Annotated in this window: 204 protein-coding genes, 4 tRNA genes and 1 pseudogene (2 of these 209 only partly in view); 109 read left to right on the top strand and 100 right to left on the bottom strand. The window is 42.1% G+C overall.

Going from position 1 to position 230686, the window contains the following annotated elements:
* From cysD to LEP1GSC050_RS12850, 3 genes are all read right to left on the bottom strand, one after another.
* On the bottom strand, positions 1-82 hold the beginning of the coding sequence (gene cysD, locus LEP1GSC050_RS12860; protein ID WP_010571615.1) for a sulfate adenylyltransferase subunit CysD. Its footprint begins 827 nt before the window's first position; only the first 82 of its 909 coding nucleotides appear in the window; it begins with the start codon at positions 80-82; its stop codon lies beyond the left edge, outside the window.
* Positions 79-810, bottom strand: coding sequence for a phosphoadenylyl-sulfate reductase (locus LEP1GSC050_RS12855; protein ID WP_010571614.1), 732 nt, complete (start codon positions 808-810; stop codon positions 79-81). The genes cysD and LEP1GSC050_RS12855 overlap by 4 nt, the downstream gene beginning before the upstream one ends.
* A gap of 334 nt (positions 811-1144) precedes the next feature.
* Positions 1145-2062 carry a hypothetical protein gene (locus LEP1GSC050_RS12850; protein WP_010571613.1) on the bottom strand — a complete coding sequence of 306 codons (918 nt, stop codon included), beginning with the start codon at positions 2060-2062 and terminating at the stop codon, positions 1145-1147.
* Between the two features lie 109 nt (positions 2063-2171).
* Between LEP1GSC050_RS12850 and LEP1GSC050_RS12845 the strand changes: the two genes are divergently transcribed.
* Positions 2172-4133: a phosphoethanolamine transferase gene (locus LEP1GSC050_RS12845; RefSeq protein ID WP_010571612.1), complete on the top strand. Its 1962-nt coding sequence runs from the start codon at positions 2172-2174 to the stop codon at positions 4131-4133.
* 20 nt (positions 4134-4153) lie between these two features.
* Here LEP1GSC050_RS12845 and LEP1GSC050_RS12840 read toward each other — a convergent pair whose 3' ends face one another.
* Positions 4154-5128: a lysophospholipid acyltransferase family protein gene (locus tag LEP1GSC050_RS12840; RefSeq protein WP_010571611.1), complete on the bottom strand. Its 975-nt coding sequence runs from the start codon at positions 5126-5128 to the stop codon at positions 4154-4156.
* 212 nt (positions 5129-5340) lie between these two features.
* Between LEP1GSC050_RS12840 and LEP1GSC050_RS12835 the strand changes: the two genes are divergently transcribed.
* The 6 genes from LEP1GSC050_RS12835 to LEP1GSC050_RS12810 all read left to right on the top strand — a co-directional run bounded on the left by LEP1GSC050_RS12835 (position 5341) and on the right by LEP1GSC050_RS12810 (position 12680).
* Positions 5341-6516, top strand: coding sequence for a lipocalin-like domain-containing protein (locus tag LEP1GSC050_RS12835; RefSeq protein ID WP_010571610.1), 1176 nt, complete (start codon positions 5341-5343; stop codon positions 6514-6516).
* A 106-nt stretch (positions 6517-6622) separates the two neighbouring features.
* Positions 6623-7636, top strand: a complete 1014-nt coding sequence (locus tag LEP1GSC050_RS12830; RefSeq protein WP_010571609.1) for an ABC transporter permease subunit — start codon at positions 6623-6625, stop codon at positions 7634-7636.
* Positions 7633-8670, top strand: coding sequence for an ABC transporter permease subunit (locus tag LEP1GSC050_RS12825; protein WP_010571608.1), 1038 nt, complete (start codon positions 7633-7635; stop codon positions 8668-8670). The genes LEP1GSC050_RS12830 and LEP1GSC050_RS12825 overlap by 4 nt, the downstream gene beginning before the upstream one ends.
* A complete protein-coding gene (locus tag LEP1GSC050_RS12820; protein ID WP_010571607.1) occupies positions 8667-9662 on the top strand; it encodes an ABC transporter ATP-binding protein in 996 nt (331 codons plus the stop codon). Before LEP1GSC050_RS12825 ends, LEP1GSC050_RS12820 begins: the two co-directional genes overlap by 4 nt.
* Positions 9659-10624, top strand: a complete 966-nt coding sequence (locus tag LEP1GSC050_RS12815; protein WP_010571606.1) for an ABC transporter ATP-binding protein — start codon at positions 9659-9661, stop codon at positions 10622-10624. The genes LEP1GSC050_RS12820 and LEP1GSC050_RS12815 overlap by 4 nt, the downstream gene beginning before the upstream one ends.
* Before the next feature lies 1 nt (position 10625).
* Complete coding sequence (locus tag LEP1GSC050_RS12810) at positions 10626-12680, top strand: AsmA family protein (RefSeq protein ID WP_020987721.1); 2055 nt, start codon at positions 10626-10628, stop codon at positions 12678-12680.
* Positions 12681-12690: 10 nt separating this feature from the next.
* Here LEP1GSC050_RS12810 and LEP1GSC050_RS12805 read toward each other — a convergent pair whose 3' ends face one another.
* The 3 genes from LEP1GSC050_RS12805 to LEP1GSC050_RS12795 all read right to left on the bottom strand — a co-directional run bounded on the left by LEP1GSC050_RS12805 (position 12691) and on the right by LEP1GSC050_RS12795 (position 16951).
* Complete coding sequence (locus LEP1GSC050_RS12805; protein ID WP_010571604.1) at positions 12691-14661, bottom strand: LTA synthase family protein; 1971 nt, start codon at positions 14659-14661, stop codon at positions 12691-12693.
* A 137-nt stretch (positions 14662-14798) separates the two neighbouring features.
* Positions 14799-16721 carry a MutS-related protein gene (locus tag LEP1GSC050_RS12800; RefSeq protein WP_040911338.1) on the bottom strand — a complete coding sequence of 641 codons (1923 nt, stop codon included), beginning with the start codon at positions 16719-16721 and terminating at the stop codon, positions 14799-14801.
* Positions 16718-16951, bottom strand: coding sequence for a hypothetical protein (locus LEP1GSC050_RS12795; protein ID WP_010571603.1), 234 nt, complete (start codon positions 16949-16951; stop codon positions 16718-16720). The genes LEP1GSC050_RS12800 and LEP1GSC050_RS12795 overlap by 4 nt, the downstream gene beginning before the upstream one ends.
* A 163-nt stretch (positions 16952-17114) precedes the next feature.
* Between LEP1GSC050_RS12795 and LEP1GSC050_RS20670 the strand changes: the two genes are divergently transcribed.
* Positions 17115-17321 carry a hypothetical protein gene (locus tag LEP1GSC050_RS20670; protein WP_084695337.1) on the top strand — a complete coding sequence of 69 codons (207 nt, stop codon included), beginning with the start codon at positions 17115-17117 and terminating at the stop codon, positions 17319-17321.
* 72 nt (positions 17322-17393) lie between these two features.
* Here the strand turns inward: LEP1GSC050_RS20670 and LEP1GSC050_RS12785 are convergent, their stop codons facing one another.
* Positions 17394-19016, bottom strand: coding sequence for a caspase family protein (locus LEP1GSC050_RS12785; RefSeq protein WP_010571601.1), 1623 nt, complete (start codon positions 19014-19016; stop codon positions 17394-17396).
* Between the two features lie 215 nt (positions 19017-19231).
* Between LEP1GSC050_RS12785 and LEP1GSC050_RS12780 the strand changes: the two genes are divergently transcribed.
* Positions 19232-19603, top strand: coding sequence for a DoxX family protein (locus tag LEP1GSC050_RS12780; RefSeq protein ID WP_010571600.1), 372 nt, complete (start codon positions 19232-19234; stop codon positions 19601-19603).
* A 52-nt stretch (positions 19604-19655) separates the two neighbouring features.
* Here LEP1GSC050_RS12780 and ilvC read toward each other — a convergent pair whose 3' ends face one another.
* The 3 genes from ilvC to LEP1GSC050_RS12765 form a co-directional block, all read right to left on the bottom strand.
* Complete coding sequence (gene ilvC, locus LEP1GSC050_RS12775; RefSeq protein ID WP_010571599.1) at positions 19656-20657, bottom strand: ketol-acid reductoisomerase; 1002 nt, start codon at positions 20655-20657, stop codon at positions 19656-19658.
* Between the two features lie 209 nt (positions 20658-20866).
* Complete coding sequence (locus LEP1GSC050_RS12770) at positions 20867-23644, bottom strand: SpoIIE family protein phosphatase (protein WP_010571598.1); 2778 nt, start codon at positions 23642-23644, stop codon at positions 20867-20869.
* Between the two features lie 170 nt (positions 23645-23814).
* Positions 23815-25383, bottom strand: coding sequence for a methyl-accepting chemotaxis protein (locus tag LEP1GSC050_RS12765; RefSeq protein ID WP_010571597.1), 1569 nt, complete (start codon positions 25381-25383; stop codon positions 23815-23817).
* Between the two features lie 175 nt (positions 25384-25558).
* On the opposite strand from LEP1GSC050_RS12765, the gene LEP1GSC050_RS12760 reads away from it, so the two are divergent.
* The gene (locus tag LEP1GSC050_RS12760) at positions 25559-26020 is read left to right on the top strand and encodes an OsmC family protein (RefSeq protein ID WP_020987442.1); all 462 of its coding nucleotides are present in this window, start codon (positions 25559-25561) and stop codon (positions 26018-26020) included.
* On the opposite strand, the gene LEP1GSC050_RS12755 is transcribed toward LEP1GSC050_RS12760, so the two are convergent.
* Positions 26017-29205, bottom strand: a complete 3189-nt coding sequence (locus tag LEP1GSC050_RS12755) for a PP2C family protein-serine/threonine phosphatase (protein WP_010571595.1) — start codon at positions 29203-29205, stop codon at positions 26017-26019. The two genes, LEP1GSC050_RS12760 and LEP1GSC050_RS12755, sit on opposite strands and share 4 nt — an antisense overlap.
* 221 nt (positions 29206-29426) lie before the next feature.
* Positions 29427-30884 carry an NAD-dependent succinate-semialdehyde dehydrogenase gene (locus tag LEP1GSC050_RS12750; RefSeq protein WP_010571594.1) on the bottom strand — a complete coding sequence of 486 codons (1458 nt, stop codon included), beginning with the start codon at positions 30882-30884 and terminating at the stop codon, positions 29427-29429.
* A gap of 169 nt (positions 30885-31053) precedes the next feature.
* Here LEP1GSC050_RS12750 and LEP1GSC050_RS12745 point away from each other — a divergent pair, with 169 nt between their 5' ends.
* The 3 genes from LEP1GSC050_RS12745 (at position 31054) to LEP1GSC050_RS12735 (ending at position 35476) form a co-directional block, all read left to right on the top strand.
* Complete coding sequence (locus tag LEP1GSC050_RS12745) at positions 31054-32358, top strand: hypothetical protein (RefSeq protein ID WP_010571593.1); 1305 nt, start codon at positions 31054-31056, stop codon at positions 32356-32358.
* Between the two features lie 657 nt (positions 32359-33015).
* The gene (locus LEP1GSC050_RS12740) at positions 33016-34464 is read left to right on the top strand and encodes a flavin-containing monooxygenase (protein ID WP_010571592.1); all 1449 of its coding nucleotides are present in this window, start codon (positions 33016-33018) and stop codon (positions 34462-34464) included.
* Positions 34445-35476 carry an alpha/beta hydrolase gene (locus tag LEP1GSC050_RS12735; RefSeq protein ID WP_040911336.1) on the top strand — a complete coding sequence of 344 codons (1032 nt, stop codon included), beginning with the start codon at positions 34445-34447 and terminating at the stop codon, positions 35474-35476. The genes LEP1GSC050_RS12740 and LEP1GSC050_RS12735 overlap by 20 nt, the downstream gene beginning before the upstream one ends.
* Before the next feature lie 86 nt (positions 35477-35562).
* Here LEP1GSC050_RS12735 and LEP1GSC050_RS12730 read toward each other — a convergent pair whose 3' ends face one another.
* The gene (locus tag LEP1GSC050_RS12730) at positions 35563-35940 is read right to left on the bottom strand and encodes a hypothetical protein (RefSeq protein WP_010571590.1); all 378 of its coding nucleotides are present in this window, start codon (positions 35938-35940) and stop codon (positions 35563-35565) included.
* Positions 35941-36104: 164 nt separating this feature from the next.
* Here LEP1GSC050_RS12730 and LEP1GSC050_RS12725 point away from each other — a divergent pair, with 164 nt between their 5' ends.
* From LEP1GSC050_RS12725 to LEP1GSC050_RS12710, 4 genes are all read left to right on the top strand, one after another.
* Positions 36105-36602, top strand: coding sequence for a hypothetical protein (locus LEP1GSC050_RS12725; protein WP_010571589.1), 498 nt, complete (start codon positions 36105-36107; stop codon positions 36600-36602).
* 109 nt (positions 36603-36711) lie between these two features.
* A complete protein-coding gene (locus tag LEP1GSC050_RS12720; RefSeq protein WP_010571588.1) occupies positions 36712-37275 on the top strand; it encodes a DNA-3-methyladenine glycosylase I in 564 nt (187 codons plus the stop codon).
* 17 nt (positions 37276-37292) lie between these two features.
* On the top strand, positions 37293-37943 hold the full coding sequence (locus tag LEP1GSC050_RS12715) for an SAP domain-containing protein (RefSeq protein WP_010571587.1): 651 nt from the start codon (positions 37293-37295) through the stop codon (positions 37941-37943).
* A 79-nt stretch (positions 37944-38022) separates the two neighbouring features.
* A complete protein-coding gene (locus tag LEP1GSC050_RS12710) occupies positions 38023-38616 on the top strand; it encodes a hypothetical protein (protein ID WP_020987415.1) in 594 nt (197 codons plus the stop codon).
* A 33-nt stretch (positions 38617-38649) separates the two neighbouring features.
* Here LEP1GSC050_RS12710 and LEP1GSC050_RS12705 read toward each other — a convergent pair whose 3' ends face one another.
* Together LEP1GSC050_RS12705 and LEP1GSC050_RS12700 are read right to left on the bottom strand one after the other, a co-directional pair.
* Complete coding sequence (locus LEP1GSC050_RS12705; RefSeq protein WP_010571585.1) at positions 38650-38871, bottom strand: hypothetical protein; 222 nt, start codon at positions 38869-38871, stop codon at positions 38650-38652.
* On the bottom strand, positions 38868-39401 hold the full coding sequence (locus LEP1GSC050_RS12700; RefSeq protein WP_020987681.1) for an RNA polymerase sigma factor: 534 nt from the start codon (positions 39399-39401) through the stop codon (positions 38868-38870). Before LEP1GSC050_RS12700 ends, LEP1GSC050_RS12705 begins: the two co-directional genes overlap by 4 nt.
* Before the next feature lie 274 nt (positions 39402-39675).
* On the opposite strand from LEP1GSC050_RS12700, the gene LEP1GSC050_RS12695 reads away from it, so the two are divergent.
* Positions 39676-39966, top strand: coding sequence for a DUF433 domain-containing protein (locus LEP1GSC050_RS12695; protein WP_010571584.1), 291 nt, complete (start codon positions 39676-39678; stop codon positions 39964-39966).
* Positions 39967-39970: 4 nt separating this feature from the next.
* On the opposite strand, the gene LEP1GSC050_RS12690 is transcribed toward LEP1GSC050_RS12695, so the two are convergent.
* From LEP1GSC050_RS12690 to LEP1GSC050_RS12665, 6 genes are all read right to left on the bottom strand, one after another.
* Positions 39971-40498 carry a NuoI/complex I 23 kDa subunit family protein gene (locus tag LEP1GSC050_RS12690; protein ID WP_010571583.1) on the bottom strand — a complete coding sequence of 176 codons (528 nt, stop codon included), beginning with the start codon at positions 40496-40498 and terminating at the stop codon, positions 39971-39973.
* On the bottom strand, positions 40485-41939 hold the full coding sequence (locus tag LEP1GSC050_RS12685; protein ID WP_010571582.1) for a 2Fe-2S iron-sulfur cluster-binding protein: 1455 nt from the start codon (positions 41937-41939) through the stop codon (positions 40485-40487). The genes LEP1GSC050_RS12690 and LEP1GSC050_RS12685 overlap by 14 nt, the downstream gene beginning before the upstream one ends.
* Positions 41940-42042: 103 nt before the next feature.
* Positions 42043-43188: a chorismate synthase gene (gene aroC, locus LEP1GSC050_RS12680; RefSeq protein WP_010571581.1), complete on the bottom strand. Its 1146-nt coding sequence runs from the start codon at positions 43186-43188 to the stop codon at positions 42043-42045.
* Between the two features lie 76 nt (positions 43189-43264).
* Positions 43265-44758, bottom strand: coding sequence for an HD-GYP domain-containing protein (locus LEP1GSC050_RS12675; RefSeq protein ID WP_010571580.1), 1494 nt, complete (start codon positions 44756-44758; stop codon positions 43265-43267).
* Between the two features lie 143 nt (positions 44759-44901).
* Positions 44902-46401, bottom strand: coding sequence for an HD domain-containing phosphohydrolase (locus LEP1GSC050_RS12670; RefSeq protein WP_010571579.1), 1500 nt, complete (start codon positions 46399-46401; stop codon positions 44902-44904).
* A gap of 195 nt (positions 46402-46596) precedes the next feature.
* Positions 46597-47208 carry an ACT domain-containing protein gene (locus LEP1GSC050_RS12665; protein WP_010571578.1) on the bottom strand — a complete coding sequence of 204 codons (612 nt, stop codon included), beginning with the start codon at positions 47206-47208 and terminating at the stop codon, positions 46597-46599.
* A 437-nt stretch (positions 47209-47645) separates the two neighbouring features.
* Between LEP1GSC050_RS12665 and LEP1GSC050_RS12660 the strand changes: the two genes are divergently transcribed.
* Together LEP1GSC050_RS12660 and LEP1GSC050_RS12655 are read left to right on the top strand one after the other, a co-directional pair.
* Complete coding sequence (locus LEP1GSC050_RS12660; protein WP_232225788.1) at positions 47646-49361, top strand: ABC transporter ATP-binding protein; 1716 nt, start codon at positions 47646-47648, stop codon at positions 49359-49361.
* A gap of 67 nt (positions 49362-49428) precedes the next feature.
* Entirely contained in the window at positions 49429-49827 is a 399-nt protein-coding gene (locus LEP1GSC050_RS12655; RefSeq protein WP_010571576.1) for an SET domain-containing protein, read from the top strand.
* Here the strand turns inward: LEP1GSC050_RS12655 and LEP1GSC050_RS12650 are convergent.
* Positions 49824-51866, bottom strand: a complete 2043-nt coding sequence (locus tag LEP1GSC050_RS12650; RefSeq protein ID WP_010571575.1) for a sigma-54-dependent Fis family transcriptional regulator — start codon at positions 51864-51866, stop codon at positions 49824-49826. The genes LEP1GSC050_RS12655 and LEP1GSC050_RS12650 overlap by 4 nt on opposite strands.
* 256 nt (positions 51867-52122) lie before the next feature.
* Here LEP1GSC050_RS12650 and LEP1GSC050_RS12645 point away from each other — a divergent pair, with 256 nt between their 5' ends.
* Genes LEP1GSC050_RS12645 through yihA form a run of 3 tightly spaced genes read left to right on the top strand, consistent with a single transcriptional unit; the run spans position 52123 to position 56021 of the window.
* Positions 52123-54048, top strand: coding sequence for a SpoIIE family protein phosphatase (locus tag LEP1GSC050_RS12645; protein ID WP_040911335.1), 1926 nt, complete (start codon positions 52123-52125; stop codon positions 54046-54048).
* Between the two features lie 5 nt (positions 54049-54053).
* Positions 54054-55337, top strand: coding sequence for a tRNA lysidine(34) synthetase TilS (gene tilS / locus LEP1GSC050_RS20665; protein WP_020987437.1), 1284 nt, complete (start codon positions 54054-54056; stop codon positions 55335-55337).
* A 9-nt stretch (positions 55338-55346) separates the two neighbouring features.
* Positions 55347-56021: a ribosome biogenesis GTP-binding protein YihA/YsxC gene (gene yihA, locus LEP1GSC050_RS12635; RefSeq protein WP_010571574.1), complete on the top strand. Its 675-nt coding sequence runs from the start codon at positions 55347-55349 to the stop codon at positions 56019-56021.
* Between the two features lie 12 nt (positions 56022-56033).
* Here yihA and LEP1GSC050_RS12630 read toward each other — a convergent pair whose 3' ends face one another.
* The 3 genes from LEP1GSC050_RS12630 to LEP1GSC050_RS12620 all read right to left on the bottom strand — a co-directional run bounded on the left by LEP1GSC050_RS12630 (position 56034) and on the right by LEP1GSC050_RS12620 (position 58235).
* On the bottom strand, positions 56034-56735 hold the full coding sequence (locus LEP1GSC050_RS12630; RefSeq protein ID WP_040911334.1) for a hypothetical protein: 702 nt from the start codon (positions 56733-56735) through the stop codon (positions 56034-56036).
* A gap of 73 nt (positions 56736-56808) precedes the next feature.
* Positions 56809-57171: a PilZ domain-containing protein gene (locus LEP1GSC050_RS12625; RefSeq protein WP_010571572.1), complete on the bottom strand. Its 363-nt coding sequence runs from the start codon at positions 57169-57171 to the stop codon at positions 56809-56811.
* 125 nt (positions 57172-57296) lie between these two features.
* Complete coding sequence (locus LEP1GSC050_RS12620) at positions 57297-58235, bottom strand: MBL fold metallo-hydrolase (protein ID WP_010571571.1); 939 nt, start codon at positions 58233-58235, stop codon at positions 57297-57299.
* A 49-nt stretch (positions 58236-58284) separates the two neighbouring features.
* On the opposite strand from LEP1GSC050_RS12620, the gene trmB reads away from it, so the two are divergent.
* Positions 58285-58932, top strand: coding sequence for a tRNA (guanosine(46)-N7)-methyltransferase TrmB (gene trmB, locus LEP1GSC050_RS12615; RefSeq protein ID WP_010571570.1), 648 nt, complete (start codon positions 58285-58287; stop codon positions 58930-58932).
* Between the two features lie 2 nt (positions 58933-58934).
* On the opposite strand, the gene LEP1GSC050_RS12610 is transcribed toward trmB, so the two are convergent.
* From LEP1GSC050_RS12610 to rsgA, 5 genes are all read right to left on the bottom strand, one after another.
* A complete protein-coding gene (locus tag LEP1GSC050_RS12610; protein ID WP_010571569.1) occupies positions 58935-62522 on the bottom strand; it encodes a tetratricopeptide repeat protein in 3588 nt (1195 codons plus the stop codon).
* A complete protein-coding gene (locus LEP1GSC050_RS12605; protein WP_010571568.1) occupies positions 62519-64144 on the bottom strand; it encodes an LIC10124 family lipoprotein in 1626 nt (541 codons plus the stop codon). The genes LEP1GSC050_RS12610 and LEP1GSC050_RS12605 overlap by 4 nt, the downstream gene beginning before the upstream one ends.
* A 225-nt stretch (positions 64145-64369) precedes the next feature.
* On the bottom strand, positions 64370-65299 hold the full coding sequence (locus LEP1GSC050_RS12600; protein ID WP_010571567.1) for a FecR family protein: 930 nt from the start codon (positions 65297-65299) through the stop codon (positions 64370-64372).
* Positions 65300-65504: 205 nt separating this feature from the next.
* Entirely contained in the window at positions 65505-66815 is a 1311-nt protein-coding gene (locus LEP1GSC050_RS12595; protein ID WP_010571566.1) for a hypothetical protein, read from the bottom strand.
* On the bottom strand, positions 66799-67767 hold the full coding sequence (rsgA, locus tag LEP1GSC050_RS12590) for a ribosome small subunit-dependent GTPase A (RefSeq protein WP_010571565.1): 969 nt from the start codon (positions 67765-67767) through the stop codon (positions 66799-66801). The genes LEP1GSC050_RS12595 and rsgA overlap by 17 nt, the downstream gene beginning before the upstream one ends.
* A gap of 27 nt (positions 67768-67794) precedes the next feature.
* Between rsgA and LEP1GSC050_RS12585 the strand changes: the two genes are divergently transcribed.
* The 3 genes from LEP1GSC050_RS12585 to thiD are packed head-to-tail and all read left to right on the top strand — an operon-like array spanning position 67795 to position 70800.
* Positions 67795-69615, top strand: a complete 1821-nt coding sequence (locus LEP1GSC050_RS12585; RefSeq protein ID WP_010571564.1) for a GAF domain-containing sensor histidine kinase — start codon at positions 67795-67797, stop codon at positions 69613-69615.
* A 2-nt stretch (positions 69616-69617) separates the two neighbouring features.
* A complete protein-coding gene (locus LEP1GSC050_RS12580) occupies positions 69618-69971 on the top strand; it encodes an MGMT family protein (protein ID WP_010571563.1) in 354 nt (117 codons plus the stop codon).
* Positions 69972-69987: 16 nt separating this feature from the next.
* Positions 69988-70800 carry a bifunctional hydroxymethylpyrimidine kinase/phosphomethylpyrimidine kinase gene (gene thiD / locus LEP1GSC050_RS12575; RefSeq protein WP_010571562.1) on the top strand — a complete coding sequence of 271 codons (813 nt, stop codon included), beginning with the start codon at positions 69988-69990 and terminating at the stop codon, positions 70798-70800.
* A gap of 6 nt (positions 70801-70806) precedes the next feature.
* On the opposite strand, the gene LEP1GSC050_RS12570 is transcribed toward thiD, so the two are convergent.
* The 6 genes from LEP1GSC050_RS12570 to hisB form a co-directional block, all read right to left on the bottom strand.
* Positions 70807-72618, bottom strand: a complete 1812-nt coding sequence (locus LEP1GSC050_RS12570; protein ID WP_010571561.1) for a DUF885 domain-containing protein — start codon at positions 72616-72618, stop codon at positions 70807-70809.
* A gap of 36 nt (positions 72619-72654) precedes the next feature.
* Entirely contained in the window at positions 72655-73197 is a 543-nt protein-coding gene (locus tag LEP1GSC050_RS12565) for a hypothetical protein (RefSeq protein WP_010571560.1), read from the bottom strand.
* A 9-nt stretch (positions 73198-73206) separates the two neighbouring features.
* Positions 73207-74418, bottom strand: coding sequence for a vitamin K epoxide reductase/DsbA family protein (locus tag LEP1GSC050_RS12560; protein ID WP_010571559.1), 1212 nt, complete (start codon positions 74416-74418; stop codon positions 73207-73209).
* A 103-nt stretch (positions 74419-74521) separates the two neighbouring features.
* Positions 74522-75253: a 1-(5-phosphoribosyl)-5-[(5-phosphoribosylamino)methylideneamino]imidazole-4-carboxamide isomerase gene (gene hisA / locus LEP1GSC050_RS12555; RefSeq protein WP_010571558.1), complete on the bottom strand. Its 732-nt coding sequence runs from the start codon at positions 75251-75253 to the stop codon at positions 74522-74524.
* Positions 75250-75882, bottom strand: a complete 633-nt coding sequence (hisH, locus tag LEP1GSC050_RS12550) for an imidazole glycerol phosphate synthase subunit HisH (protein WP_010571557.1) — start codon at positions 75880-75882, stop codon at positions 75250-75252. Before hisH ends, hisA begins: the two co-directional genes overlap by 4 nt.
* Positions 75879-76460, bottom strand: a complete 582-nt coding sequence (gene hisB / locus LEP1GSC050_RS12545) for an imidazoleglycerol-phosphate dehydratase HisB (protein ID WP_010571556.1) — start codon at positions 76458-76460, stop codon at positions 75879-75881. Before hisB ends, hisH begins: the two co-directional genes overlap by 4 nt.
* A 119-nt stretch (positions 76461-76579) precedes the next feature.
* On the opposite strand from hisB, the gene LEP1GSC050_RS12540 reads away from it, so the two are divergent.
* The 4 genes from LEP1GSC050_RS12540 to LEP1GSC050_RS12525 all read left to right on the top strand — a co-directional run bounded on the left by LEP1GSC050_RS12540 (position 76580) and on the right by LEP1GSC050_RS12525 (position 80551).
* Positions 76580-76661: transfer RNA gene (locus LEP1GSC050_RS12540), tRNA-Leu, on the top strand.
* Positions 76662-77246: 585 nt separating this feature from the next.
* Complete coding sequence (locus LEP1GSC050_RS12535) at positions 77247-77621, top strand: cupin domain-containing protein (protein ID WP_010571555.1); 375 nt, start codon at positions 77247-77249, stop codon at positions 77619-77621.
* Positions 77622-77711: 90 nt separating this feature from the next.
* On the top strand, positions 77712-79325 hold the full coding sequence (locus tag LEP1GSC050_RS12530) for a long-chain fatty acid--CoA ligase (protein WP_020987346.1): 1614 nt from the start codon (positions 77712-77714) through the stop codon (positions 79323-79325).
* An 8-nt stretch (positions 79326-79333) separates the two neighbouring features.
* Complete coding sequence (locus LEP1GSC050_RS12525) at positions 79334-80551, top strand: multidrug effflux MFS transporter (RefSeq protein WP_084695322.1); 1218 nt, start codon at positions 79334-79336, stop codon at positions 80549-80551.
* 339 nt (positions 80552-80890) lie between these two features.
* Here LEP1GSC050_RS12525 and lpxD read toward each other — a convergent pair whose 3' ends face one another.
* The gene (lpxD, locus tag LEP1GSC050_RS12520) at positions 80891-81943 is read right to left on the bottom strand and encodes a UDP-3-O-(3-hydroxymyristoyl)glucosamine N-acyltransferase (protein WP_010571552.1); all 1053 of its coding nucleotides are present in this window, start codon (positions 81941-81943) and stop codon (positions 80891-80893) included.
* 262 nt (positions 81944-82205) lie between these two features.
* Here lpxD and LEP1GSC050_RS12515 point away from each other — a divergent pair, with 262 nt between their 5' ends.
* Both LEP1GSC050_RS12515 and LEP1GSC050_RS12510 read left to right on the top strand, forming a co-directional pair.
* Positions 82206-83138 (top strand): ferredoxin reductase domain-containing protein, encoded by a 933-nt coding sequence (locus tag LEP1GSC050_RS12515; RefSeq protein WP_010571551.1) that lies wholly within the window; start codon positions 82206-82208, stop codon positions 83136-83138.
* A 119-nt stretch (positions 83139-83257) separates the two neighbouring features.
* The gene (locus LEP1GSC050_RS12510; RefSeq protein WP_010571550.1) at positions 83258-83470 is read left to right on the top strand and encodes a transcriptional coactivator p15/PC4 family protein; all 213 of its coding nucleotides are present in this window, start codon (positions 83258-83260) and stop codon (positions 83468-83470) included.
* Here the strand turns inward: LEP1GSC050_RS12510 and LEP1GSC050_RS12505 are convergent.
* A complete protein-coding gene (locus LEP1GSC050_RS12505; RefSeq protein ID WP_010571549.1) occupies positions 83467-85074 on the bottom strand; it encodes an anti-sigma factor antagonist in 1608 nt (535 codons plus the stop codon). The genes LEP1GSC050_RS12510 and LEP1GSC050_RS12505 overlap by 4 nt on opposite strands.
* A gap of 72 nt (positions 85075-85146) precedes the next feature.
* On the opposite strand from LEP1GSC050_RS12505, the gene LEP1GSC050_RS12500 reads away from it, so the two are divergent.
* The 4 genes from LEP1GSC050_RS12500 (at position 85147) to recR (ending at position 88084) form a co-directional block, all read left to right on the top strand.
* The gene (locus LEP1GSC050_RS12500; protein WP_010571548.1) at positions 85147-85605 is read left to right on the top strand and encodes a nucleoside deaminase; all 459 of its coding nucleotides are present in this window, start codon (positions 85147-85149) and stop codon (positions 85603-85605) included.
* Between the two features lie 61 nt (positions 85606-85666).
* Positions 85667-87139: a DNA polymerase III subunit gamma/tau gene (gene dnaX / locus LEP1GSC050_RS12495; protein ID WP_010571547.1), complete on the top strand. Its 1473-nt coding sequence runs from the start codon at positions 85667-85669 to the stop codon at positions 87137-87139.
* Between the two features lie 11 nt (positions 87140-87150).
* Positions 87151-87498, top strand: a complete 348-nt coding sequence (locus LEP1GSC050_RS12490) for a YbaB/EbfC family nucleoid-associated protein (protein WP_010416597.1) — start codon at positions 87151-87153, stop codon at positions 87496-87498.
* Positions 87479-88084 (top strand): recombination mediator RecR, encoded by a 606-nt coding sequence (gene recR / locus LEP1GSC050_RS12485; RefSeq protein ID WP_198012836.1) that lies wholly within the window; start codon positions 87479-87481, stop codon positions 88082-88084. Before LEP1GSC050_RS12490 ends, recR begins: the two co-directional genes overlap by 20 nt.
* 8 nt (positions 88085-88092) lie before the next feature.
* On the opposite strand, the gene LEP1GSC050_RS12480 is transcribed toward recR, so the two are convergent.
* The 5 genes from LEP1GSC050_RS12480 to LEP1GSC050_RS12460 all read right to left on the bottom strand — a co-directional run bounded on the left by LEP1GSC050_RS12480 (position 88093) and on the right by LEP1GSC050_RS12460 (position 94076).
* Positions 88093-89664 (bottom strand): hypothetical protein, encoded by a 1572-nt coding sequence (locus LEP1GSC050_RS12480; RefSeq protein ID WP_010571545.1) that lies wholly within the window; start codon positions 89662-89664, stop codon positions 88093-88095.
* Positions 89665-89667: 3 nt separating this feature from the next.
* Positions 89668-90522 carry a substrate-binding periplasmic protein gene (locus LEP1GSC050_RS12475; protein ID WP_051184873.1) on the bottom strand — a complete coding sequence of 285 codons (855 nt, stop codon included), beginning with the start codon at positions 90520-90522 and terminating at the stop codon, positions 89668-89670.
* Positions 90523-90596: 74 nt separating this feature from the next.
* A complete protein-coding gene (locus tag LEP1GSC050_RS12470; RefSeq protein WP_010571543.1) occupies positions 90597-91967 on the bottom strand; it encodes an OmpA family protein in 1371 nt (456 codons plus the stop codon).
* 56 nt (positions 91968-92023) lie between these two features.
* Positions 92024-93277: a serine--tRNA ligase gene (serS, locus tag LEP1GSC050_RS12465; RefSeq protein WP_010571542.1), complete on the bottom strand. Its 1254-nt coding sequence runs from the start codon at positions 93275-93277 to the stop codon at positions 92024-92026.
* Positions 93270-94076 carry a TatD family hydrolase gene (locus LEP1GSC050_RS12460; protein WP_010571541.1) on the bottom strand — a complete coding sequence of 269 codons (807 nt, stop codon included), beginning with the start codon at positions 94074-94076 and terminating at the stop codon, positions 93270-93272. The genes serS and LEP1GSC050_RS12460 overlap by 8 nt, the downstream gene beginning before the upstream one ends.
* 119 nt (positions 94077-94195) lie before the next feature.
* On the opposite strand from LEP1GSC050_RS12460, the gene LEP1GSC050_RS12455 reads away from it, so the two are divergent.
* Genes LEP1GSC050_RS12455 through LEP1GSC050_RS12445 form a run of 3 tightly spaced genes read left to right on the top strand, consistent with a single transcriptional unit; the run spans position 94196 to position 96038 of the window.
* A complete protein-coding gene (locus LEP1GSC050_RS12455) occupies positions 94196-95191 on the top strand; it encodes a M23 family metallopeptidase (protein ID WP_010571540.1) in 996 nt (331 codons plus the stop codon).
* Positions 95191-95538, top strand: coding sequence for a bactofilin family protein (locus LEP1GSC050_RS12450; protein WP_010571539.1), 348 nt, complete (start codon positions 95191-95193; stop codon positions 95536-95538). The genes LEP1GSC050_RS12455 and LEP1GSC050_RS12450 overlap by 1 nt, the downstream gene beginning before the upstream one ends.
* Positions 95535-96038: a YaaR family protein gene (locus LEP1GSC050_RS12445; RefSeq protein WP_010571538.1), complete on the top strand. Its 504-nt coding sequence runs from the start codon at positions 95535-95537 to the stop codon at positions 96036-96038. Before LEP1GSC050_RS12450 ends, LEP1GSC050_RS12445 begins: the two co-directional genes overlap by 4 nt.
* A 7-nt stretch (positions 96039-96045) precedes the next feature.
* Here the strand turns inward: LEP1GSC050_RS12445 and LEP1GSC050_RS12440 are convergent, their stop codons facing one another.
* From LEP1GSC050_RS12440 to LEP1GSC050_RS12420, 5 genes are read right to left on the bottom strand one after another with little or no spacing between them, the layout of a single operon-like run.
* Positions 96046-96459 (bottom strand): acyl-CoA thioesterase, encoded by a 414-nt coding sequence (locus LEP1GSC050_RS12440; RefSeq protein ID WP_010571537.1) that lies wholly within the window; start codon positions 96457-96459, stop codon positions 96046-96048.
* 2 nt (positions 96460-96461) lie between these two features.
* A complete protein-coding gene (locus LEP1GSC050_RS12435; protein ID WP_010571536.1) occupies positions 96462-97337 on the bottom strand; it encodes a ParB/RepB/Spo0J family partition protein in 876 nt (291 codons plus the stop codon).
* 3 nt (positions 97338-97340) lie between these two features.
* Positions 97341-98102 carry a ParA family protein gene (locus LEP1GSC050_RS12430; RefSeq protein WP_010571535.1) on the bottom strand — a complete coding sequence of 254 codons (762 nt, stop codon included), beginning with the start codon at positions 98100-98102 and terminating at the stop codon, positions 97341-97343.
* A complete protein-coding gene (locus tag LEP1GSC050_RS12425) occupies positions 98077-98868 on the bottom strand; it encodes an RsmG family class I SAM-dependent methyltransferase (RefSeq protein ID WP_020987621.1) in 792 nt (263 codons plus the stop codon). Before LEP1GSC050_RS12425 ends, LEP1GSC050_RS12430 begins: the two co-directional genes overlap by 26 nt.
* Positions 98865-100331, bottom strand: a complete 1467-nt coding sequence (locus tag LEP1GSC050_RS12420) for a M20/M25/M40 family metallo-hydrolase (RefSeq protein ID WP_010571534.1) — start codon at positions 100329-100331, stop codon at positions 98865-98867. Before LEP1GSC050_RS12420 ends, LEP1GSC050_RS12425 begins: the two co-directional genes overlap by 4 nt.
* 227 nt (positions 100332-100558) lie before the next feature.
* Between LEP1GSC050_RS12420 and LEP1GSC050_RS12415 the strand changes: the two genes are divergently transcribed.
* Positions 100559-101299 (top strand): hypothetical protein, encoded by a 741-nt coding sequence (locus tag LEP1GSC050_RS12415; RefSeq protein WP_010571533.1) that lies wholly within the window; start codon positions 100559-100561, stop codon positions 101297-101299.
* Between the two features lie 1210 nt (positions 101300-102509).
* Here LEP1GSC050_RS12415 and mnmG read toward each other — a convergent pair.
* Positions 102510-104420, bottom strand: a complete 1911-nt coding sequence (gene mnmG, locus LEP1GSC050_RS12405) for a tRNA uridine-5-carboxymethylaminomethyl(34) synthesis enzyme MnmG (protein WP_010571531.1) — start codon at positions 104418-104420, stop codon at positions 102510-102512.
* Between the two features lie 90 nt (positions 104421-104510).
* Between mnmG and LEP1GSC050_RS12400 the strand changes: the two genes are divergently transcribed.
* From LEP1GSC050_RS12400 to lenA, 10 genes are all read left to right on the top strand, one after another.
* Complete coding sequence (locus LEP1GSC050_RS12400; protein ID WP_010571530.1) at positions 104511-105434, top strand: branched-chain amino acid transaminase; 924 nt, start codon at positions 104511-104513, stop codon at positions 105432-105434.
* An 18-nt stretch (positions 105435-105452) separates the two neighbouring features.
* The gene (locus LEP1GSC050_RS12395) at positions 105453-106400 is read left to right on the top strand and encodes a hypothetical protein (RefSeq protein WP_010571529.1); all 948 of its coding nucleotides are present in this window, start codon (positions 105453-105455) and stop codon (positions 106398-106400) included.
* Positions 106401-106727: 327 nt separating this feature from the next.
* Positions 106728-108035, top strand: coding sequence for a chromosomal replication initiator protein DnaA (dnaA, locus tag LEP1GSC050_RS12390; RefSeq protein WP_010571528.1), 1308 nt, complete (start codon positions 106728-106730; stop codon positions 108033-108035).
* A gap of 326 nt (positions 108036-108361) precedes the next feature.
* Positions 108362-109483 (top strand): DNA polymerase III subunit beta, encoded by a 1122-nt coding sequence (gene dnaN, locus LEP1GSC050_RS12385; RefSeq protein ID WP_010571527.1) that lies wholly within the window; start codon positions 108362-108364, stop codon positions 109481-109483.
* A gap of 12 nt (positions 109484-109495) precedes the next feature.
* Complete coding sequence (gene recF / locus LEP1GSC050_RS12380; RefSeq protein ID WP_010571526.1) at positions 109496-110596, top strand: DNA replication/repair protein RecF; 1101 nt, start codon at positions 109496-109498, stop codon at positions 110594-110596.
* Positions 110589-111050: a DUF721 domain-containing protein gene (locus LEP1GSC050_RS12375; RefSeq protein WP_010571525.1), complete on the top strand. Its 462-nt coding sequence runs from the start codon at positions 110589-110591 to the stop codon at positions 111048-111050. Before recF ends, LEP1GSC050_RS12375 begins: the two co-directional genes overlap by 8 nt.
* A gap of 89 nt (positions 111051-111139) precedes the next feature.
* A complete protein-coding gene (gene gyrB, locus LEP1GSC050_RS12370; RefSeq protein ID WP_010571524.1) occupies positions 111140-113053 on the top strand; it encodes a DNA topoisomerase (ATP-hydrolyzing) subunit B in 1914 nt (637 codons plus the stop codon).
* Positions 113054-113083: 30 nt separating this feature from the next.
* Positions 113084-115597 (top strand): DNA gyrase subunit A, encoded by a 2514-nt coding sequence (gene gyrA, locus LEP1GSC050_RS12365; protein ID WP_010571523.1) that lies wholly within the window; start codon positions 113084-113086, stop codon positions 115595-115597.
* Positions 115594-116553 carry a tRNA dihydrouridine synthase gene (locus tag LEP1GSC050_RS12360; protein WP_010571522.1) on the top strand — a complete coding sequence of 320 codons (960 nt, stop codon included), beginning with the start codon at positions 115594-115596 and terminating at the stop codon, positions 116551-116553. Before gyrA ends, LEP1GSC050_RS12360 begins: the two co-directional genes overlap by 4 nt.
* 214 nt (positions 116554-116767) lie before the next feature.
* Positions 116768-117523 carry a lipoprotein LenA gene (gene lenA / locus LEP1GSC050_RS12355; protein WP_010571521.1) on the top strand — a complete coding sequence of 252 codons (756 nt, stop codon included), beginning with the start codon at positions 116768-116770 and terminating at the stop codon, positions 117521-117523.
* Positions 117524-117622: 99 nt separating this feature from the next.
* Here the strand turns inward: lenA and LEP1GSC050_RS12350 are convergent, their stop codons facing one another.
* Positions 117623-118177 (bottom strand): lipoprotein LipL21, encoded by a 555-nt coding sequence (locus tag LEP1GSC050_RS12350; RefSeq protein WP_010571520.1) that lies wholly within the window; start codon positions 118175-118177, stop codon positions 117623-117625.
* Positions 118178-118309: 132 nt separating this feature from the next.
* Here LEP1GSC050_RS12350 and LEP1GSC050_RS12345 point away from each other — a divergent pair, with 132 nt between their 5' ends.
* Both LEP1GSC050_RS12345 and LEP1GSC050_RS12340 read left to right on the top strand, forming a co-directional pair.
* Positions 118310-119884 (top strand): LIC10012 family protein, encoded by a 1575-nt coding sequence (locus LEP1GSC050_RS12345; RefSeq protein ID WP_040911667.1) that lies wholly within the window; start codon positions 118310-118312, stop codon positions 119882-119884.
* A gap of 8 nt (positions 119885-119892) precedes the next feature.
* Positions 119893-120789, top strand: coding sequence for an AAA-type ATPase lid domain-containing protein (locus LEP1GSC050_RS12340; protein WP_010571518.1), 897 nt, complete (start codon positions 119893-119895; stop codon positions 120787-120789).
* Here LEP1GSC050_RS12340 and holA read toward each other — a convergent pair.
* The gene (gene holA / locus LEP1GSC050_RS12335) at positions 120734-121843 is read right to left on the bottom strand and encodes a DNA polymerase III subunit delta (RefSeq protein ID WP_010571517.1); all 1110 of its coding nucleotides are present in this window, start codon (positions 121841-121843) and stop codon (positions 120734-120736) included. The genes LEP1GSC050_RS12340 and holA overlap by 56 nt on opposite strands.
* Positions 121844-121966: 123 nt before the next feature.
* Between holA and LEP1GSC050_RS12330 the strand changes: the two genes are divergently transcribed.
* Complete coding sequence (locus LEP1GSC050_RS12330) at positions 121967-122188, top strand: hypothetical protein (protein WP_010571516.1); 222 nt, start codon at positions 121967-121969, stop codon at positions 122186-122188.
* A 25-nt stretch (positions 122189-122213) separates the two neighbouring features.
* Here LEP1GSC050_RS12330 and LEP1GSC050_RS12325 read toward each other — a convergent pair whose 3' ends face one another.
* Positions 122214-122780, bottom strand: coding sequence for a Maf family protein (locus LEP1GSC050_RS12325; protein ID WP_010571515.1), 567 nt, complete (start codon positions 122778-122780; stop codon positions 122214-122216).
* A 321-nt stretch (positions 122781-123101) separates the two neighbouring features.
* Here LEP1GSC050_RS12325 and LEP1GSC050_RS12320 point away from each other — a divergent pair, with 321 nt between their 5' ends.
* The 5 genes from LEP1GSC050_RS12320 to LEP1GSC050_RS12300 are packed head-to-tail and all read left to right on the top strand — an operon-like array spanning position 123102 to position 126709.
* Positions 123102-123761 carry a hypothetical protein gene (locus LEP1GSC050_RS12320; protein ID WP_232225710.1) on the top strand — a complete coding sequence of 220 codons (660 nt, stop codon included), beginning with the start codon at positions 123102-123104 and terminating at the stop codon, positions 123759-123761.
* Positions 123762-123801: 40 nt separating this feature from the next.
* Entirely contained in the window at positions 123802-124320 is a 519-nt protein-coding gene (locus tag LEP1GSC050_RS12315) for a hypothetical protein (RefSeq protein ID WP_010571513.1), read from the top strand.
* Positions 124317-125060 carry an SDR family NAD(P)-dependent oxidoreductase gene (locus LEP1GSC050_RS12310; RefSeq protein WP_010571512.1) on the top strand — a complete coding sequence of 248 codons (744 nt, stop codon included), beginning with the start codon at positions 124317-124319 and terminating at the stop codon, positions 125058-125060. The genes LEP1GSC050_RS12315 and LEP1GSC050_RS12310 overlap by 4 nt, the downstream gene beginning before the upstream one ends.
* Positions 125057-125674 carry an L-threonylcarbamoyladenylate synthase gene (locus tag LEP1GSC050_RS12305; protein WP_010571511.1) on the top strand — a complete coding sequence of 206 codons (618 nt, stop codon included), beginning with the start codon at positions 125057-125059 and terminating at the stop codon, positions 125672-125674. The genes LEP1GSC050_RS12310 and LEP1GSC050_RS12305 overlap by 4 nt, the downstream gene beginning before the upstream one ends.
* A 45-nt stretch (positions 125675-125719) precedes the next feature.
* Positions 125720-126709: an aldo/keto reductase gene (locus LEP1GSC050_RS12300; protein WP_010571510.1), complete on the top strand. Its 990-nt coding sequence runs from the start codon at positions 125720-125722 to the stop codon at positions 126707-126709.
* Between the two features lie 109 nt (positions 126710-126818).
* On the opposite strand, the gene LEP1GSC050_RS12295 is transcribed toward LEP1GSC050_RS12300, so the two are convergent.
* A complete protein-coding gene (locus LEP1GSC050_RS12295) occupies positions 126819-127175 on the bottom strand; it encodes an arsenate reductase family protein (protein ID WP_010571509.1) in 357 nt (118 codons plus the stop codon).
* A 133-nt stretch (positions 127176-127308) separates the two neighbouring features.
* On the opposite strand from LEP1GSC050_RS12295, the gene fliG reads away from it, so the two are divergent.
* The 6 genes from fliG to LEP1GSC050_RS12265 all read left to right on the top strand — a co-directional run bounded on the left by fliG (position 127309) and on the right by LEP1GSC050_RS12265 (position 133626).
* A complete protein-coding gene (gene fliG, locus LEP1GSC050_RS12290) occupies positions 127309-128322 on the top strand; it encodes a flagellar motor switch protein FliG (protein ID WP_010416486.1) in 1014 nt (337 codons plus the stop codon).
* Between the two features lie 10 nt (positions 128323-128332).
* Positions 128333-130534 carry an adenylate/guanylate cyclase domain-containing protein gene (locus tag LEP1GSC050_RS12285; protein ID WP_010571508.1) on the top strand — a complete coding sequence of 734 codons (2202 nt, stop codon included), beginning with the start codon at positions 128333-128335 and terminating at the stop codon, positions 130532-130534.
* A 312-nt stretch (positions 130535-130846) separates the two neighbouring features.
* Positions 130847-131146 carry a hypothetical protein gene (locus LEP1GSC050_RS21125; RefSeq protein WP_232225706.1) on the top strand — a complete coding sequence of 100 codons (300 nt, stop codon included), beginning with the start codon at positions 130847-130849 and terminating at the stop codon, positions 131144-131146.
* Positions 131143-132333: an LIC10025 family lipoprotein gene (locus LEP1GSC050_RS12275; protein WP_010571506.1), complete on the top strand. Its 1191-nt coding sequence runs from the start codon at positions 131143-131145 to the stop codon at positions 132331-132333. Before LEP1GSC050_RS21125 ends, LEP1GSC050_RS12275 begins: the two co-directional genes overlap by 4 nt.
* A gap of 196 nt (positions 132334-132529) precedes the next feature.
* Positions 132530-133228 carry a urate hydroxylase PuuD gene (locus LEP1GSC050_RS12270; RefSeq protein ID WP_010571505.1) on the top strand — a complete coding sequence of 233 codons (699 nt, stop codon included), beginning with the start codon at positions 132530-132532 and terminating at the stop codon, positions 133226-133228.
* Positions 133229-133239: 11 nt separating this feature from the next.
* The gene (locus LEP1GSC050_RS12265; RefSeq protein ID WP_010571504.1) at positions 133240-133626 is read left to right on the top strand and encodes a c-type cytochrome; all 387 of its coding nucleotides are present in this window, start codon (positions 133240-133242) and stop codon (positions 133624-133626) included.
* 81 nt (positions 133627-133707) lie between these two features.
* Here LEP1GSC050_RS12265 and LEP1GSC050_RS12260 read toward each other — a convergent pair whose 3' ends face one another.
* The 3 genes from LEP1GSC050_RS12260 to LEP1GSC050_RS12250 are packed head-to-tail and all read right to left on the bottom strand — an operon-like array spanning position 133708 to position 137501.
* Complete coding sequence (locus tag LEP1GSC050_RS12260; RefSeq protein ID WP_010571503.1) at positions 133708-134553, bottom strand: inositol monophosphatase family protein; 846 nt, start codon at positions 134551-134553, stop codon at positions 133708-133710.
* Between the two features lie 21 nt (positions 134554-134574).
* Positions 134575-135525 (bottom strand): LIC_10030 family protein, encoded by a 951-nt coding sequence (locus LEP1GSC050_RS12255; protein ID WP_010571502.1) that lies wholly within the window; start codon positions 135523-135525, stop codon positions 134575-134577.
* Positions 135522-137501 (bottom strand): beta-galactosidase, encoded by a 1980-nt coding sequence (locus LEP1GSC050_RS12250; RefSeq protein WP_010571501.1) that lies wholly within the window; start codon positions 137499-137501, stop codon positions 135522-135524. Before LEP1GSC050_RS12250 ends, LEP1GSC050_RS12255 begins: the two co-directional genes overlap by 4 nt.
* Positions 137502-137669: 168 nt before the next feature.
* Here LEP1GSC050_RS12250 and LEP1GSC050_RS12245 point away from each other — a divergent pair, with 168 nt between their 5' ends.
* The 7 genes from LEP1GSC050_RS12245 (at position 137670) to LEP1GSC050_RS12215 (ending at position 146495) form a co-directional block, all read left to right on the top strand.
* Positions 137670-138527: an Hsp33 family molecular chaperone HslO gene (locus LEP1GSC050_RS12245; RefSeq protein ID WP_010571500.1), complete on the top strand. Its 858-nt coding sequence runs from the start codon at positions 137670-137672 to the stop codon at positions 138525-138527.
* Positions 138528-138535: 8 nt separating this feature from the next.
* Positions 138536-139102: a tRNA (adenosine(37)-N6)-threonylcarbamoyltransferase complex ATPase subunit type 1 TsaE gene (gene tsaE / locus LEP1GSC050_RS12240; RefSeq protein ID WP_010571499.1), complete on the top strand. Its 567-nt coding sequence runs from the start codon at positions 138536-138538 to the stop codon at positions 139100-139102.
* Entirely contained in the window at positions 139099-139788 is a 690-nt protein-coding gene (tsaB, locus tag LEP1GSC050_RS12235; RefSeq protein ID WP_010571498.1) for a tRNA (adenosine(37)-N6)-threonylcarbamoyltransferase complex dimerization subunit type 1 TsaB, read from the top strand. The genes tsaE and tsaB overlap by 4 nt, the downstream gene beginning before the upstream one ends.
* Positions 139785-142649 (top strand): ribonuclease R family protein, encoded by a 2865-nt coding sequence (locus LEP1GSC050_RS12230; protein WP_010571497.1) that lies wholly within the window; start codon positions 139785-139787, stop codon positions 142647-142649. The genes tsaB and LEP1GSC050_RS12230 overlap by 4 nt, the downstream gene beginning before the upstream one ends.
* Before the next feature lie 80 nt (positions 142650-142729).
* Complete coding sequence (locus LEP1GSC050_RS12225; protein WP_010571496.1) at positions 142730-143233, top strand: hypothetical protein; 504 nt, start codon at positions 142730-142732, stop codon at positions 143231-143233.
* 4 nt (positions 143234-143237) lie between these two features.
* Positions 143238-144851 (top strand): GMC family oxidoreductase N-terminal domain-containing protein, encoded by a 1614-nt coding sequence (locus tag LEP1GSC050_RS12220; RefSeq protein WP_010571495.1) that lies wholly within the window; start codon positions 143238-143240, stop codon positions 144849-144851.
* A gap of 60 nt (positions 144852-144911) precedes the next feature.
* On the top strand, positions 144912-146495 hold the full coding sequence (locus LEP1GSC050_RS12215) for a tetratricopeptide repeat protein (protein WP_010571494.1): 1584 nt from the start codon (positions 144912-144914) through the stop codon (positions 146493-146495).
* A 10-nt stretch (positions 146496-146505) separates the two neighbouring features.
* On the opposite strand, the gene LEP1GSC050_RS12210 is transcribed toward LEP1GSC050_RS12215, so the two are convergent.
* Genes LEP1GSC050_RS12210 through LEP1GSC050_RS12195 form a run of 4 tightly spaced genes read right to left on the bottom strand, consistent with a single transcriptional unit; the run spans position 146506 to position 149342 of the window.
* Entirely contained in the window at positions 146506-147234 is a 729-nt protein-coding gene (locus LEP1GSC050_RS12210) for a type I 3-dehydroquinate dehydratase (protein ID WP_010571493.1), read from the bottom strand.
* Between the two features lie 12 nt (positions 147235-147246).
* Entirely contained in the window at positions 147247-148215 is a 969-nt protein-coding gene (locus tag LEP1GSC050_RS12205; RefSeq protein ID WP_010571492.1) for a KpsF/GutQ family sugar-phosphate isomerase, read from the bottom strand.
* Positions 148190-148738 (bottom strand): UpxY family transcription antiterminator, encoded by a 549-nt coding sequence (locus LEP1GSC050_RS12200; protein WP_010571491.1) that lies wholly within the window; start codon positions 148736-148738, stop codon positions 148190-148192. The genes LEP1GSC050_RS12205 and LEP1GSC050_RS12200 overlap by 26 nt, the downstream gene beginning before the upstream one ends.
* Complete coding sequence (locus tag LEP1GSC050_RS12195; RefSeq protein ID WP_010571490.1) at positions 148731-149342, bottom strand: LIC_10042 family TonB-like protein; 612 nt, start codon at positions 149340-149342, stop codon at positions 148731-148733. Before LEP1GSC050_RS12195 ends, LEP1GSC050_RS12200 begins: the two co-directional genes overlap by 8 nt.
* Here LEP1GSC050_RS12195 and LEP1GSC050_RS12190 point away from each other — a divergent pair.
* The 5 genes from LEP1GSC050_RS12190 (at position 149341) to LEP1GSC050_RS12170 (ending at position 155553) form a co-directional block, all read left to right on the top strand.
* Positions 149341-150567 carry a DUF445 domain-containing protein gene (locus tag LEP1GSC050_RS12190; protein ID WP_010571489.1) on the top strand — a complete coding sequence of 409 codons (1227 nt, stop codon included), beginning with the start codon at positions 149341-149343 and terminating at the stop codon, positions 150565-150567. The two genes, LEP1GSC050_RS12195 and LEP1GSC050_RS12190, sit on opposite strands and share 2 nt — an antisense overlap.
* A gap of 107 nt (positions 150568-150674) precedes the next feature.
* Positions 150675-152381: a methyl-accepting chemotaxis protein gene (locus LEP1GSC050_RS12185; protein ID WP_010571488.1), complete on the top strand. Its 1707-nt coding sequence runs from the start codon at positions 150675-150677 to the stop codon at positions 152379-152381.
* A 90-nt stretch (positions 152382-152471) separates the two neighbouring features.
* Positions 152472-153353, top strand: coding sequence for a M50 family metallopeptidase (locus tag LEP1GSC050_RS12180; protein ID WP_010571487.1), 882 nt, complete (start codon positions 152472-152474; stop codon positions 153351-153353).
* The gene (locus tag LEP1GSC050_RS12175) at positions 153346-154281 is read left to right on the top strand and encodes a UDP-glucuronic acid decarboxylase family protein (RefSeq protein WP_010571486.1); all 936 of its coding nucleotides are present in this window, start codon (positions 153346-153348) and stop codon (positions 154279-154281) included. The genes LEP1GSC050_RS12180 and LEP1GSC050_RS12175 overlap by 8 nt, the downstream gene beginning before the upstream one ends.
* A gap of 81 nt (positions 154282-154362) precedes the next feature.
* Entirely contained in the window at positions 154363-155553 is a 1191-nt protein-coding gene (locus LEP1GSC050_RS12170) for a Re/Si-specific NAD(P)(+) transhydrogenase subunit alpha (RefSeq protein ID WP_010571485.1), read from the top strand.
* On the opposite strand, the gene LEP1GSC050_RS12165 is transcribed toward LEP1GSC050_RS12170, so the two are convergent.
* The 4 genes from LEP1GSC050_RS12165 to LEP1GSC050_RS12150 are packed head-to-tail and all read right to left on the bottom strand — an operon-like array spanning position 155479 to position 160605.
* Positions 155479-156027, bottom strand: a complete 549-nt coding sequence (locus tag LEP1GSC050_RS12165; RefSeq protein WP_084695334.1) for a phosphatase PAP2 family protein — start codon at positions 156025-156027, stop codon at positions 155479-155481. The two genes, LEP1GSC050_RS12170 and LEP1GSC050_RS12165, sit on opposite strands and share 75 nt — an antisense overlap.
* 13 nt (positions 156028-156040) lie before the next feature.
* On the bottom strand, positions 156041-157360 hold the full coding sequence (gene hisS / locus LEP1GSC050_RS12160) for a histidine--tRNA ligase (RefSeq protein WP_040911327.1): 1320 nt from the start codon (positions 157358-157360) through the stop codon (positions 156041-156043).
* 5 nt (positions 157361-157365) lie between these two features.
* Positions 157366-158520, bottom strand: a complete 1155-nt coding sequence (locus tag LEP1GSC050_RS12155) for a DUF1577 domain-containing protein (RefSeq protein ID WP_010571482.1) — start codon at positions 158518-158520, stop codon at positions 157366-157368.
* 9 nt (positions 158521-158529) lie between these two features.
* Entirely contained in the window at positions 158530-160605 is a 2076-nt protein-coding gene (locus LEP1GSC050_RS12150; protein WP_010571481.1) for an OmpA family protein, read from the bottom strand.
* A gap of 82 nt (positions 160606-160687) precedes the next feature.
* On the opposite strand from LEP1GSC050_RS12150, the gene folP reads away from it, so the two are divergent.
* The gene (folP, locus tag LEP1GSC050_RS12145; RefSeq protein ID WP_010571480.1) at positions 160688-161560 is read left to right on the top strand and encodes a dihydropteroate synthase; all 873 of its coding nucleotides are present in this window, start codon (positions 160688-160690) and stop codon (positions 161558-161560) included.
* On the opposite strand, the gene LEP1GSC050_RS12140 is transcribed toward folP, so the two are convergent.
* Both LEP1GSC050_RS12140 and LEP1GSC050_RS12135 read right to left on the bottom strand, forming a co-directional pair.
* Positions 161557-162582: a tetratricopeptide repeat protein gene (locus LEP1GSC050_RS12140; protein WP_010571479.1), complete on the bottom strand. Its 1026-nt coding sequence runs from the start codon at positions 162580-162582 to the stop codon at positions 161557-161559. The two genes, folP and LEP1GSC050_RS12140, sit on opposite strands and share 4 nt — an antisense overlap.
* Positions 162536-163444: a tetratricopeptide repeat protein gene (locus tag LEP1GSC050_RS12135; protein ID WP_010571478.1), complete on the bottom strand. Its 909-nt coding sequence runs from the start codon at positions 163442-163444 to the stop codon at positions 162536-162538. Before LEP1GSC050_RS12135 ends, LEP1GSC050_RS12140 begins: the two co-directional genes overlap by 47 nt.
* Positions 163445-163554: 110 nt before the next feature.
* On the opposite strand from LEP1GSC050_RS12135, the gene mpl36 reads away from it, so the two are divergent.
* Positions 163555-164460, top strand: a complete 906-nt coding sequence (gene mpl36, locus LEP1GSC050_RS12130; protein WP_010571477.1) for an RlpA family plasminogen-binding lipoprotein MPL36 — start codon at positions 163555-163557, stop codon at positions 164458-164460.
* Between the two features lie 69 nt (positions 164461-164529).
* Here the strand turns inward: mpl36 and LEP1GSC050_RS12125 are convergent, their stop codons facing one another.
* Both LEP1GSC050_RS12125 and cysE read right to left on the bottom strand, forming a co-directional pair.
* Positions 164530-164796, bottom strand: a complete 267-nt coding sequence (locus tag LEP1GSC050_RS12125) for a hypothetical protein (RefSeq protein WP_010571476.1) — start codon at positions 164794-164796, stop codon at positions 164530-164532.
* 113 nt (positions 164797-164909) lie between these two features.
* Positions 164910-165623 (bottom strand): serine O-acetyltransferase, encoded by a 714-nt coding sequence (gene cysE, locus LEP1GSC050_RS12120; RefSeq protein ID WP_010571475.1) that lies wholly within the window; start codon positions 165621-165623, stop codon positions 164910-164912.
* Positions 165624-165761: 138 nt separating this feature from the next.
* On the opposite strand from cysE, the gene LEP1GSC050_RS12115 reads away from it, so the two are divergent.
* Together LEP1GSC050_RS12115 and LEP1GSC050_RS12110 are read left to right on the top strand one after the other, a co-directional pair.
* The gene (locus LEP1GSC050_RS12115) at positions 165762-166706 is read left to right on the top strand and encodes a site-2 protease family protein (protein WP_010571474.1); all 945 of its coding nucleotides are present in this window, start codon (positions 165762-165764) and stop codon (positions 166704-166706) included.
* On the top strand, positions 166673-168145 hold the full coding sequence (locus tag LEP1GSC050_RS12110; RefSeq protein ID WP_010571473.1) for an NHL repeat-containing protein: 1473 nt from the start codon (positions 166673-166675) through the stop codon (positions 168143-168145). Before LEP1GSC050_RS12115 ends, LEP1GSC050_RS12110 begins: the two co-directional genes overlap by 34 nt.
* Here LEP1GSC050_RS12110 and LEP1GSC050_RS12105 read toward each other — a convergent pair.
* Positions 168117-169439 (bottom strand): MATE family efflux transporter, encoded by a 1323-nt coding sequence (locus LEP1GSC050_RS12105; protein WP_010571472.1) that lies wholly within the window; start codon positions 169437-169439, stop codon positions 168117-168119. The two genes, LEP1GSC050_RS12110 and LEP1GSC050_RS12105, sit on opposite strands and share 29 nt — an antisense overlap.
* A gap of 6 nt (positions 169440-169445) precedes the next feature.
* A complete protein-coding gene (locus tag LEP1GSC050_RS12100; RefSeq protein ID WP_010571471.1) occupies positions 169446-170753 on the bottom strand; it encodes a dicarboxylate/amino acid:cation symporter in 1308 nt (435 codons plus the stop codon).
* Positions 170754-170941: 188 nt separating this feature from the next.
* Here LEP1GSC050_RS12100 and LEP1GSC050_RS12095 point away from each other — a divergent pair, with 188 nt between their 5' ends.
* The 3 genes from LEP1GSC050_RS12095 to LEP1GSC050_RS12085 all read left to right on the top strand — a co-directional run bounded on the left by LEP1GSC050_RS12095 (position 170942) and on the right by LEP1GSC050_RS12085 (position 178386).
* Complete coding sequence (locus LEP1GSC050_RS12095) at positions 170942-174121, top strand: SpoIIE family protein phosphatase (RefSeq protein WP_010571470.1); 3180 nt, start codon at positions 170942-170944, stop codon at positions 174119-174121.
* The gene (locus LEP1GSC050_RS12090) at positions 174122-175060 is read left to right on the top strand and encodes a hypothetical protein (protein ID WP_010571469.1); all 939 of its coding nucleotides are present in this window, start codon (positions 174122-174124) and stop codon (positions 175058-175060) included.
* A 146-nt stretch (positions 175061-175206) separates the two neighbouring features.
* Entirely contained in the window at positions 175207-178386 is a 3180-nt protein-coding gene (locus tag LEP1GSC050_RS12085; RefSeq protein WP_010571468.1) for a SpoIIE family protein phosphatase, read from the top strand.
* Here LEP1GSC050_RS12085 and dcd read toward each other — a convergent pair.
* Positions 178383-178913, bottom strand: coding sequence for a dCTP deaminase (gene dcd / locus LEP1GSC050_RS12080; protein ID WP_010571467.1), 531 nt, complete (start codon positions 178911-178913; stop codon positions 178383-178385). The two genes, LEP1GSC050_RS12085 and dcd, sit on opposite strands and share 4 nt — an antisense overlap.
* A gap of 74 nt (positions 178914-178987) precedes the next feature.
* Positions 178988-179761: an enoyl-CoA hydratase-related protein gene (locus tag LEP1GSC050_RS12075; RefSeq protein ID WP_010571466.1), complete on the bottom strand. Its 774-nt coding sequence runs from the start codon at positions 179759-179761 to the stop codon at positions 178988-178990.
* Positions 179762-179887: 126 nt separating this feature from the next.
* Here LEP1GSC050_RS12075 and LEP1GSC050_RS12070 point away from each other — a divergent pair, with 126 nt between their 5' ends.
* Positions 179888-180619 (top strand): LIC10067 family putative lipoprotein, encoded by a 732-nt coding sequence (locus LEP1GSC050_RS12070; RefSeq protein WP_020987405.1) that lies wholly within the window; start codon positions 179888-179890, stop codon positions 180617-180619.
* Between the two features lie 71 nt (positions 180620-180690).
* Entirely contained in the window at positions 180691-180894 is a 204-nt protein-coding gene (locus LEP1GSC050_RS12065; protein WP_010571464.1) for a hypothetical protein, read from the top strand.
* 86 nt (positions 180895-180980) lie between these two features.
* Here the strand turns inward: LEP1GSC050_RS12065 and LEP1GSC050_RS12060 are convergent, their stop codons facing one another.
* The 3 genes from LEP1GSC050_RS12060 to LEP1GSC050_RS12050 form a co-directional block, all read right to left on the bottom strand.
* Entirely contained in the window at positions 180981-181352 is a 372-nt protein-coding gene (locus LEP1GSC050_RS12060) for a VOC family protein (RefSeq protein ID WP_010416348.1), read from the bottom strand.
* Between the two features lie 383 nt (positions 181353-181735).
* Positions 181736-182881 carry a hypothetical protein gene (locus LEP1GSC050_RS12055; protein WP_010571463.1) on the bottom strand — a complete coding sequence of 382 codons (1146 nt, stop codon included), beginning with the start codon at positions 182879-182881 and terminating at the stop codon, positions 181736-181738.
* Complete coding sequence (locus LEP1GSC050_RS12050) at positions 182878-184488, bottom strand: NAD(P)-binding protein (protein WP_010571462.1); 1611 nt, start codon at positions 184486-184488, stop codon at positions 182878-182880. Before LEP1GSC050_RS12050 ends, LEP1GSC050_RS12055 begins: the two co-directional genes overlap by 4 nt.
* A 104-nt stretch (positions 184489-184592) precedes the next feature.
* Between LEP1GSC050_RS12050 and LEP1GSC050_RS12045 the strand changes: the two genes are divergently transcribed.
* Complete coding sequence (locus tag LEP1GSC050_RS12045; RefSeq protein WP_040911657.1) at positions 184593-185360, top strand: HAD family hydrolase; 768 nt, start codon at positions 184593-184595, stop codon at positions 185358-185360.
* Between the two features lie 5 nt (positions 185361-185365).
* On the opposite strand, the gene LEP1GSC050_RS12040 is transcribed toward LEP1GSC050_RS12045, so the two are convergent.
* On the bottom strand, positions 185366-186217 hold the full coding sequence (locus tag LEP1GSC050_RS12040; RefSeq protein ID WP_040911655.1) for a class I SAM-dependent methyltransferase: 852 nt from the start codon (positions 186215-186217) through the stop codon (positions 185366-185368).
* Between the two features lie 152 nt (positions 186218-186369).
* Between LEP1GSC050_RS12040 and dapF the strand changes: the two genes are divergently transcribed.
* Positions 186370-187218, top strand: a complete 849-nt coding sequence (gene dapF / locus LEP1GSC050_RS12035) for a diaminopimelate epimerase (protein ID WP_010571459.1) — start codon at positions 186370-186372, stop codon at positions 187216-187218.
* Here the strand turns inward: dapF and LEP1GSC050_RS12030 are convergent.
* The 10 genes from LEP1GSC050_RS12030 to LEP1GSC050_RS11985 form a co-directional block, all read right to left on the bottom strand.
* Complete coding sequence (locus LEP1GSC050_RS12030) at positions 187215-187925, bottom strand: lysophospholipid acyltransferase family protein (protein ID WP_010571458.1); 711 nt, start codon at positions 187923-187925, stop codon at positions 187215-187217. The two genes, dapF and LEP1GSC050_RS12030, sit on opposite strands and share 4 nt — an antisense overlap.
* A gap of 26 nt (positions 187926-187951) precedes the next feature.
* Positions 187952-188233, bottom strand: a complete 282-nt coding sequence (locus LEP1GSC050_RS12025) for a hypothetical protein (RefSeq protein ID WP_010571457.1) — start codon at positions 188231-188233, stop codon at positions 187952-187954.
* The gene (locus tag LEP1GSC050_RS21220; RefSeq protein WP_020987666.1) at positions 188226-188351 is read right to left on the bottom strand and encodes a hypothetical protein; all 126 of its coding nucleotides are present in this window, start codon (positions 188349-188351) and stop codon (positions 188226-188228) included. Before LEP1GSC050_RS21220 ends, LEP1GSC050_RS12025 begins: the two co-directional genes overlap by 8 nt.
* A 411-nt stretch (positions 188352-188762) precedes the next feature.
* Positions 188763-189239 carry a WbuC family cupin fold metalloprotein gene (locus LEP1GSC050_RS12015; protein ID WP_010571455.1) on the bottom strand — a complete coding sequence of 159 codons (477 nt, stop codon included), beginning with the start codon at positions 189237-189239 and terminating at the stop codon, positions 188763-188765.
* On the bottom strand, positions 189223-189402 hold the full coding sequence (locus tag LEP1GSC050_RS12010; RefSeq protein ID WP_010416321.1) for a hypothetical protein: 180 nt from the start codon (positions 189400-189402) through the stop codon (positions 189223-189225). Before LEP1GSC050_RS12010 ends, LEP1GSC050_RS12015 begins: the two co-directional genes overlap by 17 nt.
* A 233-nt stretch (positions 189403-189635) precedes the next feature.
* Positions 189636-189712: transfer RNA gene (locus LEP1GSC050_RS12005), tRNA-Arg, on the bottom strand.
* 8 nt (positions 189713-189720) lie between these two features.
* Positions 189721-190152 carry a hypothetical protein gene (locus LEP1GSC050_RS12000; RefSeq protein ID WP_010571454.1) on the bottom strand — a complete coding sequence of 144 codons (432 nt, stop codon included), beginning with the start codon at positions 190150-190152 and terminating at the stop codon, positions 189721-189723.
* Complete coding sequence (locus LEP1GSC050_RS11995; RefSeq protein WP_010571453.1) at positions 190106-190552, bottom strand: DUF4870 domain-containing protein; 447 nt, start codon at positions 190550-190552, stop codon at positions 190106-190108. Before LEP1GSC050_RS11995 ends, LEP1GSC050_RS12000 begins: the two co-directional genes overlap by 47 nt.
* 43 nt (positions 190553-190595) lie before the next feature.
* A tRNA-Ser gene (locus tag LEP1GSC050_RS11990) sits at positions 190596-190684 on the bottom strand.
* A gap of 13 nt (positions 190685-190697) precedes the next feature.
* Positions 190698-190782 (bottom strand) — tRNA-Ser (locus LEP1GSC050_RS11985).
* A gap of 54 nt (positions 190783-190836) precedes the next feature.
* Here LEP1GSC050_RS11985 and LEP1GSC050_RS11980 point away from each other — a divergent pair.
* From LEP1GSC050_RS11980 to LEP1GSC050_RS11945, 7 genes are all read left to right on the top strand, one after another.
* A complete protein-coding gene (locus LEP1GSC050_RS11980; RefSeq protein ID WP_010571452.1) occupies positions 190837-192087 on the top strand; it encodes a class I SAM-dependent RNA methyltransferase in 1251 nt (416 codons plus the stop codon).
* Between the two features lie 590 nt (positions 192088-192677).
* Positions 192678-193685: a patatin-like phospholipase family protein gene (locus tag LEP1GSC050_RS11970; RefSeq protein ID WP_010571451.1), complete on the top strand. Its 1008-nt coding sequence runs from the start codon at positions 192678-192680 to the stop codon at positions 193683-193685.
* 213 nt (positions 193686-193898) lie between these two features.
* Positions 193899-194834, top strand: a complete 936-nt coding sequence (locus LEP1GSC050_RS11965) for an ABC transporter ATP-binding protein (protein ID WP_010571450.1) — start codon at positions 193899-193901, stop codon at positions 194832-194834.
* Positions 194831-195898 carry an ABC transporter permease gene (locus LEP1GSC050_RS11960; RefSeq protein WP_010571449.1) on the top strand — a complete coding sequence of 356 codons (1068 nt, stop codon included), beginning with the start codon at positions 194831-194833 and terminating at the stop codon, positions 195896-195898. The genes LEP1GSC050_RS11965 and LEP1GSC050_RS11960 overlap by 4 nt, the downstream gene beginning before the upstream one ends.
* Before the next feature lies 1 nt (position 195899).
* On the top strand, positions 195900-197006 hold the full coding sequence (locus LEP1GSC050_RS11955; RefSeq protein WP_010571448.1) for a quinone-dependent dihydroorotate dehydrogenase: 1107 nt from the start codon (positions 195900-195902) through the stop codon (positions 197004-197006).
* Between the two features lie 110 nt (positions 197007-197116).
* Positions 197117-198604: a hypothetical protein gene (locus LEP1GSC050_RS11950; protein WP_020987394.1), complete on the top strand. Its 1488-nt coding sequence runs from the start codon at positions 197117-197119 to the stop codon at positions 198602-198604.
* A 10-nt stretch (positions 198605-198614) separates the two neighbouring features.
* On the top strand, positions 198615-199181 hold the full coding sequence (locus LEP1GSC050_RS11945) for a hypothetical protein (protein WP_010571447.1): 567 nt from the start codon (positions 198615-198617) through the stop codon (positions 199179-199181).
* A 2-nt stretch (positions 199182-199183) separates the two neighbouring features.
* On the opposite strand, the gene LEP1GSC050_RS11940 is transcribed toward LEP1GSC050_RS11945, so the two are convergent.
* Entirely contained in the window at positions 199184-199864 is a 681-nt protein-coding gene (locus LEP1GSC050_RS11940) for a hypothetical protein (protein WP_040911651.1), read from the bottom strand.
* 81 nt (positions 199865-199945) lie between these two features.
* Here LEP1GSC050_RS11940 and LEP1GSC050_RS11935 point away from each other — a divergent pair, with 81 nt between their 5' ends.
* The 4 genes from LEP1GSC050_RS11935 to LEP1GSC050_RS11920 all read left to right on the top strand — a co-directional run bounded on the left by LEP1GSC050_RS11935 (position 199946) and on the right by LEP1GSC050_RS11920 (position 203118).
* The gene (locus LEP1GSC050_RS11935; protein ID WP_040911320.1) at positions 199946-200446 is read left to right on the top strand and encodes a SixA phosphatase family protein; all 501 of its coding nucleotides are present in this window, start codon (positions 199946-199948) and stop codon (positions 200444-200446) included.
* Positions 200443-200985, top strand: coding sequence for a hypoxanthine phosphoribosyltransferase (hpt, locus tag LEP1GSC050_RS11930; RefSeq protein ID WP_010571444.1), 543 nt, complete (start codon positions 200443-200445; stop codon positions 200983-200985). Before LEP1GSC050_RS11935 ends, hpt begins: the two co-directional genes overlap by 4 nt.
* Positions 200986-201152: 167 nt before the next feature.
* Positions 201153-202925 (top strand): cation:proton antiporter, encoded by a 1773-nt coding sequence (locus tag LEP1GSC050_RS11925; protein WP_010571443.1) that lies wholly within the window; start codon positions 201153-201155, stop codon positions 202923-202925.
* Between the two features lie 10 nt (positions 202926-202935).
* Complete coding sequence (locus LEP1GSC050_RS11920; protein WP_051184957.1) at positions 202936-203118, top strand: DUF1289 domain-containing protein; 183 nt, start codon at positions 202936-202938, stop codon at positions 203116-203118.
* Here the strand turns inward: LEP1GSC050_RS11920 and LEP1GSC050_RS11915 are convergent.
* Complete coding sequence (locus LEP1GSC050_RS11915) at positions 203104-204270, bottom strand: glycosyltransferase family 4 protein (RefSeq protein WP_010571441.1); 1167 nt, start codon at positions 204268-204270, stop codon at positions 203104-203106. The two genes, LEP1GSC050_RS11920 and LEP1GSC050_RS11915, sit on opposite strands and share 15 nt — an antisense overlap.
* Positions 204271-204402: 132 nt before the next feature.
* Here LEP1GSC050_RS11915 and folE point away from each other — a divergent pair.
* Positions 204403-204969: pseudogene (gene folE, locus LEP1GSC050_RS11910) on the top strand (GTP cyclohydrolase I FolE); the annotation flags it as partial.
* On the opposite strand, the gene LEP1GSC050_RS11905 reads toward folE, so the two are convergent.
* A complete protein-coding gene (locus tag LEP1GSC050_RS11905; RefSeq protein ID WP_010571439.1) occupies positions 204923-205669 on the bottom strand; it encodes a lysophospholipid acyltransferase family protein in 747 nt (248 codons plus the stop codon). The pseudogene folE and the gene LEP1GSC050_RS11905 overlap by 47 nt on opposite strands.
* A 189-nt stretch (positions 205670-205858) precedes the next feature.
* Between LEP1GSC050_RS11905 and acs the strand changes: the two genes are divergently transcribed.
* The 3 genes from acs to mtnP all read left to right on the top strand — a co-directional run bounded on the left by acs (position 205859) and on the right by mtnP (position 209703).
* Positions 205859-207826, top strand: coding sequence for an acetate--CoA ligase (acs, locus tag LEP1GSC050_RS11900; RefSeq protein WP_010571438.1), 1968 nt, complete (start codon positions 205859-205861; stop codon positions 207824-207826).
* Between the two features lie 5 nt (positions 207827-207831).
* On the top strand, positions 207832-208623 hold the full coding sequence (locus LEP1GSC050_RS11895; protein WP_010571437.1) for a cobalamin-binding protein: 792 nt from the start codon (positions 207832-207834) through the stop codon (positions 208621-208623).
* Positions 208624-208839: 216 nt separating this feature from the next.
* Entirely contained in the window at positions 208840-209703 is an 864-nt protein-coding gene (gene mtnP, locus LEP1GSC050_RS11890; protein ID WP_010571436.1) for an S-methyl-5'-thioadenosine phosphorylase, read from the top strand.
* On the opposite strand, the gene LEP1GSC050_RS11885 is transcribed toward mtnP, so the two are convergent.
* Genes LEP1GSC050_RS11885 through LEP1GSC050_RS11875 form a run of 3 tightly spaced genes read right to left on the bottom strand, consistent with a single transcriptional unit; the run spans position 209704 to position 215878 of the window.
* A complete protein-coding gene (locus LEP1GSC050_RS11885) occupies positions 209704-210525 on the bottom strand; it encodes an alpha/beta hydrolase (RefSeq protein ID WP_010571435.1) in 822 nt (273 codons plus the stop codon).
* The gene (locus LEP1GSC050_RS11880; protein WP_010571434.1) at positions 210522-211874 is read right to left on the bottom strand and encodes an alkaline phosphatase D family protein; all 1353 of its coding nucleotides are present in this window, start codon (positions 211872-211874) and stop codon (positions 210522-210524) included. The genes LEP1GSC050_RS11885 and LEP1GSC050_RS11880 overlap by 4 nt, the downstream gene beginning before the upstream one ends.
* A 50-nt stretch (positions 211875-211924) precedes the next feature.
* Positions 211925-215878, bottom strand: coding sequence for a PAS domain-containing sensor histidine kinase (locus LEP1GSC050_RS11875; RefSeq protein WP_020987400.1), 3954 nt, complete (start codon positions 215876-215878; stop codon positions 211925-211927).
* Between the two features lie 285 nt (positions 215879-216163).
* On the opposite strand from LEP1GSC050_RS11875, the gene LEP1GSC050_RS11870 reads away from it, so the two are divergent.
* The 3 genes from LEP1GSC050_RS11870 (at position 216164) to LEP1GSC050_RS11860 (ending at position 220835) form a co-directional block, all read left to right on the top strand.
* On the top strand, positions 216164-219148 hold the full coding sequence (locus tag LEP1GSC050_RS11870) for a DUF2339 domain-containing protein (RefSeq protein WP_010571431.1): 2985 nt from the start codon (positions 216164-216166) through the stop codon (positions 219146-219148).
* Positions 219138-220028: a M48 family metallopeptidase gene (locus LEP1GSC050_RS11865; RefSeq protein ID WP_010571430.1), complete on the top strand. Its 891-nt coding sequence runs from the start codon at positions 219138-219140 to the stop codon at positions 220026-220028. The genes LEP1GSC050_RS11870 and LEP1GSC050_RS11865 overlap by 11 nt, the downstream gene beginning before the upstream one ends.
* 123 nt (positions 220029-220151) lie before the next feature.
* Positions 220152-220835, top strand: coding sequence for an SIMPL domain-containing protein (locus LEP1GSC050_RS11860; protein ID WP_040911649.1), 684 nt, complete (start codon positions 220152-220154; stop codon positions 220833-220835).
* 255 nt (positions 220836-221090) lie between these two features.
* Here LEP1GSC050_RS11860 and LEP1GSC050_RS11855 read toward each other — a convergent pair whose 3' ends face one another.
* The 6 genes from LEP1GSC050_RS11855 to LEP1GSC050_RS11830 all read right to left on the bottom strand — a co-directional run bounded on the left by LEP1GSC050_RS11855 (position 221091) and on the right by LEP1GSC050_RS11830 (position 226521).
* Positions 221091-221975, bottom strand: coding sequence for an SHOCT domain-containing protein (locus LEP1GSC050_RS11855; RefSeq protein ID WP_010571428.1), 885 nt, complete (start codon positions 221973-221975; stop codon positions 221091-221093).
* Positions 221926-222186 carry a carbon storage regulator CsrA gene (gene csrA / locus LEP1GSC050_RS11850; protein WP_010571427.1) on the bottom strand — a complete coding sequence of 87 codons (261 nt, stop codon included), beginning with the start codon at positions 222184-222186 and terminating at the stop codon, positions 221926-221928. The genes LEP1GSC050_RS11855 and csrA overlap by 50 nt, the downstream gene beginning before the upstream one ends.
* Positions 222187-222636 carry a flagellar assembly protein FliW gene (gene fliW / locus LEP1GSC050_RS11845; protein ID WP_010571426.1) on the bottom strand — a complete coding sequence of 150 codons (450 nt, stop codon included), beginning with the start codon at positions 222634-222636 and terminating at the stop codon, positions 222187-222189.
* A gap of 103 nt (positions 222637-222739) precedes the next feature.
* Positions 222740-224005 (bottom strand): flagellar hook-associated protein 3, encoded by a 1266-nt coding sequence (locus LEP1GSC050_RS11840; RefSeq protein WP_010571425.1) that lies wholly within the window; start codon positions 224003-224005, stop codon positions 222740-222742.
* A 35-nt stretch (positions 224006-224040) separates the two neighbouring features.
* A complete protein-coding gene (flgK, locus tag LEP1GSC050_RS11835) occupies positions 224041-225951 on the bottom strand; it encodes a flagellar hook-associated protein FlgK (protein ID WP_010571424.1) in 1911 nt (636 codons plus the stop codon).
* A gap of 30 nt (positions 225952-225981) precedes the next feature.
* Entirely contained in the window at positions 225982-226521 is a 540-nt protein-coding gene (locus LEP1GSC050_RS11830; RefSeq protein WP_010571423.1) for a flagellar protein FlgN, read from the bottom strand.
* Between the two features lie 1078 nt (positions 226522-227599).
* On the opposite strand from LEP1GSC050_RS11830, the gene LEP1GSC050_RS11820 reads away from it, so the two are divergent.
* Both LEP1GSC050_RS11820 and LEP1GSC050_RS11815 read left to right on the top strand, forming a co-directional pair.
* Positions 227600-228706 (top strand): M23 family metallopeptidase, encoded by a 1107-nt coding sequence (locus LEP1GSC050_RS11820; RefSeq protein ID WP_020987168.1) that lies wholly within the window; start codon positions 227600-227602, stop codon positions 228704-228706.
* A gap of 85 nt (positions 228707-228791) precedes the next feature.
* The gene (locus LEP1GSC050_RS11815; protein WP_010571419.1) at positions 228792-229364 is read left to right on the top strand and encodes a DUF1569 domain-containing protein; all 573 of its coding nucleotides are present in this window, start codon (positions 228792-228794) and stop codon (positions 229362-229364) included.
* An 8-nt stretch (positions 229365-229372) separates the two neighbouring features.
* On the opposite strand, the gene LEP1GSC050_RS11810 is transcribed toward LEP1GSC050_RS11815, so the two are convergent.
* Positions 229373-230458 (bottom strand): hypothetical protein, encoded by a 1086-nt coding sequence (locus LEP1GSC050_RS11810; protein ID WP_010571418.1) that lies wholly within the window; start codon positions 230456-230458, stop codon positions 229373-229375.
* Here LEP1GSC050_RS11810 and LEP1GSC050_RS11805 point away from each other — a divergent pair.
* A protein-coding gene (locus LEP1GSC050_RS11805) for a hypothetical protein (protein ID WP_010571417.1) crosses the window boundary here: on the top strand, positions 230457-230686 show its start. Its footprint extends 406 nt past the window's final position; only the first 230 of its 636 coding nucleotides appear in the window; its start codon is at positions 230457-230459; its stop codon lies off the right edge, out of view. The genes LEP1GSC050_RS11810 and LEP1GSC050_RS11805 overlap by 2 nt on opposite strands.

Below are 230686 nucleotides of genomic sequence, written 5' to 3'. Positions count from 1 at the left end.
ATTGGGCGGCAACTTCCCTAAGTATATAAATCGATTCCGCTTCTAACTGTTGTAGATGCGTTAAGCGAGTCCGCGTTGTCATACTTGCGATCCTTTTTTACGTACGAGTTTTCCGTCGACCCAATGTAATCCGCATTCTTTGGTTGATTCATTTTCCCACCACCAGCGACCGGCTCGAAGATCCTCTCCGGGAAGTATCGCTCTAGTGCAAGGTGCGCAACCGATGCTTGGAAAACCTTTATCATGAAGCGGGTTATACGGAATTCGGTGAGTATCTACGTATGATTTAGTCTCTTCCCAGCTCCAATCCAAGATGGGATGGAATTTGAGGATATCACGCGAGGAATCCAATTCGACTTTCGGCAAATCTCCGCGAGATCCGGATTGTTCGCTTCGAATTCCCGTAATCCATAATTTAGCGCCTTCTAAAGCTCGATTCAAAGGAACCACTTTACGGATATGACAGCATTCCTTACGATTTTCTATGGAATCATAGAATGAGTCGGGTCCTTTCTCGTTCACGAGTTTTTCTACAATCTCCGTATCCGGAAAGAAGGTCAGGATTTTTTTCCCGTACATTCCATTCGTTCGTTTGTGTAGTTCGTAAGTTTCGCTAAAAAGTCTGCCGGTATCTAATGTGAAAATGCGAATCCCGAGATTTTGGGAAAATATAGCGTGAGTAATGGCTTGGTCTTCTAGCCCGAAGCTCGTTGAAAAAACGGCAGTGCCGGGAAATTCTTTGTCGATCAGAACCAAGGATTCTTCCAATCCGAGGCCTTTTAACTTGCTCTCCAGCTCTAAAGGGTTCATGTTACTGGCACCTTCATTTTCGAGTGATTTTAGCACCTTTTTGCTAATATACTGTACCAAAGTTTTATATATTGGATTTTTTGTAAAGTATAGTCGAAACTCTCAGTCCAACTTCCTCAGTTTGATCGATACGAACAGAGAATTTTTAAGAGATTATACAAAAAGGATAAAGACCAAAACTGAGCAACATAATTCTCCCGACAGTTTCAGGTTATACTGCGAGAATCGAAATGATTCGCGTATTTTTTAACAATCTGTATATTATTATGTCCCTAAGAATCGTCTTCAGCAGAGTAACAAATTCCGGATTCGAGATCAGAATACTAAGATTCTTTTAGTTTATAGGAAGCCCCAAGTCATTTCGCAAGATTCGGTCGGCGGGAAAATGCCTTTCCCAGTAGGCAATCCTGGATGAGCGCCGAAACTTTGCAGTAGTTGTCAGCATCCTAGGTTCCGACCGAAAATCTCCATCGGGGTATGTTTCTTCCCAGCCTCCAATTCTATAGGGAAAGGCAGATTCAAAATCGATTTTCAAAGTTCGCTTCAACTCGGGATATTCGAGCTCGTAGCGAGAAATTTTTTCGGATATTTTTTTGATCTGCGCGTTCGCAACGGCCGGGATTGGATCCCGATGTACAAACCGAATATAGAATAAACCCGGTAAAATTCTAATCTTACCGGTCGGAAGTTTTTCCGGAGCCAATCGAATCCGATTCCAAATTTCATCCTCTAAAATCGATTCTACGATTTTGCTTTTTCGATCACCTTCCGTTTCAAAGTAAGAAAACGAGATTAAATTATAATCTTTATCGTCCAAATTCAATTGAAGATAAGTCGTTCCGCACCATTCTTGAACGCTTACAACTTCTTTAAGACTGCGAGGCAGCTCGGTTCGCGGAGTAAATATGGACAACATCAGTTTGTACGGATAAACCCCGGTCAAAAAATCCTTCGTTAAATTTAGTTTTAAAACCGGAACTATGTCATCGGGAGAATTCTCCGGAAAATCGAGTTTTACTTGTTTGGAATCGGAAAAACCCTCATGGACGTAAATCATCGTGGCAATTCCATGATTTAGATTTCCGTAACGAGCTTGGACTAGATCAAATGTCGTAATCTCCGCCAAGCCCGAATCCCAATACTTGGAAAATTCTTGAGCATTACTTAACGGAGTATAACCCGATTTTGACGGATGACAGCAATGTAACGTTAAGGGAAACAGAAGCAAAGTGAGAAAAGGGATTCTGAACATAAAATCAAGTTCTCCTTTTTTTAGACATACCATCACGGTTTCAAGTGACCATTAATTCCAATCTATGTAATTGACGAGGTACATTCACCGGAAAAACTTTGGTCCTACGATGGGATTCAAAATAAATAAAACACTGTCGATCATGGGAAAGAAAGCGGTTTTAATCGCAATTCCAGTAATCCTACTATTATCGGATTTAATTATCCGAGACGAAGTTTTTCCGGGCTTTAAAACTCTGCAATGGTCGTTTTACCTATTATCATTTATCTACACGATCCTACTCTATTCCGCTCTAATAATCGGGCTTCGTTTTCTTTATTTTTACGGAAACAAAGGTCTTTATTGGACTTCACTTTTGCTAGCGGCATTTTTCTACACCGCATGTATGGCCGGTTCTTATGGATATTACGCTTATACCGGAATCATGCCTAATTTTTTCGTCTTTTCGTTCCTGTTCCAAGAGCCGTTGAATAGTTGGACGATTTTTTGGGGAGGCTTAACCGGACGATTAATCGTTCTCGCGTGCCTATTATATCTTTTAATCGCATCGCTTCTTTATCTTTCGACGAAAGTCCTATCGCAAAAATTTAGATTCAGAAAGATTCTACGTTTGGCGTCGATTTTTTGTTTTTTACTCCTTACTGCATTTCTTCATAACAATACCCGCTTCAACGATCAAGTTTACGTGTCCGATACGAACACGATCGCATTCGTATGGAGAAACGTTTATAACAAACTTACAGGCGACAGTTTAGGTTCGGCCGGGCTCCAGTCTAGAAATAAACCTAAACTATCAAACGTAAGCCCTACGCCTACGTTCAATATCCTACTGATCGTCGCCGAAAGTTTACGTAAAAATAATATGAGTCTTTACGGTTATAAAAAAGACACTACACCTTTTCTGGTTCAGAACGTAAAAAATGCGAATCAATATTCGACGTTCGTTTTCAAAAAAGCTTTCTCAAATTCGAGCTCGACCTTACTTTCCTTTCCTAGCATACTTTCGGGAGTATCTCCGGCTCAACCTGTGCCCATGACTCACAGTTTTCCCCTTTTTTGGGAATATGCAAAGATTGCAAATTACTCGACCTTCTACATTACCAGCCATGATCTGCAATGGAATAATTTCAAAGGTTTTTTCCGAAACTCGAGTATCGATAAAATTTGGGATAAGGAAGCAAGCGGATCGGGAGTTTTTAACGATATTGGAATCGACGATCGCAAAACCGTTCAAGAATTTAAACAATACGTTAAATTCTTAAAGAATAAAAACGAGAAATTCGCGGGAGTACTTCATTTCAATACGAATCATTTTCCCTATCTAATCCCAGAGGAAGAAAAAGTATTCCCTGTCAATACGGTCCCTGATCAATACGATAACTCCGTCCGTCACATGGATAGCTTATTGAAAGAAGTTTACGAATTTATGAAATCGGAGGGCTTAACGGAAAACACTATAGTTATTTTTACTTCAGACCATGGAGAATCGTTATTCGAACACGATTATCTAGGCCATATCGATAGTAACCATATCGAAACGATTGCAATTCCTATGATAATTTCACTCCCTCCTGCCCTTAGTAAAAATGGGATCCGAACGGAGGCATTAAAAAGAAACACGACCCGCACCGTCGCAAATACCGATGTCATTCCGACAATATTGGATATTCTGAACTTAGAGAATAAACCGGACGTAAAAAATTATATCTCGAAATTGGAAGGAAAATCCCTTTTGAGAGATCTGGATGCCGAAAGAAAAATTATCGTAACCAATAATAACGAGATATCGCTTTATAAAGTAGGGATCAGTTATTTAAAAGGCAATCTTCATTACCTAATGAACTTAAATACGATACCGCCGAAAGAGAAATTATACGACTTATCAAACGACCCGAATGAATTGCGGGACCTTTGGCCCGAGCTTTCCGAAACGGAAAAAGAGGAATGCAGAAAGGAATTGCAAGAATGCGGGCTCTGTCGCGACCTCTATGAGTCGATCGGTATTCGCCCTATGAATTCCAGCTCAGAGGATTCAAGGAAGTCCGGCAATAAAGACGTTTCGGTCAAATAACACGAAGTAGACGATCCGATTCAGTTTTGGAACGGAAGTTGGAAAGCATCCCAAAAAATTTGTAATTCTTTTTCGTTCTCCGGTTTCGTATGCCAACGCCTATGCAGCCAAAAATAGTCGGCAGGATGTTCGTTAACTTCCGCTTCGAGGCGCTTGACCCATTTATAAGTAAACTCCCTTTCCCATTTTTCAGGATCCTTTCTAGGATCGGAAAGCGGTCGTTGAAATTCTTCAACGTAAAAGTATAACTTACCCGCATCGTCGTACCAACTACTACAAAATAGAATCGGCACATCGGTCATTCTAGCGAATGTCGCGGGTCCGAGGAAGGTAGAAGCAAATCTTCCTAAAAATGGAAAGAAGGTTCCGTTCTTTCCCGCATCTTGATCGGAAATAAACGCGACTAATTTTCCTTGTTTAAGAAGGCTTAATGCTTTTCGCGGACTTTCATCCGTGTACACGAGTTTGATTCCTTGAGTAGCTCGATTCCGCTCGATCCAGGCATTTGACCAAGGATTACTTTGTCGTTTAGCAAAAACGTAAAGGTTGTTTTTAGGAGCCGAATAGCAGACGGAGACCCCCATCGTCTCCCAATTCCCAAGGTGTCCTAAAACCAGGATACCGCCTTTCCCGAAGAGACGTGCATGAGTTTCCGGGTTAGGTAAAAGGGTTACCCAATCATTTAGAAACTTACTATTCATACGCGGTTCTTCGCAAAACTCGTTGGCCATATTTGCCAGATTTCGCAGATTATGGGTGATTAACGTCTGCACTTCCGAGTCGGTCTTTGTAGGAAAGGCCAGCCGAATATGTCGCTCGATTCGATTTTTCGCAGAACCCGTCGCTTTTCCGAGTAATGAAACTACCGAGAATAAAAGCTTACCGCGAAGTTTATACGGAAAGAAAGAAAGGAATCCAACGAGCAATCTCGCGAAAGCGTATTGAAGGAATTTTCTAACCTTTTTTCGCTCGCTTCTCGGTACGATCTTAGACATAGACCAATTGAGAAGGTCGGAACAGCCCGAACAAGTAGAATTTGAACGCTTAATCCGTCGAAATATACACTTGAATTCGAGCGAAAATTTTATTACTTTTTGATTAAAAGACGTGAAGCGAGCCGTTAAAAGTATTTTTACGATAGCGGTGATTTACCAGTATTGCAAGTTTCCATTAATTCCGAAATTAAAGATGCAAGTGGACAATAGAGATGTTTTACGGAAATAAAAAGCGGGATACTCAGGCGCATATTCGGAAAAGACGTAATAGAGTTATTCCTCGGATACGATTCGCATTACTAATAACGATCTTATTATTCGCCCTTTCTTCGAATGCAGAGCATGCAGTCGCGTTCGGCCCGAATAAGACGCCACAAGGACGAACTGAAAGCGGAAAGCAGTTCAGATTTCCCCAAGATCATTTTTTTCATAACGGCTTTCGCGTTGAATGGTGCTATTTCGTCGGTATTCTAAATACGGAAACCGGTAAAGAATTGGGGTACGAGCTTAGCTTCTTTCGCGCATTTTTCGGATCCAAGGTTTCCGTTTACCCGGTCCATTTTGCAATTTCCGATATAAACGAAAAAATTCACAAAACCGCACAAGGTTTAGAACGAGAGTTGGGGAGTTTAGCCGGACAGGATAAGCGTTCCATTTGGAGCAGCGATTATCGAATGGAAGTGCTGGGGCCGGCCGAATTTCGAATCACTGCCTTCCCTCGTCAAGAATCGGGATTCGGAATCGAATTGGAATTGAAAGGCAAGCCTGAAGAAATTCTACTCCATGGAAATAAGGGAAAATCGATTAAGAGCCGGGTTCACCCGGAATTTTATTCGTACTATTATAGTATTCCTCGCTTGGAAACCAAAGGAACTCTTTATTTGGACGGCAAAGAGTATGTCGTAACATCCGGAAACAGCTGGATGGATCACGAATGGAGTAGTCCTGAAGGAACTGTTAATGCGAGCAATCTTACTTCCAAGGAAAATGCTTGGGATTGGATCTGCATACAACTCGACGACGGATCGGATATCATGGCCTTTAATTTTCGCCGTAAATCCGGAGAAGCTTCCGAAACCTTCGGAACGGTCAGAAATCGCGACGGGAAAGTAAGATCGTTCGAAAAGGAAGGCGATCTTCGCTTTCAGCCCAAAAACAAAATCTGGAAAAGTTCCAAAACCGGAATTCCATACTCTTTAGAATGGACCCTCGAATCCGATCAGCTTGCGCTGGAAATAAACCCCAAATTTGAAGATCAAGAATTCGACGCGAGAGAAACCTCCGGCTTGATCTATTGGGAAGGTGGAATCAGCGTGAAAGGTTTTAAAGATGGAAAGCCGGTATCAGGCAAGGGCTACCTCGAATTGAAAGGAGGACAGCGGAGGTAACGAAAGTAACCAAAACCGGTCGAAAAAATCTTTATTCCATGCGACTATTTTTGAAAAATAGTTCGATGCTTGAAGATAAGATTGTTAACTCATCTAGATGACCGGTATGGGAAATTATTTTCTAAAAAGATTGTTTTTGATTCTTCCGACTTTGTTAGGGATTACCTTTCTCGTCTTTATTCTTTCTCATCTCGCGCCCGGCGGGCCTCTTGAAACGGAAATCGCTAAAATTAGAGGCTACGCTAGCTTGCAAGGCGCACAAGCGAACCAGATTAGTCAGGAAGAAATCGAGATTCTAAGAAAGCGTCTTCACCTAGATAAACCGATTCCTATCGCATATCTTTTCTGGTTAAAAGATATTATCAGCCTCGACCTAGGAGATTCGCGTCTACACTCAAGGCCCGTTTCAGAACTTATTTCCGAAAAAATTCCGGTGTCTTTAACGTTCGGACTTTCAGGTTTTTTTCTATCCTACCTGATTTGCATTCCGTTAGGAATCGCAAAAGCACTTCGTAGCGGAGAGGCATTCGATGCAGCGACAAGCATCTTGATTTTATTGGCATATTCGATTCCGGTTTTTGCGCTAGCCATGCTTTTACTTTATGTGTTTGCTTCGGGCGAAGTTTTTTCCTGGTTTCCATTAGGTCACGAAGTTTCGGACGAATACGAATCTCTAGGATTTTTTGATCGAATTCAAGATCGATTGGAACACATGTTTCTTCCCGTTCTTTGTTATGTTTCCGGCTCATTCGCAGTTCTAACTTTATTAATGAAAAATTCTCTACTGGATCAAATATCGAAAGAGTACGTACGGACCGCGATCGCTAAAGGCATGTCCTTTAAGGACGCGGTCTTTAGACATGCCTTTCGAAATAGTTTGATTCCGATCGCTACCGGTTTCGGCTCGAATATCAGTTTAGTCTTGGCCGGATCTTTAATTATAGAGTTAGTATTTAATATAGACGGGATGGGACTTTTGAGTTTTCAGGCCGTCACCGAAAGAGACACCGACTTAATGATGGGGTTGTTATTAATCCAAAGTTTACTCGCCTTATTCGGTAATATTCTTTCCGACATTTGTTATATTTGGATCGATCCAAGGATCAATTTCGAAGCATGAGTCCCCTTTTACAAAGACGATTTAAGAAATTCAAATCCAATCCAAGGGCTTGGATTTCTCTGTGGATTCTTTTACTCTCCTATGGGCTTTCTTTATTCGCTCCCTTATTAGCGAATAATCAACCTTGGATCGTATCATATTCGGGAAAAATTTATTTTCCGATTTTCGAATTTTATACCGACCAGACATTCGGGGGAAGTAATTTAACCGCCCCTAATTATAAGAAGCTGGCGAAAAGCGAAGCTTTCGAACATAACAATAACTGGGTTTTGTTTCCGCCTGTTCCGTACGGCTATAACGAAGATAATCTCGAAAATTTGGAAGTTGACGACGCGCCCCCTTCCTCGCCGGGAAAAAAACATTGGTTAGGAACCGACGATCGAGGCCGAGACGTCTTTACAAGAATTTTCTATGCCTATAGAAACTCGATGAGCTTCGGGTTAGTGCTCGTAGTAATGGAACTACTTTTAGGGACAGTAATCGGCGGGATCCAAGGATATTTCGGAAAGAGAACCGATATCATTCTTCAAAGAATCATAGAAATCTTATCCGCAATTCCATTCCTTTATTTAATCTTAATCATGGGATCCTTTTTTGGACGAGGGTTTTTAGTATTATTGATTACCTACGCCGCATTGAGTTGGATCGGAATCAGCGCTTATATGCGAGGTGAATTTTACAAACTCAAAACGCAGACGTACGTCGACGCTGCGCGTGCCTTAGGAGCAAGTCCTTGGAAAATTATGAAAAACCATATTCTTCCGAACGCAATTACCCCTCTTGTCACCTTTTTACCTTTTACACTGATAGGAGCGGTCGGCATCTTAAGCGCCTTAGACTTCCTTGGATACGGAATTCCCGCGCCGAATCCTTCCTGGGGAGAAATGATCGGACAAGGTAGGGAGAACCTACGCGCCTGGTGGCTAATTACGTTTCCGTCACTTGCACTGGCTTTAACGATTTTACTCACATCGTTCGTCGGTGAAGGTCTTAGAGACTCCTTCGATGCCAAGGAAAGGACGTCATACGAATGAACTTGAACAATATCATTCTATCCGTTTCTAATCTAAGTTTGGATCTTAGAACCGAAATCGGCTACGTTCCTCTATTGCAAAATCTTTCCTTCCAATTGGAAAAGGGAAAAGTTCTAGCGCTTGTCGGAGAATCCGGCTGCGGAAAATCGATTTGCTCTCTGGCGCTGACGAAACTTCTTCCCTTAGATCTATTTCGAGTCGCCGGAGGAGAGATATTGTTTGAAAGCCAAAATTTATTAACTCTTCCTTCTAAGAAGCTCGAAAAAATCCGAGGTAAGGACATCGCGTATGTGTTCCAAGAACCCTTCTCTTCTTTGGATCCGTTGCAGAAGATAAAAGACCAAATGACCGAGGGTTATATAATTCACTCCGTCGGCTCCAGAAAGGAGGCGGAGCAAAAAGCCGAGTATTTACTTTCTTCTGTCGGAATCACGGATATTAAGATGAGAATGGAATCTTATCCCCATCAGCTTAGCGGCGGAATTTTACAAAGGGTAAGTATTGCGATGGCATTGATGTGCGATCCTAAGCTGCTCATCGCGGACGAGCCTACGTCCGCACTCGACGTCACTGTGCAGGCGCAGCTTGTGGAATTATTACTAAAATTAAAGGGAGAGTTCGGCCTTTCAGTCCTATTCATATCTCACGATTTTGGATTGGTAAGTCATATCGCGGACAAGATTTGCGTATTATATGCGGGTAACGTCTCCGAAATCGGCGAAACCGATTCGATTATTGAATTTCCCTCTCATCCTTATACTCAGGATTTATTAAACTCCCTCCCGTCTCGATTTATTACGACAGGCGCTTTTAAAACGATCGAAGGTAGAGTTCCTTCGCCCGGTTCCTATCCTCCAGGGTGTCATTATCAAAACCGCTGCCGCTCGGCCTTTCAGCGGTGCCGTGAATCAAAGCCCGAGCTTTATCCGACAAATCATCCCGAGCATCTATCTTCCTGTTTTCTCGTTTCCGATAGAGGGGGAACGATATGAATTCTTTATTAGAAATAAGCGATTTAACGGTAGGTTTCGGAAAGGAGACCTTTTTTGGAAGAAAGAAGGCCAAATTACTTGCGGTCGAGAACGTCAGTCTCTCTCTCCTGGACGGAGAAACTCTAGGATTAGTGGGAGAGTCCGGTTGCGGAAAATCTACTCTCGGTCGAGCGATACTTAAATTATTAAAACCTGACGGAGGGGGAATTTCCTATAAGGGCAAAGACATTCTTACCCTGTCTGACAAGGAATTCCTGCCCTTTCGAAAAAAGATTCAGATCGTATTTCAAGACCCTTATTCCTCCCTCAATCCAAGAATGAACATTAAGGAAATATTAACCGAAGGATTGCTTCTTCATGAAAAAAGAAGCGATGAATCGATCGAAGAGTCGGCTCGGACAATTTTGGAGAATGTTGGTCTCCCTACTGATATTTTATATCGATATCCGCACGAATTTTCCGGCGGGCAAAGACAGAGAATTGCCATCGCGCGGGCACTCGTTTTAAAACCGGAGTTCATTGTTTTAGATGAAGCAGTTTCTGCGCTGGATGTTTCCACCCAGGCCCAAGTCTTGCTGCTTCTCCAAGAGCTAAAAAAGGATTTTGGATTATCCTACCTATTTATCTCACACGATCTCGGAATCGTTCGGGCAATATCGGATCGAATTGCAGTCATGTATTTGGGCCGAATTGTAGAAACAGGGCCGACAAATAAGGTTTTCGATATCCCATCGCACCCTTATACAAAGGCGCTGTTCGGATCAATCTTCGACATCGAAAATAGGAAGACAAAGAAAATCCCTCTCAAAGGCGAAGTCCCGAGCATTTTGAATAAACCGAAAGGTTGTCATTTTCATACTAGGTGCCCTATTGCCCAGCCGGTTTGCGGCGAACAAACTCCCGAGTGGAAAACGCTTACGCAGGATCATAAAACTCTATGTCATTTTCCGTTGGAGAAATGAGATGCGCTCCTGGGATGTCGTTTCCGATTATCTTGAAAAGAAAAAAATAAGGATTCTTTTCTGTATCTCGCTTATAGTAATTTTATTTTTAGTTCTAGTTTACTTTCCTTTTTTGCAGAGAAAAGAGTTTTATAAGGAATTTTTATTAAATCAAATCAGCCAAGCCACAGGATTGAATATCGAAGTCGCGGATTCTGATTTAATAATTTTACCCTTTCCTGGTATAGAACTAAATCATGTTTCCATAAAAAAGAATAATGTTCTTTTAGCCGTAAGTAATCGAATCGATTTGGATATTTCCTGGTTCGGCTTACTTCGCGGGGTGATAGAATTAAGAGACATTTCTGTAGAAGGCGGTTCCCTTTTTTTAGAAAGGCGAAAAGATGGTTCTTTCGACTTACTAGAGTATCTGAAAGAGGGCGATCGAAATCTGGATCAACGATCCAGCGTAAAACTTATTCCCGAAAATTTGACGACAAACTTAGGCCTATCTGCGAAAAATTTCGTCGGGATCGGATTAAAGAACATTGAAATAAATAATTTTACGTTAGAATACAAAGAAGATTCTCATAATCGCGAATACAGAGTATATTTTTATAGATCGAGAAGTTCCGTTTCCTTTTATGGAACCGAGTTGCAGTTTTTATTTAAAGGAAAGATAGATGAACAACCGATCGATTTACAAATAACCGCCGCACTCGAGAAATCGACGACTGACTGGGACAAACTTCAATTCAAAGTAGTTTTAAATCTAGAAGAACTTTCCCTTTCCTTACTCAGAGATTTATTCTTCATTTTTCCTTCGGCGGATTTGTCAAAAACTACGATCACGGGAAGAATCGAAGCTTCTAAAGACGAAAATTCCTCGATCCGTTTTAAGGTTCGATCCTTGGTTAAGGATCTTGCTTACAAAGGCGGCGCCCCTTTCGGAAAAATCAAAGCGGACGTAGATTTCGATCTAGATCCTTTTGGACGCAAAATTTCCTTATCTTTCGTGGATGCATTATGGGAAGGGGTGGCAAAAGTCACCGGAACAGGTAGCGTAAATTGGAAAAATCGAACGGTCGGTCAATTCGATATTCATAGCGATTATGCAGACTATCATAATCTTATAAAGCTTTGTAAATTATTTCAAGTTCGAGACGATCTATTCGATCCTAAATCCCCTCCCGGAATTTTTTATTTCAACGCCGAATTGAACAATCTCTTCGCGTTCAAGCATAGATTTTTATCCGTAAAAGGGGAAGCTAAATACGTTTACCCCATGATTGCCGTCCCAAGCTTTCACGCATTTATATACAATGGTGAAATTGTAGGGAAGGCAAAGATCTTTCCATTTGTGCCTAAGATTGAAGTAGAAGGCGAAGCGTTTCGACTCCAATCGGATAGGATCTTATTACCTTACCTTTCCGAGAGAATTATTAGCGGTGAACTTTACAGCAGATTTTTTCTCGAAACATCGATCCGCGATCGATCTAGAGACACTGTAACCGAACTTTTTGCTAATATGGTCGGGTCCGGGAATTTAGAAATCAGAAACGGCGAATTGATAGGATACGCAAATTTCATGATCCCCGTACTTAATACTCTTGGAAAAATCATCAGCTTTAAGGGCGTCGACGGAAGAAAATTCCAGTTTTCCGATTTGAAGTCCGATTTAAGAGTCAGAAATAATCGACTTTTCTTCCCCAACTTGTCTATCGAAGGAAGCGGAATGGAAGTTGATGGAAACGGAAATTTGGGTTTTGATAAACGAATCGATATGATCCTTTATCTTCGCTTAGGCGGTAAGCTAGTGGGTCAGGCGGCGAAAATACCGATTCTCTACAAAGGAATTTTCGGAAAAGGGATTCCTTATATAGACCCTATTTGGCTGGGTTCAGTCTATGCAGGTTCTATCTTACTTGGTCCCTATCTTCTACCTTTGGGCGGTCCATATGGCGGAGGCGTTGCGGGCTCCGTAATCGGAGAATACGTTCGCGATTTGTGGGACGGAGTTAACGGTTTATTTGGCGGTTCCGACGACGATACTTCGAAAAAGCCGAAAGGCAAATAGTCCCTTTCCTTTAAAAGGCTCGTTGCTTGAGCTGTTCTTCGGACGGAAATATTAAATTTTGATTTAGTAGTTCGTGTCCCAAATTCAAGAAAGCTCTTCCCTTTAAAAAGTGAGAATCGCAGATTTCAGGTTTGGAATCGCAAATAGATGAAAAAACACGAGGCGAATTCACGGTATATTTTAGATTTCTATTTCCATCGACAAAATGTGTATAGAAAAGATCGCTTTCTATCCAACCGAACAAATTACCGTAAGCGAAGTACGCCGAAGTAGAATGCTTAGGAGAAAGCAAATCTCTTCCCATGGCGGAGAAGTATACTTCCTTTCCCACTAAGCCTAAAATAGTCGGTATAACATCCAATTGAGAAGCATATCGCTCATCGATGCCAGGTTGAATCCTACCCGGAGCATAGATCAAAAAAGGAATATTACGATCTTCGTAATAATCCAAATATCTATGATGCGTATGGTCCGCCACGAAAATGAAAATCGTATTCTTAAAGTACCCGGATTTTTTCGCCCGAGAAATAAAGTCCTGAATTGCCCAATCGGCATAGTGATAAACGTTTAGATATTCGAAATCTTGGACGGAAGAGTCGAAAATTCGAAATCTTCCTTCAGGAGCTCGATACGGATAATGCGTTGAAAGAGTGAGAGAAACCCCTAAGAAGGGTTTTTTAGACGCGGAAATTTTTTCATGCAGTATTTGCAATACGTCCGCATCGTCGTATCCCCATGCTCCCAATTGAAAACGATTCATTCGGGCTATTTCTTTTTCACCGATGACTGTATCGAACCCCCAATGAGGTATTAATGTCGCTTTATTATCAAAACTTAAATCGCCGCCGGTAACAAAGAACGTTTCGTAACCGAGTTTTTTAAAGATATTTCCGATTCCCGAAAAATTACCCAATACTTGGTGAGTTCGTACGACTGTGAGCCCCGGCCTGTCGGATATACCGGTCAGTACGGATAGCATTCCGTTCGTGGTTCTACCGCCCGAGGCAAAGAAACGAGTGTAGAATCTACCTTCCCTTAAAAGTCGATTAAAATGAGGGGTGAGCTCCCTTCCTGCGATTTTACCGTCGGAGATCGGGTTGATGAATTTTCCCGTCCAATTCTCTAAGAGTATCAATACTATATTGGGCGGCGTCCCGAAATTCGTTTGGTTTTGCTTTCTCAAAAGCGGGAATTTTTTACTGACGAATTGTGCTCCAGGATAGCTGATTTCGGTCTGAACGACGGTCACCGCCTGTTCCATTTCTAAAGCCAGATAATTCGGAATGGATTGGCTTTTTAAATCCATTATGGAAGTAAAAATACCGTTCAACGCAATATTATTAACAAAAGCATGGCTGGAAACAATCGCGTTGCTAGCTCTCAGAGGAGTTTCTTGAATTCCGCCTCGAATGGCTACAATCGAAATGATTAATAGAATACCGAACTGGATCGATTCCTTCTTCCAATTTCCCGGTTCATATCGGTAGGGATTATATTTCAAAAAGTAATAAGTCGATAACGGCAGAAAAATTGAAAATAAAACCAAGGCGGAGGCGATGAATATCGGGCTTTCTTCGAAAGCCGATTTAAGAATGACTCCGAGGTCTTTTCCGATAAATACAAACCCTTCGTAGCCGATATGTTTGTTGGCATTCTCGAAATAAATGATATCGGCTATTAAATGCGAAATCATCCAAACGCTCATTAGAATCGGAGTGTATCCCCAAAAAAAGACATAGTATTTGTAACGATTAAAATAAGGAATTGCGGATAACACCGCAAAGGCTCCTAAGAGAATTCCGATTACCGAAAAATCAAATCGCAAACCGACAAATAAAGCAAAGAGAATCTCCTTGAATGCTACGCCCTGCAGTCGATAAGAATAAATCCATAAAAATGCAGCTTTGTAAATGATCAGAATTATGCCAAAAAAAAGAGCGTAACCACCTATTAATTTAAGATTCGAAGGTAAACGTTTCATCGACTATTTAATATGAGATCGGGCCTAATTGACTGGAGCAACCCAAAAACAGTTTTATAGAAATTCGACGTTCAATCTCGACTATCGTGACACTAGTATTTTTAGTCCACAGTCGGTAGACTTAATTCCAAAACGGATTAGTTGAAATCTAAATCCAGCCCTTCTAATTTTAAAACTTCCAAGGCATTACTAGATTGAACGATGCCGGGGCGAATTCGATAATCGAAACTCATCTTGCCGTCTTTAATTTCCTCTCGGAAATGGCGTAGCACAAGTCCGTCTAAGCTAGCTAGCTCGAGGTCATGCGTCGTTACGATACCGAATACTCGGGAGCTTTTTAGACTTTTAAGAATCCCTTTGCAGGCTAGAGTTCTTTCTCGAGAATTGGTTCCCTTTAGGATTTCATCCAAAAGAACCAAATGCTCCGATTTTGAATCCGAAACTTCGGTTAGAATTTTTGCCAATCTTCTCACTTCGGCGTAAAAGAAAGAAATGCCTTCATCTACCGAATCCTCATTTCGAATACTCGAGTGAACTTTTAAAAGAGGGGTAGAAAAGTAGGAAGCCGGAACCGGCCCGCCGGCCATAGATAAAATTCCGCAAATGCCAACCGAACGTAAGTAGGTCGTTTTTCCGGACATATTAGAGCCCGTTAAAAGGAGCAAATCTCCCGGTGCGACAGGTTCTAAATTATTTGGAATTCTCTTTTCTGCGTGAATCAGCGGATGTACCAAATCCTTTGCCTCTATTTTTTTCCCATCTGATTCTTTTAATATAGTCGGAAAGGTAAAAGTAGGTTCGATCCATCGCAAGTTAGCGAGCGGCAGTAAAGAATCTAGTTCGCAAAGTTCTTCGAAAGCGGGGATAATTTTTTTCCCCCACTCTTCCCACCATTTGTCATATCGTTTCCAAAACCATAAATCGAATAGAAAAAGGAAATTTAAGACACTATGCGGTAATGGCGCTTGCGAGTATGAAGCTCTATCCGCGATTTTCCGAAGTTCTTTCCAGCATCGAATAAATTCTGCATCTGTCCAATTCTTCAGTAATTCCTTACCGGAAGTTCCGACTACTTTCGATCTTAAAACGTATCTTAATAATTTCCCTAGTTCGGGTAACGTTTCCGCCTGCTGAGCCAAAGGTGAGATCAACTCTAAGGATATATTTCTATAAATTCCAAAAAGCCCCAAGTTTAATAAGAAAAAACCGAAGCCCCAGGTTTTCCCTAAAAAAAGACCTACAAGAACGGCAACCCATACGAACGCGATCCAAAAAGGAAAAATGAAACGAATCCATCTTCCTTGATATGCTAGGGCTCGTTTCCAAAATTCCTTCGGTTCTTCCTTGAATAATCCGGCGGGAGGGGAAACCTCTTCCGGAACTTGTCTATTTTTATCGTAACGTAAAATCGAAGGAATATAGGACGGAAGAGCTTCTTCTTTAATTTCCTTTTCGGTCGGGATAGATGCTTCGTACAATCCGAAGTGACGCAAAATCTTCTGCAATACTGCAGATCGTCCCGAGAGAGCGGAAACGCTGCCTTGCCTTTCGCGAACAGCTGACGTTAGATCGGGATCTAAAAAGTATCCGAGAAATTTGGAGTACCCGGCAAGGGTGGAGGTCGTATCAATCCTGGCAAAAATACCTTTCTCACCAAGAAAGTCCAAATCTTTGGTCCAAGAAGGTAGATCCCGTTCCATCGAAATTTCCCGGTAGATCTCCCGTTTCAATTTCGGATAACCGTCTGCGTTCAAAGACAATCTTGCTTTTTGACGTTCGACAAGCCCGCGCCAAACCTCCAGACGCTTCGATTTATCCCTTCGCGCTTGATAAACTGCAAGAAGGCGATAAAAAGCCCAAAGAAAAAACAGGGATGGCAGATAGTAAATTTCGGAAGAAACCCGAATTATGTAAGCGGCGAAAATCCAGATAAGAAAGGCACCGAACGCGAGAAGCCTTAATGAAGATAGCAGACGTAATTTTTTTTCCTCGCGTAGGAGAAGGAGAGATATACGGGAAATTCTCCGTTCGACGGAAAACATCCGAGTTGAAATACTCATACTGCTGCTGAAACGTTTTCGTAGTTTTCCGACTCTCGACGATATAGTTCGTGATCCAGTAGGCGAACCAATGAGCCGAGATCGTTCATGACCCATCTGGAGACCATTCGACCCCTGTCTTTACCGCGGAATTTATCCACATAGACGTAGCCAAATAGATCCGTACCGTACTCGTAAACGACGTACCTACCCGATCTCCGGCCTGTTCGATTTTCCAGACGAATCAGCATTTTAACCGTTTTTACCTAGTACTTTCTTATCGTACAAGAAAAAAAAACCTCAAGTATTTTGCGAATGCCCCGAAGTATAGTTTGGGAGAAGGCTTCCTTTCCAAGGACGGAAAAACGGACCTTCTTTCTTTATCCCCCGAAAAGGGTCGCACGGAGGCGATTTATGATATATTCGGAAATGGATCCGGATCTCCGGAGTTCCTTTGCCAAAATAGGCAAAACCTTCGCCAATCTAACCAACGATACAGCCTTACCCGCTTACGGCTTAAAGGCTGGTAGCTTACTGGACACTAAGCAGCTAAAAAAGCTAGTTGAAATTCGAAAACGAAGAATAAATTCCAAGCAGTGGCAGAGATTCCAGAAAGATTGAAACCCGTCCAATAATTGAAAAGCCTTCCTTGGAGAAGGCTTTTCAACATTTATAGAGTAAAAATCTCCGAAATCAATATTTGGTCTTAGTCGAAGGAAGCTTGACGTTCAAAATAACGTCTACTGCAGTTACTTCGCCTTCTTTAACCACTAAATTCGAATTGTTCAAATTCAGATCCTCCGCAAAGGAAGCCTTAATTTCGTACTCGCCAGGCTTGAGATTCGTGAACCAAAAATTTCCATTTTGGTCGGTATTGAGTTTCTGAATTCCGGAAACGCTCGAAATTGTAGGCATATAAATCGGCTGGTTCAACACCGGATTATCCAGGGTTTGGTAGAATACCTTACCGCGAATAGCTCCGAAGCCCGTCATCGAAGCGATGACCTCTAGTTCGTTCTTCTTGTTCGGAATCACCGCCTGAGTCTTTTGCACTTCAGGATAATCATCTGCCTGAATTGTCACTTTATGAACCCCCGCAGGAAGGTCCTTCAAAGTCAGGGTATAAATCGCTCCAGGAACTAATTTGCCCATCTTCTTAACGGCACCCCAGTAAACGGACGACTCTGCACTGATTTTGGTTTCATATTCCTTATCATCGATCAAAACTTTCACCGCACGGCTACCTTGTCTTTTTTTACCCGTTGATAAGCGAATATCCGGTGGAAGATCAGAAAGTCCATAGGCTCTGTCTTGAATGATCGTCGTTTTAATTACGAGGTCGCCTTTCAGGTTCGTGGGAACGACCGGAGGTTCTTGCGGAGTAACGACCGGCACTACCGGATCAACTTTCGGAGGATCAACATCCGGAGTAGGAGTCGGCGTTACGGGTGGCTTTGTAGGCTCGACTGTAGGAGGCGGTTCCGGTTTCTTTTCTCCTGCAAGCAAAATACCCGAAGCATTTCCTGAGACTTGAGGAACTTGGTCGTGATCGAATTTTTTAGCCATCGCGACGGTGTCGTCTCTCGAAACGAAAAAGGCCTCCAATGCAGTAACTACATGGTCCTGATTTAAATCTGCAGTCGAAAGGGCCTTTCCGAAAGTATAAGTGAAGATCCCGTGATTGATGTTGCCGCCAACTTCGATGGCAGTTTGATTGTCATCAGCCGACGAGATGATCGCCTTGTCCTGAAAATAAAAGTCCTGAGGATCCTGGCGAACGGTTCCATCACTTCCTTGCGGAATCGGAACAGGCGCTGCACCTCGAGTCGCTCTTCCTTTTTTAGCGATTCCACCTGAGAAACAGCAGTCAAATACGAAAACGGTTTTCGGCGATTTAACGTCGCTGAGGTAATCATTTAGTTCGTCGTCGCTGAGATGAGGACGGTCGTAACATATGATGTAGTTTCGCATCCCGTTCTTCGCGTTTGCGTCCCTCTGAAATGCTCCGTGGCCTGAAAAATACAGAAACACAGTATCGCTAGACTTTGCTCGCGAAGCAAGGGCTTTGATTTCTTTTTGAATATTATCCTTAGTTACGTCTTTTCCTAGGATAATTCTAATATCATCGAATTTTCCTACGCGCTTGATTTCGTCATGTAGGTACGTTGCATCGGCTTCACAAAGGTTTAACTCGGGGATACCCGCCTTATTCCCTTTATAATTAGAGCCGAAAATGAGACCGAACCTTCTCTGTGCAAATACATCCGTAGAAAACAGAAAAAGAGAGATTCCGATTACTGAAATTAAGGATTTCAATCCGAGCCTCCTGGCTTGAGTGGGTCTCAAAGTAGCAAAAACTAATGGTTTGTCATTATTTTTTTGCCTTAGGTAGGGCGCTTTATACGATCAAAATTACGGATAAAAGGGATTATTTGGGGAATTTTTTCCAATTCCTTAGGTCAAATTCAATCCGTTCCTTGAAATAGATTAATCTCTAAATAATAAGGTCATCTAAATCCGAGAATTAAAATATGAAAACAACTCTCCTTTATATCATGGCATTCTTTTACATTGTAGCGGGTTCTCTCCATTTTTTAAATCCGGCCTTTTATCTAAAAATGATGCCTCCTTATATTCCGTTTCATTCGGAAGTAATCATTATAAGCGGCATCGTCGAAATTTTATTGGGAATATTCTTAATCCCTAAATTCACTCGCAAGCCTGCTGCATGGGGTATCATTCTTTTGCTGATTGCCGTATATCCCGCAAATATTCAGATGTTTTTGGATGCTTGGAAGTCGGATAATCCGAAATTATGGGTCACAATCGTTCGCCTGCCGTTTCAATTTTTATTTATTTGGTGGGCTTGGACTTTTACGAGAACGGAAAAAGATCACCGCTAAATAAAAAGGCCGGAGTAAATCCGGCCTTTCATCTAAGTTCAGTAGGAAAAAATTATTTTCCAAGCCACTTCATCATGCTACGAAGTTTCTTTCCGACAGTTTCAATAGGGTGACCGGCGTTCTTTTCTCGCATTTTATTGAATTCAGGATATCCGGCTTTAGTTTCGGCAATCCACGCTTTTGCGAATTTAGCGCCTTTATCTTTTTGAATATCGTTCAATACGTCTTTCATACGAGCTTTGACGCTCGCATCGATAATTCTCGGTCCGGAAACGTAATCTCCGTATTCCGCAGTTCCTGAAATGGAATAGCGCATACGAGCTAAACCGCCTTCATAAATCAAGTCGGTTATCAACTTCACTTCATGTAAGCATTCAAAGTATGCGATTTCGGGATCGTATCCGGCTTCGGTCAGAGTTTCAAAACCGGCCATGATCAAATTAGACAGACCGCCGCAAAGAACAACTTGTTCCCCGAACAAATCGGTTTCCGTTTCTTCTCTGAAAGAAGTTTCCAAAATTCCGGCCCGTCCGCCGCCTACACCTGCCGCATGTGCTAATGCGCGCTTCTTCGCATCTCCAGTCGCGTCATGATTGACTGCTATTAAGCAAGGAACTCCACCGCCTTCGACATACACTCTACGTACCAAATGTCCGGGACCTTTAGGAGCGACCATGTAAACGTCCACATCCTTGGGCGGCTGTATAAATTCGTAATGTATGTTAAATCCATGAGAGAAAACGAGAGCGTCTCCTTTCTTTAGGTTAGGTTCGATGTCGGCTTTATAGATATCGGCTTGAATTTCGTCTGGAGCCAGGATTTGAATGATGTCCGCTTTTTTTGCGGCTTCCGCAACTGAATAAACTTCAAAACCCGCTTCCTGAGCGTCTTTTTTAGACTTGGACCCTTCTTTTAGTCCGATGATCACTTTCAGGCCCGAATCTTTCATGTTCTGGGCTTGAGCGTGCCCTTGACTACCGTAACCGATTACGGCGATTGTCTTTCCTTTAAGAACGGAAATGTCAGTGTCCTGATCGTAGTATAAATTGGCCATTCTATGGTACCTCGAATCTACCTTAAGATCCTCTAGAAAAAGCCCGTTTTGTATCGAATGAGACGAAATTCTCCGAACTTCTTCGCGCGATCGCGCTATGCCGGAGTCATATGGGCTTCCATCCTGAGGACAGCGAGTCGAACCTGCGTCCCTAGAGGGTCCTTTTGACAGCACATTGCAAAAAGGCCCATTCCACAACCTAAAATTCCTCAGTAGCCTCTGGATTTGAGCAGCTCATTCAATTTCTGCACACCTGGGCCTTCCTTATCTATAGCAAGGGCAGTTTCCAATGTGGTCCGTGCCTCTTCCCACCTTCCGAGCAGACGATAATTATCGCTCAGGTTAACCAAATTGGCCAACCTATGTGGTTGGGATAAGCGAACTTTTTCGGCAGCACCGGTTGCGAGCGAATATTCCTTGAGATGCTTGTAGCAGATGGAAAGCAAAAACCAAATGTTCGGAGAATCCGACTCGACATCGAGATAAATTTCCAGCCACTTAGCGGCAACTTCATATTCCTTTTTATCATAATAAATTTGACCGAGTAATCGAATCGCCTCCTTGAAAGACGGCGCTAACTTAATCGCTTCCTCTAATAGAATTATTGCGGTCGAAATTTCATGTTGCAGGACCAAAGCTTTTGCTTCCGAAAATTTTCTGACTGCCAAATCAGGATACGATTGTTTCGATTCCGATACGACCGAAACAGTAGACTCCCGATAACCGATTCTAATCAAAGATAAATCGTCGGATAAGGCTCCTAATTTATGAATCTGATTTACTACCGAGTCAAGATCTCCCTTTGCAGTCTCGACCACCCGTAAAAATACGGTTTCATCCTCGTTCATCGTCCACGAGTTGCCTTCATTCGGGAGATTAATGTCGTCTCGCCCGTCCGACCCGACATATATTACGTCCCCAGGGGAGAGATTACATTCTAAAATCTTAAAGCTCATTTCGGAAGGAGAACCTAATTTTCGCAAAGTGAGCTCCTTTTCTAAGAAAGAAGCTACGCCATCCCGATATAAAACGGTCCAAGGATGTTCAGCATTAAAATATAACATTTTACCCGTGCTTTCATTGATTAAACCTAGAATCACCGACGCCATCATCACGCCGTCGAAGGTTCTAAATATGTCATCAAGTTCGCGATACGTATCGGTAATCCAATCCTCAGGACTGGTATCCAAAATTCTTCCTTTGCTTGCGGATCGAGCCATTATATTATTCATCGCGGTACCGAGAACAATGGCTCCCCCCGCGCCTTGCATGGATTTTCCCATGGCATCACCGTTAATGAAGACGATCCAGCGATCCTTATCGTCTCCGAATAGCAGATTACCGGTGATACAAATATCTCCACCTAATTCGGATTCCTTGTTTTTAAAGGTGAATTTCTTTTTTTGTTCAATATAAAAATTCGTACTAATAATCTGCGACTTATTCCAATTCGTCATTAAAGGCCGACTCAACAGGGAAGTCAGATAATAGTCCCCGTCCTGCTGTACCTTTAACGATTGAATCTCTTCCATCTTTTCGGTGACTTCTTTCGTTCTTGATTCTACTTTTTCCTCCAGCGTATCGGCATATTCTTCCAGCTTTGTTCTTCCCTCTAGAATGTTTTGAACCATATTATTAAAAGCATCGCTTAAATAACCGATTTCGTCCTGGACAAGGACGGGGATTTTAACGTAAAGATTGCCTAAATTGACTTCGCCCACTCCTTTTATGAGAGTGTTCAAGGGCCTTACCAAACTTCGATTGAAGAAGATCGGAAAAAGGGTAAGAATAACGATCACCAAAAATAAGGTTAGAATTGCGATCCATCGATTCGTCTCGTCTAGAAAGCTTCTATAATGCATATAGGGAAACGCGACTTGTAAAATTCTTCCCTGTTGCGTATCTTCAATATAATAGGAATAGAATAGATCGGACGGTTTAGGTACATATCTTTCTTTTCCTTGCGGTGTTTTAGGTATATTGATGGTCGGAATTCTTTTTAGAAAAGTTTCCGTAGTTTTGATTTTAGCTATCTCCGTCGCCGCTATATTAGGGTTCGGTTCATAACCGTCTCTCGCTAATAGAATCTTCGGTTTCTTAGATTCTTCGGAAATTGAAATCACGTACGCGATCGCCGTTCCGTCGGCTCTTCCTGTAGAAACGAAAGACAGCGCCTCTTTTAAGCTGATTTGATCGAATAATGATTCATTCCGTAAATTCAGAACCGTCGAGAACCCTTGAGCGAATACCAGGCTTGTTACCACAGTAATCCCCACGATTTTAGTCATAAAAGATGTTTTATCTACGGTATTGTTTATAAAGACGATCGTCAGCGAAAAATAACCGAGTATCATGAATCCGACATACAATTGCTGGAATATGTGAAACTTAATATAACCTTCTCTTAATAGAAAGTTCGAGATGATCGGAACTAAATACGTTAAAACCATCGCCACGGACATTTGAGTTAATGCTTTCTTTTCCTCCGCTTTGCTGGCCTTGATCTTTCGAACTTGAATAACGATCATTATCAGCAAAAAGGCTATCATAACGAGTGCGAGCAAGCCGCCTACGCCTGCCGGGTATGTATAAATCTGTCCTTGAAAATCGAAGATCGGTCTGCTCGTCAAAATTTGATAATACGAGTAAGAGACAACCGACAACGCAAGAACAACCATTATGCTCAAAACAATTTTAGCCTCCTTGGGTTTATCGTTTCGAGGGTAAAGATATGAAAAGACGCACAAGAATAGCGTTCCGAATGCTGCGCCAGGACCGGTTAAGAGCCGATGATAGGCCGCTTCAGGATAAGGAAAAAGAGCGGAAATCAAAAATCCAAAATTGATCAAAAAAACCCATAGAAATAAAACCGAAAATGCGGCCGTGTATTTGGCCTTATTCTTGAGAGTAGCAAGAAATGCAAAGATAGTGAAGGTGAATATGCAGCAAATGAGAGTGGAAATCGCCCAGGAATCAAAGTATAACATGGAGCAACGTTTCTAACTTTTTAAATATAAAAATCAAGAGTTTTCCTGTTAAACACCGAAGCTCATCTTCGATTAAAATCAAGATAAGACCCGTTCGGTTTTGCTGAATTGTTTCAGAATAAAAATATTCATTTGGAAGTAAGAGAGAAAAAAACTTCGCTAAACGTGGTTTAATCTTGAGAGGTTAACGTTTCTGCTTCTTTTTCCAAAATCCGTATCGTTTCCACAAGAAGTTCGCTTTTATTCAATAGTGAATCCATCGAAGATTGAAGTGTTGAAACGGCCTTCATAATCGAGCCCGAACCGGAGGCTTGTTCCTTCGATGCGGTTTCGATTTCCGACGAAAGGTTTCGAAGCGCGCTTAAACTTTCGAGGAAGCGGCTATTCACGGTTTTTTGTTCGCTCAGTAGATCGTTCAATTGTGCAAATCGTTCCAAAAAATTTCGGAATAGAGACTCTTGCTCTTCCACTTTGCTTGTTGCAGTTATAACCGATCTTTGCCCCTCCTGCACATGGCTCGTGCTTTCACCGATAATTTTCGAAATTCTATCGGCATTTTCTGAACTACTTTCGGCAAGCTTGGAAACTTCTGTTGCCACTACTGCAAATCCTCTGCCCGCGACACCGGCCCTTGCGGCCTCAATGGAAGCGTTCAAGGAAAGAAGATTTGTTCTATCGGCTACGTCGGACATGATTTGATTCACCTCACCTACCGATCGGAACGAGCTCCCCAAAGAATCCAACGAAAGACGCAGGGCTTCAACGAACTTACTTACTGTCTTTCCGGCCTCTAACACGATTTCCATATTCTTATTTAAATCTATGGAGTGGCCCGAAATCCTATCGATTAAAGTGTGAAGATTTCTACTTTCACCCAATAGCCCCTCGATCCTATAAAATTGGTCTTTAACGGTTCCTGCAGAATGCTCCGTCTGAGCCAGGAACTCCTCCATTGTAGAGCTAATTTCTTCAAACGAAGCCGCATGATTGGAGACAACTTCGGAAAGTTCCTCCGAGAAATCCCTAAGCTTCTTCGAATTCTCCCTTAAAGAAAGGGCAGACTGGGTCATTTTAAGTTTTCCTTCTTCCAAATCGGCCCTGGATTTTTCGATCGCCGCTGCCTTTTCCTCTTCTGCACTCTTCAATTTGGTAAAGATTGAAATCAAAGTTCTAACAATGAAGACGACCACTAATAAGAAGGCGATTTTTGTGAATTGCTCTGAAACCGGAGCATAGCCTGGTAAATTTACGATTTTTGGATCTTCGGTAAAAATCACGCCTGTAAGTTTTGCGTTAAAAATAACTATTATTTGGGAAATCGCCGCCAGGATGCCCGTCCAGATAACGAAAGAAGGGGAAAGTAGCAGTCCGGAATATATAATGTAAATCACATATATCGTAAAGAGAACGATTTGTCTGATGACGACCGAGGCTTTTAACGGATCCTCCCAGGTTGCACCTATCATGACTAATGTCAGCACGATTACGTCGAATAGGATGAATAGTCGCCCGAGAAAAGGAGAAACTCCTCCTCCAAATCGGTTTTTATAAAAAGAGTAAATAGTATACAATACCATGACGGAGGTTCCGCCAATATACATCGAATTCTGAAAAACCGTACTCAGTTTATATCCGATTGCGATCGATGCAAAATAAAGAAAAATTAATCCAAAGCGGATCCGGTTAATTGTGATCGGGCCGGTCGCAGCGATCCTATCCGCACCCATTTGAGTCGACATAACATTATTTTCGTTTCTCTTCATAAAGCTTTTACGATCTGATAATATGAATTTAGAATTGTATTTTTGGAAGAAATCGACACTTTTTATTCATCGATTAATGGAAAATCTGCCGCAATTTAAAGAAAGACAGTACTATTTAGGCGTATTTTAGAAAAAACATATGGAGCTAAGAATGTCAGAGCATCGCATCCACCTAATCTGGAAAAAGGGGCAAGAGGAATTTAAATATGAAGTCTATGATCGTACTCATTCCATTCTCTTTGACGGAGGTCAAGAAATTCAAGGCTCTTCGACCCCCTCTACTTATGGAAAAGCCGAGTTCGCAAATCCTGAAGAAATGATAGCTGCAGCCCTCTCTAGCTGTCATATGCTTACGTTTCTTGCCGTGGCAGCAAAGCGTAAATACGTAGTTCTCGAATACGAGGACCTGGCGGTTTCCACGTTAGATAAAAATCCAGAAGGAAAGCAATCCGTCATAAAAATCGATATTCATCCGAAAACCAAATTTTCAAAAGAAAACGTTCCGACCGAAGAGGAATTAAAACTACTGCACGAGCTATCGCATAAAAGCTGCTTTATCGGAAATTCGATCAAATCCGAGGTTTTAATTCATCCTATTCTTTTGGAGAATTAAGATTCTCTATTATCGAGATTCTCGCCCGATTTCGGTTTACGATCTATGTATTTTCGAAGTACGTCTCTAGTTTTCAAAATCGCTTCGTTATCTGGATCCAATCGCAACGCTGAATGAGTCATTACCATCGCACGGTCATAATTTTTCAAAGCGATGTAGACTTGAGCCAGATTCATTAGGTTTTTAAGATGATCCGGCTCTCGCAAAAGTAGTCGCTCTCCGAAATCTAGCGCTTTTCTGAGTTGTCCCGCTTTTCTCGCCGCAAAGGATGCTACGTATAGGATTTCCTTATCAACAGGTTTTATATTCAGATAATCTTCAGCATAACGAGCCGCTTTAGAGTAATTTTTCATTTTTAGAAACAAACGAATAAAATTCTTTTTTACTTCCGGAATCCTACTGTTTAAGGATTCAGCCTGCTCTAAAAATGATATAGCCTCGTCGATTTCCTTATTTTGAGAAGTGTCCTTAGCCTTCTTGAGAAGTTCTCTAACTTTCTCCTTCTGCTCCTCTTCCATACGGCGCTGTTCCGGGTCGGCTTCCTTAAACGACAATCTAATCAAAGATAAATCGTCCGTGAGATGACCTTTGCGAAGGATTCCATTATAAATTTCTTTTAAATCGCCCTTGGCTTCTTCGACTAGCCTTAGAAACAGGCGTTCATCATCATTGATGATTCTTCCACCCTCGGCGTCGGTCCCGATCAAAATATCATCCCGTCCGTCCGAACCGGCGATTATCACATCTCCCGGTTCCAATTGGAAGGTTTTAATGAAGATTCGCCCTTCCATTCCAGTCGTACCTAATTTACGAAACATTAATTCGTCTTCGATAAAACTAGCGATGCCGTCACGATAAAGTACGGTCCACGGATGTTCGGCATTAATAAAATAGAGGACACCGATTTCGTCGTCGATTAAACCGATGACGGATGAGACCAACATCGATCCGTCAAAACTTTCAAAGACTTTATGTAATTCTGTGAAGGCGTTTTTTAGCCACCTCTCCGGAGACTGCGCACGCATAGACTCCACAATTCTAGTTCTCTCGATGATCGACTCAAAGACGGCGCCTAAAACCAAGGCACCACCTGCTCCTTGCATGGACTTACCCATCGCGTCGGCGTTTAGAAAAACCGTATATGACCGTTCTTGCAGTTCGATATGGTTGGAGATATTTAGATCTCCTCCAATTTCATCTTTATAGCGACGGAACGTAAACTTTTTCTTTTGCTCCATCAAAAAGTCCACTTTCACGTTTTCTTGAATGGCTTTATTTGAACCTAACGGCTTGATCAAAAGAGAGGTTAAGAAATAGTCTCCGTCCTGCTGCTGCTTTAATTCTCGCACTTCACCTAAAGTCTGTTCGAGCTCTTTCGTTCTTTCTTTTACTTTTTCCTCTAGTTCGTTCGCATACTGCTCGAGTCGCTTTCTCGCGGCCTGAATGGATCTTGCCATTCTGTTAAATGAACGGGCGATAAAGCCTATCTCATCCTCGACCCTCGGTGTAAGACGATAATCGAGATTTCCGGAATTCACCTCCGTTAATCCGACTACAACCTCGTCCATCGGAACGATTAGAGCGTATTGAAAAAAGAATCTAAACCCGATCGATACGATCAGGATTACGGCGATCAAAGAGGCGACAAGAACCAGAGACGGCTCATGCAAGAATGCTCTAAGCGTCTTATATTGGAATCCTACCTCGTAAATTTTCCCGTTTTTTGGGTGAACGAAATAATAAGCGACGTAGAAAACGGGTTTTTGATCGCCTACATTATAAAATTTTGTTCCACGATAAATCCGTTCTCCCGCGTCGCGAATCACCGCTAAAGAAGATAGAGTCAGAGTGGAAATTTCGGCTTCGGATTTTCCTCTTTCAATCTCGTCGCTTATCCTTGATTTTACTTTTCCAAGCATTTCCGAAAGTCCGATCTCTTCCGATTGAAAGAGTTTGCTAATTGCAGCCTGGTCATTTTTCTTCGGAAGATGGGAGAATTTACTTCGTATTATGGAAAGTTTCTTTCGTAATGTATGAAAGAAGGAAATCATCTCGGCGTCCGAAACTTCTTCTTCTTTTTTACTTGAGAGAAATTGTCGAATAGCTTCCTGATATCCGTAAAATTCCTTCGGCGCGTCCTTCAAAATTGATTTCGATTTCTCCCAACGTTGCCCGGCAGGAAGAGTTCCTAAATTCGTCAGAAGGTTACTAAAATGAAAGAATCGGATTTCGAGTTTATCTTCGGCCACGAACCGGGAATCTTTCGCTCCTTGTTCGATTTCAAATTTGTCGTCACCAGGGTCGTACGAAATTTCGTATGCGAAACCTTCCGGCTTCTCCTTATCCATTACGACAAGTTTGGTCTCTCTTATTTTTATTTGATCGAAAGAAGATTCATAGCCGTTTAATACCGCGTATCCCACTAACTGAAAGACGAGCAGGAAAGTCGCCATCGTTATTCCTACGATACGACTCAAGATCGTTGTTCTTTCCTTAGTCGTATTTACATAAACGACCAGTATCAAAAATAGTCCTGTAACCAATCCTAAATCGGCGACTTGTTGATAGACTGCTCTGGAAATCGAACCGTCTCGACTAAGCGCGTTCGCAATACCCGGGAGTATAGTAATTACGCAGTAAGAAAGCATAATATAGATGACCGAGCGGCGTTCTTTCCCCTTTTCGCTGATAGCCCTCCAAATTCCGGCGACTAAGAATGATACGTTATAAATTAGAACTAGAAGCGAAAAGAGTTTATAGAAAAGATGGGTTTCGAAGTCCCAGTAATGACTTCCCATTACGAAAGTTCGAACCGACTGAAGGGAAGCGATTATATAGAATCCCGTCGTTAGGATTACTCCCAGGTAGAGCACGGCATATACTGACAGTCCGAGTTTCAATCTCTTTGGTTGCGGAAAGTAAAAGAAGAAAATTAACAGCTGCGTATAGCCTATCATCGGAGTAGGAATGACGATCCATCGATGAAAGATAGACCATTCTTCATAGGATACGAAGCCTATAACATATCCAAGATGAAAGACAAACGTGGCTAGGGAAGAAATCCCCAAGTGAAACGCAGCTTTACTTCGATCTTTAATGGTGAGAAAAAAGAGAGAGACATATAACGCAAAGAGGGAAGCAAGCAGGGAACCGAAAAAATAAAAATTAAGATAAATTTGGTCCATAAAGAAGGGTAGCCTAAAAAGAATTAGATTAAAACAACGATCGTCAAGGAAAATAGTTTTTTATTCGATGCCTTTGTCGGATGTCCTACAGTAAGATACCGTTAATCTTCGCAGCGAATGCTGCAAAATAGAAACTGTGGCCAAAGAGTATCGAATGATAGACGGATATTTAAGGAAAAAAATAACAAAATCGATCCGATTCAAAAATGGGCTCGTCAGATTTAGCCCTGTCCACCCCAGCAGATATATTTTAGCTCTTGGTATTCTTCTATTCCGTATTTAGAACCTTCTCTTCCAAGACCGGATTCTTTTATACCTCCGAACGGGACTTGCTCGGTTGAAAGCAAACCTTCGTTTACCGAAACCATTCCTGCCTCGATCGATTCGCTGACGCGCCAAATTCTAGCCGGATCCGTCGTATACAAATAGGATGCCAAGCCCACTTTACTCGAATTAACGATTCTTAACGCCTCTTCTTCAGTTTTAAAATGCAATATGGGAGCAAGAGGTCCGAAAGTCTCCTCCTGGAAACAAAGAGATGATTCGGAAACGTTTGAAATCACCGTAGGTTCATGGAAATTGCCGCCTAATTTATGAGGGTTTCCGCCTGATAGCAATTTGCCTCCGCGTGCCAAAGCATCCTCGACATGCTTACGCATTTTCATCAATGCTGCGGAGTTAATGAGAGGGCCTTGTTTTACATCTTCGTCAAAGCCGTTCCCAACCTTTAGTTTACTCGCTTCTTCCGCGAGAAGTTTAGAAAATTCCGCTGCAACGGGAGCTTCCACTAGAATTCGATTTGTGCAAACGCAGGTCTGTCCTGTGTTTCTGAATTTAGAGAGAATAGCCCCTTTAACGGCTTCCTTTAAATTGGCATCGGCAAAAACGATGAAAGGGGCATTTCCTCCGAGCTCTAACGAAACTCTCTTAACACTTCGCGCTGCCTTTTCTAAAAGAATTTTTCCCACTCTCGTAGAGCCTGTAAAACTGATCTTACGCACGATCGGATTTTCCAAGAATTCGTCGGCGATATGTTCCGGCTGACCTGTTACGACTTGAATGGCGCCAGGCGGAAAACCGGCCTCCTGTGCAAGAGCTACCAATGCTAGTGTGGAAAACGGAGTAAGTTCGGACGGCTTCGCGATGACGACGCATCCGGCGGCAAGCGCAGGTCCGGCCTTCCTTGTAATCATTGCGCTCGGAAAATTCCAAGGAGTCAAAATCCCCGAGACACCGACAGGCTCTTTCCAGGCGAGAAGACGAAGCTCCTTACGATGTGTAGGGATTATATCGCCGTAGGTTCTCTTTGCTTCTTCGCCAAACCATTCCAAGAACGAAGCTGCATAGTCAATTTCTCCTCTCGATTCCGATAGAGGCTTCCCTTGTTCCCATGTCATAATTTTGGCAAGATCTTCCTTATGAAGGATCATTAGATCTGCCCAGGTGCGGAGGAGCTTAGCCCGTTCTTTGCCGGTAGTCTTGGACCATCTTTTTTGTTCTATTTCAGCAAATTCGATAGCCCTTTTTACTTCCTCTCGCGGAAGGTCCGGAACGGTCCCTATCTCGGTTTCTGTAGCCGGATCGAATACCGAAATCGTATTTGGCCAAGAGTTCCAATGACCCGCATAAAAACAGGAAGTTCTAAATAACGAAGAAGAGGCGAGGTTTGGATGATTCATAATAATGCGGAATAATTTTCTCAGTAACGGGCTTTGACTACAGTTTTAGTAAAAAGTTATTTTTTTTTATTAAATTATAAACAAAAAAAGGGATACATTTTAATCATTGATAGTTAACTAACTTAATTATCTGAATTGAATTTAAAAACGTTTCTCAAAGCCTTGTCATATGAGCATAAAACATCGGTACTTAACAACGGCTCTATTCTTATTTGTTCCGTTTTTAATCGACTTGGAAGCCGTAACGGTTCTAACCACCAGCGGTCGTACTTTCGAAAGGGTGACGATCGAAAAAGAAACTGATACGGAAATCGAGATCATCGATAAAGACGGTGTAATTTATCGAATTCGAAAAAATAAAATCAAACAGATTTCTCCTGATTCAAAGGAAGGCCCGGCCGAGTTCACGACCGATGAAAGTGTTCCGACGGGAGCAGTAAAAAAGCCCTCGCCTGCCGAAGCTTTACCTGAACATTCCTTACTTTTTTCACAATCCGTCTCTAACGACGGTGCGTTTCAGGGGGTGGATTTATTCGGTGAAAGACAAGCAAGAAGAAACGGAACTAAATATAAGGATTTTTATCAAGCTTACTTTCTAACAACTAGCATCGATTTATTAGGCCTACCGAAGCAGTTCAAACTAGGTATGACCATGATGAATCCGTTAGTGGATCGATCCAACACGGACGCCGATAACTTTGTTCAATCGACGCCGGGAGGACCGGATCAAAGTTATTTGATCAACCAATCTCTCGCGACCGGAACTTTGCAATATGATCCAAACCAGGTAAAAACTCGAAAAGAAAAGAACGGCTTATTCGATTATCTTTTTACCAGAGCTATGTACGAACATGAAACGAAATTGGGCGCTTTTTCGGCGGGATTTTTGTTCATAAACGCCAATGACCCCGTCTATGTGATGAGAGGATATTGGGTCATAGGATGGCGTCCTCCGTTTCTTGAGTGGCTCAATCCTCAGCTTTCCGCTAATAATAAAATGTTAAACGATTATGGTGGAATCTTTCAAGGAACTCATAACTATCGACTCTCGCTTAGCCATGAATTTTTTAAAGGAGAAACATTTCGAATAACTCCTAGTCTAGTCGTCGGATACGCCGATGTGAACGATAATATCGATCGGAAAAAGGGAATTAGCGATATAAGCCCTAGATTGCAATTCGATTATGGAAAGTTTTTTTTCGCGGCAAACGCAATGTTTAGAGCGACACCTGCGTTAGTAGACAACTCCACGTATACTCCTAGCAGCGGGGTTTATCCCGATACAAACCCGAACGACGGTAAGACGACGGATCCTTCCAAAGTCTACGGGTATAAGAATGAATATATCGTTGATTATCTCTCTGCCATCGCGCCGAACGAATTCGTACGGAGGGGTTTAATCGAGCATTATCAACAACAGCATATAGCTCATTTTATATTCTTTTATAATATCGGTTACACGATTAGGATCTAAAATTACTAGGACCGAAACCTGAAGATCGGTCCTTGCCACAAGAGTAGGTCGAAGGGCTTCTCCTCGACCTATCTCCTCCGCGATACCTTTCAGAATATAATCCGATTCGTCCAATTTAGAGTTTTTGAGTCATTCCCAACATTTTGGAAGCGACTCCATAGAAAGGAATCATTCCCTGCTTCCCACCGATATTTTATGCGTTTGATTACTTAACTCTTTATCATGAGGAATGTAAAGAGCATTAGTATGAACGAAAGAACCCCTCCGACACCTGCACAGTTAACTAAATGATATCATTCTAAAGATTTAATCTTTGAATTCCGCAGCAACCTGATCGATATATACATAAATATTTTATAATATATTGGTCTATTCCCGACGCGTCCTCACTTGTTCACCGTTTTCCGGATTCCATTACTAATACCGTTCGTCTTTTTGACTTAATGCAACGTCTATACGCTTCTGCCAAAATCTGAATCGATTATAATACAATTAACGTTAAAATGAACATTTGTTTTCTTTTCGTCTTTCATACGATTCGGACTAAGCGATTTGAATTATTAACTCAATTCATTTTCCTACTTGACTGATAGTGAAATGAGATCTTTACTTAAATCTCATTTTTTAACAATCATTCTATGGAAAGGGAGAACGGTCATGGTGGATTTACCTAAAGTTTGTGTGATTGGTGCCGGCTCTAGCGGAATTACGGTATGTAAATCTTTACAAGATAAAGGAATTCCCTACCACTGCTATGAAAAAGGAAGCGATATAGGCGGGAATTGGCGTTTCAATAATGACAATGGAATTAGCAATATTTACAAATCTTTACATATCAATACTCATCGCGATCGCATGGAATATCGCGACTATCCGATGCCACCCTGGTATCCGGAATATCCAAACCATGAGCCGATACAAAAATATTTCTTAGACTATGTGAGTCATTTCGGTCTCCGGAAAAACATCTCGTTCAAAAACGGTGTTAAGAAGGTCGAACCGCAAGAGGACGGAACATACTTAGTCACCACCGAGAAAGAGCAGAAAAAATATTACGATGCAATAATAGTCGCCAATGGACACCACTGGTCGCCGCGCTGGCCGGAGCCGAACTTTCCTGGAAAGTTTAACGGTAAGATTATACATTCCCATGATTACGTTGACCCCGAACATCCGATTCAACTCGTCGGTAAGAGAGTAGTCATTCTCGGAATGGGAAATAGCGCGATGGATATTTCCGTCGAATTGAGTCGCCCCGGAGTATGTAAGAAAGTTTTTCTATGCTCTAGAAGAGGCGCGTGGGTAATTCCTAATTATCTATTTGGAAAGCCTCTAGATAAATCCACTCAACTAATTCCTCCCGGAACACCCTTCTGGCTAAAAAGGATGGTACTAGGATTTATCTTAAAATTGGGAGTCGGTAAAATGGAAGATTTTGGACTGCCAAAGCCCGATCATAATCCGGGAGAAGCGCATCCTACTATCTCTCAAGATATTCTAGTCAGACTAGGCAGAGGAGATATCATATATAAGCCCATAATCCAGGAGTTTAAAGGAAGTAAGATCAGATTCGCAGATAATTCGGAAGAGGAAATAGATGCGGTGATTTATTGCACCGGTTATAATGTAAAATTTCCGTTCTTTGACCCTAATTTTATCGATGTTCAAGACAATCATTTACCTCTCTTTCATAGAACATTCAAGCCCGGATTAAATAATTTATTCTTTATCGGACTTTATCAACCTCTGGGCGCAATTATGCCGTTAGCCGAATTCCAGGGAAAATGGATCGCCGAATACCTTGCGGGAAATTATCGGCTTCCTAGCGTTCCGGAAATGCAAAAGCAAATTGCTAAGTACGAAGACGCAATGAGAAAACGATACGTTGCATCGGCAAGGCATACGATGCAGGTTGATTTTGAAGATTTTCTCTACTATATGCAAAAAGAATTGAAATCTGGTAAAGTCCGTGCATCAAAAGCTGGAAATCGACTTCCAATTGAAGCGAAAGCCCAACATAAGACTTCGTCGAAATTGGGTAGTTTAAACGGAAACGATCACAAGGTTTTAGGAAGAAATAAAAAAGGTGCTTTGGCAAAAGTTTGAGACTATAGCGGCAAGGTCATTGATGGCATTGCCAAATGAAGTACTTCGAGCCTTCGGAGAAGATGTTAAGAGAGAGCGGGTCCTAGATCCTAAAGTCAAAGCGGCTTTATTACTAGCCAAAATCAAACCAAGGCTAGAAAATCTCCCGCCCGTTCAGGCAAGAACCCTATTTGAATTTATCGTATCCCTCTTCGACCTGCCCAAGGCAGAGATCGCCCGTGTCGAGGATTTTACGATTGCAGGCGTTTCGGGGAGGGTCCCGGTACGTTTGTATTCTTCTAGTGATCGTTCCGAACTTCTGCCCTGCCTTATCTACTATCACGGCGGGGGTTTCGTTATCGGAAGTTTAGAAACCCATGACCATGCATTGCGATATCTCAGTCGTTTAACGGGTTGTGCTATTCTCGCCGTCGATTATAGACTCGCTCCGGAGCATGCATTTCCGGCTTCTTGGGAAGACGCATATTCGGCTTATAAATGGGTACGAAGTAGCGGGAAAGCTGTAGGATTGGATCCTAAGAAAGTTGCAGTCGGTGGAGATTCTGCAGGCGGGAATTTAGCGATCTCGATCTCGACGAGGGCAAAGAAAGACAAGATAACTGCTCCTATTTTTCAGATTTTATTCTATCCATGGATAGATCTGTCGCAAGAAAGAAAGAGCATCGAAGAATTCGAAAAAGGTTATGGTTTAACCAGGGATCTCCTCAGATATTTTAAAAAGCATAGCTTCGCAAATGCAAACGATTGTTTAAATTCGCTTGCAACTCCGCTCAGACTATCCTCATTCTCCGGAACTCCTCTTACTTACATTCAAATTGCCGGGTTTGATCCGCTCCAAGACGAGAATTTTGCCTATGTCGACTTATTAAGAAAGGCCAATGTCGGAGTCGAAGCAAAAGTTTATGGCGCACTTATTCACGGCTTCGTTAATTTGGCCGGAAAAATTCCCGCTGCAAGAGAACCTTTAATGGATGCCGCGGTTTGGATTCGAAAAGGTTTTAAATTAAAGTGAGAATGAAATGATTCGGCAAAACAAACCGTTTCTTTACAATATAATCTCTTTCTAATTCTACGAAGATTTTCGCTTATTACTTTGGTTTAAAATGCTTTATAAATTTGATTTTGCTCGACTGATTCGACGAACCCCTTTTTTTTCCCCGCAGTTTTTAATAACTCGATTCCGGGATCTGATTCGAATACGATATGGAACGTATTCTCGCCGATTTTTTCAATTCTTATGATTTTAAAATCCGGTAAAAGTTCTTTTAGCCTTTCCGAACCAGTTCCTTTCCTCAATGTTAAAATGTATTCGTTGCGAATTGAACTTTGAGATTTTTTCGATACGATTTTGTCTTTATCTCCAGCTCCTTTCGTATTCGTGCCCGATTCATTCGCGTTCGGGTTTCCGTCTAAACCTATCAACAGGGAAAAGAACAGAATAGCTTGCCAGCCCAAATAACTGAAAATTCTCATCATGCGATTATATAATTCAAAATAACCTCGTTCGTCTATTCCAAATCAAAGTTTAAAATCTGGTGTCATACATTACTTCGTTTCTATTAAAATTTTTCGAATTCGACAGCTTATTTCTCATGGAAAATTGATTTGAAATTTTGAAGGTTCATCTAAGAAATTTCAACATGCGTTCTCGATTCATCGTCTATTTTTTACTTCTATCGTTTCTTCCTGTGCGATTCGCAACGGCATTAATTCCGACAAAACCTCAAAAGCAGGATAAAGAAAAAACGGAAAGAAATCGGACGACAAAATCTCCGGATAAGGCTTCCTGTTGCGAATTGGATGATACGTCCCAAGAAGATCTCCGATTAGTCAGAATCTGCCTAACCAAAAACCAAACACGTTTTATCTTTAAGTATGCTGCCCCTTCCCCCTTCGCTTGTACGATCCTGAGTAACATAACTTTTCGGGATGCTTCAGGTAGGATTTACGAACCTATTTCTTCCGAAGGAATTCCGGATTGCAATTCGCAAAAACGATGGAACGTTGAGGAATTTATTTGGAATTTCGAAAGAATAAATCCAAAGTCTAAATCGTTCGATTTATTTGAAAAAGAAGTCGCAGGCCTTTCCGCTTGGAGCTGGAGAGAAATTAATCTTGAGAAATGCAATCTCGAATAGAAATTAATTCTTCTTAACCCTTGTGATTAAAAGAATATAATGTGAATATCGAAAGCATTCTCTCTAGTACCGAACGTAACGTAATCAATCTACGGAGTTAAATTTTAAAATGGATAAACCCAGAAGCTACTGTTCTTATATCCGTTCTTTAGGCCCGAATGAGGCAAATGAACACAAAGCGTATCATAACACTGAATACGGGTTTCCATTGGAAACCGACGACGAACTTTTCGGTCGCCTAATCCTCGAAATAAATCAAGCTGGATTATCATGGACTACGATTTTGAAAAAGAAGGAAAATTTCTACGAGGCATATCATAGATTTTCCGTCGAAAAAGTATCCAAATACAAACAAAAAGACGTCGATCGACTGCTTTCGAATGCGGGAATCATTCGCAACAAACTTAAAATTGAAGCGACAATACATAATGCAAATGTAATTCGATCCATTCAAAAACAATCCGGCAGTTTTTCCTCCTGGTTGGATTCCCATCATCCGAAGTCGCGAGATGAATGGACTAAACTATTTAAGAAAACTTTCAAATTCACTGGAGGAGAAATCGTAAATGAATTTCTTTTGAGTACCGGTTATCTTCCTGGAGCCCATGATTCGGATTGCCCGACTGCAAAAAAAATTTCCAGACTTAAACCGGCGTGGTCAAGAGTTAAATAATCGAACGTAAAATCGTAATGAATCGACCGCCGTTCATAAAGATCAAGTCAGTAAGGGAATTCGAAGAGCATTATTGGTATCGGGAAGAACTCCGTCGAATATGCGCCGATTTAGGTATTCCACTCTTTGGAACTAAAGTCGAGCTGGAAGAAAGACTTAAAGCTTATATTAAATCGGGCGATATCGAACAAATTCGATCGCAAGGAAGACCGAAGATTCCAGCTTCGAAGCGTAGGCAGAAAAATCCGCTTAAAAAAATCACCCTTAATTCTAAGATACTTTCGGATGGGGTAAGGTTCGATTCCGTATTTCGAGAGTTCTGCCGAGCCTACTATGGTAGCAAAAAATTCTCTTTCACGAAAGCCATGGCCGAAGCCGTGCGCGATGCGGAAAAAAGTGGCAATGTAAATTTGACCGTTGCAGACTTACTAAGAATTTATGAAAACCCTCCTACAACCCCTCGTCCGGAAGATACGGTCCTGCGATGGAATCGGTTTGTGAAAGACTTTCATGCAGATGAGAAAACACATGCATTTAAGAACAAACTGAACATTGCCGCTTTCATTTGGGGAAAAGTAAGAGACCGCTCGGGAAGCAAACGATACAATTCCGATCTTTTATCGGAATTTTTCACAGAAATTTCCAAAATAGAGAGATCTAAAAAGTAATCGATCTCATGCTCCTTTTTCGCTCGCCGAAACGAGCGATTCACTATATAATTAAGAAATAGAACCGAATTATCGATTTATGCGCACTACAATTGGTATTATAGTATTACTTTTTTTTCTTTCCGGACTTCCCTTATATGTCAAAGGCAATGATGAGAAGGAAGCATGTTTAAACTGGGAAAAAACGTTTCCGAATGTGGACTCGAAACTTTCGCTGGAGGTGAGTAGTTTTCATCTCCTCCTTTCGCCTCCCTCAGTCGCTATTATGCAGAGTCGTAGACTGGGAGAAGTCGTCGCAAAAACTTTAGGTTCGTATAAGATCGCGAATCGGGAAATCTTAATCGAATTTGATTTTCAAGCCGATGATCCGGATGAGTGTAGCACTAATTGTAAAGACCAGAGCTACCGAGCAAACTTCGACTCAAGCGACGAAGACCCATATAAATCCTGTATCCTGTCCTGTCGAAAGAACTCCGAGTTTCGTTACGGAAAAGATAAGTTCAGAGTACCGCTTGTATTTAGAATTTTTAAGGATGAATCTTCTACGATTCGAATTGACGCCTTAAGTTATCGCGACCCTCATCCGATTGCGGGAAAGATGGCGTATATATTTCCGCATTATTTTGCCGGAGATCCTATAGGATGCGCTCCTGCAGGAATTACTTGGGACTAAATCCCAATATATTTAAAAGAGGATGAGAATTTTTTAGGTTGGGGTACTTTTCGGGAATTCCGGACTTAACTCAATATCATGCAAATCTAATTGTGATTTTAATTGTGCGATTTTTCTATACTCCTCTCCTTTTTCCGGGTCGGTCAGGATTATTTGCAATAGCTCCTTCTTACCTTCTATATCTAAATTACCGGAAAGATAAGATGCGAGTAAATCCTCGAAGCTTTCTTTCTTTCCAGTAATTTTTCGCGTCATATCGATTCGATCCCATTTTCCTCGAGAAAGGTCCTTAAAATTCTGAATGCACTTAACAATCTGCGACTGACGGTTCTTTCAGAAATTTTTAATGCTTCTGCTGTTTCTCTAAGAGTCTTTTTTTCTAATTCTTTTAATAATATTATACTCTTTTCTGGTTCGGGAAGACGGGAAATTCCTTCTTTCAAAAAGGAATTTAAATTTTTTTTCTCTATTCCCGATGGATCTTTATCATTTCCGGCGGAAAGCTCCGGGAAATTATCAATATTGATAGAGATGTTGTTCGATTCTTTTTTCGAGCGATTGAAAAGTTTAAAGTAGAGATTTTTGCCGATGGTGCATGACCAAGAGGAAAAGCTACCTCTTGAAGGATCGAACCTGTGCATGACCTCGTAAGCCTTGAGGAAGGTTTCTTGAGTTAGATCTTCTGCAATTTCGGGACTACCTGAAAGCTTCAGAAGGAAATGATAAACCGTATTCCGAGAAGATTCATAATATTTCGAAAATTCCTGTTGAGAAAGGCCTTCCATTTTTCTCTAAATACGGCAAAATCCAAGATTCTGGCTAACTTTTACAAGAATCATAGTGGACGGAAGCATAAATTGACTCGATCTTTCTCGACTCTCAAATGAGTAGAAAGAAAATTTGGACTCGGTGAAACTTCCCCTTGTACATCTTTCTTTTTATATCCCTTTTGGGCTAAGTCAAATAACTTTGATTGGAGGAAACTCCCTTTTAGTTAATAAAGAGAAGAATTTGAAATGTTAAGCAAATTGCAGAAAGGAAATTTGTTATTAACTCATAATGGATAAAATTCTTTTTCACCAGGACAGAATCGTCTCGCATCCTTCCGTTTGTGGCGGAAAGCCGGTAATAAAAGGAACTTCGATACGCGTTTTAGAGGTATTGGATATGATCTTTCTCGGATTCGGTTTAGAAGAAATCTTGGGTGAATATCCGCAACTTCTCGAAGAGGATGTTAGAGCCTGTTTACAGTATGCTTCGAGAAGGTTACATTCTCCTCTTTTAGAGAAAGCTCTTAGCCAGGGCTGGGTCGACAATCGTGACCAACCATATCAAATATGTAATAAATGATTTTTTATTTTCTCTCACCAAGAATCGGACCGCCGATCTTTTGCATCATTCTTTCCTTTGTAAGGATTAAATCTTCACGATTGTCCGCTGCCATTTCCGCCGGACCGTCTAAGTAAATTGCACCTTTAGGACAGGCCTCTTCGCATAAGCCGCAAAAAATACAGCGAAGAAGATCGATTTCGAATTTCTTTGCAAATTTATCTTCCGGATGAAGGTGTTGAATCTCCGGAGTCACAAGTCCCGCTTCGATATGAATCGCGTCGGCAGGGCAAATCCACATACAGCAAAAACAGCTAGTGCATCTTTCTCTTCCCTGCTCGTCACGTTTCATGGTATGCATACCACGAAAGCGAGTGGAATATTTTCTCCTTTTTTCCGGAAACTCGAGGGTCACCGCCCCTTTAAGAAAAGCGGCTTTTATAAAGTGTTTTAAAGTGATCCACAATCCTTTTCCGATGGAATATGAATAAAGTTTTTGGTACCAAGCCAATTTATGTTTGGCCGCTACATTTACGACATTAATGGTTCCCAATTGCAGCCTCCTTTTGCCCTGAACACAATTCGATAACGCGATCGACTAGCTCGGAAAAGAATTCTCCGGAAGAAAGTAATCCTTTAGGAGGTTCCATCGACTTATTAAAGGTTTGATTCCAGCCTTTCTTATTCGTAAAACTGCCGTTCTGCTCCGCAAATGTCTTGATCGGAATTCCAAAATTCGCGGAGGAAATTCCATCCGTTAGATTCGTTTCTAAAACTATCAACGTTTTCGGTTTTACCCGACCCAATACGTCCGAAACATTTTCCTTGATCACAAAAACGAGATCGTATTCTTCCTTTGAGATCGAAGAAAGCAACGATTCAAGGTTGGATCCCGAAATAAAATTCGCATCGACGGCTCCCTTTGTATTAGGATGAGCGTCGGTCGTGTATTGAAAGTCGATTTGCTCCGGATCCTTATATTGTGCGGCGGAGACACGAGCTTCTGCCGTAAACGGTATGCCGGCTTTTTCCAATGATTTTTTGATCGATAGAAGGTTTTGATCGGATTCGTGAGCGCCACCAAGGATTGCAACTTTACTTGCTTGAGAAACTTTCAGCGCGATCGCATCCAGGATTTCGGCACTAGTACTCGGATTTCCATTCTTATAATACGCGAATAGGCGGTTATTATTCAGCCAATCGACGTCAAAGCGTCCTTTATCGCAAAGGAAATATTGATCCTTTTCCTCGTCGATTCGAGGCATATAGCGATACATTTTATTATCGCGCACGTTCGTATATGTCTTGCAACCGGTGCTGCATCCGGGGCAGATCGACTCCTCTGATTTATACCACCACACTCTAGATTTAAAAAGCGTTTTATTGTTTAATAAAGCTCCAACAGGGCAGATATCCGCGAGAGCTCCTTGGTAATTATGGGAAATCGGCTCTTCCTTAGCTAAACCGATAATCGAATGATAACCTCTTTCGAATAACCCGAGATTCGATTCACCCACCAATTCTTCTTCAAATCGAACGCATCGATAACATACAATGCAACGATTATGATTAATGATTAGGTTCGTGCCTATTTCTTCTTGGGGAATATTACGTTTTTCAAGAGTGAATCTTGAATTTCCTTTTCCTTCGTTGAAAGAGTTATCCTGCAGTTGACACTCGCCCGCTTTATCGCAAACGGGGCAATCAAGAGGGTGGTTTGCGAGCAAGAATTCCATCGTCCCTTCTCTCGCTTCCTTCACTCGAGGACTGTTGGTGACGATAGAAAGGCCTTCCGTGACTTTAGTATTGCAAGCTACTTGAAGTCGAGGAATACCCTCGATCTCGATGAGACACATCCTGCACATACCGACTACGGATAGTTTCGGATGAAAGCAGAAAAAAGGAATATCAACACCGACATCTTTTGCTGCCGAGATCAAATTCTTCTTTTCGTCGACCTCGTATTCGATCCCGTCTATCTTTATCTTGACCACTCGGACCTCCGTTTCTCCGGCCCTGTCAGGCACAATGTCTCAATGGAATCGTACTATTCTCGATTGGCAACCCGTTTCTTTCCGGGTAAGTATTTCACTTTAGCTAGAATTTCAACTCGTTATAATAGGAGGGAATTTTTGCCCACTTTTTGAACCATTGCGGATTCATTGCCCTTTGGTACAGATAGGCGTCCACGAGAACCAAATTTACGGCCGCTTCGACTATGGGAACCGCCCTTGGTAGGACGCAAGGGTCATGCCGTCCTTTTGCCTCTAAGACCGTCTCCTGTCCGGCAAGGTTCACGGTATTTTGTTTTTTAAATATCGTAGAGGTCGGCTTAAACGCGGCGCGAATTACCAATGTTTCCCCGTTGGAGATACCACCTTGCAACCCACCCGAGTTATTTGTACGAGTGCGAACTCTTCCGGTGGCTTCCTCGACGTAAAATTCGTCGTTATGCTGGCTTCCCGTTAATTGAGTTCCGGAAAAACCGGATCCGACTTCAAAGCCTTTACAAGCCGGAATGGACAAAATCGCCTTAGCTATGTCCCCGTCCAATTTGTCGTAAACGGGATCACCCAACCCTGGTGGTAAATTATAGGACGCGCAGCGGATAACTCCACCCACGCTATCTCCTTCCTCTTTCATTTTCAGAATCAGAGATCTCATTTTTTCCGCTGCCGAAATATCGGGGCATCGAACCTCGTTACCGTCGACGATATCTCTCGTTTTCGGATATTGGCTTTCGGTAAGTCGAGACTCTATGGACCCGATTGTGTCCACCCATGCGACGGTTCTTATTCCGAGATCATCCTCTAGTATCAGTCTAGCTATGGCTCCTGCAGCGACTCTAGCGATAGTTTCACGAACGGAAGAGCGGCCTCCGCCTACGTGTGCACGAAAACCGTATTTTGCTTGATATGTATAATCGGCATGAGAGGGCCGAAAGGTATCGCGTAGGTTTTCATAATCCTTGGAAATCGTATTTTGGTTATTAACGATTAATGCAATCGGACTTCCGATCGTCTTTCCTTCGAAAACACCCGATACGACGCGAACGGTATCCGATTCATCCCTAGGTGTCGTTAGATTACTTTGACCCGGTCGACGACGATTCAGGTCTTTTTGGATCTCTTCCAATCGAATAGGAATCCCAGCGGGAACTCCCTCGACGACGACTCCGACAGATTCACCGTGTGATTCCCCGAAAGTGCTAATGCGAAATACTTTACCCCAGCTTGAAGGCATACAAGTACCAGAAAACAAGAACCCCGCGGCGGAAGAAAGTCCGTTTCCTTGATTATGGGGATAAAAGAGTTTTGTCTTACGCGACAGATTTCGGAGCGGTTTGCCGGTAATTTCTATCAATAAGATCAAATAAAGGAGGATCCAATTCCGGAGCTATCATATAGACGACTCGTCTCGGATCCACTGCGTTTCCTAAATTAAAAATAGCTTTGCGCCGATCAGGACTAAACGATTTCCGATCATACCCCGCTATGCGAATTTTACCCTTGTTTGTTAGGATCGGTCGAATCGATCCGATTCGTTCCAATAGAGGACGTGTTTGATTCCGATTAATTTCCTTAATAACGCAGGTCTCGAAATGGATTTTGCGCTGGGAATCTGAAGAAACTACGATAACGTAATCGCCGGGATTTAAAACGCTTCGATTTTCGCATAAACTCAATGCCATAAAATCGAAAAAATCTTTTACCACTTTTTCGTTATAAGAAAAAAAGCTGTTATTCAGAATGATCTTCATCGACGTGATCGAATCGTACGCTTCTCGCCAATCCTGTTTCGAACTTAAAGAGGCGAATTCTCCTGAGATTGATATTATTGACGGATCATCTTCGCTATACGTATTCGATTGCAAATACTGAATTTGTTTTTGTAGGTCTTCCACCAATATCGCACGAGTCGGGTCATCCTTATATTTTTCATAATACCCGAGAAGCTTCTGAAGTAATATGGCTGTCTGAGGATAATTATTATTCAAACCCTCGCCTTTATACGGTCTATGGCTATTTAATACGGCCGATTTAACCTGTGGCTGAATCGTGCTTAAATTAGCGATCATCAAATAGCTAATGATCGGATGATTTTTCACATACTCGAATTCTTCCTGGCTTAGATCTTTATGGACAGGTAATTTCATCCTAGATTTGCCGATATCAACCATGTAGGATGCCATCATCAGATTGATTTGTTGATTCTTTGAAATTTCCGAATCTTTGCTTGAAAGAGCCTTTAGTCCTCGAAGTTTCATCGCCATGGAAATGATGGTGCGCTTTGTAAGAATTTCCGAGTCCGTTTCAACTCCCGCGCCTTTCATGACTTCGATAACGTTTAATAAACCCATTTCCATATCGGAACTAGATGCAAAGTCTTCCAGAATTTCGTTGATCGCTTTTGAAACCTTTCGGACGTGATTACCGTTCAACGGATAATCGCGAAGCTCCTTCAATAAAGAAGACGCGTCGGTCGCCAATTGAACCGCAAGGTCAGGATTAACTAATTTTATGAACGATACTTTTCGGCCATGAACAGAATCTGGAAGATCGAATTTTATAGTTACTTTATCCCTCTCCGATATTAGAAAATAAATCCCTTGGGCCTCGAATTTTTGAAGACGATTGATATCTGCTTCAGAAGCGTTGTTCTTTCGATGAATAAGAATTTGCCCGTTCTTATTGTAAAAATCGACCGGGATCGCTTCTTCCTGTTTAAAGCGACGAATAACGTCATCATTAAATTCGAAACGCTCTAATCGCGTTAGATCGCCTGTGTTTGAAAAATTCGTGGGTTGATTCATTCTTCTCCCGCTTATCACCTTAGGACTATACTGACGGCAACCGGAAAAGCGACCTGAGTATATCAAGACTCGCTAATATCACTAGGAAATAAGAATGCTAACGCTTAGAGCAAGAATAAATTTCCGGCTAAGCGAAATGGGTTTTAAGAAATCGGAGCTTTAGCGGTTTCGTCGGTATCGGTCGTTGCCGACTTAGGATATAAAAAGTCGCGGGCTTTTTTATCCAAGAAATCGAAGAACTCTTCGTCGATTTCCGGATCTACTAGATAAATGATCCGTCTCGGATCCGCGTTTCGTTCTAGATTGAAGATTGCCTTACGTCTGTCTAAATTCAAACTTGTTTTCTCGAAGCCTGAAATCCTGATCTTTCCGTTATTTGCAAAAGTCGGTTTAATTGTACCAATTCGCTCCAACATAGGACGGATAGAATTTTTAAAAGACTCTCTAATTACGCAAATTTCAAAGAAAACTTTTCGATTCGAATCTTGGGATGCAACTATGACATAATCGCCGGTTTTCAGGAACGGTTGGTTTTCACTGAGTGAAAGCCCGACATGATCGTAGAAGTCCTTTAGAGTTTTTTCATTGTACGCAAAGAAACTATTATTTAAGATCAATTTCAAAGCTTTAACCGCATCCATCGGATTTCTCCAAGGCTGGGCGGTCGTTAACGAGGCAAATTCCCCGGCGATCGAAAGCGTACCGATATCATCGTAGTTAAGCGCATTCGTCAAAATTGTCTTAACTTGCTTTTGAATATCGCTAACTAAAAGACTCTTTCTATAGTCATCCTTATATTTTTCCCGATAACCTTGGAGTTTTTGTACGAGTAGTTTCGTTTGCGGATAATTATTATTTAACCCCTCGCCCTTGTGAGGACGGTGATGATTCAAAACGATCGTTTTCACCGAATCCTCCAATTCGGGGATATTCGCTATCATCAAGTAACTAATAATAGGATGGTTCTTAATATATTCCAGTTCCTCCGCTTTTAAGTTTGCGTGAGTGGGAATTTTCATCTGAGTGTAACCGATATCCGCCAAATACGACGCCATCATTAAATTCATTTGCTCGGCTTTCTTGATGTCCATATCGGTTTTTGTGAAAGCTTTCGCGGTTCTAACTTTCATCGCCATCGCAATCACGGTTCTTTTAGTAAGAACCTCCGAATCGACCGATGCTCCTACGTTGGACATAACCTCAAGAATGTTCACAAGACCGGTTTCCATATTTGGAGAAGATTTAAAATCTTCTAATATAGAATCGATGGACTTTCCGACGTCTTTAACGTGTGCACCGGATAACGGATACTTTTTAATCTCTTGTAGGAGATCGGAAGCGCCCTTTGTCAAATTGATAGTGAGTTCCGGATCTATTAACTTTTCGAAAGAAGGGTCTAAAGACGAATTTCTTCTTCCGGAGCCGGGGCGTATCTTACCGATTTCCGCAGCTAAAAAATAGATACCTTGTTTTTCGAATTTTTGAAGACGATTGATATCGTCTGCCGAAGCCATATCTTTTCTATGGATTAGGATTTGTCCGTTCTTGTTATAGAAGTCTACCGGGATAATCCTATTTTCGCGGAAATGCTGGATTACCTCCTCAGTAAAATCGAATTTCTGTAAATCCTTGGATGAGTCCATCTTCCGGGCGGAAAACTCCTATTTAAATAGTATCGGTTCTTAGTTCGTCAAAATACGCTTTAAGACTCTTCCAAAAGGCGCATATCGGTCAGAAATTAAAAAAAACGAAATTCCGCAGAATGGAGAAATGATTACAAATTCCGACTCGAAAATACCGCTTAATTATACTATCTGAGACGAGCTATCTTTCGTCTATCAAACTTGGTTTAAGCTACTTTGAAGAATATATCTTCGAACGCGCTCTTCGACGGATGACCCCGCAAAACCTGTCTCTGTACGCGAGTCGGTTAATAGGAAGGTATCCAGAGCTTTATTGGTCGTCCCATCGGTACGAACCTCGCCGGATAAAATATTGATTCCGAGATCCTTTAAAACGCCGGTCACAAAATACAGAAGACCTTTTCTATCCGGTGCTTCCAAATAAAATTTCGTAGCGGAACCGTCAGGTAAATCTTCGAATTCAAGTTGAGAGTCTTTACTTAGATAGAATGTGTTCCGAATATCGATTTCGCTCGAAGTTTGGATCATTTCTTCCAAAACTTTCTCGTCGGAGAAAACCGAAGACATAAGAATACCTAGCTTTGAGGCCTTAATTCGCGAATCCGTCTCATCGGAACGCAAGAGAAATTCATCGTAGCTGATGAGGGATTCGCCTTCCTTTACGGTCCTAATATCCCCGGAAAGGATCTCAAATCCCATAAAAAACATGGCTTTAACCATTTTATGAAGAGTACCTGGGGCGGTTTCCGAGGTCTTTAAGGTGACCCGATAAACCCCGTATTCTTCTTTATAATTGAATTCGATCATAATTCCGCGTTCAGCACAAAATACTATTTCGGGAACAAAAAGACACCCAAAAACTAATGTACTATTCTAGACTTCAATCAAGTCTAAAATATATACGACCTTTTTTCCGGATTCTGTCTCCTAAATTTTTTTCCATAATGAGACAGAAGAGTGGGGAAAATCTTTCACCTTCCGCTTTCCGTCCCGGCCACTATCAGAATAATAGGAAATTCCAGGACTACGTTAGGCAATCAAGTTCCTGCACCCTTAATCCGAACAGGGCAATAGGGGACAAATTTATGACAAATAAACAGAAATTCAAAGACGGCTTCCGTTTGGGAAAAAATCCCGCTACGTTCCCGAACAACCCAACCAATGCACCGAAAGCTCCGCCTGGAAGTCAGGCGGCCAGAGGATCGTATTCCTCATCTCTCGGACCCAATTTAGTCTCGGGAGATATGTCGCAGGATTCCCCTTTGCTGGTTTTACGAGGATTGGCTCGTTTCTTCAGAAAATACAAACTCAGATTGGGTGTAGTACTCGGACTTTTATTAGTGGAAATTTTGGTTTATTCCACGATTCCTTTTTCCTTCAAGTTTCTAATCGACGAAGCTATCATTGGAAAGAACCAAACAGTACTTTATATTACCGGAATTTTATTAGTCGGCGGAACAATTTTAATCACCGCCGTCGGAACAGTTCGAGATTATTTATACAACTGGGTTTCTGCGAGAACGATTCGCGATATGCGCGAAGAATTATTTCTGCATTTGCAAAGAGTCAGTTTGGATTTCTACGGGAATGCAAGAATGGGAGACATCCTCTCTAGATTCTCTTCGGATCTATCTGCGCTTGAGAACGCGGTTTTAGCCGCTATTCCATGGGGAATTTCTCCGATCCTTGAGGCAATTTTCGGGACAGCTTTATTATTTGCTCTAGATTGGAGACTCGGCGCGATAGCGACGCTAACGTGGCCAGTAACGTTTCTTGGGCCGATCTTTTTCTCGAAGCGGTCCACTCAAGCAAGCTATGATCGCAAGGGAGAAGAAGCTAAAGTTTTAAATGCGGTAGAAGAATCGGTGTCTGCCCAAAACTTGATTCGAGTTTATGATTTGGATAAGCTTTTCTGGGAGCGATTCCGTGGAAATTGCGATCGGCTATTTAACGTTTCTTTAAGATTAGGACTTACCAATTCTTACTTAGAACGTTCCGCTTCCGGCGGGATTTTATTGCTGCAAGCAGTTCTACTGATTTCAGGCGCTTGGTTTGCATTTCACGGATTAGTCAGCGTCGGATCGTTGGCTGCCTTCCTACCTCCTTTTTTAAATTTGAGCTATTCCCTTCTATATGTCTCGCAATATTTCCCGACATTAAATCAAGCGAGCGGGTCGGCCAAGCGAATACTGGAAATTCTGCGGACTCCCGTCTTTGAACAAGACGTTAATCGTTCCGTTTCTCCATCCGAATTTAGAAACATGATTCGCTTGGAAGATGTTCACTTTCGATATAAGGGTAGAAATAAGAATTTAAACGGGGTCGATCTCGAGATACCGAAAGGAAGCTATACTATCATTCTAGGGCCGAGCGGTTCAGGAAAAAGTACCATCTTTAAAATGCTTTTAGGAATTATCGAGCCAAACCAAGGTAATATCACATTGGACGGCTTGGATTTGGATAAAATCCATAGACCTGCCTTACATTCGTTGATAGGAATCGTATTCCAAGATACGTTCTTGTTTCACACTAGCATTTTAGAGAATATCCGGATGGGTTGTCCGAACGCTAGCACGGAAGAAGCGATAGAGGCGGCTAAGCTTGCGGAAATCCATGAATTTATTTCCTTATTACCGGATGGGTACGAGACTGTCGTAGGCGATAAAGGAACTAGACTTTCCGGCGGTGAAAAACAGCGGATCGCTTTAGCTCGCGCCATGGTTCGAAATCCGCAGATCCTATTACTGGACGAAGCTACGTCGGCATTAGATCCCGTTACGGAAGCTAGGATTCTTAAAACCCTGCAAAAATTGCGGGAAGGAAGGACTATCGTTTCAGTGACCCACAGATTGACCGGCTTACACGCCGCAGATCAAGTGCTTGTCATGAAAAACGGAATCCTAGAACCCTATCATTCGTCCGAAACGGAGATAGCTCCTATTCCGGCTATCGGACTTTAATAGATTTTATTCCGATAAACAACAACGAGATTGATTTTAAAGGAACCGAATTTTTCTTATTCTTACTATGCTAAAAGTACCTACCTATGTAGCCGACTCCCCTATCGGTGGGCTGGGCCTCTTTGCAGGCCGGGAAATCGAACCGGGAGAATTAATTTGGGAATACCATCCTAAGACCGTTTGGATATTAACTCGGGAAGAAGTAGAGTCCCTTCCCGAGCGCTTACGTGAGTTAATTTATACTTATTCATATCTTTACGAAGGAAAATGGTTTTTCTGCGTTGATAACTCCCGTTTTATGAATCATAGTGATGATTCCAATACCCTGGAGGACAAAACCGGAGTGGAAGGAACTAGTAATCCGATGGGAAAAGACAGGGCCGTTCGTAAAATAAAAGCGGGCGAAGAGCTAACTTGTAATTACAAACAGTTCGATCAGAATTGGAACGAAAAACTTCCGTCTTAATAGTCGATTTTTAAATCTTTAATTTTCTTATCTAGAGTATTTCGGTTAATACCGAGAAATTTTGCTACTCTAGTCTTGGTATATTTGAATTTTTTCATTGCGTATTTGATCAACCGCGCTTCGACTTCACCCACGACCACTTCCATTGCCCGTCCGTCCAAGGCATCTAAATGCGCCGGAGAAAACCGGGAACTTGCGACTTCCATAGAAGTATCCGGATCTCCCACGTCGATGGACTCGCCTTCATCTCCATATAGAATTCTCCCGTTGATTTCCGAGAAATCCTGAATATCCAGCATTTCGGACTGAGAAAGAACGACGGCCCTTTCGATAACATTTTCCAATTCTCTAACGTTACCCGGCCAGCTATAGCTCATTAATAGTTTATGAGCCTCTCTCGTGATACCTTTTATTTTCTTAGTATTCTCGATGGTGTATTTCGAAATGAAGTGATTGATTAATAACGGGATATCTTCAGGACGATCGCGTAACGGAGGCGTCACCATGTTCACAACGTTCAAACGATAAAATAAATCCGCTCGGAATAATTTTTGACTGATTAACTCCTCTAAATTCGCGTTTGTTGCGGCGATTATTCGAACGTCGATCTTTTTGGGTTTAACGGAACCGACAGCTTCGATTTCCTTTTCCTGTAAAACACGAAGTAGTTTGGATTGCAGATTCAAATCCATTTCTCCGATTTCGTCCAAGAAAATCGTACCGGTATCCGCCATTTCAAATTTTCCCTTCTTGTCGGCTACTGCACCGGTAAAGGATCCCTTCTTATGACCGAAAAGTTCCGATTCCAATAGATTTTCAGGAATTGCCGCACAATTTATTTTAATGAACGGCTTATCTGCGCGAGAGGAATTATAATGAATCGCGGAAGCTATCATCTCTTTTCCGGTACCGGATTCTCCGGTGATTAAAACGGAGGCGCGAGAATCCGAAACCAACTGAATCATCTCGAATAATTTTTCCATCGGTTTGGATTTCCCGATAAGCGAACCGAATTTATACTTATTCTTCAGCTCTCGTTTGAGTAAAACGTTCTCTCTGGAAATCTCTCTCTTTTCTTCGTCGATCAGTTTTTGAATCCTAATCGCCTGATATATTATCGAAGCGACGACTTGAAGAAAATCTAAGTAGGTCTTTAAATCCACATATTTCTTATGAACAAAGAAAACGCTGACCACTCCGAGTACATCGGTATCTGATTTTATCGGAGCCGCCAAAAAACTGACGTTTTCCGGGTTGTTTTTGAAATGAGTCACATTCCCCATTCGGTTTAAAAAATTATCATCATTAACGATCGATTCGATGATAAGCGCTTCGCCCGATTCGTAAACTTTTCCGGTAACTCCTTCACCGGGGAGATAGACCCCTTTTTCCATTTCATCGGCATTAAGCCCGTAAGCACCGGTGAGTTTTAAAATATTCTTCTCGGGGTCGAATAGAACGATTGAACCTCTCTCCAAATTTAGAGATTTATCCAAGCGTTCCATAATATCGTCGAATATTTCCTGCAAAATAAGCGTCGACGTTACCGTTCTAGAAATATCGATCAGAACCTGTTGAATTTTATTTTTCTGTTCAAGCTGCCTAAACGTTTGTAAGTTTTTGAATATCTGAGCGGCCATGTTGGCCAAAGTAGATACGAGTTCTAGATGCTCTTCCGAGAAGGCTTGCTTACGACTTGAATCCAAAGAGATAACACCGATGACCTCGTCTTCGACGATCATTGGTACTGCCAACTCCGAAAGAATATCGTCCTTAATAGAAATATAATGCGGGTTTTGCGTGACGTCATTGACGATCATTCCTTCCCCGGAAGCTGCAACAATACCGGTTATCCCTTCTCCGACTCTAAGCTTTACCTTTGTTCGAACGGAGGGATTCATTCCGCGAAACGTAACGATATCTAGAACTTCATCCTGACGATTGATAAGCATTAAGGAGCCGGAACCGACTTCGCAAATCTGGATGCATCGTTCCAAGATTAGATCCAGAAGACGATCGGGGTCCAAAGTGGAATTCATGGCTGTCGCCACTTCTTGAATATGGCGGAGTGGACTTGGTTTTATGTAGCCTGACATCTGCTTAAAAAAGGTGCGAATTGATGATTTTCACGTCAAGGAAAAAATCTTAAAAATCAAGCAAGCGGCTTCAAAATAGTTCAACTCGTCGTTCTTTTTCCGTTTTCTACCTCAGTTACCTGAAGTTTAAGCGCTTATTTTTTGAGATTCGTTTGCGAAAACGATTTCCTTATGAAAGAAATTTCGTATCGTACCGCAAATGTCCTGCGTGTTTTGCGGCGAAGAACGGATTCCCGATGGGATTTTCCAAACCGGTAAGTTCTTTTGCAGATCCTGCACTCGAGAATGGATCCTCGAAAAAAGAAAGAACACACGCGCTCGCCCTCCCGACGGACCTAGTCTTACCAACGAGGTCCTTTTAGAATTTCTATCCTTATTCAATACAAGTCCCAGCCTCGACGACCTTCTTCAGAACTTTACAAACCTCGCTTTTAGAAAACTTGGTTTACCCGGAATTTCAGTGATGGTCTACGAGCCGCGACTAGATAGGATTCTTGTGAAGTCCTGCAAAAATAGACAAGGGCCCTCTTTGGAACGCTTGGCCTTTCGAATGGAAATTAGAAAAGGCGAGGATAGCGGACCCTTAAGTCAGTGCGTGGAAACATGCCAATCGGTATATTATAAATTCATAGAACAAAAGCATAAACAGATCAAGCAGTACGGTCGCTTAAATCAGGTAGTGTCCGCTCTATGCGTACCGATTCATCTAAAAAAAGAAGTTTTAGGTCTTATTAACGTCGATTATGAGAAAGATGATCCTTACCAAGTAGAGAAGGATAAATATTTTTTAGAACTGATCGCAAGCCAATTCGCTACTACTTTAAAGAATAGAATTCTTTTCGAAGTTTCTCAGACGCAATCTCGAAACTTCCGTAATTTACATTCCGCCGCGCTAAAATTAAGCAGCTTAGGATTTAAGTACAGGACCGAAATTTTTAGGGTCATACTTTTATCTTTAACCGAGTTTTCCGAAAACGAGATATACGGAATTCTTGAAAAACATTCCTCCGATGAAAATAAGAATTCAATCAAAGGCCATTTTTTAACGGGAAGTCCGACAGCTCCCGAGTTAAAATTAAATAGAGAGCTAAAAGGGGACTGGGAAATTCTTTCCAAAATTAGGGACGAAGACGGAGTTTTACTTTTAGATACATCGGAATTACCAGATTGGAAACGGCTCGGTTTCGGAAAAAAAAATTTGGCGCTCTTACCCGTTTTGAATGCGGAGAATTCAAACATATGGATTCTATTAGCGAAAGATCCGACTCTCCATTGGAGCCCTGAAGAAGTTGAAGTACTAAATGCATTTGCTATTCAATCGGGAATTTCGATCCAAAATTTCAATTTGTTCCACCAGCGAGCCGAGAAAGAGAGGATGGATCGAGAAATCGAGATAGCAAGAGAATTGCAAAGATCCCTTCTTCCGAGAAAAATTCCGGACCAAAAGGGTTATGAATTCGGAGGCTTGATGATTCCCGCAGTTGGTGTTGGTGGAGATTATTATGATTTTATAACGGACCCCGCCGATAACGAAACTTACATTTGCATCGGAGATGTAAGCGGAAAAGGAGTTCCAGCAGGAATAGTGATGGCGACGGTGCGAACGGTCATCCATTCGTTAGTTCGGAGAAACCCGAGTACATGGGAAATTATCGGAACCGTAAATACTTACTTATATCAAAATTACTTTAAAGATTCGCTATTTCCTAGGTTCATGTCCCTGACGATGATCCATTGGAATCGTAACGAAAATCGATTCCTATATAGTGGCGGCGGTCAAGGAAGTATTTTTGTTTACAGAGCTTTATCGGGCTTGTTGGAAGAAATCGCGACCGGTGGTATCGTTCTCGGAATAGATCCAAACGTAACGGAGTTTGAAAATCAGGGCGAATTCTCACTTGGTAAAGGAGATTTTTTCCTAATGGGGACAGACGGAATTTGGGAAGCCTTGAATCCGCACGGCGAAAGATACGAAATGGAACGACTGAAAGATTGCATACTGAGAAACCGCAACGAGTCGTTACCGCTTCTATTGGATAAGATTCTAGTAGATATAAAACACTTTACCGGAGAGCGGGAGCAAGCGGACGATATCACCTTAGTCGGCCTCAGGCGGTTAAAGTAAAGAAGATGCTTGAGGAAAACACAGTACTCGAAAATTCATTTTCCATTTTATGGGAAAATTTGAACGAATATCAGGATTTACTTCGATCCAAAACTGCAATCATCGCATATTCGGGTGGAAAAGATTCCTCCTTATTGCTGCAATTTTACATTTGGCTGAAAAAGAAAAATAGATTATCGAAGGATCCGGTTCTTTTTCATCTAGACCACTCTATCCGAGATAATTCGACGCAAGAAGCATCGATTGTGAATTACTTCGAGAAACTCGGATTTCAATTCGTCGTCAAAAAAAAAAATATTCCTAAGTTCTCTCTCAAAACCGGTTTCAGTCTTGAAGAATCCGGGAGAACTATCCGATACAAAAACCTACATCGCATAGCGGACGATTTGCAAGGTTATATCGCCACTGGTCATCATTCCGAGGACTATCTGGAAACTGTGTTCATCCAACTGATTCGAGGAGGGGGATGGAATTCTCTAAGAACTTTAAATGTTTTTGAGAATAACCGGTTCCGGCCTCTTATGCTTCTTCCCGAAAAGGACAGAAAATACTTTATCGAGAATCCGAACTGGCCTGTCTTTGAGGATGAATCCAATGGTTCACGCTTGTTCCTTAGAAATAGAATTAGATTGGATATGATTCCTCTCTTATTAAAAGAAGGCGCAAATTCGGAAAAAATATATCGGAATTTCCACGATTTGGAAACACCTCGACCCAAATTAAAAGGAAATGGCGCTGAGTTTTCCTCGGGTGAGGAAATGGTCCGGAAGATTTCCAGGCAAATTTTAGAATCGGAGCCTCCTTCGATTTGTAAATATGTTATAGATTTACATCTTAGAAGCTTACATTTACATCCGGTTTCGAGTAATTTTCTGAAAGACCTATTATCCAAAATAGATTCCCGGTCTTCCTTTTCTCTGGAAAATAAAGATGCTTGGTTTTGGAAAAGCGTTTCGTCTGATCTTTATATTCTGTCAAAAAATGCGCTTTTTTTTCGGGAATTTTCATTCGACCCCAAAATTGGATTTTTGCGATGGAACGGTAAAACGAAGAGAGTCCCGGGAGATTGTTCTCCTATGAATAACCTAGAAGGCGATAAAATTCGGCTGGGGGGAATCCACAGGGACCTATCGGAGTTACTACGCGAAAGAGAGATTCCGGTTCCGGTCAGAAAAATGCTACCCATTCTGAAACGGGACGGGAAAACTGTAATGGTCTGTCTCCGTATGTGGGATGCTAGGATCGAGGATATCGTATCCGATGATTTCCGGGGAGCGTTTTTAAGTTAAGGGGAGAGTATGTCGGAAGAGGTTCAAGAAACGAAACCCGATCCATTCTTCCGGGAGGTAAGATTTTATTCCTCCTATGCCGATGCATCCAAAGTTCCGTCTCGGGGTATTCCTCACATTGCGTTTGCAGGTCGGTCAAACTCCGGGAAATCGAGACTGTTAAACGCCATTGTTGAACGAAAATCCTTAGCCAAAGTTTCCGCCTCGCCGGGTAAAACCAAACTTCTTAATTTCTTTCTCGTATCAAAATCTTTGTATTTAGTCGATACGCCCGGATTCGGTTATTCTGCCAATTCGCATAAAGATCATGAACAAATGATGAATTTGCTGATGAACTACTTAAATACTGCGAGAGATCTAAAATGTCTTTTTTTACTTTCGGACGCCCAAAGAGAACTACCAGAGGAAGAGTTAGAGCTGATTGGAACCTGTTTTGAGCGGGGAATGAAACCCGTCTTAATTCGAACGAAAGTGGATAAACTGAACCAATCCGATCTTTCCAAACTGAGAAAGAAAATGAAGGCGATCCAAGGGCTTTACCCGATGCTTGAGGTCGTACTCGTATCTCCAAAGTTCGGAAAGGGACTCCCTGAACTTAGGAAGATTATAGAGACTATGATGAAGACGATAATTTTACCGACTGAGGAAGAGCCTATTCCCGACGAAGCTCAAGGGCAAGGATAGAGGAATTTCGCGCTAAGCGTGACCTTCAATAAAGTTTCCGGAAAACTCGAGCCCGCCAGCGCCGTAAACTTTCCCAGCAAACTGAATCTGTTTTTCGTTCAATTCCTGAATCGTATCTAATGTTTCCTTTAAAAGAGCCTTCAGTTTTTCTTGACTCAAGGCCATTTCCAACTTACGTTTCTTTTCCACCAATTCCATATGACGACGCGCTTCATCTTCTTTGCTATTTTGCGCATCGTCGGCGACAGTAACGTTCTTATCGATACCATCTAGTTCTAATTCTATTTCGTGCAATTGGGATAGTATTTCCCATTCTTTGTCGGAAATCAGGCTGGATCTTTCGTTTCCCGTTTTTGAAGCGCGATTTTTTTCATTGTTTCCAATCTGACCGTTATCGGTTTTCTCTAAACTTTCCGGGAAAGCATGCTTTTGATCGTCCGTTTTTTTTACGGTCGTAGCACGAGTTTCACCGGCAACGGCGACTAGCTTGCCATCTCTCATTTCATATTCGATCGAGACATCTAAGGAACGGATCTCGGCACTATCACGAATCGCCTCGTTTCGAAATTCCGCTACATGCCCCAATTCATGGGAGATAACATGAAGGATAGAACTAGCCTGGGGCGCACTTTCTAGCTGCCCATGCCCGATATACTTGACCGACATATCTCTAGGTCGTTCCGGGATAGCCGAATGTATAACACCAAGGTTCATTCTATATTAAATGTCGGCGATAAACCTTACCAGTTTAGAGCTTTGTAAAAATTTTACTTATAATCGAAAAAAATCATTCTCGGAACTTTGCTATTTTATTTAAAATTTCAATGATCGCCGAATCGGTTAAATCGTGAAAAACCAAAGCATAACGATTTCCTGTCCGCAACTCATCCTTTCGAATAATTTCTGCGTCGAGTTGGCAGGAGAATAATTGGGACATAATTTTTAATCTCGAGCCGATCGGCCAATCTCTCCCTGAAAACAAAGAAACTCCCATCATTGAAATATCGATGAGAACTCCATCCAACCACTCTTCCCCATGCGAAATTCGAACTTTGTTCTCCTTACGGAATCTTATATAAAATCTTTTATCCGCTAAGGCATCAGCTTCGCCGTAGGAAGACGTTTTTTCCCCGATCTCTAGTCTTTCCATAGCCGGCAAAGTCTACACCCGATCAATAAAATAAGGAAGGAGATTTCGAAATTTTGGATAAAAACGAGAATCTTAGTTCGAGTAAAAACAAAACACCTTAACAAACATGGTTATCTATTTAGTTTTTATAGAACGAACGTGTCAAATTCATAAGCGAGAATAATGTTTGGTAGAACACTACCTTCTTTTTCGGACGTAAATATTCTGAGAATATCCTCGTCGCTATGATCCGGTTCATGGTGAGTCAAAACTAAACGATCCACTTCTAATATTTCACCGCATTTTACTGCGATTCTTCCGGAAGTATGACCCCAACCAATTTTGCTAATCGCTTCCTCGCTGCTATATTGGGCATCTATCACAAGTAAGTTGATTTTACCGAAAGTTCTTCTAAGTTCTTGAATTTCATCCAGATCTTCTTCTCTGACTTCGAGATCGGTACAAAAAAGGAAGCTTTTGCCGTTTTCTTCGATATGGTAACCGGTGCAATTGCCCGGATGTCGAAGTAAAAAAGGAGTAATTGTGAAGCTGCCAATCTTGGCGGATTTGTTTTTTTCGAGAAGAGTAAACTTCTTTCGGGAAGGCATGGAATCCAAGGTCACCGGAAAATTCTCCGGGTGTTGCTGGCGCTCAAGCCGTTCCTTTAAATTCGGTATCGTCGAAAGAAACTCGATATTTACGGACGGGATGTAGGCCGGCTTAAAGAACGGCCAACCCTGAATATGATCCCAATGCGTATGCGTAAGGCAAATGGTAATATTGCCCCCTTTTGCAATTCCTTCTTTTAGGAGATCGTTTCCCAATTGTCTCATCCCCGAACCACAATCGACGATAAGCCGTTCTCCGGTCGAAGATTCGACGTAAATGCATGTAGTATTTCCGCCGATCGGACGCGCCAAGAGGTGATCGAGTCGGCCAATAAATTCCGAAACCGAAAAGTTCCGGTCTTTTTTAGAAAATTCCTGGTATGCTTTTTCGAGAATTTTCTCTAGCTTATTTGTATAGTCGGAAGCGGAAAGAGGAGTGGGAAGAGAACCCCGGACACCGTAAAGTTTTATTTTCACTGTATTATTTTAGACAATCGAAAGATTTGGTATTCTCGGGATGAATGCAATGAAGATGGATTTTCGCAAAAAACTTTGGAGCATTGCAGGAGGAATCCCGTTCGAATCCGATTATTTCCTACGAATTCATCCCGAAAGTAAATTAAAAAAATCCGAACTGTTTCCGAATACCTTCGGGACATATTACCTAGAGTTGGGCTCCGGTTGGGGAGAAGTCGCAATAGAATTAGCGAAGGCCAATCCGAATACGGGATTTGTTTTAATGGAAAAAAAATTAGATCGCATCCGTAAAACGATTCGGAATGCCTCGAAACTTAAACTCAATAACATTCGGATACTATCGGTAAATTTTAATTGGTTTCTGGAAGACATCTTTGAAGAAGGCTGCTTCGATGAAATCTTGCTGAATTTTCCGGATCCGTGGCCTAAAAAACGACACCATAAACATCGAACTTTAAATCCTCGATTTCTTGATTCGCTATATAAACTACTTCCTTCACACGGAAAATTTCATTTTGCAACGGACTATGGTCCTTACGCCAGAAAGTCTATCGCCTTTTTTCGGAATGATTCAAGATTTAGAGCAATCGGATCTGAATATTCCTTATCCCGATCCGAGTTTCCTATTTCATACTTTGAAAAGACAAAAAGAGATGAAGGATCGCGCATCTATTATCTAGATCGCGAACGTATCTAGTCTTATCTATATAAAAGGGAATAAACGCTATCCTTATTTTGAGTAATCGAATACGTCCAAATACTTTCCCCTTTATTGCTATACCGGACCGCCGTATTGTCCGCATACAATAGAATGCAATCGCCCGCTTTTCCCGGTAGTAAACCTTCCACAGGCTTTGCTTGGATTTTAATATTCTGGGGGGAAGAAGAACCGGCTTCCAGTCGAAATAAGCTTTCTTTTCCGGCGTACCAAAGTGCGTTACCTCGGACGCTAAAAAGGGAAAGTGACGGATCTTTTGCATCGGATTTTGATACTTTCCCATTCCCTGAAATATAAAGGATTTGATCACCTGTCCGATAGAAAGCGCCATCATCAGAAGAACCGAGTAATTTAGGTTCAACCGAAGTTTTTCCTGTCCAGACTACTTGAGGCGAATCTGAAAGGTTAACATCTAAAAGAGATATTCTATTTTCCTTACCGGATATGGTTTGTACTAGTATCTTGCCGTTTCGTGAGACAGTCCAAACCTTGGCATCGAAAGACAAAACTCGACGATCTTCAAAGGTATCGTTATAGCTCGTCAGCGTTTTTTTGCCCGATGATTCGGTTTCTATAATAATTCGATCACCCGAAATCTGCGCCTTCCGAAAATTTCCCGCCAAAGGAAGAGAATTAAAAAGTGATCCGGAATTTTGATCTCGAATCTCCAAAGTTTTGTCGGTAAACGCATAAACCCTTTTGTCGGCAATAACGGATTTATAGGGTTTTGCCGTGGCAATTCTCCAAATTCGAATCGCTCTATTTTTATCCAGAGCTTCCAGAGATGTCCCGTAATTCATGATCAGAACATCGTTTATCACTACGGGAACTCCAACTAAAGCTCCACGATTCGGAAAAGGTTGAATGATGACCGGGGTATCGTCGTCGGATAAGACGAGGCGCTCCGCGTGCGATGAATATGGCGAATTCGGATATTTTTCGGCTAGTTCGCGCCCTAATTCCAATGCGATTTTCTTATATTCCGACTTTCCCGGATTCTTTTGCTTTAGTTCGGATAATATTCGGATTCTTGCATGGATGAATTTTTCATCCCTCTCTAGATCCAATGCCTTTACTATTTCCGCATCGGCGCTTTCCAAATCACCGCGTTTGAAATAGATATAAGAAAGTTGATAATATGCGTCGGGGAAATCGGGATTCTTCTTAATAATATCTTTAAAAATATTCGTGGCTTGATCCAGAAGATTATCGTTAAAAAGCACTATTCCGATATTATAGGGAGCAAGCTCGTTATCGGAATCCGATTTCATTGCGCTTTCGAATTCTTCCCTGGCTTCCTTGGTTTTTCCCCCATTGTAGTATGCGATCCCCTTTCCGATCTTGGCGGCGGAAAATTCAGGATTAAGTAACCAAGCCCTATTAAACGATTCGATGGCGGAATCGTACTTTTGCCGCTGAAGGTACACGATTCCTAACTGATATTGGCTATAGTAAGAATCCGGTTTTTTTTCTAAAATTTTTCTGAAGCCTTTCTCAGCCTTATCTACTTCTCCTTTTCTTAGAAGAAACGCGTTGATTGCCTCTTGTGATGCCAGGTTTTTCGAGCCTTCGGGAGAATTTTCTAGGAGGTAAATTCCTTTTTCCTCGTTACCCATAGCCAGATGACATTCGGCAATTTTTATATAAAGAGTAAGTTTCTTGGTCTTATCGTAAGCCGTTTGATAGAGGGGCAAGGCCTTATCGTACGATTTTAGATCGAAAAAGCGATTTGCTTTTCTGATGCTCGGTATGACTTCCGCAAATCTTCTGTTTTGTTCTATCGTTTGCTTTGCCTCGGCAAGCTCCGGTAGATCCTTAACAAGTTTCTCCGCTTTGGTTAACCAAGCGGATGCCGAATCGTAGTTTGCTTTTTCATTTTCCTCGAGGGAGATCTTATAATAAAGGTGGGCGAGTCTAAATTGAACCGCATCGTTAGACGGGAATTTTTTCAGAAGGTTTTTATACACACCTTCAGCTTTTTCATATTCCTTCTTATCCTCGTATGTGCGCGCTAGAACGATTCCGGACGTGGGGTCGTTTCCGGTAAGAGCCTCTAATTCTTTCGTATACTGCGTAACTTTAGACTGGTTTTTTTGAGAGGAATAAAGACGAATCAATCCTTGTAGGGCAGGTAGATTTCCTTTCTGTAAGGTTAAGGCTTTTTGGAAATTCTGCTCTGAAAGTTTTTGGTCGCCTGAAATTTGGTACGATCGACCGAAAGCCGTATAGACGTTCGGATCGTTAGGGTCTTTTACTTTGGCTTGATCATAATAGCTTCTAGCAGATTTTGTATCACCCTTTCTCAGACGTTGATCGCCTTCATAAATAAGTTCTGCTACGTCCAAGAACGATCTTACTTTTTTGACCTCGTCGTCCTGTTTCAGAGTATCTAGTTCGTTTCTCGCCGTCTTAAATCGGTTTTCGGAAGTTAGTAAATAGACTAAATTTAGAACCGGCTCCTTATAGGAAGGATCCAATTCTCTTGCCCTGGTGAATGAGACCATAGCACGCGCTTTTTCACCCAGAGCCTTTTGGTTTAATCCTATTTGGTTATAAACCGCCGGGTTCTTCGAAAAAAATGGGATCGCCTTTTCGAGTGTGGAAATTGCCTTCGGATAGTTTCCCGATTTATTATAGGATGCGGCGAGACCGGAATAAGCCTCCCAATAATCCGCCTTAAGTCTCAATGAGGATTCGAAGGCCTTTACTGCACCATCTAAATCGCCGGCAAGTATCTTCGCATTGCCCAGGAAAACTAAAGGAGACGCGTTTTTCGGATCCGTTTGAGTTGCGGCAGTGAACTGAACAATTGCCTCCCTATAATTCTTACTCTTCAATGCCGAATTACCTTTTTCAAGCATCGAAGCGACACGAGTAGCGGAAGCCGATTGTTTAGCTGACGCGAGTTCGGGATCGGTGGCTCGCGCTTTTTCAAAGTATCTTTCAGCTTCGTCATATTCCTTTAGCTGAACGGCAGTATCACCTAGTTGCATATAAAGCTGAGCTTTAAATTTAAACTTGTCTTCCGGTATCGTTTTTAAGGCTGCAAAAGCATCTTCATACCGGCCGATCGTCTTTAGTAAAACGGCTTTTTTAAAAGTGTAAGATGCCGCGTCTATTTTCGGAAGTTTTTCGAGCCTTGAGTAAACGTCCACCGCTTCATTATTGGAGCCTTGAGCTGTATAAAGAATTCCTAAAGTTAAGAGTATCTGCTCATTCTCAGGATCTAGTTCAGTTCCTTTTTTTAAAGACTTTAAAGCATCTTCGGATTTTCCCAATTTGTACTCGGAAGATCCTACGAGATAATACCCTTCTGCCATAGGATAAATCGCGATCGATTGATTTCCTTTTTCTAATGAGACGTCAAATTTTGCTTTTTGAAAGGCGGAGTTCCCCTCGTTGATAAGTTTAGACGCGCGCTTTATATTTTGGCGAGTGAATAGATCTTTTTCAAGGACCGCATCTTGGGACGTCGATTTTCTGAAATCGCGGGAGGAGCAGGCAGCAATAAAAAAAAGAGCTAAAAAAATAAATAGAAGGTTTTTGTTAAGAACCGGAGAGAGTTTCATTTGTAGCCCCTATATTGAATTTTCAAATCTTTTAACGGCGCTCTTTCGCGGAAATCTTCGCCTCTTGTCAAAACGGAAATTGTCCAAAATCCTTGGAAAGAGACTTGGCCTTCCCAAACGAGATCGTTTCCAAGATAAAGGAAAATCTTTTTTTCCTTAGCGTTAGTACGAAAGGAGAACTTTCTGCCGATGTCATTCTCCAGTTTCAAGTACTTGTACGTAGCGATCGTCTTTCCGTCGGAAGGAAAATTGAATATAGAGACTTTATCCGGTCCTGCATTTAATCCGAGATTTAACCCTGGCGTGTGAATCGTGACGGCAACCGAACCCACTTTATGATCAACCGGCAATAAGAAGTAGCCCGTTATTTCCAATTCGTCGGATGGAATCGGTAAAGAATAGACCCCGTTCCAGCCCGGAGAAAGATCCTTGCTTTTATGAAACTCTATGCCGAGAGCTCCAAAAGGGTTGAACCCGGTCTCTCCCGACGGTTTCCAAAATTCCGTTTCGCTTAACAAACCGCTTGCAGAATAAGGGAAAGCGAGTTCCGAAACTTTATCGGACTTTACCTCTAGCGTTCCTTCGTAATATACTAACGATCCTTCCGGATTTTCTTTGATAAGTTCGATTTGATATCCACCTGGATTCATACCGCTGTGGAAGAACGGGGTTTCACCTTGCTTGAACCCGTCTACTGAAACCGAAAGGCCGGCAGGAACACTGACGATTTTTGCAGAACCAAGAGTCTTGTCTTCTTCCCATTCCTGAAATAAAAACGATTTCTTTCCGGCTCTAACGACGATAGTCTTAGAGATCGGTTTTTTGCCTTTGAGACTAAGCTGGATTTCTTGAACTCCCTCGGGTAAGGAGATATCGAGCAATGGTGTTTTTCCGAGCAAAATTCCCTTACTGTGAACTTCCGTGTCTCCTGAGGAAGCTTGAATGCTGATCTTCCCTTTCACTGAAGAATATGCTAAGTCTCTTACGATGGAAGAATCAGGTTTTTTATCCCAAACAGGAACAGTTGCTTTACGCGGGTCCAGCGATATAATCCTGTCTCCCGTCTTCCAAAAAAAGACTTGGCTCCAAGTTCCGACTTCATCGCTAGTACTTCCTGGTCGTTTAAAGGACGCTTCAAACTCGCCGAATTTATAATCATTAACCGGATCAACAATCGTAAACTTAAACAACCAGCCGAACTCGGTTTCGGAAACACTCCCCCGCACCAATGCGTCCACTTCGGACTTCTTTGCTGCGACAAGCAAGGTTTGAGAATTTTCCCAAGCCCCGGACGGAATTTTAGCGTTTGTAAATTCGGTATTCTTCCAAACAAGTCCGAGCTCCTGTTCGAAATAAGAGGCCAGTTTTTTATCTATGGAATTTGGATAGGCAATAGGTGAAAATGCGAGAATCGGTTTTTCATGTCCGATTTTCCTAATTTTATAATCGGTATCGGAATCTCTAAATTGAAAGCCAAGTTGAGCTTCTCCGACGGTTTTGTAATACGGTTCTTGGATTACGCGCGGTGCTTCGTCCAATTTCTGGACGGTCGAACAGGCTCCAATCAGTAGGATTTGCAGCAGGGATATAAGCGAATATTTGCGAGAATAAAAGGTTCCCATGCAGTAAAAAAATTTCCTTCGCTCTGTTTTAGCAAACCTTTTCTAATATTAAACCGATTAAGAAATAATACTAGTTTGAAACCAAAGACTGTGGTCGGGATTCGATCCGGGAGATAACACAGGTTATCTATAGATAAAGGGACCCCCGCCTCAAAAAGAAAGGCGGGGGCGGGGGGAATGAGCCTAAGATCGGCTCCTTAAATTCAATCTCCTCTACCGATTCCTTTAGAAAGTCTCTTTAGGGTTTAATTTAAGTCTTTCTTTTTGCATATCCTGCTGAATATATTTATTTTCGTTAACCGCTCTAGCAGTTTGAGTCACCTCATCTGCGTTATTTCTAGTAACTTCACGTTTCTGCAGTTGAACTTTTGCATCTTCCACAGTAGAAGCTTGGCTCAAAATTCTCAACTCTTCGCTCGATGCTTTTAGTTCTTCGGCAAGGCGATTATATTCTAGCACGTCGTTTTTCTTCAGAACGATCAGACCTTTCATCTCTTTGAGAGATTCAGAACGAAGCGACAGAATTAATTTGTCGGTCAACTTTTGGTTCTTTTTCAAAGTAAGCTCGCGATTACGATCAAGAATCACTTCAGACTCTTCACCGACTTTCGTAACAGCAACAGAACCTTCCAGCACCGCGAATCTGACGTCGCAACCTGACTGAGCACAGTTCGCTTTATTTCCGGATGGATTCTCGACAGAAGTTAAGAAGGTCGTTCCGCGAACACCTGCCAAAGCAGTCGGCGTAACGACTTTGAAATCCGAATTTTTGTGTTCTTTACGAACCATTGTTACGATTTTGCCGTAGTTTACGTTTACTTTAACTTCTGATCCACTGTCGGAGACGATTGTCGCTACGGAAAGTTCGCTATTTTTGGAAACCTTAATGATTCCGCTATCAGCGACTATGATTTCCACGCTACCGTTGGCGCCAGTGAAAATAGTATCGGCACCGGAAACAGTCTGACCGAGTTCCGCTTTCTTTTCCCCGGCGGCCGATTGAATCTTCACGTCACCTACTATCCAAACGATTTTTGCAGGTGCGATCGGCGCTTCAGACTTTACTTGGTCTAGTCCTGTTTTAGGACCGCAGGCGATTAGGAATGAAATCGCTAGGATCGAAACGGTAATGAATTTAATTTTGGTTTGAAACATATAATGTCCCCCGCCTTTGCATAAAGAATGCTCTATAGAAAACAATCCAACAAGGATTTTTTTTCCAAATTCGAAAGAATATATAGTTTCCTCAAGGGTTTACGTATATTTTTGGCAAAAAATTTCCAAAAAAAGGAAAACAAGTTCTAACAACAAACAATTTACGTTATGAAACGCTATTTACTATGACAAAACGTCCCAGAAGTTAAGATTTAGGAGGTTTCTTCGGTTCGATTTCCGGAATTTCCTCTAACTCCTCTTCCAAGCGGCATTTTGGATAGTGGTCGGCAGGCAAACTAGAACCTACCCATCCAAATGCGTCTTGAGAAGAAATTACGTGTATATCCCAACCTCGCACGATATTAGGACAATCCCAGACTTTATTTTTGCAGAGAATTTGACTTGCTGTCGGTTTCGGATAAGCCCAAGCCGCCGGTGGGTGAAGACATTGCATTTCGATTTCCGCAAGTTTACGCATTCTTTTAACATTATCTTCGAATTGTTTAAATAAGTTAACTAGCGGATTGGCTAGGATTTCGTTAAAATAACCTCTAGTGGTATTGTAAGCTAGATAATATACCAACTCTTCCATTACATAATCCTTATCTAGCGTAAATGAACTAACAGTATGAATATACCTTGCAATCTTTAACGAGTCCGTTAGAAGCTCCCTCATAAAATCTTCCGACTTGTCCGGAAGACCTCCATCTTCTTCTTCGTGAATCGAGTCACTTTCGCCGTCGTCCAGTAACAGATCTGCAAAGAAAGTCTCGTCAGGTTGTTCCTTGTCCATTTTTTTTCCGGAATACGTAGTCGGATCGCTATTATCCTGTAAGCCCATCGGAACATGATTAGAAGCTGCAGAACAAACAAATTCAGGTAAGTCAAGCTTTTGCATAAAGTTTGCGCAAAGTTTAGCAATTCTCGTTTTTTCAGAATCGTCGGGGAAGGGGCGATTCCAATGCTCGCTGGTTACCCTTGCGATATCCATAAAGATCCCACCGAGAAAAGAATATCGCCTAAGCATTTTATATTTTAAGGCATCCGGAATTAGTACGATACCAAGGGAAAGCAAACCTAATTCACAAATATGCTTAAAGAAGGTGGGACTTTCTTCATAAACTTTAACCAGCGAAAGTAAATGTTTTTTATTGCTAAGTGAATTACGGATAATTCCTTTATAATTAAAGGTATTTTCCTCATACATAAACTTAAGAAATTTCTTATCCGTTTGTTTGAGTTGAAATACGATCTTCTCGCTGATCTTATCCTGAATCTGACCGGTAAGCTCTTTTGTTAGCTTCACTTTAAATTCCGGCGTATACTGTCCTTTGATTTCCTTTAATCGAATTAAGGCGGATTCCTTTACTTGAACTTCTTCTTTTACCAAAACGTTTCCGCTATTATCCGAAATCGGGTTTAGGAACCGCAGCATATTTCCGGCATTATAATCTCGTACGAATGCTAGCAAGTCTTCAACCGAGGTAAATTCTATCAATTTAGGAGAGACTTTCATTTTTTAGGTGATCCCTTCGTGTGATTCTAAATGGGTTTTCGAGGCTGGCAAGCATAGATTCGAGACTCTTCTTCCTCTCTTCCCTGATCTCCAAACCTAACTCTAAAATTTCCAGCAATTTACAACCTGGAGCTGCCTGGCAACAATTTGAAACTAGACAGTCGTCCTTAAACTTTGCAATTTCGGGAAAACTTTCTAAAATCTCGCCCTTTGTCAGGTGGAGTATTCCCCATTCCTTAATTCCAGGAGAGTCTATCAAGATAATATCATCGCCCAAAATTAGAAAATTGGAATTCGTAGTCGTATGTTTTCCCTTATGGGTGGAAATACTTACCGCCGAGGTTTTTTGAAGTTCCTTTTCGGATAAGACATTTACTAAGCTTGATTTTCCAACTCCTGAATTCCCTGCTAAAAAGGTAGTTTTGCGAGAAAACTTGGAAATTAATTCGGGAATTCCTTCCCCGGTTTTACAAGATACCGCCAAAACTTCATAACCTAAATTTGTATACGATGTCAATCGATCGGTTAACACCTTTTGGTCTACGAGGTCTTTTTTTGTGAAGAGTATGATCGGATGAATTCCTGCAGAAGTAACCGCGGCTAGACACCGGTCCAAAAACCCGTCCTTTGTTTCGGGATCTCGTAAAGATGCTAGGATTGCAACTTGGTCCACATTCGCACAAAGTACTTGCGCATCGCCTTCCTTACTTTTCCGTAAAAGTTCATTTCTACGAGGTCGTTTTTCGAAAATTGCCCACTCGCCTCCCGACTTCTCCGCTAAAACAAGATCGCCGACTACAAACGGATGGCGCTCTTTAGAAATAATTGTTCGCAGTTTTCCGCGAAGAACGGCGCGAAGACGTCCTCTCTTAGGAGAATATAGATCATAGAAGGCCCCGAAGACCGTTGCAATAGTAAAAAACTCCTTTACTCGTTCGGTGGGCGTAGTCATTGTAAAGCCAAGTTTTTCAGGTCACTGATGAAAATCATACGTAAATTCGGACCTATCCTTGGCCTGGTCTTGGCCATTACTTTATTACAGACTGCAGTAATCTTAGCCTTCAATTTTACTTTCCTAGATCCGAAGCAGGCAGAGATTCTTTTAATAAGTCTTCCAGCCTCTACAATTATCGCAATACTTGCATATATGGGTCTATCTCGTTTAACGGGAGATCGTAACTTTTCGCGCGCCATCGATCGATTTACCATAAGAGACCGGCAATATCTTAAATATCTATCGTTACTAGATAAATTTAAGAGTGACTTGATCGCTACTAACATCACCGACTCTGTCTGTGAAAAGATACTAAAATTCATCCAAAATATCGTGCCTCCGACGACGGCGAAAATCTATCTTTGGCGGGAGGATTTGGGAACGTTTTCACCTTTCCCTCAAGAAGGAACATCCGAACATTTTTATATCTTTGATCCATTTTTACTCTGGGTAACCGAGCACGATCGTATCTTCCATGTTTCGGAATTTCAAACAAACCCGCTATACGCCCAAATTAAAGAGCACGCCTTATCATTTGCAGAAAGAACAAAATCGGAACTTTTAATCCCGCTTATTTTAAACAGAAGTTTATTAGGTATGCTAGTCTTGGGTGCACACAAAGAAGGCGGGGAATATGCCGATGAAGAACTGGAAAAACTTAACGAGGTACGATCGGTTTCCGTCATGTCCTTATCCAATTCCATTTTTTACGAACGACTCATCGAATTAACCGAAACTCTTGAAGAGAAAGTCCGCAATCGAACCAGGGAACTTGAGAACGCACAATCGCAACTAGTCATGTCCGAAAAAATGGCTTCATTGGGAACAATGGTCGCCGGAATCGCGCATGAAATAAACACACCGGCCGGTGTGATCAACGGTTCTGCCGATAATTTGGAATCGAATATGAACTACATCGTAAAAAACGTGTTCGACGTGGTTCGATTCGCTCGTAATAGAAAACTTCGAAAGTCATTTGAAATTGCGTTACTCTATATTTTACGCGATCGGAAAAAATCCCAACCAATGGAGTCAAAAGATAAATTCCGAATCAAGAAGGAAGTTCGTGACGAGCTGATCGAACTCGGAGTAGATTCCGGACTAGCCAGCGACGTTTCTTCCTTCATTATCGAAAACGATGCTTTGGAAATTCGTAAGTATATATTCGAGGTCATCGTCCATGGCGAAAACAAAGGTTATTATATGCTTAAGAACGCTTCGAATACGAATAAAAATATTAAGAATATTCGATATTCCATACGAAATATCGTTCGAATCGTAAAAGCTTTAAAATACTACTCTCACTTAGACCAAAGTAAATCGTTTACCAACGCCGATATCATTGAAGGTATTGAAAATACCTTAGTCATCATGCACAATCAATTGAAGTACGGAGTCGAAGTTCGAAAGAATTTTTCTCCCATCCCTAAGGTGGTATGCAATCCGGACGAGCTTAATCAGGTTTGGACGAATTTGATTCAGAATGCTAATCAAGCCATCAGAGGACAAGGAATCATAGAGGTATCCGTCTATTCCGGAGAAGAGAAAGTCATTGTAGAGATTCAAGACGACGGCCCCGGAATTTTACCGTCCATTAAAGATAGAATTTGGGATCCGTTTTTTACTACCAAAGACCAAGGCGAAGGGTCGGGCTTAGGACTCGGCATCGTGAAAGGAATTATCGAAAAGCACAAAGGAAATATAAGTTTCGAATCAAAACCGGGAAAGACGGTTTTTAAAGTGGAACTTCCTTTACGTCCTCCTGAACCGTCGGCAATTGAGTCTGTTTCGTTCGATAAATTGTAGTTATGAAAAAACTCCCACAATCTAAGAATAAAATTATAGTTAAGAAACCTAGTTTTTACGAGGAAGTTTATAAAATTACAAAGAAGGTTCCTCGAGGAAGAATCACCAGCTACGGCAGGATCGCAGTCTTATTAGGAAAGCCGAGAGCAGCTAGGGCAGTAGGCTACGCGTTAAATGCCATCCCTAAAGATCGAGAGCAAAAAATTCCTTGGCAAAGAGTAATTAACAGCCAAGGAAAAATCTCATTCCGAGGGGACTCCCATCGAGCCATTTTACAAAGGAAGATTTTACAGTCGGAGGGAATAGAGTTCGATCAGAATGATACCGCTGATTTCAGGAAATTCGGATGGCCTTAATGGATAAGAAGAATCGATGACATCGGTTAGACCTGTTATACTCACCATTGCCGGCTCCGATTCTGGAGGTGGCGCCGGAATCCAAGCCGACTTGAAAACTATAAACGCTATCGGAAATTTCGGAACTTCCGCATTGACATGCCTAACTGCACAAAATCCTGATGGCGTCTCGGGGATACTTGAGGTTGATCCTGATTTTCTAGAGAAGCAAATTCGTGCCGTATTTTCTTATTTCCCGGTTGCAGCGATAAAAACGGGAATGCTCTTCTCTCAGCCGCTAATTTCAAGACTTTCCGCGTTGATTCGAGAATTTAAAGCCGCTGGTAGTACGTTTCGGTTGGTTGTCGATCCTGTAATGGTGGCAACTAGCGGGGCCAAATTGCTTCAAGACAATGCAATCGAATCGTTAATTCAAGAATTAATTCCATTGGCTGATTTAATCACTCCGAATCTAGACGAAGCAAATTTGCTTGGAATCGGGATAGTCTCTTCAATATCCGATATGCGTCCGGCTGCCGAATTTCTTTCTCGGAAGTACGGAACAAACGTACTTCTTAAAGGAGGGCATCTGAGAAATGTAAATGAGGCGACGGACGTTTTATCCCTCCCGAACGGAGATACTACCGTCTATTCAAAACCGTTTGTTCCTAATTTTTACCCTCATGGAACCGGTTGCACGTATTCATCTGCAATCGCTTCCTACTGGGGAAAAAATCACTCTCTATCCGAAGCAATCTCCTTAGCCAAAGAATTTCTTCACGCTGCAATTGAGCAGGCTTACTCGATCGGAAAATCTAAAACCTTAAATCATAACCCCAAGATATATTAAATAATTTTAATTCTTAGGGTATAGTAACGTTTCCTTTGATCGCTCTTCCAAAATTTCCATCGGCAATGAACCTGCACCTAATGCAAATCCGTGAAACTTCTTTATGTCAAAGTCGGCCCCTTTTGTAATTTTCCAATCCTCTCGTAGACGCAAGAAGGATAACATTCCGATTTTATACGCACAGGCTTGACCGGGATATACGATATATCGCTCTATTTCGGCGGTAACATCTTTTGGCGGCATCCCGGTATTTTTACTCATATATTCGATCGCCTGCTCCCGGGACCATCGCTTTCGATGAATTCCGGTATCAACGACAAGTCTGACCGCCCTAAAGAGCTCCGCTTGTAAACGTCCCAGATCCGAATGAGGATCCGAAAAGAATGCGTAGTCTTTTGCTAATCGTTCCGCATATAGAGCCCATCCTTCCACAAACGCCGTATAATGAGTCATTCGCAAAATTCTCGGAGCATTCGTCAATTCTTGAGCCCAAGCAATCTGTAAATGATGACCGGGAATTGCTTCGTGATAGGTAAGCGTACGCATTCCGAATTTAGGAACTTCCTTTAAATCCCGGAGGTTTGCATAAAAAACTCCCGGTCTTTTTCCGTCCCAGCTCGGTTCTTCGTAATATGCACCTGGCGCCCCGGCTTCCTTAAATGCAGGTATTCTTTGCACTTCTATATTCGCCTTAGGCCAGATCGGAAAGAGAGGTTTAGATTTTAGGATAGAATCCTCCAGGATCTCTCGATAGGCGGACAAAGCTTCTTCCCGTCCTTGATCGGAAGAAGGAAATAAAAACTCGGAACGCGATCGCAATTCTTTTAGGGCGACCGGAATTTCACGGTTATTAAGGCCGAGTGATTTTAAAATATCCTTCATTTCAGTCTGGATTCTCTTTACTTCCGAAGTTCCAATCGAATGTATCTCTTCCGGAGTCAGCGAGGTGGTGGTATGGAACTTTAAAACTTGAGCATAATAGTCGTCGCCGTCGGGTAATTTCCAAACCCCTGCTTTACTATCCGCGACTTTTTTTTGCCGATAAAGAAATTCTTCCAGCCTCTCGTATGACGGATACACCGATTGCCGAATTTCTTTTTCAACCTTCTCTAAATATTCCTTTTTTCTACTTTTGAGTTTTTCTACTTTTGCTAATTTCTTTTCAAGGCTCACGTAAAGAATATTTGTCTGAGGCGTCGATCTTCGAAATCCCTTGATTTCATCCAATACCTTATCCAATATAAAAATTGGAGGTATAATCCCTTTCGATTGCCGTAATTTTAACCCTCGTAGGCTCTGATCGATTTTATTGGGTATTTTTCGTAGCCTGGCGAGATATGCGTCGACATCGTTTTCATCTTCAATGTCGTGGACCGTCGCTAGAAATGTAGGGATTTGATTTTGTAGCCCGAAGAGTTGGTTTACAGGGTAATCATAATAAACGAATGCCTCTCCCTTTGCCGCCAACTCCAAACCCCATTCCAAAGCGCGATAATACGCCTTATCTTCGCCCTTTAGTTCGGCAGAATCATAGCTTCTTAAAATTTCAAGTTGCCTCTTCTTTCGATCAGCAATTTCAAGTTCTCGTTCCGGAGAGGAGTCGGTCCATTCGGAATTATGGCCACGAATACCCCACCGGTCGAGTATTCTAATCGAAGAAAGTGTTTCGGGATCGTCCAAAACGTTCTCCCAGAAAATTTTTTCATAAAACAAATATAAAGTCAACGGTCGGTAATTAGCAGTATGCCAGACCAAACCGCCGAATAAAAAAGCAATTGCCGCAACCGACAAAAGGATAATGCTTAAAATCTTTTTCATTGAAAAATCTCCGGATGAAAAATAGATCGAGATATATTAAAATAAAGGAAAGAGAATCTTTATTAGGAAAATTAAAAGTATTGTCCATATTGCGGAGGATGTCAGAGAAAAAGGAATCGGATTTACCCAATCGATAAGCGGCACGCAAACGAATAAAAACATTCCGGCATACGATAAGGATGGGGAACGATCGAAAAGTTTTTTCTGCCATTCGAAAAATCCCTGTCTAAAATCCTTAGCTTCGCCCCGAGCTTTATGCATAAATATCCATTCCGAAATATATCCGAAAAGACAGAATAGAAACCCGAAGAAAGAAAACACAAAGACCCAAGTCTTATCCGGAAAAATCATACTCGTAGAAAAATAAAATATCGGAATTCCGATCGCGGATAGAAGAGAAACTGGATATAAAATGACTCTCCGAAAAAAACGACTCTCGGAGAAGAACTTTATTACAGGAACTCTTCCTGCTACCTGATACGACCCGCAAAATACGCATTTGTCCGAATCGGCGGGAATTAATGAGCCGCAGTTTCGACAGGAAACCTGCTTTTTAACTTCTTCGGTCTCCTGAGACATTAAGATGCCTTAAACCTTTTTGATCAGGCTATTGATAAGTTCTCTTAAAAACTTCTCATCAGGCGTCCCGCTTCGGATCGCCTTATTATTGATAAAGAGACTTGGAGTACTGCGAATATCCATTTTCTCGGCATCATCAACTTCTTTTGCGATTTGCTGTCTTACTGCGGGAGACGCAAGGCAAGATCGAAACGAATTCATATCAAGCCCGTTTGATTCCGCTAACTTTAAAACAGTGGCCGGAGTATGCATTACACCGAGCTCGTTATCAGCGTACAAACCGTCGTAAATTACCGGAAATTTATGCTGTTTATCTGCGCAAATCGCCGCAGAAGCTGCAACGCAGGAACTCGCTTGAGGCGACGACCTCTGTACAAGACGATTACAATTTCCATCCAAAGGAAAATTCTTATAAACTACCTTTACAATACCTTCATAATCCCTCAAAATTCCTTTAAGAATATGAGATGTGTGCATGCAGTGGCCGCAATTAAAATCCGCGAACTTAACGATCGTGATCGGAGCATTTGCGTCGCCTTGGAACGAAGAGCCAGTAATATCAATCGGAATAACCGGAGCCGCCTCATACTCGGCCAACGAGCGCGCAATCTGAGATGCTCCGGAATGTTCCCCCGCAGTTAGAGAAGGTCCGGAAATTTTTCCGAATACTTGTCCGATTAGTAAGAATATCAAAAGAGCGATAGCAAAGTTCAATATATCCTTCGTTATTACCGGAAATACTTTCGTTATCGTCTTCTCTTGGATTGCCTTAAATTTAATGTATGTGATACCTAAAAGAGCAAGAGTCACAAGATACGTTGCTACGCAGAGTCCGCAAATCGCTTCGATAACCAGAGAAGAAACAAGAAATAAACTTATATCGACGATCAGGCCCAAGATTAAAAGATAAAACGCTAATCGAGTATAATCAGCTTCCTTTTCTTTATATCGTTCCGCCCAAACAAAAAGGAATCCTATAAACCCGTAAAAAGCAAAACCGAACAATGCAATCGGAACATCCCCAAAAAAAGGAATATTACGAATTGCTGAAAAACTACTTTCGGAAACCTTATCACAAGAACCGCTTTCGCTTAATGCGTCGCATAAAGCTTTTGCTGCCCCGTCGCCTCCCCCGAAGTATTTTTGAATTAAGAGGAAAGAAATAATAAGTCCGATTGCTGCGATCCCAGTTAGAACGTAATTCAACTGAATTTTTTTCATCCGGTGTCTCCCGTTTAGAATTTACCTTTGTACCGAGGATAAATGAGGAAGGAAAGAAAAATATCGACAAGTCGAGGAGCGTAGAAAAAGTTCCGACAATTTTTTATTCTTCTAGGCTGGAGATAGCCTCTGCAAGGTCGATACGTCCTTCGTAGAGAGCTTTGCCAGTTATTACGCCGAATACCGGGACCGGTGTTCCCAATGCGGATAAGGCCATAATATCTTTTAAGGATGAAATACCGCCGGAAGCGATTACTTGAAAAGGATATTGACTTAGAATCTCCTTATAAGCATTCAAGTTCGGTCCAGCTAACGTTCCGTCTTGCGCGATATCAGTGAAAATAATGAATTCGACGCCGACCTTGTGAATTCTAGCCAGAAGATCCATATATTTTAGACCTGAGTCTTCTTCCCATCCTGCGATTTTTACGATCCCATCTCTAGCGTCGACTGCTACGACAACCCGGTCTTTTCCGTACTTTTGTAAGGCGAAATCCAGTAATGCCGGATCTTTTACCGCTGCGGTTCCAAGAATAAAACGATCGATTCCGATAGAATCATAATAGGCCAATTTTTCCTTATCACGGATTCCGCCGCCGAGTTGAATTTTCAATTTCGTAGAATTTCTGATCTTCGAAATGGATTCCCCATTAACTCCGATTTGATTTCTGGCCCCGTTTAAATCGACTAAATGGAGTAGACCTGCTCCATTTTTTTCGAATCCCTCGGCAAGCTTCCAAGGCTCGGTAGAATAAACCGTTTTGTCTTCGTACTTGCCTTTAAAAAGTCGAACCGCACAATTATCCAGAAGGTCTATAGCAGGAATTAAGATCATAACGATTTTATAAAATTCTCCAGAATTTTTAGTCCGATAGAATGGGATTTCTCCGGATGAAATTGAGTTCCAAAAATATTTCCCTTTTCGATAACTGCCGGAAATTTCTCTCCGTAATATTGACAAAGTCCAGTAATCGCTTTGCCTTCCACATCGGTAGGTCGATAAGAGTGAATAAAATAAACGAACGATTCGTCCGGAATTTCCTTTAAAAGAAGCGTTTCCTTAGGTCTTCGTTTAATAAGCCGATTCCAGCCTATATGCGGAACCTTAAAATTTTTCCCCCGAAACTTACGTACTTTGCCCTTGATATAACCCAATCCTTCGACCGTTCCCTTGGAGTTGGTGGAAGCGGTCTCATCTGAATCTTCGAAAAGAATCTGAAATCCTATACAAATTCCTAATAAAGGTTTTCCTGATTGAACATGCTTGTCTACCACTTCTTTTAACCCGGATTCCCTTAGATTCGTCATCGCCTTATCAAAATGTCCGTCACCTGGAAGTATCAGGGCCGAAGACGAGAGAATGATTTCAGGATCTTTAGTATAACAAAATTCATTCGTGTACAGGGAGATCGCTTTAAGGCAGGAATGGATATTACCCATCCCATAATCTAAAACTGCGATCACTCCAAGACTCCCTTTGTTGACGGAATGGTTCCTTCAGCCTTTGGATCTATTTCAATTGCCATTCTTAAGGCCTTACCTAGGCCTTTGAATATCGATTCGTGCAAATGATGTCTATTTTCACCGTAATGGACGACAACATGTAAATTCATCTTAGCGTTCAATGCGAACTTTTGCAGGAACTCCAGAGTAAGTTCCGCATCGTAGATACCGAATTTTCCGACTAGCGGTGGCCCGGAGTATTTAAAGAAAAATCGTCCACCTAGATCGACAGCGACCGTCGTAAGAACCTCGTCCATCGGTAAGGTAAAATGCCCGTATCTACGAATTCCAGCCTTGTCACCGAGTTGCTTGTGAATCGTAGAACCTAACAGAATCGCAGTGTCCTCCACGCTATGGTGGCAATCAATTTCTATGTCTCCTCGTAACCAAAGATCAAGATCTATCAGACTATGCTTTGATACGTGGGAAAGCATGTGATCGAAAAATGGAATCTCAGTATCAAAATTATATTTTCCGGTCCCTCTTACGTTTAGGGCTAGTTTTATATCCGTCTCGGAGGTCTTCCTCTCTTCTTTCATCTTATCCTAACCCTACTTTCCTCTCAATTATCGTGTCAATGAATTCCAAAAATAAGCTGACGGAAAGCCAGTATCACTAAAATTATCCCCATCAGGGAATTCCATCCCTGTTCTCAAAAGCCGAAGTGGCGGAATTGGTAGACGCACTGGTTTCAGGTACCAGCGGGTAACACCGTGGGGGTTCGAGTCCCTTCTTCGGCATATTCAAGAAGTAAAATCAAATTATAGGACTCGAAGCGAGAACTTGGGAGCAACACAGCGACCATAAGGAGCGTAGTGGCTGCGACCGAGCCACACGACGTGGCGAGGCAAGTTCGAGACGCCGTGGAGCCCAGTCGACCAGGATGGGAGACTGCGAAACGGCGAGTCCCTTCTTCGGCATATTCAAGAAGTAAAATCAAATTATAGGACTCGAAGCGAGAACTTGGGAGCAACACAGCGACCATAAGGAGCGTAGTGGCTGCGACCGAGCCACACGACGTGGCGAGGCAAGTTCGAGACGCCGTGGAGCCCAGTCGACCAGGATGGGAGACTGCGAAACGGCGAGTCCCTTCTTCGGTATTTTAAGCATAATAAACGAATTAATTCACACCTTTGGAACACTCGACTCGAAGAGGACCATTCCGCAAAATTAAAATCACGTCTTTTCAGCTGCAAAAATTTTATAAGTCGAAACATAAAATAATAGACCAACTAGTCTATATCTAAATTACTGGTGATAGACCATATGGTCTACATTTTAAATTTCATGAGAATCCCGTAGCAAAACATGTAGGAGTAAAAGCGATGGAAAACCAAGTTTATTCTGGCAGCTCAATCGTATTTATGGAAGCGATGGATTTATCGGATGTAATCTCGTATCCGATCGTAGATGTGATCGAAGGAAATCCCGATGCAAAGATTAAAGTCTTACGCACAAAGGGTGCGCGTACAGGTCTCATGCACGTTTCGGTAATTTCGGCGCAACCGTCTAAGTTTCATTATAAATTTAAGTATGACGAGGCCTTTCAGTTAATTTACGGGCATTTAGCTATATTGCTGGATAGCGGCGAACAAATAGAAATGAAACCCGGGGACATCTTGACTGTTCCTGCGGGTCACGACTCTATTTTTGAAATTTATGAACCTAGTTTAAAATTCGTCGTGGTTACCTGCAGCTAAGAGATTTTTAGAATTCTCCTTGACTCGATCCTTTTTCGAGGGGAAAAATACCTCCGCTTTTCCATAACCAAAGCTAAAGCGGAGTTTTTTATGCGATCTACCATGATGGACTATCCTTTAGTCCTACCTTCGATTCTACGTCGTGCCAAAGATGTTCATCCATATAAGGAAATCGTTACAAAATGGCACGATAATTCCGTTCAACGTTATACTTACGGGGAATTTTATAAGCGAACCATTCGGTTAATGAACGCTCTACGAAATGCCGGAGTAAAACCGGGCGAAGCGATCGCTACATTTTGTCTGAATCACTCCTCTCACTTGGAATTATATTTCGCCATTCCATGTACTCGCGCAATTCTTCACACTATCAACGTTCGATTGTTTCCGGAGCAGTTGGTTTATATCATTAATGAGGCGAAAGATAAATTTATTTTTGTAGATAAATCTTTGACTCCTATTCTGGAAAGACGTCTAGGAGAAATCGAAAAGGTGGAAAAGTTCATTATTATCGACGACAAAGAAAATGTTGAATCGGCAAAACTACCGAACGCTATTTCTTATGATGAGTTTTTAGCCGGCGGCGATGAAATAGAACGATTCGAGCCGATCGACGAATTAGAAGCCGCGGGAATTTGCTATACTTCCGGCACGACCGGAAATCCAAAGGGTGTAGTCTATTCGCATCGATCCACTTATCTTCATTCAATGGCGGTTTGCATGGGGGATGGACTCGGTCTTAAAGAAAGCGAGGCCGTTCTTCCCGTCGTTCCTATGTTTCACGTAAATTCGTGGGGAATACCGTTCGCTTCGGTGATGACTGGATGCAAGCTGGTTTTCCCCGGCAAACATCTGCTTGGAGCGGCCTTAGCAGAATTGCTCGAATCCGAGGAAATAACAATCACTGCTGGAGTTCCTACGGTTTGGAATGTTTTATACCAACACTTAAAGAAAACAAAATATAATTTGAAAATCCACACTATGGTAGTCGGAGGCTCCGCGGCCCCACGCGGCTTGATCGAAGGATTTGAAAAAGATTTCGGAATAGCAATCCTACACGCATGGGGAATGACCGAAACTTCTCCGATCGGAACCGTATCCCACCTTCGCAGCTTTATGAAAGATTGGGACGATGAGAAACGTTATGCGTACCGTGCAAAACAAGGAGTACCCGTCACCGGTGTCGAGATACGAGCAGTCGACGATGATGGAAACGAAGTTCCAAAAGACGGAAAGACTCCGGGTGAACTGCTCGTACGCGGTCCCTGGATTACCGGCTCTTATCGGGAAGGTGTTTCGAAAGAATCTTTTACTCCTGACGGATGGTTTCGAACCGGTGACGTAGTGGTCCTCGATCAACTAGGATACATGCAAATTACGGATCGTAAGAAAGATTTAATTAAAACGCGAGGAGAATGGATTTCTAGTGTTGATATGGAAAATCTTGTTATGGCCGATCCGGACGTTTTGGAAGCGGCAGTCATCGGAAGAAAAGATCCAGTCCGAGAAGAAGCCCCGGTTATTTTCGTCGTTGCCTTAGAAGGAAAACAAGTCGATGCTAAGCGAATACATGATCGCTTAAAAGAAAGTTTCGCACACTGGCAACTTCCGAAGTTGGAAGATATTCGAACAGTCTCAACTATTCCAAAAACAAGTGTCGGAAAGTTCGACAAGAAAAACCTGAGAAAGTTGATAGAAGAATAGACTGAAAAATGCACGTATCACATCATAGATACGTGCCAAAATCCGACCGCGTTCTCATACTTTTACTTGGTGCCTTGACTGCAATAGGTCCATTCTCAATTGATATGTACTTACCTGGACTCCAGTCAATTTCCAGGGATTTCGATACCCCAATTTCGAATGTTCAACTTACCTTAACTAGTTTCTTTTTTGGAATTTCATTCGGACAATTAGTTTACGGCCCACTCATCGATAAATTCGGAAGACGAACTCCTATGATGGCTGGTTTAATTATTTACACAGTGAGTTCAATTGGATGTTCTCTTTCTGTTTCCGTCTGGAGCTTGGTTTTCTTCCGATTTCTTCAATCTTTAGGCGCATGTGCAGGTATGGTAGTACCTAGGGCAGTTGTTCGAGATGTATTTTCTCCTCATGAAGGTGCAAAGGTATTCTCTCAAATCATCTTAGTCATGGGTATTGCTCCGATTGTCGCTCCAACTGTAGGAGGACTTCTCTTAACCTACACTAACTGGCGGGCCATTTTCGTCGTCCTAACACTCATCAGCATAATCGTTTCGATCGGAGCCTGGCTATATTTACCTGAAACCGGTAAAAAGGATTCGTCCGTCTCTTTAAAGCCCGGCGGAGTATTAAAAGAATATTATGAAGTTCTATGTGTCCCCCGCTTCAACGCTTACGTGATCGCATCCGGCTTGTCGGCGGCGGTGATGTTTGCTTACATTGCAGGGTCTCCGTTCGTATTCATGGGAATATTCGGATTAAGTGAATCCGAATACGGATGGTTTTTCGGTTCGAACGCGGCAGGATTGATTCTCGCAAGTCAACTTAATCGTTTGCTCTTACGGAAATTCGAAGCAGAATCGATCGTAAACGCAATTTCTATCTTCTATGTTCCTATTGGAATTCTGCTAGTTCTTAGTGCAACCTACCATTGGGGAATGATCTCTATGATCGGCCTTATCTTCCTATTAGTAAGCGGATTCGGATTTATCGTACCAAATGCCTCCGCTTTAGCTATGGCTCCATTTACCAGAAATGCAGGTTCAGCCTCGGCGTTGATGGGAGCTATGCAAATGGTTTCTGCCGTTGTCGCAACGGCTAGTGTGAGTCTACTTCACGACGGAACCGCATTACCCATGACTTTGGTAATGTCAGGTGCTGGAATTCTATCCTTACTATCTCTTGTTATTCTCCGACCAAAATCACGACTTAGCATCGAAGAATGAGAGGATTAAAATTCGAACTTAATTTCTGTAATTACGTCTTTCAGCCAGAGATACGACTTTTTCCAATTTTTGCTCTAGAAGTCGACTAGCATATCTATCCAACAACTTCCCTATTTTTTTGTTATCGGGAAGGTCCGGCCTTGACGGTGTAGATTCCGGCATTGGAGCCTGGATCTCGTCGATTGGGCGGATGTTCACGGTGGCCTCCGTGTGGAAATAGGATAAAGGGAAGAGTCGTTCTTCTATAATGAATTGTCAAGCACTCGAAAAGATTTAGGCGGAACGGCGCATAGCTAACTTATAACGAATCTATGGCCGTTTTTACGAAATAATGTTCGATTATTCGGTAATCTCTATACCTAGTTTTTGTTCGATTGCTTTGATTCTGCGAGCCCATTTTTGGAAATTTACGACATTCCGAATATTGACGCGTAGTTTTTGGAATTCAGGAAAAGTTAGACCGTAATCCCAACCAACATAAATATCCGGCTTGGGTGGTGTATTTCGTACCGAAGTACCGCCGCCGATTATCGTTCCGCTCGGAATGCGAATATGATCGGCTAATCCACACCCACCTCCGATGGTAACATTATCTTCGACAATAGTAGAACCTGCAACGCCCGTCCAGCCTGCAATCACTACGTTCTTACCGAAGACGCAATTATGACCGATGTGAACTAAATTATCAAACTTGCATCCGTCTCCGATAATCGTATCTTCCAACCCGCCTCTGTCAATTGCGGAGTTGGATCCGAGTTCCACGTCGTCTCCAATGCGAACGGTCCCGACCTGCGGAATCTTATTATGTTTGCCGTCGGCAAACACGAATCTAAAGCCGTCTCCGCCTATCGTACTATTTCCGTGTGAACGAAATCTTTTTCCGATGATTACACCATGGTAAATAACGCTATTCGGTCCGACGTGCGAACCTTCTCCGATTCTGACATTTCGCCCGATTCTTGCACCGTCTTCAAGAATCGTATTATCACCGATTTCAGTCTGTTCGCCAACGGAAACTTGGTGACCGATATAGCAGTTCTTCCCGATCTTTGCAGACGGATGAACAAATGCAGTCGATTCGATTTTAGATCCGTATGAGTGGGGGGGATAAACCAGATCTAAAACTTGTGCTAAAACTAGATCCGGCTTAGAAACGACTAAACAAGGAACTTCTAACTCTCTGGAAAATTCTTCGGTAGTGAGTACGGCGCTGGATAAAGTTTTTTTGGCATCCGAAAGTATTTTCTTATTTGCTAAAAAACTAATGCTTGAAGGAGATCCTGGGGAAATCGGAGAAACCGAATCCACTACGATTTTGGTTGGTTCTTTACAATTCGCAATTTTTGATCCGGATATCTTTACGGAAAGTTCTTCCAAAGTATATCGAGCCATGAAATTCCTCTTTTACCTATATAATCTGAAACACCAACGTATATTACTTGGGAATTGCTTACTATCCGAAAATTAGGCGTAAAAAGGCGCAAGCGATAGCGATTGCGTTCAAATATCTTACAGATTTGTTCAACCTAAATCGGACATAATTTGACGAATTGCTTTGGAGTAAGGCAGGAAGTTAAATATCCCGTTTGACGAATTGACGTTCGAAAAAAATCTGTATTCAGTCTTAAATTGAAATCAGGAACCTGCGCCGCGTATGAAGCCCGTTAGAGAACCGCAAATCAACATTTTCAAAAAATCCAATCCCTATAAAGCCCGAGTTATAAGCAACATTCGTCTGACACCGGAACCTGGAAAGGGAAAACGTCCGAAAAAAGAAGGTGAATCGCAGATTCATCGTATCATCATTGCGGTCGATCATAACCAGTATCCCTATGTAATCGGACAATCTGCGGGAATTATTCCACCCGGAGAAGATCCGGAAAAGAAGGCGAAAGGACTTGCTGACGCAGCTTATACTGTACGTTTATATTCGATCGCTTCGCCTAGTTATTCCTTCGGGTTAAAAGAAGATAACATAGAATTTATCATTAAGCGAGATAATGTCTATGATGCTGAAGGTAATTTACAATTCTCGGGTGTCTGTTCGAACTACGTCTGTGATTTGAAAGAAGGTGATGAAGTCATCATGACCGGCCCTTCCGGCAAGAAATTTCTACTTCCGACTTCCGATTTTTCGGGTGATATCATGTTCCTTGCAACAGGCACCGGCCTAGCGCCTTTCATCGGAATGTCAGAAGAATTACTAGAACATAAATTGATTCAGTTCTCGGGAAACATTACTCTTGTTTATGGAGCTCCTTACTCCGACGAATTAGTCATGCTGGATTACCTTAAAAACCTCGAAGCAAAATACAAACACTTCAAGCTAGTAACTGCGATTTCCAGGGAAGAGAATAATCCGTTTGATGGTGGAAGGATGTATATAACTCACAGAGTTCGTCAGCTTGAGACGGAAGTGAAGAAGATATTGTCCGGTGGTGGTCGGTTTTATATTTGCGGTGGCCCGAAAGGAATGGAAAAGGGTGTAATCGAAGAAATTCAAAAAATCGCCGGTGACGGATCCACCTACGAAGATTATAAACATCATTTAGAGCATTCGCACCAACTCTTTGTGGAAACTTACTGATTCAAACTCTTAAGTTAACGGTATTCAAAAGGGCTCGGTAAAGAGCCCTTTTTTATGGAAAACTACTGGAAATCCAAAACAGGATCCTGTACTTTCGGAGCGATCTGGGAGATTTTAAAATGAGTGTAATTAGGGATATAGATAAAGGCAAAGGAGAAATCATACGCGTGGAAATCTCCGAGTTCAAAGGTAATAAGTACTTAAATCTTCGCGTTTGGTACACCGATAGCGAAGGGGAATACAAACCGACTCAGAAAGGGATAGCAATTCCGGTAGGTTTGTACGGAGAGGTGAAGGATGCAATTCTTGCCGCCGAATCTCTTTTAAATTAGACCCTTTTTTCTTGAATCCAAGTTTGGAGTAAATTAAACGCATCCTCCTCTGTTTCCACGGATCGGATATGAGATTCTAATCTCGTAATAGAAAAGACTTTTTTAACCGAGTCCCTCAAATTACAGACGATAAGTTCACCCCCACGCTTACGAAGCCAACCGGCTATTTGAATCAACATACCGATAGCGGAAGAATCGATGTACGAAGACCTAGCTAAATTGAAGACGACGTAACGGAAGCCGTCTTTCATTTTTTCCTGAATGGCGCTCTTAATATCCGGGCATTTGTAAAGATCTATGTCCTCGGTAGTTCTGTAAGAGAAAATTTCATCATGATATTCCACGCCATCATCTATCGGAAAATCGAGAGCGCCTCCTGATTTTAATTCGGAGGCGGAAGCCACTAAATGCTTAGAGGCAGTCGGAGAGTTTTCCAAAATTCTCACTTTCAATGCGGTAATTCTAAATCCTAGACTCTGTAAAACATCAGGCGCTAACTCCTCTTTTTCATTAATATCTTTTAGTAAATCATTTAACAGAGTCACTGCTTCTTCTGAATAGCCTTCCTTAAGTAAAACCCCGGCTTTCTTAAGACCTTTTCCAGAGCGCGCTATCAAGGTCTCTACGATTACGTCGGCGTCTTCCTTAACTTGGTCCGGTTGCCAATTTAATTCTAGCTCTTTCTGCTTTTGCTCCAATTTCATCCCGTCCGATAAGTCGTAGTAACTTGCATCGATACTTATCGACTCCGGTTGGCCTTTACCGCTCGGTCTAAAATGGACTACGATGCTCTTCACATCATCGGCTCGCATATCGCCAACTTCTAAAACAAGAGTTTTGGACCTACCGGATTCCTCCGGATCCGGTTCCGTATAATAAGCGACCTCGGATACTACATCAAGAAAATCTAATCCTTTGGGAAAATGAACTTTTGCTTCGATCGATTGCGCATATAAGGAACCGATATCTCCGAACTCGCGGAAGAAAATATCTCCGGTTTCTTCCGGAGTTTCGATGAAATAAAAATTTCCACCACCGGCTTCCGCGATTTCCTTTAGCAGGATTTCATTGAAATCGTTACCGAAACCGATTACCGTCGTCGTGATTCCTTTTTTATACGCGTTAGCGGCGATATCGATGAGCTGGAGCGGGTCCTTTATGCCAAGCGTTGGATTCCCGTCCGTCAAAAGGATGGCTCTTTTATACACCTCAGTTTCGGGAAATAATTCGAGGGACCGCAAAACATGAAGCCATCCACCGCTTAAATTCGTCGATGTGCCAACTTGAATCGTACCGAGTCGATGAATTACCGAATTTTTTTCCGCAAGAGGGACGATCGGTTGAATGACTTGAATATCTTCCGCATAGGCGACTGCCGTTAAATAGTCACGTCGCGTAAGCCAATTTACTAGGGAGGAAGAGGCCTGGATTACGGCTTCTAATTTTTCCCCTTTCATGGACCAACTCCTGTCCAGTGCTAAACCTAAAACTAAAGGGCGTCTCTGTAGGTTCGTTCCTCCGGGAGGCGAATTTAATCTTATAAGTAAGGAATTCGGCTTAGAAGAAGAACCGGCCGGTCGAAGAAGCTTGGCCGAAAGAATCATGCGCTAAAAAAAACCATTTACCTCTGAGCTTAGCAAGTAGAATTTCATTGGTACGGGAAACAAAGATAGTAAATGGATCTGAACGAAATTTTGCCATATCTACCGGAATTTCTGGAACGTTTTCACGATTTACGTCCTGAAAATAGAGACGAAATTCCTAGTTTCACAAGAATCTATAAAAACAGTGTATTTCTTTGCGAAGCGTCGAATTTGGTGGAAGTCTCTCAAGATTCTTCCCGACATAGCGAAATTATCGCCATCGCTAAAGCGAAAGAATTATTAAGAGACCGATATTTAACCGATTGTTTACTGATTACCACTCTCGAACCCTGTTTAATGTGTGCCGGTACGATCCTATTATCTCGGATACCGAAGGTCGCCTATCTCTTGCCGGCAAAGCAAGGAGAAGGTATTTCCTCTTTGAGTTTCGAAACGATTTACAGCAGAAATTTTTTTCCTGATCTTTTACTGATTCGAACGGAGGAAACTAGAATTTCCTTTCAAGAATTCTTCCACGACAAACGAAATTAGTTCCGTCTTTTCCGCTTTTCCTCCTTTATCTGTCCAAAGTATTTGGTAAAATGGTCCACCTATGGCCGGAAATCACGAAGTCCTTTCAAGAAAGTATCGCCCCCAACGATTTCAGGATGTAATTCATCAGAATCTAGCGATCGGGGCCTTACAAAATGCGGTAAAATCAGGCAAGATAGGGCACGCTTATATATTTTTCGGGCCGCGCGGCGTAGGAAAGACGACCATTGCGAGAATCTTCGCAAAGAGGCTTAATTGCAAAAACCCGGTCGATAACGAACCTTGTAACGAGTGCAGTTCCTGCATCGAGATCACTAAGGGAATTTCCGGCGACGTTTTAGAAATAGATGCAGCTAGTAATCGAGGAATAGAAAATATCCGGGAGTTACGGGACAACGTAAAATTTACCCCGATGGGTGGTAAATACAAAGTCTATATCATCGATGAGGTCCATATGCTCACGGACCAGTCCTTCAATGCTCTTCTCAAAACCTTAGAAGAACCTCCGCCACATGTCGTTTTCGTTTTAGCAACTACGGAATATCAAAAAATTCCTGAGACGATATTATCAAGATGCCAAGATTTCGTTTTTAAAAAAGTTCCTCTTTCGGTTCTACAGGATTATGCCGAGAATCTTTGCCGAGAGGAAAAAACGCAGTATGATACTGAAGGTCTGTTCTGGGTCGCAAAGAAAGGGGATGGATCCGTAAGGGATATGCTTTCCTTTATGGAGCAAGCCCTAGTATTTACCGATAACAAGATTATCGGCACCGAAATTCGGAAGATGATCGGCTATCATGGAATCGACTTTCTATCCAATTTCGTAAAAAGTTTAGTGGCGCCGGAAAGTCATTCAAAAGCATTAGAAATTATTGAAACTCTTTACCAAGAAGGACAGGATATCTACAAATTCCTATGGGATACCATAGAATTCAGTCATACTCTTTGTCTTTTAAAGGAATCGGTGGCAGATTCCGAATCCGTAAATTACCCTCGTGAGGACCTCATCGCGATGCGCAAGGAATTCGAAACGACCGACCCCATAGTTTTAAATCATCTATCTTTCCGTCTTTTCGATCTATTTGAAAGAATCAAAACTATCAAACTTAGAAATTCGTTTGAAATAAAAATCTTCACAGAAATTCAAATAAAGAAACTCGTCGAAGACTTAAATAGACCTTCGCTGTCCGGCCTAGTAGATAGGATTAACCATTTGATCCTAATGATCCAAGAGCAGGACGAAGCGAAATCCTCCTTTGCAGGATTTTCTAAAACGAACGCAAAAGATGATCTCCCTCGGGATTCTCAAACTGTAATCGCTAAATCTGTGGAGAAAACCGCAGAGTCAATCCAGTCTAAGAAGAAAGAAGATACTGCACCGGCAAAATCCGGAACCCCAAACTCTGCGCTTTCTTCCTTAGAAGAAATGGCAAAAGACGTCGTTTCGGAAGATGCGGAGTGGGAGACGTCGTTTAAGAACGAGTTCCTAGGAACTGATGTCGATCCCGCAAAAGTTCCAAAGCTGGACGGATAAGGAGAAGCCGGATGTTTGATAATATTAAGAATGCCTCCGAGATGTTTTCCCGCATGGGGGAAATGAAAGAGCGGGTCGAAGAAATTAAGAAAAGAATTTCTAATATTCGTGTGATCGGGGACGCCGGGGCGGGAATGGTGCAGGTTACAAGCACTGGAGAGGGAATAATCACGGACGTTAAAATTAATAAGACTTTATTCGATTCGGATGATAATAAGATGCTAGAAGATCTAATTTTGTCCGCAACAAACGAGGCTCTTAAAAAAGCGAAGGAAGCTACCGAATACGAATTCAAGTCAGTTACCGGGGGATTCGATTTTTCCCAAATTTCAAAGCTATTTGGCGGCAACATTGGCTGAACATTTGATCGAAGGTATGGTAAGCGCACTTTCCTCTCTCCCAGGGATCGGAAAAAAGAGCGCATATCGAATCAGTTTTCATCTACTCCGACAAGATCCGGCGGCATTTCATGGATTTATTCAAAGTCTTGTAGATACTAAAGATCGAATTCGTTTTTGTTCACGATGCGGCGCCTACTCCGAAGCTGAAACCTGTGAACTTTGTGCATCGCCTAAGAGGGACGGACATACTATTTGCGTAGTTGAGCAACCTGAAGATGTTTTCTTTATCGAGAATACCGGTGAATTTAAGGGAAGATACCATGTATTAAATGGCGTAATTTCTCCCTTGGAAGGAATCGGTCCTCAGGATCTAAGAATTAAAGAATTAGTGATTAGGATCGAACCCGAAGAAATTAAGGAAGTTCTAGTCGCCACTAATCCTACATTAGAAGGGGATGCGACGGCGGACTATTTACATCGACAATTACATAATTTGAATGTACTAGTGACTCGAATCGCATACGGTATAACGGTAGGTGGTTCGATCGAATTAGCCGACCAATACACGCTAGGACGCGCAATCCGTTCAAGATTAAAATTATGATCGTTTTCTTAAAATCGATGTTCTGCCGTCACAAAAAGTTCCCGCAAGAATGTCCCACCCGTCGTATCCATATACGCTTTAAAGCCGTTTCCTGAAATAAAATAGCCCGAACGTAAGAGGATCTGCATATCTCTAAACGCATTCCACCTCAGATTGAGATTGTACTCCTGCCCGAAATAAGCCGACGTCTGATAAAAATTATCGGAATTATAAAATCTATTATTATCCATTAGCGGAGACTTAGTTCCATACAATCTATAATATCCCAAAGTAAGGACTATCGGACCCGCAACAACTATATCGGAAAATAATCCATATTCGTATAAACCGCTAACGTTTCCTCCGGGGAATAGCGCATACCCTCCGGTAAAGTCGATTGCGATATTCGAAACCGAATATCCGGGAAAGAGGGTTTGATAACCGGAACCGTGTAAATTGGATCGAGTTCCATCTTTCTCGTAACCTGGCCGTCCCGTAGATCCTAATGCTATAAAATTAAGCGTAAGCGATTCATTATATCGATAGGAGACTTGCGTATCGAAGAAAGCGCCCTTTATCGCATAACGATCATATTTTCTATACACTTCGTTTCCGCTAGGATCTCGATATGGATTTAAAGAATGAAGTGTTCCGTGATTGTAAATTCCATGAACGACAAGGGTAAAGTCGGAAAAATTAAACTCATTAAACAGGCCGTGCCAAAATAATTGCCCGGATTGACTTTGGCGGGAAACAAGTCCATAGACTCCGGTTGTGTCTTGAATATCCCGCAACGTATCGTCCATATAATAACTATATAATTCATGTCTAGCGTTATTAAAAAAACTGGTTTTGACTTTATAAAAATAAATATTATTTCCCTGATAGTTTTTATCCGCAAAACTATTCTTATCCAAATCCGTAAGATTATTCTGCTTTGCGATTAACCATCCTCCTTCCAATGTCATATTCCAATTGCGAATATCCTTCGTCATTGTAACTCCAGTTCCGGGGATATAAATAACTCGGCCCTGTGCGGACGTAAAAAGTTGTAAACCGACTCTCGTCGTAAAACTTTTTTCCGGTAGTTTGAAATTCAAATAAAGAAAGTTGGTTTGAATGTTTACGGCAGTACTATATGTTGCTTCTCCACCTTGTCCTGGGCCAATATTCGAACTCTGTCCAACTCCTTTTCCTCCGAAAATCATATCACCAATTTGAACACCTGCCAATGCTTCGAAATACTTCGAAGTCGCAAAATTCATATTCAAAGTCATACGTGTATCATAATATGTTATATCTTCTTTCGAAGGAGAGAGAGTAGTCGGTAAGCCGTGTGTCCGCGCATAAATCTCATTTTGAATTTGACTATTCGCATTCTGCTGATATTGATTTTGAAAGGATTGTTTATCAAATGGAGTCACCGGCGTTTGACGGGAAGAATATATGTCTCTCCCTAAATTAAATCCACGAACCCTATAGTTACCTTGCAGATCGATTTTGGTCTTTTCTTCAATTTCTTGTGCAGAAAGTGAATTTATAAAAAGCAAGACTCCAAAAGATAAAAGCCCGATTCTTAGTAACTGACTGACATCTTTCACCGATTATTTTACCCAATCTTTGGAGAGAAAATATTTCGATCGGATTCCTTCCATTACACCCGTTCTCTTTAACTCTTTAATGAAGAAATTAAAGTTATCTACGAAAACAAGATCGTTTAACGGCATAGCCGCACTTATATAGTCATCCATCACAGGATTAATTAAAGGCAAATAACTTGCGCGTAAACTAGGTTGCTTTTGAAGTAAAGCGAGGATATATAAACTGTCAGCAACGTAACAAGTAACGTCGTTCTTAATAAGTGCGTCGATAGCTATCGAGTCGGAAAGATAACTGTAAATTTTATTTTTTCCGAATTTTCTCAAAAGGAAGTTATGATTTGTAGTATTTGAACGAACTGAAAAAGAGACCCCGTTCAAAACGGATAGATCATCTAGTGACTTGAACGACCTAGTCGTTACGATACTTCCTTCAGGTTCCGGAGGAAGTGATTTCTTAAAAATAAGACCGGCAGGAGTTGCTAACAAATAAGGATCCGAAAAACTGACAGTCTTCCCGCGGCTTAAGTCCGTGGACATCCCCGCTAATGCGATATCAATCGAGCCCGCGGCTATCTCGTCTGAAAATTGTCTAAAAGTTTTAAGCGGCTTTAATTTAAGTGCCACTCCTAAATACTCTGCGTAAAGTTTCGCTAATTCAACATCGAAGCCTGGAAACCCTTCAAGCGGATCTTGAATGTAAAACGGTTCATAAACTCGATTCACACCCACGACAATTTCCTTTTTTGCCAAGATTTGATCCAATCTGCTAACAGGTATTTTTTGGGCAAAAATACCGTCGGAAATAAATAAAATGAGAGCTGGGAGGAGAGCTCGCAAGGTACTGCTCGGTCTCGTCATGATACCTAGGTTATCGGCAACTCCAGGACTTGAAAGAAATTTTTGCTTAGCTGTTTCATAAGATATAATTCGATTTATTCAAGAAGTTGAAATTCAGTGCGACGGTTTTTCCGATCCGTTTCGGGATTTTTGTCCTGAAAAATAGGTTCGGTACTTCCTTTACCCTCCGTCTCGATCCTGTCGGGTGATATCCCCTTATGAATTAAATAACTTCTAACTGACTCCGCTCTCCGGCGACTTAATACCATATTATCTTGGGTTTCTCCGTGGAGATCGGTATGACCGGTAATCTTTAATTTTGATTTGCCGTTCGTAGAAAGAAATTCAACCAAATGATCTAACGAGGGTTTAGAATCGTTTTCCAATTCAAAAGATCCGCTTTGAAAATGAATGGCTTCTATCGAAATTTTTTTGCCGGTTTTCAAATCATCCCAGCTTGGAGTGGCTTCGATTTCGTAAATATCATAATTGGATGACTCTTCCCTTCTGCAAAAGTAGGCGTTCTTACCGTCAGGAGCCTCGACGTAAAACGCCTCGTCACCTTTCGAATTTATCATCGGCCCTAAATTAATCGGTTCGGTATAACTCCCATCGGGATTTCGAGTCGATTTATATATGTCCATACCTCCAAAGCCGCCCGGTCTATTCGAAGAAAAGTAAAGTGTGTTTCCGTCTCTTCCTATAGTGGTCGCTATCTCCGCATAATCCGTATTGATAGGAGAGGGCAATCGATAGGCTTTATTCCAAGTTTTATCGCTATATTCAGAAACGAAAATATCCGATTCACCGACGACCCCGAATGGATAACGAGTAAAATATAAACGGTTCTCATACAGATAGGGATTCTCTTCGATCGCGGAGGTATTGACCGTTGTTGGAAGAGAAGTAGGACGTAACCACTTACCTTCACCTTTCTTGGAAAAATATATGTCTCTCGATACTCCGATCTTCCCGTTCGGCAAGATGAATTCGATACTACCGTCACGATTAGAAGAAAATAAAATCCCTTCCTCTTTATTCAAAACAAAAGGGCTTTGATCGTCGAACTGCGAATTCAATTCAGATAACTCTAATCCGGCCGACCAGAGATTCCCGTTTCGAACGGACTTATATATGTCGGTATAATTTGAATTGTTGCGCTTAGAATAATAGTACAACGTATTACCGTCATCCGAAAGGCTTATTCCGAATTCGTTTAATGAAGTGTTAATTCCTCCTTTCAATTTTTCGGGTTTCCGTTCCTTATTCTCTTGCGAATTCAAATTGCTGAGAGCGGAAACAATGATGCATATCAAAAGTACGCGAGATAACTTGCCTAACCGGGCCGAGAGTCTTGACAAGACTAATTTAGATAGAGAGGCGAATGAACCAAAATCCTTATGGATCAATGAATTCGAAACAAAAAGGATGCTAGCAGAATAAACCGTCCGAATACGGGAGTACATACCCATATTCGTACTATCTGACTTTTTTTAAAAAACCTAAGTGCTTTTCTTAAAAATTAGAAATATTGCTTCAAGGATTCGGGAAATTCTATCGTTCCGTCTTCTTTTTGGTACGTTTCCAAAATTGCCGCCATCGTTCGTCCGATTGCAAGTCCGGAACCGTTTAGCGTATGGACCAGTTGGTTCTTCCCGTCTTTGGCTTTATAACGAATTTTACCGCGACGAGCTTGAAAATCCTTAAAATTCGAAACCGAGGAAATCTCCATCCATCGGTTTAATCCAGGCATCCAAACTTCCAGATCGTAGGTTTTCGATGAAGCGGCAGAAATATCACCGCTACAGAGCAACATTACCCGGTAGCGCAGACCTAGCTTTTTAAGTATATTTTCCGCGTGAGAAAGCATCGATTTATGTTCCTTCTCGGAATCTTCGGGTCTTGAGAATTTCACCAATTCGACCTTCTGAAATTGATGAACGCGTACTAGACCCCTCGTATCTTTACCATAGGATCCTGCTTCCCGCCTAAAGCAAGAAGTATGGGCCGTTACGGAGATAGGTAATTGATCTTCAGTTAAGATTTCATCTCTATAAAGATTCGTTAATGGAACTTCGGCAGTGGGAATTAAATTCAATTCGTCCCGTTCCATTCTATAATATTCATCTTTAAATTTGGGATACTGCCCGGTTGTTACCATACATTCATCAGTTACCATCACTGGAACCCAAACTTCGGTGTATCCGTGTTCTTTAGTATGGGTTTCCAGCATAAAATTGGCCAAAGCTCTTTCTAACTTGGCCCCGAAACCGAAATAAGTGTAAGCCCTTCCGCCGCCTAGTTTGACTCCTTTCTCAAAATCAATCCATTTAAGATTTTCTCCGAGTTCATAGTGCGGCTTCGGAAGAAATGAAAAATTCCGCACTTCTCCGACTTCATATAAAACCTTATTATCTTGCTCGTTTTTGCCGGCGGGAACTTGCGAATCTAATATATTAGGAAGACCTAAATTAATTTCGCTCAAGAGATTCTCTTGGATTTCGAGGTCAGTCTCGATCTCCTTAATTTTATCTCCTATTTCCTTTACGGCGGCAGAAGCGGCAGCAATATCCCCTCCAGATTGTTTAATCTTTCCGATCTCTTTGCTGGCCTTATTCCTCTCCTCACGAAGAGATTCCGTTTCCTTTTGAAGCTCTTTTTTTTTATGAATGATTCTAGCTAATTCATCTAGTATTCCGATATCTTTAAACCCGCGTAGTTCCAGATTAGCTTTTAAAGCTTCGGTATTTTCGGTAATAAATTTAAGATCAAGCATGATAGAAGGGTTTCCTTTCGATAAATTTTTCGGAATTGGAGTACAGCATCTTTTCTACTTCTATATTCGATTCCTTTCTCAATGAAAACATTTTCTCCAGAACAAATTTCGTAAACGCAGGTTCGTTTCGTTTTCCGCGAAATGGAGGCGGAGCTAAAAAAGGTGCATCGGTTTCTATAAGTAAAGCTTCCAAGGGAAGTTTTTCCGCCGCTTCCTGAATATCCTTTGCGTTCTTAAAAGCTAGGATTCCGGAAAATGAGATGTAATATCCCAAATCAACCAATCGCTTGGCAATGGAATAATCGTAAGTAAAACAGTGAATAACACCAAAAGCCTTATCTCTATGCTCTTTTAAAATAGCTATCGTATCCTCTCCCGCGTCTCTAGAATGAATAACGACAGGGAGTCGATATCTATGAGAAGCGTCTAAGAAAGAATGAAGCACTTCGATTTGTTCATTTTTAGAAGATGCATCATGATAATAATCCAGACCTATCTCGCCTATCGCGGAAAGGCGAGAGTCGTCCACATTCTCGTTAATATAGGAGAGAATTTCCTCTTTCTTCGAAAATTCATGGGTCTCAGTCGGATGGCATCCGATTGAATAGAAAATATCAATATCCGAATCCGAATATTCTTCAGATAGACCTTTCGCTCTAATAGAGCTCTCAAGGTCGATTCCGATTTGGACGATTTTCTTAATGCCGGATTCTTTTGCATTACGAAGGCTTTGGTCGATTGTCTGGCCTTGTTCTAGAACAATATCCAGATGACAGTGGGTATCTATGATGGAATACATGCTTTGGACGGCTTTTAAGGAACAGTTTTCGCGATTTGGATTGACTGAAAAGAGAATTTTTAAGATTCCTTACTGCATACGCCAATCGGTGCAAAACCGTTAGATTTGGGACATAAATAGTGAATCTGAAATCATACTTCGCTCTCATATACTATCGGCTACGCTACAAATACCAGGACCTAAAACTTAAGTTAGATCTAAAAGTAGCGAACTGGAACAAGAAGGGTAGAGAGCGTTTGACCGTGATGGTCATTCCGCATTCGGAACAAAAAACGATTAATTTCCATATCTCGTATCGTGCGATCACTATCTTCGTAGGAACGATTCTTGTCCTTTTATTGATCAGTTCGGTTAACGTACTAAGTCATTCGGGTTCCATTCATCAACTTACCGAACTTAATCTTTCAAACCAAGACTTCATCCGTCAGTCCGCAAAAATGAAAGAAGAGATAAACAGTCTTCATGAACATGTAGACTACTATCACACACATGTCGGTGCGCTTTACGGACGCCTAACGGGTGACTCTTCAAAAGTCGCAAAAGGAATCGGCGGAGCGGAAAAATTAACATCTAACGGTTCTTCGAAGGACGGAAGCCAGCTGCCACCCGGAGCGGAAGTATTTCGTTTAAAAGAAGACGTTCATAACCTGAAAGTAGCAAACGAACTTACTCAAGAAATCATTAGTATCTTGAAAAAGAGAAAAAGCGTCATTCGGCAAACGCCTTCTATTTGGCCGGTCCGAGGTTATGTGCTCTATCCTTATGGAGAATATCTGAACCCGATTACTGCTCGGAGAGAGATGAATAACGGAATTGATATAGGAGCCTTTCCCGGTTCTGAAGTAGTTGCGACCGCTCCGGGAACAATCTATGAAATCGGTTACACTAGGCATACCGGGTACTTCGTAAAGGTGGCCCACAAATTCGGATGGAAAACAATCTATTCAAATTTAGATAGAATCAAGATCAAGCAGAACCAACAAGTATCTAAAGCCGAAGTTATAGGGTTCGTGGGTAAGTCCGAAAACAGCCCGCAATATAGCCTTCATTATGAAATACACGTCGGGACTAGAGCAATCAATCCCTTCGCATTCCTAAACCAAATCCAAGACTGATGGCGCAAACCGAAGAGCATTTAGCGGTAAATAGCATTATCGGAGAAGGAGCCGAGTTCAACGGTGACTTCAAACTTTCGGGTTTATTACGTATAGACGGGATTTTTCGCGGGACGATTAAAACGGACGGAAAAGTACTCATCGGCAAGAGTGGAATCGTCGATACGGATATCAGAGCTCGGATTGTTGTCGCCGGCGGTGAGATCCATGGGAATATCTTCGCCACCGAACGAGTGACTCTTCTCGCAAGTTGCCGAATGAAAGGCGATATCATTACTCCGAAAGTCGTAATGGAAGAGGGAGTGCAATTCGAGGGTAACTGTAAAATAAACCCGATTGCACGTTGAAAGTAAACTCGCAAGATCCACGCAGAAATCAAAGACGCAAAGGTGACTACTACGGCCTTTCCTTTTCTTCTAGTCTATATAGTCCGGTTCCTTCCGCAGTACCGGACGCGGCAATCCCCGATTCAAAGGCCCAATTTTTTGAACTTGTTGAACACTTATTACCGTATAGCCAGGAAAAAACACGGGATCTAAACTCGTTACTACGCGATTTACCGGATGCGGAAAGAAATTTTTTAAAATCGCCTACTTATGAAAATTTGAATGTCTACAAACGGATTGTCCAGGCAATTCTCAGAGAGGTGATGGATCGCAACACTTCGGTAGAAACGCTTAGAAGTAGAGCTAGAGGCGGTTCTGAAAAAATTTACCAATTAATAAATACGGTAGATGATAAAGTTCAAACGTTAGCAGATTTTATAATTCATCCGGATAATTCTACTTTCGATTTGATGAAGCGTATGGAAGATATCCGCGGACTTCTCGTGGATCTAATGAATTAAAGCGGGATCACTTTCTTAGATTTTTAAAAACTTCCGGCAGTTTGGCCGGGGTCCGTGACTCCAAATGCAGGAAGGCCCAAGTGAGCTCCCCAGTACAAATTAAGGTTTCATCTTCCTTTTTCCTAACTTCCAAATTCCATTGGATGCTAGCTGGCTTAATCGTTCCCGGTTTGATAAAGATATTCAATTCCTCGTCAAATCTTGCCGGAGATTTATACTCGATCAATGACCGAGTAACTACAAAATCTAAACCATTCTTGATTAATTCTTCTTTATAGTCGTATTTCAGATACCTCATGTATTCGTTTAGAGAAGTATCAAAATAGGTCAAATAATGGGCGTTGAATACGACTGCTTGCGCATCGATTTCGGAATATCTTACTCGAAGAGTATGAAAAAAATCTCCCGGACTAGAAGACATTACTAAAGCCCTAGGGCGTCTAAAATTTTCTGTAAAGCATCTAAACTCGGATAAGCGATACTTAACTTTCCCTTTCCGGAAGACGAACTATGGGAAATGTCCACTTTCATAGAATATTTCTTTCGAAACTTATTCTCCAATTCTACGATATCCACTTCCTTCTTTTTAACTTTCTTTTTGTCTTTTACCGGAGTTTCTTCGGTCAAATTTGAAACGATTTCTTCGACTTGTCTGACCGTCAGTCCTTTCTCCGCAATTTGATAGGCCAATTGCTCTGTTTTCTTACGATCTGCGATCGCCAGTAATGGGCGCGCATGACCTTCAGAAATTCTTCCATTCTTAACCAAGTCCATGACTGAATCGGGAAGTTGGAGGAGACGAATTAAGTTTGAAACGGTGGCTCTATTCTTTCCGACTCTAGTAGCAACGTCGCTGATTTTCAAGCCTAGCTTGTCGCAGAGAGTCTTGTAAGCCAAAGCCTCTTCGATGGGATTGAGATTTTCCCGTTGGATATTCTCGATCAAAGCCATTTCAAGAGCTTGGTTCTCACTGGCTTTTTTTACGATTGCGGGAATTTTCATGAAGCCGGCTAATTTACATGCGCGGTATCGCCTTTCCCCCGAAATGATCTCGTATCCTACACCTGTCTCCTTGACTACAATTGGCTGGATGACTCCATGAGCTTTGATCGTTTCGGAGAGTTCACGAAGCGAATCTTCCGAAAAAGTTCTTCTTGGTTGGTCCGGGTTCGGCCTAATCTCGGAAAGTTTAATTTCTCGAAGTGCACCTTCCCCACCGGCCTCTTTTAATGCCTTCTCTTCTGAAACAGGGATGAGGTTACCTAAACCCCGCCCTAAGGCTTTGGGCTTTGCGCTCATTCTTTAGTTTTTCCCGGCCACTTCTAACGCTAAATTACGATAACTTTGAGCCCCGACACCTTCCGGGTCGTATGAGAGAATCGACTTTCCGAACGAGGGGGCTTCGGAAAGTTTGATGTTCCTTGGAATAACAGTCGTATAAACTTTGTCTTTGAAATATGCTTTTACGTCTTCCGCGACCTGCTGAGCGAGATTCGTTCGTTTATCATACATGGTCAAAAGAACTCCTTCCAATTCTAAAGAAGGGTTCAATTTTTCCTGAACTAGCGAAATAATTTTCATTAACTGGGTCAATCCCTCTAAAGCGAAGTACTCGGTCTGTAAAGTGATCATTACACTATCTGCCGCGCACAAAGCATTGATTGTCAATACCCCCAAAGAAGGTGGGCAATCGATTAGTATATAATCGTATTCAGTTCTAAGAAGACTGATCGCATCTTTCAGCCTAAATTCCCGATTTTCTTCAGCGAGTAGATCCGCTTCCGCGCCCGAAAGGTTGATATTCGAAGGAATAATATGCAGATTTTCCAGGTCCGTTCGTCGAATACATTCGTTCGCGGAACATTCACCGATTAAGAGCTCGTAGGAAGTTTTCGGCAGTGTATTGATTTCTAAACCTAAGCCGGAACCGGAGTTTCCTTGAGGATCGAAATCTACGATGAGAACTTTTTTTCCAATCGCGGCAAGATTGGCAGCAAGATTGATGGAAGTCGTAGTTTTTCCGACACCGCCTTTTTGGTTACTGATCGATACGATCTTTCCCATGTTCTAATTTACTCTCCTTGGCCAGAACCTTCCAAGCCCTAGGGATACCTTGCCTCGGTGAAAGAACCTTTTTCAAGAACTTAATATGTCGCATCCCTAAAAATTCAAGTGAGGGTAATGAAAGCGTTTTTAACAGTCTAAATCCTGTCGGTTCAAGAACTGCCTTGATAAGATTTATATCAAATTCATCTTTCCCGATAAATGGGACATAAATACCACCTTGTTTTACCCATCGACAGAGCACCTCTGCGCTCCAGGGAAAGGGTATAAATCCCCTCGACACCGCTAGATCCCAATCTCCCCTTCCTTCTTCCGCGCGCACATACACGCATTTCACACCGTTAATGCGGTTCGTTTGAATAAAGTCATCGGTTAACGAAAGCTTACGCTTCTGGGAATCTAATAATATTACCTTGGGTCGTTCCGAAGGTATTAGGCAGCGGAAAAAAAAACCGGGAATTCCGGGCCCAGTCCCGGCATCTCCCACCTTCCAATTGTTAAGCGAACCAAGTTCTTCACGGATCGAATAAATATGATAAATGGATTCGAGAACATGACGATCCAGAATCTCTTCGGTGTCTCTCTTTGAAAAAAATCCCCCTTCCTCATTTTTGTTTTCTAGAAACGAAAGAAAAGCGGCGATTAAATCCCAATCAAATAGCTTCAGAATCGAATCGCTTTCCTCAGGAAATCGAAAGCGAACGGAAGCCTGTATCCCTAATGAATCGTGAGTGAATTTCGCCGGGTGTTTATCCGATTCCGTCATTCTTTACCTTGAAGAATTTGGTTGTATTCGATTATGGTTTTGAACAAAATTTCGATTCCCATTTTTAATTCACCGACAGTCATACTTTCATTCTTTCCGTGAACACCGTCTATCTCTTCGGAGCTTAATAAGGCCGGTATGAGTCCGTAGCATTTCAATCCGATGGCTCTCAAATAAGAGCTATCAGTCGTACCGGGGGAAAGAAACGGCGCGGCAATCGATCCGGGTTCGATTGATGTGCTGACACCGGCCAGGACTCGAAAAAGAAGACCGTCTACCGGAGAACTTGTTCCCGGCTCTAAATGTCTGGCGGTTACTTCTACTCCGTATTTTTCTCCAAGAGTCTTAATCTCTTCAAAGAGTTTCCCTTCATCCTGACCAGGAAGAATTCGGATATCAATCGATCCCGTAGTCTCGGACGTGATAACATTGATTCCGACCGGATGACTATCGATACCTGTAATGCTGACCGTGTTTCTTGTCATCGCTCGCAGATGTCGATTGGAGTTAATTACTCCTTTCATTATCAAGAAAAGTAAAGGATTTCGGGAGCGCTTTAATACGAACGAGTTCGGAAACGGGCTAATATTTCCTAGGGAAAAAAAGAAAGCGGCCGTCTCATCCCCCAGCATAGTCTTGTCTCCGATTTTCTGAACGTCCTCCAAAAAATCCACCATCGACTTAGCTGCATATTTCAACGGAGGAGTGCTCCCATGACCGGCATCCGCTTTTGTTTTCAGATCTAACCAAACCGCACCTTTTTCCGCGTTTTGAATATTAAAAACCTTAGAGCCTTTGATCGCTATATCTCTCGAACCTGTTCCGCCCTCGTTCAGTACGTATTCATATCCGTTAAATAAATCTCTATGATCCTTTATTAAGAAACGAGCACCATGAAGGGAACGACTCTCCTCATCCGCGAAGGCAAGAAACATTAGGTTACTTGCTAACGGAATCTTATATTCATGCGCTAATAAAAACGCATACAGTTCCATTATGCCTAGGCCTTTGACGTCGACTGCACCTCTACCATAAATGCGATCACCTTTTCTAAGTCCGGAAAAAGGAGGCTCAATCCATTCTTTAGCTTCCGCTTCGACAACGTCGATATGACTTGTTAAGATCAGTCCTCCTTTTGATTGATCCTTACCTTTCAATTCGGCAACGATGGAAGCTCTCTCCGGTTTCCCTGGAAATTCTATAATGCGAGACTGGATTCCGCGCTTATCTAAAATTGATTTTAGAAAGAGGGCCCCTTCCTTTTCTCTTCCTCGGACTGTTGCGATTCTGATATAAGTTTGAAGATCCTTGGCAGCCTCTTCACTAATTTTACCGTAATCGAGTTTTGGAAACTCTGCCTTAGGAGTTATCGGACTGATTCCACGCTCTGTAAAAATGATCGTATAAAGCAGGAAGATTCCCAGAAGCCCGAGAAATCCCAATCCTATTTTTTTTAGGGACATAGTGCCTTTCCTTGGAAGTTGTTAAGGATCGGTTTTCGCTTTTTGGGCTTCCATATGACGGCGCCCGACATTTACGACTGTTCTAGTTCGCATCGAAAGTTAGCTTTACTTGATCCAACTGCAAGGAGAATTCTTACCCGTCTTTTGGAACCCCGGGTAGAATAACGGAAAAGCTTATTAATATTTTTATATAAACGCCGATGTGTCTAACAAGAGGGTATTCATACATGTTCCGTATCGGATTCTTTACCTTAATCATTCTTTTTGCGTCGTCGCTCTATTCGTTCACTCCGGGAAAATGGTCTCACACCGATCGCTATGTTATCGGCTCGGAAAAAGGAGGCCCCTCTCAGGAAGTAGTCAAGAACTCAAACGGAAAGGTCATATATATTGCGAAATACTTGTACGACGAATCCGGAAAACTAGTTCGGGAAGATTATATTTCTCAGGACGGAAAGTCGGACGGATACACTAAGTTTTCTTATAAGGACAAGAAAGTTCAAAAAGAAGAACTCTTCGATAAAGATGGAAAGAGTGTAGAGACAAAATCATTCGCGTATGATAAGAATGGTGTTCTTTCTTCCGTAGATCTTTTTGACCAAAACGGGAAACTCATTTTAAAATGTACGATCCTTTCGTGGGGTGAGAACGGCTTAATCAAAGATGCTCAAACTGATTGGACCGATTCGAAAGAAGTCGAACGTTTCTCCATCGTAAAAGATTCTAATAAACCGGGACTTTATCAGCAAAATATCTATAATGAAGATAAGCAACAAGTAGCTTCTACAGTTCTTACGTTTGATAAAGAAGGAAAACTTATTAGCCGCATGAACGTTCAGGGAAATTTAGAACGATTAAATCGGATGATCTGGGATAATAATAACCGCTTACAGCAATTTACTTTTCTAGTAAAGCAAGGAGACAAATGGGCCCTCGAAAAGACCCACGAGTTAGTTTACGGAAAGTAATCGGAATCGATTGATTCATTAAAAACTCTCCTATAAATTTGCCCGCATTATCGGCGGGCTTTTTTATAAGTCGCGACCGTTTCACGTGAAACAACTTGGTGAAGCGAGACTTTGGAATCCAACTTTTAATCTTCCAAGGCTAGTTGACTCTCAATCGAACTTTCTTAGAAGAGGAAAGACAGCGTAGTTCGATTTTGAAGCTTGAGAGGAGATATAATTATGAAATCTTTAGCAATCTCCACGTTGAAAACGTGGATCCGATCTTACAATTTCTCGCAACATCGTTTCGATACTGTTGAATATATCTGATCGATACTCGATAGGTTAATACTGACAAGATGTGTCTTTCTAAAACCCGATAATAAATCAGGTTTGCATTTAGCTTCGACCTCCATCTCCTTCTTCGGCGAATAAGGGGATTCAGAATCGAAGAACTCAATATCCTCGAACTATATTTCGCTCGGCCTCAAAAGAATCTCGTTGGGATTCATATTTAAAACCCATAATCCATTTCCGTTCCAGCAACGTCTCAACTTCCAACGCAGGCTTAAATGGGAGAGTGGCTATAAAAACCGAGCAACAAGAAAGAAGATCCGTATCCCTACTTTTCGAAATTGAACCTTTAATAAGACGAACCGATTTTAAATGAGAAGCGATCCTCTTTGAGAGTACGATTAAGATCTGACCCCGCTTAAGATTCTTGCGAACCAATGCCCGATCGAATAGACGGCAGTGGCTTTAATTTAAGAAAGTCTACGTTCGAAATGACGTGATTATCCTTCTTGATCGCGCAGACTATCATAACATTTGAATCCTATGCGAACAATCTTCATTCAACTCGGGAGAATTCCTCTTCCACAAAACATAAGCTCTGAATTTATCATAGCCTGATTAAAATGAAAACGTTTCACGTGAAACATGCGCAATTAACAGGGATAGAATATTACTCGCCAACGAATCCCCAAACCTTCGAACAAAATTCTCGCAGCATTGATCCAGATAATTCGGACTCAATTCTGCTCATTTTAAAATTTAATAGGGCAATCCCTTATAATAGGATTGTTTTATTGATGCCTCAGATGCTAAACCCAAGAACCATAAACGGAACTTTTCATGAACAAAAAAGCCCGCGAAATCGCGGGCATTAAGTTCAAAAATATTCGAGAATTAATCTAAAGTCTTAATTCATCACTCAAAGCTTTCTTTCAATTTATACCGCACTTAATCTTTTACCCTTAATATAAAACAAAAGCATATCAACGTCGCTCGGATCGACACCCGAAATTTGCGCTGCTTTCTCCAGGTTGAGAGGACGATGCTTGCTCAACTTTTGAATCGCTTCTTTCTTAATTCCGGGGACTACATTATAATCGATATCCTCAGGGATAATGGTTAACAAAAACCTCTTCTTCCAATCAATGGTATCTTGTTCTCTCTTAATATAACCTTCGTATTTAACTTCCATCTCGATCACTTTCTTATCTTCGGCAGACAAGGCGTTCGATTCAGGAACGAAGAAGGCAATGTCTTCGAAAGATATTTCGGGCCGCTTCAAAAAAGAATCTAATTTCGATCCGTATTTAAAACCCGTGATCGATTTTCGCTCCAGCAACGATTCAAATTCCGGCGTAGGTTTTAACGGGAGAGACTGGATCCTCTCTTTTACTTCATGAACTCGTCGATATTTCTCTAGCATTCCTCGATATGAATCTTCCTTTATCAGACCCATCTTGAAACCGTACTCCATGAGTCTTTGATCCGCATTATCCTGCCTAAGCAATAATCGGTGCTCTGCTCTCGAAGTGAACATCCTATAAGGATCTTCGACACCTTTATGCACTAGGTCGTCGACAAGCACTCCGATATAAGATTCACTTCTCGAGAATAACATCGGCTTCTCACCGCGCAACGAAGAGAGGACACTGTATGCCGCGACCAATCCTTGCGCTGCTGCTTCTTCGTAACCGGTTGTTCCGTTAATCTGACCCGCATGGTATAGTCCTTTAATCTTCTTCGTTTCCAAAGTAGGTTTTAATTCGGTCGGATCGACATAATCATATTCAATAGCATAACCTGGACGTAAGATCTCAGCATTCTCTAGGCCGGCAATTGAACGAACTAATTTCCATTGTACTTCTTCGGGAAGGCTAGTCGAAACTCCGTTTAAATAAATCTCCTTAGTGTCATATCCTTCCGGCTCTAAGAAAACTTGGTGTCTATCTCTATCAGCAAATCTAACGACTTTATCTTCGATAGATGGACAATAGCGGGGCCCTGTAGATTTAATTTGGCCGGAATACATCGGAGACAGATGAATGTTTTCGTTAATGAGACGATGCGTTTTCTCATTAGTGTACGTGATATAGCAAGGGATCTGTCTTCGAGTGATCTTCTCGGTAGAGAAGGAGAACGGAGAGGGATTAGGATCCCCATCTTGGACAATCATCTCGGATAGATTTACGGAATTTCCATGTATGCGCGGTGGAGTTCCCGTCTTCAAACGTCCTAATTTGAGATTATATTTAGCAAGAGATTTAGAAAGTCCTTTAACCGTCGGTTCTCCAAAGCGACCGTTTTCTTTTTGATACGTTCCAATATGAACGATGGAAGATAAAAATGTTCCTGTCGTTAGGATAACATGGCTGGTAAGAATTTCAAAACCTCTCCCGGTCCTGACACCCACTATAGCATCGTTTTCAATAAGCAAATCTTCCACTGTATCCTGACGAATCGAAAGGTTCCGGATTTCTTCCAAGGTGTGTTTTACTTTTAACTGATATTCTTTCTTCTCTGCCTGCGCTCTTGGAGCCCAAACGCTAGGGCCCTTGGACGTGTTTAACATTTTAAACTGTATGCCGGTCGCATCGATCATTCTTCCCATCAGGCCGCCTAGAGCATCCACTTCTCGAACCATATGTCCTTTTGCGATTCCTCCTATAGCGGGGTTACAAGACATCTGGCCGATCGTATCTAAGTTCATAGTAATTAAAAGAGTTCTAGCGCCTCCAATCGATGTGACATATGCAGCTTCGGCGCCGGCATGACCTGCTCCCACCACTACACAATCGAATTTGTTCGGAAAAAAAGAAGATTCCATATGTCCTTTAGACTCTACTTGCATAACTCACTAATTCCGTTTAGATGATTAGTCGACAGCGAAACCCATGCAAAGAATCATGTAATCATTAGTATCCTTTCAGGTTCCCTGTACATGCCCGAATCTATCAAGAAACTCTCCTACTTTGAGGGAAAAATAGTCCCCGAAACAGAAGCTAACATCAATATCAAAACGCATGCCTTGCAATACGGTACCACTGTCTTCGGTGGCATTCGCGGGTACTACGATGAAGCATCTAAAAACCTTTATGTTTTTAGAATTTTAGATCACTACAAAAGACTTGTGAACTCCACTAAAATCATGCAGCTAAGGTGCGAAAAGACTCCGGAAAATCTTCGGGACATAACCTTGGACTTATTGAGGCAGTCGGGATACGAACGGAACGTCTATCTTCGTCCTTTCGTCTATACATCGGCTCTTCAACTATCTCCGAGATTCCACGACGTTCCAACGGAAATAGCGATCTATGTACTGGAGCTCGACGATTATCTGGATACGAAACGCGGATTAACTACTATGGTATCAAGCTGGCGAAGATTCGATGATACTGTGATTCCGACTCTCTCCAAAGTTTCCGGGGGATATGTAAACTCGGCTCTTGCAAAATCCGAAGCTGTCCAAAACGGGTATGACGAAGCCATCTTCTTAGATGGGCGCGGTTTTGTTAGCGAAGGATCTGCCGAAAATATTTTCCTAGTAAGGGACGGTAAGATATTAACTCCGTCGATCTCCTCCTCGCTACTTGAAGGAATAACTCGTCGATCTGTATTACAAATCGCAAAAGATCTCGGTTACGAAATCATCGAACGCGAAATCACCAGAAGCGAGTTATACATATCGGATGAAATTTTCTTTTCGGGGACCGGGGTTCAGATTGCTTGGGTAAGCCAGGTAGATCGGAGAACAATCGGTACAGGAGAAATAGGTCCGATCACGCAGAAACTTCAATCAATATTCTTTGAATTAGTAAAGGGAAGAATCCCCGAATACAAACACTGGTTGACTCCCGTATATTAAAAAAGTTCTAATTCCGAGATGGGTGTCAGCTTTGGTATCGAAGAAATTCAGGGTCAAGAGAAGGCTCTCGTCTTTCTAAAAAAATACGTTCTTCGCCCAGATTTAATTCCGCCCCTCTTAGTTTTTCACGGCCCGGAAGGAACCGGAAAAGAAGCCGCTGTTGAAAGATTCATTCGACACGTACTATGTTTAGAGGGAACATCTTGCGGCCTTTGTCCTTCCTGTAAAGCCTTCATGCATCATACTCATCCGGACATTGTATGGTTTCCCGCAGACAGAAATAAGCAAATCTCGATCGGTAATGAAGAGAATCCCGAAGAGTTTACGATTCGATGGCTTATCAGAACAAGATTGTATTATAAACCTCATGTCTCTAAGTTACGTTTCATAATCATCCCTGACGCATCCATGATCGGCAATGAGGCAGAAACGGCTCTCTTGAAATCCTTGGAAGAGTCGCCTACCTTTACTCGATTTATCTTTCTTGTAGATTCATTAGATTCTTTGAAAGAAACTATCGTAAGCCGTGCTGTCTGTATTCCGTTCGGATATCTTCCGCAGGAAATCGTTCGTAGACTTCATCAAAAAGAAGGAAAGGAATATTTTTCCTTCCAAGGTGGAAGTATGGAAACGTTCGATTGTCCCAAAGAGGCTTTGGATATAGTCCTTTCGAAAATTACAGATCGTGTTCAAACCCCGTTGCATCTTTTGCATTTAGAAGAATGGATCCTGAATTATAAAGACGATCATCCAGAATGGAAAGATGGATTTTCTTTTAAGGATTTTTTGGATTTAGTAAGTCTGATACTACTTCAAGAATTCTCTAAATCGTCTTTTGAAGAAAATTTTCCGAAGTTAGAAGCGATTTTTAGATTCAAAGAGAACCTTCATCAGAAAATTCACGGACAAGAGAATATAATTTTCTCTAAGCTCGTTCACGAACTCAGTCTTCTCTCTAATCGTTAAACGACATCGAATAAAATTAATCACAAATAAAAACAATCAATCACCTAACATGTATTAGGTTTTACTACTCGTATCATTGCTAATTATACAAGCGACATAATATTTTATCTATCCCTAATCTCTTTTGTTTTTCCTAAGGATTCTAAAAGGATTCTCGAATTTTCATTTGTAGGTCACCCTCCCCGGAAAAATAGTGTATTCTCATCGGAAGATAACTGCTTTCGTCGAATTCCCCAGACTTTTATTTTTTTCCGGTGTGATTCCAAATTTTGTGGAAACAAAGCAGCCGGCGGATCAGGAACTTAGAACTTTATAGGAGTGTTTTGCTTGGACTCAAGCTGGAAGCGTATACTAGACGAAGTATCTAAGGAAATTCCGCCGACTTACTTCGATAAATTTATCCACACGCTTCAGTTAGATAGCTTGACTGATGATAAATGCATTCTTGTAGCACCTTCGTCCAATATCAAAACCCACGTAGAGAAGAAATACCAAACCTATATAGAGGAGGCTATCTTCAAAACGACTGGAACAAGAATTCCAGTAGAGTTGGTGCTCGAATCTTCGACGAGCTTACAACTCGTACTGAAAGAATCCTTTAGAGACAAATCTTATTCATTCAACCAGGATTATACTTTTGATACTTTCGTGGTTGGAAACTCCAACCGTCTTGCATACAGTGCCGCCATCGAATGCGTCCGCAATCCCGCGGAGATTAACCCTTTCTATCTTTTCGGTAAAGTGGGTGTTGGGAAAACGCATCTATTACATGCCATCGGTTCGGAGATTATCAAAAAGGATCCGTGGAAGACCGTTCATTATATCGATATTAAAACATTCATGAGCGAGTTTCTATTTGCTCTTCAATCAAGGGACGCAATCGAGTCTTTTAAGATAAAGTATCAATCATATAATTGTTTACTGATCGACGATATTCAACTTCTGAATACCGGCGCGGAGAAAACCCAGGAAGAATTCTTTACCATATTCAATTTTTTATTCGAACGCAAGAGACAGATCGTAATAGCATCGGATAGGCCGAGTTCGGAACTTCCTATTCAAGATAGATTAAAATCTAGGTTCGTTACAGGCGTTCAAGCGGACATACAACCTCCCGATAGAGAGATCCGAATCGGTATACTAGAAAAACAGAGTAGAATTCTCAATCTAGGCCTTTCCAAAGAAGCGATCGAGTTAATCGCAGATCTTATTCAAGACGATACGAGGACATTGCTCGGGGCTTTAAATGATCTTGCGTTACATAAAAAGACTTTCTCTCACCTTTTTTTCACTTCTTCAATGATTGAAGAGATTCTTAAAAATAGGATATTTCGGAAAAAAAATCTTCAATTAAGCCATGATAAAGTAATCGAATTCGTTTCAAATACTTACAATTTAGATCCGAAAGAAATAATGGGAAAGAGTCGTAAAAAGGAACTGATTGTGCCTCGACATCTTTGCATGTATATTCTTTATAAAAGCTATCGATTGAACAAAAGTCAGATAGGGCGAATCTTCGGTGGGGAGCATACAACGGTGATACATGCTGTCCGCAAAATTGAATCCCTTATAAAAGATGATAAAAACTTCTCTGATAAAGTGAACGAAATTCTCTCCCGCTTCCAATTCCAATAAGATCCAAAAATTCGGTCCTAAAAAAGAGACATAATATAGGTAGTAAATTGTAAGTAACCTATAAATTAGATGTATATAATATGTCTATAAGACATAAGACCAAATTACTGTCTCATCAAATCAAACTTATCTACCGTTGCTATCACGAACAAGGGGTGGTTTTTTCCATTCCTCGGAAATTGTACTTTCCAATATATATGCGACATATTTCCCTATTCTCTAAAGCTACATAGTTTTTTACATACTTACAGGTACAAGTACAACAACAGTACTTATATAATAACCTTATATATAGCTTACTATATTTTGAAAAAGGAGTTAGGGAATTGAAGATTAAAGTGAACACCTCGGAATTCCTAAAATCGATTCACGCCGTTGAGGGCGTCATATCCGCTCGTGAAATTAGATCTATATTATCAAATCTTAAATTAGAAGCGGAAGGATCGACGGTTTCTATTTCTGCAACGGACCTGGAGATATCCATTAAAACTTCTTTAAGTGCCGACGTTCAGGAATCGGGAAGTATTTCTTTACCTGCAAAACAGTTATCAAGTATCTTCAAAACGATACATTTTGAGGAAGCGTTACTGTCCAAGAATGATAGCGAAACTGATTCGAGCATAACTTACATAACCGATGCCACTAAAAAGAACGATTATAAAACTAAGTTAAACGGAATGGATGCCGAAGAAATAAAAACTATTTCGAAAGTGGATCCTTCTATTATCTCGGAGTTCCCGACTGCCCTTGTTGGGGAGATGATTCGGAAGACCGGATACGCAATCGCACATGAAGATCAAAGATATATCTTTAACGGACTTTATATGGTTCCAAAGGAAGACAAATTAATTTTTGCCGTGACTGACGGTAGAAGGTTATGCAAGATAGAAAGAAATTTACCGTCTCCCTTGAAATTTAAAGAAGCAGTAATTATTCCCGCAAAGGCCATTAGGGAAATATCGAAAATGATTACGACTGCGGAAACAGGAAAAATAGGAATCGTAGACAATCAAATTTATGTTAACGCGAATAATATAGAATTATTATGTAAGCTAATCGAAGGAAATTTTCCGAACTACGAGCAGGTAATTCCAAAAAGCTCTAAGTTTTTCGCATTAATTCCAAAGGAGAATTTTCAAATCTACTTGAGGCAAGCTTTAATTGCTGCAGAAGAGCCGACGCGCCAAATAAGATTAACTTTTTCTAAAGACAATTTGAATTTCTATGCTCAAACCCAAGGCGTTAATGAAGTAAGTATTAATATGCCGATAGATTATTCGGGCGACGAGATTACGGTTGCGTTTAAAGGCGAATATTTATCCGACGTATTCAAGTCTATCGACGATAACGAATTTAGGATTGAATTCAGCGATTCCAGCTCCCCGGTAGTTTTCAAAGACCCTTCCGATCCTGACTTTATTTCGGTAATAATGCCGATGAAAATATAAGCCGAAAAGAGAATGTTTTTACGAAGCCTCAGGCTTCTCAATTTTAGAAATCATGAAAGTATTAGCTTGGATTTTGATTCCAGGCTGATTTTTTTTGTGGGCGAAAATGGGGAAGGAAAAACCAACCTTTTGGAAGCAATTTCCATCGTTTCTTGGCTAAAAAGTTTTAGAGAATCCGAGGATGGAAATTTAGTTCGATGGAACGAGGACGGCTTTTACATAAAAGCGGAGATCGAGTCGGATCGAAAAAAAGACATTCTGGAAATCGGATATTCTAGGAAGCCAACTATTCGAAGAAAACTGAAGTTCAATCAGGAAGAGATTAAGAAACGATCTGATTTGGTCGGAAAGTTTATAACCGTCCTGATGACCCCCCTCGATTTACAAATTGTGGAAGGAGGACCGGTTGAGCGTCGAAGATTTTTAGATAGTTTCTTATCTTCCTTCGATCGTTCATATTTGGATGACCTCATTGAATATAATAAAATTCTTAAACATCGTAACGCGCTACTAAAATCTGGTTCTCGAGATTCAAGTTTATATTCGGTTTGGAATTCCAAACTAATCGAGAAAGGAGGAATTCTATATCGTAAAAGAAAGGATTTAATTTATGAATTAGATAATCTTTATCAGACTAATTTGACGCTATTAAGCGGTGGGAAAGACAATTTACAGCTACGCTATAAGCCTAGCTTTACCGATGAAGAAGAATTTGAAAACCTACTTGTTCGAAATCTTTCTAGAGACCAAAGATTAGGTTATACGTCCGTTGGGATTCATCGCGACGATATGTTTATAGGAACAAACGATATGGATATTACGGATTTTGCCTCGCAAGGACAAAAAAGAAGTACCGTTATTTCCTTAAAGGCAGCCTCCTTCGAATATTATAGAAAATTTTTGAAAATTACGCCTGTACTTTTAATAGATGATGTTATCCGAGAATTGGATGTTAAACGAAGAGAATATTTCGTCGAACTCGTTTTAAATGCGGGACAGGCATTTTTTACGACGACCGATTTGGAAGGGATTGCCGATTATGTAGGAAGATTACAGGATCGAAAACAAGTTTTTTTAGTTCGGAACGGAGAGGTCCAGGCGATCCATGGATAAACCCGGTAAGCCAGATAAAGTAGAAATCGACGAATTCAAAAGCCTCCTTGAAAATCTCGGTTGGACCGAAGCCAATTTACTTACGCAAATTTCATTGAGAACTCTTGCCCAAAGATGGTCAGATATAGTAGGCCCAATCTTTGCGAATCAATCGGAACCTTCCGCTATTTCCGGGGAAACGTTAATCGTAATCGTTTCGCATGCGGCTTATAAACAAGAACTCCTATTTTTGAAACATCGAATTCTTTCGCAATCCAAGCGTTATTTAGGTCGGGAAACGATTCGCAAACTAGAAATTCGTGTCGGTAGTTTATCAAAAAACACAAGAAAAACGACGGTTATAGAACGGGCTAGCAACGGAATCATTGGTAAAGAAGACTTACTCGCAATCGCCGAAAAGGAAGTAGATCCTGATGCACGAAAGCGCCTTTTAGAGCTAATCGAATACCTTTGAGAAGGTTCTAATCTTTCCTAGCATTAAAGCGAATTTCCTTGCCTCCTTAGCGTTTTCGGGAAAACTATTCCTAGATCCTGGAGGACCAAGTGACCCAAATAGACAATAGTTACAGCGCTGGCCAAATCAAAATTTTAGAAGGTCTAGAAGCTGTTCGCAAACGTCCTGGGATGTATATAGGTACGCAGGATGAAAGTGGCCTTCATAAAATGGTCTATGAGGTCGTAGATAATTCCGTGGACGAGGCAATGGCCGGCCATTGCACAGAGATAACGATCTCTATTTTACCCGATAATATAATTGAAGTTAGGGATGACGGTCGAGGAATTCCCACTGCTATTCATCCCGATAAAAATATATCCACGATCGAAGTCGTTATGACAATCCTCCATGCAGGCGGTAAATTCGAGAATGATGCATATAAAGTATCCGGCGGTTTGCACGGCGTCGGTGTTAGCGTGGTCAACGCCCTTTCAGAATGGTTGGAAGTGGAAGTATACCAACGCGGAAAAATACATTATCAAAAATATGCAAAAGGTATTCCACAAGGTCCTGTAAGCGTTATCGGCGATTCGGATGCCCGAGGAACCGTCGTTCGTTTTAAACCGGACGCAACAATTTTTACTACGACCGAGTTTCAGTATGACGTATTAACCACTCGTTTTCGCGAACTTGCCTTCCTGAACAAGGGCTTGAAACTTATCGTTAAGGATACAAGGAAGGCGGAAATAGAGGAACACGACTTTCTATTCGACGGGGGAATCGTATCTTTCGTGGAGTATCTAAATGAAAATAAACACCCGTTACACAAAACGATTCACTTCGAAAGAAATAAAGACGACGTAGTCGCAGAGATCGCTATTCAGTATTCTGATACCTATTCGGAGAATATATTCTGTTTCACGAATAATATTAACAATAGTCTCGGCGGGACTCATCTGGAAGGGTTTAGAGCCGCATTAACGCGAACTCTAAACGATTTTCTGAAGAAGGATCAGCAGTTAGTAAAAAAACAACCGACCGGATTATCCGGAGACGATTTAAAAGAAGGATTAACTGCGGTGATTTCCGTAAAAATTCCTCAGCCACAATTTAACTCTCAAACGAAAGAGAAATTGGTTAATGCCGAGATAAAAGGAATCATGCAAACCTTAACCGGGGAAGGGTTATCCCTGTTCTTCGAGGAAAATCCTTCAGTAACTAAGAAAATATTAGAAAAATGTATTCTAGCGGCTAAAGCGAGGGAAGCTGCAAGGAAAGCAAGGGACTTAACCCGAAGAAAGACCGTTCTTGAAGGGGGAGGTCTTCCGGGAAAATTAGCGGATTGTTCCGAAAAAGATCCAGCAGGCTCGGAGTTGTATATTGTGGAAGGGGATTCGGCCGGCGGATCTGCAAAACAAGGTAGAGATAGAAATTACCAAGCAATTCTTCCTTTGAAGGGTAAGATTCTTAACGTTGAGAAATCCCGACTAGATAAAATCCTAGGAAACGAAGAAATCAGAACATTGGTCTCCGCGCTCGGAACAGGGATCGGTGAGGATGAATTCAATATAGATAAAATCCGCTATCACAAGATCTTTATTATGACGGATGCGGATATAGACGGATCACATATTCGAACTCTGTTACTTACATTCTTTTTTCGTTATATGAAAGCAGTTATAGAGAAAGGATTTCTATATGTGGCACAACCTCCTTTGTATTTAATAAGGCACGGAAAGACGGCGACGTATCTATATTCGGATAAAGAAAAGGAAGAATATCTTAAAACTATAGGAACAGATAAAGCCGTAATTCAGCGCTATAAAGGACTCGGTGAAATGAATCCGGAACAACTTTGGGAAACGACAATGGATCCCGAAAAACGTGTCGTACTTAAAGTAAAATTAGATGATTACGTTGAGGCGGAAGATACCTTTAATATTCTTATGGGAGACGAAGTAGTCCCGAGACGTAGGTTCATAGAGGTAAACGCGGCGAAAGTTGCGAACCTAGACCTCTGATATATAGAAAGATAGGAGCTCTAAAAGCGAATGAGCCAAGAGATGGAAAATGAAATAAAAACCTTAGGGTTTAGTCCCGCGTCAAGGCCCGACATAGGCGAGGCGTTAAAGAACGGCGTACGGGTAATTCCGGTTGAAATAGAAGATCAGATGAAGGAGGCCTACCTAGGGTACGCGATGAGTGTAATCGTCGGTAGGGCTCTTCCCGATGTACGCGACGGGCTAAAACCTGTGCATAGAAGAATTCTCCATGCGATGAATGAGAGAGCTTGGAGAAGCGATAGACCTTACGTAAAATGCGCAAAAATCGTCGGAGAAGTCATCGGTAATTATCATCCGCACGGTGATAGCGCCGTCTATGACGCTCTGGTGAGAATGGTTCAAGAGTTTTCGCTGAGAGTTCCGTTAATCGACGGTCAGGGAAATTTCGGATCCATTGACGGGGATAATCCTGCCGCTTACCGATACACCGAAGCTAGGCTCGAAAAAATCGCCGAAGAACTTTTACGCGACATCGAAAAAGAAACCGTAAACTTCTCACCCAACTTCGATGACACGAAAGAACAGCCGGATGTTCTTCCTGCCAATTTTCCGAATTTATTAGTCAATGGTTCTTCCGGAATAGCTGTCGGAATGGCGACTAATATGCCTCCGCATAATTTAAAGGAAACGATTGAAGCGGTAGTTTCAGTGATTCGAAATCCGGATATTACGATTCCCGAATTACTAAAAATTATGCCCGGTCCCGATTTTCCGACAGGTGGCATCATCATTGGTGGTGAAGGATTACTTTCGGCTTACCATACCGGTCGTGGTTCGATTCGGATTCGTTCCAAAGTAGAGATAGAAGAAAATAAAAAAGGAAGAGAGGTTATCGTCGTAACCGAAATTCCTTATCAAGTTAATAAACGAACTCTTCTGGAAAGAATCGGCGAGCTGGTAAACGAAAAGCAAATCGAAGGAATATCGGAGATTATGGATCTCTCGGATCGAAAGGGAATCCGTGTCGAGATCCATTGTAAAAAAGATTCCAATGCACAAGTCATACTCAATCAACTCCTTAAACTAACTCAGCTACAGATAAGTTACGGGATTACTATGCTTGCGATTTTAGACAACAAGCCCAAGATCTTTAACTTAAAAGAAATTTTGGTCGCTTATTCTATTCATCGAAAGGAAGTCATAGTACGAAGAACGCAATTCGATCTGGATAAGGCGGAAAAGCGCGCGCATATTTTAGAAGGTTTGAAAATAGCCCTCGAAAATATAGAAGAAGTCATAAAAGTGATTAGGGCCTCCAAGAACGCCGCCGAAGCGAAAGAGCAATTGATGCTGCGCTTCGTATTATCGGACGTTCAAACGGACGCGATATTGGAGATGAGACTTCAAAGATTAACGTCTTTAGAAGTTCAAAAAGTCATAGACGAACTAGAGGAAGTTAGACTATTAATTCTGGATTTGAAAGATATTTTATCCAATCCGGCAAGAGTTTCCGATATCGTTTGTACCGAATTGCAGGAAGTTTCCGATAAATTCGGAAATAAAAGAAAAACCGAAATTAGTTTAGAAAGCGTAGAGTCATCCACTTTCAATGCCGAGGACTTGATAGCGGATGAAGAAATCGTTATCCAGATAACCTATGACCAATTTGTTAAGCGTTTGCCGATAGATACGTTTAAACGACAACGCAGAGGTGGAAAAGGAATCCAGGGTCTTTCTCAGAAACGGGACGACGTCGTCAAAATCATGAGATCGGCGATGACCCACGATAGCGTTATGTTCTTTTCCAATATCGGAAAAGTTTACATGATGAAAGCATATGAGCTACCTCAGGCTTCAAAGGAAGCGCGTGGCAAATCCTTAAAGGCAATTATCGGTCTGGGCGAAAGTGAATACATATCTTCCGTATTCACTTTCCGAGACGAAGATAAGGGAAAGGACCTTCTTTTAGTAACACGTAGAGGTTTTATTAAGCGCGTAGAGTTGTCTGAATTTGGGAACGTAAAAAAATCAGGCATCATTGCCATCGGCCTCCGGGATGGAGATGAGCTGATTACCGTAGAGTCCGTCGTCAAAGGCGATGATGTTATGATTTTTTCCAGCAAAGGGTTGGCCCTTCGAATAGAAATGGATACCATTCGAGCCCAGGGACGAGCTGCACAAGGCGTAACCGGAATGCGATTGGGCGGAGACGATGCCATTGTCGGTCTTTCTAAAGTAGTCGAAGGTGACGATATTTTCGTAATTTCCGAGAACGGTTACGGAAAGCGTTTGGGCTTCGACGAATTCTCCACCAAAGGACGCGGAGGTAAAGGGATGGCCTTCTTAAAGGTTGGAGAAAAGAACGGAGCGGCTGTCGGAGTCAGTTCTGTGGGCGCTGATGACGAGATTATTCTTGTTACTCAGCAAGGCATGGTTATCCGGACAGAAGCGAACCAGATTTCCAAAATGGGTCGGACGGCCGTTGGGGTTCGGGTGGTCGACATTAAAGATAACGATCGCGTCCAAGATTGTACCGTAATCGGTGAAAGTAAGGAAAAATGATCCGCATCGGGTCGGTCGAAATTCCGGGATGGTTCGCTATGTCGCCGATGGCCGGCATTAGCGATAGTCCGACTCGAACAATGGCAAGACGTTTCGGATCCGCATTCTCTTATACCGAATTCGTTTCGACGGATAATTTAGCGGTCGGCTCAAAGAAGGCGCTTTCTTTATTACGATTTCGTGATGAAGAAAGACCTGTGAGTTTTCAAATTTTCGGAAACAAGTTAGAAATTATAGTCGAGGCGGCCAAAAGAATTCGGGAATTGAATCCCGATATTATAGATTTGAATATGGGCTGTCCGACCAAAAACGTATCAATGCGCGGATCCGGTGTAGGCTTGCTAAGAAAGCCGATCTATGCCGGAAAGATCATCGAAGCATTACGTAAATCGTTGGATATTCCGGTCACTGCAAAAATTAGATTGGGATGGGATGATACAACGCGAAATTATATGGAAGTATCTCGCATTTTAGAAGAATCAGGTGTGCAGGCTATTTCTGTCCATGGTCGTACGAAAGAAATGGGTTATTCAGGAAAAGCAGACTGGGATGCGATTGCCGATATAAAGGCGGCCAGAAATGTTCCGATTTTCGGAAACGGGGATGTGGTTTCTTATTCGGATGCACTGCATAAAAAAAACACTTATGGAGTCGATGGAGTTTTAATCGGTCGAAATTCGATTGGAAATCCTTGGGTATTTTCCGGCATAGATCGGCAGAATATAAATATTTCGGAATCAGTACGAGTTTCGTTGATGCATTTGACATTGATGGTGGAAACGTTCGGAGAAAAATTCGGCGTAATTCTGTTTAGAAAACATCTAATTCGATACTTTCAAGGAAAAGAGAATTTTACTCCCGTCCGAGTTGAGTTACTGAAGGAGGAAAATTTTGAGAAGATAAAAAGTTTACTTTTAGCATTAGATTCCTCTTTCACGAAGACCTGCGTCGCTTAATCTCCTTTCAAAACACGTCCGATTGGTTTCGGACTTCTTATATTCAATTAAGCAAAAATCAATCGAGAAGATTTATTTTCTCATATCGGCGAGAGATACAAAGTAACTATCAAATTTGATCCTCCCGATTCTATGCGTAACCAGCTTAGGAATGAGATTGACAGGAATTTTTATTCATCCCTCATTATGACTTCATAAAGGAGTATGAGACCAAATGAAAATAACGAGCAATATTCTGAGCGCTCTTGTCGTTTTTAGCATTTTTACTCTAGTCGGTTGTAAAAAAGAAGTACCTTCCCAACAAAACCAAATTGTAGGTACTAAATATTCCGGCTGGGACCAGTGGATTTATAAGAACCCGGGTAGTACGAGTAAGGCGGATCAGGCATCTCTCGTTTACGGAATGGAAGAAGTTTCAGGAATTGAAATCGTAACTCGTGAGGAAACGGATAAAAAAGGTAATAAAATTGTCACGGAGTATTTAAAATTAAAGACCGTTGATAATAAGGAAGGATTTGCTCCCGCGAAAAATTTCTTTGATGCGATTCTGTTCGTAGTTTCGGAAGGAGATCAAACGTTTGCGAAAAATTCCCTGACGTCTCCTTCAAAGGGTAAATTGCAGCGCGGTATGTATTGCTTGGAAGTAGAAGCCAGCGGAGATTTCGCTAAAGTGCGATGCTACGGATCCATCGTAAAAGGAGGCAAGCTTACGGATATTATGGACGTCTGGATTCAACCTGCCTCCCCTAATATTTCAAAGGACCCTTTATTAGGAGATACTTTACGTAATTTGAGAAGTGCCAGTGCCAAGTTAATCGAATCTGCAAAAACTTCGGAAACAGCGAAGCAGGAAGAATTAAAATCGTCTGCAGCGAAGTTATTGAAATCGGTAGCGGAAAAAGGAGATCAATTCTTGGAAGATGCAAATTCTATGGCTACGGAATACGGATTAACGTTAAACGAGCAATAATTCCTTACCTCCTTTCAATATCTAAGCATAAAAAAAGCCTCACTTTTTACGGTGAGGCTTTCCTTTATAGGTAAGTTAAAAACCTAAAGAAGATAGTGCTTATTTACCAACTTCTTGAGCTTTCGCAACTAGAGCGTCGCGGCCGCCTGGGAATTTAGCGTAGATAACACACTGACATTCTTCCCAGTTGTCTTTAGAAACATCTTTTGGATCGGAACCAGCGCCAGTAGCTTTACACTCGTAAACCCCTACACCTTTAACGATACCAGCAGATTGCGAAACGATTACGTTCGCAGTTGCTTCACCGTCGGATACTCCAGAAGCAGATTCAACAGTCTCACCGACCATTTTCTTAACTACATCGGAAGCTCCTTGAAGACGAGACGCTTCACGGCAAGTGGATTGCATCATCGCCGGGCTCTTTTTAGCAACAGCCTTTGCGGAGGCACGAGAAGCAAACTTCATGTAGTAATAATCTTTAGGATTGGTATCCTTCGGAGTTTTCCCGTCGCTTCTTTGTTCAGGGGGACCACCCCAGCCTTCGAAAGACCATCCGCCGTCACCAACAGAGGTAGCATCCTTTTGCGCAGTGTTAGGCCCGCAATAGGAGAAGAGTACAGCCGCTAGTGAAATAGCGATTAGTTTCTTGATCATCATTTTCTCCTTGATCAGATGGTTTTGAGGAATATATCCATTAAACGGATTCCGCAACCATTTTTAATGAAATGTTTTAAAATTATTTTTTCCAGGGAACTAAGGAATAAAAAATTTCTTCGCAGCGCACAATTGTCAAAAAATTTCTGCATAATTTGCACTACTCTGCTAATGCTTCCGGTAAGCGACGCAATAGCGACGACGATGGCGTTTCTTCCGGGGCATTGGGAAGGCATAGCACCTCAATCGATAGAGGGAACGGGTGAAAAACCGTTCGAGTTGTCTAGATTGGGCCAATTCTACGCGAGCAAAGCCTACTCGATAAAGATCAAAGATACATTTCGAGATCAAAAAGATCCGGATGCAATGGAATATTTGCGCGCTCAGCTGTCGAAAGAGCAATTTCGCGAAGCTTGTTTGCGATTTAAAACAGACTATGTCGTACGAGACAGCGTCGAGATCCAAACCAAGATTAGAATCGATCGATCCGTCTTCGATTGTAATCTATCTCGATGGGAAGAATTTTCCTCAATCGGCAAGAGAGATTTGTTCGAAGTATATGAGAAGTTGACCCGAGAATCATTCCCTTTCGTTCCAAGGAAGAAAATTAAGGGAAATATTAGCAACACTGCCAATTCTCCGAATTTGCAAATATTTATGGTGGATGGCTCGTTTTCTTTCGCTTCGGAAAGAAAAGAATTTATGTCTCAAATAGAGGCATTTTCCTGGCGACCCGAAACTCGATTTCGCTTAGCAGTTTTTGGAGAAAGTTATTCTAAGATATTTCCCGAATCTTCTCGCGCGGAATTACGAAATCAATGGAAAGATTGGAAGCCAAGCGGTAAATCGACGACTATGGACCTGGGTAATTCCCTAGTTAGATTGCGAAGAATTCTGGTTTCCGAAGATAAAATGGGAACCAAACCTGATTTATCCATAATCATACTGACGAATGCGAAAGGAGGACAAAATGATAGCGTCTATCCCGCTGCGATCGAATCCCTTCGCCAGATCGGATGTAAAGTGATTATTTTATATTCCTCTTATTCAGGACCAGAATCGAGAAGACCGCATAGGGATGCGGTTAGCCGGGGTGCGGACTTTCGTGAAGTTACATATTTTCAAAGAATCGTCACGGCTAGAGATTCTAAAACTCTCGTCTTTCAGGGTGGAAGATTGTACACCACGCCGGAAGTTTTAGATCCGAATGCAGAAATCGATGAAACCGTTCTAGAAAAAGTAGAAATGAGCGGCTCTTATTCTGCTGGAGAGTTTTTAAATCCTTGGACTCTTTCGGAAATTTATGAGAAAATTCGAAAGGAAAAAGTTATTTCCTCCGAACCTGTCCGAAGCAATTTTTCCATCTTATTGGCTAAATCAGTCTCAGGTTCTTCTAAAGATCGATTTTCAAATTCAGGCAAAAAAGCGTTAATAAAAACCAAAGGGAGAGCTTTTTGGATGCAATTTCCCTCTTTTTTCGAACTATCCGAAGGTAAAAAAGGTACCTGGAAAGTTACCTTTCTTTCTTCCGCATCCTCCTCCGAAGGGGTCGAAGTACTACCGGAATCGGTAGAGGCGTATCCCTATTCCCCACCAAAGACTTTGGATTGTGATCCTTCGACCGTAAGAAATTATTTTCAGAATACGGAGAAATCAAAATTCGATTGTTTGGTGCGGGGGGAAATCTTGGAACTCTCCCGTCCCTGATACAGCCAATGGAAGATTTTGAATTCGTTGCTCTGTCGCCCGTAACAAAAAAGCTCCTGGATAGAATCCGACAAACCTCGGCTTCCGAACTGCCTGTTCTCGTCTTGGGAGAAAATGGTACTGGAAAAAGTTACGTAGGAAAGCTGTTTCACTCCTTTTCAAAACCGCAATTTCCCAGTTTTCTCTCCGTAGATTTCGGATTAGCGGAATCGGAAGAGGAAGCGAACGAGATTTTTTCTTATCTGGAAGGTAAGGATCGAAATCTTATTTTGATCGAAGGGTTTTCAAAATTAGGAAGTAATAATCAAGTTAGGCTTCTGCAAAAAATCCGCGCCGAAAAAGGGAGAAATCGGTACATCCTAGCCGAGACCCCTTCACTCAATGAAAAAGTTCGTCAGGGAATTTTACTAGAATCTCTTTTACTAGAAATTCAGACTTTGCAAGTACAGCTTCCTTGTTTGCGAGATCGGAAGGAGGATATTCCGTCGCTAGTTCGTTTCTTTTTAGAGGAAGTAAGTAGGCGATATAATCGTAAGAGTATTAAAATTTCCGAAAAGCTTGGAAACTTTCTGCTCGAATACGATTACCCGGGAAATTTACATCAGCTTCGTAATCTCTTGGAAGGGATGGTTTCTATGCATAACACTAAAACTCTGGATATTAAACATCTTCCGCCGGAATTATTCGAGACACGATATAGAAACGAAAATGGATTGGAAGTTCGCACCGGAATTCCGTTAAGGGATTACGAAAGGGAAATTATTAGAAAGAATTTACTACTTGTAAACGGAAATAGGGAGAAAGCTGCGCGTATACTGGGGATTTCGGAGAGAACGATCTACAGAAAGATTACCGAGTTTGAACTGTACGATCCTGACGACGAAAAAAATTCTCCACCCGCCTGAGAAAATAATAAACGGTGTCTTCCTTTTCTGCTCCGGTTTTTATCTTTCGATTGATATCGATGATGAAATCATAGAGTTCGAGTACATCTTTATCCGAAAAAAGGGAATTTTCCTTTCGTAAACGCCTGAACATATGGCTTTTTCTTCCCGGCGAATAATTTTGCATCTCTAGTAAGTCCGATTGTTCTTTTTCGGAGAGAACGTTATCGTAAAAACGCGAGATTACCTTAAACTTTCGCAGCCTATCCGTGTGGTCCTTTAACAAGGAAAGAAATAGTAAAAGCGAATCCTTGCCGATTCTGAATTTAGAGAATTCTTTTGCAAAACGCAAGGAGTCCCGTTCGAAAAAGAAATCCAGGATTTCAGGCGCGCTAAACTCGGAAGACTGAAATAATACTTCTTTTAAATCTTCTAGTTTAAACGATTTTTTTCCTAAATATAATCGCATTTTTTCAAGATTTTTTAAATAAGAACCGGCGCTTGGATTCACTCTTAAGATAAATTCCTCCTCCGCTTGGTCGTCTAGTTTTACGTCGGCTTCCTTACATGCCCGAAGAAAAGCTTCTCTTCGTTTATCAGGATAGATTTTCCCCGATTTGAAATACTTCGCTTCCGCCCCGAATAACGAAACTAGTTCTTTGGAAATGTCCCAATGATCGTAATGAACGAGAACTTTCACCGATTCCGGTAAAGAGGAAAACTGGGTTCGGGCGCCGGGTTTCGATTTACCCTTACCTAATAGCGGTTTAAAAAAATCGGTTCCGGATTTAATCACGAATAATTTGCGTGCCGCGAACATATCCAAATTCATGGCTTCATTTTGAAATGCTTCCAAGTCTCCCGGCTCAGACACGAAGACTACTACTTCAAATGGGTCACCAGATTTACGAAACGCTTCTCGGTAAAGATCGCTAACTAATCCGAATTCGTACGAATCCTCGGAAACGACGAATAGAACCTGAGGTAGTTTTTCGATTCCTCCCTTCGCTTTATGGAGGAAGTCTAAGAGATTTTCGTAAGAAGGGGCGGAAGATTCTCGAGTACTTGATGCCACAGAAACATTCTGCAGCTAAATTCGGGTGAGTCAAGCGGATGATCTTAGAAATCGGCCTAAAGCTTGAGCCGTTTAGCGCCGATCTAATACTTGAAGAGGCTAAATTTTCCTCTTCGAACAAGTATGAAAATTAGCGACGGAATTCAGAGGATTTCTTATCCGGAGGAAACTCTTACCTATGTGAAGCCGATTTTAAATCGGACGATCGTTCCCCCCGTTGATCCTATAAAGCAGAAGGATTTTTCAAACTTAGGTCAGAATCTAAAATTTTATGGGCCTGAAGGAACTAGTAAAACCGAGGAATCTAGTTCAGCGAAAGGTCGCCTGCTCGATTTTTACGCTTAATCGAAATCTGCTCCTTGCTTCCGCCTTACTTTTCTTTTCCCAAAAATTCAGACCAAATCCTATGATATAGGAAAAATTTTCGAATCGGGAACCCCAGAATATTGGTGTAAGAGCCTGTAAAGAATCGAACAGGAGAGCGGAGGTCCTGAATACCATATGCTCCCGCCTTATCGTAAGGCCGACATCTTCGAATGTAATCTAGAATCTCATCTCGTTTCCACGGTAAAAAGAGAACTTCGGAAACGTCGTAATCGAAAATCTCCTGATCCCGATTTCGGATCGCCATCCCGGAAAGGACCAGATGTGTGCGATTCGTTAAACTGGTAAGCATAAATATTGCTTCTTCTTCATTGGTCGGTTTCTGGAGAATTGCTCCATCACGAACGACTATCGTATCCGCTGATACTTGGACATCCAAAGTATTTAGGATCTGGGGGCCTAGTTTTGCGATAGTAATCCTTTTCAGATATTCGAGGAAGTCTTCCGTATCGAACGAGGTTTCATCCACATCGCACGCGTCAATAAAATAGGAGAGTCCAAGTGAATCGAAAATCTCGCGTCTTCTTGGAGAACGGGAGCGTAAGATCAGCATTCATCCATGTTCCAAGAAAAGCCTTGCCAGGCACTCCTTTTCCCGATATCACTGGACGAACGGATTGCAACGATGAAACATTTTCTTCGGATATCTCAAAAAACTTTTGCTATCGGATTTATTCTACTGTCGATCCTAGGCTTCTCTTCGAAATCATCCGCGCAAACGGGAGCGGCTGTCAATTCGAAAGATGAAAGCAATAAGCATTCCTCCGATTCGACATCTCCTTCGATAAGCAACCCGAATGTGGATCCGAAATCGCGAGCATACTCAATTAGGAAAAGATCATGGATAGTACTTCGCTATTTGCGGACGACGTTGTTGAATTTCGGAAGAAAAAACGAATGGGATGCACTCATATCAGAATACTCTAAAGTCGAATCCACCTTTCAAAGAGGAGAATGGGATTCAGCTTCCACGTCATTCCAGGCTCTAAAGGGGAAATTAGATCAGATAGCTGAGGCACAATCTAAGGATGTCTTGGCAAAATCGGATATGCTGGAAAAGGAATTACAGCCAAAAATCGTAGATTTAAAAATAGATAAAGATGCGGAGGGGCGGCAGTACGTTCCGGTAATGGAAAAGCATCTTCAGATTTTTCGTGACACTTGGCTTGCTGGTAAGGGGGAGAGAGAATCAGGTAACCAAGGACAAGGTCTTTATTTTGCTAAGCAAGGACTGCTCCATCTATATAAAGCGAAGATTCTTTTGGAAAAAACGAAAGAAGGAAAATTGGAGCCCGAGGCAAAACTCTCCAAAAATCGTGTTTTAGAAACGGATTATCTTAGTTCTGACGAAGTAAAATATTGGGATGACTGTCTGGAATTATTGACCGAGTCGGAAGAAATTCATCGTAAGAAAGAAAAGGAAGCAATTCGGAAAATTTATCAGCAAAGAAGAGGGTCTTTACCTCCTGAGGCGAAACAAGACGACGCTCCCGGAGTAAAAACGACATCCGGAACCGAATCGGGAAGGAAATGAATTTTCTTTATCTACGTTAAATGTCGGAATGTTATTACGAATGAAAGTGCATCGAAATATAATCAATATAATATTAATGCTTATCGTGTCGGTTACGTTGCCTGCTTGTCGTGGGATGAACCTACAGAATTTTAAAAATGTCACCTTTGACAAGACATGCAATTGGTTGGATTTATTTTGCGGAAAAGTGAAGGTCGTTCCGGATTTATCGGATTGCGATCCCTTTCACGAGGAATACGAGGGCTATAGTCATTATATCGATCGAGGCGTTTTAAAAGACGAATATAAGATCAGAGAAAACGCAAAACCGTCAAAGGAGCCGGTCGATCCTTTGGAACCGCTCCCCAAAAAGCGGGAATTGGATCGCGATACTCGCACGGATTACGGAAATAATATGCGATTGGATTCGAAAAAATTATTTGAACGATATGACATTACGGCGGGCCGGAAAGCTGACTATAGAAGATCTGAACACCCTTGCAGCCCAATTGATGGAGATGGAAGGCCTAAAGTGAATTATTCGGAACCTAGCAAAGAAACAGGCGGAGTAAAATTTTGAGAAACATATTCGATATAAGTGGAAGAACAGTTTTAGTAACGGGAGCTACCCGTGGAATCGGAAGGCAAATCGCGCAAGGATTTAAAGATGCAGGTGCGATCGTATATGGCACCGGATCCTCTTCGGAATCGATTAAACGGCTCGAAGGATCAGGTATCGAAGGATTTCCGGCAGATATTAGGGAAATCGGAGCAATGGATCCTGTCATCGAATCTATCGTAAAGAAACACGGAAAACTGGATGTTCTCGTGAATAACGCAGGGGTTGCCGCGAATTTACCGGCGGCTTTTTTTAAAGAAGAAGATATACAAAACGTTACTGAGACAAATTTTGTTGGTGTTTTCCGTTCCTGTCAGGCGTATTATAAAATACATAAAAAGAAGGGCGGAAATATTATAAATATTGCATCCGTTCTAGGAATACGAGGTACAAAATTTGCCTCAGTATATTGTGGAACCAAAGGTGCGGTGGTAAATATGACTAGAGCTCTTGCGGTCGAGTGGGTTAGTTCCGGTTATCGGGTAAACGCCGTATGCCCGGGATTTATAGATACGGATATGACGGATATGATCAAGGAAAAGCCAGAAGTAATGGCTCAAATGAAAGCGAGAATTCCGATGGCCCGCTTAGGAAAGCCCGAGGATTTGGTTGGAGCATCGCTTTATCTTGCGTCCGATGCAGCTGCGTATGTGACCGGACAAACTATCGTAGTAGATGGGGGCGTAACCTCTATAATATGATTCTATCCATACATCCCAAAAATCCGGAGAAAAGGATCCTCGGACAAGTTTCGCATAGATTGTCCGAGGGGGGTGTATACATATTTCCAACGGATACCGTTTACGGTTTGATTGCGGACTCACAATCCCACAGCGGAGTCGAGAAGCTTTACAAACTAAAAAATATCCCCAAAAACCAGCCCTTATCGCTACTCTGTCCTAACATTTCCGTAGCTTCACATTATATAGAACAACTTTCCAACGAGTCTTTCCGTCTAATGAAGCGAATAACTCCTGGACCCTTTACTTTCATCGTGAAGGCGAATAAGCATCTTCCTCGGGTTTCTTTTACCAACCAAAAGGATAAGAATATCGGGATTCGCATTCCGGATTCGAGATATCTGCAAGCCTTAATGGAAATTCATCCGAATCCGTTAACGTCGACCTCTGTCTTCATAAAAGAAGAGTTTATCATCGATGTAGAGATGTTGGAGGAAGAATACGGAGACCGAGTCGATGGAATCGTAGACGGAGGTATATTCCAGGTAGAACTTTCCACAATTCTGGACTGCACCGGCGACGGAATTGTGATCACACGCGAAGGTAAGGGGATGGAATTAGTCGCAAATCTCTGATTCTTTTCCTAACTTCTCTGCGTATCGTCGGTGCCAGGAGAGATCATGCAAAAAAGGCAATTAGGTAAAAACGGTCTTACGGTTTCCGAAATCGGCTTAGGCTGTATGGGAATGTCCGACTTTTACGGAAAAAGAGATGATGCGGAATCCATCGCGACTCTACATCGAGCTTTGGAGTTGGGGGTCAACTTCCTGGATACGTCGGATATGTACGGTCCTTATACTAATGAGGAGTTGATAGGTAAAACGATCCATGAAAAGCGGGATAAAGTCGTACTCGCGACTAAATTCGGAATCGTCAGAGATCCCAATGATCCGCAAAAAAGAGGGATCAATGGGAAAGCCGAATATGTTAAGCAAGCTTGCGAAGCTAGCTTAAAGAGATTAGGTACCGATTATATCGATCTTTATTATCAACACAGAGTGGACCCGGATACGCCGATAGAAGAGACGGTAGGTGCGATGGCGGAGTTAGTAAAAGAAGGAAAAGTCAAATACATTGGTCTTTCCGAAGCAGGCATTGATACTCTCCGAAAAGCGTCTAAAGTGCATCCTATCTCGGCGCTCCAAACGGAATACTCTCTTTGGAGTCGAGATCCTGAAGATGGATTACTGAATGCTTGTAGAGAACTCGGAATCGGGTTTGTCGCTTACAGTCCGCTCGGACGAGGTTTTTTAACCGGACAAATTACGAAATTTGAAGATTTGGATCCGTCGGATTATAGAAGATTCTCTCCCCGTTTTCAAGGCGAGAATTTTCAAAAGAATCTGGATCTGGTTGCCAAAATTCGAGAAATCGCGAAAGAAAAGTCGGTAACCCCGGGGCAATTGGCTTTAGCTTGGGTTCTCGCTAAAGGAAAAGATATCGTTCCGATTCCCGGCACCAAGCGTAGATCGTATCTTGAAGAGAATGCTAAAGCAGCAGAGATAACCTTGTCGAATGAAGATTTAAAACGAATCGATTCGATTGCACCGAATGGAGCCGCATTCGGGCTGCGTTACCCTGAATCGATGATGAGTTCGGTAGGAAGATAGATCGATTTTCAAGGAGCTTTGGCTTCACTCAACGAATGAATGAAGCCAAAGCGTGACTTTAGGAATGTCGAGTTCTCTTGAGTTCTAGTCGGATATTAGGACTAAAAGGTCACTCGAATATTTTTTTCCATTCGTCTTCTTTAAAGCCTACTAAGCCGAAAGTTTCCCCAAGAACAAACGGACGCTTTACAAGATTCCCGTTTTTTGAAAGTAAATCGAATTGTTCCTCGCTGCTCATTTTGGATAGTTTATCCTTCAGACCCAATTCTTTGTAGTCTCCTCCAGACGTATTGAATAAACGTTTAGAGTCGCCGTTCAGGTAGCCTAACATTTTCTTCAATTCGGCTTTCTTTGGAGGAGTTTCGCGGATTGCCACGGTTTCAAATTCGACTTTTTTAGATTCGAGGTATTTTAGAGCTTTTCTGCAGGTGCTACAGTTTTTGTACTCGTAGACTTTTGTTTTCAATGCCGGAAATCCTTACAATTTGCTACTTCCCAGAATGGTCCATTTATGTCTTCTTGGCAAGTCATTCCATAAGAAAAATCTTTGCCTTGAAAATACTCGATTTTGCCGATAATATCTTTTAGGAACCGAGACTGTGCTAAATAAGAAGACTACGCTAACAGGCAGACAGAAAGCGGCTATCTTTTTAATTGCCGTAGGCTCCGACGTATCGTCAGAAATCTTTAAGCATCTTAGAGAAGACGAAATCGAACAGATCACGTTTGAAATCGCCCGACTGGATAAAATCACTCCAGAGGATAAAGAGAAAGTTCTCGTAGAATTTAACGAGCTCATGATGGCTCAGGAATTCATCTCAAACGGCGGTATCGATTTTGCTCGCGGCCTTTTGGAAAAAGCCTTAGGAAATCAAAAGGCTATCGACATCATCAACAGGTTAACTTCGAGTCTTCAAGTTCGCCCCTTCGACTTTATTCGAAGGACGGATCCACAGCATCTTTTAAACTTCATTCAAAATGAGCACCCGCAAACAATAGCACTTATTCTTTCTTATTTAGATCCGCAAAAGGCTTCGAATATTCTTTCCAACTTGCCTCATACTATTCAAGCGGAAGTGGCAAAACGGATTGCTACAATGGACCGGGTTTCACCGGACGTCTTACGGGAAGTAGAAAGAGTCCTCGAGCGGAAGCTCTCCACTCTCGCCAGTGAAGACTATACGTCCGCAGGCGGTATCGACTCCGTAGTTGAAATTCTAAACTTAGTCGACCGGGGAACGGAAAAAACCATTATCGAAGCTTTGGAAGAGGAAGACCCTGAATTAGCGGAAGAGATTAAGAAACGGATGTTCGTCTTTGAAGACATCGTTCTTCTCGACGACCGTGCGATTCAAAAGGTCTTGCGAGAAGTTGACAACTCGGATCTGGCAAAGGCACTTAAGTCCGTCGATACTGAAGTTCAGGAAAAGATTTTCAAGAACATGTCCAAACGTGCCGCGAATCTATTAAGAGAAGATATGGATTTTATGGGGCCGATCCGCATCAAAGACGTGGAAGACGCTCAGCAAAAGATCGTAAATATTATTCGTAAACTGGAAGAATCCGGAGATATTGTTGTGGCTCGTGCTGGAGAAGACGAGCTAGTTATGTGAGGTCCCTAGTTTGGGCCAATCCGTTTTCCGTCGATTAACGTTCGTTCTTCTACTTACTTTACTGATCGCCCAGTCCGGTTGCGCTAGGAGAAAAGATAATTCTTCTTTCATCGATTTCGGTACCTTAAAATGGGAAGGCGTTTGGCTTACGGATCCGAAATTGGCTGCGGATGAATCAGCCCCGGCGAAATCGAAAAAAAAGATTTCTGCTCCTGATTACCGTTGGATAGAATTGCCGTCTTTTCCGTTTGCTTTTACTAAAATATTCCCGATTGCGCCAGGCTCAGGTCTTCACGAAGTGGAAGTGAGAGCCGTATTCGAATTCGATAAGGATGAAAAACTCTTAAAAATTCCTTCGGGGATTTATTTGCCCGACATTGGAGAAAATTGGATAGTCGAGCTGAATGAAGTTTTACTAAGAGAAGAAAGATATTACGGTGCGGATAGAGATCTTGTTAAACGGAGATCTTTAAAAGGGCTGATCATTCCTATTAACTCCGGCATTTTGAAGCCTAACAAAAATGAAATAAAGATACGGTTTTTCGGAACGGCTCCCGTCACGAAATATGTGCCTAACGATCATTTCGGATTTTATCATGCAAGCGGATTTAAAATTTCCCCATTGGAAGAAATTTATGATTCCAATTCCGAATATTTGGATATTTTCCTATTCGGAATTTATTTTATTTTCGGTTTCTATCATGTCCTATTCTATATAACTAGAAGACAAGATTCATACTATTTATATTTCGGATTCTTTTCTCTTTTATCATCCGTATACTTTTATTCGACATCATATCATATATATCATAAATTTGTTAATTTTCAAAACGGACCGGACACGAGCTATTTTTACAGACTGGAATTTTCCAGTCTGATACCGATCGTCCCCTTGTTCATGCTATTTATAAAAGACTTCTTCTATCAAAAAGAGAGAACGTTTTGGGCGATTCGGGTGTTTTGTACCGTAAGTTCGGTTTTTTTCATCGCTACTTGGGTTCTTCCATTTGAATTTCTTTTACCTAATCTTCGACTGTTTCAGTTTTTTCTGATTCCGATGCTGCTATATGTCCTGTTTTTCTCGTTTCAGGCCATCCGAAAGAATAAGCCGGATTCGATAAAGCTAGCCGTCGGGATTGGCATTTGCGTAATTTTCGGCATCTGGGACACGCTAGATGCTATCTATAAGATAATCGGGATTCATTACCCGTATTTCAAGGTCGCTTACTTCGCATTCATCCTTATCATCATTAGCCTGCTGGTTTCGAGATATGTGAGCCTTTATCGGGAATCCCAACAATTAAACTTGGAAATTTCCCAACAGAGAGACGCTTTCTACCGTTTCGTTCCTTCGGAATTCATTTCTATTCTGGATCGAAGAAACCCGGTCGACATCAAGATCGGGGATTCGCGTGAAAAGACGATGTCCGTATTCTTTGCGGACCTAAAAGGATACACGTCCATTTCCGAGAGATTAACCCCGGATGAGAATATAAAGTACTTAAATAAATATTTTTCCGGTTTCGAGGATATTATTTATAAAAACGCCGGATTCATTGATAAATATATCGGCGATGCTATCCTCGCTTTATTTTCCGATCATAGTGAACGCGCAGAAAAAGAACGATTCAATTCTGCGGATAATGCTCTTCAATCTGCGATAGATATGGTTCGCTTCGTGGGGACGATAGATGATGGTAAAACGGGTCTCGCGGATCTCGGGATTGGAATTAATACCGGACCCTTGATTCTCGGCACGGTTGGAAGTGAAAGAAGGATCGATACGACCGTCGTGGGAGACACAGTAAATCTTTCGTCAAGAGTTCAAAATTTAACGACTTTTTATAAGACGAAAATTCTGATTACCCATCACACGTATTTGCGTTTAAACCTTCTTTCCGATATTAGAGCCAGAGAAATCGATACGGTTATAGTTAAAGGTAAAACTCAACCTGTCATATTGTATGAGGTATATGAAGCGGATCCTCCGGAACTCGCGGAATGGAAGGATACCGTTAGATCAAAGCTTACCGAAGGGATTATTCTGTATAAAGTGGGAAATTTTAAAGAAGCCTTTTCGATTTTCCGCGAATTGTATAAGGAAAAGCCTCTGGACAGCGTAGTTCGCTTATACGCTAAAAGAACCAAATTATTCTTAAACCAACCTCCTTCAGCAGATTGGGACGGCGTTTTTAGGCTACATCGAAAGTAATCCATCGAGTAAAAAAATTTCTTAATCGGAATTCTTCGGGAACGCCTGAAAAAGACCTTCTGTCAAACTAAAATAGTGTTTCGCTCGGAGCCAAACCCATTTCTAAGAATAGCTCGCCGATCATTTTGGTTGGCCATGTTCTTTCCTGTTCTTCTTTCCTCAAAGGAAGTCGTACCAAGATTCACGTTAGAAGATCAAAATGGAAAAAAATTTTCCTCGGATTCGGTCAGTGGTAGGACATTCTTCTTTCTGGGCTGCGGCTTTCACGATATTGTAATTTGTAGAAAACACGGAAGGAAGATATACTGGAAAATGCAGACGATGTTATCAGATGATGATAGTGTGGAATTTTTCGCTTACTTAAATCTTCAATATGCTCCGAAGCAGGTTTTCGATTATATTTCCGACCAAAAAGAAAAGGATTACGAGAGCTTATTGTTAGATAAAAAGGGATCTCTCTCGGAAGGCTTGCAAGACGGTAAATCCTTTCTGAGAATATACTCTAGAAACGGATCATTAATTCATAAAGAATACTTTACTGCAGTAGATGATTCCACCGTTTCGCGCCTCTTCGAATTCGTTAAAAAGGATAGGTTAAAAGGAAGGAAATGAAATTTTTATATTTCTTTCCGATCATTACGCTTTCTTTCGGTTGCGTTCAAAAAAATAAAATCGCAGCCGAATATTTTGAGAATTATTTTAGGTACCAAGATTCGATTCGAAAGGATTTTAAAGAAGGGTCCGTAAGTCGTATATTGTACGGAAATCCCGAACCTTCGGATGAAAATGAATTCGTTCAGACCGGTGATTCGTTGACGATGGGAATGCGACTAGTTAAGGAAGGCCAAATTTATCGACCGGATATGCTCGGTTTTGCACCGACGGTGACACCGGAAGCTCCTTACGGTATTTTTGTAGAAGCAAGGAAACATTATTTCAGGGAACATCCGATTTATAAAATTAAAAGAGTTACGGAGATGATTTCTCCGGAATTGAGCGTTATCGATGTGCTGCCTCATATAGAATCTTTTTTGGATCACATTCGTAATCCTCTGGCCGACGATTTGACAAAGGTTTCCGTTCTGCAGGAGTTTCTTTGTGCAAATCTAGAATGTGATATGGTCAGGGATGAAAAAGCGATAACGCTCTCTTATACGCTCTCAAGTAAGACGAAGGAGAATTTTCCTTTGGCATATCAGAAATATGGAAAGCGTTTAGAGCAAGCGGCCTTCCGGTTGCAACTATTTCAGCCGGGTGGATTTTCCAGCGGATGGGAAATTTATAATGAAGGAAAAACGATTTATCTTAATATCCCTGCTTCACCGAAGGGGTATTGGGCAAAACCCAAAAGTATCCATGCTCGATTTTACTTAACTTTAAGCACGTTCGGTCTAAAAATCGAGATTCGAGGTTTGGGTTACTCTCTTCGCTTTGTCCGAAGTCCCAAGACGGATTCGGTTTCGGGGCAATTTACGAAAATTCCCGAAACGAAAGTCGGAGGAAGGTTTCTATCGATCTTTCCTCCGGGCTTTGTAAATATTTTTATACCCGGCAATATGCAGGAGTACTTCGAAAATTATTTTGAACTTTTAGTCAACGGTTCTGAAGGAAACGGAGGAAGTAAGTTCGTGTCGATCACTCACCGCAACGGACGATGGACAAAAGTTACCTTAACTTCCCAGTCGGAAATCTTACGGGAGAGGTTCTTACCGTTTAGGTCGAAGGAGGAAGAGGATTCTCCAAGTTTTGTCTCGGAATTTGAAAGGGCGGTTGTGCAGGACTTAGGCGGGAAGAAATAAGAAATCCGCTAGTTGCACTCCTATGCTATTTCGGAATTTAAAACCCAAACGATTCGGCTGATCTTTTCACATTGGAAAGGATTTCAATTTAGAAACTTTCTAAAACTGCTTGACTTAGCTTCTTTTAAAACGAATCTATGAAGGGTTCGGTTTTCCAACTGAATCGTGAAATTTTTGAACTGTGAGCGGAGGAATCATGGAACTCGCCCTCTTTACCCAACAGGGTCTCTATTTTATAGTTAAATATATCCACTTTTTAGCGGGTATTACTTGGATTGGAATGCTGTACTATTTCAATTTCGTTCAGGGACCTTTCTTTAACGAAACCGATGCGGAAACGAAAAAGAACGCTACTCAAAAACTTGTCCCTAGGGCGCTCTGGTGGTTCCGATGGGGAGCAATGATCACATTTCTTTCCGGAATTTTAATGATAGCTCTTGCTCTTGCCAACGGGATTCCGCATAATTCGCAATGGGTTGTCGTAATTCTTGTAGGTGCAGTATTCGGTACCTTTATGTGGGCAAATGTTTGGTTCGTAATTTGGCCGAATCAAAAGGTAGTGATCGCAAAGGCAAAAGGCGAAACGACGGTTGATCCGGCGCCGAACGCAAATCGTGCATTTGTGGCATCAAGAACCAACACTCTTTTCTCCATTCCGATGTTATTTGCTATGGGAGCTGCAAGAAATCTTCCGTTAGCTTATAGCCCGAATAAATTGGGACTTTTCTTAGGGGTAATCGTACTTATTATTCTGATTTTCGAAGTGAACGCATTAGTAGCGGATCAAAACGGCCAGACTGTAAAGCCGATCAAATCCGTAAAAGCTGTGATCACCAGCGGTGTGATATTCTCGTTAGTTACCTATCTTTTGATGGAAGCGTTACTGACGGCATAAGGATGAATAAAATGAATCGTTCCCATAATAACGGGTTCGGTAAAATGGGGGGCGGTTTTAACCGCCTTTCTTTTTATACCTGTATATTTAGTTTTTCTTTTATAATTCTTTTTATTAGCTGTAAAGGAGAAGAAAATCTTTCTCCGGAACAAAAATTATCCGCTAAAGGAAAAGGAATTTATATCGCAAATTGTACGGCTTGTCATAACCAAAATCCTAAGTTAGATGGAGCTGTCGGACCTTCGGTCGCAAACTCTACATTCGAATTGTTAAAGATGCGGATTCGGGATGGCGAATATCCGCAAGGCTATAAGCCGAAACGAGAAAGTAAGTTGATGACCAAGTTTCCATTTAGCGATGATGAAATCTCCGCTTTAGAAGCCTATTTAAAGCAGTAACGCTATTTGTACCGAATGTTCTCTAATGAGAGAGTCTAAATGATAGATTCTCTCATTAATTTTACGGAAAATTTTACCCTGTTAATTTCTTCCGATAGAGATTCGCACATTCCGCAAAATATCGATGATCTGTTTATGAATTTTTCCATTGGAAGCGACGACTTCAGCTTGGCCCGAAAGAAAATGTCTTCCCTGAAAGTCTGTTAACTTTCCTCCCGCTTCGGTAAGGATAACCGAACTTGCCACCGTATCCCAGAGCTTAACTCCCTTTTCCCAAATACCGTCCAATACGCCTTCCGCTACCCAGCAAGTATCCAAAACGAAGGATCCGGTTCGCCTCATTGATCTGCCACAGCTTATAAAGGCTGTGATGTCGGAAATTACTTCGTTCAGAATTTCTTTTCGATTTGTGGGAAAGCTGGATACTAGCAGGGATCGAGCCAGTGCATCCGTGTTTGAAACATCGATTCGCAGACCATTCTTAAAAGCGCCTTGGCTAAGAATTGCTGAATACCTTGCATCTAATTCGGGTGCAAAGACGATTCCGGCGACAGGAGTTTCCCGATGTTCCAATCCTACTGATACCGCATACAAAGGAATTCCCCGTACAAAATTCATAGAACCGTCGATCGGATCCAGAACCCAACGAAAAGAATTACTACCTTCGAACCTATAATAATCTTCCGAAATTATGGAATCGGCCGGGAAATTTTGACGAATGAACTCGATTAAGAATTTTCCCATCAATTCGTCGGCTTTCGTAATTCGCTCTTTTTCTTCCGCTTCCGTTATGATGCCGAAGACTCGGATTTCTTTCTGCAATTTCCGAGCGGATTCGAGAACCAACCCTGAAATCGATTGAACGGACTTGATCCGTTTCTTAACTTCTTCAAGGGGAAAATCTATCGGCGGGGCAAGTGATTCCATTGGCGTACGACTCGAATTAGGTTAGGTCCGTTCTTCCCTCAAGATCTTCCAAGCCATATTCCCAGATGGGGACACGATACGCTCCGACGTATATGAACGGAGCCAGGCATAGAGGGATTCCCGGGCGGATTCTTCAAGAGTCATATTGTCGGGTGTTAGCAAAAGATCAACAACTTGCCGGAAGGAAATAAAGTCACCGGCGATCTTAGAAGAAGAACTTTCCAAAAATCTAGCAGTTAAAGTTAAGTATTCTACCGCCAAGGGTTCGAAGATACGCCCTAAAAGCCAATCCTTAGCGGTTACCCCCAGAGTTTCTGTAATTATCTTAATTTGTTTAGAATAATCTACTTCATCAAAAATTTCGGAATAAGTATGCCGAAAACTATCGTGATGCTCTGCTCCTACTTGGACCATAAACTCGGATTCGCTGTACTTTCTCGGGAAAAAATCCACGGTTAGTCCGTCATCAAGTATCAAATAGTCTAGCGGAACGACTCTCGCTAAGTAATAGATTCTCTTAGTGTTAACCGACATAGTTCTTCCTTGAACCGCCTGAGTCACTATATCGATCTTGTCCGCTCCCCCTAGATACATTAACTGAAAGCTAAGTACTAAAAGGTAAGGGGGAAGATGCTTCTCCCAGTACTTAGGCGAATTTTCCCTAAAAAACTGGTCGTCGGGATAAAAGGGTTTAACTAAAAAAAGTCTGTCACTATCTCTTTTTGGTCTCGGCTCAGGCAGTACAAGGCAATTTGAAACTAGCTCGGGAACTAAACTTTTCGCAACTTCTAAAAAAGCCCGCGCAGCCGGAAAATCGACTTCAAAAACGGAACAAGAAGGAAGAATAAAGTTCTGCTCAAATTCTATATAAGGAGTATGCAGATTATCCACAAAAATCGAATGTTCGGAATTTTTTGCCGATGTTTCTTCCGCTAGTAAAGAATTTAGTTCGATAATCTCCTTTCGATTCATGTTTTATTCCGCGGAAAAATTCGAACTTCGAACGGTTTTAATAGTTTCAAACCTGCAAATGACCGTTTACGAGAGTGATTCATAAGGATTTCATAATCTTTCGTTTTTCCTTTTCGGAAAACTTTTTCCACGTTCGGACCATAGAATGTAAACGGGACTCCTGCTCTTCGGAGAATTCTTCTATATACCAGCATAAAGGAAGTAGGATGCAGGCTGGCCCCGATATATATGACGGATCCCTTTCCGAACCGGTTACAAGTTATTACCGGCATCCCTGTATAGAATTTATTTCCGGCGGTATATTTGGCCCAAACCTCCGCGGTATCGAGTTCTATAATCTCACATATTTTAGAACAAGTACCCGGAAGAATTCTGAATCGAAATTTAACCCGTTGATTGCCTACGGCTTCGAATTTTCTAACCCTGATTCCAGCCATAGCCTGAAATGGGCCGGGGGCTTGAGAATCCAACATCCATCCATTTTTATTCTTAATTCCCGCCCTGTAACCGAGAACGAGAGTGCCGCCGTTTTTCACATAATCTCGTAAATTGTCGACAACCTGGTCGTCTATCATCGAGTATAGAGGAAGAATTATTACTTTATATTTAAAAAAATCGGTTTTGTTGGCAGGAAGAAAATGCGTATTAACGTTCAGAATGTTCAGCCCTGCAAACCAAGTGGCCATCTCGACGTCATATCCGACCTGGGCAAAAGGAACCGGAGAAAATTTTAAGCCAGCCGAAACAGGCTGATGTTTGAAATTTCTCGCATTGTCGATATCGTGTAAGACCGCCACTTCCGCCGGAAAAGATTCCGAGGCAAAATCCGATGCTTCCGGAAGAATTTCCAAAATACCCGTCTGCAATTCGAAATATCTTTCCGTCAGCGATTTATCGTGATCTAAGATGCCGTAACAAAGCTGTTCTTGTCCGTAGCGAGCCGTTCGATAACGAAAGAAAACGATTTGCTCCGCGCCTTGAGCTATTGCTTGCTTCATCCAAAGTTTTGTTTGGCCGGGGGCAGGTAAATAACCTAGGACATCATGTCCCTGAAACCCGGAGATTTGTTCCATTACGGTAAAGGATTTATTTTTCAAACCTCTATTATATTGGTGCATGGCGGATATGAAAGGATGGGGAAAAGGTTCCTCTTGCTCGCCCCAAGTAGGATAATTATCCCATGAAACGTAATCCAAATCTTCAAAAAGTTCGGACATATCTATGATGGGCAGAAAAGGACTAGGATATAAGTTTGTAGTCAGCTTTCTTTCCGGCGAATGCGTTCTTAAAATCTTTGCTTGAAGCTTTACAAAAGCTACGATCGTGTCCGAATGAAATCGATAAAAATCTTGAATCATCGAGGGATGATAGTTTGCCGAAATATGCGATCCGGGTATGGAAATTTCATTCCAGTCTCCGTAGAGAACGCCCCAGAAAATATTTCCCCACGTTTCATTTAGGTTCTTAATTGTTTTGTATTTATTTTTTAACCAAAGTCGGAAAGCCCGTAATGAAGTATCCGAATGATCAATGTCCGAGCCCTCGTGTCCTATTTCGTTGTCTATTTGCCAGGCGATTACGGTTGGATGCGTACCCAATGACTGAGCCATTTTTGTTACGACTCGGATTACCGCGTTTCTATAGTTGAGTGAAGAGAAACAAGCTTGTCTTCTAGTACCGATCGTTCTCTGAATTCCATCCCGAACTTGCATCACATCCGGATACTTCCTGGCCAGCCAAGGAGGAAACGTCGCCGTAGGAGTTCCTAGGATGACCTTCATATCAAACTTACCGACTAAATCTAATATTCTTTCCCAGAAAGAAAAATCAAACTTTCCTTCCTTGGGTTCTATCATCCCCCAAGAAAATTCTGCCAGTCTAACGATCGAAAGACCCATGTCTTTCATGATGCGAAGGTCTTCCTCCCAATCCTTGGGAGTCCATTGTTCAGGGTAGTAATCTGCGCCGAATCTCATACGTTCTATTATTAAATAAGTAGAGACGATCTTCGTAAAAAGGTACCCTTCTTTCCAGAAAGAAAACTGAGAATTAGGAGTTTATTACGGAAAAAATACTGTCTTTTCGATGCGATTCAGGGAGAATAGAACGGTGCAAGTTCGAATAGGACGATTCTAAAGCTTTTCATGGAAAATAGAGACTCTTACGTTTATGGAATTTTACCGGACGTTCATTTCCGCTATTCTGTGGCGGAAATTTCTTATGCAGTCACGGCCGCGTCACATCTTCATGGAATTGACGACACCGGTACGGAGCTTCTAGGTCGGACGATGCTTGCTGCGTTTTTCCTTGCGGACCTTGTAAAAGAAGAAACCAAAGTAAGTGTTCAGATTCGATTCTACGACGATTCTCAAATTCATTCAGTGTTGGCATATAGCACTCGTGATGGAAGAATGAAGGCGACTCTTCGTTATCGACCGGAAGAAGATATAGAAAAAGATCAAATTTCCGAAGAGAACTTGGGCATACTAAAGGTCTTTCGTTGGAGAAACGGCGAATGCATTTACCAATCGATCGTTCCGTTTCGTAACGTCAGTTTTGAAACGAATATCGAGAATTATCTTCGGGATTCGGAACAGGTACCGTCGTTTTTAATCGCATATTTCAAACAAGACGGATTGCATTGGAATGTACGAGGAATTCTTTTACAAGCGCTACCTGAAGCAAAATCGGAACATGTCGAGGCGGTTCGAGAATGGGCCGGCGTTATTGAAGAGAAGAAATTCGAATATTTAGGTACAGATTTAAAACAATGTCTGTCTCTTCTCGGTAAACTCGGAAGTACTGAAGTTCAACTTTTAGAAGAAGGGCAACCGCAATACAAATGCGATTGTTCGGAACAAAAAATTAAAGAACTGATTCAGACCCTAGGAAAGGAAGAAGCTATGGATATCGCCGAAGAGCAAGGTCAAATAGAAGTCACTTGCGAATTTTGTAATTCTATCTATCGCTTTCCAAAGGACCAAGTCCTGGAGCTCTTTTAAAGGAGACGATGCGTAAGGAATACGATAATATAAGTCTTGATGCTTTAAATATCCCCGCCCGTAGTCTTGCAAAATCTATCGGAACGGTGTGGAAGCTTGGAAAACATCCCGTTGTTCTATTATCCGGGAAAATGGGTTCAGGAAAGACGACCTTCGTATCATACTTTGTGCGTAATCTTTGCAAAGAGTTCGGTACTGACGTCGAATCATTATCAATATTCGTAAACTCTCCAACTTACGCTTTTTTGAACGAATATCCGTTGCCTATATTTCAAAATGCTATAGGTGAATTCTTAAGCATTTATCATTTCGATTTATTTCGATTATCGGACGAGATAGAAGCGGATGATTTGGGATTTTACGACTACTGGGGACGCCGGGGAATTTGTTTGGTTGAATGGTGGGAGCGAGCCAGGGAGAATTTCATCTCGCTTCCTTTCGGAATTCAAATTAAGATAGAGGAAAACACGGAAGAGACTCGTAATCTTAGCATCGAATGGAACGGTAGCGGCTGGAAACAGTTCGAACCCGAGTTACATCTTATTTTGAAAGAAGAAAAAGAGGAAGTGGGATGAAGAAGATCCTTTTCTTTGATGCGACAAATCGTTGGATATTGGTTGAATCTTATCTTCTGTCTCCCGAAGGTGAATTGATAATAGTACAGAAATACCAAGGACTTCATCACAGGGAATCCTCGCAGCGATTGGTAAGGGAGATAAAAATATGTCTGGAAGAATCCGGATGGAATTCACCGGATCTTATCGTAACTGCGACAGGACCCGGATCGTTTACGGGGATTAGAATTTCGGTGTCAACGGCCAGGAATCTTGCTCAAATTTGGAAAATTCCCGCACTAGGTTTCGACAGTTTGGACGTATATTCCGCTCATTATTTCCAAGAAAGCGGAACGACGGCAATTGTTGCGATCGAGGCCAAGCAAAGTAAGATCTATTTTGCCCTAAGAGATCAAAGCGGTTTCTGGGGAAGCATCGACGTGCTTCCCGCTGAAATTGCCGAAGTCATCCCCGAGGATAGATTATCATCGTATTTAACGGGGATCCGTTACTCGGATTGTCCCGATTTTTATATCGGAGAGAACATGGAGAATATTCTCCCTTCTTCAGAAGCTCTCCTTCGTGAAAGAACTGAAGAAATAAAAAGAGCGGTTTCTGAGCCGGAAGAATTTTCGTTTCTCCGCCTTGTTCCCAATTATATCCGCGGAACGTACGCGGACGACAAACATAAGGTATTTTTTAAATGAAGAAAACAAAGAAAAAAGCGGTAGATACAAAACCGTCTAAAAAGAAAGTCACACAGCCGGCAGTTAAAAAGAGCGCTAAAGGGAAACCACCAGTAGCAGCATCTCGTCGGCCGTCTCGAAAACAAGGTTCGTCCGAAAAAAGACAAAGCAAGCCGCAACTTGAACACATAGATCTTCCTGAATTATCCCCTGCGGAGGAGCGCAAAATTAAAGAAGCGTTCAAGGCACGAATCAAAGGTCATTCCAAGAAAGAAAAAAGTAAGGAAGAGCGGGAGCGTGACGAGAGAATTTCGCGCGAAGGTTTGGTGGAACGAAAGCGTATGGAGGCTCGAAGTAAAGCGAGAGCTCAGGGACGAATCGCGGCGGAAAAGCTCGTAAGGAAGCAAGAGCAGCAAGGTCATTCTCAAGAAATTCGGAAAATAGAAGAAGAACATCTCGGGCAAGATAAAGAGGATGCGCATGTTAGGGCTTCCAAAATCGAGAAGAAGCCCAAGCATGAGAAATCGCCCGATGAGAAAAAATCCCGCCATAGTTCGGAAGTTCGAGATAAAAAAGAAACCGTAACGAATAAGTCGGCGGAATCAAATCCGAAGCATAGCAGTGTCGAACGTCATGCAGACCGGCCGAACGGATCTCATTCTAAAAAAGAAAGTCACATTCCGGGATACGATCAAAAGCGGTTCAGTCGCAGTTCCGGGACTCAAGATTGGGAAAGAGAAAGCGAGCCTAGTAAAAAATTACTAAAATACCTTCGCACAAAGGCGGGGAAGGTGCTTTCCTTCCATGAAACATTGTCTCGGTTAGGGGAAAAAGCCGGAACCAAAAAGAAAAAATTCAGAAAAGAAAAATGGGAAGCACAAGAGACAAAACGCTCCGCAGAAGAATATCTAAGTATATTTGAAAAAGAGGGGCTAATCGAAATTCAGGGCAAAAACATACTCGTGCATCCCGATCAGACATTAGAGGGAACCATCTCGCTAAGCAAAAAGGGGGACGGTTTCGTGAAACTGACTACCGGAACGGAAATTTTCGTTCCTTCGCAGTACACGGCAACTGCGATTCAAGGAGACACCGTTCAAATTTTACCTACCGGAATGGGTAGGAAGGGAAAATTGGAAGGCGAGGTGGTGTCGGTCCTTCGAAGAGGAAGAGAACTCTATAGGATGAAGGTCACGGAAAAATCCGATAAATTCATAATCGGAACTTTCTTAGACATGGATGGAGAAGGAAAGGAATCATTTCTACCTCGAAAGAGCTTATTACAAGACATTCAAGATGAAATCAAACTCGGTGACGTTCTCGTAGTTAGCTTAAAGGAAGAAAATAATCACGAAAGAAATCTTTACGAAGCTCACTTCGTTCGTTTTGAATCGGATACGAAAGAAGACGTGGATTTGCTGCGGATGCTGATGAAGTATAATTTCAAAATTCAATATCCCGACGATGTCGAGTTGGATTCTCTTCCAGAAGAAGTAAGCGAGACCTCGGTCTCGGATTGGGGTTCCCGAGTAGATTTACGAAATTTGAAATGTATTACTATCGACGGCGAATATTCCAAAGATTTCGACGATGCGATTTCTTTCGAAGTAGAAGGAAAACGAATTCGATTTTATGTGCACATCGCGGACGTAGCGAATTATGTTGAACCGGGTTCGCCATTGGATGTAGAGGCATACACTCGCGCTACCTCCGTATATATGGGAAGTAGAGTCGTGCCAATGCTTCCTCCGGAGCTGTCCGAAAATCTTTGTAGTTTGGTCGCTGATAAGAACAGACTTGCCTTTACGGTTGAAATGGACGCGGATTGGCAAGGAAACATTACGCACGCTAAATTTTACAAATCGATAATTAAAGTCGCTGAAAGATATACATACAATCGTGCCGAAAAGGAGATCCTGGAAGGCGGCCCGGAAAATTGGATCGGAAAAATGATGAGTTTCGCAAATGTTCTTCGCGAAAGGAGACTCGCCGAAGGCAGGGTGGACTTGAATCTGAAGGAAACGAAAGTAATCACTGATAACGAGCATAATATTATAGAAATTGCAACCGTAGAAAGGTTAAAGGCACATATTCTCATCGAGGAATTTATGCTTTCTGCAAACATTAAGGTGGCCGAATTCATACGAAAAAAGAAACGTCCCACGCTCTACCGAGTGCATGAGCCGATGGATGTGGAGAAGCTCGATAGTTTGAACGCCTTTCTTAATTTGAACGGAATTAACGCTCAATTAAAAGATACTAGCTACGAATCGATCAAAAACGTTTTAGGCGTTATTAACGGTAGTCATGCCGAACGCTTGTTCAATATTTCTTTGCTAAGAAGTTTTATGCAGGCTTATTACTCCGGAGAACAGCTTGGGCATTGGGGACTTGGATTCAAAGACTATTGCCATTTTACTTCGCCGATTCGGAGATATCCCGATTTGGTTTGTCACCGAGTTTTACAAAGTATTCTTCTGGAGGAGGAAAATTTGTATAACGACGAAGATATTAAAATTATGAGCCTTCATACTTCCCATGAAGAGCGTAAGGCTGCAGATGCCGAAAGGGACTACTATAAACTAAAAGCATGTCGCTTTTTGGAAAAAACCGGAATTCAAGAATTTACTGCAACTCTTACAGGGTTCAAGTCGGCGGTCGCATTTGTCGATTTGGATACACCGATGGTCGAAGCAATTATTCCGGCCTTGGAATTTACGGATGAAGGCGAATTGATATTAGAAAACGACTTCTCTTTCTATTCAAAAAAATATTCAAAACTATTCACTCTTGGCGAACAGCTTTCGGTAGAATTGGACCGAATTGATTTTGAAGAAATTAGAATCTACGTTAAGTTAAAAAAATTCCAAAAGAAAGGGTAGACAAAGGATCCGGAGGAAATTAGAACATTCGTTACGATAAATTTTCTGTTTTCGAACACGAGACTTCGGGGGGTATCTAGTTGGAATCTTTGTTATCTGAAAAGATCTCGCGTAACGTTTTTCTAAAATTCTTATGGAAGAGCGCCGCTGTAACGGCGGTCGTTCTTCCTCAAGCATCTTGCGGTGGCGAGCCGGTACCTCAATTAAAGGGACTGTCGGCATCTCAATACCATGCATTTCGATCCTTGCAGGAAGTATTTTTACAAGGAAATCCCCTGCCCGATTTCGACTTGGGTATAGCGGCCGATCAATATATTTACGGTCATCCGTATCCGATTGAAACGGAATCCACTCTTCAATTGCTCGCTTTTTTGCCCACCTCAACGTTGGTTGCACTAGCATTGGATTTTTCATTCACGCCTCTTGCCAGTCTTTCAAAGGAAAATAGAGAAAAACGTCTCCTATCTTGGAAACACTCGTCTCTTTCTTTAAAACGCGGTGCATATAATATCATGCGCCAACTTTCCTTCTTCTTGGTTTCCAAGGAGAAAAGCTTTCAGCAACTCGTAGGATACGAAGGATAAATTCATGGGCGGAATTCCAGCGGCAAACGATCACATTCTTACTCCGAATAAACACGCAGATTTCTTAAACCGGCAAGGTATTAAAGACGGAGTTTGGAAAGTAAAAACAGAAGTAGTAATCATAGGTTCCGGAGCGGGAGGCGCCGTAGCAGCGGCTACGTTGGCTAAAGCGGGCTGGAAAGTTTTGTTAATTGAAGAGGGCTCGTATTTCACTCCGGCAAAATTTTCGGGAGATGAATTTATTTCGCAAGCGCGGTTGTATAGGGATGCGGGCTTTATAGTTACCGAAGAGCAAACGATTTCTATATTACAAGGAAAGACTTTGGGTGGGTCAACCACCGTGAATTGGCAGACTTCGCTTTATCCGCCGAATTATGTTACGGACGAATGGGACAAGCGATTCGGATTAAAAGGATACGGTCGCGAGGAGATGAATGATATCATTTCCGAAGTACACGATCGAGTCGGTGTACACGAGGTCCCCGGAAACCTGATAAATGCAAACAATAGTATTTTAATGAAGGGTGGTAAAGCCTTAGGATTGCATCCGGAAGTTTTAAAAAACAATAATAGAGGGTGCATAGGCTTGGGTCGATGCGGGTTAGGTTGCCCGATTAACGCTAAACAATCCACTTTTTTAACCTGGATTCCGGATGCAATCGAAGCCGGCGCAACCGTCGTTCCGAATATGAGAGCGCAATCCATTAAGGACGGAGCAATCAAAACAGTCATTGCTGAATTTTCCCCGGATGCTTACGAGAAGGCGCCGGACAACGTAATTCAAAAAATGATAATAGAAGCATCGGTAGTTATTCTGAGCGCCGGGGCGATCGAAGGTCCCGCGCTGTTGCAAAGGTCCGGTTTAGGGAACGATTGGGTTGGTCGGAATCTTAAACTTCATCCGACGAGTACGAACTTTGCTTTATTTGACGAGAAAATCAATATGTTCTCCGGGCCTCCGCAATCGGCAGTTATTAAAGACGGTCATAACCAAAATGGGACCGGTTATGGATTTTGGCTTGAGGTAGCTCCTTTTCGGCCGACTCTTGCAAGCTCGCTAGTACCGTTTTATGGTAAAAACCAATTCGATATACTTAAAAAGTACCCTCATATGAATGCAGGCATCGTCCTCGTACGAGACGGTGCCGACGGTGAAGCAAATGCCTCCGTAAAATGGTCTTTAGGTAGAAGGAAGGTTTATTTCGAACTTACACCTACGGACGGAAAGAACCTTCTGAAAGGCATAAAAATGTTGGCAGAGGTTCAAGCAGCGGCAGGGGCAAAAGCGATCGTCTTCCCATTCCCGGATATTCAGGAGCCTGTTCCTGTCGAAAAAAGTAGCAAATTTAACTGGGTCTTGGAAAAGAGCATCGAACCGGGTCGCCTTTCGGTAGGTTCAGCACACCCGCATGGATCAATTCAGGCGGCTGATTCTCCTGAAAAAGGTGCGGTCGATCAGAATTTCGAGCTCTATGGACATAAAAACATCTTCGTAATGGATGCTTCTGTCTATCCGACAGGGCTTTCCGTAAATCCTCAAATAACTACGATGAGCGTCAATTTGCGAGCAGCCAGAGCCTTGGCCTCACGCAAGTCGGAAATTTTGGGAAATAATTAATTCCAGTCCGGCGAAGAGAATTCCACTTTATCAAGGAAGCTCTTCGCCAAAACTGGATATATGTCCGATCGGTTTTTCCTCCATTCGCGACGAGCTTCAATCTTTAATTTAACTCCGAGGTATTCTATCTTTCGGAGCCTGGTTTACTGTTCTCTGTTTATCGCATCTATTTCCCTTTTTGCAGATTTAAAGGAAGGGAAAAAGGCCTATTCCCGAAAGGATTATACGGAAGCGCTTAAGCAATTTCAAAAGTACAACGATAACAATCCGAGCTCGGGCGAAGCCTGGATGTATATGGGCTATATATATGAGAGCAGAAAAGATTATTCGAAGTCAATTCAAGCTTTCAAAAAGGCTGTTTCGTTAAGTCTTCCGAAGAAGGACGTCATTAATTGTTATACGAAAATAATCCTCTATTATAATTATCATCGGGAGTACGGGGAGGTCATCACGTACGCGAGTCGTCTTTTAAAGATCGCGCCCGATTTAAATCATATTCAAAAAATGAAGACCGCTGCCGAAGAAAGATATTCCGGCAGCGGACGTCCTGCCCGACCGGTTGTTCATGAAGAAAGTGACGAGCAGGAAAGCGTTGCCTCTCTAGAAAAAAAGCTTCGTCAGGATCCAAATAATAAAAATCTTAAATGGCAGCTATCCCTCGCATACTATAATGAAAAAGAATTCGGTAAATCGGAGATTATACTTTCCAATCTGGTAAAAGAAGAACCTGAAAACGTAGAATACGGATATAAGTACGGCGCCCTATTAGTCAGGATCGCCAAATACGACGAAGCGTTGACTACGTTAAACAGAATAGAGTCGAAGATTCCTCCGGAGCGGGAAAAATTACTTTATTTTACTCATTTGACTCAAGCGGCAGCATTTCATAAAAAAAGAAATTTTGAAGAGGCGACGAAATACTATCGGAAAGCCTATGCAAATAAACAAACCGTACTACCTCTGATCGGACTTACGAAAATAAAGTGGCAGGTTAAAGATTGCGAAAACGCAATTAAGACGGCCGAGAAAGCTCTTGAATTCGGTGAGAAAACAAGAGAAATAAAAATGTATATAGGACTCTGCAAGATTCAAGAGGGAAAAAAAGACGAGGGATACGAGATCTTAAAGGAAATCGCTACTTTGATCGAAAAGGAAAACCCGAATCTTCAGAATCTACCCGAAGTGTACAATGACGGAATTCTAAAATTGGCTAGATATTATACAAATGCGGGACAATACAATAAAGCTTTGCGTTACTTCCGCTCCGTCGAACCGGACGAAGAAGAAGAAAGAGAATATAGATTCTACTTAGGGAAAGCGTATTTTTATACAGGTTCGCCTGAAAAGGCGATTACCCTTTTGGAGAAAATAGAGAATTCTTCAAATGCCTATTTTCTCTTAGCAAAATGCCATGCCCGCTTAGGAAACCTTGATAAAGTAATGGCAAACATAAAAAAAGCCGCGGAACTAAATCAATCTTTCTGGAGTTCCGCGGAAAAAGAGAAAGAATTCAAAAAATTCGAGGAAGACGATACTTTTAAGAAATTTTTGGATACGAGAGCGGGAACTCGAGTAGCCGATCCGCCAAGCGCTCAGTTAAATCATCAGAGTCGAAACTTGGAACCCGAAGTCGAGTCAGACTGACTAGGCGCTTTTAAGATTTTTCATTTCTTTCGAATAGAAGGGTTTTTAAATTAATTTGTCCCGGCGCTTTAGGTTCTCCTAAACATGTGTACGTGAAACGAGAACCTAGTCTTTCTGGAAATATTCTATCTTTCTGCCCGCGCTCTCCCATCATGATACTGCAATAACCCAGACGCGGGCTTTGCTTTTGTACAAGTTGCGATATTTTTAAACTGGAATTTCTGAATGCTTCGACATCGGATTCCGAATTTGGCATAACTGCGATTTTTAAGATTCGATCGAAAGGGAGGCCCGTATGTTTTGCCCCTAAAGATTCCTCCGCTACCGTTCGAAAGTAAAATTCCAGCTCTTCCAGTCCCATGATACCGGTGAAAGAATGAATTGATTGAACGATTCCGAAATCGGCTTCATCTACGTTTGCAAAAATCGAATTATCCTTATCTAATTCCAAATCAAGGTAATGTTTTCCATTATTTAAATTTTTCAAAAGGGGGGCCACGTCTTCTTGAGTCCAAATAGATTTCGCCTTTAAGCTCGAATCTTCCGGCTGACGATATGTGAGTATTGTGTGCGCATTTAATCCCTCAATGGCTTCGGAAATTGCCGCTGCCTTGTCTTTTGAATTTTGAAATAGATCCAAACGAATCTCAAGAAAGTCGGCAGCGGGGAGTTCCTTTAAATTGAAAAACTCTTCTTCGTCGAGCGTGAGAATGATGAAGATTTTTTCGGGATTCACCATTGCTTAGAACCTTCATAATCCTTTTTGTAATAGATCGTGAATCGATACGATTCCTAAAAGTTTTCCATCAGTTGAAACGATAGGAGCAACGGATATCGGTCTTTCCCGACGTTCCATCGACTGAAGGACATCATAGGCCATAGTACCGCTTTCAAAAGAAGAAGGTTTAGAATTCATTATATCCGAAGCCTTGGATTCCTTATGGAATTTTCCGTCTTTCAAAAGTTTGCGAATATCATAGTCGGTAATAAATCCGAGTAAAGTTTCCTTACCATCCACGACGGCGGTTGCTCCTAAGAGTTTGGCCGTAATTTCGGAAAGAATCGTTTCCAGTTGAGTATCAGGAAGAACTTTCGCGATTTTTTCGCCTTTTCTCATAACGTCGTCGACTTTTAGAGATAACCTTTTTCCAAGTCTCCCTGCCGGATGGTATAAGGCAAAATCCTCTTTCTGAAAGTTCCTCATTTCCATTAATGCCATCGCTATCGCATCCCCGAGCATGAGTGCTATAGTGGTACTGGAAGTGGGAGCGAGTTCTAGAGGACATGCTTCTTTCAAGACGGGAGTCAAAACGACTAGATCGCTGTCTTGAGCTAATCTTGATTGAGGGTTTGCCGTTAAACTAATCAATGTCGCGCCTAAGTTCTTAATGGTAGGTAATAAGTTCAGGAGTTCTTCGCTTTCACCGCTTTTTCCGATCGCCAGTACCACATCTCCTTTAGCGACAATTCCCGCATCGCCATGTGCGGCATCGGATGGATGTAAAAAGAAGGAAGGAGTTCCGGTCGAAGAAAGAGTGGAGGCAATTTTCTTCCCGACGTCCCCCGATTTTCCTACACCCGTAACTACTACCTTGCCTTTCGCAAAATAAATTAACTCGACTGCTTTTTCCACATTCGAATCCAGATTTTCTCTGAAATATTGAATCGATTCGATTTCTATGTCTAAGGCTTTTTTAACTTTGTCTAGTGTTTCGCCCAATTTTATTCTCCTCTTCAATTTCAATGGACTCCGGATCAATATCGATTGCGACGCTGGATTGAATTCCTGCAATCGTTACCTTGACCGTAACAGAATTAACCTTTCGTAATACAATCGCTCGGTACCCCTTGAAAGGTCCGTTCGTAATTAGTACTTTGTTTCCAGGCTCCATTTTCTCTTCATTTTTTATTTGTAAACGTTCCGGAAATTGGTTCACAAATATTCTAACGAGATTTACATCTTCTTCGGGAACCGGTAAAGGAACTCCAGCCACCGAAAGTAAGTGATGTGCACCGGGAGTTTGAAGCACTCGAATCTTTTCCGTATTTAAATCGATCTTTGCGAAAACGTAAGAAGCAAATACAGGTTGATAAATTGTCTTTATCCTATCCGACCAAACTTTCTTTACCGGAATTAAAGGTAAAAAGCTTTCTATTCCTTTTTTCTCCAACTCATTTGCGAGTTTCTTTTCCGAGCGAGAAAAAGTATAGATGGCATACCACGATTTGTCTGGATCAGTCATTCGTCTCGATTCGGAAGGATACCGGTATAGTAAGAATGGTACCTTCCTTTAATTGAAATTTCCACCGATAAATGGATTTTCTAAACTGACTTTCGAAAATCTGGTAGCGACAGGGGCGAATCGTTGTGACCTTTCTAGCTTCACCCGCTCGACCTATCTCCACCTCCCACGTACAATCGGATTCTAACCGTTGCTCCAATGCTTCCGACGGAAAGTGAATTTCATTCTTAAATTTTTGGACCTCAAACTCTTCCGTTCCGGCTTCCCTTTTTTGATCTGACGCAGGAAGCCCATTTCCAAGATTAGAGGGAATCGAAAAACGTAAATTGGGAATGCCACCTTTACTCAGATGTAACTGAACCGAGCTAAGATTGCCCAAACTAGCATGGCCGAAAAATAAAAATCCACCCACCAATAATAGATGAATAATCGTCGAAAGGAATATGCTCGAACGAAAATTCATGATCTTTTCTTCCAGAGAAAAATCAAAGGTCAGAATTGGCAACTCCTTGCCGAGTGTCTTAAAACCGACGAGACCAGTGTTAAAGTTGCATACGATTTCTTCTTGAACGCCATTTTTCCGAAAGTAAGATGGGTCTCCCATGTCGGAATGGTTTCATTCCTATCCTGACTCGATTCAGGTTATTTCAATTTTCTTAACTTGTTCCTTTGTCGGATGGGTTACGAATTATATCGCGGTCCAAATGATTTTCTTTCCGAATGAATTTCGCGGATTCGGCTTCATGGGCTGGCAGGGAATTATTCCGCGTCACGCGGTGAAAATGAGCGGTTTAATCGCAAATGTCTTAATTACAAGACTTGTGAATCCTTACGAGTTATATCGAAAAATTCAGCCTTCGAAAATCGTAGAATTAATTCGAGACCTAATTCGTTTGCGTTCTAACGATATAGTAAAGAACGTTCTTGTGGCAGAAAGTCCCGCTCTATGGTCGATGCTTCCGCAAGGATCGAAGGAGGCATTAGAAAAAGAAATTCAAGAGGAGATCCCGCTAAAGATACGAGAGGTTTATCATTCTTTCGGGAAGGAGTTGAATAAAATTCTGCAAGTGGAGGAACTCGTTCGGGCGTCTCTATCGGGACCAAATACGAAGCATCTAGTCGAAGTCTTTAGAAGATGCGGGGGGCCCGAATTCAAATTTATCGTCAGATCCGGAATATATTTCGGATTCTTAATAGGGTGCGTTCAAGTAGCGTTTATCGGAATTTTTAATCAATGGTGGACTATGCCGATCATGGGAATCATCGTCGGCTATCTAACAAACTGGCTTGCCATCTTGATGATCTTTCATCCCCTCGAACCTAAGAACTTCCTCCTCTTCAAATACCAAGGATTATTCCTAAAAAGACAAAAAGAAGTTTCGAAAGAGTTTGCTTCGGTGATTGCATCTCGAGTGCTGACGACTGAAAATTTGACGAGGTTGATTTTCTTAGGGAAGGGCGGCGACTTGATCGTAAGCGAATTGGTAATGCGCTCAAAGGAATTGTCAGAGCGAAAATTAAGGGAGAGAATTCCATACGCAAAATTATTGATCGGCACCGCAAAGGTCGAGGAACTGAAGGAAAAGATTGCCGATATGATTGTCGGTTTAGTACCCGAAACTGCCGAGCGAATGAAAGGATATCTGGAGGAAACTCTTGAAATCGAAAGAATAGTTTACGAAAGGTTAAGTGTTCTCCCTGCCTCTGAATTCGAACAACTCCTACATTCGGTTTTTAAAGAGGACGAAACGACGTTAATCCTTCTTGGAGCTTTGTTAGGTGGGGTTGCCGGATGTATTCAAGCCTATATAGTCTTTACCGGATTTTAGCCCCTTAGGACTATTTCTATAACGGTAATAATAAGAATTCCCTTCCCTATTTCATACCGGATTCATTTTCGCTATGCTCAAATGACGATACTTATAGATAAGAAATTATGAGGAAAAATTTTCCCGTTACCGGCAAAGAAATTCATTTTCCGGCAAACGCCGTTATCATTTCGAGAACTGACCCGAAGGGCAGAATTACGTACGTCTCTAAGGATTTTGCCGAAGTCAGCGGTTTTACAGAACAAGAGATGTTGGGGGAGCCGCATAACATCGTTCGACACCCGGACCTGCCGCCTATCATTTACGAAGATTTATGGAAGACCATACAATCGGGACGTCCTTGGAACGGGATCGTTAAAAATAGAGCAAAGAACGGCGATCATTATTGGGTGGATGCAACCGTTACTCCGGTTTTTGAAAACGCTAAGATTACGGGCTATATGTCCGTCCGTAAGAAAGCGGAGAGAGCTGATATTGAAAAAGCGGGTAAGCTCTACCAAAAACTTAATCGAGGCGTTAGCTTTGGTTTCAAAATCTCATCTGCGATTCACAATTTACAAGCTAAGCTTGGCAATCTAGGCTTAGCGTTTGTCCAATTAAGTCTTGTCTTACTTCCGACATGTTACCTAAGTTACCGTTTTTTTTCCGTCGATCCATTACTGTCGTCGCTGGCATTAGGATTCGGATTGATAGGAGCACTTTCGATTTTATGGACGATGTCCAAACAAGGGGCTAAAATTCGGGAAGTTGTAGAAATAGTCAGGCAATTAGTAAACGGAAATTTATTAACCGATATATCCAGACAAGAGGGTCGAGAGGATGTGGATAAGATATATACGAATATCCGCTGCTTGTCGATCAGCCTATGGGGACTCTTAGTTCAGATGAAAGAAAATTATGGGAGAAACCTAAATTTATACGAATCCTTATTTAAATCCCTGGAGAAATTTAGAGGAAGTACGCAAACGCAAGCTGCATCCGTAGAGGAAACTGCCGCCGCATCGCTAGAACTTTCAAAGACAATCGAGGAGATCGTAATTACGATCGGCGAGCAGACTCGTAGTCTTTCGAATGTGAATAATAGCATTGGTTCGATTGATTCTTCTTTACGCGAAACTTCTCGTTCAATGGAAGAACTTGCATCTCAGACAGGAGAAGTATCAGGCAGGGCCCATCAAGCTGAGCTTATCTTTAACGAGGCAATTCGTTCGATGGAAGAGATTAAGGCCTTCTCAAATCAAATCAATAAAATTGTCGCGATCATAACTAGTATTTCGGAAAGGACGAACCTACTTGCCTTGAATGCATCGATCGAATCGGCGCGGGCCGGGGAAGCCGGGAAAGGTTTTTCGGTTGTTGCTGACGAAATATCAAAACTCGCCGAACAAACAAAGCACAGTATCAAAGATATCATTCAGCTAGTGAAAAATACCTCCGTTTCCGTAGAGGAAGGCGCGATAAAGGTAAATCAGTCGGTCGACGTTTTCCGAAAACTTCAGGATTATATCGAGAAAGTTCATTCATCGGCTTCGCAAGTTCGAGCTCATCTATCCGAACAATCCAATCGGCTGAGAGAGATTCGTATGAGTTCCGACCAGGTGCTCACTCTCGGGCAAATGATGAATAATTCCTCCGAACAACAAAAAATATCCGCAGAAGAAATTTCTGCTTCAATGCATATCATCGCTAAAAATGCGGAAGAGATCGCGACTACTTCGGAGGATATAAAAGACGCCGTGGACGATACATTGCGTCATTCCGAAAGATTTAAGAGCATTCTTAGCCATTTTAAAACGGAGAAAGTGCTCCCTTAAAATATTCTAACTTTGAGGGTTTCTTTTTTAAAATTTCGGTCTTGAATTCTTGCAATTCTCATTTCCCGATTTGCCGATAATCATAGTAGGATGGAGAATCGTTTCCTACGACTCGCGCTTCTGTTGGCTATTGTCGCGACCTTGCTTTCGTACTGGAATCACGGATGGGTATCCTACTTAAAGGACTTCGTAGTATTAATTCACGAAGTCGGCCATGCGACAGCAACGTTACTTACCGGTGGAAGCGTCCAAACTATCGAACTTCAAGGTGACGAATCCGGACAAACCATCGCCTCCCCGCTTGCGGGAAAAGGCCCTTTCGTTTTCGTAGTATCGGCAGGTTATTTAGGGTGTTGTATAGTCGGGGGATTTTTATTAAATCGAGGATTCAAAGGCAGACTGGTCAGACCGACCCTTTTGATACTGGGCGGCGCGGTATTACTACTAACGTTGAAATATACGTCTGCTGGAAGTCTTGCGCAAAAGACAGGACTTTCCTGGGGAATATTCGTACTAGTCTCCGCTTTTTTACCTTTCGGTTGGGACCGATTAGTTACGGTCTTTCTCGGAACAAGCGTAACGTTATACAGTCTTTATGATCTCTTAGATTTTACGGAAAATATTCAAAATACCGACGCTGGAATTTTAGCTTACTGGGCCACAGGATCTGATCCGAAAAAAGCAACTCCTAAATCAGTCGTATTTCTGGGATATTTGATTGCTCTCCTCTGGTCTTTTTTTAGCGTATCCATCATATTCTTTTCCTTGAAACGTGCCGTAGTTCCGGTTCGAGATCCGAGCTTGGAAGAATTTTTACCTGAGTCTTCAATGTCAGGCGAAAATAACGAAGAATCTCCTTTTCCGGGGGAAGTAACGCCTGAAGTTCTGGATTGGTTTTTAAGCCGCGGCTTGGATTTGAATGGTAAACCTTTGTCACCCGAGTTTAAAGATTTAGAGAAATTAGATGGTTAGTAGAGTTTTAGTCACTGGTGGAGCCGGTTTTATCGGATCTCACCTTTGCGAGAGGTTGATCAATCAAGGGCACGAAGTTATCTGCCTAGATAATTTTCATACGGGCCGAAAAGAGAATGTTGAAAAACTTCTAAACAACTCGCGCTTCGAATTAATTCGTCATGATATAACGGAACCGATTCGATTGGAAGTGGATAAAATTTATAACTTTGCTTGTCCAGCAAGTCCCGTACATTATCAATCGAACGCGATCAAAACTATTAAGACGAACGTTCTAGGAACGATGAACGCCCTAGGTATAGCCAAACGGGTAAAAGCAAGAATTCTACAAGCGTCGACCAGCGAAGTTTACGGAAATCCGTTGGAACACCCGCAAAAAGAGTCGTATTGGGGGAATGTAAACCCGATAGGAATTCGAAGTTGTTATGACGAAGGTAAGAGGGTGGCCGAAACTCTTTGCTTCGACTATCATAGAAATCATAAGGTCGATATTCGAGTCATTCGAATTTTTAACACCTATGGTCCTAGAATGCTGCCTGATGACGGCCGAGTTGTGAGCAACTTTGTCGTGCAGGCGTTGGCAGGAAAAGACATCACCATCTATGGAGACGGATCTCAAACTAGATCCTTTTGTTATGTAGATGATTTAGTGGAAGGCATAATCAAAATGATGGACACACCCGATTTTATCGGTCCCGTCAATCTTGGCAACGATGGCGAATTTACCGTAAAGGAATTAGCCGAATTAGTGATTCAGGAAATAGGATCTTCGTCCAAAATCGTATACAAACCTCTGCCCCAAGACGACCCATCACGTCGAAAGCCGGATCTGAGTCTTGCAAGACAGAAACTGGGATATGAACCGAAAGTCGCGTTAAAAGACGGAATCCGGAAAACAGTCGAGTATTTCAAAAATCACTTGGATTAATCGTTCACCGGGAAAATCTGGACGTACTTTTCCCAAATTAAAGGGAAATGAACCGAAAAACTTAATTTTCGAGCAGGCTGTATGAACATCGGAGTACTAAAAGAAGCGAAGGAAGAAACCCGGGTAGCGGTAACCCCCGACGTAGTTGATGCCCTCAAAAAAATCGGGGCCTCAGTTTTCGTTGAAAAGGGGGCTGGAGAATCATCTTACTTTTCGGACGAAGATTATAAAAAAGCCGGAGCAACGATCGTTTCTCGCCCGGATATTCTTAAGAAATCGGATATCGTAACAAGCATTCATTTAGCGGACGGATCCACACTTTCAAAAATTAAGAAAGGCGGAATCTATTTGGGGATGTTCCAGCCGGCAGTGAATGCACAAATAGTAAAAAAATTGGCATCTCAACATGTTACTTTGATTAGTTTGGATGCGATTGCTCGTATAACCAGAGCGCAATCCATGGATGTCCTTTCTTCGCAGGCCACTGTTTCAGGTTATAAAGCAGTCCTATTAGCGGCAACGCATCTCACCCGATTCTTTCCGATGTTGACGACTGCGGCCGGAACGATTACACCGGCATCCGTTTTGATCATAGGGGCAGGAGTCGCAGGTCTTCAAGCGATAGCGACTTCTAGAAGATTGGGCGCCGTAGTGGATGTATTCGATACCCGTCCGGAAGTGAAAGAGCAAGTTCAATCGCTGGGCGCAAAATTTGTCGAAGTAGAAGGCGCTCGCCATTCTGCGGCAGCAGGCGGGTACGCCGTTGAACAAACCGAAGAATACAAAAAGAAGCAGCAAGAAGCGATCGATAAGTTTGCAGGAAAGGCCGACGCTATCATTACGACGGCACTTATTCCGGGACGCAAAGCACCGGTTCTTATTACGAAGAAAATAGTAGAAAGAATGAAAGCCGGTTCGGTGATCGTAGACTTAGCATCTAGTATGGGTGGAAACTGCGAATACACTCAACACGGTAAAACGGTCCTGACAAAGAACGGAGTATCCGTAATAGGGCATCTTAATTTACCGGGCTCTCTTCCAGGCGATGCGTCTAGAATGTTTGCTAAGAATATTCTTAATTTCTTAAAGCTTCTACTTAAAGAAAAGAAGATAAACTTAGACTTAAACGACGAGATTCTTTCTTCGACTACGATTGCGTTTAACGGAGAAATTCGTCATAAGCTTACTCTGGATGCTTTAGGTTCCGGTAAACAGGGAAATAAGACTCCTGCCAAGAAGAAAACCCAAAAAGCCGAATCCACTCCCAATTAGCCAACCTCCGAGCACATCGCTCGGAAAGTGATGCAGGGATAGCAATCTCCCTATCCCTGCCAACAGGCTTAGTAGTAAAAACCATTCCGGGAAACCAAATAAGAATACCAGCAAAATTGCCGCAGTCATCGAATTGGATGCGTGGGCCGACGGAAACGAATGTTTCATGTCCGGATTTCCATCGACTTTACCTACGACCGTTATCAAAGGTCTTTTCCGTGAAATCGCTTTCTTCAAAAATAAAACGAATCGATCGTTCGCATAAGCCACTAAACCTGTATACGGAAGTACAATCCACCAAGGATGCGGTAGACTACCTATCCATGTTGCGTACGCAAGATATGGTGCGATGATTAAAAGCATCATTTCTCCGCGATTTATTCGCGATAAAATATGGTTTAGCCATGGATAATGGAGTCTTTCGCGAATAAATTTGGCTGCAGCGTAATCCGCTCTTCCCAATATACCCCTTATCTTGGTAACTTCCTTAACCAAGTAAGGAATCCTTTAATTTCGAAGAGAGATCATTACGGGAGATAATAAGCTGTTCCCCTGATCGTAAGTCTTTGAGCTGTACTTCTTTCTTGGCGATCTCGGATTCGCCGAGAAAGATAACGTATCGATATCCTTTTTTCTCCGCTGTCTGAATTTGCTTTCCGACTTTACCCGCCTCAAGCATAGTTTCCACCTTTATGCCTTCCTTACGAAGGAGGTCCGCTAACTTCAAGACTTCGGGAAAGAGGAGTTCCTCCATGACCGGAATAAAAACCGTATCATTCCTATTTAAATTCGGAACAAGATTGTGACCTTCTAGGAAGCTCTTAAATGTAACATCCCCGAGGCCAAAACCGATTCCTGTCAGTTGGTCGTTGGAAAAAAGGCCGATTAGATTATCGTATCGACCGCCACCGTAAAGGGATCTTCGATTTTCCGGATTCGTATCAAAGACTTCGAAAATACATCCTGTATAATAATCAAAACCTCTAATAATGGAAGGATCGAAGATGATTTGTTTCTCGATTCCAAGAACTTTTAGATCGTTAAATAACTTCCGTACGAATGCAAGGGCCTCGACGTCAATTCCATCAAAATTCTCTAAACTATTTACAGTGCTATCCAGATAGGAATAAATCAGCGGTAATTGTTTATTCGGATCGGTCAATAATGGCTTAATTTCCTCTTCGAATGCTTCCCGAGAAATTTTTGCTTTTTTGTCCAAAAGCTTCGAAATAGCCTGGCTCTTTTCTTTAGGCAAGGATAGTGATTTGCCTAAAAACGAATCTAAAATTCCTCGATGGGACACTTTTATTTGATAACTACCTTCGGGAGCTCCGAACCGCTTTAAAATCGAATCGGCTATTAGAAGGATTTCCACTTCGGCTCTGTAAGAAGCTACTCCGAAAAGATCGACATTTAATTGCCAATGTTCTCTTAATCTTCCCTTGCCTGGCTGCTCGTATCTCCAAAGATTTGGAATGGAAAACCAACGGATAGGTTTAGCAAGATTTCTGACTTGTCCGGCCACCATTCTTGCTAGGGTAGGTGTCATTTCCGGCCGAATTGCGACGTGCCTATCCCCCTTGTCGGTAAAATCGTAAAGTTGCCTTTGAACGATTTCTTCTCCGCTCTTCGCTTTATAAAGATCGAATGATTCTAAAATAGGACCGTCGTATTCCTGGTACCCGAAAGATAAGACGACCTCCCGCATAACTGAAAACATCCAGTTGCGGAAGTGCATATCTTCCGGATAAAAGTCTCTCGTGCCCTTATAAGGGGCTGTAGGTAAAAAGGATTTTTGTTTTTCCAAGGCGCTTAAAGGCTCTTAACGAAGCTTAGATTCTTCTTTAATAGAGTCATATTCGCCTTGGCATCGTTGGAGCCAACTATTTCTGCACCGACCAGATAAATTTCCCCGAGCTGAGAAATATGTCGGATTTTAAAAGCAAACCTAAGCGGCGCTTGCATTTTGAAGGTTAAGTCGGCTGTAAAGAAAGGTTTATGCAGAAAAGACTCCACTAACTGCGATTCAGTGACTTCTAGAAGAATTCCCCCTTCTGAGGCGTTTACTACGTTTTGACGGATGTCTATATCGAGAGTGTTCGAATCCTCTATTCGGCTATTGAAAATCTGTTCAAGTTCGCTGTATTTCTTTAAAATGGAAGGATCTAAAGGGGCTTCCTTAGAATCTGCATATCCAAGGGCTACCAATTTGTCGCCTAGAGAATCTTTGTAAAATATGGGGACTAGGACGAACGATTTTACTTTGCCAAGTCTATAGGCCTTGATTCTGTCCTCCAGAATCATTTCTTCTTCCAATTCCCGCTTCAAGTCAACTATCCCGAAATCGCCCAATGAATCGGAAGGCGGTTGTTCCAGAGAAATCGCATCGGAAATGAAGATCGCCTTACCCGTCCGTTTTACTAATTCCTGTTCAGGGGTTAATTCTCGGCCGGCCTGGAAAATCAGACGCGATCCAGGAAAGTCGGAAAGGATATTACGATGTAAATCGGTCAGTAATATTTGACCCGAGGTTCCTAACACTTTGGTGGAGTCCTGTTCTTTCTTTAGCGTGTGGAATCTGTGAGCCACTACTTTACCTGCTAGGCCTTCGATTCTTGGAGAAATTCTCCCATCCTTTGCGATCTTTACGTATTCGGGCGAGCAGATTGCTATACCGCTTTCTTCATGAACGGTCTCGACTTTAAAGCCAATCTCCATATGTTTACTAAGAGTTTTATAAACGGTAATTTCATCTACGTGATTAACGAAATTCGGATCGATTCGTAAATGAATTTTACCGTCGGGAGAATGCTGAAGAATTTGTAGTTCTTGTTTTAACGGGTTTTCCTTCAGGAATAGGCCGTTATTATGTACATATTCCTTAATGATATAACCTACCTTGGTAGGGTCCGTTATTTTATCCCAAACCCTCGGTGACTGGAGGAAGGATCGATATTCGACTTCCATCGGTTCTCCTTAGAGCTTCCGGAAGTCCACTCTCCTATTTTTAGCTCTACCTTGTTCGGTCGAGTTATCTTCATCCGGCCTGGAATACCAATAAGCTCGAGTTTTTAATCGGCTTGATTGGATACCCTTTGTCCGGACATAGTCGTAGACATTCCGCGCTCGTTTTCCGCTTAAGCGCGTGTTGTATTCTTTGGAGGCGATATTATCGGTATGGCCCCCGATTTCTACTTTATCCGACGTATTCTTTTTCAGGTAATCTACAAGTAGATCTAATTGCTTTCGATGTCCGTCAGTCAGACTTGTTTTATTGAATTCAAAGTAGAGCTTCATACCTAGAACAACCGGAACATCAGTTTCTTGCCTTAACGCGATAGAAATTATTGACCCGTCTCTAGCGTTCGTTTTAAGGACGTTGACACTTTCGGAAATATATTTCTCAGCCTTGGCGAATATTTCAAAATCCGTGTCAGGAATCGACGGAAGGTGGAAATTTTTTTCTTCATTGTTGTATTTTAACACTTCTCCTTGACGATTCTTCGGAGTAAATACTGTAGCGCTTGCTCCAGGAATCGGTTCTTTTGTCGTAGCATCGACTACGACTACCTTCATTCCCTTAAATTTTTTGCTTTCATCAAAAGTCTGAGACTGTGTTTTACCTTTCTCTTCGTCTTTAATAGGAAGCAGGACATAAGATTTATAAATTTTCTTTCCTCGCTCGATATTTCCACGTAGATCCAATTTATCTTCTGTCGGATAAAAACCGGGAGAAGATATTTCTACTTTGTAAACACGTCCGGTCTTTAGAACCGTTTTGAAGTTTGAAGGAGTTCCTTTTGATAGATCTCCGCCGATTCGTTTAGAAGTAATGGTCCGATTCGGTCCGATCGAATCCGAAATTTTTATCGTTGCGTCGAGGCCGATCATCGTCGCCTCCGAACCGTCCAGTACTAATCCTTCGAAAGTTACATCATACGAATTTCGAAGAGATTCAGGTACTTGAAATCTATAGATATCATATTGACCCTGACCTCCCATTCTGTTCGAAGAAATATATGCCCAAACCCCTTCCCGATCGAAAGAAATTCCTTCGGAATCGATTCCTTCATTTGCGTCGAGATTGAAAGGAAACGGCAGTTTCTCAAGACTTGCAACATCCGGAACAGGGTAAGGAAGCGACGTTTTTGAAACAGAGGTTTTATCCTCCTCATCTTCCATATCCGGGGTGGAAGGTAGGTTTAAGAAAATGCGAAACAGCGAAAACTTTTTTCTTTCATTCTCTCGATTGGTCGAAAAGTAAAGCTGCTCTCCGTCGGGATGTATGTACGGCAGGATTTCGCTAGCCTTTGAATTTACGGTTCCACCCATATTTACCGGAGAAGACCAAGAACCGTTCGATAGATTTCGATAGCTCACCCATAAATCGTATTCTCCGTAACCTCCCGGTCTATCCGAGGCGAAAATAAGAAATCTTCCGTCCGGAGAAATTGCAGGCATCTTATCGTTAAAGTTGGAATTGATTTCGGGAACAGGGATCGGGTCGATCCATAGTTTGGTCTTTTCGTCCCTCTTCGTATAATAAATATTTAATGCATCGTAGCCGGATCTCTCGGCTTTTTCGTTTTTTACGGATGTGAAAAAAATTTCCGACGGATTGCCGAAATCATCGAATCGGATCGAGATTCCTCCCTCAAATTTGTCGGTATTTAAAAGTTTGGCGGGTTTTTCACCGGCGGGCAATTCCTTCTTATTTTTTTCCCAAATATCCTGATTTAAATTTACGGGTTTCCGCCAATCGGCTTCCCCATCTCTGCTTTTATAATTCGCATTTTCCGCTAACCATAAATCCATTTCTCCTTCTCCTCCCGGTCGGTTGGATTGAAATACCAGATATCGACCGTCAGGGCTAATGATTGGATTGTATTCGTCATTTTGAGTGTTTAAGGGAGGACCAAATGGTCGTTCCGCCAGAGGAGGCAGCGGCTGTGCCCCGGCCTGTCCGGAGAAAGAGAAGCTGACTCCGAACAAGAGAAAAACCGTAAGGACATATAGAAATATAGCGTTCGTTTTTTGATTATAAAATAGCATAGGGTTTATTCTCGTAGCGGGAAAATCCCTGGATTTTCCTCTTCATAAATATAGTATCGGAAGGAAACCGGCAGGGATCAATATGGAAACTCTAAGCAAGAACCCTCAGAACGGAAGGGAGAATCGACCGGATTTTCCTCCAAAGCCTTTGATTTTCGGCGTTCTGAACATTACTTCGGATTCATTTTCGGACGGAGGCAAGTACATAGATTCCGACCTTGCAATTGAAAAAGCTCTATCTTTAGTGCAGGAGGGAGCCGACGTCATCGATATCGGAGCGCAATCCTCGAATGTAAAGGCCGGGTGGGTGGATCCTCACACTGAATGGGAGCGGATGGAAAAGGTGGTTCTAGAATTGAAAGCCCGGAAAATTCCGATCTCAGTTGACACTTTCACGCCTGAGGTCATGCATAGAGCTATATCTTTTGGGGTTGAGTATATAAATAATATTCGAGGTTTCTCAGACGAAGAAAGCCTAAAAGTATTGCGCGAGTCTAGGCTTCTGTCGACGAGATTTATTTTAATGTATTCACACGACCGCGGCCAAAGAGCAGCACCCGAGTCGCATCTTTTACCGGAATCCGTTTTATCCGAGATTTTTTCCTTCTTCCGCGAAAAGAAGAGCCAACTAGCCGACTTAAACGTTCCTGAAGATAGAATTATATTCGATCCGGGAATGGGTTTTTTTCTTAGCCCCGATCCTAAAGTAAGTTTTGCAGTTCTTGCGTCCGTGGAAAAGCTTATACAGGAGTTTCCGCAACTAATGCTGTCAGTAACTCGAAAATCCTTTTTAGGGAATGCATTAGGAGGAATTCCCGTGGAAGATAGGGAGGTTCCTACTACGGTTTGTGAATTGTATCTTTGGTTAAAAAAAGTCCCGATTATCCGGACTCACTCCCCCTTAAATTTAATAAGAGCGATAAATATTTGGAAATTATCTAATGGAGAATTTTAGCGACCCCAAATGTTTCGATCGGCTGCTTCTTTTCCTTCCGGAGTCGTCGTCGGCAAAAAGTCTTCCTGCGAGATTTGCAAACCTAGCGTTCTCAATTTTTTAAAATAGGGAACTAAAGGGGTAAGGTCAGCCTTAGGGTTTTTAGATAATAAACAAGTCTTCCATAAATCCAAGAAACGGATATTTTCTCTTTCATTTTCCGGAACTTTCCCGATCCATACAAGAGCCTCGTCATATCTCTTTTTTTCGGAATATGCATGGGCAAGATAATATTCCAAATCCGGGATTCTCTCTCCGGTTCGCACTAAGCTTAAACCGAAGACGATTGCTTCATCCCATTTTTCTAAATTATTAGCCATCTGAAGCATCAAACCGCGCGCGTTTTTGTGATACGGACTTAGTTGAAGGATTTTTTCCAGGTAAAAATAACTCTTAGGCCAATCTTGTTTTCGAAAAAAATGATCCGCAAGCCCGTTCCAAGCGTGAACTTCCTGACCCGGAATGTTAGAGAGGGCATCCCAATAGATAACTAATTCTTCCTCTCTTTGGTTATCCTGGAGGATTTTTTCCACCTTGCTTCGATTTATAGGAGAAACGGCCTTGAGATATCCTGACAGAAAGGTTTTGCATTCCGAGACATCGTCTACGAGATAATACAGACGAATCAAATTTAAAACGGGAATCGGATCGGAGGGAGCAAGCTTATGTGCCTCGGAAAATTCAATTTCCGCGTCATCCAAAAGTGAATTTTTGGCTAAGAGAATTCCGAGGTTATTCCTGTCGTTGACTAGCGAGGCTTTTCCCCTCTGAGATCTAGCTTCCCAAGGATTCTTAATCGAATCCACGATTTCTCGAGGAAATAGTTGAGAGGAAAGATAGATAAACCCGGAGTCGTTTTCCAGAGTTTCGGCGTAACGAACCGGATAAAGACAGGAACCGACAAATATGAAAAAAGGAAATATGACTAGCGAATAGCTAGGACGCTTCCGAGGTTTGATTCTCTTCCAAATTCTTTTGAGCATAGAGTAAATACTTTAAAGCGCGTTCAGTATCTCCATGAAAAAGATACATCAGGGAAAGATCAAGCGCGTCCTGTGACTCCGGCGCTTCGAAGTCTTCCGGATTCTCCTTTGACAGGATTAGTTTATCTTTAAATTCGCTAAGCTTTTTTCGGGTTAAGGACTCTAAATTATCGAAGAATATTTTTTCCTCAGGTTTCGGTTTTTCTTTAGCTTCCTTGATCGAGTTTGAGAATTTTACGAACCCTTGAGCAGTAGTCGTAACTTTTTTAAGAGTTTCGAATGATTGTTTAAAATTACCCAATTTTACGTGTATTTCAGTAAGCAGAATTTCCATTCGAGGATCATCAGGCTGTACGGCAAGGGCCGAGTTGGCGGCGTCCAAGGCTTCTTCCCATCGCTCCGTATCGAAATAGATGGTAGCCAACGCGGACAGAGCGGTCTTATTCTTCGGATCGATTTTTAAAGCATTCTTTAAATATAGTTCCGATTTCTCGGGGCGTTCGAGTTGTTTATAGCAGTAGGCGAGCAGAAGATGGGAATTTAAGTATCTTTTATTTAGTTCGAGTGAATTCTTCAGAGCCTTTATGGCTGCTTCTAAACTGTTAAGGCGATAAAATTCTACGCCAAGGTTATAGTAAAGTTCGGTCGTTTTTCCAAGTTCAAGGGCTTTTTGATAGGTCCGAATCGCAGTTTCGGAATCCCCCATACGAGAATAAAGAGCACCTAAGTTCAGGTATGCTTTTTGAAAACCCGGTTCCAACTGCAATATTTCACCGTAGACTTTTACGGCTTGAGAGATTTTTCCCTGTTTTTCCAGCTGTAGAGCTACATTGAATTTCTTCCTGGATTCCGGTTCCGCCATACCTAAGAGTATCGACCGCGACCTAGAATTACGCAATCGGAAAAAGTCTTTATGTGATTTCCCGTTTCTTCCGAAAATAAAAAGGAAAGAATCTCGACTGAGGTCATATAATGAAACGATTTTCCGCAATCGTCGCACTAACCACAATTACGGCCTGCGCATCCGTAGAACCAAGACGAAACATCAGCGCGTCAGGAGATCCGTCAGAAATTTTCTTCGAAAAGGAAATTGCGCCGATGGACCAGGAATCCAAGAAAGATATGGCTCTGGCCCAAAATTCGGCTAGTACCAAGCAACGAAGCCTGGATGATTTACTTGCAGATAACAAACCTGTAAAAGCGACTCTCCCCACCAAAAAATCTTCCGAAGGTGATTTTGATGAAATAGGATACTCTTCCTGGTACGGACCGAAATTTCATGGAAAACCGACGGCGAGTGGAGAGACCTTTGATAAAACGAAGCTCACGGCGGCCCACCCGAGCTTGCCTCTCGGTTCAGTCGTAAAAGTAAAAAACTTAGAAAACGATAAGGAAGTTTTGGTGCGTGTCAATGATAGGGGGCCCTTCGCAAAAGACAGGATCATAGATTTATCTGAGAAGGCCGCAGAGACACTGGACTTTAAAGACGTTGGTATTGCCCGGGTCGGACTTAAAGTAGTCAGTAAGGGTGGAAAAGACGAATCCGAAGATTTGGAAAACGCCGACGATGAAGAAGCTCTTTTAAACGATTCAAAACCGGAAAAGCTCACTCCGAAAAAGACCGTCGTTACACCGGCTCCTTTAGTAAAAGGCGCTCCAAAGGGTCAAACAGTTCAGGTCGGAGTTTTCCGCAATAGCCAGTTAGCTGAGAATTATCGTAAAAATCTTTCGGCAGAATACGGCGAAAAAGTATATCTGTTTGAAAGAGACGGTATGTTCGTTTTGCAAATGGGTGATTTTGCTGATAAAGCGAAGGCGGGCGTTTTAAAAACAAAATTGAAAGAAGATGGAGTGGATTGTTTTATCCCGCAAAAATAACTGATTCTAATCGCAAACCTCTATCGAGAAAACGCCTCCAGGTCGGAGGCGTTTTTATTTTTCGGTGCGTTAATCTCTATGAGCCCGACAGCTTTGGAGCTTCATTCTGCCGGCACAGATCGTTTTTGCTAATTCGATATATCCGATCGTGCAAGTTCCGACTCCCTGACCGCAGGCAGGAGATGAAATAAGTAATAGAGTATAGCATTCGTCGTAATTCTTCAGATCGCTAGCGCAAAGTTGCTCATTGCTTACCAAAAGATTGCAATTCACCAAAGGGAAGAAGCTGAGTAACGTTAGAGTTAGAAAAAAATTGACTTTTCTTTTAATAAGCATAAAACCTCGATCTTCCGGAAATTCCTTTCCGAAAGAATCCGAACGTAGAATTTCTCTCGAAGGGAGAATGTCAAAAAGTTTCCGGCTACGAAAAATTTCGTGACAAAATTAAATTAAATGCCGTCTCCATGGATATATTCGTTCAATTCATCGTCATTTTTTTTGGGAGGAACTCTCTGCGTTTTGAGATTCTCCCTGGCATACAGTTCGTTTACTTCCTTATGGAGAGTGTCGATTTTCTCTACCAAAATGGAAAAGATTCTGGCGATCGGATCCGGAAGTTCATTGTGATCCAACATCCGCTCCCCCTTTTCTCCGAAATCCACCTTAGAGCGCACGACCTTTCCGGGTACTCCAACGACGGTGCAATCGGGCGGAACATCTCTGAGCACGACAGATCCGGCTCCGATTCGCACATTCTTTTCTATTATGATATTTCCTAGAATTTTGGCGCCGGCACCGACTACCACGTTCTCTTTCAGCGTAGGATGGCGTTTTCCTGTTTCTTTTCCCGTTCCACCGAGCGTCACACCTTGTAAAATCAAGCATCCGGTTCCGATTTCGGCCGTTTCTCCGATCACCACTCCGTGTCCATGATCGATGAAGATACCGGGAGATATTCTGGCTCCCGGATGAATATCAACCCCAGTTAAAAATCGGGCAAAGGTATTGATGATCCGGGGAATCAAAGGTAGGTTAATTTTATACAAAAAATGCGCTAAGGAATGAAACCAAAGGGCGTGTAACCCAGGATAACAGAGGACTATTTCAAGATAAGACTTTGCTGCCGGATCATTTTTTCGGATTGCTTTGATATTGTCGAACAACCTAATATCCTTTTCCTTTCGCGCTTGCCGTGAAGGCTCCTATCGGAAACCCTATGTGTGGTTCCTTTATGTGTAAAGAAGGAATCGTTCTCTCAAAATAGCAGGTCTACTTTAGACTATAGTAAAGGAAGTAACTCATTGGAAAGACCCAAATACGGACTTCATATAATCCTCTTCCTACTTACATTTTTGACTCTTACATTTCAAGAAGAGACCTTTAATCTTCCTTTTTTAGGATGGGATTGGATTCGTTCCACACTTCAGGATCGATACTTATATTCTTTACCCGTTCTAGGAATTCTTCTTTGTCACGAGATGGGTCATTATTTAGCAGCCAGGTATTACGGCATCAGAGCGACTCTACCGTATTTTATTCCGATGCCTATCTCCCCCGTCGGAACAATGGGTGCAGTTATTAAAATTAAGGAACCGATTCGAGATAAAAAACAGCTCTTCGATATCGGGATTTGGGGACCGGCGATGAGTCTTATCCTCTCGGTGCCTTGCTATTTTATCGGACTTAAATATTCTCATTTGGTGCCGATCAGCGATCTTACGAATGCTCTAGGATCTAATCCGGCGGCTTTCCAAGTCCGATTCGGTGAGAGCCTTTTCGTGAGTTGGGCAAATCAATTCGTACTCGGACCTTTCGATTCCAACTTGTACGAGGTGCAAATTCATCCATTAGCGTTCGCGGGATGGGTCGGGCTGTTAGTTACTGCGATCAATTTGCTACCTTTTGGTCAGTTAGACGGCGGCCATGTGATTTATGCGATCTTTGGAGAAGGATATCGTAAGTGGATCTATTATTTATTTTCTGCATTCCTAGTTCTTACACTTTGGAATTACACGTGGATCTTATGGGGATTACTCATCTACTATTTCATTAGGGTAGAGCACCCGTTTGTTTCCGATCCGGTATTTCCTTTGGATTGGATCCGAAAGGTTTGCGGAGCGGCGATTTTGCTTTCTTTGATTTTAATTTTTACTCCTTCCCCTATGGAAATCGTTACCGCTGCAAGCCCCCAATCAAATCTGGGAGAAGATATATGGAACGGAATTCGAAATCTTTTTGGAAAATAAATTTAGCGCTTTCATTATTCCTTTTTTTGTCGGCGTTTCATCTTGCGACTCTGGTCGCGCAGGAAGAAGTCGATTTGGAAATACCTTTGACGGACAGTCCGTACGGTCTTTCTTACGACGGTACTAACTTTTGGTTCGCCGATAGTAAGCGCAGAGCGATTTTCAAAGTCGATCCGACGGGGCGACAGGAAGTTTTTAATTTGGGAATCCCCTTCATTTCCGGATTAAGTTTTGATTCGAGAGAAGGAAGAGTCTTCGTGGCGGCAAAGCGGGTAATTTTAAAAGTGGAACCGAATACCGGCGGGGTTACGGATCGGATCGCAATTCCGATCGATAAAATCGGCGGAATAGCGAGTTTTCAAAACTATCTCTATGTTCTAGATGCAGATACTGGGAAAGTTTCCGTTTATGATAAGGGAACTCAATCCATCATAGGAGGTTTTTTAACCGATAGGACTAGTCCAAAAGATATCTGCTATGCACGAAATAGTATTTGGGTTACGGATTCGTCGGACGGAAATATCTATCGTTATGATCCTGCAAATGGAAGAATCACAGGCTCGATTAGGACTCCGACAAAGGATATTCGAGGTTTAGCGATCATAGGAAGTAAAATTTTCGTAGTGGATCGTACAAGTAGAGAAATTAAGAAAATCTCATTTGTAGAAACGGATAGATTTCTGGCATCGGGAGAGTCTACCTACCTGATTAACGTAAAAATTAAATTTAATTTAAACGAAGCTAGCTTAGTAGGCGGGGCGCTCGGCTTACTTCCTCCTCCAACAACGGAACACCAAAGAATACGAAATCTAAAATCCAAAGATCCAAAATTCAAAGGAGATTTCGTGTCCGGCGCTCGCGGACTTTCTAAAAAATTAGGGATCGACGATCCGAAAGGCAATCAAACCTTAGAATACCAGTTCGAAGCGAGAACAACAAACGTTCGATTCTATGTCATGGACGATTTCATTCAGAAAAAAGAAGAAATTCCGACGGATCTATCCCCCTTTGTCAAAACGTCGATTTCAGTAAAAGATAAAAACGGAACATACTTTATCGATAAAATCTTTGATGCGCGATTATTTCGAACCGATTGGGAAAGTTTTAAAAAAGCGCTACTCGACGCAGGGCTTCCGGTTCGTTCAGTAAGAACGTTAGTTTTATCCAATCAATCTTCCCCCGTTTTCAAAGACGCATTGGACGCGTATATTCCAGGTTTTGGATGGGTTCCATTATCTTCGATTAAACCGGAAACGGTGGAATCGTCTCGTACTTACCAGAAAAGCGAAGAGGTAGTGGATTTGTATCGAAGTGAAGGTTGGGGAACTTTACCTTCTCCGGTTCTCTATAAGGCGAAAGATTCGGATTTTTGGAAACCGATCCCGGCTGAAATAGAAGTAAAAGTCTTACCTAAAGGATCGGACCTCGGGCAAAACTAGTTGATTCGGTCATCTTGTAGATTTTCCATCCAAGAGTCGTAGATCGTCCGATCATATAAAAACTTAAGGATAGCCAAAGTAGATGGTTGCTTGCTTCGGCTTTTCCAATAAGGGCGATCGGTAGAAAAAAAATTAAAGTGCTAATGATCATCGCATTGCGTAGAGTTCGTCCGTCCGATAATCCTAAAAAGAACCCATCGAAGACGAACGCAATCGATCCGATGATTAAAACAGGAGCAAGCCAAAATCTATAAGTGTCGGCAACAGCTATCACTTCGGAACTTCTTGAGATCCAGGGAAAAATCCAATCAGGGAACTGAATCACGAAGTAGGAAAAGAAACCGGCGAGTCCTAATGCGGATATTAAGGCAAGCTTCAGGAGTGAGATGAGTTCCTTCTTATCGTTTTTTCCTTTCGCTTCTCCGGCCAAAGTTTCCGTTGCAACAGCGGCCCCATCTATCCAATAAGCCGCAACTAGAATGAGTTCATGTAGAATCGCATTCCCGGCCAATACAATGGATCCGAAGGAAGAACTGAAATTACGAAAAATACTGAAGGCGGTGATTAACATTACGGTTCTCAAAAGAATATCCGTATTTAAGGAAAGCAGAGATTTAAAACCGGACGTGGAGAACACTTTTTCTTCGTTCTCGGAAAATCCGGGTAGATGTTTCCGTTCGACGAAGTAGAAAATGAGAAAAAGGAACAACATTAAATACTGGCTGATCGTGGTCGCAATTCCCGCTCCCAAAGCCTGCCAATGCATATATAGTACGAACCAAATATTTAATAAAATATTTGTTAAGTTTGCCACCACCGTTGCGGATAGTACGATCTTACTTTGAGATCTTCCTAGAAACCAGCCCATCAATGCAAAATTACATAGCGTAGCGGGAGCGCTAGCGATTCTCCCCTGAAAGTAGCTCGCCCCGGCAAGTTTCACCTCGGTTTCACCCTCTATAAAAAAGAATCCGAAATTTTGAATAGGATGATTGAATAAGAGAATTGTTATTCCTATGCCGAGTCCGAGTATTAAAGAACGCGAAAGAATTAAATCAGATTTGGATTCGTCGCCGGCTCCGAAGGCCTGGGCGGTCAAACCGGTTGTTCCCATTCTTAAAAAAGCGAAACTCCAAAATATGTAATCAAAAACGATATTTGCTAAAGCGACTCCAGCCATAAAAGTATGGGTGTTTAGTTGGCCTAATACGGCAATATCGGCTAAACCCGCTAAAGGAACGGAAAGATTCGCAAGTATATTATAGAAGGTAAGCTGAAAGAATTTTTGTTTCAAAACGGTTTATATCGGATCGGTTTTTTGCCATTTTTGAAAGACATTACATGCTACAAGGTCTCCGGTTACGTTTACAGTTGTGCGGCACATATCCAGTAACCTATCAACTCCGAGGATAATTCCAATTCCCTCAGTCGGAATTCCAACCCCGGTCAGAATGGAAGCTAAAATTACGATCCCTAACCCAGGTGTGCTAGGAGTTCCGATCGAAGCAATCACGGTGGCAATAATGATGAAACCCAGTTGCGCCAAGGTCAAATCGATTCCATAAACCTGTGCTAGGAAGACTGTCGCTGTTGCTTGGTAAAGAGCGGTCCCATCCATATTGATGGTTGCTCCGAGTGGAATTATAAACTCCGCTATTCTCTTTGAAACACCCATTTTTTCGATGCCGGTTTTTAGTGTAAACGGTAGTACTGCGGCCGAGCTCGAAGTGGAAAAAGCTAGGAGCTGGAGTTCCCCAGCGTTTTTAAAAAACCAAATAGGGTTCTTTCGAGCTAAGAGAATTAGTATGATGGAATACATGATAAGAACGGCTAGCAAACCCCCAAGAACTGATAGGAAGTACACTCCTAAACTTACTAACACATTAAATCCGATTTTGGCGGTAATCTGTGCGATTAGTCCGAAAACTGCAAACGGGGCTAACATCATTGCCCAATCTACAAATACCATACTGGTTTTAAATACTGCCTGAATTAATCCTAGTACCGGCCGAGCGGACTCTTCCCCAAGGGACAGTAACGCTACGCCAACTAGGATTCCAAGAAGGACAACTCCTAGCATATCGCCAGTGAACAGAGTTTGGAATGGATTTTTAGGTAGGATCGAAAGAAGTAAGTCCGGGACTTTTTCGATGCTAGGCGGTTCAGAACTGGTCGGGATTTTGGAGACTATACTCGTTTTTGGGATTCCGGCAGCATCAACATATTTGCCTGGTTTTACGACACTTGCGATCGTGATTCCTAACACTACAGCAATGACAGTGGTAAAGACAAAATACACGAAAACTTGGGATCCGAATTTCCTTAGATTTTCCAGACTCTCGCCTGCATTTACGCCTAAGAGGATAGAGGAGAATACGAGAGGGATCATTATCATCTGTAAGAGAATTAAGAACAGTTGTCCCGGCAGACCCAACCAATTCGCAAGAATGGAACTAGTGGATATGTCCAAAAATTTGTATTCCGGGCTTAGGCAAAGCCCGACTGCCGTTCCGGAAAATAAGCCGATTAGTACTCGTAGCCAGAGTTTAGCTTTAATCAGTAAGATTAAGCCTGAATTTAACCGTTTGATTCCGCTAAATGTGGACATGAACGACAGAATCGGACGGTTCCACTATTTTTCTATTGATTTTTCCCTTTTCAAATTGATAGTGAAAGCTTAAATCGTTTTTCCGCGATTTCTTCCGCCTCTGGGATTGGAAGGAGCCGTACCAAAGACATAGAATCGGTCGAAGTCGATCTTCAAAGTCGCAAGTTTGAGATCGACCTTAGGAGTTTATGGGATTAGATACAATCTCTTGGGACTTGGTCCTGTTTAACTATTATTCTTTTGGAAGTTTATTAGTCACATTGACTACCTTCTTTCTCGGGAGTTTCTTTCTTACTTTAAAGAATAAAACGGTCGCTACGACTCATTTAGGAATTGGTTTCCTACTTTTTACTTTTTTCGAGATGGGCTATTTCGTAGCTGCATTCTTGTATCATCCTTTTGCCTCCTATCATAGATGGATTACCGGTGGCTTTATTCTTCCGGCGCTGGCTCATTTCACTCAGTTCCTACTTAGGTTTCCCGGAAATAGCAACCAACGATTAGCTCGCTGGGTTTTGATCGTCGAGTACTCCATAATTATAATCGTAGTTACTTTCTTTATTTATCTAACTGCCATTTCCGAAAACATTTATCACTTCACTGCGCATCATTGGGATTTTAACGCGTACGATGCGAGTCGATACTTGGCAATTGTGATCGCAATAGAATCCATCGTCGGATTTTTGATCATACCGACTTGGCGAGTCATCGTAACGAAAGATAAAAGAAGAATTGCTCTTTTGATGTTTACGATCGGATTTTTAATCGCAGCCATATACCCGAATATTTCGAACGTAATAAGTCGGGACGGTGCGATGGAGCGTTCGACTTATATGACTTCGAACGTCATTTTCTTTGTCGCGGCTTTTTCCGTTTTGGCGATCGCATTCATCAATAATAGTGCGGAAAGAACTACGTTCATGGTAAAAATCGTCGGGATCACACTCTTCACGATTTGTTTGATCATGCAGGCGCTCGTATACATATCCAGCCAGGAGAAGGATGCTGAATATGACAGTCTTAAAATGGTAAATATAGAACGAGCGATAGAGAATGGCGTAAAGACAAAAGATATAGAATATATTATCCGCTGGAACGATAATAAAAACAGTCTCCTTTCGGGCGAATACGACAAGAAAATAGATTTAAATCTTATGCAGGTGGAAATCGATCTTCAAAACGTTACAATCTACGAAGAGATTCGAAATTTAGACGAAAAAAATTTCCGCTCAAAATTACAGGAAGTATTAGAAAAAACTCATACATATTTCGGCGGTTACAAGAGACAAATTTTAGAATTTATCGCTCAAAATACGCAATTGTCCGATGGCGAATTGAAGGCGGCTATCCTAGGCGAAGCGGAAAAATGGAATAAGCAAGCTTTTATAGCCACGAATCGTTTAGAAGGTGTTGTAGGCGGGAATTTTTGTAAAAAAGGGCGTGCTTTTATAGATTCTCTCGGAAGCGAATCTCATAAAAAGGAAATTTTCTCACATTGGTCTGGGAACTGTCTTTGGGACGGAAAGCAACTTTCCGATGTGCAACTCAGAGAAGAAGTCCTCCGGTATTTTCGTTATTTTAAACCGAGTGAGACGCGTCACTACCGGAGGAGTCGAGACGGTAACGGTCATTACGTTGCTTTTATGAAATTCTCGCCTGAAACTCTCGAGATGAGTGAAGTAGGCTTTTCTTACCTGGTTTATCGTCAGTTCATGCATCCAACCGCGGTGAAGCAAACGATCATCTTGCTAATCGTAATTTTTGTGGTGCTGGTTCTCTTCCCGCTTTTCTTTAAGAGTAGTTTGGTCGATCCGCTCAACGGGTTATTGGCAGGGGTGGAAAAGGTCAATAAAGGAGATTTAGATGTAGTCGTTCCGGTGAAAGTCCGGGATGAAATCGGATTTTTAGCGGATTCGTTTAATGCGATGGTGGCATCGATTAAACAGGCTCGCCGAGAATTACAGGATTATGCCGAAAATCTAGAGGAAAAAGTCAAAGAAAGAACCAAAGAAGTACAGGAAAAGATGGAAGAAGTTCAACGTCTTAAAGTACAACAAGACGGGGACTACTTCCTTACTTCTCTATTAGCAAAACCTTTATTTTACAATGCGAATAAGTCCAAGCACGTAGCTACTGAATTCATTATTCGTCAAAAGAAACAGTTTGAATTTCGTGGAAAACATTCGGATCTTGGCGGCGATATCTGCGTAACCGGAAATCTCCGTTTAGGTCGACCCGATTCTTTCAAAAGATTCACCGTTGCTATGAATGGGGATGCGATGGGAAAATCCATGCAAGGAGCGGGCGGTGCACTTGTAATGGGAGTCGTAATGAATTCGATCCTCGCGCGTTCTGCGGCAAATAATAGAATTTTAGAAACAACCCCTGAGCAATGGCTTGGGGATATTTATCATGAAATTCATTCCGTATTTAAGTCCTTTAACGGTTCGATGGTAATTTCTGCCTGTGTTTATCTCGTTGAAGATGAAACGGGAAAATGTTGGTACTTTAATGCGGAGCACCCGTTTACCGTACTATATAGAGACGGAAAGGCGAGCTTCATCGAGGAAGGACTTACTCTCAGGAAATTGGGTTTGGACTCCGAATTTGATTTTAAAGTGCACACTATCCAGCTAAAAAAAGGGGACGTTCTCATTCTCGGCTCTGACGGTCGCGACGATGTGGATTTAACTCCGGATGAAACCATTCGGACGATCAATGAAGACGAAATGCTGTTTCTACGGCATGTGGAAAAGGCCAAAGCTAACCTGGAAGAAATCGAGACCGAGATTCGTAAAACCGGCGAACTAACGGACGACTTGTCCCTCCTTAAAATCGAATTTCAAACCGAACCGAAGAAGGACGAGATCGAAGATATTTTCGATGATGCCGATCATATCGATAAGGCGCTCAATACCGATTCGGTTTACGAGGAAGCTCGTAAACTATATAAGACGGGTCGCCTAGAAGAAGCTCTGGATCTTTTGAAAACCGGATACATGCACGACAGCGCTAATCAGAAGTTGAATAAGCTTTTGGGTCTGCTCAGTTTTAAAGGCAAAGACTACGCAACTGCGGTGGAAGTATTGAACAATTACTTGGGATCCGATCCTGATCTGCACGAGTACTGGTTTTATCTATCGATCGCGAATAAGAAAATGGGAAAATACGATCTAGCTCTTTCCGCTAGTTTGAAACTATTGGAAGTCGATCCTGATAATCTTTCCAATTTGGTTAATTTGGCGGATATATACAGATTGATGGAAATGTACGATCGCGCCGAAGAATACGCTCGGAAAATTTTACAACGCGAACCCGGAAACGAGAACGCCCATAAATTAATCCGACTGATAGAGAGGGACCGCTGATTGTCGGCTCCCGCAAATGGGAAATTATTATCCGGTGGAGTAAGGCGATTCCTCTTAGCTGCAATTCTTCTGGTTTTTGGATTTTCTAGTTTTGCTCAAAGTCCTACTTCCAAAATCCGGGTCAGATCCGATAGAGAATATCCTCTTAAATTGCGGGGCGGGGATATCCTTGTAACGATTCAGAACGAAACTTCGGCCCAACAATGGGACCGTTACGCCTTTGAAAAAACAAGGGATCTGCTTGATGCTTATGAATCCTACACCGGGATCTTCTTTCATCAAGCGGCGGCACCGATATTCAAAAGTCTACCTCCGAAGGAAAGAAACCGAGTTCGTTTGGTTTTAAAAGAAAGCGTATTTTTAAACGGAACCCGAATCGGCGGTTATAATAATGTTTCCGGTGAACTTGGAAAGGACTTGGGAATTTATCTGGAATCCGGTCTGGTTCCGATCGGTTATCCGGCCCTTTTGCTTCATGAATTAGGTCATTATTATTTTATAGAACCTTTATGGCTAAGCGAAGGTATCGTTTCCTTTCTTCCCTACTTGCTTGCAAAAAAGGGATATTTGCGACTCAATCAGCAAGAGCTCATGTCGATTTACGATGAATGGGAATTAGGCGAGCCGCCTTCGAAAAACGATCATCCTCTCGGCGCGGATTTCCAATCGGCCGACCCGCGAGTGGGCGCGTGGATGTATTCGAAGTCCGTTCGCTTACAGGGAATTTTGTATAAGGAGCTAGGGTCTGAGGGCTACCGGTCCTTTTTAAGAATTCTCGCGACCACTGACGTTCCGGACACCGACGCGGTATTAAAGGTTTTGCTTAGATTAAAAGCTAAGAATTGGGAACAGATTCTAAAGGGATGGCTCTTTCCTGGAAAGTATCTATCTTACCCGATAAAATCCTTTTCCAACCTGCGAGATTGGGAGGCTCTTTAACGAACGCTGTTTTATCTTAAAACAATCGTTAGGCTTAGGAGCTTTCAGGGACGTTTTTTGTTTTTCGTTTGATAAGATAATTAGTACCGCTAGAATAAACCATTCGAACTCTGCGTTTCGCTTCGTAGAAGTCGAGTCGGCTAAAAATGGAATTATTAACAATCCTCAAAGAAGACCTTCTCCTTAACTATTATTCATTCGGAAGTCTTTTAGCCTTTCTCACCGTATTCCTCGCATCCCTATTCTTTCTGTTCTTAAAGGGACGTTCCTCAAGCACTAGACATCTCGCTTTAGGGGCGTTATTTCTCTCTTTTTTATGGTTAGGTTATTTCATTGCGGCGATCATTTATCATCCGTTGGCCGCGTATCATCGGTGGATGACTGTCGGATTCATTTTACCGGCTATTTTACATTTGGGTCAGTTTCTAGCTCGATACCCTCAGGATACGCAGCCGAAAGTATCTAAGGGATTATTAATCGGTATGTATATCGTTGCGGTAATCGCATCGATCGGCTTCTTCTATGTAACTTGGAACTCCCCCAAAAAATACCATTTTACCGCCCATCACTGGGATTTTAATGCGGAAAAAGTATCTAGAACAATCGCTTTGATCATCGGAGCTTTTGTACTTATTTCTTTTTTAGTTATTCCTATTTGGAGAATGATCGTAACGAAAGGGAGAGTCAGATTCGCAATCGCAGCTTTTATGGTTTCGATGTTGGTTGGCGGAGTTATCCCGGCTTTAACGAATATAATGAGTCGGGATGGAGTAATCGAACGGTCGACCTTTCTGACTTCTATGGTTCTTCTCATCACTCTTTCGATATTCTTAATACTAGTAATCTTCCTGAATTTCAGCGAAGAAAAAACGACATTTATGATCAAGATCGTCGGGATTACTTTTGTAACGGTGATGTTGATCGTGCAGTCACTGGTCTTCATATCCAACCAGGATAAAGAGACCGAATATGATACGAAGAGTATCGTAAATATGGAACGTATCTTAGAAGGCGGTCACCAAGTTCCCGGTATGGAATACGTCGTCAAATGGGAAGGCTCGGACAAACCCATAGACTATTCTCGATATAATCAAGCGTTCGATCTTAGACTTTCCCAATTAGAAACGGACTTTAAGAATACCGAGCTTTTTGAAAGAATAAAGGTTTTACCGGAAGAGGGCTTTCGAAAGCAGCTTGAAAAAAACTTGGTCGGGACTCACGAATATTTTCAAGGATACAAAAATTCCATCACGGATTTTTTAAAAAAAAGTCCAGGTTTGGACGGAAAGGAGTTAAAAGTTGGGCTCTTTAAATATCTGATTGGACTCAACAGAAATGTTTTCGTAGCTTCCAACAAACTGGATTATATCTTTCCGATCGATTTTTGTTCGGAGGGGAAAAGTTACTTTAAAGGGTCTGCTTCCGACGTATCTCATTTTCGAGATTATATTCTTTCTAAATGGAAAGATTGCTCATTGGGAGGCAGAGACTTATTACCCGGGGAATTAAAGTCCGAAGTACTTTTATATCTTAGGCCGTTTCAGCCGGCTTTAAGCAGACATTATCGTAAAAGTTTAGACGAGCATCAGCACTTTGTAGCCTATATTCACTATGACGCGGAAAAGGATTTAACGAGCGAACTCGGTTATTCCTACCGAGGTTATCGGGAATTTATGCATCCAACATCCATGAAGCAAACGATTATACTAGGAATCGTTTTAGTAGTTATCCTATTCGTGTTTCCGTTATTCTTCAGACAGAGCTTGGTCGCGCCTTTGAATCGCTTATTAAGCGGAGTTGAAAAGGTAAATCTCGGAAGTCTTGACGTTCAAGTTCCGGTGGAAGTCAAGGACGAGATAGGTTTTTTATCGGATTCATTCAATAGCATGGTTAGTTCGATTCGACAGGCTCGAGGCGAACTCCAGGATTATGCCGAGCATCTTGCTGATAAAGTTCGTGAAAGAACGAGAGAACTTTCGGAAAAGATGGAAGAATTACAAAGGCTAAAAGTCCAGCAGGATGGAGATTACTTCCTGACTTCCCTTCTTGCTAAACCTTTATTTTACAACGCCAATAAATCGACGAAAGTTAAGACCGAATTTACTTTGCATCAGAAAAAACAATTCGAGTTTAAGGGCAAGCGGGCCGATCTCGGCGGTGATATTTGCGTCACAGGTAATTTACGACTCGGTAAAGAGAATAATTTCAAACGATATACGTTTGCGATGAACGGCGACGCAATGGGAAAATCCATGCAGGGAGCCGGTGGGTCATTGGTTATGGGGGTCGTTATTAACTCCATACTGGCACGTTCGGCGGCAAATGACAGAATACTAGACACTAGTCCGGAAGGATGGTTAACCGACACTTATCACGAGATGCAATCCGTATTCAAATCCTTTAATGGTTCGATGGTAATATCGGGGACCTTCCTTTTGATTGAAGAGGATACAGGTAGGGTCTGGTACTTTAATGCCGAACACCCTTTTACCGTTCTTTATCGCGACGGTAGAGCGGGCTTTGTGGAAAGCGGCCTTACTTTGCGAAAAATAGGTTTAGATTCGGAATATGAATTTAAAGTTTTAACCACAAATCTGGTCCCCGGAGACGTGCTTATCATCGGGTCCGACGGGAAAGACGATTTGGACTTAACCCCTGAAAAGGAAGTCAGGACAATCAACGAAGATGAAATGTTGTTTCTTCAGTTTGTCGAAAAAGGAGAAGGAGATCTTGTTAGAATCGAAGAAGAGATTCGCGGTTTTGGAGAGCTGACGGACGATCTTTCCTTGTTAAAGATCGAGTATTTACCCTCTGGGAAAGAATCCGAAGAAAAAGAAGATGATTCTTATGTGGGTACGGGAGATTGGAAGTCGGCATATAAGAATGCCAAAAAGGATTATCAAGAAGGTAGAGTGGAAGAGGCAGTCAGATCTCTTGACGCACTCTATAAAGCGGATCCGGCCAATATGAAAGTGAGCAAATTGCTCGGATTACTGAGTTTCAAGGGAAAGAATTACGCCAAGGCCGTGGAAGTCCTTAGCAAGTATCTCGGCTCAGATCCTGATTTGATAGAATACTGGTATTACTTATCTCTTGCTAATCGTAGAATCGGACATTTGGATGAAGCGATTGTGGCTGCAAAAAAGATGGAAGAACTGCAGCCGGATAACGGAAGTAATTTGGTAAATTTGTCGGATCTTTATCGCCAGACGGAACAGTTTGAGTTGGCTATCGATTATGCTCGAAAGGCACTCGATCGAGATCCCGAAAATGAAAACGCTATTAAACTGATTCGATTAATTGAACGGGATCGTTCGGAAAGTTAATACTTTCCGTTTTCAAAATCTTTATACAACATCGAAGTCTGAATCCCTTTGTTTCCTTGGTATTTTCCTGATTTGTATTCTGTTATCTCGCCCTCCACAGTATGATAAAAAATTTGGCAGATTTCCACATTAGGATAAATAATTAAGGGTTGGATTACGGAGATCTCTAGAGTCCAAAATCCTTTAAAGCCGACGTCTCCGAATCCGGCCGTTACATGCACATACATTCCTAATCTACCGATGGAAGAGCGACCTTCTAACATAGGGACCAGATTGTGCGTTTCCGTGTATTCCACCGTTCTACCGAGATAAAGAACTCCAGGTTTTAACTCCAAACCTGATTCCAAGATAACTAATTTTTCCGCATCGTTAGGCTTCTTCATGTCCAAAGGAAGATGAGTATATTGCAATAGTTCGTTGTATAATCTTAGATTGTACGAATTTGGATTTAGCCGATCTTCCGAATATGGATCGATTACGATATCCGATCCGATACGTTTTTTTATTTCCTTGCCTGTTAAGATCATCTCGAGCTCGCTTTGACCGATTTATGGCCAATATTAGGAATCAGTTAGTTACCAGCCTCAATTTTTTATGCGAATTATTTACCTTTAAATTGCGGTTTTCGTTTTTCTTTAAAGGCTGATAGCGCTTCCTTTCGATCTTCAGTTGCTAAGGTTTTATTATAATGCATTCTTTCGATTTTTAGGGCTTCTTCTATCGTTAATCCCTCTCCGTCTCGGATAGCTGCCTTTGCAAGACGTATAGCAATCGGCCCTTTCTCGGAAATCGTTTCCGCTAAAATATTTGCTTCCGCGTAAGCCGAAGTCTTAGCGATCAAGTTCGCGAGTCCATATTCGAGAGCAGTTTTGGAATCCAGGATCTTAGCGGTTAAGATCATTTCCATCGCCTTGGAAACGCCGATGCGGCGAGGAAGTCTTTGCGTTCCCCCGGCTCCGGGGATAATTCCTAATCCAGTCTCGGTGAGACCTACTTTGACTCCTTCTCGCAAAAGAATAAAATCACAGGAAAGAGCCAATTCTAAACCCCCTCCGAAAGCATCCCCGTCGAGCGCGGCAATCGTCGGAAAGGGAAGTTTTTCGAGAAATCTGAAGCTGGTTCCGACGGAATCCAAAAACGAATGAACTTCTTCCTCTCTCATACTCTCTCTTTCTTTCAGGTCGGCGCCAGCGCAGAAAACCGGGCCTTCTCCCCGGATAATGAGAGCTCGAATTTTTTGCTCCATGGCCGCTTTTTCAATAAGGGACATAAAAGAATCAAGAAGTTCCCGGGATATTGCATTTCTTTTATCCGGTCGATTTAAGGATATGGTTGCTATATTTTCACTGATAGAATAAAGAACGATTTGGCTCATTGGTTCGATCTCCGGAAAAATCTTATTCCTAGCGGGACTCTTTCGTCCGATAATAGGGTAGGTTGCGGGATTTTTCCAATCCGGCAAGCAAAAGCCTACCGTGCTGACGGTTCTAGGATAGGGAAAATGCAGACTCTCGGTAAAAACATCCTAATCATATTTATTCTCACTACGGGGATATTATACTGCCAGCAAACAAAGCATACCGATTTGGCCTCTCAGCTTGGAATCGGGAATCCGGTTATTACAAGCATTAATCCACCCTCAGGTTCGCCTCCGATATCTCCGTATTTGCCGACATTAATTACCATTACAGGACGAGATTTCGGAACCGATATCACGCAATCCAGCGTCACTATAAATGGAGTAGCAACTCCTCTCCTCACCGCAACTTCCACTCAAATTACTGCGAACGTTCCTGCGGGTGCATCTACCGGATTACTTTACGTAATGAAAAGCAGCGGTATCGTTATTTGCGATCCTTTGAATCTGAATGGGGCTACAAACTGTTACGGCACTAAGTTTTATATCGACTGTTACAAAGCGTACCAGAACCAATATGGGGCCGAATTAGGGATTACTTATCCAACGTCCAAGAAATTCCAAATCAACGGGCAGGTAGAAACTCATGCAGTTCGTATCGATCTTAATTTAACCGGGCCGACAAACGTTAAGATCGGCTGCGACACTTATACGGCGGTAACCTATTTTTCTCCGACTTGTTCACAAACGAATCTAGGAACGCTCTCAAATCCGTCTAGCTGGGTATATCAACCGATCATTAATTTTCCGACCTATTATACCGTTCAGATGTTCATAACGGCCGGAACCGGAACCTGCGATATTTCCTTCCAATAATGAAGTAATTCCGATAGAAAAAAGATTGGTTTTTTTAAAAACAAAGGTAGTATTAAGTGGGTGAGGGGAAAATGAATATAGTCTCTTCTATAAAACTTGGATTGCCCGAAAAGAATATCGCGGATTCACGTAAGATTCCAAAGACGGAAGGGCTCGCTTTGAGCGAACCGTACGAGAATAAACAGGCCAATACGGTAGATCGGAAAGCGACTAGTTTGGATTACACCGGCGATATGTATAAAATTAAGGGCGCTTTCATCGACAAAGTCTCTTAACCCCAATTTCAGTTACTGGCATAAAAAAAGCCCTCTACAAGAGGGCTTTTTTGTAACAGATCCGTTAAACGGAGAAAGCTAAGCTTTCAGCTTTCTTTGTAGTTAATTTCTAAAATATTACCGGAAGGATCTAGGAAATGGAGGAATTCTCCACCGTCTCTTGCTTCCGGACCCCTTACGATCTGAACGGATTTAGATTCGAGTTCTACGATTGCTTCCGTAAAATCATCTACATCCAAAACAAAACTCAATACGGGAGATTTGGCTTCGCTCAAAGCACCCTTAGTACCGTTGGTATGAAGCAATTTGATATTCACGGAATCCAAACCAATGATAGCAAATTCTCCGGTCCGTTCTTCGATGGTTTCAAAATCGAACAACTCGGAATAGAACTTCACGGAGCTATCGAGGTCTCCAGTGGGTATTACGATATAGTCGATTCCTTCTACGATGATCATGGATGCGGATCCCTATTTTCTTTTTTAGTCATTATGAGGGGAAAACCGGGCTTGTCTATCGGAAAACCGCAAGTTTACTCCGGTTTTTCAAAGCCTCCTTCCGAGCGTAGATGGGCGCGGGGGAACCGGGAAAAATATCCTTGCATTTATCGGTTTTTTAATGAATAAATAGCGATTCTAATTCGGAACCATCCCAGATTCATAATTTCATACATAAGAGAAAGATTTTATTCCTGGATAAGATCGTGAGTTGTCACAAACAACGTTTCATCTTCTGCGCATGAGTCATATTAGCTGGTGAATCCGAGAAAATTACTTAAAACTTAAAGGTCTTTCGTCGTCCGGCTAAACCGGCTACGAATCTAAGATCCGAAACTTTTTTGTTATACTCTTGAAATTCCGAAAAAATCCCTGAGTTCCCGGTTTTTATCGCTTACCTTCCACAGAAATCCATCCAGCACATAATGTGTAAACTGGGGGAGAAAGAACAAAGGAACCAAGATAACTTCCAAGCCCTTTCCTAATCCGGTTTTTATCAATGAAGCGTTCCCAAAAATTTCAGAGTGGTCTTTCCAAACGAAAGTATCCCATAGCCATTCCTCGGAATAGGCGAATAATAGAAGAGTAGCAGCGAATACGATAATTCCGGTCGTAGTATTTGCGAACGCCTTATAAAAAAAGGATGAGAAATTCTTTCTCCTATATTTTCCGTAAAGGAAAATTAGCGCCATGTATGGAATTCCATGATTAACTACGTTCGTAATCGTAAAACTTAAATCATCATTTAAGGCGATGATACCTACGTACCAAACTAAGGCGGTGTTAAGCAAAAGCAGATTCTTGGGCCAGGAAACACTTCGAGTTTTTACGAACGTATAAATCAAAGATAATAAATAAACTACGATCCAAGACCAATACAAGCAAAGAATAATATTCGCCAATAATGAATTTGGGAGGGAATAAAAATCCCCGTCCATAAACCACTCGAAATTGCGCCCGTTAGGAACGACATGCCAGTAAAGGATTGGAATCACCGTGATAACGTATAGAGTGAATTTGTCCCAGCTAAACGGGAATACCTTGAAGTGAAACGGTTCCTTGCGAGAATAGAGAGCTAAAAATCCGTATTGCTGCCTGATGAAATGGAATACCGCTAGATAAGCCATGGCTCTCCAAAAAACCAGTTTTCCGAATGAATAGATAGTTAAAGCTAATAAAAAGCAAAATAGGGGCGTCACGGCTAGCAGAAATCTTCGTTCTTGCCACTGTCGACGGTCGAAATAGGCTCGAAATAGCGTAGAATAAACGTGAGAAACATCAAGGCCTGGAATTAAAATCAACCATAACCAAGGCGGGAGGGCCTGACCGTTGGTCCGGGAAGCACCGGAGCCTAATATGACTAGAGGTAACTCAACGGAATGGACAAGAAGTGCAATAAGCACAGCTAAAATTCCTGGACCGATAATCCAAAGAAGATCGAATCTTGCAGAGAAGATCCATGAATTAGCGATCTTCGAGTCGGCGGTCAACTTTCCTTTCCTATCTGGAGCTTAATTTTCTTGAATGCTTCGTGCCCGCGAAACAATGCCTCCTCAAAGATAGAGAGACCGCTTAGATCGGAGTGAGCAAAATGCAACCCATCATGAGAAGTCGCCAATTTTTCGCGAATGCCGCTCCATAGAAATTTCGGAATCGGGCGAATCATTGCATGCGCGTATGTCATAATATCCAATTTCGAAACGAGGGACTCTATATTAGGATGGGGTTTTTTCAAATCCAGTAGGATTTGATCTTTCCAATCTTTCCAGGTTTTTTCGAACATGAGTCGGCGAGACGCAACGGTGTCCTTCCCTCCGAACTCTTGGTAATATGTAAGCACGGACTGGGGTCTTTGTGCTCTAAGATCTTGATGAGTAGATACTACATATCCGAGTCCGGCGCTTTTATAAATGACATTCTCCCATGCCGGTGGGTGACCTTTTCCTTCCGGAACTTCTTCAACGAAGAGGTTCGCTACTAACCAAGGAGAATACTGTAATTCGTTTAGGAAGGGATCTCGCTCCCCTAAGATATATTTTCGCGTAAACGAAGGCAGCGCATACACAACCTGATCGGATATATAATTCGTAACCGTTTGGGAGAGATTATCATAAACTGCGGTTTCCCATTTTTTCGAAGACTTTCTGATTCTTTGGACTAATTGAGAAGTTCGAATATGATCCTTCGATTTAGACCTCAGTTTCTCCATAAGAAATCCGTTTCCCTCCGGCCATGTTAAGACGCTTGGAAATTCTCCTTCGTCGTGTGGACGGGAACAAAAATAATGAAGGCCGGCCCAAGCCGAGATGCTTTCCGAATTTCCGCCGTAGTCGTCTCTTACGCAGTAATCGGCATACCATAGAATTTCCGGGGAATGAATCCCTTCCGATTTTAGATAGGTAGCAAAGGGAATAGTATCCAGTTTTAAAAATACCGGATCTCTCGAAGATAAGTCTATCGGAATCGTGAAAGGTTTTTTTCCATCGCGTCCGGTTTGATTTTTCCAGAAAGCAAGTAGACGTTTAAACTTATATTCTTGCTCGTCCGGTTCGCCCGAACGACGGGGAAAGAGTCCTGCCTGCCACCTCCCTTGATAGAAAAGACGTTCATCCGGATCGAAACAGAGGGAAGTCTCGGAATAAATCGGGTCTCCATCGGAATCTTTTCCGACGACGAGTCCGATATCTTCCAAAAATTTTCGAACAAGTACCGCTTCCTTACCGGGTTGGGGAAGGTAATGGGCGCCCCAAGGGAATTTGAATCCGGAGCGCTCTTCATAGCGAGAATTTCCTCCGGCTTCCTTTTCCAAATCCAAAATGAGAAAATCATCGAACCCCGATTTTTTGAGATAATATCCTACCGAAAGACCCGATATGCCTCCTCCAGCAATCAATACTTTGGTCTTAATCGAGTCCGTCTTTGAACTCGTAACCTGAGAAGAACTACGAAGTTTATGACCTAGATTTTTGTCCGGTCCTAGGATAGAGCCGTCGATGGGTTGTTTGCGAATCTTAAGAATTCCAGCGAGTCCGAGAAGGCTAGCGCAGGCAACGAGTGTAGAAAGGAATACTTTTCTAGAAAAAACGTCGTGATTCATATGGAGCAATCGTATCTTATTTCAGCGGATCGCAAGTGCAAGGAAAAGAAAGAATGTTTTCGTATTGTCCTTGGCATTTGTTACTGAGCGAAAAAATTTCCCTTATGGCACTTCTCCTAGATTTGGATAATACTCTCTTTGATTCGGTTGCGATTTATGAAACGACCATTAAACGATTGGAGAAGAATGCGAAGGAATTCGGATTCACAAATTCCAATCAATTTCGGCAGTTCTATAATATGGCACGAAACGAAACGAAACGAGATCTGCCTAAGAACCCGACCAACCAATTAAGAATACTTTATTTTAAGAAAATGTCGGAATCACTCTTTGGGAGAACGGAACCTAAATGGGTGCTTCGATTGGAAGCTTTATACTTTCGATATTTTCTAAATGGAATCAAAGAATGGAAACTTAAGAATAAGAAAGACTTTAATAAAATCCTACGTCTTCTTACTCAAATAGCGGAGAGTCGGGATATAATCCTGCTAACGAACGAGAATCTCAGGACTCAGATCTTGAAATTGACCGTTCTATTTCCAAAATCCTTTCCTTATAAACTGATGACTTCTCAAGAAGCGGGTGCAGAAAAGCCCGCACGTATTATTTTTGAAAAAGCCATGGAATTCGATTCGAGAAAGAATCATCCCGCATATATGATCGGTGATTCGTTTGAAGGCGATATCGAAGGGGCGCTTCATTTCGGAATAAATGCCATCTATATATGCTCCATCCTCCAGAATAAAAAAGGCGGAAATATCGTAATGGAAAAGAAGATTCATAAGCTTGGAGAGTATTGGGAATCTCCAAGCTTGGAAGCGGGATTGAATTTTATATTAAGTCTTGATTCAGGCCGCGTGGTTACTCGGTAAGCCGCTTATTTTTTCCGGAGCAGCGTAAATAAAGTGAGGTTGATATTTACCTTTCGAAACGATAAATGCCAAATCAGGAGCGTAATAAAATAAAAGGCTTTCTTTAACGGTGCCCCGATCACGGACTTCATCCCGGAGATTGACGCAATCGGTTTTAGCATCGTAAACTCTACGGAGGAGAACCCGCACTGATTGGCGAGAAATTTCAAGGTTCTTTCCGAGTAATTATTTATATGATCTTTTGCCTCAAGATAGTGGTTGTTTGGTTTCATTCCGAAAAACATAACTTTCAGTCTGGCTTTGATCAGTTGAACGGGGAAATTGGGCGTTTGCAAAAATAGGAATCCGTTCGGTTTCAGTAATGAGAATAAGTATTCGATCAAACTGTGAGGTCGAGGGATGTGTTCTATCACGTCCCAAAGGGTAATGATATCGAAACTCGCTTTAGGTAGGTTACTAAGCTGAACGATTCCAGAATGGACGTCTTTTAAATGGTTTCTATTTTTGGCATAATCAATCGCTTTCTCAGAGACGTCGTAGCCGACAGCTTCCCATCCCGGTCTATTGTCATTGATTGTTTTAATAAAAAAACCTAAACCGCAGCCGACATCTAAAATTCGGCCCTGAGCAGAGAGTAGAAACTTATCTATAAAATTTTTGTAAATTTCACGATGGGCTACATCCCACCAAGTTAGGTCATAGCCTATTTCTTCACCCCAATACCATTGATAATGTTCGTCTTGCTTGAACGTGGAAAATACGTGTCCGCAATTGGAGCAGCGGACGATAGGAATCCCTTTTTCGATAAAGAGTATAACGTTTTTTTCATTTCCACACAAATAACATGTGCGATTCATCGGTAGTATCATGTTAGTTTGCCTAACTATTCGGATTTCAACTCTTATGTTCCAGCAAAAAACACGGGGCCCTTCGAGCTTTTTCGATTTTCTTGCCAGGGAACAAAATCAAGCATGGATAAATAGAATATATTTGTAAATAGGAGTTTCCTTTGGCAAAAGTTCAGTTCACAAAAATGGAAGGGATCGGCAACGATTACATTTACATCGATGCCACTTCTAATGAACTTAAATTGAATCCGCAGCAAATTCAAAAACTCTCGGATCGAAACTTTGGAATCGGAGGAGATGGCGTTATTTTCATTCGAAGCTCGACTAATGGCGACTTCCAAATGGATATGTATAACGCGGATGGTTCCTCATCCGAGATGTGTGGAAACGGAATTCGTTGTGTCGCAAAATACGTATTCGATCACGGACTAACTACGAAGAAAAATCCTATTATTGAAACCGGAGCCGGACTCTTGAAAGTCGATTTGACCGTAGGTCAAAATAACAAAGTAGAGTTAGTTTCCGTCGACATGGGTAAACCGATTCTTGTCCCGGCTCAAATTCCGGTAAAATGGAAGAACGAAAACCCGATCGTTGATCAACTTCTCGATATTGCCGGTCAGAATTTAAAATTCACGGCAGTTAGTATGGGCAATCCTCATTGTGTAATTTTCGTCGATGATCCGGATACATTCCCTGTGAGAGAAATCGGGCCGTTGATAGAAAACAAAATCGAACTTTTCCCGAGAAAAGTGAACGTAGAATTCGTCAGTCTCAGAGGAAAAGATCATTTGTATCAGAGGACTTGGGAACGAGGTGCAGGGGAAACTCTAGCTTGCGGGACAGGTGCCTGCGCCGTTATGACTGCAGCTCACTTAAGCGGTAGAGCAGGGAAAGATGTTCGAATCGACCTAAGAGGAGGAAGCTTGAGAATTCAATGGCTCGAAAACGATCATGTGCTTATGACGGGACCGGCAAAAGAAGTATTTACCGGAACGGTTGAGATTTAGGCTTCCGCGTACTGACCTTCCATTAGCGTCAACATTCTCTTACGGACTTCGTCGGATAATCGCTTCAGATTCTCGTCCAAAGACCCGGCGAGGTACGGAGTATGATCGATTTTTTCTCCATAAACTACTTTAACTTTCTTATATATTGCCCGCTTCTTGATTTCGCAAACGTCTTTCGGCATTCCCATAAAGCTACGTACGATCGGAGGAATGGGTATATCGGAATAGCTTTCCTCTATCGGTATGATCACACAAGGGAGGATATCGACTTTATTACGGATCGAGAATGCTGCAAAACCTTCATGAAAATCAATCATAGGTTTCTTAAAATCGTTCCGAACCATATAGTCATGACCTTCCGGAAAAATTCCTAAGACGTCTCCACGCTTAAACACCTGTTGAATCATTTTAATCGAAGCTAGAGAAATTTTTCCATCCACCGACATCGGAATTCCTCCCGCTATCTTAGCAAGATCCCTAAAGATCGGTATTCTGAACGTGTATTCGGCGGCGACCCAAGATATAAACCGCGGGAATGTGTAAGAAAGAATGAACGGATCCATATCCGAGCGATGATTACAGACTAAGATTAACTTTCCGTTAGAAACAATGTTTTCCGTACCATATGCGGTGATATTTACCGCCAATCCGATGAACGGTGCGACGAAATTTCTAATTGTAAGATAAGCTTTTGCCTCTTTTTCCACAGTTCGGATTCCTTATTTTAAGAGAACTAATCTCCCAAAAATACGTTCCACCATTTCTTATCCGAATCATTCGGATTTTGAATGCCGGATTGAGAGTCGTTCGGGTTTTTTTCCCCGAACTGTGGTCTTCCAGACTCCCGATGCTTTCTCCGAGGTTGTATTGAGGCGAGATTTCTCTTCATCTCCTCATACTCCTTCTGAGCTCCAGCATTGGAGCGAATATAATTTCGAATCTCAACCCATTCAGGGTCGTGTTCGTTGCCGTAAACGGCGTAGTTCATCAGATCAATTTGATCGAACTCAGGCATAACTTTCCTTTCCATCAACGGGAATAGAAGCGGCATCGGTTTTCAGCATCGCTTCCACCCGAACCTTTCGCATGTTTGCCCAGGAAAATACTATGGCAACAGTTTTAGTAAATTTCAAACCGGTTTTTCCGATTCGATACAAGAAAAATCTCGCAGCTTGCACTGAATTCGGGACCTTGATTTTCCGAATCTATAAAACATGGAGAGAGAAAATCTCCCCCGTTTTAACGGACATAATACGTTGGAACCGGAAGATAAAAAAAATATTAGTACGGCGAAGAGCGAAGCTAGGATTATTCCTTTCCCGACCCTTCCCGGTCGGAATTTAAGAAAGATCCGTGAATTGTACGAAATTCTCTTCGATTCGAACGAAAGGCGTTAGTTTGAAAAAGGCTAATTCTTTTCCTGCAAGGTTATGCCCGGACTTTTGTTCGGATGTTTTAACCTTTGCAGGAATAACGGACATGATTCCGGTATTTTGGGAAGGATCGGTTAAGAGCGGCCATATGGTAGTGATCGATTTTCGAGTTTAAAATAGATTTCTAAGAAATTCCAAATATTCTGTTTTCTTAGGATCGGATTCGGACGGCGACCAAATCGCAAATTCCTTATCCGTTTGAGGATCATAAGGACCTGATTTTCCTTCAAAGCAGATACATTCTTGGGAAAGGCATACGATCGAATGGTAAACTCCCGGCTGAACGTCTATACCAAAAACAGGTCCTTCGGAGCTCAATACGTGCTTTTCTTGAATGGAGCCATCCTCATTAAAGAGAATGAAACCCAATCTACCTCGTAAGATTATGAATGTTTCCGGCTTCGGAGGATTTTTGTGTCGATGGACTTGGATGTAGGTTTCTCGGGTGAGAACGTTCAGGAATCGCTGGTATGATTCGGAAAGTTCATGAAAGTTTCGATTCACTCTGCGTCGAGGTGAATTGGAAGCGTCATGCAGGAGTTTCTGGAATAGCTCCTCGTCGATGAGCTGTCTATTGAGCGGGCGCAAGTTGCAGTTTATCTTCGCAATAGGCGATAAGATATTCTTTACATGCAGTGCAAGTTTCCGCGGCTCCACAGGCTTTAACTACGTCGCGATAATCCTTTCCTTCGGAGATAGCAGTTTGCACGATTGCCTCAAACTTTACTTGGGCGCAATGACACTTTTCCATCTATTAAATCTCGATCCTAACTAATACTATCGTTTTTGAGACTCAGTATAGATGTCAAGTTTTACCGAAAGAAAAAAGAGAATTTAGGTCAATTTTCTATGAATTATGTCACTTATTTAGATTTGGGCCGCTTTAAGAGCAGTTTCAGGAATTTACTTAGGTTCGCTTTTTAAAAAGTGCTAGTGAAGAGAAAATGAAAGGAATGATTTTCTTCGGATTAAGAAAGGAAAAAGTGGCGCGCCCTGAAGGATTCGAACCTCCGACCCTTTGATCCGTAGTCAAATACTCTATCCATCTGAGCTAAGGGCGCGGATGCAGCTAGAAAAGCTTTTGCTCCAAGAGAGCCAAATGCTCTGCCGGGAGTTTCGGGACCAGTTTTTTTCCCTTGGAGTAATTGTATAGCAAGAAAACGGAAAGACCGATGTAGACGCATATACCGGCCAAGTGAGAAATATTTCCCAACCAAGACCCTACCCAAGGAATCCAAGAAAGAACCCAGGACAAAAATACGAATCCGATAAAGTACAGAGTATTTAAAAACGAAAGTTTTGCATGACGCAAAACTTCCGGTTGCTTCGAATAAAATGTGAAGCCGATTAACCAATTTCCGAACAAAGGCAGAGTTACTAAGTAAACTCTGAAGGTTTCGGAGTTGAGAAACTCCTTGGCCTGATTCAGGTAAGGTTTGGAAAGTACAAGGAGCTTAGCCTTGAGTTCCGCGAATTTTTCCGAGTATCTTTCGAACTTCATTCTCTATTTCCGGGAAGAAAGGTAGTACGTAATTTTTACCTTGGTAGGCTTGTATTGCGCCGATTAAACTGTAAATCGTAAGTAACGACCAAGCGGTGTAACTTAAGAAGTCGGTGACGACTGGATTCGCTTTAATTAATTTTAAGATGGAACTCAAAATCGGGAATTCCCGTAAAAACCAGACTACTAAATACAAAAATACGAATCCGGAATTTAGTTTCATCGCTTGTACGGCGTGAAACCGGCAAATTTCCTGCTGCTTTCTAAAAAACCAAGGCAAAGCCCATCCGAAGAAAGGTATGTAAGAAATTGCCGCGAATGAATTGGGATAATCATCCCCTTGTAAGAGGCGTTTTAAATCTTCCAGGAATTCCCGGGTGTTGAATCTCTGGGAGGACATCTATGCATTTACCTAGAAGACTAAAGGGAAAGGATGGAACATTCGGAGACGCAGGGATTCGAACCCTGGGTACAGGTTACCCCATACGACAGTTTAGCAAACTGCTCCTTTCGACCGCTCAGGCACATCTCCATTCGTTCCTATCCGGAGAAGGTAGGATTCGAACCCACGGTGAGTTTCCCCACGACGGTTTTCAAGACCGCTGCCTTAAACCACTCGGCCACTTCTCCGGTTAAGGAATACTTTACTGACAAGAAGGGGGACCCTGTCAAGGTGATTTACTTATGAGTGCGGAAAAGAACCGTTCGAAGGGTCTAAAAAAATCCGCTAGAAATTCGGAAACTCGGAGAAAGGAAATTTTTCTTAGTCGCGAAGTCTCGGATATCGCCGTTGAAAAATGGGCGAATCTAGGAACGGCAATCGCCCATTTAGACGGGAAAACCGTTTTTGTTAAAGCCGGAATTCCGGGTGAATTCGTTAAAATTAAAATCGAAAAAGAAACATCTTCTCTGATATGGGGAACAGTTATATCAGTAAGTCGTGCAGCACAATCCCGTATTTCAAGTGATTGCGCATCGTTTCCGGAATGCGGTGGATGCTCTTATCGTCATATCTCCTATGATGATGAACTTAAAATCAAAGAAGAATTATTATTAGAAACTTTAGATGGAATCGGGAAGCTAGATCGCTCGCGCATTCCGGAATTGAAAGTATTAAGCGGACCAAGCGAAGCCTACCGTAATACCGCACAAATTAAACTTCAGAAATCGGGTCAGTCGTTGATTGCGGGCTTTTTTAAGGAAAATTCAAACACACTTGTGAAATTTCCTACTGACGGTTGCAAACATCTTCCCAACGAAATGAACGAATATATTAAAAATTCTTTGGAAAAGAAAATAGTTAAAAACCGAATCAAGGAGTTCGAGCTTCGATTTTCCTCCGGAGAAGTGATCGAATACAAGGAGGAGGCAGTCGATATCGGTCCATATCTCGAGGAGCGAATACGATGGAAAATACCTCCCGGCGGATTTACTCAAGTGAATCGATTTCTAATCGAACCTTGGCTACAGATGATCCGATCCTGGATTCCGGAAAAGTCAGGGGCAATCCTAGAGCTTTATTGTGGTGCAGGTCTTATAAGTTTATCAATATCTTCTAAAATCGAAAAACTCTTCGGTTTTGAACTGTCGAATTCATCGGTCTTGAGCGCTCGCGAGAATGCAAAACGATCCGGTAAATTGAATCTCGAATTTCAGACATTGAATTTAGAGCGGAATTTTCCGTCCTCCGAAGTCGCGTCACAAGCCGCTATTTGGATTTTGAATCCTCCGAGATCGGGAGCTTCCAAAAAAGTTTTGCATTCTATAGAAGAATATAAGCCGCCAACTCTTATTTATTCCAGCTGCAATCATACGACCTTGGCCAGGGACTTGAGGGAATTGACTTTAATCGGTTATCGAATTAGAAATATTGCGTTGGTGGACTTCTTTCCAAGAACTCAGCATTTTGAAATTTTAGTTCAAACAATACTATAGAAATATTAAAAATCATGCATAATCTAATTTGGAATAATGATTACGAATTAAAATTTCGTTCATTATCACTTTTTCCCGGAACCGTATAAAAGAGGGAATGCTTGACATTTGGTCTCGATGGGAAGTAGAATATGTCTTTAATGGAATATCGACAAATACCAATTCGGTTGCGAGAACTCATTGGAAACAAAGAAAGTCAGGAGCTTGTGAATGCGATAAATTCTGCATTTGCACGACACGAATGAAATATGCGAGTAAGGTTGACCGATATGTTTGAACGAAAACTTCTGCAAGAATCCAGGTCGGTCCGAAGAAAAATGAAAACTTTATCTTCCGAATTATCCGGAATCCGATCGGAACTTCGGACAGAAGCAACGAGCTGAGACTAGAGATTGCAGCTCTAAAGTCCGAAATATACCGTCTTATAACCGATCAAACGAAATGGATTTTAGTAGGCCTCTCGGCGGCAGTGGCTCTTTTACCGATTTTGGAACGGATTTCTTTTCGAATTTTTTAACAAAAACTGCTTTTAAAAGCTTACTTGAGACGGGGGAATTGAATTAGATCGAGGTTTCCCTCCGGTAATTCGTATGCCAATCATAGATGACACAGAATTTCTTTCCAGAAAATCTACAGACTCGAATCATAAGTTGGGGGACGTACTCCAAGGCATTTGGATAGAAAATGAAATTTGCTTTTCTATTGCCGGCGGCGGTTGTAAGGCTTTTTACGGGCTTGGAATCGGGCACGAACTAAAATCTTGGGGACTTAAGCTCACTCAAGTCTCCGGTGTTTCTGCCGGAGCCGCAATGGTATTATGTTTATTATGCGAATCGGAGGAAGAGTCGGTTGCATTTTTTGAACGAATCGTTCGAAAGAATCCTCGTAATTTTTACTTTACGAAGTTGTTTAGCGATGAACGTGCATTTCCGCATGAGGAGATGTACCGACGGACGATTCGATTCGGTATGGATTTCCCGAAGATAATAAAATCGGGAGCTAAGGTCTATATTCATACGATTCGGGCATTTCCGAAACGTGATTCATTAAAAAATACGTTTAGATTAGCTCGGTTGATTGCGGAAACCGGAAAAGCTTTTTTGGAAGATGAAAGGGATCGAGGTCGCGGATTGCATACGGAGCGCACGTTTCGAGTTCTCAGAAACTGGAATATGAAGGAAGTATTGTACACTGAAGCCGACTTTCATGATCCGAATACGATCGAGCAGATTATTTTGAATTCCTCTTCCATACCCCCGGTAGTTTCATTTCAGAAACACAGAAAAGAATACTATTTGGACGGCGGACTAACAAATAATCTACTTTTAGAAACGTTTCCGCCTAATTCGAAAGTGATCGGAGTTCATTACGAACCGACTACGCTCGTGGGAAAAGATCGCCACTTACTGGATCGGTGTCTTTTAATCACTCCTTCCCGACCGCTTCCCATAACTTCCTTTGATTATACGAACGCAAAAGGAGTTCGTGAAACATATGAATTGGGAAAGAGCGATGCGCTAAAAAACAAGGGCCGAATCCTCGAATATCTAAAGAAAAGTTGGGTTAAACGCGCAGGAAAATTTCGCTTGAACTCATAAATTTCGAGAAGGCGCCGAGTTTATTCGACAAAGTTTTCTTCTTAAAAATTTATACTGTTCGTACCCATATATGTATCATGCAATCGTGCGATTGAAAAAAGAAATACCGATGTAATTCATTCTGCACTATAAACGGACAGAATTCAGATTCGTTCTTGAAAAGGGATAGAAAATCGGATCAAGAAAATAGATTTTGTTCCGTAGGTCGATTCCGTGAACACAAATCAATCCATTATCTCGGTAAAAAACGTAAGCAAAAAATTCAAAGACGTAGTCGCAGTGAACGACCTTTCGTTAGAAATCGGCAAAGCTGAATTCGTCGCCTTGCTCGGCCCAAACGGCGCAGGAAAGACCACGCTGATAGAAATGTTGGAAGGGATTCAAAGTCCTGACTCCGGGGGAATCACTCTCTTAGGAAAAACTTGGAAGAACAATGAAACTTTTTTAAGAAGCAAAATCGGTCTAGCTCTCCAAGAAACTAGATTCATGGATCGGGCAACGGTATGGGAAACTCTTAAATTATTCGGAAGCTTTTATAAAGTCGGCGAATCTCGCATGGCCGAAATTCTTCGACTCACTGATCTGGAAGAGAAAAAGGAAACGTACGTAAATAGTCTCTCCGGCGGTCAACGACAAAGATTGGCCTTGGGTGTCTCCATAATGAATAAGCCTGAAATACTCTTTCTAGACGAGCCCACGACGGGATTGGATCCCGGTGCGAGGCGGGATATTTGGAGAATTTTGGAAGATCTTAAAAAAGAAGGGACTACCATGATTCTTACGACTCATTATATGGAAGAAGCGGAAGTCTTGTGCGAGAGAATCATTGTCATGAATAAAGGAGTAATTCTAGATCAGGGGAGTTTGTCTGACCTGCTTGGAAAGTTAGGCGGTGGAGAAATCGTTCGATTTACCCTTGAAAATGGACAAAATCCGGAGTCCTCACTTCCTGTATCAGGAAAATCTAAGTTTCTCTGGGATGCGGGTACGAAGCAAGGACGGGTGTTTGTGGACAAAATTACCGAGTATCTACCTCTTATGTTGGATTCATTTTCGAAATCGGGAATTTCCTTAAAAGAATTAGAATGCCATAAAAAAACTTTAGACGATCTGTTCCTTTCGATGACTGGAAGGGGTCTGGAAGAATGAATCAGATTTATCATTTAGTCACTATTCAGTTAAAAGAATTTTATCGGGAACCCGGGATTATTTTTTGGGCCTTCGTATTTCCCATCGCAATTGCAGGAGTATTGGGATTAGCTTTTACGACACACGGCGTCCCAGTCGCGAGAGTCGCAATCATATCGTCTTCTCCTAACTCAGCAATTCTTAGTCAACGAATCGAAGCCGCATTTGCTAAAACGGATGGCGGGGATCTACACGGATTAGGGGTGATTAACCCGATTTTACTTTCGGAGGAAGCCGCAATCAAAGCGCTGAAGCGCGGTGAACTGAATATATTAGTGAAAGAACAACCCGATGGAAATTTGGAATATTCGTTTGATCCTAAAAACGCCAGCGCTCAACGAGACTATCTTTTACTATCGAATGCGTTACTTGCAGAATCTAAAAATGTAGCAATAAAATCTTCTATTCGAACGTTAGATTCTAAGGGGACGAGATACATAGATTATCTAGTTCCAGGCATGCTTGCGATGGGTGTAATGAATTCCTGTTTATGGGGTGTCGGTTGGAATCTCATAGAGATGAGGATGAAAAAATTGCTCCGGCGAATGTCCGCGACGCCAATGAACAAACTCGGGTTTGTTTTATCTTTCTTTTTTACGCGACTTATCGTTACGATTGTGGAATCGATTATCTTTCTATCTTTTACCTTTCTCGTGTTTGATAACGCTTTCGTAGGTTCCATTCCAGGCGCGGTTCTTATTTACTTAATGGGAAATTTTACGTTTGCCTGTATCGGAATTTTGGTAGGTTCCCGAGCCCAAAGTTCGCAAGTTGGGAACGGTTTGGTAAACGCTGTGACCTTTCCCATGATGGTCTTATCCGGTATCTTTTTCAGTTATAAAAATTTTCCGGACATTGTTCTTCCATTCGTTAAGAATTTGCCTCTTACATTAATGGCGGATTCGTTGCGAGCGGTATTTATCGAGGGAGCGGGCTTGATCGAAAGTCTACCCGCCTGCGGTTTACTATTTTTATTCGGCACGGTTTTTTTGACATTGGGACTTCGTATTTTCCGATGGTCCTAAGATGCTAGATTCAAATTCCGACTGGAAACAGTGGATTTACGAAAGGACCGCTAAACCTTTTTTATTGAGTTTAGATCCTGAGATAGCGCATTCGTTTGCCCATGGATTGCTTAGATTTTCCTCGAAAGTTCCTATCCTATATCCTGTAATTGAGAGTCTGACTTCTTATTCGAGTGAACGACTAAAGAATAACGTTGCCGGGTTGGAATTTGAAAACCCTGTCGGTCTTGCGGCGGGTTTCGACAAAACGGGTGAACTTTATCCATTCTTATCCGGAATGGGATTCGGTTCTATAGAAGTCGGTACTATTACGGGTCAGTCTCAGGCTGGCAATCCGAAACCGAGAGTTTTTCGATACCCGGAAGATCAGGCGCTAATTAATAGAATGGGATTTAATAATCCTGGTGCGGATAAAGCCGCAGATACGATTGGTGGTCAACGGAAGACCATTATAAGAGGAATCAACGTAGGAAAAACAAAGGTCATTCCGGAAGAAAAAGCGGTAGAAGATTACTTATATTCGATTCGAAAATTATCGCCGTTTGCGGATTACCTCGTAATCAATGTTTCCTCGCCGAATACTCCCGGCTTAAGAAATTTTCAGAAACTGGAAAATTTATTTAATTTAATTAACGGAATTCGAAATGGATTGGGAGGAGCATTTCCTGCACCGACATTCGTAAAATTCGCTCCGGATCTGGAAGAAAGAAATTTCGAAGAAATTATAGAATCGGTTCCCGATTTACGAATTTCGGGGGTTATATTGACGAATACTACGATCGATAAGAGTGTATTAAAAAGATTTCCCAATGTAGAGCAAGAAGGAGGCGTTTCAGGAGGACCTCTCAGAGCAAGGTCAACAAGATTTGTCCAACTAGCTTATCGGAAATTACGGGGAAAAATTCCTATTATCGGCGTAGGCGGAATTGATTCGGGTGAGACCGCATTGGAAAAAATTCTTGCCGGAGCTGACCTAATTCAAGTTTATACGGGTTATATATATCAGGGGCCTCTATTACCCAGAAGAATTCTGGAGTATTTGGACAAAACCATCGAAAAGTTTGGGGCAAAATCAATTTCTGAAATTGTCGGACAAGGTTCCTTATAATAGAATCTTACTTTTCTTCCATGAGTTAGTGGTCAATAATGTCGATAGACGAAAGTCTTTATCATGAACTGCATTTTTATGCATTAATGATATGAATGTGGGAAAGAAAAATGAAAAAAGTCAGTAAGAAAAATTTAAACTTTTCTGCCCTTCTGTCATTATGCGTTTTCATTATTCATTGTCCCAAATCGAAAAATGATAATCAAAATATGGAGCTTCTGCTCGGGTTAAAAATAGCCGACGATATTCGTTATCATTGTGACCCCAGTGATAACGTTCGAACTTCTCTTCCAAATACTCCTCAATATACGATGACTTCTCTTACTTCCGGATACAGCGCATACGCTTCTGCTTACGCTAATGGAATCGGTACCATCTACCTTAACGGCTATGATTCTTGGAGTGGATTAGGGCGATATAATCCGATGGCGATTTTATATGCTGTACAGAACCAGACAAATGTAAACGCAATCATGATGGGTTACTGGACTGCTGTCGGGGCTTTCGGAGAAACGGAAATCATTAAGAACGAAGGGGGAGGTATTTATTCTTCTACCACAGCCTTTCCTGTAGGTTCTTCCCCTAGTTATTCCGCGCCCGGTTCGGGGTACGATAACTTCGGTAGTAATAACCAGCTTAGAAGTTATCTAATTACGACTGCATCTGCGTCATCTTTCCCAGTATCCGGCTGGAAGGTAATGAGTAATATTCAGCAAACTTGCGAGGAATATAAATTTCGGCCTGAGCAAGGGGGAATTTTTGGAAGTTCGCTAACCGGTTTGAGCAAAGTTTGGCAATCCCGAAAAAGGCTGAATATTCGTTTTATAGAAGTGAACAACGGCCTGAGTCATGTATTTACGAATTCCAGTTTTTTCACGGGATTGACCGGTTCTAATGCATTGACGAATCGTTTAAAACAAATTTTCGGTCAAAATTCCGTCGGAATCGATTTAACATTCTCGTACTATCAATATGATGCGGCTTCCTGCGGAGATGCGATTAATGGTAATCGATTCAGCATCTCTGATATAACAAATGATTCGGCCACGTCTCCGACTAATTGTTCGCTCGCAAAATTATACACTACGTCTTCGGCTGCACAAGATGCCAATTCCCTGAATATATTCTTTATTTCGGAACTTTCCGCGAATGTTAATTCCTCCTTACGTGACGGCCTCCTCGGAATTTCTTCGGGAATTCCGGGCTTACCGGGAAAAATAGGTACGCCTAAATCGGGGATGTCTGTTTTCGTCGAAAACCACCGGTCATCCGGCTTGGTTGGAGCCGATTTATCGAGCACGGATCTGACCTTTCTTGCAAACACGATTGCACATGAAGGATCACATTTTTTAGGACTTTATCATCCGGCTGAAATCGATCAATCGTCACAAGTGTATGTTGATCCGTTACCGGAAACTCCGGAATGCCGTAACCCGGGTTCGAACGGTAAGCTTACGATTAATAATTGTTTGGGTACGGGTTTTTATAATTCGGGAGCTCTGAATCTTATGTTCCCTTTGGGAAACGTAAGTGTCGATCAGTCTCAGTTAACAGGAGAGCAGGGATGGGTTCTTCGTTCGAATCCATTGTCTTATTGATAGGGAATTTATGAAAAAGAAATCTTTCCAAGTCTCGCTCGCTATTTTGATTCTCTTCCTTTTTTCGGGAATATTCGGCCAGACTCTTGATCCTAGGCTAAAGGATAAGATTCGAGAAATCGTAAGCGAGACAGGGCATCCCGAAAGAGATAGTCAGTACGAAAGAATTCTAAGCTTGGTATCGAATCCTCTTCCGTACCTGAATTCGATTTTACGAGATGACGGAGTTCGAAATTACGAACGTAAGGCGATTCTTGATTTTATCGGTCGTCTCCAAACCGATGATGCGGCAACCGCACTAGAAAAGATCGTATCAGATGAAACGGTTCAGTCCTCAGTTCGGAATTCCGGACTAATTTCTTATGCCCATAATTTCAGCGAAAAAAACCGGTCTCGTGTAACGAATTTTTTAGGAGGGCTAAAGAATAATTCCATTATAGGAAAAAATTCGGCGGACCTCTTAAATAAAGTTAATAATGGTGAATTCAAAAAGAATGAGTCGAATTTTAAGGCCAACCAATCCAAGACTTCCGGCAAACCCGACTTAACGAATATTCCCGGAACCTTTCGCAAATAAATTTACTGCTCGTCGATAGGCTTGCATTTTCCTTTATCTTCCCATTCGACCTTCCAATTGATCGAATTCACTTCCTTAACTAGACGAATAACGAAATCGGAACAAATAATCTTCGACCCGTTTTCAGTACTTTCATATTCGCCCTCATAGCGGAACCAGAATTGCTCCTTATTCAAGGTAGCATTTTGGCCGAACTCCGGCACACTGAGACGAAGCGAATCGATGGATTTGGCTGCCTTTCCTCTATCTTCATTAATAGCGTCTTCGATCAATTGGTAAGCCTCCTCTTTACTCGGAGGTTCCTTGCCTGCTTCGGTAATCGTAACGGATCTGGCCAAACCGATATCTGAGAAGATCCAACCTTTGCTTCTAACGAATTGAAAAATGACTCCGACAGGGGTTTTTGTGACCTGTCCTTCTTTCTTGCGCGAAGTGAGAAAAAAAGAAAATTTATAACGAACCTCGGGAAGAGCATTTTCTTCCGTAGAATCCCGTTCGATCAATCTAGGTTTGCCGGCGGATTCAACGTTAAGAATTTTATCGCTCGGAAATCGCTTGGACCATTGAACTTGTAATTCTTTTTTTGCTTTTTCCTCATCGGGAGGACCGGCTACTTGTGCCGAGATGTACAAGGGCATTGACAGAAGTAGGATTGCTCCTGCAGTAAGAAGTGCCTTTGACATAGCCCGGAATTTGTACCCCTCGGAAAGATCCTTGTCAATGAAATTCCAATCTCCGACCCTTCCAGATACGGAGGAGCTAGTTTGAAATTGATTCATCTGATTCGACATTCTAAATCCGATTGGGATAGTCATTTTTCCCGCGATGAAGAACGTCCGCTTTCGAACAGAGGAAGAAAGAACGCGAAGATGCTTCGTAACTATTTATCCGAGATTTCTTTTTCCGTGAGTGAAGCGATCGTTTCGCCTTCTGAAAGAACAAAGGAAACCTTTCGCATTTTAAGCAAACTAGGCTCTTTCTACAAAGAGTTTCGATATTCCAAAGAAATTTACGAGGCGGACGGTTCGGAATTACTCGAAATTTTGCGAAGTTCAGGTTCGGATATGGAAAGCGTATTATTTATAGGTCACAATCCCGGACTAGAATCCCTTGCGGAAACTCTGATCTTTAAAAGCGAAGCTAGAACATCTTCTCTTTTCGTAAAATTCCCTACGTCGGCCTTCCTTTCTCTCGTGCTTGATTCGGATGACTGGAAAGATTGTGGAAAAATTCCCTGTCAGATTCAGAGGTTTTGGATACCATGAGTGAATACTCTTTAGATCCGCAAAATCATCCTTTTAAGGTTTTATTATCTCATGAAGAGATTCGAACCAGAGTCGCGCAGTTAGGAAAGGAAATCGCATCCGATTACTCCGGTAAAAATCCCGTCTTTATCTGCGTACTTCGCGGGAGCGTTTATTTTTTTTCAGATCTTACTAGACGGATTCCTTACCCGATCGAAGTGGACTTTCTGCAAGCAAAGTCTTATGTAGGGAAGGATTCGACCGGAAAAGTCGAATTGGTAAAAGACCTAGATTCGGATATAACCGATCGTCATGTGATCGTCGTAGAGGATATCGTTGATACCGGACATACCTTGAAGTTCCTGATCCGACATATACTTGCTCGCAATCCTAGCTCTTTAGAGATAGTTTCTCTTCTATTTAAGGAGGGGGCTGAGACTGTTGAATACCCGGTTAAGTATGTCGGTTGGAAAATAGGGAAGGAATTTGTAGTCGGTTACGGTTTGGACATCGATGGAAAATTTAGAAATTTACCCGATATCCATATTTTAGGAGACTGAATTGTCATTCCAAGCATCTAGAAATTTAAATCCCTTACCATAGTGAATGTGATCCGACCAAAAATGAAAAAATAAACGGAGAAGGAGAGACAATTTCCAAAAATGTCTTTTTTGTAAGTCTTTCGTTTATAGTTTAGGAATCAAAAAAGGATCAGGATAGCGGAAAAATGGATCACAATTCCCTCAGTCTTCTAACTGACATAGCCTTAAGTATCATTTTTGCTACGCTGTTTTCTCATGTAGCAAAACTATTTAAGCAACCGCTAATCTTAGGTTATGTATGTGCCGGTCTAGTTATCGGGCCATTATTCGGACCGATGATCGACGCTAAATTAGGGATCGGCTACGTTCGTAATGAAGAAAGCATAGAACTGATATCCGAGATCGGTTTGATCCTTCTGTTATTTATTATCGGATTGGAGATCGATTTAAAGGAACTTGCACGCATGGGCCGTTCAATGTTCGCGCTAGGGACAATTCAGTTCTTTGTAGGAGTGGCTCTAGCTTGGTTTGCCTTTAAGAAATTTTTTCCAACCGGAACGGGTAATTTTGATCTTTTGTATTTAGCGATAGCATTGTCCTTGAGTTCCACGATGATCGTCGTCAAATTACTTCACGATAAATTTGAAATTAGTACAATACCGGGTCGTCTAACGATAGGTGTTTTAGTTCTCCAGGATATTTGGGCTATCTTATTTATGGGGATCCAACCGGATCTCCAAGATCCGAGAGTTTTGAACGTGATGACCTCCTTGCTGAAAGGTTTAGCTTTGGTGGGTTTTGCCTTTGCAATAAGCCGCTATTTTCTTTCGCGACTCTTTCTATTTGCGGCGGCTAAACCGGAACTCGTACTCATTACATCCATAGCTTGGTGTTTCCTACTCTGCGGAATCGCCGAAAAAGCAGAACTTTCGAAAGAAATGGGGGCTTTGATAGCCGGGGTAAGTATTGCCGCATTTCCGTATGGAGTCGATGTGATTAGCAAACTCTCCGGGATTCGGGACTTCTTTATTACTCTCTTCTTTGTCGCTCTCGGAATGAAAATTCAAGCTCCGAATTCCAACAACCTTTGGATCGCGGTTCTGGCGGTCGGTTTTGTAATTGTAAGCAGAGTTATCATCGTTGCGCCCACAGTCTTTTTTTCCGGTAAAGGATTGAGAGCGGGAATTATCGCAGGATTGAATCTGGCTCAAATTTCGGAATTCTCCTTAGTGATTCTGGCCTTGGGAGTCCAGAAAGAACATATCGGAAAAGAACTGCAAGCCACAGTCTTGACTTCGATGATTTTAGCTTCGATCGTCTCCACGTACGTGATATTGTTTAATGATAAAATTGCGAGAAGCATTCTTTCAGTTTTATCTATCTTTGGCGTTCGAGAAACTAGGGAGCCGCTGGAATCTCAAGTTACCGGAGAACCAAAGCGGGATATAGTGCTCCTAGGATATTTCCGAATAGCACAGGGTTTGATAGAAGGGATAGAAAGAGATCGACCTTCTTGGTTGAAGCGAATTCTTGTAGTGGATTTTAACCCCATATATAGACAGACACTCGAGTCGAAAGGAATTCGGTGGGCTTACGGCGATTTAGCGCATCCGGAGAGTTTACATCACCTTGGAATCGAAGAAGCGCGATACGTAGTTTGTACGATATCCGATATGATACTAAAGGGAACTACGAATCGACGTCTGCTGGAATCCTTAAAGAGTATTTGCCGTCACCATCAACCCGAGATTATTTTAACTACGGATGATACGAAAGAGGCGGAAGTTCTTCGGAATAAAGGAGCTTCGCATGTGGTTATTCCGGGCAGACTCTCAGGTTTTTCTTTGTTTGAAGAATTAAAGGAGATGGTGGAAGATTCTAAAGGAAAAACTCGGATAAAGGGTTCGCTCAAAAAGGAAAAGTCTTCGCCTAAAAAGAGGACGGCCGCACGGAAATAAGACTTTTATGATTGTTCGATCGCCTTGCATTAAGCTCTGTCAAATGGATCCGATGACCGGATTATGCGAAGGATGTTTTCGGACGTTGCAAGAAATCGGGATGTGGACAAGCTATTCCGAGGAGGAAAGAAAACGAATTCGGATCGAACTCCAAAAAAGAAAGGAATCGATCTCTTCTTCAAACGCTTCTTAAAATCCCTCTTTTTACGGCTATACGTAAGTACTCGTCTACAGTTTGGCCTGCGGCCGATTTCCAATTATATTTTTCGGCATTTTTCTTACCCGAGAGCTTCTTACTAACGGCCAACTTCGGGTTTTTGACTAACTCCAATAACCCGGTTTCGAAACCGTCCCTGTCCGTCGGAGAAAAGTAAAACGCAGAAGAACCTAAAATTTCCGGCATAGCGCTCGCATTGGAAGAAAAAACCGGGCATCCGCTGGCCTGTGCTTCGACTGGCGGAAATCCGAACCCTTCGTACAGTGAAGGAAATATTAGGAGTCCCGACGCAGAATACAATGTGCCTAGCTCTTCCAAAGGTAAATGCGGAAGAACGACGATTTTTTCTTCCCAACCCGCCGCATCTTTCCTTAGATATTCGGGAAGTTGTCCATTTGCTCCCGCGATGACCCATTGGGTATCTAGCTTACCCAATGACCAAAGTCCTTTTAAAACCTGAAGCACGAACGCCAGATTCTTGTGTTCCTTACCGATTCCGACGCTGAGGAAATATCCCGGTTCTAATCCGTATCTCTTTCTAAAAGACCGAATTTCATTCGCGGATTTTGGATAAAAGAGTTTGGGATCTATTCCGTTATAAACGGTTTTCATTGAATCCGAAGAAAAACCGAAAACTTCAGTCAGATCTTTTGCGGTAAAATCCGAAACAGTAATGATACTCTGAGCGCTTTCTCTCAGGAGGGAAAAAACAAGTCTTAGGTACAATTGCTTTATTATGGAAGGATGAAATTGCTTCATCTTAAACGGAATGATATCATGCACCGTTACGATACACTTCTCTAAAAAACGGAGAGGAGCGTTAAAATGAGGAATGTCCAGCAAATCGAAATCAGCCATTTCCGAAATGCCCCACCATTCCCGAATTGAATAGATTTCCGCATCGTACGGTAGAAATCCATAGGATTCTAGTAGATCAGAGCTGATTCCAGCCGACCTGAGCCTATCCGCAGATCCCAAAAGAGTGATTTGGATTCGTTTCTTTTTTGCGATCGGAGCTAACTCTGAAAGGATTCCCTGAATTCGCATACCGATTCCCGAATGAGAAATCATGCGAGCATCGTATCCGATTTTTAAGATAGGCGATTTCATAAGGAGGTTAGCGGCCATTTTGAAAGTGTATTCAAGAATGGCAAGCTATACTGGTTTTCCCTTGAACCATAACTAGATTTCGAGAGATTTGGCTTTTTCATCGTCTAAGTAATGCTCCGTTTTATATAGGGGTAAAAACGATTCACGATTCAAAGAAGGTTCGATTTGGAAGAGGAAGTTACCAAAATACTGAAAGCGATCGGGGAGGACCCGAGTAGGGAAGGCTTACGAGATACTCCGAAAAGAGTGAAGAAGGCGTATGAGTTTTTAACATCGGGATACAAGGCCGATATTCATCATATTGTAAACAATGCAATTTTTGAGGAGGATAGTCAAGGCATGGTGCTAGTACGGGACATCGAAATGTATTCCCTTTGCGAACACCACTTACTTCCTTTTTTCGGAAAAGCACACGTCGGTTATATTCCAAATAAGAAAATCATCGGGATATCCAAGATCCCAAGGATAGTGGACATTTTTGCCAGAAGGCTTCAGGTTCAAGAGCGCATGACAGAGCAGATCGGAAACGCTTTAATGGAAGTTTTGGATCCGCTCGGAGTAGCCGTCGTGATTAAGGCTAAACACCTCTGCATGATGATGCGCGGTGTAGAAAAACAAAATTCGGAATTATTCACCTCGTGCATGCTCGGAGAATTTAAAACGAATATGGTCACTCGTAGCGAGTTCCTGGATTTGATTCGTACCGGATCGACCTAAGACGTCTTAATTCTTCCGCTTTTTGCTCGGCTCTTTGTTTATTTTCGAGCATAGCCTTTTCAACTAGGAGACGCTGTGCCTCGAAACTTTCTTCGTTTAATTCTCGAGGTATCCAAATCGGTTTTCCGTACGAAACGACAAACGTGGTAAAGGGTTTCGGGACCCGATGCTTGTCCCATGATTTTTCTAGAATCCATTGCCTAGTGCATTCGTAATGAAAGGGTATGATGGGTACTTGCGAAACTTGGGCCGAAGCGATCAATCCGGGTTGAACAATCAGAGCGGGTCCTCGCGGTCCATCGGGTGTAAATGCGGCGGGAAGGTTTTTCTTCAAATGAACGATCATAGCCTTAAGGGCCCTTGATCCGCCTTTAGAGGAACTCCCTCGGATGCTGGTATTGCCGAAGCGATGCACAACTCCGGTAATAAAATCTCCGTCTTTTGATTCCGAAATAAGAACGGCTACGTTTCGTCCTCGATGAAGATATGGGGAATAAAGAACGTTCGTATGCCAGATGGAAAGAATGAAAGGTTTCTTGGCTAGAAATAAAGAATCGAATTCAATTTTTCCCAATTCTAAGACTTTGGAAGTTAAACCTACGATTCTTTGTAGGAAGACAACGAGAGTAGGAATCAACCAAACTAAAAGTCTTCTCTTAAAGCCATCCGGTTTCTCGACAGAGGCGGAATTTTGAGACATCCTGGGTGAATATTCCTTACCACGGTCGGATCGCATTCTTTTTTTCGAACGTTCCGAATCGATCGGAAAAAAAATTGGGTAGTTTGCTGCAATCTAGCGCGGGCCATCACCTGATTTCGATCAGGTTATCCGAGAATTTGTAGACAGACAATGTTTTCAAAGGCATCGTACTGGTTTTGCGAGGTGGCTATGGCAAAGGAAAGGATCGTTCATCCAAGCGTTCAATTTAAAAAAACCGCTAATATTAGTCTCAAAGATTATAAATCCCTCTACAAGGAATCGATCGAAAACCCGAAGAAATTTTGGGCAAAGGAAGCTTCGAAACGTTTAGATTGGTTCAAAAAATGGGACAAGGTTCTGGAACAGGATTTTAAGAACGCTAAAGTCCAATGGTTTAAAGGCGGAAAGTTAAACGTTTCCTATAATTGCTTGGATCGACATCTCGACTCCCATCTCAAAAATAAGGCCGCAATTATTTGGGAGGGAGACGATCCGAACGAGTATAAAGTATACACGTACCACGATTTATATCGCGAAGTAAATAAATTCGCCAACGTTCTGAAGAGTTTTGGTGTGAGAAAAGGAGATAGAGTTCTAGTTTATCTTCCGATGATTCCCGAATTAGCGATTACGATTTTAGCATGTACTCGGATCGGTGCGGTTCACTCGGTGGTCTTTGCGGGGTTTTCACCGGAAGCACTTCAAAGTAGAATCGAAGATTGTAAACCTAAGCTAATAGTTACTGCGGACGGCGGCTATAGAGGCGGCAAAAGTATAGATTTGAAAAAAGCTGTCGATACTGCTTTAGACCTCGCCCAGGAAAAAGTTAACGACGTTATAGTGGTGAGAAGAACCGCTCAAGAAGTGAATTTGGGTTGGAGAGAAAATACAGATCATTGGTGGCATCTACTTATGACCGATCCGACATTGACGCAATACTGTAAGCCGGAAGTGATGGATGCGGAAGATCCTCTATTTATACTTTATACTTCCGGCTCGACCGGAAAACCGAAAGGAGTTCTCCATACGACTGGCGGATATTTACTCGGGGTAAACATGACGTTTCATTACGTTTTCGACGTTAAGCCGACCGATACGTATTGGTGTACTGCGGATATAGGCTGGGTTACGGGGCATAGTTATTCGGTTTACGGTCCGCTTTCTAACGGAGCCACATCATTAATGTTCGAAGGAGTTCCCACCTATCCCGATGCAGGAAGATTCTGGGACGTAATTGATAAGCACGGGGTCACCATCTTTTACACGGCACCTACCGCGATACGATCCTTAATGCGGGAAGGAACTGACCTCGTTGAAAAACGCAGCTTAAAAACACTTCGTTTATTAGGATCGGTCGGCGAGCCTATCAATCCCGAAGCTTGGGAATGGTATTATAAAAATGTGGGAAAATCCAAGTGCCCTGTCGTCGATACTTGGTGGCAGACTGAAACAGGTGGGATTATGATCTCGGCTCTTCCCGGGGCAATTTCACAAAAACCTGGTTCCGCTACCTTACCTTTCTTCGGAGTAGAACCGCTATTGGTAGATGAAACAGGAAAAGAACTCATAGGCAAAGGGGAAGTTTCCGGCAATCTATGTATTCGATCGCCATGGCCCTATATGATGAGGGGAGTGTACGGAGATCCGAAGAGATTTTACGATACGTATTTTTCTACATATAAGGGATACTACTTCACCGGAGACGGTGCGATCCGCGATAAGGACGGGTACTATTGGATTACGGGTCGAGTGGATGACGTAATTAACGTTTCCGGTCATAGAATCGGATCAGCGGAAGTGGAAAGCGCTCTCGTCGAAAATTCTTCGGTCGCGGAAGCGGCAGTGGTCGGCTTTCCGCATGATATTAAAGGCCAAGGCATCTATGCCTATGTTACCGTTAAGCAAGGCGTTACGACGAATGACTCTCTGAAAAAAGAGTTAATTTCCACAGTCGAGAAAGTCATCGGAAAGATTGCAAGACCGGATGTTATTCATTGGGCTCCCGGATTGCCTAAGACTCGTTCCGGTAAGATTATGAGACGTATTCTTCGAAAGATTGCAAGTGCGGAATTCGAAGGTTTGGGAGATATATCGACTCTCGCCGATCCGTCCGTGGTAGAGCGTCTGGTCGAAGATAAAAAGAAATATCATAGTTAATCCGAATGGGTCCGAAACGAATTGTTTGTCTGACCGAGGAAACGACCGAGCTCCTCTATCTATTAGGGGAGCAAGATAGAATTGTCGGGATTTCGGCTTATACGGTCAGACCTCTTAAAGCTAAGGATGAAAAACCGCGAGTCTCTGCTTTTATCAGCGGGAATATTAAGCGAATTACGGAATTGAAACCGGATCTAGTAATCGGGTTTTCGGACATTCAGGCCGAGCTTGCCCATGATTTGATTAAAGAAGGTTTAAACGTGCTGATCACGAATCAACGAACGTTGGATGAGATTTTTGAAACGATTTCTCTGGTCGCAGGATTGGTCGGAAAAGGGAAAGAAGCCGATTCGTTAGTGAATAGTTATAAGCAAAAACTTGAAAATGTTAGAATCGCCGCAGCGGGAAAATCGCGTCCGAAAGTTTTTTTTCAAGAATGGGATGAACCGATTATTACCGGAATTCGCTGGGTTTCCGAGCTCATAGAGATTGCCGGTGCGAATGATTGCTTTGGACATTTAAAAGAGAAATCGTTGGCAAAAGACAGGATTATTTCTCTCGAAGACGTTGCGAACTCGAATCCGGACATTTTCATCGGGTGTTGGTGCGGGAAGCCGATGGATTTTGAATGGGTTCGAACTCGTCAGGAATGGAAGCAAGTTTCTGCAATAAGGAAAGGGAGAATTTTTGAAATGGACCCGGCGATTATTCTTCAACCGGGTCCGGCTTTATTTGAAGTTGGAATTCTCGAACTGGAGAAAATTATCGATTCTGCAAGAGATCCCTCTTTTTCGTAGATGATTACTTAGTACATTCCTCGATTTAAGCTCGAAATCATATTCGGATAGGCAGACAAACTTTCGATTCTTTAGCTCTGCAATTGATCCATCGATAAACCGGAAATTTTAAATCGACATTCTTCTTCGTAAATTCAAGTCGCGATTTACATTCCGCCCCGGTAACGAATGTTTGGAAGTACACATTCCCGCATGCGGCGGGTTAAGGAGAAACGAATGTCGACCAAGGTTAAAGCAGCAATCATTGGAGGAACGGGTTTATATAGCTTGGACGGAATGGAGCTGGTGGAAGAAGTATTTCCGGAAACTCCTTGGGGAAAACCATCGGACGCAATTAAAATCGGCAAGATACAGGGTAAGCTTATCGCCTTTTTACCTCGGCACGGTGTCGGCCATTTTCTGATGCCCCATGAAGTTCCGGTGAAAGCGAACATTGCTGCTTTGAAAATCCTAGGTGTCGAAGAGATTGTTGCATTTAGTTCAGTTGGAAGTCTGCGCGAGGAAATTAAGCCTTTGGATTTCGTCCTGCCCTCCCAAATAATCGATCGAACTAGAGGGCGAGAATCTACTTTTTTCGGACAAGGAGTCGTGGCACATGCGCCTTTTGCGGATCCTTTCTCGGCGAATTTAAGCGCTCGAATTAAAAAAGCGGCCGTTAAAATCGGGCTTCAAATTCACGAAGGTAAAACTTTGGTTTGCATGGAGGGTCCTCTTTTTTCCACGAGAGCCGAATCGCATCTTTATCGCACCTGGGGCGCGGACATTATCAACATGAGTGTTTTGCCCGAGGCTAAACTGGCTCGAGAAGCAGAAATAGCTTACCAGATGATTTGCATGTCTACCGATTACGATTGCTGGAGAGAGAACGAAGAAGCTGTAACTGCAGAATTAGTAATTGCTAATTTAGGTAAAAATGCCGAAAGCGCTAAAAAGTTGTTATCAGTCCTAATTTCCGATATTGGAAATGGAGACGATTTAACTTTAAAGAATAGTACTAAATATTCAATCATTACCGCTCCTGAAAAGCGCAATCCGGATACTGTCGCAAAGCTAAAAGTTCTCTTTCCGGAATATTTCTGATTAAAGGGAGAGAATTCGCTTTAACTCTCGTTTGTACTCCGAAAAAAAGGAGAGGTCATTGTGGCTCCCTCCTTGTATTCGAACCAATTCCACCTTTTTGCCGCTTTCAATGGCGATTTTATATAGATCATTCCCCTGGGAAAAGGGAATGATCTCGTCTTCCGTACCATGGAATATGTGAATTGGTGATGAGATGTTCAAAATTTTCGAACGCGAATCAAGTTTGAAGGAAAGTAACCAAGAAGGTATTATCGGATAATAAATTGCCGCTAAATCCGCCAAGGTAGTATAAGGGGTTTCTAATATTACGGAGCGCGGAGACTTCTTTGCGGCAAGATTGACAGCTATTGCAGTTCCTATCGAACGACCATAAATTATGATCCGCTCTTCAGGAGATCCAATTCGATTTTGAAGATAAGAATACCACCGTTCTGCATCTTCATACATTCCTAATTCGGTTAATCTTGCCCTACTTTTCCCATAGCTCCGATAATCGGTGATTAGCAGATTCCAGCCGTTTGGGAGAATATCTTCGCAAATTGCCCCCCAAGTCCGTAAACTACCCGCATTTCCATGGAAGTATAATATCGTTCCTTTGGGATTTGGAGATGCCTGAAAATGCAGAGCATAGATTTTCTCCCCGTCCGGAAGATCGATCACAATCTCTTCGTAAGGGTATTGAAACGAGTATCTAAAATCTTCCGGAAGCGATTCGGGAAAGAAGATAAGTTTACTTTGGTTATAGTAGAATAGAAATCCTATTCCAAATAGTAAAAGAAATAGGATAAAAATGAAAATTCCTAGGATCGAATGCAATCTCATCTCGCGTTGATTTCTCTAGTCCAAAGTTCTTTGCCGTCAAAATCATAAATACGAATCGTAAGTTTACGATTTTTTAAGGGACCGGTGACTTCGATCGTTCCAAAATTTCGTTTATCATCTATCAAAGTACTTTGTACTCGTAAGGGATTTTTTTCCGTGATGGGAGGATAGGTCGATGACGTCAGAGGAGAAACGGTTAAGTCGTAGATCGGTTCTTCTCCGTTTTCTTCCAACAGCGACAGTTCAGTAAAATGTCGATCTCCCGTCAGGAATATCACGTTCTTAATCTTTTGTTTTTTGATCGCATTTAATAACTGATCCCTTTCTTCGGAATAGGTTGAATAATTTTCAAAGACCTGCAACGGGTTGAGAACTTGACCTCCGACCACGACAAATTTAAAGGTATATTTAGAGAATATTAATGCATTAATAAGCCAATTCAATTGCCGATCTCCTAAATAAGACCGTTTGCCAAGTTTATTGTCGTTTGCGGTTCTAAAGCTTCGGTCATCCAGCAGAAAGAATTGGGCGTCCCCCCAGGTAAAAGATCCGTATAAACCTCTCTTTGCATAGTTCGGATTTGCCCAGAAAAGTTTAAACATTTCCTCGGCAGTGTCGCGCAGCCAAAAAGACGAATCTCCGTCATTCGGTCCCCAATCGTGGTCATCCAGTATCGCGTAATGATGAACTCTGGCTAAGAGTGGCTGGAGTTCCGGTAAGGCTCTTTGTTGAGTGTATCGATAAATAAAACCGGTTCGGGAATCCCAGTCGGGTTCTCTTAAATAAATGTTATCTCCCATCCAAAGCATAAACTCAGGATCCTTCGAGAGGATGGAATGAAAAATTTGGTAGTCTCCGCCGTAAGCTTTGGGTTGAGTGTCGTACTTTGAATCGTTTACGAAAGCACAACTTCCGAGCGCGAAGCGAAAATCGGGAGGACCGGATTGTTTTCCGATCCAAATAGGTTGGGTTCGAAATTCTTGCTTATTTATCGGTTCGATCGGATTACCATCGACGTATAGTAAATAAGAATACTTTTTTCCAGGCTCAAGCTCATCCGCGAGTAAATGTGCTACATTTCCCTGATCATGTCTGGTGGTGGTTTCTAAGGTCTTTTTTTTATGATTCGATTCTCCGACCGGAAAATATTCTACATAGACTTTTGCCGGAATTTTTGTTTGTACCCAGAGTTTTACTTCCTTATGGGTGGAATATCCGACCATCGGGCCGGATAAGATAGCGGGGAGTTTGCTTTCTACTCTAACTTTATTTTTTCCGAAAAGAAATGTAAAAGAAACTAGCGATAAAATGACTGCTATAATAACGCAATTCGAAGACGACCTTTTCATAATTTGAATTTCATTCGAACCTTAAACAGGATCAAACTAAAAACGAATTTTTAGCTTCTAGGAAGGATTACTTTAAACGTCGTTTCTCCCGGTTTCGAATCGAGTTCGATGCGACCACTATGCTTAAGTATGATTCTTCTAGATATATCAAGCCCCAGTCCGCTACCTTCGCCGGGACCTTTTGTCGTAAAGAATGGATCGAAGATCTTTGCTTTTACTTCGGCAGGAATTCCGGGGCCGTTGTCCCATATGGAAACTGTCACGTCGTCGTTGGATTCGCGAATGGAAATCCTAATCTTACCTTTGAAGTTCATTGCTTGTAACGAATTGTAAATAAGGTTTGTCCAAACCTGTAACAAATCGTCGGGAAAAGCGGGCACTTTAGGCCGAATCGGAAAATCCAATTCAATTTCGACTCCGTTCTTCATTTGATTATGATAAATGGTCAAGACGGTTTCGATATTCTCTACTAGATCCGTTTCTACTTTTCTCCCGCCGAAATCGATATGTGCATAATTCTTTAATGCATAGACTATTTTTGAAGTTCGATCCACGGCTAAACGAATCGAAGTTACATTCTTGAAAGTTTGGATTTCCTCGATTGCAAAATCAAGAAGCGGGTAATTGGATGGGTCGCCGAACAGGTCCGGAAATTCCTTTAGGGCAGTTTGAAGACCTATATCCATTATTCTATCCGCTAGATCGTAGGCATTTTCGAAACCGATTTCTGTGAGATTATTTTTAATATCTTTTAAGATGATTCTTCGCTCTTCTCTGGTAAGCTGCGATTCTTTGCTTTCTAAACCACATCGGATAAAATTTGAAAGATTATGAATAAGGAGCGAATTTGCGGAAGAGAGCATTATTCCCAATTTTTCAAGTCTATCTGCCGAAGAATTTAGATAGGCTTTTAGTTCGCCGCTTAATGCGGATATCGCACCTAAAGGATTGTTTATCTCGTGGGCGATTCCGGCAACTAATTGCCCTAATGCGGCCATTTTCTCCGAAAGGATAAGTTGATCCTGGGTTTTACGAAGATTATCCAATGCTGAAGCGAGCTCGGAAGTTCGAATAGTGACCGCTTTTTCCAATTCTTCTTTCGCTTCATTCCTTTCCGCGTTCAGCAAAAGTTGGGTGACTTGTTCGGTTACCGTAACTGCGAACTGCGATTCGTATCCTTTCCATTCCCGCAACTTTCCCCGATGGTCCAGACGAACGACTCCTTTAATCCTACCTCTTAAGAATACGGGTGCGTTTAGGAGTGAGGTGATGTTTAAAGGAGTACAATAAATATCGGCGAATTCTTTCGTACGCGGGTCGTTGGCTGCGTCTTTAATGTCCAGGAACCTTGCCGCCTTTATAGCTTCGAAGTAACTAGGATAATCCGATAATCGTACGGACATGCTTTCAAGGAATCTGTTACTTCCTCTATCCCAGCCGGCGATTAATGTCCAAATTTCCTCACTTCCTTTATCAAAAATCCAGATCGAGGCTCGGTCGCAATCCAGCGTTTCAGAAGCCATTTTCGAGATTTTTTTTGCAGCAGCTTCTAAACTTCCTGAAACGAATTCGGGATCTCTCGTCATTTCTAGAAACGCTTTTGCCTGCATCGACAGTCTTTGAGCCTGTTCTTCTTTTTCCATCGCAGCGGCTTTAGATAGAGTAATGTCGCGAGTGATCGCAATCAACGAGGGAGATTTTCCTAAATTGATGATCCGCGCCGAAAAGCTGGCATCGACTTTGGAGCCGTCTTTACGAGTAAGTTGAACGTCGAAATCCCTCATGACTCCTTTTTCGCTTAACGTTTCAACGATCTTATTGCGAACGTCGCTCGGCCATATTCCCAACTCGACGGACGTGTTTCCGATAGCATCCTCTTTCGGATACTGTAGCATTTCAGTAAATCTTTCGTTTACACTGATATAGGTTCCCGTTGTTAGATCGGAAATCGTGATAGTATCCGGATTCATCTCGAATACGCGTTCGAAGAGTTCTTTACTCTCCTCTAGTTGGGCAAAATATTCGTCTCTTTCCGCCTCGATTTTTTTCTTTTCAGTAATATCGATCAGTAGGGCGAGTAGCATCTGTCGATCATTCATTCTGAAAACTCGGTTACCCGATAACACTTTTCGCTGTGTACCGTCGGAATGAAGTATGGTGGCCTCGATGCTGCCCGTCCATCCCTTCTCCTTGAGTTCGGCCAGTAACGTTTTACGATCGATGTTCTTTTGCCAAATTCCAAGCTCGAGAGAGGACTTTCCGATAATCTGTTCTCTCGTGTATCCTATCAGCTCGCAGTAAGATTGGTTTACCTGCTGGTAAACTCCCGTTTCTAAATCGGATAAAGAGACTGCGGCGGGATTTAGTTGGAATATACGTTCGAATAGATCCTTATTATATAGTATCTCTTCGTTTAATCTTTTTGCTTCTTCTTCGGCCTTTTTTCTTTCGGAGATGTCAGTACTTACTGAGATGACGTGCGGACGCCCGTTGAGAGTTACCATACGACCGGAATATAAAACAGGTATCGGAGTGCCGTCCGAGGCTTTAAATACGGTTTCCATACTTGCGACTTCGTTTTTCGTTTTTAAAGAATCGTAAACGTAGGATCTAAATTCCGGATCTAAATCCCATATATGTAATTCAGGAGTTGTCTTGCCGATTACCGCGTCACGGGAAAACTGAATCAATTCCAAATATCGTTCATTTGCATCTATAATGCGTCTAGTTTCCCAATCGGTAAGCACAACTCCTGAAGGGATTAGTTGAAATAATTTTTGAAATAACTCTCGGCTTTTTTCCAACTCTTTCGCTAATGATTCGAGTCTTTCCCGAGATTCTTTGATATCGGAGATATCATGGCCGATCGCTAGTATTTTCTTTTCTCCTTTGGATTCCAATATTCTGGCTGAAAATAAAATGGACCGAATCTTTCCTTCGGCTGTTTTCATGGTGATTTCAAGGTTTCTTACGATACCTGCGGTTCGTAAGCCTTCGAGAACCCTTGCTCGATCCGTCAAGTCGTAGTAGACGCCTAATTCAACGGGGGTTTTGCCTAAAGTTTCTTCCTTAGTTTTTCCGACGTATTCGAGAAAAAGATCGTTTGCTTCTAGGTAGGTTCCATCAGCTTTCGAAAGCGTGATAGCCGAAGGGTTAAGACGAATGATTTGATCAAGGATTTCCTGTTTTTCCTGAATATCTTCTAATAGCTTTCTCTTTTCCCGGTCTTCCTTGATCCGATCGGAGATCGGAGCCGTGATTGTGAGAAGAACCGTCGACCCTTTGTATTCTATGATCTGCGCGGAAAAAAGTCCCCAAAACTCTTCTCCTGATTTTCTTCTAAATAAAAGTTCTAGGTTATTTATCCAACCTTTCTCTCGAATCACTTTCATTGTTCGAGTGCGCGTATCGACATCCTTCCAAATCTGCAATTCTACGGTCGTTTTACCTAATAGCTCGTCGTAAGTGTACCCGACTTCTTCTTCGAATCGTGTGTTGACATCTATTAGTTTTCCGGAATCTATTTCCGATATGCTCATTGGGAGAGGATTTAGGTCAAAAATTCGTTTGAGTGCTTCCCAGCTTTCTTTGGTTTTTCGATAATTTTGGGAATTTAATTCATCCCTTGTTTTTTTTTGGGTTATATCTCTAAATGTTCCCCAGATTACTTTCCTTGCTCCTCGAGATTCGGTTAAGTAATACATTTTTACCGACACGGAAACTAATGTTTTATCTTTGCGAACGATTTCCTTTTCATATTCTTCGGTGTAACCGTTCGGAATGAGTTGTTCTTTGATCGTATCGGCTTCGATGGATCTCCAACGATCGGCAGTCAATTGCCAGACATTCAGGGATCTTAGTGTCGATCGGGTATAGCCGGTAAGTTTTAAAAAAGAATCATTCGCATCGAAAATCGCTCCTTCGGAATCGGCTATAACGATTCCCTCTCGACAAGATTCGAAAATTTGCAAAAGAAATTCTGATTCTAAGAAGCGAGGATTCAATTCACTATTTCCGATACGAATATACTAGAAGGCTAAAAAATAACAATCTATAGCATAATCAAAATCATTTTTTCGGAAGTCTAAAAGCCTTTTCTGAAAATCATTATCAACTAGTTCGTATTATTACGGGGGTTTATCTAACGTAGAATTTCATCCTTTATCGGTGAATAGATAAAATCTGTCGATTTTGTACGCGTTCTCGGCTAGTTCCGACATTTCTGACTTCCATTTCGATGAAAAAATAAATTTACAGCCTCGAAGCGATAGTCTTTAATCGAGAACTCAATGTTAGAATTTTTCGGTTTCATCGCGTTTATAGTTCTGATTTTTTTCTTAATTTACCCCTTTATATTAGGTTCAAGAGTAACGGAGCTAAAAGAAAAAGTCCGCCAGCTCGAAGATAGAATTAAAGAGCTCGAATTACCTTCAAAGCCTCCTGTACGTGAAAGGGACCGAATTCCGGACGAAAAACCGATTTCAACAAAGGAATCGATAGTATTGCCGGCAAAAGAGCGGGTCGTTTCCGAGGCTAAGAGAAAACCCGTCGCATCGATTCAAGAATCATTGCCTCAAGAATCACTCCTGTCTCCTAAGAAAAATCCGGTGAAATCTCAGACTTGGGAAAAAGTCGAAAAGATAGTGGCCCAGAATTGGACGGGAATACTCGGGACTATCATTTTAGTCATGGGGGTGGGATTTTTAGCTATATATGCAGCTTTAAAGGTTTCACCGTTACTCCGGTTCCTGATGGTTTTGGGGATAGGGGCGGGATTATATGCCGCTTCACTCTATCTATTTACTAAAGAATTTTGGAAACAAATCTCATACTGGCTAAAAAGCGCTTCAGGTGCAGTTGTTCTATTTGCATGCGTCGGCGCCGCTTCTTTGCCCGGAATGAAATGGATCGAAAATGAGATTCTAGCGCTCGTTATTGTGCTAGGTGGAATAACGATAAATTTATCGTTAGCTTGGTTTGCATCCTTACAGAGATTCGCCAGCTTACATATCGTTTTGAGCCTGCTGGCTCTTGCCATCTTACCTTCTACAAACTTAGTATTTTGCGTCGGAGTAGGTGTTGCGGTTTTTAGCGCCGCCTTATCGTATAAAGCGAAATGGGAATATCATCTTCTTCAGACGGTTGCTTCTTTCCTAGTCGTCAATTTTCTTTTTAAAAATCATATCATTTCATCCGAGGGAGAATACGAATCGATGGCCCGCATTTTCGGGCTTACCGGGACCGGTCTCGTAGGACTAATGTCTTTGTTGGTTCATTATCGAAAAGTGTATGCTGCGGAAAAACTGGAAATCCTTCCGTTCATCACTCATTTCGTTTCCTGGTTGAGCGTAGGTCTCGGATTCGCCTTATATTCCACCGGATCGAAATGGAATGCGCCGATCCTTATTCTTATATCATTATTACTTTTTTTGCATGCTCGAAGGGCGCGCAAAATCGGAATTCGTTGGCTTTACATTACCGATACATTAGTTTCCTTGGGAATCGCATTTCTAGGTGTAGTGTTCCTCGGTCGATGGGAGATGGGGTATTTATCGATTACCTTGATCGTAAGCGTACTTTTTCTGCTATTTTTTATCGCCGTATCCGAAGAGAAGGAAGAACTTCTACGATGGATTGGCGGAGCGCTTCTTCACTTTTCCTTTTTATCATATTTAGTTATTTTATGGTCTTTGGCCGAGCAAATGCAGAATCTTAGTTCTTGGAGAAATATTTCTGCTACGCTTAGCATAATCTTTCTTACCTTTGTAGTCCAAGCTATCGATTCGATTCGATATTCCCGACAAGCCGATTCCTGGGACGATATTTACGGTTTTTCGGACGCTATGAAAGTATCGCCTTCGGGAATTCTTTCCGGGTTTCTTGCCTCTGCTTTATGCTATCAATGCGCCGATATAAAGGGTGTAGAATATTTTTTTCCCGTTTTCGGAATTCTTTTATTGCTTCTACGACAAAAGACTAACTGGAACGGGTTAGGTATCGGTTTATTTCCGTTTACTATTGCAATTCATTCTCTGGTTATCTATGCGGCAAGAAACTCGGACCCTTGGGAACAACTCGTTCGGGATATTCCACTGATCGTATTTTGTCTGTTTGCCATTCCCTTATCGAAAATTAATCGAAATGATGGAGTTTCGGTGTACCTATCGCAGCCAGGTGCAGCCGTATTATCTTTACATATCATAATACAAATTTTGTTAATTGCAGGGCCGGTATCGCCCATCTTACCTGGAATCATCTGGCTGCTCTTCTCCGTCTTTTATTTGGAATTTTACTCATTAGTTTCGGCGAAATCTCCGGTTTGGATTTCCGATTGGCGTAAGAGTCTTGTTAATTCGAGGATCGTATGGGGTGGATTTGCGTTAACTTTTGTCGGACTCTTTATCGGTGCTCATATTTTAGTTCATCTTCAATCCGAAATTTATATCGGAATATTCAAAGTCAGACTTTTAATTCAAATCTTTGCAATCGGAGTTTTTCTGTATTGGGCAAATACTTCCGTTTTAGGAAAAGGAGGAGATATCGGAATTAGCCGAAGAATAATCCCTCTTTTTTGGGAACTTTCTCTTCTAACAGGTATCATTGCTTTAGCGCTCGAAATTCCTAGTAATTGGTTACCTGTAGCTTGGATCTTGCTGGCATTCGTTACTGAACTCCTGAGTCGACGAATTTCAATCATAGATAGGTTCCACTTTTATTCCCTGACCCTTTTTTGGATTTCGTGCATTCATACTGCTTTTCTATCCAGTTCCAATACGACGCCGTCGTCTTTCTGGACAGACCAGGAATGGGTCGGCGGTTTGATATCCTTATTTTTTCAGACGGCATACCTTATTATGATTTATACTCACCCGTCGTTTCAAAGAGGAGAGCAGGAAGGATTTCCGGGAACTATTAACCGTTTAGCCGAAAAAATTCAGACTAAAATTAATATTCTCATCTTCTATCCGTTATTCTTAACCGTCGCTTTGTTTCTTTTTTGGAGCTTTGACACTGCGTTCTTAACGTTGCTATGGATGACGGAAGTCTTCGTTGTTTTTCTTGTCGGGTTATTTCTTAAAGAAAACCATTTCCGATATGTTTCGTTATCTGCAATGGTAATTTGCCTACTCAGACTAATCTTTTGGGACCTTTCCAAATCATCTACGATTACCAGGGCGCTTGTCTTTCTTGGAGTCGGTGGAATTTTGATCTTAATGAATACGATTTATAGCAAATACAGAAATGCGGAAGGAAAGGAACCGAATGCCAAATAAGAGATTCTACGCGTTAATTTTATTGGTTGTTTTCGGTCTAGTCTTAGGACTCGCGGTTGCCGTTAACAAAGTCGGCGTGGAAAAGTCGGTAACATTAGCGCCTGCATTTCAACTGCTAGGAAAACCGGTAAAAACTTTAGACAGGGCGTTTACCAAGGTTCTTCCGATCGACAATATAGATGAAAAGCAACTAGGTGATGCGATTGCAAGTAGATATGAAAATTACGGAAGTACGGAAAACCCAAAAGATTTAGCGTACTTGCAAGGACTAATAGCAAAACTTACAGCGTGGAATAAAAAGGGATTCAATTATAGGATTCTAATTATGGAAACTTCTCAGGCCAACGCTTTTGCAATGCCGGGCGGTATTCTATTCGTGACGTCAGGGCTACTAACTTCCGTTAAATCCGAAGCAGAGTTGGTAGCGGTATTGGGACATGAAATCGGCCATGTGGAACTTTCACATTGCATGGATGGAGTTCGTTTCGAATTATTAAGTCGCAAAATCGGATCTTCAACGTTGGGCGAGCTTGCAGATATCGCGACCGGGATTTTACTACGACCTTCTTTCAGCAAAAATCAGGAAGGCGAATCCGACGAATACGGGTATAAGATCCTGCTCCGAGAGGGGTACGATCCGTTTGCTATGGGACGCACGTTTCAAAGACTAAAGGAATCGTCGGGTGGAATCGAGCGTCAGGAATCTCCGATAGGGGAATATTTTATGACGCATCCATACTTGGACCTTCGTTCCGAAAAGTTTCGGGAGAAGGCAAAGAAACAGGAAGCAGGAATGTATTATGTCGGCGAAAAAAACCTGTCAAACCGAACAAGTAAGTTCGAATCGGAATACGAGGATGAATTTATAAAAAGAGATTAGAAAGGCCGACATTTAAGGCATCGATCTTTCTCTTTGGAAAACTTTTGCTGTCGGAATCAAAAAACTTTCCTTTCAGGTTGGAAATTTTCTTCCATGTACTTCGGTCATAGCAAAGGCCGCGGTATGAATAAATCGTTACACTCGATTCTCCCTCTTTTTTTTAGCACGACTTTTTTGTTTGCTCAAGATCCCCACGTAATTACGATAACAGGTTTTGCGAAAGTCGGAATGCCTGCGGAGATTTCCGAAATTAAAGTGGGAATAGAATCCGAGGCTACGACTGCCGAAGAAGCGCACTTGAAGACCTCCAAAAAATCCGATGAACTGGTTCGAGTGCTGAAAGCATACAAAACTATCGGTCTGCAAACCGAGGGAATCCGAATAATCCCTGTTCATGAATATTCTAAATCCTCTTCTGCTCGCGAAACAAGGGGTTATAGAGCTCTAAATTATGTTTCCATTAGGGTTTCGATTAATGATGCAGGAAAAATCTTAGATGAATGCGCAAAATTCGAAGCCAACCATATCTTCGGACTTCGTTTTTTTCCTACTCAAGAGAATGATCAGAAAGCGTCCCTTCAAGCGTTGCAAGAGGCGGCACAGGATGCTCGTCAAAAATCCGACGCAGTTCTTTCGGCCTTGGGGTTGAAGGCTAAGGAAATCATAGAAGTACAGGCTGATGCGGGAAATCCAAATACCTTGTCACAGCAACAGTTACGAGGTATGACTAAGGAAAGGGTCAATTTACCTACGGAGGGAGGTATGATATACTCCGAAGCAAGAGTAACTTTGAGAATTTCTTATTAAAAAATCTGCAATTTTCTTGAAAAAACTGTGTCCAGCAGTCTGGTTTTCGGTATATGGTACTTAAGGAATGTTACCTGAGTGCCAAGCGAAAGCCGAACCCTCGGTTAACATATATCCAATTCTCTTCACTATTCTCACTACGTGAGCGACCCCGTAAGGGGTCGCTCCGGTCTTTTGAAAAAATTTTCTATTCCAATCAGGAATATGTTCGAACCGAGGTTATCACCGAATTTGCCTAGAATTTTGTTAAGCGAATCACAAATCTTTTAAAATTTCCGCTTTCTTACGTTCGTATTCTTCTCTGGTAATAAGCCGTTTTTCCAATAATTCTTTTAAGACTTTTAAACGCTCCTCTGTCCCTTTCGTCGTTTTTTGCGGGTTTGAAGAAGTCTTACCGTCAGGTAATTTTGCTGTCCAGAATAACGGACGCACGCAAATTCGATTTTGATTTTTTTGGTTTGTAACTAAGTTACTTGAATATTCGAGGCCTGCCGGGCGTATTTCGGAAAGGAAGACTTCGTTTCTGGACGAGGTGATCGGTTCTTGAATTGGATATAGAATCCAATCCCGGAGAGTATATGTAGTTTGAAAATCGACGACTTGACCGATTTCTCCGAAATCTAAAACTAAACAATTCGCATTATTATGAATGTAGAAAATTGTTCTTCGAATCCGCAGACCCGGTCGGATCGGATCTTCTCTCTTTAAAATTACTTGATATCCTTTCGGTGTACCGTCCGGTATTTCCCGCTCGGCTTTGTACAGCAATTCCGCTAGCTTGCTTACTTCATCTTCCGAAAATAATCGAACTAGTTCTTTCGCTCCGACTAACGAATCGGAAACTCCGATATATTTGAACAGGTTTTGCCAACGACGAGTGAATTCCGCTTTTTCATCTTCATCGAAATGGACTCCGTTGAGTATTGAAGATGCAATCGGTAACCAAGTTTCAGGTTCGAGAAATATCGGAGTTTCGGGGCTTTTATGAATGTAGAAGAAAACGACTGAATCCGATACGGATGCCATCCCTTTTTTTTGGTTGGAGAGACAGTCGACTCCGACGCAGAAAATTAAAATGAAAAAGAAGACTTTAAGAGCGATCTTTTTTATTGGTGTCGCCTTTCTTAAGGATATTTCCAATTTTTCCAAGTTCCTCAGGCTTGATTTTAGTACCGGCGGCTTTTCTATTTTCAGCCTGTATTTCACGGTACACTTCCGCTCTATGTACGGAAACCTCTTTCGGAGCTTTTACTCCGATCTTAACCTGGTCTCCCTTAATATCCACGATTACAATTTCTATGTCATCGCCGATAATGATTGATTCATTAGTTCTTCTGGCAAGTACGAGCACTTAGGACATCTCCACGGTAGCGCTTTCAAGAATCTTTTCTCGAACGGAATGAACTTCGTTTCTTGAAATGAATTGTCTACCCGTTAAGGTGACTTTATTTATCAAAATCGGACCTTGTAAATTCGCAGTCATAGATGCCGGATCATCGCCGGGAATCGTGACGATTACTAGAATTAGGGCTTCCGAAACTTCCTTTAGATCAATTTGAGAAAGCTCCTCCACGGTCAACGCAGGCAAATATTCTTTCTTGAACAGGGAAGGGGGGATGACCACAAAAGCGAGTTCCACTTCGTCGATCGACTGCAACCATTTAAATACTGATTCTTCTTCTTCTTCGATTAATGCGAAGTTTTTATATCCCGCAAAACCGAGTAATCCTTCCGGAAAGCGAATCATTTGCTGCTCCGATACTCGAATTTTTCCGAAGGGTTTGCTTTGGATTTCGACCATAACCGACCTTTTTACGGACCCTACTGGGAGACCGTCATTAGTTTAACCGTTTCCGGCATGCCTACAAGGAGAATTCCTGAAGCATACCGTGAAATCCTACATCCTATCTGAGGAAGTCCATCAGAGTAGGCTTAATAATTTTAGAACCTACATTCAACGCATATTGATGAATCGTTTCCAACCACTTTAGATTCATAATCGTCTCAGGGAAATCTATGCCTTCGTTCTTGGCGAGGAGTTCCGTCATGTAAGACTTATCGAATTCGACCCTTTGAGAATGTTCTTCCATCCGATTCATTCTCGCGCCCGTAATTGCGCGATAGCGGAGTACGTTTTCCAATGCCAAGTCCAAGTCTTGAATGTCTCGACCCGAAATCCTTTCCTGATCTTTCTGAATCAGATCGTTTCTGAATTGTATAAGCACATCAAAAATTGAAAGTCCGGTAACGGTGGCGGATTTGCTATAATTATTAGGCGGTTCGGAATTTGCCGAATCGATCAGTCCGATGTCACGAAGAACCGTTCCACCGTCGGTATCTTCCAGCCAAATTTGGTGAGGGGCTGTCGAGCTTAAGCTAATATTATCCTGAGCGAGTTTATTGGCCTTAACTTCGATAGGCGCATTATTAATTTTATCGATAATATCGTCGATCGTATCGCCGGCAGAAACTTGAATTTCCGTACCGTCGATCTTAAATTTCTGATCCGAAACGGCTACGTAACCGGAATTGTCCACACGGCTTGTAACGCTCATATTCGTTCCCCAGAAAACTTTATTTCCGGGAATCGTTACTGGAATGTATTCGCCCTTTTCAATTTCGCGAATCTGCTCGCCGATATCGCCGCGATATTCCACGCCGATATACTGATTCTTTAATTCAAGACCTTGTAAACCTTTGATTTTCGATTCGATGGGTTCGAACGGTGGACGTTCAATTACGTGTCCTCCGAAAAGGGGACGTCCTGTCGCGTCCCGAGTGTTTGCGATATCTACAAGGGCTCTGAGCAGCTCGTCGATTTCCTTACCGACCGCGACTTCCAATTCAAATCCCTTATCGCCTTGGTAAATGCCGTTGGAAGCCTGGACTGCAAGAACTCTGGCTCTTTGAAAAAGATTTCCAATCCTATCCAACTCACCGTCGATTTGTTGAAGCCTGCCGAATCCGTCGTCGATATTCGCTTGGAATGTTTCCAATTCGTTTATACGAGAACGAAAAAACATTTGGTTCGTAGCTCGACCGGGATCATCGGACGGCGTTTTAATACGCTGTCCTGTTCCTAACTGGTTTTGGGTTTCATCTAAAGCGACCTGATGACGATTTAGCGTCCTAACCAGTGTGTTGTTTTGCATCATGTTCGTGATCCGCATCATGGCTTCGCCTCCTTGCTATTCCTCGCGGAAGTTTATGCGCCTAATCGATTGATGATCGTATCCAGAATTTCGTTCATGGTATTGATCATCTTAGCTGAAGCATTATAGGAATGCTGGAATTGAACCATATTGGCCATCTCTTCGTCGAGACTGACTCCCATGACCGATTGCCTCATGTTTTCGAGTTCCGTCATTAGGTCTGTTTGAATTCCCCATTCCTGCTTCGCTTCTCTCGCTTCGGTGCCTAACTTTGATATGAGTGAGTTATAAAAATCATCCGTAGTCTTGGAATAATCCACCATGACCGGATTATTTCTTAGTGCGGAGGCAACTAATAACGCGTTGCGTCCGTCCTTATGTCCGCCGGGAGAATTATAATCTCCGGTTCCTCCCACATCTTTTCCCCGAGCTGCGGCAATATTAGCGACATTATTAGCGATTTGCTCGTTGATTCTAAAATGAGAAGAAGGATGAAAGTGCGGAGATAGAGTAATGTCTTCCGGTTTCGATTGAAGTTTTGTTATTTCCCCTAATCGTTTATAGTCATAAGCTCCCGTCGGTCCTGAAGCCATGAGTATCCCGGTCAATCCTACTAACAAATCGCCCGAATCTTCCAAATGACGGAGAATAAAATTCTTTTTAGGGGAATCCTCTGCAACAGTCGCTTTAAGAGCGAGCTGGTTGTCATGGTTCATATATGCGACGACCCCGACTTTCGAAGCGTTAATTCTCTTAATGATACCGCTTAAAGTATCATTCGCTGAGTAAGGAACCAACACTTGTGTTTCTTTCTCATCGGGACGATGGAAAGTCAGTGTTCCTCCGATGCCGATCGGTCTATCCGGATCGAGTGTATTCTTTCCGGTAGCTCTAAAGACTGCGGTGATATCATTTTGGCCGTCACCGTCGGAATCGTATTCTCCAAACGTATTAAGAGCCAAGGAACGAATATCAAAGAAATTTTGATTCGTATTTCCATTAACACCGAATCCGTCCTTATGAATCTCGTTAATGACATCCATAACGTTAACTGCGAGTGCATCTACTTGGTCGATTTTTTCTCTTAAGACTTTATCCCGAACTTCTATCAATCCTTGGAGGCGACCTTTGCGAAGGAGTACCGGATCGCCGGTTGTTTGCCAGTATAGATCCAGCAAACCGTCTTTCGAAGGATTACCTAGGACATCTATCTTACTCGCTTTTCCGCCCTGAACTAGAATTTGTTGGCCGATAAAGACCATCAATTCGTCTTCGTCGCTTCTTCCGATAGTGATATCCGTTAATCCTGATAATTCCTGCAATAACGAATCTCGTTTATCGTAGAGGTCGTTGGGTCTATCTCCTAATGCTTCCGATTTCGAGATTCTTTCATTTAGAGTACGGATATTTTCCGCGATTACGTTCAGATGCAAAGCATGCGATTCAATTTCACGATTGGATTGGTCTCGCAGCTGGGTGAGCTTACGATAGACGTCCTCCATTCGGCTTCCGAGTCCTTGGGCCTTCTCGAGAACCACGGATCGATGAGCGTTGTCTTCCGGATAATTGGACAATTCTTCCCATGAAGACCAGAATTTATCCATTAAAGTACGAAGAGTCGTTCCGTTCGGTTCGTTAAAGATCGTTTCAGTTTGATAAAGATATTCGTTTTTAGCCGCCCAATAATCTTTTACGCCCGAGGTTTCTATGATTCGATCATCGATAAAGTTGTCTCTTACTCGCTCGATGGAGGCAATCTCGACGCCCTGTCCGATCTGGCCCGGAAGATTGGCTCTATTTAAAGAAGGTTCGTACAAGGGATCCGTCGCTTGCATTACGACTCTTTGGCGAGAATAGTGCTTATTATCGGCGTTAGAAATATTATGCCCCGTCGTTTGCAGAGCTTGCTGGTGGGCCGTTAAACCTCTTTTACCGATTTCGAGTCCGGAGAATGTTGATCCCATAAATTTCTCCCTCCTTTCCTTGATTGCCTCTTATGCGGAGGCGTTTACTAAAACCGAAGAACGTTTGCGCGGAGTTCTTACAGTGACAGGGCTATCGTCCTCGTATGTGGAAACTTCGCCGCTTTTTACGTTCTCTCTCATCGCTTCGATCGTAACTTGTAGGAATTCCTGTCGAGTGCGGATTAAGCGATCGTTGGCCTTAATTCGCTCCTTCAATTTGTGTACGGTATCTTTTAATTGCGTCCCTAAATGCTTTAGCCTATGACCTGATTCACGATCGAGTTTATTAAGAAAATCGGTTAGGGTCAGAGGGGTAATGTCTTGAACGGAATTAATACTACCTGATTGATGTACTTCTTCCATCGCACTCATTCGAACTCTCTCAAGCTCGCTTGCGTGAACGATCAGTTCGTAAGTATTCTTCGCGATTTTTTCAAGCGACTTTCCGTCGGCTTTCGTCACTGCCGCGGTCTTTTCTATTTCTAACTCCAGGATTTCGGAGTATAAGCGAATCTCTTCCTTAAATAAGGAATAAATCCGTTCCAACCATTCCTCTTTTTGTAACGTCATAGTTCGGGTCCTGTTCCTTCCCATCGGCTATTCCGAAAATTTTATGAGGGGTTTTTATCTAAATTGGAAAAGGACGAAATTTGATTTTCGAAAAATGGAGCAGGAGTATCGATTTTATGGAAATTCTCCCTCTTGATTTTATCGGTAAGGAAGTTAGAAGGGACATAATTTTAAAATTATAAATTCGAGGGAAATAGGCTGATTGATTGCCGTTCATAGGAAAAATTTTAGAAGTCAATGAAGCCGGCAAACTGGAATTTTCATGCAGAGGACAGACGGGGGGACGTCTCCCCCGCGCTGCAGCTGCGTATGCGTCTTCCGCTACCCAATCGAGCGACCCGAGAGAGCGAGATTCCCGAAAGGTGACTGAACGAAGTGAAGTCAAATTTTCAATCAAACAAACTGCATTCGAATGAACTCCATATCTCCAGGGAATCGTCTGCTTGCACCCCCGGGACCCGAGGCCTCTTTCTACCGGAAGACTGATGACAGACGCGTTCGCTTTGCTCACGATAGACAGAAGCTGCTATTAATTGGAAGGGTAACAGAAGTAGAGGAAAGATCTACTGTACGCAAGAATCTTTCTCTAGAATGCGGAAACTCAGCTCATCAGTCCTTTATCCTCAGTCTTCTATCCTCTGCCAGCGGCAACGATGCGTAGGGTGCGAAGCAGTCGAAGCGCTTGCGGATAAACGGTGTATGTTAAGAGAAAAGAATCGCTGAGACCGGAGCGAACGCGAAGCCCGGAGGAGCGTGACCCGAACGAAGTGAAGGGGGCCGCCCGCAAAGTAGGAGTTAGAAGTAGGATACAGCTGGTCCGCTGTGGGAATTCAAATTCAATGATCCATTCCGAATCTGCGACTAAGCCGCGGAGTTCGATCGGAGGTTTTCGATTCTGTTTTTGAAGGATTATTTCTATATTTAACGTCTTACAACCAGTATTCGGATCGAACGAATCGAATCTCGGAATTCGTCTCGGATTTTACTACTTTTCCTTCGCAAGTAAAGCCTAAGGTTCTTAGGAAAAAAATTTCCGGGCTCGTCAGAATAAAGACCGAAACTAGTAGAGTATTTCATTATGACGATTGAAGCGACCCGCCGCAATATTGGACTTTTGACCGTTTTAATTTTCGTCTTTTGCCAAACTTTTTCGATCGACTCTAAAGAGGACTCTTCTTCCGACAAACTTGCGATAATAAAAAAAGGTTCGACTCTTCCGAAAATTTTAACTTCCGGAAAACAGGAAGGAAAAAAAACGCAGAAGAAGCAAGGCACTCAGATCGGGCAGGTAAAAACGCCTAAGCGAGGCCCAGGTGAAGTTGTCGAAAAAAAAGAATCGCTTTTTTCTTTCACACTATCCGCTCGCAAGTTTGCTCAGGGGGAGGTACTCTTTCTTTCCCTTTCCCCCGAACCGCATTTATTTTCGAAATTAGATCGAGTGAAAGTAACTTGGGAAGGGAACGAATTACCTGTTTTTAAAAAAGCCGGAACGATATCGGTTTTTATTCCGATTTCTCCCGAATTCCCGAAATCTTCCGGAATACTCGAGATAACCGAAAAGAATTTATTTAGAAAAAACGAATCTAAGAAATACGAAATTCCGATTCGTAAAACCGCCTTTGCTACCGCGAAAGTCTCCCATTTAACCATGGATAAGCAATATACTTCGGATAAGCTTCCGGAAGAAACGATGACCTTTATTAGAGAATGCTCGGAAGCAAAATCCAAGGCATTCCAGTCAAAGACGGATTTGCAGATCGCATCGGATTTCGAGTATCCGGTTTCAAATCCGATTTTAAACAGCCCATTTTACAAAAGAAGAATTTATAATAAAGAAAAGGGAAAGCCGCACGGAGGAGTGGATTTTAAAGGCGGTGTAGGAGAACCCATTTATGCGATTAACGACGGGTCGATAATTTTAGCTAGGCCGATGCACTATGAAGGAAACTTTACCGTCATAGATCACGGATCGGAAGTCTATTCACTTTATATGCATCAATCGGAATTACTCGTAAAAGTTGGAGATAAAATTAAAAAAGGCGATCTAATTGGAAAAGTAGGATCGACGGGCATGTCGACCGGAGCGCATTTGCATTTGGGTCTGCGTATCCAGGGTACTATGGTAGATCCGTTGTCTGTAATTCAAACCAAACTATTTTCGGTAAAGAGAGAACCTCAGAAGTAGACGCCGTTATTTTAACGGATTCTTTTTTGCAACGTGGTAGACAATGTCAAGGTGGGCGTTACGATTCGACCCTGCGGAGATTCGTATGGAACCAATAATGAATAGAAAAGATTTTTTGAAAACTACGGCTCGCTTTGCGTTGGCGGCTGGATCTTTACCGATTATTATTCAATCTTGTTCTAATTCTCCAAAAGGGGTTGAAGATCATGACCTACGATTTTCGAACTTTGAAGAAGCTGATCGCGAAATCGAAAAGTTAAGTACGGCTAGGAAAATCGTACAGTATGGGGATTGGAGTCCGTTTCAAATTCTAGTCCACTGCGCTGAAAGTATCGAATATTCCATCAAAGGTTTTCCCGAAAACAAATCCGTTCTTTTTCAATCTACGATCGGTAAGATGGCGTTTACTACGTTTTCGATGAGAGGCAAGATGTCTCATGATTTAAATGCACAAATTCCCGGAGCACCTGAGTTACCTAGAACCGGAACCGTCGAGGATGGAATCCTTGCATTAAGAAAATCTTTTGAAGCATTCATCAATCATAAAACCGATTTTGCTCCTCACTTTGCTTACGGAAAATTGAGTAAGCAAGAATACGAATTAGCTCACGCTATGCATATCGCTAATCACCTGAGTTTTTTAAAATTTCCCGGTTGAGGAAAAATTTATTCTCGGGTAACGCTACTTAGAATAGTTTCTACAGATTCCTCGTGTCTCCGATTTTTAATCAGGCTTTCGGTGACATGGAACAGCAATGAGTCCCCTTGGTTTGTTTCAGAAAGAACAAATATGCCGGTCTTAGCATATCTAGGATGTAACACATCATAGAAGGTCCAAAATTTCCCGGAATATCGGTTATTAAAGTCCTCATGCTCCAGTTCGTTTAACTCTTCCATATCTCCGCGACTAACGAGCAAATCCAGATACTTCTTAAACTCCGTGATTAGAGGATCGATTTCGACATAAGGCTGAGGAGTATGGAATATTCTAATATATGGATATCGATTCGGATCTTTATCGCTCGTGGAAATAACCCCGGCAATCTGACCGGTTCCTGTTTTATCTTCCCAAGTAAGGTCTTTCGGATTATGAAAATAGAAATCTTCGGGTAGCTTTAAAGAAAGTCGGAGATCTGGGTTTGAAAGAATCCTTGTGCTTTCATCAAAGTTCCATCTGGTTAAATTTTGCTCCTGGAAAGAGGGTTTAAAGTGCAAGTAGGCTACCCAGGCTTCGGTAAATTGTAGAGCCTTAAAGCTTCCGAGCCCGGATGCTAAAACTAAAACTCCTAGGAATCCGGCTTTGTAGTAGATTTTATTTTCCAAAAACCGAACGGAAAAAACGCAAAGACAATAAATGGCGAAGAATAAAATTCCGGACCGATTATCGAAGAATTCCGTAAGATAACAGATCGAGACGGAAAGCAGAAACAAACCGGCTTCTATCCAAGGTACTAAGGCCGTTGGCGGGCGCGAGATTCCAACTTCTGCAAAGATTGCGGGTACTTCGACTCGAGATTCGAGTTTGCGATAGGAGAAGACGATTCCCCAAAATAGCAAAGTAGAAGCAAGATACCCGATCAGTGCAAGACTAATCATCCAGAATAAAGGTAAATGAGATTCGTGATAGAATAAAAAGTAGAGAGCAAAGACGGAATAGACTATAAAGAGTTTCCTCGTAAAGGAAAGTTCTTGCAGCTTCTTCAGGAGGGTTGTTCCTTTTTCCCATCCCGGAACTTTGCGGAGCAAATTCATGAGCCAGATCACCCAGTTCTTCTCCAATATGAAGATGGACTTCGATAGGTTGAGCCAATCCATTGACGACCTAGTGAAAACCTATTACGCCATCGTTAATTTCCTGGAGATAGTTTCCAACCTCTTTCCTTTGGACTTAGTTCTAGTTTTAATCTTTTCTATTCCCTTATTGCTCGTCTTTAATAGCTTATCTCCATCGTCCCCGAGAATTAATTATACACTGGCGGT

This window comes from Leptospira broomii serovar Hurstbridge str. 5399, assembly GCF_000243715.2.
In the GTDB taxonomy this organism is placed as follows: Bacteria; Spirochaetota; Leptospiria; order Leptospirales; family Leptospiraceae; genus Leptospira_B; species Leptospira_B broomii.
Note: the sequence above shows the minus strand (reverse complement) of the source record. Positions and strands in the feature narration are given on the sequence as shown.

Coding starts and splice junctions, on each gene's coding strand:
- LEP1GSC050_RS12830 (WP_010571609.1), top strand. CDS start 6,623: ATGGGAAATTATTTTCTAAAAAGATTGTTTTTGATTCTTCCGACTTTG.
- LEP1GSC050_RS12270 (WP_010571505.1), top strand. CDS start 132,530: ATGGAACTCGCCCTCTTTACCCAACAGGGTCTCTATTTTATAGTTAAA.
- LEP1GSC050_RS12780 (WP_010571600.1), top strand. CDS start 19,232: ATGAAAACAACTCTCCTTTATATCATGGCATTCTTTTACATTGTAGCG.
- LEP1GSC050_RS12510 (WP_010571550.1), top strand. CDS start 83,258: ATGAGTGTAATTAGGGATATAGATAAAGGCAAAGGAGAAATCATACGC.
- LEP1GSC050_RS12275 (WP_010571506.1), top strand. CDS start 131,143: ATGAAATTTTTATATTTCTTTCCGATCATTACGCTTTCTTTCGGTTGC.
- LEP1GSC050_RS11950 (WP_020987394.1), top strand. CDS start 197,117: ATGAAAAAAGTCAGTAAGAAAAATTTAAACTTTTCTGCCCTTCTGTCA.
- LEP1GSC050_RS12850 (WP_010571613.1), bottom strand. CDS start 2,062: ATGTTCAGAATCCCTTTTCTCACTTTGCTTCTGTTTCCCTTAACGTTA.
- recF (WP_010571526.1), top strand. CDS start 109,496: ATGTTTTTACGAAGCCTCAGGCTTCTCAATTTTAGAAATCATGAAAGT.
- LEP1GSC050_RS12595 (WP_010571566.1), bottom strand. CDS start 66,815: ATGAAAGTCTCTCCTAAATTGATAGAATTTACCTCGGTTGAAGACTTG.
- LEP1GSC050_RS12750 (WP_010571594.1), bottom strand. CDS start 30,884: ATGAATCATCCAAACCTCGCCTCTTCTTCGTTATTTAGAACTTCCTGT.
- LEP1GSC050_RS12570 (WP_010571561.1), bottom strand. CDS start 72,618: ATGAAAAAGATTTTAAGCATTATCCTTTTGTCGGTTGCGGCAATTGCT.
- LEP1GSC050_RS12330 (WP_010571516.1), top strand. CDS start 121,967: ATGAAAATTAGCGACGGAATTCAGAGGATTTCTTATCCGGAGGAAACT.
- LEP1GSC050_RS12300 (WP_010571510.1), top strand. CDS start 125,720: ATGCAAAAAAGGCAATTAGGTAAAAACGGTCTTACGGTTTCCGAAATC.
- LEP1GSC050_RS12805 (WP_010571604.1), bottom strand. CDS start 14,661: ATGAAACGTTTACCTTCGAATCTTAAATTAATAGGTGGTTACGCTCTT.
- LEP1GSC050_RS11945 (WP_010571447.1), top strand. CDS start 198,615: ATGAAAAAGAAATCTTTCCAAGTCTCGCTCGCTATTTTGATTCTCTTC.
- LEP1GSC050_RS12630 (WP_040911334.1), bottom strand. CDS start 56,735: ATGAACCTTGGTGTTATACATTCGGCTATCCCGGAACGACCTAGAGAT.
- LEP1GSC050_RS12845 (WP_010571612.1), top strand. CDS start 2,172: ATGGGATTCAAAATAAATAAAACACTGTCGATCATGGGAAAGAAAGCG.
- LEP1GSC050_RS12430 (WP_010571535.1), bottom strand. CDS start 98,102: ATGGGAAAGATCGTATCGATCAGTAACCAAAAAGGCGGTGTCGGAAAA.
- lenA (WP_010571521.1), top strand. CDS start 116,768: ATGAAAATAACGAGCAATATTCTGAGCGCTCTTGTCGTTTTTAGCATT.
- LEP1GSC050_RS12135 (WP_010571478.1), bottom strand. CDS start 163,444: ATGGCGGAACCGGAATCCAGGAAGAAATTCAATGTAGCTCTACAGCTG.
- LEP1GSC050_RS12500 (WP_010571548.1), top strand. CDS start 85,147: ATGGATCTGAACGAAATTTTGCCATATCTACCGGAATTTCTGGAACGT.
- LEP1GSC050_RS12395 (WP_010571529.1), top strand. CDS start 105,453: ATGGGTGTCAGCTTTGGTATCGAAGAAATTCAGGGTCAAGAGAAGGCT.
- LEP1GSC050_RS12085 (WP_010571468.1), top strand. CDS start 175,207: ATGGAATTATTAACAATCCTCAAAGAAGACCTTCTCCTTAACTATTAT.
- LEP1GSC050_RS12360 (WP_010571522.1), top strand. CDS start 115,594: ATGATCCGCATCGGGTCGGTCGAAATTCCGGGATGGTTCGCTATGTCG.
- LEP1GSC050_RS12375 (WP_010571525.1), top strand. CDS start 110,589: ATGGATAAACCCGGTAAGCCAGATAAAGTAGAAATCGACGAATTCAAA.
- LEP1GSC050_RS12490 (WP_010416597.1), top strand. CDS start 87,151: ATGTTTGATAATATTAAGAATGCCTCCGAGATGTTTTCCCGCATGGGG.
- LEP1GSC050_RS11970 (WP_010571451.1), top strand. CDS start 192,678: ATGCCAATCATAGATGACACAGAATTTCTTTCCAGAAAATCTACAGAC.
- LEP1GSC050_RS12050 (WP_010571462.1), bottom strand. CDS start 184,488: ATGAATCACGACGTTTTTTCTAGAAAAGTATTCCTTTCTACACTCGTT.
- hpt (WP_010571444.1), top strand. CDS start 200,443: ATGAGTGAATACTCTTTAGATCCGCAAAATCATCCTTTTAAGGTTTTA.
- LEP1GSC050_RS12435 (WP_010571536.1), bottom strand. CDS start 97,337: ATGAGCGCAAAGCCCAAAGCCTTAGGGCGGGGTTTAGGTAACCTCATC.
- LEP1GSC050_RS12185 (WP_010571488.1), top strand. CDS start 150,675: ATGAGGAAAAATTTTCCCGTTACCGGCAAAGAAATTCATTTTCCGGCA.
- LEP1GSC050_RS11895 (WP_010571437.1), top strand. CDS start 207,832: ATGGGTCCGAAACGAATTGTTTGTCTGACCGAGGAAACGACCGAGCTC.
- LEP1GSC050_RS11870 (WP_010571431.1), top strand. CDS start 216,164: ATGTTAGAATTTTTCGGTTTCATCGCGTTTATAGTTCTGATTTTTTTC.
- LEP1GSC050_RS11955 (WP_010571448.1), top strand. CDS start 195,900: ATGCTAGATTCAAATTCCGACTGGAAACAGTGGATTTACGAAAGGACC.
- LEP1GSC050_RS12565 (WP_010571560.1), bottom strand. CDS start 73,197: ATGTCTCAGGAGACCGAAGAAGTTAAAAAGCAGGTTTCCTGTCGAAAC.
- LEP1GSC050_RS12245 (WP_010571500.1), top strand. CDS start 137,670: ATGGAAAATAGAGACTCTTACGTTTATGGAATTTTACCGGACGTTCAT.
- LEP1GSC050_RS12815 (WP_010571606.1), top strand. CDS start 9,659: ATGAATTCTTTATTAGAAATAAGCGATTTAACGGTAGGTTTCGGAAAG.
- LEP1GSC050_RS12795 (WP_010571603.1), bottom strand. CDS start 16,951: ATGCTGATTCGTCTGGAAAATCGAACAGGCCGGAGATCGGGTAGGTAC.
- LEP1GSC050_RS12660 (WP_232225788.1), top strand. CDS start 47,646: ATGTCGCAGGATTCCCCTTTGCTGGTTTTACGAGGATTGGCTCGTTTC.
- LEP1GSC050_RS12700 (WP_020987681.1), bottom strand. CDS start 39,401: ATGGAAGGCCTTTCTCAACAGGAATTTTCGAAATATTATGAATCTTCT.
- hisB (WP_010571556.1), bottom strand. CDS start 76,460: ATGAAAGAAGAGAGGAAGACCTCCGAGACGGATATAAAACTAGCCCTA.
- LEP1GSC050_RS12605 (WP_010571568.1), bottom strand. CDS start 64,144: ATGGGAACCTTTTATTCTCGCAAATATTCGCTTATATCCCTGCTGCAA.
- LEP1GSC050_RS12745 (WP_010571593.1), top strand. CDS start 31,054: ATGAGCATAAAACATCGGTACTTAACAACGGCTCTATTCTTATTTGTT.
- LEP1GSC050_RS12585 (WP_010571564.1), top strand. CDS start 67,795: ATGAAAATCATACGTAAATTCGGACCTATCCTTGGCCTGGTCTTGGCC.
- hisA (WP_010571558.1), bottom strand. CDS start 75,253: ATGATCTTAATTCCTGCTATAGACCTTCTGGATAATTGTGCGGTTCGA.
- LEP1GSC050_RS12610 (WP_010571569.1), bottom strand. CDS start 62,522: ATGAAACTCTCTCCGGTTCTTAACAAAAACCTTCTATTTATTTTTTTA.
- LEP1GSC050_RS11915 (WP_010571441.1), bottom strand. CDS start 204,270: ATGGCCGCTAACCTCCTTATGAAATCGCCTATCTTAAAAATCGGATAC.
- LEP1GSC050_RS20670 (WP_084695337.1), top strand. CDS start 17,115: ATGATATATTCGGAAATGGATCCGGATCTCCGGAGTTCCTTTGCCAAA.
- serS (WP_010571542.1), bottom strand. CDS start 93,277: ATGCTTGATCTTAAATTTATTACCGAAAATACCGAAGCTTTAAAAGCT.
- LEP1GSC050_RS12855 (WP_010571614.1), bottom strand. CDS start 810: ATGAACCCTTTAGAGCTGGAGAGCAAGTTAAAAGGCCTCGGATTGGAA.
- LEP1GSC050_RS12065 (WP_010571464.1), top strand. CDS start 180,691: ATGAATATAGTCTCTTCTATAAAACTTGGATTGCCCGAAAAGAATATC.
- LEP1GSC050_RS11810 (WP_010571418.1), bottom strand. CDS start 230,458: ATGAATTTGCTCCGCAAAGTTCCGGGATGGGAAAAAGGAACAACCCTC.
- LEP1GSC050_RS12675 (WP_010571580.1), bottom strand. CDS start 44,758: ATGAATCAACCCACGAATTTTTCAAACACAGGCGATCTAACGCGATTA.
- LEP1GSC050_RS12040 (WP_040911655.1), bottom strand. CDS start 186,217: ATGAATCGCACATGTTATTTGTGTGGAAATGAAAAAAACGTTATACTC.
- lpxD (WP_010571552.1), bottom strand. CDS start 81,943: ATGGCTCGATATACTTTGGAAGAACTTTCCGTAAAGATATCCGGATCA.
- LEP1GSC050_RS12125 (WP_010571476.1), bottom strand. CDS start 164,796: ATGCTTATTAAAAGAAAAGTCAATTTTTTTCTAACTCTAACGTTACTC.
- LEP1GSC050_RS12755 (WP_010571595.1), bottom strand. CDS start 29,205: ATGGACCAAATTTATCTTAATTTTTATTTTTTCGGTTCCCTGCTTGCT.
- LEP1GSC050_RS11860 (WP_040911649.1), top strand. CDS start 220,152: ATGAATAAATCGTTACACTCGATTCTCCCTCTTTTTTTTAGCACGACT.
- LEP1GSC050_RS11865 (WP_010571430.1), top strand. CDS start 219,138: ATGCCAAATAAGAGATTCTACGCGTTAATTTTATTGGTTGTTTTCGGT.
- LEP1GSC050_RS12840 (WP_010571611.1), bottom strand. CDS start 5,128: ATGTCTAAGATCGTACCGAGAAGCGAGCGAAAAAAGGTTAGAAAATTC.
- LEP1GSC050_RS12100 (WP_010571471.1), bottom strand. CDS start 170,753: ATGTCCACATTTAGCGGAATCAAACGGTTAAATTCAGGCTTAATCTTA.
- mtnP (WP_010571436.1), top strand. CDS start 208,840: ATGTCGACCAAGGTTAAAGCAGCAATCATTGGAGGAACGGGTTTATAT.
- LEP1GSC050_RS12760 (WP_020987442.1), top strand. CDS start 25,559: ATGTCAGAGCATCGCATCCACCTAATCTGGAAAAAGGGGCAAGAGGAA.
- LEP1GSC050_RS12000 (WP_010571454.1), bottom strand. CDS start 190,152: ATGAAGTTCGAAAGATACTCGGAAAAATTCGCGGAACTCAAGGCTAAG.
- LEP1GSC050_RS12195 (WP_010571490.1), bottom strand. CDS start 149,342: ATGGGAGACCCATCTTACTTTCGGAAAAATGGCGTTCAAGAAGAAATC.
- LEP1GSC050_RS12645 (WP_040911335.1), top strand. CDS start 52,123: ATGTCCTGCGTGTTTTGCGGCGAAGAACGGATTCCCGATGGGATTTTC.
- LEP1GSC050_RS12340 (WP_010571518.1), top strand. CDS start 119,893: ATGGAAGATTTTGAATTCGTTGCTCTGTCGCCCGTAACAAAAAAGCTC.
- LEP1GSC050_RS12440 (WP_010571537.1), bottom strand. CDS start 96,459: ATGTCTTCTAGTCCGGGAGATTTTTTTCATACTCTTCGAGTAAGATAT.
- LEP1GSC050_RS12425 (WP_020987621.1), bottom strand. CDS start 98,868: ATGACGGAATCGGATAAACACCCGGCGAAATTCACTCACGATTCATTA.
- LEP1GSC050_RS12515 (WP_010571551.1), top strand. CDS start 82,206: ATGAAGCCCGTTAGAGAACCGCAAATCAACATTTTCAAAAAATCCAAT.
- LEP1GSC050_RS12770 (WP_010571598.1), bottom strand. CDS start 23,644: ATGTTATACTTTGATTCCTGGGCGATTTCCACTCTCATTTGCTGCATA.
- LEP1GSC050_RS12255 (WP_010571502.1), bottom strand. CDS start 135,525: ATGAATCGAAAGGAGATTATCGAACTAAATTCTTTACTAGCGGAAGAA.
- LEP1GSC050_RS12210 (WP_010571493.1), bottom strand. CDS start 147,234: ATGGTGAATCCCGAAAAAATCTTCATCATTCTCACGCTCGACGAAGAA.
- LEP1GSC050_RS12095 (WP_010571470.1), top strand. CDS start 170,942: ATGGGATTAGATACAATCTCTTGGGACTTGGTCCTGTTTAACTATTAT.
- LEP1GSC050_RS12260 (WP_010571503.1), bottom strand. CDS start 134,553: ATGGAATCACTTGCCCCGCCGATAGATTTTCCCCTTGAAGAAGTTAAG.
- LEP1GSC050_RS12835 (WP_010571610.1), top strand. CDS start 5,341: ATGTTTTACGGAAATAAAAAGCGGGATACTCAGGCGCATATTCGGAAA.
- LEP1GSC050_RS12265 (WP_010571504.1), top strand. CDS start 133,240: ATGAATCGTTCCCATAATAACGGGTTCGGTAAAATGGGGGGCGGTTTT.
- aroC (WP_010571581.1), bottom strand. CDS start 43,188: ATGCCTTCAAGCTGGGGTAAAGTATTTCGCATTAGCACTTTCGGGGAA.
- LEP1GSC050_RS12170 (WP_010571485.1), top strand. CDS start 154,363: ATGAACATCGGAGTACTAAAAGAAGCGAAGGAAGAAACCCGGGTAGCG.
- LEP1GSC050_RS11980 (WP_010571452.1), top strand. CDS start 190,837: ATGAGTGCGGAAAAGAACCGTTCGAAGGGTCTAAAAAAATCCGCTAGA.
- LEP1GSC050_RS12045 (WP_040911657.1), top strand. CDS start 184,593: ATGGCACTTCTCCTAGATTTGGATAATACTCTCTTTGATTCGGTTGCG.
- LEP1GSC050_RS12220 (WP_010571495.1), top strand. CDS start 143,238: ATGGGCGGAATTCCAGCGGCAAACGATCACATTCTTACTCCGAATAAA.
- LEP1GSC050_RS12695 (WP_010571584.1), top strand. CDS start 39,676: ATGGATAAAATTCTTTTTCACCAGGACAGAATCGTCTCGCATCCTTCC.
- LEP1GSC050_RS12560 (WP_010571559.1), bottom strand. CDS start 74,418: ATGAAAAAAATTCAGTTGAATTACGTTCTAACTGGGATCGCAGCAATC.
- LEP1GSC050_RS12010 (WP_010416321.1), bottom strand. CDS start 189,402: ATGGAAAAGTGTCATTGCGCCCAAGTAAAGTTTGAGGCAATCGTGCAA.
- tilS (WP_020987437.1), top strand. CDS start 54,054: ATGCTTGAGGAAAACACAGTACTCGAAAATTCATTTTCCATTTTATGG.
- LEP1GSC050_RS12350 (WP_010571520.1), bottom strand. CDS start 118,177: ATGATCAAGAAACTAATCGCTATTTCACTAGCGGCTGTACTCTTCTCC.
- LEP1GSC050_RS12110 (WP_010571473.1), top strand. CDS start 166,673: ATGGAACGGAATTCGAAATCTTTTTGGAAAATAAATTTAGCGCTTTCA.
- LEP1GSC050_RS11995 (WP_010571453.1), bottom strand. CDS start 190,552: ATGTCCTCCCAGAGATTCAACACCCGGGAATTCCTGGAAGATTTAAAA.
- LEP1GSC050_RS11925 (WP_010571443.1), top strand. CDS start 201,153: ATGGATCACAATTCCCTCAGTCTTCTAACTGACATAGCCTTAAGTATC.
- LEP1GSC050_RS12180 (WP_010571487.1), top strand. CDS start 152,472: ATGGAGAATCGTTTCCTACGACTCGCGCTTCTGTTGGCTATTGTCGCG.
- trmB (WP_010571570.1), top strand. CDS start 58,285: ATGAAGATGGATTTTCGCAAAAAACTTTGGAGCATTGCAGGAGGAATC.
- yihA (WP_010571574.1), top strand. CDS start 55,347: ATGTCGGAAGAGGTTCAAGAAACGAAACCCGATCCATTCTTCCGGGAG.
- mpl36 (WP_010571477.1), top strand. CDS start 163,555: ATGAAACGATTTTCCGCAATCGTCGCACTAACCACAATTACGGCCTGC.
- LEP1GSC050_RS21125 (WP_232225706.1), top strand. CDS start 130,847: ATGCAGACGATGTTATCAGATGATGATAGTGTGGAATTTTTCGCTTAC.
- LEP1GSC050_RS12250 (WP_010571501.1), bottom strand. CDS start 137,501: ATGAGATTCGGCGCAGATTACTACCCTGAACAATGGACTCCCAAGGAT.
- LEP1GSC050_RS12825 (WP_010571608.1), top strand. CDS start 7,633: ATGAGTCCCCTTTTACAAAGACGATTTAAGAAATTCAAATCCAATCCA.
- thiD (WP_010571562.1), top strand. CDS start 69,988: ATGACATCGGTTAGACCTGTTATACTCACCATTGCCGGCTCCGATTCT.
- LEP1GSC050_RS12725 (WP_010571589.1), top strand. CDS start 36,105: ATGCGTTCTCGATTCATCGTCTATTTTTTACTTCTATCGTTTCTTCCT.
- LEP1GSC050_RS11840 (WP_010571425.1), bottom strand. CDS start 224,005: ATGCGGATCACGAACATGATGCAAAACAACACACTGGTTAGGACGCTA.
- LEP1GSC050_RS12305 (WP_010571511.1), top strand. CDS start 125,057: ATGATTCTATCCATACATCCCAAAAATCCGGAGAAAAGGATCCTCGGA.
- LEP1GSC050_RS11830 (WP_010571423.1), bottom strand. CDS start 226,521: ATGACGTTACAAAAAGAGGAATGGTTGGAACGGATTTATTCCTTATTT.
- tsaE (WP_010571499.1), top strand. CDS start 138,536: ATGCGTAAGGAATACGATAATATAAGTCTTGATGCTTTAAATATCCCC.
- LEP1GSC050_RS11820 (WP_020987168.1), top strand. CDS start 227,600: ATGACGATTGAAGCGACCCGCCGCAATATTGGACTTTTGACCGTTTTA.
- LEP1GSC050_RS12765 (WP_010571597.1), bottom strand. CDS start 25,383: ATGTCGACTCAAATGGGTGCGGATAGGATCGCTGCGACCGGCCCGATC.
- LEP1GSC050_RS12670 (WP_010571579.1), bottom strand. CDS start 46,401: ATGGACTCATCCAAGGATTTACAGAAATTCGATTTTACTGAGGAGGTA.
- LEP1GSC050_RS12200 (WP_010571491.1), bottom strand. CDS start 148,738: ATGACTGATCCAGACAAATCGTGGTATGCCATCTATACTTTTTCTCGC.
- LEP1GSC050_RS12800 (WP_040911338.1), bottom strand. CDS start 16,721: ATGAGTATTTCAACTCGGATGTTTTCCGTCGAACGGAGAATTTCCCGT.
- LEP1GSC050_RS12740 (WP_010571592.1), top strand. CDS start 33,016: ATGGTGGATTTACCTAAAGTTTGTGTGATTGGTGCCGGCTCTAGCGGA.
- LEP1GSC050_RS12600 (WP_010571567.1), bottom strand. CDS start 65,299: ATGTTTCAAACCAAAATTAAATTCATTACCGTTTCGATCCTAGCGATT.
- LEP1GSC050_RS12665 (WP_010571578.1), bottom strand. CDS start 47,208: ATGATCGAATTCAATTATAAAGAAGAATACGGGGTTTATCGGGTCACC.
- LEP1GSC050_RS12230 (WP_010571497.1), top strand. CDS start 139,785: ATGAAGAAAACAAAGAAAAAAGCGGTAGATACAAAACCGTCTAAAAAG.
- LEP1GSC050_RS12475 (WP_051184873.1), bottom strand. CDS start 90,522: ATGACGAGACCGAGCAGTACCTTGCGAGCTCTCCTCCCAGCTCTCATT.
- LEP1GSC050_RS12215 (WP_010571494.1), top strand. CDS start 144,912: ATGTCCGATCGGTTTTTCCTCCATTCGCGACGAGCTTCAATCTTTAAT.
- LEP1GSC050_RS12460 (WP_010571541.1), bottom strand. CDS start 94,076: ATGTATTCCATCATAGATACCCACTGTCATCTGGATATTGTTCTAGAA.
- LEP1GSC050_RS12625 (WP_010571572.1), bottom strand. CDS start 57,171: ATGGAAAGACTAGAGATCGGGGAAAAAACGTCTTCCTACGGCGAAGCT.
- fliW (WP_010571426.1), bottom strand. CDS start 222,636: ATGGTCGAAATCCAAAGCAAACCCTTCGGAAAAATTCGAGTATCGGAG.
- LEP1GSC050_RS12175 (WP_010571486.1), top strand. CDS start 153,346: ATGGTTAGTAGAGTTTTAGTCACTGGTGGAGCCGGTTTTATCGGATCT.
- LEP1GSC050_RS12715 (WP_010571587.1), top strand. CDS start 37,293: ATGAATCGACCGCCGTTCATAAAGATCAAGTCAGTAAGGGAATTCGAA.
- ilvC (WP_010571599.1), bottom strand. CDS start 20,657: ATGGCCAATTTATACTACGATCAGGACACTGACATTTCCGTTCTTAAA.
- mnmG (WP_010571531.1), bottom strand. CDS start 104,420: ATGCAAGTAGAGTCTAAAGGACATATGGAATCTTCTTTTTTTCCGAAC.
- LEP1GSC050_RS12190 (WP_010571489.1), top strand. CDS start 149,341: ATGTCGGAATGGTTTCATTCCTATCCTGACTCGATTCAGGTTATTTCA.
- LEP1GSC050_RS12470 (WP_010571543.1), bottom strand. CDS start 91,967: ATGTACTCCCGTATTCGGACGGTTTATTCTGCTAGCATCCTTTTTGTT.
- LEP1GSC050_RS12525 (WP_084695322.1), top strand. CDS start 79,334: ATGCACGTATCACATCATAGATACGTGCCAAAATCCGACCGCGTTCTC.
- LEP1GSC050_RS12720 (WP_010571588.1), top strand. CDS start 36,712: ATGGATAAACCCAGAAGCTACTGTTCTTATATCCGTTCTTTAGGCCCG.
- tsaB (WP_010571498.1), top strand. CDS start 139,099: ATGAAGAAGATCCTTTTCTTTGATGCGACAAATCGTTGGATATTGGTT.
- LEP1GSC050_RS12070 (WP_020987405.1), top strand. CDS start 179,888: ATGCAGACTCTCGGTAAAAACATCCTAATCATATTTATTCTCACTACG.
- LEP1GSC050_RS11940 (WP_040911651.1), bottom strand. CDS start 199,864: ATGTCAAAGGCACTTCTTACTGCAGGAGCAATCCTACTTCTGTCAATG.
- LEP1GSC050_RS12075 (WP_010571466.1), bottom strand. CDS start 179,761: ATGAGCCAAATCGTTCTTTATTCTATCAGTGAAAATATAGCAACCATA.
- LEP1GSC050_RS12730 (WP_010571590.1), bottom strand. CDS start 35,940: ATGATGAGAATTTTCAGTTATTTGGGCTGGCAAGCTATTCTGTTCTTT.
- LEP1GSC050_RS12025 (WP_010571457.1), bottom strand. CDS start 188,233: ATGCCTGAGTTCGATCAAATTGATCTGATGAACTACGCCGTTTACGGC.
- LEP1GSC050_RS12325 (WP_010571515.1), bottom strand. CDS start 122,780: ATGCTGATCTTACGCTCCCGTTCTCCAAGAAGACGCGAGATTTTCGAT.
- LEP1GSC050_RS12150 (WP_010571481.1), bottom strand. CDS start 160,605: ATGCTATTTTATAATCAAAAAACGAACGCTATATTTCTATATGTCCTT.
- LEP1GSC050_RS12580 (WP_010571563.1), top strand. CDS start 69,618: ATGAAAAAACTCCCACAATCTAAGAATAAAATTATAGTTAAGAAACCT.
- LEP1GSC050_RS12450 (WP_010571539.1), top strand. CDS start 95,191: ATGGCGCAAACCGAAGAGCATTTAGCGGTAAATAGCATTATCGGAGAA.
- LEP1GSC050_RS11885 (WP_010571435.1), bottom strand. CDS start 210,525: ATGAGATTGCATTCGATCCTAGGAATTTTCATTTTTATCCTATTTCTT.
- acs (WP_010571438.1), top strand. CDS start 205,859: ATGGCAAAGGAAAGGATCGTTCATCCAAGCGTTCAATTTAAAAAAACC.
- dcd (WP_010571467.1), bottom strand. CDS start 178,913: ATGATCTTAACAGGCAAGGAAATAAAAAAACGTATCGGATCGGATATC.
- LEP1GSC050_RS12400 (WP_010571530.1), top strand. CDS start 104,511: ATGCCCGAATCTATCAAGAAACTCTCCTACTTTGAGGGAAAAATAGTC.
- LEP1GSC050_RS12060 (WP_010416348.1), bottom strand. CDS start 181,352: ATGATCATCGTAGAAGGAATCGACTATATCGTAATACCCACTGGAGAC.
- LEP1GSC050_RS12650 (WP_010571575.1), bottom strand. CDS start 51,866: ATGAATTCCACTTTGGACCCCGATCGTCTTCTGGATCTAATCTTGGAA.
- dnaX (WP_010571547.1), top strand. CDS start 85,667: ATGGCCGGAAATCACGAAGTCCTTTCAAGAAAGTATCGCCCCCAACGA.
- LEP1GSC050_RS12155 (WP_010571482.1), bottom strand. CDS start 158,520: ATGGAAGTCGAATATCGATCCTTCCTCCAGTCACCGAGGGTTTGGGAT.
- flgK (WP_010571424.1), bottom strand. CDS start 225,951: ATGGGATCAACATTCTCCGGACTCGAAATCGGTAAAAGAGGTTTAACG.
- LEP1GSC050_RS11880 (WP_010571434.1), bottom strand. CDS start 211,874: ATGAAAAGGTCGTCTTCGAATTGCGTTATTATAGCAGTCATTTTATCG.
- LEP1GSC050_RS12415 (WP_010571533.1), top strand. CDS start 100,559: ATGTTCCGTATCGGATTCTTTACCTTAATCATTCTTTTTGCGTCGTCG.
- LEP1GSC050_RS12535 (WP_010571555.1), top strand. CDS start 77,247: ATGGAAAACCAAGTTTATTCTGGCAGCTCAATCGTATTTATGGAAGCG.
- LEP1GSC050_RS11960 (WP_010571449.1), top strand. CDS start 194,831: ATGAATCAGATTTATCATTTAGTCACTATTCAGTTAAAAGAATTTTAT.
- LEP1GSC050_RS12820 (WP_010571607.1), top strand. CDS start 8,667: ATGAACTTGAACAATATCATTCTATCCGTTTCTAATCTAAGTTTGGAT.
- LEP1GSC050_RS12420 (WP_010571534.1), bottom strand. CDS start 100,331: ATGTCCCTAAAAAAAATAGGATTGGGATTTCTCGGGCTTCTGGGAATC.
- LEP1GSC050_RS11905 (WP_010571439.1), bottom strand. CDS start 205,669: ATGTCTCAAAATTCCGCCTCTGTCGAGAAACCGGATGGCTTTAAGAGA.
- LEP1GSC050_RS11815 (WP_010571419.1), top strand. CDS start 228,792: ATGGAACCAATAATGAATAGAAAAGATTTTTTGAAAACTACGGCTCGC.
- LEP1GSC050_RS12810 (WP_020987721.1), top strand. CDS start 10,626: ATGCGCTCCTGGGATGTCGTTTCCGATTATCTTGAAAAGAAAAAAATA.
- LEP1GSC050_RS12505 (WP_010571549.1), bottom strand. CDS start 85,074: ATGATTCTTTCGGCCAAGCTTCTTCGACCGGCCGGTTCTTCTTCTAAG.
- LEP1GSC050_RS12710 (WP_020987415.1), top strand. CDS start 38,023: ATGCGCACTACAATTGGTATTATAGTATTACTTTTTTTTCTTTCCGGA.
- gyrA (WP_010571523.1), top strand. CDS start 113,084: ATGAGCCAAGAGATGGAAAATGAAATAAAAACCTTAGGGTTTAGTCCC.
- LEP1GSC050_RS12655 (WP_010571576.1), top strand. CDS start 49,429: ATGCTAAAAGTACCTACCTATGTAGCCGACTCCCCTATCGGTGGGCTG.
- rsgA (WP_010571565.1), bottom strand. CDS start 67,767: ATGACTACGCCCACCGAACGAGTAAAGGAGTTTTTTACTATTGCAACG.
- LEP1GSC050_RS12705 (WP_010571585.1), bottom strand. CDS start 38,871: ATGACGCGAAAAATTACTGGAAAGAAAGAAAGCTTCGAGGATTTACTC.
- LEP1GSC050_RS12530 (WP_020987346.1), top strand. CDS start 77,712: ATGCGATCTACCATGATGGACTATCCTTTAGTCCTACCTTCGATTCTA.
- LEP1GSC050_RS12315 (WP_010571513.1), top strand. CDS start 123,802: ATGAAAGTGCATCGAAATATAATCAATATAATATTAATGCTTATCGTG.
- LEP1GSC050_RS12140 (WP_010571479.1), bottom strand. CDS start 162,582: ATGCTCAAAAGAATTTGGAAGAGAATCAAACCTCGGAAGCGTCCTAGC.
- folP (WP_010571480.1), top strand. CDS start 160,688: ATGGAAACTCTAAGCAAGAACCCTCAGAACGGAAGGGAGAATCGACCG.